The sequence below is a fragment of the Mesorhizobium sp. WSM4849 genome (genome assembly GCF_055811385.1).
Genome location: NZ_JBVVPW010000006.1, coordinates 108,687 through 277,127 on the forward strand (window position 1 = coordinate 108,687; position 168,441 = coordinate 277,127).

Consider the following 168,441-nt stretch of genomic DNA (forward strand, 5'->3'; position numbering starts at 1 on the left):
GCAGCCGCACATTGAGGCCAATGCCCGCTTTGCCTTCGGTGATATCGGCGCGTTCGAGCTTCGGGTCGAAATAGAACGGCCCCTCGGTCGCTTCCGGCGTGATCGCGCAGACGCCGGCACCGCTATCGAACAGGGCAAGCCCGGCATAGGGCGAGGCCTGCTGAGCCATCGCGATGCCCGGCAGAAAGACGCCGCCGCCCGCGCTGGCGGCAATGAGGCCGAGCGCCTGACGCCGGCTCAAAGGCAAGGAGGACGGTTTGTCGGACATCCGGCACCTCTTCTGGTTCTTCTGAGCAAGCGACCTTGTTCTTAATCTAGGCAGTGAGACCCGCCAGCGCCAATGAAGTCCAGCGATGTTGGGAAAGTCCGGCAATGTTGGCGACCTGTTTGGCCCATCGGTTTGCCGCGTGCAAAAGCACGGCGCACATCCTATATGGATCCAACAATCCCTTTTCGAGGCCCAACATGAGCGATGCAAAGACGACGCAGATCCCCGTAACCGTTCTCACCGGCTATCTCGGCGCCGGCAAGACGACACTGCTCAACCGCATCCTTTCGGAAAACCACGGCAAGCGCTACGCCGTCATCGTCAATGAATTCGGCGAGATCGGCATCGACAACGAACTGATCGTGGAATCCGACGAGGAAATCTATGAGATGAACAATGGCTGCGTCTGCTGCACGGTGCGCGGCGACCTGATCCGCGTCGTCGAAGGCCTGATGCGCCGGCCAGGCCGCTTCGACGCCATCGTGGTCGAGACGACCGGCCTCGCCGATCCGGTGCCGGTGGCGCAGACCTTCTTCATGGACGAAGACGTGCGCTCCAAGACCAGGCTCGACGCGGTCGTGGTGCTGGTCGACGCCAAGCACCTGCCATTGCGGCTGAAGGATTCCCGCGAAGCCGAGGACCAGATCGCCTTTGCCGATGTCGTCGTGCTCAACAAGACCGACCTCGTCACGCCGGAGGAACTGAGCAAGGTCGAGGCGACGATCCGCGCGATCAACCCGGCGGCCAGGATCCATCGCACCACTCGCGCCGGCTTGGCGCTGTCGGAGGTGCTCGACCGCGGCGCCTTCGATCTTTCGCGGGCGCTGGAGAACGATCCGCATTTCCTCGAGGCGCATGACGACCACGATCATCATCATCACGACCATCACGATCATGACGGGCATCATCACCATGACGGGCACGACCATCACGCACACCCTTCCGATATCCATGACGTGACGGTGCAGTCGGTGTCGCTGCGCGGCGGCGAGATGGACCCGAAGAAATTCTTCCCGTGGATCGAGAAGGTCACCCAGATGGAAGGCCCGAACATCCTGCGGCTGAAGGGCATCATCGCGCTCAAGGGGGATGATGAGCGCTATGTCATCCAGGGCGTCCACATGATCATCGAGGGCGACCACCAGCGCGCCTGGAAGGACGGGGAGAAGCACGAGAGCCGGCTGGTCTTCATCGGCCGCGAGCTCGACGCCGAACGGCTGAAGATGAGTTTTGAGGCCTGCCAGGCCGCTTGATTTCCAGGCCTCATAACGCTAGCGCTGCCGCTTCTTTCCTTCTCCCCTTGCGGGAGAAGGTGGCCGAGCGAAGCTCGGTCGGATGAGGGGTGTTCCAGCTTGGCGCCAACCGCGCTTCGTCCAACATCCCTCAACCGTCTTGGCGCTGCGCGCCAATCCACCTTCTCCCACAAGGGGAGAAGGTCGCGTCGCAACTAGCCGCGCTAACGATTCCTCCGCAGCGGCATGGCGACCACACCAATCTCGAATGGAATAATCTCACATGCCCACAGTCGCCCCGCTTGATCTCGATGGCCATTGCGTTGCCGCCGTCTTCCTTGGCGACGTGCCGCATTTCGCACTGGCCGACGGCACAATCCATCGGCTGGACCATGGCCACAAGACGGCGCAGGCTAATGACGGGCTGCTCGCCGCCTTCCACGATGCGGCCAACGACCGGCTGATCACCGGCGGCGAGGACGGCAAGATTTTTTCCGTTACCGCTGGCGGCAATGCGGCAGAATTGGCAAGCGCCGGGAAAAAATGGATCACCAGCGTCGCGGCTGGACCACAAGGCGCCGTCGCCTATGCCTCCGGCAAGTTCGCTTTTGTGCGCTTTGCCGACGGCAAGACTAAGGAATTCATGCATCCGCGTTCGGTCGAGGGGCTGGCGTTCTCGCCCAAGGGCATGCGCTTTGGTGTCGCCCGCTACAATGGCGCGACGCTGCATTTCCCGGCGGCGAACGGCAAACCGGTCGAGCTGGAGTGGGCCGGCGCCCATACCGGCATCACCTTCTCGCCCGATGGCGCCTTCCTCGTCACCACCATGCAGGAGAACGCGCTGCATGGCTGGAAGCTGGCCGACGGCAAGCACATGCGCATGAGCGGCTATCCCGGCAAAGTCAAAAGCCTGTCGTGGAGCGCCAAGGGAAAATGGCTGGCCAGTTCCGGCGCGCCGGCGGCGATCGTCTGGCCTTTTTCGGGCAAGGACGGGCCGATGGGCAAGGCGCCGCTGGAGCTCGGTACGCGCGGCAACGCCATGGTGACCTCGGTCGCCTGCCATCCCAGCCAGGATGTCGTCGCCGTCGGCTATGACGACGGCATGGTGATGGCGGTGCGTTTCGCTGACGCCAAAGAGGTGCTTCTGCGCCGACCGGGCAAGGGCGCCATCACCTCGATGATGTGGGATAGGGAGGAACGCCGCGTCGCCTTCGGCAGTGCCGCCGGCGATTGCGGCGTCATCGATATTTCCGCATAACCGGGAGTTCTCTACTCGGCCCCGCAGGAGACTTTGCCGGTCAACGCGGCAGGCATGCCATCGCCACCCGTGTCAGCCGTGCCCTCATAGATTGCGAGCGAGTAGCGCCCGTCATAGGTGCCTTCTTCGCTGGCGTTGGTCACGATCGTCAGTTCGACAGAACTGTAGGTGTTTGCGACCTCGTGCTCGCGATAGACGAGCAGCCGCAATTCCTTGCCGTCGAGCCAGTATTGCGTGAGGTTGGAATCCTCGAACACTGTCTTGCGCAGATCGTCGCCAACGGGCCTGCCGAGAATTTCGAGGTCGCCGCGAAAATTGAACGTTGGACCGCCCATACCTCTGGTGACGCCGGCTTCCACCTGGAATCTCACCGCTGCATCCTCGGCCGAGCACCAGATGCCGCCGGTGGCGAAGGCCGAGCCGGCCGATAACAGCAGCGTTGTTGCACAGAAGATCGTCCGCATCTTTCTTCCCCCAGCCACAAACCCTATCCGCATAGATGCTGGAGGATGCCCTCAGGTCAAGCGCCCGTCCTCTTCACCTTGGCCACTGAACCAATGCAGCGCAGCTGTCCGGCCAATTGCGGTTCCGGACGCCGATTGGCAAAGTGACGTATGAGAGGGACCTTCATGCATACAATCGACCATTTAAAGACTTCCATCGGCGGCATCAGCGCCGCCTGCATCGCCGATCTGCGCGAGACCGAGGCCGAAGCCTTCCGCGAGGCAAGGCCGAAATCGGCAGCCAAGGTCGGCAACGGCCTGCCGGGCTTCTTCGGCGGCGTGCCGATGCACTGGATGAACGACTGGCCGACGCCGTTCCCGATCCTGGTCGACAGCGCCAGAGGCGCCACCATCACCGATATCGACGGCAACCGGCTCGACGATTTCTGCCTCGGCGACACCGGCTCGATGTTCGGCCATTCGCCGCCGCCGGTCGCGCGCGCCATCCGCCGGCAGGCCGGGCGCGGCCTGACTTACATGCTGCCTTCCGAGGATGCGCGCGCCATCGGCCCGCTACTGCAACAGCGCTTCGGCCTGCCGTTCTGGCAGATCGCGACGACGGCGACCGATGCCAATCGCTTTGCGCTGCGCGTCGCCCGCACCATCACCGGCCGGGAAAAGATCCTGATCTTCAACGGCTGCTATCACGGCTCGGTCGACGAGACGATGGTGCGGCTGGTCGACGGCAGACCGGCCAACCGGCCGGGACTGGCCGGCGAATTCCGCGACCTGACCCGGACGACCGATATCATCGAGTTCAACGATGTGCCGGCACTCGAGGCCGTGCTCCGGGACAAGGATATCGCCTGCGTCATCACCGAGCCAGTGCTGACCAATTCCTGCATGGTGCTACCCGACCCTGGCTTCCACGAGGCGCTGCGGCGTCTCACCCGCGCGGCCGGCACCCTGCTGCTGATCGACGAGACGCACACGATTTCGACCGGTCCGGGCGGCTATACGAGGAAACACGGCTTGGAGCCGGACCTGTTCGTGCTCGGCAAGCCGATCGCCGGCGGTGTGCCGGCCAGTGTATGGGGGATGAGCGAAGACGTCGCCACCCGCTACGCCGCCTATAACAGCACCAAGGAACCAGGCTATTCCGGCATGGGCACGACGCTGTCGGCCAATCCGCTGCAGTTCGCGGTGATGCGCGCCACGCTCGAAGAAGTGATGACCGACGGGAATTATGCCCATATGGACCATCTGGCGCGGCGGCTCGACGCAGGGCTGACCGCCGTCATCGACCGTTACTGCCTGCCTTGGCATGTTGCCCGAGTCGGCGCCCGCGTCGAGTTCATCTGCGCACCCGGCCCGCTTAGGAATGGCGGCGAGGCGGAAACTGCGCACGCGCCCGACCTCGAAGCGGCGATCCATGTTGCGCTGGTCAATCGCGGCGTGCTGATCGCGCCGTTCCACAACATGATGCTGATCTCGCCGGCGACCAGCGCCACCCAGGTCAACCGCCTGATCACCGCCTTCGGCGCGGTTGCGGCAAGGCTCGCGGCATGAGACAAGCTTGCACATGAGAGAAGCGCACAAGCAAACTTTGAACGCCATCATCGCCTCCCCTTCGGGTTCGACGCCGGCCGAGGCGCAAACCTTTCTCGACGCCTATCCCGAGATCGAAGCGTTCGACATCGTGCTGACCGACGCCAATGGCGTCGGGCGTGGCAAGATCGTGCGCCGGCACGAACTGATGAGCATCTTCGAGGGCGGCCGGCACATGCCGATCTCGATCCTCGGCCTCGACATTACCGGCGAGGACGTGCACGAGACCGGGCTGATCTGGACGACCGGCGACGGTGATCTCACAGCATGGCCGATTCCCGGTACGCTGGTACCGCTGTTCGGCACACAGCCGCCGCGCGGCCAGGTGCTGATGGCGATGTACCATCTCGACGGTCAGCCCATGTCCTCCGACCCGCGGCTGGCGTTAGCCCGTCAGGTGGAGATACTGGCGGCCAAGGGCCTGCGTCCGGCCGGCGCCTTCGAACTCGAATTCTTCCTGCTCGCCAACGAGCGCGACGCCGATGGCAAGGTGCAACCGGCGCACGCGGTGCTCGACGGCCGACGCTCGGCCAAGACCGAGGTCTATTCCGTCGACCATCTGCACGGTATGGAGCCACTGTTTTCCGACATCTATGCCGCGGCCAAGGTGCAAGGCATCCCAGCCGAGACGGTCATTTCCGAATATGCGCCCGGCCAGTACGAGCTGACGCTGAACTACCGCCAGGACGTGATCCGCGCCGCCGACGACCTCGTGATGCTGAAGCGGCTGGTGCGGGCACAGGCGCGCCGCCACGGCGTCACCGCTTGCTTCATGGCCAAGCCGATCGAGAAATATGCCGGCTCCGGCATGCATTTCCATGTCTCGCTGCAGGACAAGGCCGGCAAGAACGTCTTCACTGAGGCCAGCGGCGAGTCTTGGTCCTTGCCGCTACTGCGCGGATTGGGTGGCCTCATCCAGACCATGGCCGAATCGATGCTGGTGTTTGCACCGCATGCCAATTCGTGGCGGCGTTTTGTTTCGCAATCCTATGCGCCGGTGGCGCCGACCTGGGGTGTCAACAACCGCTCGGTGGCATTGCGTGTGCCGGCAGGCGATGCCAAAAACCGGCGCATCGAGCACCGGCCGTCGGGCGTCGACGCCAACCCTTATCTGGTGGCGGCAACTGTGCTGGCCGGCATCACTAAGGGCCTCGACGAAGGCCTCGATCCCGGCCCCGAAACCACCGGCAATGGCTACGAATCAGCCGTGACACGGACGACAATGCCGGTGGACTGGCGCGCGGCGATCGAGGCGGCAAGGGCCTCGACATTCCTCAAAGGGGCACTGGGAGAAGACCTGCACCGGACATTCGTGGCAATCAAGCAATCCGAATATCTGCGGGTGGCGCGCACGGTCAGCGAGTTGGATTATCACCTCTATCTGCACGAGGTGTGAGGCGATCGCATCGCCGGTCATTCTCCCAGCGAAAGTCTGGGGTCCGGGCCATTTGAAGGAACCTTTCCGGGGTTTCGCTCATTCAGCATCTAATCGCAGCTGCGGACAAGGCCGCATCAGCCATGATTGCCAGGATGCAGACAACTCCCGCGCCGCACCACGCCAAGGTGCAGGCAAGACGCTGGCGCAAGCATGAATTGCCTGAAACGGCGGACGGTGACGGCGCAAGCACCATTCCCGAACTCAGTGAAGTGGCGAAAGCCTGCCGTCGCTGCCCGCTGTGGCGCAATGCGACGCAGACCGTGTTCGGCGAAGGGCCTGATAGAGCCAAGGTGATCTTCGTCGGTGAACAGCCCGGCGACCAGGAGGATCTGGCCGGCAAACCTTTCGTCGGGCCGGCCGGCAAGGTCTTCGACGCCATCCTGGACGACGCCGGCGTCGATCGGCTGAAAGTCTATGTCACCAATGCGGTCAAGCATTTCAAATTCGAGCCGCGCGGCAAGCGGCGCATCCACTCCAAGCCGAATGCCGGCGAGGTGCAGGCCTGCCGCTGGTGGCTCGACAAGGAGTTCGATCTGATAAAGCCCAATCTGGCGGTGGCGCTCGGCGCAACGGCGGCGCAGTCGCTGCTCGGCAAGGTGGTGCCGATCATGAAGATGCGCGGTGCGGTCGTGGAGCGCGAGGATGGCTTGCGTGTCTTCGTCACAATCCACCCGTCCTTTATCCTGCGCATCCGCGAGCCGGCGGACAAACAGGCCGAACGCGAGCGGTTCCTGAAGGATATGAAGGCGGTGAAGACGCTGATGGCTGCCTGAGCCTATCTGATCAATATGGCCCGGAGATCATTGACGTTCGTGCCGGTCGGGCCGGGCACGAAAAGATCGCCAATGGCATTGAATGCCGTCCAGGCATTGTTGCCGGCAAGCATCGCCTTGGCATCGACGCCTGCCGCCCGCATCCGCGAAACCGTCGAACCGTCGGCAAAGGCGCCGGCATTGTCCTCCGAACCGTCGATGCCATCGGTGTCAGCGGCCAGTGCATGGACGCCCTCCATGCCGCTGATGCCGATGGCGAAGGCGAGCAGGAATTCCGAGTTACGGCCGCCCCGGCCTTTTGACCGCAAGGTCACGGTCGTCTCGCCGCCCGACAGGATCAGCACAGGCTTCGGGAAAGGCCGGTTGCGCGTCGCCACCTCGCGCGCGATCGCGGCGTGGACACCGCCGACCTCGCGCGCCTCGCCCTCAATAGAATCGGAGAGGATGACCGCCTCGATACCTTGGCGCCTGGCTTCGGCCGCAGCCGCTTCCAGCGACACGCCGGCCGAGGCGATCAGATGCACCTCGTTGCGCGAAAAACGCGGGTCGGCGGCGCGCGGCGCATCTGCGGCCGGCGAATTGATATGCGCCATCACCGCAGCCGGCAGTTTCATGCCATAGGCGGCGATCGATGCCAGCGCCTCTTGGCGGTCGCCGGAATTGGGAACGGTCGGACCGGAAGCAACCAGCGCCGGATTGTCGCCGGGAATGTCGGAGACCACTAGCGACACCACCTTTGCCGGATAGGCAGCTGCCGCCAGCCTGCCGCCCTTGATCGTGGAAACATGCTTGCGGATGGTGTTCATGGCGGCGATCGGTGCGCCGGAGGCAAGCAGCGCCTCGTTGACGGCGATCTCGTCGGCCAGCGTCAGACTTTCGGCAGGCGACGGCAGCAGCGACGAGCCGCCGCCTGAGATGAGCGCCACGACCAGATCGTCCGCGGTCAGGCCCTGCACCTTTTCGAGCAGCCGGCGCGAGGCTTCGAGACCGGCGGCATCCGGCACCGGATGCGCCGCCTCGATGATCTCGATGCGCTGGCAGGTCGCGCCATAGCCGTAACGGGTGACGACCAGCCCTTCTATCGGCCCGTCCCACACCCTTTCGAAGGCCGCCGCCATTTGCGCCGAGCCCTTGCCTGCGCCAATGACGATGGTGCGCCCTTTCGGCGTTGCCGGCAGATGATCCCTGATGGTCCTCTGGGGATCGGCGGCGGCGACGGCGGCATTGAAGATGGCGGTGAGGAAGGGCCTGGGATCGAGCGCGGTCATTCCGGCGGCAGTGCCAGCTCACGCCCGTCGACGCCGAGATGGCTGCACAGCGCGTCGACGACGATGCCGTGATCCTCACGCTCCGGCAGGCCCGAGACCGCGATCACACCGATCACGCCGGCACCTTTGACCGTTATGGGAAAGCCACCACCGGCCAGCACATAGTCTGATATGTCGAGCCCCTCACCGGGTTTGAAGCTGCGGTCGGGGCGCTGTTGCTCCAGCACCAGGCGGTAGGTGCTTCTCAAAAACCGCCGCACGACGTTGGTCTTGCGCCGCGCCCAGTCCGGATTGGAGGCATTCGAGCCTGGCATCGCTGCATAGAACAGCGGCCGGTCGAAGGTCCTGATGTCGACGATGATCGGCAGGTCTTCGGCTAGCGCCCGGTCGCGGATCGCCGAGCCGATCTTGAAGGCGACAGCCTCGTCGAAGACGGGGAAGACAAGCGCGGCTTCCTGTTTCTTGATCAGAGCGATGTCGTCCGCAACGGCCATGTCGTTCCCCTGTCAACTTCGCTGCAGGCTTTGACCGATGGCTGCCGCCGGGTCAAGCCGGGACGTGTCGGATAGCTAAACCGCCATATCGGTCTTCGCAGCCCGCCCGGCGACGTAGACCTCGCGCACGGCGCGGTCGTCGCCCAGCGTCTGCAGCAGAAACAGCTCCTCCGCCAGCGTGTCCGCCGTCTCCATCCGCAGCCGCATGGCCGGCGTGGCGCGGGCATCGAGGACGACGATGTCGGCATCGCTGCCTTGGTCGAGCGTGCCGATCCTTTCCACGATTGACAGCGCCTCGGCATTGCCGCGGGTGAGCTGCCAGAACGACTGGAACGGGTTGAGTTTTTCTCCGTTCAGGGCGATCGCCTTGTAGCCCTCGTCCATGGTGCGCAGCATCGAATAGTTAGTGCCGCCGCCGACATCGGTGGCGGCCGCGATCCGAAGAGCTTTGTCACGCGTGCGGTAGCGCTGATAATCGAACAGGCCCGAACCGAGGAACAGGTTCGAGGTCGGGCAGAACACGGCCACCGAGCCCGTGTCCGAAATCGCATCCGCCTCGCGTTCCGACAGATGGATGCAGTGGCCGAACAGGCTTTTGCGCCCGAGCAGCCCGTATTGCTCGTAGACATCGGTATAGTCGTGTGCCTGCGGGTAGAGTTGCAGCGTAAAGGCAATCTCGGCGTGGTTTTCCGACAGATGCGTCTGCATGTGCAGATCAGGATGTTCGCCGCAGAGCGCACCCGCCATCTCTAATTGCTCGGGTGAGGAGGTGATGGCGAAGCGCGGTGTGATGGCATAGTGCTGGCGCCCCTTGCCGTGCCACTCGGCGATCAGCGCCTTGCTGTCGTCATAGGCCGATTGCGGCGTGTCGAGCACGCCCTCCGGCGCGTTGCGATCCATCATCACCTTGCCGGCGATGTTGAGCATGTTGCGGTCATGCGACTCGGCGAAGAACGCTTCGGCCGATTCCCTGTGGACCGAGCAATAGGCGGCGACTGTCGTCGTGCCGTGGCGCACCATCTCGTCGAGGAACAGCCTGGCGATGCGGCGGCCATGCTGGGCGTTCTGGAATTTGGTTTCCTCGGGAAAGGTGTAAGTGTTCAGCCAGTCGAGCAGCTCGGCGCCGTAGGAAGCGATAACCTGCATCTGCGGAAAATGCGCATGCGCGTCAATGAAGCCCGGCAGCAGCAGGTGTGGGCGGTGGTCGAACTTTTTTACGCCTTCATCAGCTTTTTTCTCGACGTCGGCATAGGCGCCCGCGGCAACGATCCTGCCGTCGCGGAGCAGCAGGCCGCCGTCATCCTCGTAACGCCAGGCGGAATGGTCGTCGACGGTCTCTGGCCAGCGCAGGAAGGACAGCGTGCGGCCGCGCAGGAGCGTGCTGGTCATGCTTATTTCCCCGCCTCCTCGAACCACGCCACCAGCAGCGCCCGCTCATTGTCGGTGATATGGGTGACGTTGGCGGGCGGCATCGCGTGGCTGCGGCCGGCCTGCAGGTAGATCTCGCGGGCTTGCTCGGCGATACCGGCGTCCGTGTCGAGCATCACACCTTTCGGTGCGTGATAGATGCCCTCGTAGGATGGCTCCTGCGCATGACACATCGAGCAGCGGCCAAGCACCGTGTCGCGCACTGCGGGAAAGTGCGCCGAGGCGGAATAGACCTGTGCCGCCGAGGACGCCTTGACTTCGCCGGTCAGCACTTTCGGCACCGTTGACAGCCACATGATGACGACGAACAGGACGGCCGCCGCCAACCAGGTCCAGGTCGGGTTGCCTTTGCGCGCATGCATGGTGTTGAAATAGTGCCGGATCAGCACGCCGATGATGAAAACCAGCGAGGCGATCACCCAGTTGAACTCGGTGCCGAACGCCAGCGGGTAGTGGTTCGACAGCATGAGGAACAGAACGGGCAGCGTCAGGTAATTGTTGTGCAGCGAGCGCTGCTTGGCGATCTTGCCGTATTTCGGGTCGGGCTTGCGGCCGGCAATCAGGTCGGCGACAACGATCTTCTGGTTCGGAATGATGACCATGAAGACATTGGCCGACATGATCGTCGCGGTGATGGCGCCAAGGTGCAGGAAGGCGGCGCGGCCGGTGAACAGATGGGTAAGACCCCAGGCGATGAACACCAGCACGCCATAGAGCACCAGCATCAGGCCGGTGTCGCTGTTGCCAAGCGGCGAACGGCATAGGAGATCGTAGACCACCCAGCCGACGCCGATCGTCGCCAGCGACAGCAAGATGCCTGTAGGCACCGACATGGCGAGCACATTGGGATCGATCAGGAAGAGGTCCGCCCCGGCATAGTAGACGACGCACAGCATGGCAAAGCCCGACAGCCAGGTGGCGTAGGATTCCCATTTGAACCAGGTCAGGTGCTCGGGCATTTCGGCCGGCGCCACCAGATATTTCTGGATGTGGTAGAAGCCGCCGCCATGCACCTGCCATTCCTCGCCGAAGGCGCCGACAGGCATGCCCGGACGCTGGCGCAAGCCAAGATCGAGCGCGACGAAATAGAAGGACGAGCCGATCCAGGCTATGCTGGTGACGACATGCAGCCAGCGCACGGCGAAACTCAGCCAGTCCCAGAAAATCGCGAAATCCATCATTGAAAAGTCGTCCCTGCCGATCGGGTGACTTTACGGACTGGAGCGCAAACGGAAAGGGCCGAGCTGCACGATGACTTTCAAAAAAAATTGGAAAATACTAGGGTTATCCCTACGCAGCCGCATGAGAGCCCTAAAGCCGCATGGCCTATCTCGACAACATCGCCGTCTTCGTCCGCGTCGTCGAGCTTGGCAACCTGTCGGCGGCGGGCCGCGACATGCGCATCTCGCCGGCGGTCGCCTCCAACCGCATCAAGGAGCTCGAAAAGCACCTTGGTGTCAGGCTGTTCAATCGCACGACGCGGCAATTGATGCCGACCGAGCACGGCACCGTGTTCTATTCCGGCGCCAAGCAGGTACTGGAGGCGATCACCGAGGCCGAAGCCGCCGTCTCGGCGCTTTCCGGCCAGCCGCGCGGCACCATCAAGGTGACAGCGCCGCTCGGCCTCGGCCGCCGGCTGGTGGCATCCGGCATCCCGGATTTCCACGACAAATATCCTGACATCGAGGTTCGGTTGAGGCTTTCCGACCACAATGTCGACATCATGAAGGAAGGCATCGACGTTGCCTTCCGGCTCGGCATCATCGAGGATTCCAGCCTCAGGATGCGCGGCATCATGGAGTGCGAACGGGTGCTGGTGGCGGCACCGAAATATCTGGAGGCGCGCGGCGAACCGAACGAACCGCAGGAACTGATCGGCAAGAAGCACGACTGCCTGATGCTGCGCTACGCCGGCGCGCGCGAATATGTGTGGACGCTGCAGATGGCCGACGGCCCGCGGAAATTCGAAGTGCACGGGCCCTATGACACCGACGATGGCGACGTGCTGACCGGCTGGGCGCTGTCCGGCCGCGGCATCATCAACAAGCCGCGCTTCGAGGTCGAGCCGTTCATCCGCGATCGGCGGCTGAAGGTGATCCTGCCAGACACCCCGCCGACACCGGTGCAGTTCGCCGCCGTCTACCCGCACAAGAAGCTGCAGGACCCGAAGGTGCGGCTGCTGCTCGACTTCATGGCCGAGCGCTGCCAACGGCTGATCAAGGATATTCTGGCAGGCAAGTGACGGCTTGCTGGACCAGCGCAACCGGTTGCCATCCCTGGAGGTGGCGAACATAGTTCTGGTAGAACTTTCGCCTTGCAAGGACTATCGATGGGCAACGGCCCCACAATGCATCTCGCCGTTTCCTTGTTGCCGGGAAATGCTCCTTCCAGCGAGCCGCCAGCCGGCGGCGCGGATTTCAGCCTTCTGGCGCAGTTCTTGCAAAAAGCCGAAGCAGCCGGGCTGGACATGGTGCTTCTTGCCGATTCCGCGCCAGCTGCAGGCGGCGACGCACCGAACCGGCAACTGCCCTTCGAAGCGACGACCCTGCTGGCGGCGCTGGCGACGGTGACCAGCAGGATCGGCCTCGTCGCCGCGGCATCGACGGTCGCCCACCAGCCCTACAATCTGGCGCGCCGTTTCGCATCGCTCGACATCATCAGCCATGGTCGTGGCGGCTGGAACGCGACGATGATGCAGGATCCGACCGAGGCGGCCAATTTCAGCCGGCAAGAAGGGTTTTCCGGCGACGATTTTCGCCGACGCGCCGAGGAATTCATCGGTATCGTGCAAGGCTTGTGGCGAGGCTGGGATGCGGATGCCCTGCTGTTCGACAAAAGCGAAGGCCGCTTCTTCGATCCCGAAAAGATGCACCTGCTCGACCACAAGGGCGAGTTTTTCTCTGTGCGCGGGCCGCTGAACGTTGCACGCTCGCCGCAGGATATGCCGGTGCTCGTCATGTCAGGCCTGTCGGAGCCCGACATGGACATCGGTGCCCGCGTCGCCGATGTCATCCTGCTGGACGAGCCATCGATCGCGGGCGCCAAGGCTGACGATCTGAAGCGCCGCGCGCTTGCGTTCGGGCGTAGCCCCGGCGCGATAAAGGTGCTGATGAACGTCGCGCCGGGTGCTGAAATGGCCGCCAGGCCGGACGTTATCGCGGACAGGCTCGAAGAGTCCTTCCGGTCGAAAAGCTGCGACGGTTTCAATATACTCATGCCGCCGCTCGAGTCTGTGCTCGACAATTTCGTCGACCTCGTACTGCCGGAGCTTCGTCGCCGCGGCCTTCTCCGGTCGGATTATCCCGGCGCGACGCTGCGCTCCCATCTCGGACTGGCCGGGGAGGAGGGACAATGACCGCCCGTCAGATGAAGCTCGGCGCCTTCCTGTGGGCAACAGGCCACCACATTGCCGCCTGGCGCCATCCGCAGGCGCATGCGACGGCGGGGGTCGACATCGACCATTACGTCCAGCTGGCGCGGACGGCGGAGGCGGCGAAATTCGACCTGTTGTTCTGCGAGGACGCCGCCGGCGTGCGCGAGGCCAATGTTAATATTGCCAGCCAGACGTCACGCTCGATCGGCTTCGAACCCATCAGCCTGCTTGCAACTCTCGCGGTCCAGACCAGCCACATCGGTCTCGTCTCCACGGCGTCAACAAGCTACAACGAGCCTTACGGGCTGGCGCGGACTTTTTTGTCGCTCGACCATCTGAGCAGCGGCCGTGCCGGCTGGAATCTCGTCACGTCCGCCAGCCACATCGAAGCCGCCAATTTCGGCTCGACCGGCCTGCGCCCGCATGCCGACCGTTATGAGCGCGCGCGTGAATTCGCTGGCGTGGTGACCGCACTCTGGCGAGGCAAGCTCGACGGGGTTTCCGGACCTGGTCACGACGGCAGAAGCTTTTCGGTGCGCGACCCACTCGACCTGCCGCGCTCGCCCCAAGGCGCGCCGGTCATGGTTCAGGCCGGAGCATCGGACGAGGGCAGGGATCTCGCCGCCCGGACCGCTGACGTAGTGTTCACGGCGGCGCAAACGTTCGAGGAGGCAAAGGCCTTTTATGATGATCTCAAGGGACGGCTGGCGGCTTATGGGCGCGAGCCGGACGACATCAAGATCATGCCGGGCGTCGCGCCGATCGTGGCGGCAACTGAAGCGGAAGCCCGGGCAAAACATGAGGAGTTGCAGGAGCTGATCCCTGACGATGTCGGCGTCGCGCTGCTGTCCAGCTATCTCAGTATCTCCGATCTCGCGCGCTATCCCATCGATGGGCCCTTGCCGGAGCTGCCGCCCAGCGAAGGCATGCAGAGCCGGCAGGCGCTGGTCATCGAGCAGTCACGCCGCGATAACCTGTCCATTCGGCAGCTTGCGCGCCATTTCGCCGGCGCGCGCGGCCATTGGCGCGTCGTCGGCACGCCGGCTCAGATCGCCGACGAGCTCGAAGCACGGTTCGAGGGCGGCGCAGCTGACGGCTTCAACGTCATGCCATCTTATTTCCCTGGTGAGTTCGATGCCTTTGCCACGCTTGTCGTGCCGGAACTGCAGCGGCGCGGCCTGTTCCGCAAGGACTATAAAGGCACCACGCTGCGCGACCATCTGGGTTTGAAGCGGCCGATGTGAGCAGCACGCTACGGAAGCGCGCCTGCGCGAAAATGCAACTCGGCGGGATATTAGCCGTCAGCCGGCCATCGCCTTGCTGTGAGAGGCTGGGCGCGGCGCGGCTGATGCCGTGGCATGGGCGGCCAACGCCGTCATGATCTCGGCTGCGGCGAGTGCCGCGATCACCTGCGGGCGCTTGTCCTTGACCGCATCGCCGCCGATCGGCGAGACGAGGCGGGCAAATTCCGCCTCGCTGCCATCCGCCGACTTCAGGAACCAGCTCCTGAAGGTCGCCCTTTTGGTTTTCGAGCCGATCATCCCGACATAGGCGGCATCCCGGCGTTTCAGCGCCTCGGCGACGATCAGGAAATCCAACGCGTGGTCGTGGGTGAGGACGACGAAGGCAGCCCCGGCCGGGGCCTTGCGGACCATCGCCTCGGGCATTGGCGTCAGCCCTGTTTCGACCGCGCCCGGCATGCCCTCCAGTGCCTCGGCCCGCGTCTCGACAACGACGACACGTACCGGCAGCAAGGCCACTGCCGAAGCCAGCGCATGGCCGACATGGCCACCGCCGAAGATGTAGACGTGCGGCAGATGCGCTTCCTCGGCTTCCGCCGCAGCAACCAGCTCTCGCGCCAGCGCCGCGTCGACCAGCCGGATCAGCACCTCGACCCTGCCGCCGCAGCACTGCCCGATCTCCGGCCCGAGCGGGATGTCGAGCGTGGCGCGGATATCCCTCCCCCTCGAGGGGAGGGTGGCGGCGAAGCCGTCGGGTGGGGTCGCCGCGGCAGTGCTCGACGCTCTGGCGGTGCCTTCTGAGACGACCCCCTCTGGCCGCTCCGCGGCCATCTCCCCCTCAAGGGGGGAGAAAAGCATCTGCCGTGCCTTGTCGATTGCCATGAATTCGAGTTGGCCGCCGCCGATCGTGCCAAAAATCGCCGAGCCCGAGACGAGCATAAAGGCGCCCTTCTCGCGTGGGGTCGAGCCCTTTGTCCCGGCCACTTCGACCAGGGCGACCCGGCCGGCGCCGGCAAGAAAGGCTTTTAGGCTTTGCACTTTCGCGTTCATCATTCGCTTTCCCTGTCGGGAAATATAGAGTTTTTCGGCCTGAATTGCACGCTTTCTGGGATTCCAAGGCTGGTTCACGTGCTGGTCTTGGCTTCCCTCTTCAGCCGTTCGATCGCCATCAGCACCCGCTCCGGCGTCGCCGGTGGGTCGAGGCGCGGGCAGATCCGGTGGTCGGCAACGCTTGCCACCGCATCCGACAGCGCATGCAGCACCGACATGCCGAGCGGGAGCGGCGGCTCGCCGACCGCCTTGGAGCGGTGGACCGTCGGCTCGCTCGCTTCCGGCCAATCGGCCAGCGTCACGTTGAAGATCTTCGGTCGGTCCGAGGCCAAGGGGATTTTGTAGGTCGACGGCGCATGGGTGCGCAGCCGGCCCTTGTCGTCCCACCAAAGTTCCTCCGTCGTCAGCCATCCCATGCCCTGGATGAAGCCGCCTTCGACCTGGCCGAGATCGATGGCGTGGTTCAGCGAGCGGCCGGTCTCGTGCAGGATGTCGGTGCGTTCGACCATGTATTCGCCGGTCAGCGTGTCGACCGAGACTTCCGAGCACGCGGCGCCATAGGCGAAATAATAGAAGGGGCGGCCCTCGCCTTTGTCGCGGTCCCAGTGAATTTTCGGCGTCTTGTAGAAGCCCGCCGCCGAAAGCTGGATGCGGGCCATATAAGCCTGCCTGACGAGATCGGCGAAGGCGATTTCCTGGTTGCCAATGCGCACCCGGTTGGGCAGGAACAGCACCTGGTCGCGCGGCACCTGGTATTTTTCGGCGGCGAAATTGGTCAGCCGCTCCTTGATTTGCCGGGCTGCGTTCTGCGCCGCCATACCGTTGAGGTCGGAACCGGACGATGCGGCGGTCGCCGAGGTGTTCGGGACCTTGCCGGTCGTCGTCGCGGTGATCTTTACCTGGTCGAGGTCGATCTGGAATTCTTCCGCCACCACCTGCGCCACCTTGACGTAGAGGCCCTGCCCCATCTCGGTGCCGCCATGGTTCAGATGCACCGATCCATCGGTGTAGACATGCACCAGCGCGCCGGCCTGGTTGTAGTGCGTGGCGGTGAACGAGATCCCGAACTTGACCGGCGTCAGCGCCAGGCCGCGCTTGATGAAGCGGCTGTTGGCGTTGAACGCTTCAACGGTGCGGCGACGCCTCGCATAGTCGCAACTTGCCTCCAGCTCGGCGACGATGCGGTGGATGATGTTGTCCTCGACCGTCTGGTGATAGGGCGTGATGTTGCGGTCACTGGTGCCATAAAAGTTCTTCTTACGGATCTCGAGCGGATCCTTGCCGACGGCAAAAGCGACCTCCTCGATGACGCGCTCGGCCCCGACCATGCCTTGCGGACCGCCGAAGCCACGGAAGGCGGTGTTCGACACGGTGTTGGTGTAGAGCGGAGCCGATTGCGCGTGCACCGCCGGCCAGAAATAGGTGTTGTCGCAATGGAACAGCGCGCGGTCGGTCACTGGTCCTGAGAGGTCCGCCGAGAAGCCGCAGCGCGCGGCGAACATGAAATCGACACCGAGAATATTGCCCTCGTCATCAAAGCCGACTTCGTAATCGACCAGAAAGTCGTGGCGCTTGCCGGTGGCGATCATGTCGTCGTCACGGTCGGGCCGGATTTTGACGGCGCGATGATGTTTCTTCGCGGCGATAGCGGCCAATACTGCAAACTGGTTGCCCTGCGTTTCCTTGCCGCCGAAAGCGCCGCCCATCCGGCGGATCTCCACCGTCACTGCATGGCTCGGCACGCCGAGCGCATGGCTGACCATGTGCTGGATTTCGCTCGGATGCTGGGTCGAGGAATAAATCGTGACGTCCTGATCCTCGCCGGGAATGGCCATGGCGATCTGGCCTTCGAGATAAAAATGGTCCTGGCCGCCGATGCGCATTTTTCCCTTCAGCCGGCGCGGCGCCGCGTTGATCGCAGCCGCGGCATCGCCGCGCCTCAGGGTCAGCGGCGGCGTGACCAGCTTGTCCTTTCTGGGGTCGAGGACGCCGATGTCGGTGACGAAGGGCAATTCCTTGTATTCGACCTTGGCCAGCCTTGTGGCGCGGCGCGCCTGCTCGCGGGTTTCGGCGATGACGCAGAAGATCGGCTGGCCGAAGAACTGCACCTTGCCGTCGGCCAGCACCGGTTCGTCGTGACGGCCGGTCGGCGAAATGTCGTTTTCGCCCGGCACGTCACTGGCCGTCAGCACGTCGACGACGCCGGGTGCTGCACGCACCGCCGACAGGTCCATGCTGGTGATGCTGGCATGCGTGGCCGTCGAAAGCCCGAGGCAGCCATGCAGGGTGCCTGATGGTTCCGGCATGTCGTCGATGTAGACGGCGGTGCCGCGGACATGCTTGTGCGCGGAATCATGGCGCTGGTCGGTGGCAACGCCACCAGCGATTTTCTGTGCCCTGAGGTTGGGGGCGTGGCGGGTCATGGCGCGCCTCTCCTCCCTTCTCCCCGTGGACGGGGAGAAGGTGGCCCGAAGGGCCGGATGAGGGGCAGCGTTGACGTTGACGAGCTTGCGAATATCGATCGAGGACGGCGCCGCCCCTCATCTGCCTGCCGGCATCCTCTCCCCGTAAACGCGGAGAAGAAGGACGCTACTCGCGATCGTTCGGCTGTTTGTTTGCCTGAGGTGACATACAAGTTCATCACGCCGCCTCGTGGCGCGATATCTGGATCGGCGCCTTGGTGCCGCTGGTCTCGGCGAAGAACCGCAACAGCAGGTTGCGCGCCGCCAGCGCCCGGTATTCGGCGCTCGCTCGCATGTCGGTCAGCGGGGTAAAGTCTTTGGCGTACTCGGCCATCGCCGCCTCGACCGTCGCCTCCGTCCAGGGCTTGCCAAGCAGCGCCTCTTCAACTGCGGCCGCCCGCTTCGGCGTTGCCGCCATGCCGCCATAGGCGATGCGGATATCCGCCACCGTGCCGTCGCCGGCCAGGGTCAGCAGGAATGCGCCAAGCGCTGCGGTGATGTCCTCGTCACGGCGCTTGGTGATTTTGTAGACGGCGAATTTCGTGTCGCTGCCCGGCACCGGGACATGCACGGCCTCGACGAACTCGCCCGGCTGCCGATCCTGCTTGCCATAGGCGATGAAGAAATCTTCGAGCGGGATCGCCCGCCGCTTGTTGCCGCGGCGCAGCGTCAACCGCGCACCCAAAGCGATCAGCGGCGGCGGCGTGTCGCCGATCGGCGAACCATTGGCGATGTTGCCGCCGATCGTGCCCATATTGCGCACCTGGTCGCCGCCAATGCGGTCGAACAGCGGCCCCAGCGGCGGGATGTGTTTTGCCAGCACCGAGAAGGCTTCGGTATAGGTGACACCAGCGCCAATCGAAATAATGCCCTTGTCCTCGGAAATCCCGCACAACCCGTCGAGATTGCCGATAAAAAACGCTGGTGCAATATCTCGCATGTGCTTGGTCACCCACAGGCCGACATCGGTCGAACCGGCAACGATGGTGGCGCCCGGCTCCTTGTCGAGCACGGCGGCGAGATCGTCGGCATTGGCCGGCACGACCAGGCGCTGCTTGCCGGCGCCGATCTCGATGCGCGAACCATCTTTCATGGCTGCGAGCTTGCTCGTGATCGCCTTGCGCTCCGCTGCCAGCGGGTCCTTTGCCGCCTTGCCGTAGCTGGAGATGGCACGAGCGGCGCGGACGATCGCCTCGTAGCCGGTGCACCGGCAGAGATTGCCCTGCAGTGCCTTTTCGATGGCCGCATCCGACGGCTCCGGCGACCGCATCCACAGGGCATAAAGCGACATGACGAAGCCCGGCGTGCAGAAGCCGCATTGCGAGCCGTGAAACTCGACCATCGCCTGCTGCACCGGATGCAGCCTATCGCCCTCGCCGCGCAAATGCTCGACGGTCACGACATGCGTGCCATCGAGCGAACCGAGGAAGCGGATGCAGGCGTTGACGCTTTCGTAAACCAGCCGGCCGGCCGAGAGCCTTCCGACCAGCACGGTGCAGGCGCCGCAATCACCTTCGGCGCAACCTTCCTTGGTGCCGCGCAGCGAGCGCTTGAGCCGCAGCCAGTCGAGCAAGGTCTCGTCGGGTGCAAGCTTGGTCAACGCAACGTGCTCGCCATTGAGGATGAAGCGTATCTCGCTGCGTGTTTTGAGCCTCGTCATGTCTCAGCTCCCCCGATAGGTCGAATAGCCGTAGGGGGATATAAGCAGCGGCACATGATAGTGCACCGGCTCGGCCATGCCGAAGCGGATCGGCACGCTGTCGAGGAAGGCCGGTTCCGGCAACCTCAACCCCTGCCGGCGCAGATAGTCGCCGGCGGCGAAGACCAGCTCGTATTCGCCGGTGCGGAATTCCGCGTCGGCAAGCAGCGGCGCGTCACAGCGGCCGTCGGCATTGGTGACCGCTGTCTTCAGATGCGTCCGCATGTCGTCGTTGATGCGGTAAAGCTCGATCGACAGGCCGGCCGCCGGCCTGCCGGTCGCGGTGTCGAGGACATGGGTCGTCAGACGTCCGCCTTCGGCTTTCGACGTTTCCGCCACTGGCTGCTCCCATCCCGGTACGGTCGAACATGCCCGGTACAGTCGAACATGTTTGACGAATTGTGCGCCAATTAAAGGCGATGCATAAGTCCCGGTCGAGCGGAGTGCTGCAAAAACACTTTCAAAATTTTCTGGGGAATGCGCAAGCGGCCCTTTCGACTATCCTGATCACACCATCCGGCAGGAGCGACGATGCGTTACGAACGAGACATGCGCGGCTACGGCGCCAATCCGCCGGATCCGAAATGGCCTGGCGGCGCGCATGTCGCGGTGCAGTTCGTCGTCAATTACGAAGAGGGCGGCGAGAACTGCGTCCTGCATGGCGACAAGGCTTCGGAAGCCTTCCTGTCCGAGATCGTCGGCGCTGCACCCTGGCCCGGGCAGCGCCACTGGAACATGGAATCGATCTACGAATATGGCGCGCGCGCCGGCTTCTGGCGGTTGCTGCGCCTGTTCAGCGAGGCTGAGGTGCCGGTCACCTGCTACGGTGTCGCCACAGCGCTGGCGCGTTCGCCCGACCAGGTCGCGGCTATGCAGGAGGCCGACTGGGAGATCGCCTCGCACGGGCTGAGATGGATCGACTACCGCGATCATGCGCCGGAAGACGAGCGCCGCGACATGGAAGCGGCTGTTAGCCTGCACTACGAGGTGACAGGGGCACGGCCGACCGGCTGGTACACCGGCCGCACTTCGATCAACACCGTGCGGCTGGCGGCGGAAGAAGGCGGCTTCGACTATGTGTCGGACACGTATGACGACGAATTGCCCTACTGGTTCGAGCATGACGGGCCGGACGGGTCGACAAAGCCGCAGCTCATCATCCCCTACACGCTCGACGCTAACGACATGCGCTTCGCCACGCCGCAAGGCTTCAACTCGGGCGACCAGTTCTTCGCCTATCTCAGGGATAGTTTCGACACGCTCTATGCCGAGGGCAAGGCAGGGCGGCCGCGCATGATGAATATCGGCCTGCACTGCCGCCTCGTCGGGCGCCCCGGCCGGGTCGCGGCGCTCAAGCGATTTGTCGACTACGTCAAATCGCACGACAGCGTCTGGTTGGCGCGGCGCATCGACATTGCCAGGCACTGGCAACAGACGCATCCGTTCCGGCCGCCAACGCTGCGCCCGTCGAGGATGGTTTTCGAGGCTTTCGTCCAGGCATTCGGCGGCGTGTTCGAGCATTCGCCGTGGATCGCCGAGCGCGCCTTCGAGCTTGAACTCGGCCCGGCGCATGACAGCGCCGGCGGCCTCCATAATGCATTGTGCCGTGTCTTTCGCGCCGCCAGCCAGGCCGAGCGGCTCTCCGTGCTCAACGCCCATCCCGACCTCGCCGGAAAACTGGCGCAGGCCAAGCGGCTGACGGCGGAATCGGCCAGGGAACAGGCTTCCGCCGGGCTCGACGCGCTGACCGATAAGGAGCGCGAGCTGTTCTCAAAACTCAATGCCGCCTACGTCACCAGTTTCGGCTTCCCGTTCATTATCGCAGTGAAAGGCAAGACCAAGGCGGAAATCCTGGCTGAGTTCGAGGCGCGCATCGGCAACAGCCACGACGTCGAATTCGACACCGCCTGCAAACAGGTCGAGCGCATCGCACTGCTCCGCCTCAAGGACATGCTTCCGCAATAGGCTTGGCTTCCGCAATTAGGCTTTGAACCGATGGATACGATGAAAATGGCCGACCGAACCTATTACGCGCCGCAAGGCGGCCACCCCGGCCAGAGTGAGCTGCTGACCGGCCGGGCCGTCTTCACCGAGGCCTATGCCGTCATTCCAAGGGGCGTGATGCAGGACATCGTCACGAGCGCCTTGCCATTCTGGGACAAGACGCGCGTCTGGGTGCTGTCGCGCCCGCTGTCGGGGTTTGCCGAGACGTTCTCGCAGTACATCGTCGAGGTCGCGCCCGGCGGCGGCAGCGATCGGCCGGAACCGGATGCCGGCGCCGAGGGCGCCTTGTTCGTGGTCGAGGGCGAGCTGACCGTCTTGCTGGCTGGCAAGAAAAATGTCCTGCAGCCGGGTGGCTTTGCTTTCCTGCCGCCGGCCAGCGGGTGGACCGTTCGCAACGAGAGCGATGAAGCTGTCCGCTTCCACTGGATCCGAAAAGCCTACGAGGCCGTTGAGGGCATAGATACGCCGCAAGGCTTCTTCGCCAACGAACAGGACATCGCGCCCACGCCGATGCTCGGCACCGACGGTCGGTGGGCGACGACCCGCTTCGTCGATCCTGAAGACATGCGCCACGACATGCATGTCACCATCGTCACGCTCGAACCGGGCGCGGTCATCCCCTTCGCCGAGACCCATGTCATGGAGCACGGCCTCTATGTGCTGGAAGGCAAGGCGGTCTATCGCCTCAACCAGGACTGGGTCGAGGTCGAGGCCGGCGACTATATGTGGCTGCGCGCCTTCTGCCCGCAGGCCTGCTACGCCGGCGGCCCCGGAAAATTCCGCTATCTGCTCTACAAGGACGTCAACCGCCACGCCAAGCTTGGCGGCGCCGGCGTCGCGAGACACGCGTCATGACCCGCATCATCGCGCGGCCGCTGACCCGCGAAAATTTTGCCGAGTTCGGCGACGTCATCGATATGGGCGGCGAAAACCACTACCCGATCAATGGCGGCAGAGCGGAGCGCTACCATGACCTCGCCACCGTCGAAGCGCAGGGGCCGAATGCGCGCGTGCTGATCTCCATGGTGCGCGGCACGCCTTACGAATTTCCGCTGAAGCTGACCATGGTTGAGCGTCACCCGTTCGGCAGCCAAGCTTTCATCCCGCTGTCGCCACGGCCGTTCCTGGTCATCGTTTGCGATGATGGCGACGAAGGTCCGGGCGAGCCGCACGCCTTCATCACCGCGCCTGGGCAAGGCGTCAATTACCCCCGCAATCGGTGGCACGGCGTGCTGACGCCGATCGGCGAGGCCCAGGATTTTCTCGTCGTTGATCGCGGCGGCGACGGCTCCAATCTCGAAGAGTGCCATTTCTCGCACGCTTACGAGATCGATCTCCCCGACGGGACCGCATGATGACCGACGTCTCGCTGATCGACCGACTGCTCGACGTGGTCGAGCATGACATCGTGCCGAAGACAGCCGAAGGCGTCGCCCATGGCAACAAGCTGTTCGGCGCCGCGATCCTGCGCAAGGACGACCGCTCGCTGGTGCTCGCCGAAACCAACAACGAGACGGAAAATCCTCTCTGGCATGGCGAAGTGCACTGCCTGAAGCGGTTCTACGAAATGCCGAAGGCCGAGCGCGTCGACACCAAGGACGCGATTTTTCTCGCCACGCACGAACCCTGCTCGCTCTGCCTGTCGGCCATCACCTGGACCGGCTTCGACAACTTCTACTATCTGTTTTCGCACGAGGATTCGCGCGACAGCTTCGCCATCCCGCACGATCTGAAGATCCTGAAAGAGGTCTTCACCCTCGACCCAGGTGGCTACAATGCCGAGAACGCCTATTGGAAAAGCTTTTCGATCCGCAGACTGGTGCAGTCGTTGCCCGAGGCCGAGCGCCGGCGGCTGGAAACGCGGATCGGCACGATCGCCGCGCGCTACGACGAACTTTCCGACGCCTACCAGGCGAGCAAGGCCGAAAACGACATTCCGCTGAGTTGACGCGGATTGACCAGCCGATTTCGTTGGCTGGCCCACGACGCATCGGCAGCGGCTCCATCATGTGGCCGCATGAAAACCGTCACTGAATTTCCCCGTAAGGTCGTCGAGTTTCCGGATATGGGGATCGTCATGCCGGATGGCTGCAGGCTGTCGGCGCGGGTGTGGATGCCAGTCGACGCTGGCGACGATCCGGTGCCGGCGATCCTCGAGCACCTGCCCTACCGCAAGCGCGACGGCACGATCATTCGCGATCAGCTGACGCATCCCTATTTCGCCGGCCACGGCTACGCCTCGATCCGCGTCGACATGCGCGGCAATGGCGATTCCGAAGGGCTTATGGACGACGAATATTCCGAGCAGGAATTGCAAGATGCTTGCAATGTGATCGCCTGGGCGGCGGCCCAGCCCTGGTGCAACGGCAATGTCGGCATGATGGGCATCTCCTGGGGCGGCTTCAACTGCCTGCAGGTGGCAGCCAAGCAGCCCCCGGCGCTGAAGGCGGTGATCAGTCTCTGTTCGACCGTCGACCGCTATGCCGACGACATCCACTACAAGGGCGGCTGCCTGCTGATCGAGAATTTCGGCTGGGCCTCGACCATGCTGTCCTATTCCTCGCGGCCGCCGGATCCGCTGCTGGCCGGCGACAACCGCTGGCGCGACCAGTGGCTGACCCGGCTGGAGAACCAGCCCTTCCTGGCGCCGCTGTGGCTGCAGCACCAGCACCGCGATGCCTACTGGAAGCGCGGCTCGATCTGCGAGGACTATTCCGCAATCCAAGCCGCCGTGCTGTCGATCGGCGGCTGGCATGACGGCTATCGCAACACCATTTCTCATCTCGCCGCCAATATCGAGGCGCCGGTCAAAGGCATCGTCGGCCCGTGGATCCACAAATACCCGCATTATGCCGCGCCCGAACCGCGCATCGGTTTCCTGCAGGAGGCGTTGCGCTGGTGGGACCGCTGGCTAAAGGGCACCGACACCGGCGTCGAGGCCGATCCTGCCTACCGCGCCTATGTCATGGATAGCGTCAGCCCCGCGCGCTGGCATCCCGAGCGGCCGGGGCGCTGGGTCGCGGAACCGGTGTGGCCGTCGCCTGAGATCAAAACGCAGGACATCGAGTTGATCCCAGAAGGCCGCAAGCCGATCATCGTCGCTTCGCCGCAAAGCTGCGGCCTTGCCGGTGGCGAATATTTTCCCTTCACTTTCGGCCCGGAACTGCCCGGAGATCAGCGCCCCGACGATGCGCTGTCGGTGTGTTTCGACCAGCCGGTGCTCACCGAAGCGATCGACATTGTCGGCGCGCCGGAGGTGCTGGTCAGGGTCTCGTCGGACCGGCGCCAGGCGAACATCGCCATCCGGCTCTGCGACGTGCATCCCGACGGCGCGTCGGAGCTGATCTCCTACGGCGTGCTCAACCTGACGCACCGCAACTCGCACGAATTCCCGCAAGCGCTGGTGCCGGGCGAAACTGTCGGCGCCCGGGTGGTGCTCGACCAATGTGCCTATCGCGTACCATCAGGCCACCGCCTGCGTATTGCCGTGTCGAACGCCTACTGGCCGATGATCTGGCCATCGCCGGAGCCGGTCCGGCTTGGCCTGTCGGCGGCAACGCTGATGCTGCCGTTGCGCCCGCTGGCGCAAGGCGACGAAGTCGGTTTCCCCTCACCCGAGGCAGCCGCGCCCTGGGCAACCGAAACGATCCGCGCCACCAATTCCGAACGTCATGTTGATCGCGACGAAAAGACCGGAATCGTCACGCTTTCCATCGTCGACGATTTCGGCGAGGTGCGCGATCTGGAGCATGGCCTCGCCAATGGCAGCATCGCGCGAGAGACATGGGCGATCCATCCCGACAATCCGCTGTCGGCGTCGGGCAAGACGCATTGGACGCAAACGCTGTCGCGAAATGGATGGTCGGTGCGCACCGAAACATCCGCCGAAATGCGGTCCGACGCGCAAAGCTTCATGGTTAGCGCCAGAATCGAAGCCTATGAAGGCGAAAATCTGGTTTTCGAGCGCAATTTCGAAGAGAAAATCCCGCGCGCACTGCTTTGAGCGCTTATGCGGATTGGTCCAATTGCGACGTACGATTTACGCCACGGCATGTCGCATTCGGTCTTGCTTACGGCGTTCCCTTGCGGTCATTATTCTCCTCACAAGAAATGATAAAAAACGACCACAAGGTCGAACCAACAGAGTGAGGAACTCAACATGTCGAACGAACTGGAATTCCTTAGCCGGCGCGTCGCATCCGGCAAACTGAGCCGTCGTGATTTTCTCGGCCGGGCGGCAGCGCTCGGCGTCACCGCGACCTTCGCCAACTCGCTGCTTTCAATTGCGGCGCGCGCCGCGGGTCCGGTCAAGGGCGGCACGCTGAAGGCCGGCCTGGTCGGCGGCGAGTCCACCAACAGCCTCGATCCGGCCCTGTTCATGACCCAGGTGCCGTTCGCCTTCGGCAAGATGTGGGGCGAACTGATCGTCGAGTTGTCTCCGGAAGGCACTCTCGAGAACCGCATCGCCGAGGAGATCGGCGCGTCGGACGACGCCAAGACCTGGACCCTGAAGATTCGCGACGGCGTCGAATTCCACAATGGCAAGACGGTGACCGCCGAGGACGTGGCTGCCACGCTCGAACGCCATTCGGACGAGAAGGCGAAGTCGGGCGCGCTCGGCTACATGAAGGGCATCGAGAGCATCAAGGCCAGCGGTAAGGAAGTCGTGCTGACGCTGAAGGAGGCCAATGCCGACCTTCCCTATCTGCTCAGCGACTATCACCTCATCGTCCAGCCCAATGGCGGCAAGGACAAGCCCGACGCCGGCATCTCGGCCGGCCCCTACAAGATCACCACCAACGAGCCCGGCGTTCGCCATGGCGGCGAGCGCTTCGCCAACTACTGGCAGGGCGACAAGATGGGCCATGCCGACCAGATCGAGGTCATCGTCATCAACGACGCCACGGCGCGCACGGCGGCCTTGCAGGGCGGCCAGGTCAACATGATCAACCGCGTCGAGCCGAAGATCGTCGACCTGATCAAGCGTCTGCCGGGCGTCACCATCCGCAACCATTCGGGACCCGGCCACTACGTCTTCATCATGCATTGCAACACGGCGCCGTTCGACAACAACGATCTGCGCATGGCGCTGAAGCTGGCGATCGACCGCGAGGAGATGCTCGACAAGATCCTCAGGGGCTATGGCTCGCTCGGCAACGACTTTCCGATCAATGCGTCCTACCCATTGTTCTCCGACGACATCGAGCAGCGCAAATTCGATCCCGACAAGGCCAAATTCCACTACAAGAAGTCAGGCCATGACGGCGCCGTCCTGCTCAGGACGTCGGATGTCGCCTTCCCCGGCGCGGTCGATGCCGCGCAGCTCTATCAGCAGAGCGCGGCCAAGGCCGGCATCACGCTGGAAATCAAGCGTGAACCGGGCGACGGCTACTGGTCGGAAGTCTGGAACAAGCAGCCCTTCTCCGCTTCCTACTGGGGCGGCCGCTCGACGCAGGACCAGATGTATTCGACCGCTTATCTGTCGACCGCCGACTGGAACGACACGCGTTTCCTGCGTCCGGATTTCGACAAGATGGTGTTGGCGGCCCGCGCCGAGCTCGACGAGGCCAAGCGCAAGGCGATGTATCGCGACATGGCGATGCTCGTTCGCGACGAGGGCGGTCTCATCCTGCCGATGTTCAACCAGTTTATCGACGCGACGGGCGCCAAGGTCGCCGGCTGGGTCGACGATCCGCATCAGGAGCTGATGAACGGGTACGCTCTGGCAAAGTGCTGGCTCGAAGCCTGAGCCCGGCTTTGCGGATATGTCCTCACCCCTCGTGAAACTGGTGGCCCAGCGCATTGCGCTGGGTATCCTCCTGCTGTTGGCCGTATCGGTCCTGATCTTCGCCGGCACCCAAATCCTGCCCGGCGATGTCGCGCAAGCCATCCTCGGACAGTCGGCGACACCGGAATCGCTCGCCAATCTGCGCGAGCAGCTCGGCCTCAACGATCCGGCCTTTATCCGCTATTTCCGCTGGCTCGGCGGCGTCGTGACCGGCGATCTCGGCACCGCCATGTCGAGCGGGCAGGATATTGCGACGTCGATCAAGGGGCGGTTGTGGAATACGCTGTTCCTCGCCTTCTGGGCGGCAGTCGTGGCCGTGCCGCTGGCGATCATCCTTGGCCTGATTGCGGTGCGCTACCGCAATGGCTGGGTCGACAAACTGATCTCCGGACTGGCGCTCGCCTCGACGTCGTTTCCCGAATTTTTTATCGGCTACGTGCTCGTCTATTTCTTTGCCGTGAAATACCAGATCTTCCCCGGCATCTCGACGGTCTATGACGGAATGCCTTTTGGCGAACGCATGCAGGCGATCATGCTGCCGGCGGCGGCGCTGACGCTGGTGGTGCTCGCCCACATGATGCGCATGACGCGCGCCGCGATCCTTAACGTCATGCAATCCGCTTATGTGGAAACCGCCGAGCTCAAGGGGCTTTCGGCATTCGCCGTCATCCGCCGGCATGCCTTTCCCAATGCGATTGCGCCGATCATCAACGTCGTCATGCTCAACCTCGCCTATCTCATCGTCGGCGTCGTCGTGGTCGAGGTGATCTTCGTCTATCCGGGGATGGGGCAATATCTCGTCGACCACGTCACCAAGCGCGACGTGCCGGTGGTGCAGGCGGTCGGCCTGATCTTCGCCGCCGTTTATATCAGCCTCAACATCATTGCGGACATAGCGGCGATCGTCGCCAATCCGCGTCTTAGACACCCGAAATAAGGGGAGCGAGCATGCTCGACATAAAACGCATCCCCGTCCCTGCGCTGATCGGCCTGGTGCTGACTGCGCTGTTCGTGCTGGCGGCGATCTTCGCACCCTGGATCGCGCCGTATGGCAATGGCGAGATCGTCGGCGATGTCTGGGGACCGATGTCGGCGACACATTGGCTGGGCACCGACAATCTCGGCCGCGACCTCCTTTCGCGCATGATCTACGGCGCCCGCGTCACGCTGTTCATCGCGGTGCTGGCCACCGCGCTGTCCTTCTCGCTCGGCGCCATCCTTGGCTTCTCGGCGGCGGTTTTCGGCGGATGGTTCGATACGCTTATGTCGCGCCTCGTCGATCTCCTGATGTCGATCCCGACGCTGATCATGGGCCTGGTCGTGCTCTCGGTGCTGCCAACCAATCTGGTGACGCTGATCCTGGTCATGGGCGTTCTCGACTCGACCCGCGTCTACCGCCTGTCGCGGGCGGTCGCCGTCGACATCAACGTCATGGATTTCGTCGAGGCGGCCAAGCTGCGCGGCGAAGGCAGCGTGTGGATCATCTTCCGCGAGATCCTGCCCAACGCGTTGTCGCCGCTGGTTTCGGAACTCGGCCTGCGCTTCATCTATGCGGTGCTGTTCCTGTCGACGCTGTCCTTCCTCGGCCTCGGCGTGCAGCCGCCTAGCGCCGACTGGGGCGGCATGGTCAAGGAAAACAAGGACGGTATCGTCTTCGGCATCGCGGCAGCGCTCATCCCTGCTGCGGCGATCGCCATGCTGGCGATTTCCGTCAACCTTGTCGCCGACTGGGTGCTCAACCGCACGACAAGCCTGAAGGGAGGGCGCGGATAATGGCTGACCAGCGACCAAAATCCCTGCTGCTCGACATCCGCAATCTGCGCATCGAGGCCACCGTGTTCCCGCCGGGCGAGGCGCCGAAGAACATCGTGCTGGTCCACGACGTCTCGCTGACACTCGAGAAGGGCAAGGTGCTCGGCCTGATCGGCGAGTCCGGCGCCGGCAAGTCGACCATCGGCCTGGCGTCGATGGGCTATGGCCGCGGCGGCGTGCGCATCACCGGCGGTGAGGTCATCCTGAACGGCCGCGACATCCTCAAGGGCGGCAAGGAAGGCTTTCGCAAGCTGCGCGGCCGCGAGGTCTGCTATGTCGCGCAATCGGCTGCCGCCGCCTTCAACCCGGCGCACAGACTGATGGACCAGGTGGTCGAGGCGACGCTGCTGCATGGCACGGCGACACGGGCCGCCGCCGAAAAACGCGCCATCGCGCTGTTCAAGAAGCTCAGCCTGCCGAACCCCGAAAGCATCGGCGAGCGCTTTCCGCACCAGGTGTCCGGCGGCCAGCTGCAGCGTGTGATGACGGCGATGGCGCTGTGCTCCGAGCCCGACCTGATCGTCTTCGACGAGCCAACCACTGCACTCGACGTGACGACGCAGATCGACGTGCTGGCGGCGATCAAGGACGCCATCCGCGACACCCATGTCGCAGCGCTGTACATCACTCATGACCTTGCCGTCGTCGCCCAGGTCTCGGACGAGATCATGGTGCTGCGCCATGGCCGGCTGGTCGAATGGGGCGGCACCCGCCAGATCATCAAGGAACCGCGCCAGGAATACACCAATGCGCTGGTCTCGGTGCATGAGATCGAGCACCAGGAGCAGAAGCCCGGCACGACGCCGTTCCTGTCGGTCAAGAACATCACCGCCGCCTATGGCCGCAGCCACATCAAGGTGCTGAAGAACGTCTCGGTCGACATCTATCCGGGCCAGACGCTGGCCGTGGTCGGCGAGTCCGGGTCGGGCAAGTCGACACTGGCGCGCGCCATCACCGGCCTCTTGCCACCAGAACAAGGCACCGTCACCTTCGACGGGCGTCCGCTCGCCAACCGACTTGCCGACCGGCCCAAGGAAGATCTGCGCCAGTTGCAGATGATCTACCAGATGGCCGACGTGGCGATGAATCCGCGCCAGACCGTCGGCACCATCATCGGCCGGCCGCTCGAATTCTATTTCGGTCTGCGTGGAAGGCAACGTGACGCCCGCGTCGCCGAACTGCTCGACAAGATCGAGATGGGCAAGGGCTTCGTCGACCGCTACCCGGCCGAGCTTTCCGGCGGCCAGAAGCAGCGCGTCTGCATCGCCCGCTCGCTGGCGGCCAAGCCGAAGCTGATCATCTGCGACGAGGTGACCTCGGCGCTCGACCCGCTGGTGGCCAACGGCATCCTGAAGCTGCTGCTCGAGCTGCAGAAGGAGGAAAACGTCGCCTATCTGTTCATCACCCACGACCTCGCGACGGTGAAGTCGATCGCCGATTCGATCGCGGTGATGTATCGCGGCGAGGTGGTGCGCTACGGCGCCAAGAGCCAGGTGCTGGCGCCGCCCTTCGATGCCTATACCGACCTTCTCTTGTCCTCAGTCCCTGAAATGGAGATTGGCTGGCTGGAAAAGGCGATCAAGGGACGGCGCATGGCCAGCGCGGGGAATTAAACATCCCGGTGGCGCTGACGACAAAACTTCTGCTGATCATCCTCGACGGCGTGCCTTACCGCAACTGGCGCCGGCTGATGGGCAATCTCGAAGGCTGGGTGCAATCGGGCGAAGCGCGGATCTGGAAGATGCGCTCCGTGCTGCCATCGACTTCGGCCTGCTGCTATGCCTCGATCCACACCGGCGTGGCGCCGCAGGTGCATGGCATCTTGACCAACGAGAACCGGTTCCGCGTCGAGCAACCTGATATCTTCTCCGAAGTCAGCAAGGCCGGCGGCAAGACCGGCGCGGTCACCCATTCCTACTGGTCAGAATTCTTCCGGGCCTCTCCGTTCGATCTGGTCGAGGACATGGAGTTCGACGAGCCGGGCGGGCCGATCACCCATGGCCGGTTCCACACCATGACCGGCTACAATGCCAGGAACCAGATGACGCCGAGCGACGTCGACCTGTTCGCGACGCTGACCATGCTGACCAGACGCCACGGCATCGACTACGGCATCCTGCACACCTGCACGCTGGATTCGATGGGCCACCGCTTCGGCCACGACTGCCACGAGATGGACCATGCCGTCTATGCGATGGACGGCATGCTCGCCACCTTCCTGCCGAGGTGGCGGGAAGCCGGCTACGAGGTCATCGTCACCGCCGATCACGGCCAGACCGATCGCGGCCATCATGGCGGCCATGACGACGAGATGCAGGATTTTGCTCTGTATTATTTCGGACTGGGCAAGGGTCCGGAGGCCGATACACTGCTCAACCAGCTGCAGCTTGCGCCGACTGTGCTAGCGCGCCTCGGCGTGCCGGTGCCCGCCACCATGAAGGCCAAGTCGTTTCTCGACTGAATGGGGTGGGGTGCCTAGCCTGCTTGCTTACGGAGAACATGAAGCTGGGGCCGAAATGCGCAACGCCAAATGGAGGCCAGATACAGCAGTCAAAGTTCGAGACACACCTTGCCAAAATGCTTTTGGGACTCGTAGTGCTTGAAGGCATTGGCGATCTCCTGCAGCGGAAAACCGCGGTCGATAGCAGGCTTCAAACGGTTGGCCTCTATGGCACGAATCATGTCTTCTTGGTCTGCCCTGCTGCCAATCGAGATTCCGCTTACCCTAATCTGATTGGAAAACAGGGCCGGGATCGAAACTTGTCCGGCAAAACCAGTCAAGACACCGATTAGTGCGATGTGGCCGCCCATCCTGCAAGCTGTTATCGACTGCTCCAACGTGCCGGGCCCGCCAACCTCGATCACATGATCGACGCCGCGTCCGTCCGTCAAAATCCTTACCTTCTGGCCCCAATCCGGCACTGCCTTGTAATTGACGACAATGTCGGCTCCAAACCGCTTCAGCTTTTCCAGCTTCTCCTCCGATGAGGAGGTTGCAATAACGCGAGCGCCCGCAATTTTTGCGAATTGCAGCGCGAACAGCGATACACTTCCCGTGCCAAGGACCAGCACCGTATCACCGGGCTTTACCTGCCCGCACACCATCAGGGCTTTCCAGGCGGTAACGCCGGCACAGGTAAGCGTTGCCGCCTCCATATGCGTGAAGTCTGCCGGTGCCCTTGTGAAGGCGTGCCACGGCATGCACACATATTCGCGGGCATAGCCGTCAACATCATCTCCCAATTCGCCCGTCTTATTGGCTGGCGTCGGTTCGCCGGCCAGCCAATGGGGCCAATAGGTGCTGACGACGGCATCTCCGGCCTTGAATTCTTGGACATCATCTGAGACCGCAACCACTTCTCCAGCGCCATCGGACAGCGGGATACGGCCATCGGCGCACGGTTTCTTTCCCAGCGCCACCATGCTGTCGTGGAAATTCAACGAACACGCCCGTATCCTGACAAGCAACTCACCCGGCCCTGGTTCCGGGCAATCCGTCTCGACCAGCTTGAGATTTTCCAAGCCTCCCGGCGCTTTCAGCCTAATCTGTCTCATGGATAGCTCCTTCCGACCGCGCAAGGCTTCATGCGCCCCACCAGTCGCATGGACGATTGAGCGCATCCAACACCGGCATCGGCGATCGATCCGCGAGTCGCGGCCGCAAAGCTGTAGTTGGTCATGACATTCGCTTCTTCAGCTGGGTTAGTGGTTGCGATCGGGACCTTAGTCGCCCGGCAGCGGACCGGTGAGTTACAAAACTGTCGGGAATCCTGCGCGGCGGTGTCGTCCAATGGCGCTCCGTCCGAGGCTGAAGGACTGCACCTTGCCCGACGCGCATGAGCCGCCTTGTGGCCGTCGTCATTGCGAGCCTGACGGCCGCCTTTTGCTTGGCGCCCCTGACTGAGACTGGACCCCTAAGAACGGGGGAACGGTATACTCTGGCAACCTCTCCGCTCTTCGGTTAGCTTTTCGAAAATCCGGGCGGAAAGCGGTGAACCTTTTTGGGCCGATCAGCGACAGAGCAGACAGGAGCCAGGCGGCTCGATCGGCCATGACGGCAGCGACGGAAACCGATCGCGCGCTTGTCGGCCGGGTCGCGAAGGGCGACCGCGCCGCCGTGCGGCTCCTGTTCATGCGCCACCACGCGCGGGTCTACCGTTTCGTGGTGCGCCAGACCGGATCGGAAATGATGGCCGACGATATCGCCAACGAGGTGTTTCTCGAACTCTGGCGCCAGGCGCCCGGCTTCGAGGGCCGCTCGGAAGTCTCGACATGGCTGCTCGGCATCGCCCGCTTCAAGGCGCTGTCGTCGCTGCGCAAGAAAAAGGAAGACTGGATCGACGACGATGACGCGGCCCAGATCGCCGACGGCGCCGATACGCCGGAAGTCGTCACCATGAAGGAAGACAAGGGCGCCGCGTTGCGGCGCTTCGTCGATGCCTTGCCGGAAGAACACCGAACGGTGATCGACCTTGCCTATTACCACGGACAGTCGGTGACCGAGATCGGCGAGGTGCTCGGCATTCCGGTTGCCACCGTCAAGACCAGGATGTTCTACGCCCGCAAGAAACTCGGCGAGGCCCTCAAGGCCGCCGGTTACGACAGGGGGTGGCCATGAGCGCCGCTGAAAAGATGTCGCGCCGCGATGAAATGGAAACGCTGCTGCCGTTCTATCTGAACGGCTCGCTGGAAGGTGCGGAACTCGAAGCCGTCGAGGAATGGCTGGCGTCCGATCCAGTGGCGCTTGCTGCACTCGGCGAGGCCGAAGCCGAATTCTCCAGCACCGCTGCATCCAATGAAGCGATCCGTCCGCCGGCCGATGCGCTTGGCCGCTTCGCCCGGGCGCTCGACGCCGAGGCCGGCCCAGCGCGCGCGCCGGCGGCGTCGTCCTGGCTGGCACAGGTGTGGGGCCGCTTCACGGCGGTGCCCGCCGGCGTCGCCTGGGCTGCGGCCGCGGCTCTGCTGGCGCTTGTTGTGGTGCAGTCGTTTGAGCAGCCCGGCGGCAGCGGCATGGACAGCGATTTCGAAATTGCCGGCCAGCAAGGCGATCTGGCGAAAATGCCGTTCGCGCTGGTGAAGTTCAGGCCGGATGCGAAGATGGCCGACATTGTCGCTTTTCTTGGCGAGCACCAGCTGAAGATTGCCGGCGGCCCGACCGCCGAGGGCGTGTTCCGCCTTGGCATCCCGGCGACGACCGCAGCCGACTATGAAAAAGTGCTCGGCCTTATTGCCGCCCAGCCGTTTGCGGAGGCTGTGGTCGAGGGAAGGAAACCGGTCGATGGCGGCTAGGGCGGTCATTCGATTTGCGGCGCTGCTTGTAGCGGCGATGATGATCGCCGCCGCGCCGGCCTTGGCGCAGACAAATGATCCGAACCTCACGCAGACGGAAATCGACTGTCTCAACCGAGGGACGGCGGCGGCCGACTGCGTCAAGGGCGACACAGAGGATGGCAGCGGCGAAAGGCCCGGCGCAGGTTCCGCCGCGACAGGTGCTGTCTTTCTCCCCGCGCTGATCGTCGACCTGTTCCCCAATCCGGTCGGCGGCGGCCAGGCGCCGCTGCCGACGCCCGATCCGCGCCGCGATCCGGCCAGCGGTGCGTTGCCGCCGCCGGTCCCGCCTGCCGGTGCGGCAGCGATACAGACCGCCGCGCCGGGCGGTCCGATCGTTTCGCCCACCGATCTCATCGCGGCCGAGCCGCGGCGCGCCGTCATCGGTGATTTCGTGCCCGACGAGGTGCTGGTGACGGTGGATGGCGACGCCGTCCAGCAGATCGCCGCTTCCTTTGGCCTCGAGGTGCGCTCGCAGCGCCAGTCTCAGCTGCTCGGCACCACGCTGGTGCGCTTCGGCATTCCCGACGGCCGCCCGGTCGGTGTCGTGCTGGCGCAGCTTGCCGCCGACGGCCGCACCCTGCGGCGCGAGCCCAACCATATCTACTCGCTGCAGCAGGCAGCCACCATCGTCAACTATGCCTTCGAGCGCATCGCGCTCGATTCGAGAGCGGCGAGCGGCGAGAATGTACGCGTCGCCGTCATCGACACCGCCATCGACGATACCAATCCGGCGCTCTCCGGCGTCATCGCCGATCAGTTCGACGCCATGCCCGATGTGCCGATCGAGGCGCGCGATCACGGCACCTCGATCGACGGCCTGATCGCCGGCGTCGGCGCGCTCAAAGGCATGGCGCCGGGCGCCAAGATCTACCACGCCCGCGCCTTCGAGGGCGGCAAGTCGACCATGGACATCATCCTGGCGGCGCTCGACTGGGCGGCGGAGCAGGACGTCCGCATAATCAATATGAGCTTCGTCGGCCCGAAGAACGACCTGCTCGGCGTCGCCTGCCGCAATGCACGCGCCTTGGGCATCGTGCTGGTCGCCGCCGCCGGCAACAACGGGCCGAAGGCGCCCTACGGCTACCCGGCCGCCTTCGACGGCGTCATCGCGGTGACCGCCACCGATGCCAAGGACGGGCTGATGCAGCAGGCCAATCGCGGCGCCTACGTCTTCCTCTCCGCCCCCGGCGTCGAGATGGTGGCGCCGAGCGGTGCCGGTTCGGATGTGGTCACCGGCACCTCGTTTGCCGCGGCCATCGTGACCGGCGCCATCGCCAACCTGTTGCATGCCGCGCCCGACCGTTCCGCCGACTGGGTCGAGAAGGCACTGGCCGCCACGGCCAGGGACCTTGGCCCCGAGGGGCGGGACAATGATTTCGGCTATGGGCTGCTGGACACCAAGGCAGCCGGGGCGGCGAAGTAATAGGCGTAAACTCAATCAACTGGCGGCCGCCAACGATCGAGATGGGTGATTAGCTGCTGTTGCGTCATGGTTTGAGAAAATCTTCAGTCGACAGACCACCTGCCAAGGGAAGTCCAAGTTCTCGCATTCCCAGCCACATCAGCCCTTGGTTCTGATATTCATCTGACATCAGAATGTAAGCATGGGCATTTTGCATGGCATGAAGAAGTGCTTGAACTTCATCAATTCCAAAGCCGTGGAATGCCCGATCCCTTGATGGAAAAGCGATCTGATAGTCACAGCGATAGTCGTCATCTCCGCGTACTGGTTGCTGAAATTTGCACACTACTTCCCTCTCACCCACGGTGAATGTCCGCGACACAAACGGCTGATCCATTGAAGTGCTGCCTCCGCTAAGCAGCGTACCTTAGCCGTTAGATTAAACGTCGCAAACGGTCGAACTCGGTCGCTCAGGGTAAATGGGTTTGACCCCACACCGGTGCGCCGGCGACCGATCCCCTGATCACCAGATCGACCGGCCAGACCTCGCCGCGGGCGCCCTCTTCCAATCCGGAAATCCGCGCTGCCAGCCGCTCGGCGACGCGCGCGCCGGCCAAGCGGATCGACGAACGCGTCGTCGACAACTGCACCGAAAAATTTTCCGGCTTCAGCCAGGGGAAGACATCGTCATGGGCGATCAGCGACAGGTCGTCGGGGATGGTCAGGCCGAGGTCGCGCACCGCGCGCACGACGCCGAGCGCCATGATCAGGCTGGAGCAGGCGATCGCGGTCGGCGCATCGCTTCGCTCGAGTAAGCGCCTGGCGGCGCGGTAGCCGTTCTCCTCGGTCATGGCGAGGGAACAGACATGGCCTTCGTCAAGCACCAGGCCGCTCGCCGCCAGCGCCCGGCGCACGCCACGCTCGCGGTGAATGGCGAAGGTCTCGCGGTCGTCGCCGTTGATCAGCGCCAGCCGCCGGTGCCCGAGCTGGACGAGCAACCGCGCCGCTTCGTGGAAGGCGCCCTCATTGTCGATGTCGGTGAAAGGATAGTCGAAATCGAGGCCTTCGCTACGGCCATGGACGATGAAGGGGATGCCGAGCGTGCTGACCAGCGCCACCCGCCGATCGGCCGGTCTCGGCGAGGAGATGTAGACGGCGTCGACCTGCCGGTTGGCGACGATGCGCCGGTAGGTGGTCTCCTGATCGTCGGCATCGGCCGGGGACAGCACCAGGTCGAGTTCGTGCGAACGGGCGTAGTCGCCGAGACCGGACAGGAATTCGACGAAATGCGGGTCGATGTCGACGGCCGCCCCGGTCGGCAAGACATAACCGATCATCCCGGTCTTGCCGGTAGCCAGCCGGCGCGCGCTCGGGTTGGGACGGTAGCCGTGGCGCTTGGCGGCGTCGATCACCCGCCGGCGCGTTTCCTCGTTGACTTCCGGGTAGCCGTTCAGCGCGCGGCTTACCGTGGTCTGCGAAAGCGCCAGCATGTGGGAGAGCTGTTTGAGGTTCACTGGAGGCCTCCAAGCCTCAAAGCGCTTTTAACCATGAGTTGCCGGCCGCCACTGGCAGCGCTGCTGCATGTAAAGACCATAAGCACCGTTTGTGACCAGTTTAAAGCAAAATTTACTGCTATATCGCCCAAAAAGCATGCTGCAGCGCACTCTATATGCTCATACATCGGCAGGAACTAAATCGATTAGCCTCTTCGCCCCCTTGACTCCTGATCGATTTCATGGCGTGATCCAAAAGACCAAAGCGCTTTGGAAGACTCTTCGAAAGGTTGCGGTTCCTTTCCGACTGAGTCACAGTCCTGCAGCGTCGGCGGACGGAATGGAGGTTTCGTCCGAGTGTTCGTGACCACTGGGAGGAATACCGATGAAGAAAATGCTTCTGCTGGGCGCCGCGTTTGTCACGCTCGCGCTGGGCGCACCGGCGCAAGCCGAACTGAAGTTCAAGCCGGGCGAAGACCCCCGCTTCAACTGGGCGAACTACGAAGAGCTGAAGAAGGTCGACCTCAAGGGCGAGACGCTGTCGATCTTCGGGCCATGGCGCGGCGAGGACGAGGGCCTTGTGCGCACCGTTCTCGACTATTTCTCGGAGGCCACCGGCGCCGAGATCAAATACTCATCGTCGGAAAATTACGAACAGCAGATCGTGATCGACACGCAGGCCGGCAGCCCGCCCAACATCGCCGTGCTGCCGCAGCCGGGCCTGATCCAGGACCTGGCGTCCAAGGGCCTGCTGACGCCGCTCGGCGATGACACCGCCAGCTGGATCAAGGACAATTACGGCGCCGGCCAGTCATGGGTCGATCTCGGCACCTTCAAGGACAAGGACGGCAAGCCGGGCTTCTTCGCCTTCCCCTACAAGGCCGACGTGAAATCGCTGGTCTGGTACTCGCCGGACAATTTCGAGGAAGCCGACTACGAGGTGCCGAAGACGCAGGAAGAGCTCGCCGAGCTTGAAAAGAAGATCATCGCCGACGGCGGCACGCCATGGTGCATCGGACTCGGTTCGGGCGGCGCCACCGGCTGGCCGGCGACCGACTGGGTCGAGGACATGATGCTGCGCACCCAGACGCCCGAGACCTACGACAAGTGGGTGAAGAACGAGATTCCGTTCAACGATCCGGCGGTGGTCAACGCCATCGACATTTTCGGCAAGATCGCGACCGACGACAAGATGGTCGACGGCGGCGCCAAGGCGGTGGCGGCGACCGACTTCCGCGACAGCCCGAAGGGCCTCTTCTCGGTGCCGCCGAAATGCTATTTGCACCATCAGGCGTCGTTCATCCCGACCTTCTTCCCGGAAGGCACTGAGGTCGGCCAGGACGTCGACTTCTTCTACTTCCCACCTTACGCCTCCAAGCCCGACCTCGGCACCCCGGTGCTCGGCGCCGGCACGCTGGCCATGATCACCAAGGATAGCAAGAGTGCCCGCGCGTTCATCGAATTCCTGAAGATGCCGCTCGCCCATGAGATCTGGATGGCGCAGGGCGGCTTCGTGACGCCGTTCAAGTCGGCCAACAAGGAGGCCTATGCCAGCGACGCGCTGAAGAAGCAGGGCGAAATCCTTGCCGAAGCCTCGACCTTCCGCTTCGACGGGTCCGACTTGATGCCGGGCAAGATCGGCGCCGGCGCTTTCTGGACCGGCATGATCGATCTCGTCGGCGGCAAGTCCGCCCAGGATGTCGCCACCGACATCCAGAAGAGCTGGGACGCGATCAAGTAGGCGGTCCCGGCTGAACGTGAGGATTACCGATCCTGCATGGATCCGGGGCTTCAGTGGCCCGGATCGGACCGGCGGCCCGCGCCGCAGCAATCTTTATTTATGAGCACATTCCGGCATGACGCGCGACAAGCAAGAGCAAAACCCTGCCTTGCATCCGGTCGCGTTCGAAACAACTGAATCGGCTCATGATCCCGTCGCCAAAGCCATTCTCGACTGGCGGATCATGAGCAGAGGGAGGGACCCGTGGCGGCTCAGATTTTCTCGGCCATATTCGTCATCGTCGTCGGTGTCGGCGGCTGCGTCGCCTATTTCTGGGGCGCCAACAAGCTGGTGGACGTCATCTTCCCGTCGCGCGGCGTCGCAGGTGCTGCGGCCATCGACAATTTGCGCCGGCAAGGGATGATCCGCCCGTGGCTGTTCGTCGGCCCGGCCATGATCATCCTCACCATCTATTTGATCTACCCGGTCGTGGAGACGCTCAGGCTGTCGTTCCTCGATCGCGGCGGCGCCAATTTCGTCGGCTTCGCCAACTATGAATGGGCATTGGGCGACCGCGAGTTCCGCACCTCTATCCTCAACAACATCATCTGGCTGGCGGTCGTGCCCGCCGCCTGCACCTTCCTCGGGCTGATCATCGCCGTCCTCACCGACAAGATCTGGTGGGGCACCATCGCCAAGAGCCTCATCTTCCTGCCGCTGGCCATCTCCTTCGTCGGCGCCAGCGTCATCTGGAAATTCATCTACGAGTATCGCGGAGCGGGCCAGACGCAGATCGGCCTGCTCAACGCGATCATCCAGTATTTCGGCGGCCAGCCGCAGGTCTGGATATCGCTGCCGTTCTGGAACAATTTCTTCCTGATGATCATCCTGATCTGGATCCAGACCGGCTTTGCCATGGTCATCCTGTCCTCTGCCTTGCGGGGTATTCCCGAAGAAACGCTGGAAGCGGCCGTCATCGACGGCGCCAATCCATTCCAGATCTTCTGGAAGATCATGGTGCCGCAGATCTGGGGCACGATCGCCGTCGTCTGGACCACCATCACCATCCTGGTGCTGAAGGTTTTCGACATCGTGCTGACCATGACCAACGGCCAATGGAACAGCCAGGTGCTGGCCAATCTGATGTTCGACTGGATGTTCCGCGGCGGCGGCGATTTCGGCCGCGGCGCGACCATCGCCATCATCATCATGATCGCGGTCATTCCGATCATGGTCTGGAACATCCGCCAGGCCAACAAAGAGACGGGAGGACATTGAGATGGCCGTCGCGACCGGAAAGTCCTTTGCCAGCCGTTTCGGCGTCCATATCGCCGTTTTCATCTTCGTCGCGATCTGGACCATCCCGACCCTCGGCATTCTCGTCTCGTCGCTGCGCGACAAGGATCAGATCATCGCCTCGGGCTGGTGGAACTCGTTTGCCAGTTCCACCCAGACGGAAGCGGGCCGGCTGCCGCCCGCCTCGGCGCAAGTCGAGAAGGACGGCAAGTTCGTCCTCGAGGGCAACATTTTCGGCGACGATGCGGCCCGCGACATCAGCGCCTTCGGCGTCAAGTCGGCGGCGCCGACGCAATATCCCGCCGGCACGACAGCCGATCTCGGCGACGGCGAGACGTTGCAGCTCAACGCCGACGGCAGTTTCGTCATGACCTCAACGAAGCCCTTCGAGGGCGAGCGCGGCCAGCGCGTCTACTACGCCTCGTCGGCGCCACCGAAATTCACCACCGACAATTACGATACGGTGCTGTTTTCGGAGGGCATCGGCCGCTCGTTCATGAATTCGCTGACCGTCACCATCCCGGCGACGGTCATCCCGATCCTGATCGCGGCGTTCGCGGCCTATGCGCTGGCCTGGATGCGCTTTCCCGGCCGCGCATTGCTCATCGCGGTCATCATCGGCCTCCTGGTCGTGCCGCTGCAAATGTCGCTGATCCCGCTGTTGAAGCTCTACAACGGCGTCGGCAGCTTCTTCGGCGTGCCGTCGAAAACCTATCTCGGCATCTGGCTGGCGCATACCGGCTTCGGCCTGCCTTTCGCCATCTATCTCCTGAGAAGCTACATTGCAGGCCTGCCGCGCGAAATCATGGAATCGGCGCGCATCGACGGCGCCAGCGACTTCGAGATCTTCGTCAAGATCGTGCTGCCGTTGTCGTTCCCGGTGCTGGCGTCCTTCGCCATCTTCCAGTTCCTGTGGGTGTGGAACGACCTGCTGGTTGCGATGGTTTTCCTCGGCACCGAGGGCGACCAGATCGTGCTGACCGCCAAGCTCAACGCGTTGCTCGGTTCGCGCGGCGGCGACTGGGAGATCCTGACGACATCGGCTTTCATCACCATTGTCGTGCCGCTGATCGTGTTCTTCTCGCTGCAGCGCTATTTCGTCCGCGGGCTGCTCGCCGGCTCGGTGAAAGGTGGTTGAGATCATGCAATCCGCTGTGAAAGCGACGTTGAGCCCCGACCTCGCCGTCGACCGCGACTGGTGGCGCGGTGCCGTGATCTACCAGATCTATCCGCGCAGCTATCAGGACTCGAACGGCGACGGCATCGGCGACCTCAGGGGCATCATCGGCAGGCTCCCCTATATCGCTGCGCTCGGCGTCGATGCCATCTGGATCTCGCCGTTCTTCAAGTCGCCGATGAAGGATTTCGGCTACGACGTATCAGACTATTGCGACGTCGATCCGATGTTTGGCACGCTGGCCGATTTCGACGCCTTGACCGGCGAGGCGCACAGGCTCGGGCTCAAGGTGATGATCGACGAGGTGCTGTCGCATACCGCCGATATCCATCCGTGGTTTAGGGAAAGCCGCTCGAGCCGCACCAACCCGAAGGCGGACTGGTATGTCTGGGCCGACGCCAAGCCTGACGGCACGCCACCCAACAACTGGCTGTCTATCTTCGGCGGCTCGGCCTGGCAGTGGGACACCAGCCGCCAGCAATACTACCTGCATAATTTCCTGGCCGAGCAACCCGATCTCAACTTCCACAGCCGCGCGGTCCAGGACGCGCTGCTCGATATCACCCGCTTCTGGCTGGAGCGCGGCGTCGACGGCTTCCGCCTCGACACCATCAACTTCTACTTCCACAGCCAGGGCCTGGAGGACAATCCGCCGCTGCCGCCCGAAGAGCGTAACGACCAGACGGCTCCTTCCGTCAATCCGTACAACTATCAGGACCATCTCTACGACAAGAGCCGCCCCGAAAATCTCGGCTTCCTCGAACGCTTCCGCGCGCTGCTCGACGAATATCCGGCGACGGCGGCGGTCGGTGAAGTCGGCGATTCGCAGCGCGGGCTGGAGGTGGTGGCGGCCTATACCGCCGGCGGCAAGCGTGTGCACATGTGCTACTCGTTCGACTTCCTGGCGCCCGAAAAGATCAGCGCGGCCAAGGTGCGTTCGGTGCTGGAAGCCTTCGGCAAGGTCGCCAGCGACGGCTGGTCGTGCTGGGCGTTCTCCAACCATGACGTGATGCGCACTGCCTCGCGCTGGGCGGCCGGCGAAGCCGACCAGACCGCTTATCTCAAGGTGATCTCGGCGCTGCTGATGTCGCTGCGCGGCTCGGTCTGCATCTACCAGGGCGAGGAGCTTGGTCTTGGCGAAGCGGAATTGCAATTCGAGGACCTGCAGGACCCCTACGGCATCCGCTTCTGGCCGGAATTCAAGGGCCGCGACGGCTGCCGCACGCCGATGGTCTGGGATGGCGCCGACAGCAATGGCGGCTTCTCGAAGGCAAAGCCATGGCTGCCGGTGCCGGCCAAGCACCTATCGCAAGCGGTCGATGTGCAGCAGGGCGACGACAGCTCGCTGCTGGAACACTACCGGCGCTTTCTTGGCTTCCGCCGTTTGCATCCGGCGCTGGCCAAGGGCGATATCGACTTCATCGAAAGCGAGGGCGATACGGTCGCCTTCACGCGCCGCGAGGGCAACGAGCAGATCGTCTGCGTCTTCAATCTCGGCAACCGACCGGCGGAAGTCAATCTCGGCGGACGCTCGCTGCAGCCCTTGCCGGGGCACGGGTTTTCGGGACAGACTGACGCCGGTCCTGTCCGCCTCGGCGGCTACGGCGCCTGGTTTGGGCGCATCGACTGAATTTGCAATTCACTGGAGGGAACCCATGGCCGATGTCACGCTAAGGCAAGTGAAGAAATCATACGGCAATCTCAACATTCTCCACGGCATCGACCTCGACATAAAGTCGGGTGAGTTCATCGTCTTCGTCGGCCCTTCGGGTTGCGGCAAGTCGACCTTGCTGCGGTCCATCGCCGGGCTTGAGGAAATCACCTCCGGGGAGCTCAAGATCGCCGGCGAGGTGGTCAACGACGTGCCACCGTCGAAGCGGGGCATCGCCATGGTGTTCCAGTCCTATGCGCTTTATCCGCACATGACGGTCTACGACAACATGGCGTTCTCGATGAAGATCGGCAAGGAGAGCAAGGCCGAGATCGATAAGCGGGTGCGCCAGGCGGCGGAAATCCTGCAGCTGACCAAATATCTCGACCGCTTGCCGAAGGCGATGTCGGGCGGCCAGCGCCAGCGCGTCGCCATCGGCCGCGCCATCGTGCGCAACCCTAAGGTCTTCCTGTTCGACGAGCCGCTGTCGAACCTCGACGCGGCACTGCGGGTTGCCACCCGCATCGAGATCGCCAAGCTCAAGGAGTCGATGCCTGCTACAACGATGATCTACGTCACCCACGACCAGGTCGAGGCGATGACGCTGGCCGACCGCATCGTCGTGCTCAAGGAGGGCCACATCGAGCAGGTCGGCACGCCGATGGAGCTCTACAAGAGACCCGGCAATCTGTTCGTCGCCCAATTCATCGGCTCGCCGGCCATGAACATCCTGCCGGCGACGATCGACAAATCAGGCGACCCGACCATCGTCAGTCATGTCGGCGGGCGCAAGGCGACGGTGCCGATCGCCACGCCGGCGTCAGTGAAGGGTGCTTCGGTCAGCTTCGGCGTGCGGCCGGAGGATCTGATGATCGCCACCGGCGCCGATTATCTTTTCGAGGGAACGGTGGATTATGTCGAGCAGCTCGGCGAGGTCCAGCTCGTCTATGTCGACATCGGCCGCGCCGACCTGCCGCTGGTGACCAAGCTGCCAGGCAATGTCGAAGTCAAGCGCGGCGCTGCGTTGCGGTTGAATGCCGATCCCGGCGACCTGCATATTTTCGACGTCGACGGACATTCCTTCACACTCCACATGGCGGAAGCAAAGGCAGCCTAACTACTGGATCAGGCAGTTTGGCGAAGGCAAAAACAAGAGCGGCGGGCAAGGCCCGCCGCTCTTGTGCATTGCATTCAGGTCGCTGTTAGCGGCCGAACAGGTTCCGGTCGCTGCCCTGCGGGGCGGACTTCTGTACGTCGCCCGAGGAATTGAGCAGCTTGTAAACCGGCGAGCCGGTATTGCTTACCGAAAACGTCTGCGTGTTGTCGACGTTGACGGTCGCCTGCTTGTTGATGTCGGTTCCGCCAACGTTGTCGTTGCGGGCATAGGCGCTGCCGGCAGCAATCAAAAGTGCCGCAGCGGTGAGAACGATCTTCTTCATTTCAGTAATCCTGGATTTTCGTATCCCATCAGCGCGGCGGCCGCGGTCTTTGTGAAAGACAATGCCGCCGCTGCTGTTGGGATCGACATTAGTTGTTGCCGAAGAGGTTACGGTCGCTGCCATTGACGGGCTTCTCGTCAGCCGGAACCGGATTCTGCGCCGAAGCCGAATTCTGAATCGAAGCTGTGTACGAGCCGTTGTCGACCGCAGCGGCCGGCTGGTTGGCGCCGTTCGATCCAAAGTTGTCGCTGCCGGCAAAAGCGCTGCCGGAGACAGCCAGGATGGCGACGGTGGCAAGAATGATCTTCTTCATTTCTAGTACTCCTGAATTTTTCAGATCCCGAGCGGCGGACTGGCCGCTTTGTCTTGTTGTTTGACCATGATCTTTTACGAAAACCGGTTTCCACTTCGGGATCATGGTCTGGGATCAGCTGTTAATTGTTGCCGAAAAGGTTGCGGTCGGCGCCCTGGTCGACGGGCTTTTCAGCGTGAGCCGACTTCTGAATGGAAGCCGTATACGAACTGTCGACCGAGGCGGTCGGCTGATTGGCGCCGTTGGACCCATAATGATCGCTGCCAGCAAAGGCGCTGCCGGTGATGGCCAGAACGGCGACGGCAATAAGAGCAATCTTTTTCATTTTTGGAACTCCAGTATCTTTAGTTTTCCGTCCGTCTAGCGGCGTGTCTTGGGAGGAATTCGCGTCGTCCGGACAGCCCCGATGTGGGAAGGCCATCCGGCAGATTCCAATCACGAAGTTGTTCCGTGTGGACCAAGAATCTACACCTTGAAATTGTACCAGAGGCTTCTCTCGTCATTGCTTTCTGTTTTGTTTTCAAAGATTTAAGTCAAAGAGGCTAATCGACCATTTGACGGATTGCCGGACCTGCGTTCACAGCGTCATGCACGCATTGTCAACAGAAACGAACCGTTCGGTTCGATTTTAGAAGCGGCTTAAAAAGCCGGTGCTGAGTTGTTGTTGAATCGTTAACCATTTCGGCGCCCTGCAATGGTCAATCCGGCACGCTTTCAGAACCGGCAGCGCTCGCAGCAGGCGCAAATTTCACCTTCCTCAAATCCCGGCCCACAGGTTTCGCCGGCAGTGTCGCGCCGCATGGATACGATGTCGCTTTCATGCGGACAGTCAGCCGGCCGTCATGATTAGATCACGCCATCTCAGGTGCCGCTTGGTGACGACGAAGCGGAGAATTGGGAAGCCGGTCAGAACCCGGCGCTGCCCCCGCAACGGTGGTGGAGTTCAAGTCGCAACGGGAGACCACTGGGCCCAAGCCTGGGAAGGTGTCGCGATGGTCCGCAAGGACACTCCAGAGCCCGGAAACCAGCCCGAGATTTCTAGACTCGACTGATCGCGGTGGGCGGTCAAGAGGTGGATAGTGCATGCCCGGCCCTGTCGCCGGCTTGCGGCCGATCCTCCCTCCATCACCACCAGTTCAGTCTTTGGAGCGACATGCGTCCATTTGGACGCACAACGTACGCTCCAAGACTTTGAATTGCGCATCGTGCTTTCCGAAATCGATTCCGATTTCGGGCCGATGCGACGGCTATGAGGACAGGACATGGATGCGCGCAACGACATGCTGAGGCTCTTGCACGGCCGCAGGGAAGGCTACTCGCTCGAGCAGCCCTTCTACACCGATCCCGATTTCTTCAAGCTCGACATGGAGCTGATCTGGTATCGCGACTGGCTGTTCATCGGCCACGATTGCGAGTTGCCGAAGCCGGGCAGCTACATCACCGCGCAGATCGGCGACTATCCGGTCGTGCTGGTCCGCGACCAGCAAGGCAAGATCAACGCCTTCCACAATTCCTGCCGGCATCGCGGCAGCCGCGTCTGCAACGCCGACAAGGGTACGGCGGCGAAGCTCGTCTGCCCCTATCACCAATGGACCTACGAGCTGGACGGCAGGCTCTTGTTCGCGAGGCAGATGGCGGACGGCTTCGACAAGAGCCAGTTCAGCCTGAAGCCGGTGGCTTGCGAAAGCATCAGTGGCTACATCTTCATCTGCCTGGCCAAGGAGCCCGCCGATTTCGCGCCGATGCGCGCCATGATCGAGCCTTACCTCCTGCCGCACCGGCTGCGCGAGGCAAAAATCGCCTTCGAATCGACCATCGTCGAGAAGGGCAACTGGAAGCTCGTCTGGGAGAACAACCGCGAGTGCTACCATTGCGCCGGCAACCATCCGGAACTGTGCAAGACATTCCCGGAAGCGCCGACCGTCACCGGCGTGCAGGGCGCCGACAGCGATCCGGAGATGCTCGCGCACTGGGCGAAATGCGAGGCGGCGGGCCTGCCGAGCAAGTTCCGCATCGATCCGGCCGGGCAGTATCGCGCCACCCGCGCCCCGCTGCTGCGCGATGCCGTTAGCTACACGATGACGGGAAGACGTGCGGTGAAGAAGAACCTCTCCGACGACGTTTCGACCGACGGTATCGGCTCGCTGCTGCTCTATCACTATCCAACGACCTGGAACCATATCCTCGGCGATCATGCGGTCACCTTCCGCGTGCTGCCGATCAGTGCCACGGAAACGGCCGTCACCACCAAATGGCTTGTCCACAAGGACGCGGTCGAAGGCGTCGACTACGACCTCGCCGATCTCACCCATGTCTGGACCGAGACCAACGACCAGGACCGCCGCATCGTTGAGGAAAACGCCTTCGGCATCCTGTCGCCGGCCTATGAGCCCGGCCCCTATTCGGAACTGCATGAGGGCGGCGTCATCCAGTTCGTCGAATGGTACGCCTCCTTCATCGGGCCGCGCCTTGCCGAGGGCGGGCGGCCGGCGTTGCGCAGCGTCGCCTGAGCGAGGCCAAGGGGATGAATACGATGACGGACCTCGGCCTCTACCGCCATCTCGACGAGATGGCGCCCTGGAACGACAGGCTCCAGGTGCTGGAAGTCATCGGCGTCAGTGACGAGGCGCCTGACGTGAAGACCTTCACCTTCCGCTCCGACAACCAGACCTGGTTCCGCTACAGACCGGGGCAGTTCGTGACGCTGGAACTGCCGACCACCGAGGGCCCGTTGATGCGGACCTATACGCTGTCGTCCTCGCCGTCGCGGCCGTTCTCGATCGCGGTGACGGTGAAAGCACAGCCCGGCAGCCTCGGCACACGCTGGATGTTCGACAATCTGAAGCCCGGTGTTCACGTGAAGGCCTATGGGCCGTCGGGCAACTTTTCGCTGCACAGCCATCCCGCGGCCAGATATCTGTTCATTTCGGCCGGCTCCGGCGTGACTCCGATGATGTCGATGCTGCGCTGGCTGAACGATTGCGCGCCCTGGACAGATGTCGGCTTCGTCAACTGCGCGCGAAAGCCCGAGGAGATCATCTTCCGCAAGGAGCTCGAATTGCTCGGCAGCCGCATGCCGGGCCTGACGCTCGGCTTCATGATCGAGGAGCGGTCCAGCCGCGAGGGCTGGTTCGGCCATATGGGCCGGATCGACGCGATACGGCTGCCGCTGCTGGCGCCCGATTTTCGCGAGCGCGAAATTTTCTGCTGCGGCCCCGACCCGTTCATGCGCGCCGTGCGGCAGATGCTGGAGGCGGCCGGCTTCGACATGGCCAACTATCATCAGGAAAGCTTTGCGGCCCCAGGGGTGGAGGAAATACCGGCCCCGTTCGGTTCGCCGGCAGAGGGTGGGCCGGCAGAGGGCGGGGTCGAGATACCTACTGAGGCCGCAACGCCGATCCGCTTTTCGCTTTCGGATGTCGATGCCGACTGCGTTGCCGGCCAGACCGTGCTGCAGACGGCGCGCGCTTCGGGCGTACGAATTCCCGCAGCCTGCGAGTTCGGCCTGTGCGGAACCTGCAAGGTGAAAAAGGTCTCGGGCACAGTCGAGATGAGCCACAATGGCGGCATCCTCGATCACGAGATCGACGACGGCTTCATCCTTGCCTGCTGTTCGAAGCCGCTGACGGCGATCGAGATCGACGCCTAACCGGCGGGGAGCTTAAACCCCGTAACGCTCGGTGCGGATGAGGCTTGCCGGAACGCCGGCATCGATCAGCGCCTGGGCGGCGGCCGACACGAAGGCATTCGAGCCGCAGACAAAGACTAACCTTGGCGGCGCGGGCAGCCGCGCCATCGATTGCTCCATCATCGCGGCATCGACCCGCCGCGAATAGTCCGCCGGGCGCCGGGCCGGCTCGCGAGTCAGCGCCAACACCAGATCGAAGCCGTCCCGGCGATCATGGAAGTCGATCAGTTCGTCGCGAAAGATCACCTCGTCCCAGATCCGTGCGGAAAACACCAACGCCGCGGGCACCGTTGATTTGCGCGCGGCGCGATGGCGGACCATCGCCATCAGCGGAACCACGCCGGACCCGCCGCCGACCAGCAGAAGCGGGCCGCCGTCGCTGTCGGACCAGACGAAGTGGCCGCCGAGCGGTCCGCGCAGCTCGACCTCATCGCCGACCGCAGCGATATCGTGAAAGAAGGGTGAGATCTCGCCATCATCGAGCCTTTCGATCGCCAGTTCGATCGTCTCGCCGGCTTCCGGCGCCGAGGCGATGGAGTAGGAACGGCGCGCCTGATAGCCGTCCGGCGCCGTCAGCCTGACATCGACATGCTGCCCGGCACGATAGGCGAACGGCCGCGACGGCTCGAGGAAAAAGCTGGTGACGCGCGGCGTGCGCTTTTCGATGCGTCTGATGGTCACCGTCTGCCAGGGCGACTGCGCCGCCGGCCCGTCGCTCATGGATCGCCCGTATAGCGCTGCTCGCGCCACGGGTCGCCATAGATGTGATAGCCGCGCAACTCCCAGAATCCGGGCTCGTCGCGCTCGGTAAACTGCAGCCCATTCAGCCATTTGGCCGACTTCCAGAAATAGAGATGCGGAACCAGCAGCCGCGCCGGGCCGCCGTGGTCCGGCGTGATCGGCTTGCCTTCGTAAAGCAGTGCCACCATCGCCTTGCCGGCGGTGAGATCCTTCGTCGGCACGTTGGTGGTGTAGCCGTCGAAGGACAGCGCCAGCGTGAAGGCCGTTGGTGGCTCGATGCCGGCATCCGCCAGAATATCGTCGACCAGCACACCCTGCCACGCCGTGTCGAACTTGGTCCATGCGGTCACGCAATGGATGTCGCGGGTCATCTTGATCAAAGGCAGCGCGTTGAACTCTGTCCAGTTCCACTTCTTGATCGGCCGCGGTCCGTGCTTGAGCGTGAACGACCAGTCCTCGGCGCTCACGCGCGGCGTCGGCCCGGCCGACAGCACCGGAAACCCTTGCTCGAGATACTGCCCCGGCGGGATACGCGCATCCGTATCCGTCGGAGGCTTTCGTCCTGAAAAGAAGCCGCGGGTGACCATCGGGAAATCCGTTTAAATCAGGCCGCCTGTCGGCCTTCACCAGTCTTCTCGAAGATGCTCTGGCGGGCAACCATAATTTTGGCTGCAACCTCGCGGCAATGCGCCGCTTCAGCCACTGGCGAAGGGCACGGCGACGAACATCTGCGCGTCGCCGCGTTCGACGAGCAGGAGCACGGACATCTTGCCGACCTGCGCAATCGCCTGGTCCGCCTGCCTGGCGTTCCGCACCGGCGCCTGATTGACGGCGACGATGATGTCGCCGGGCTGCATACCGGAAGCCGAGGCCGTCTTGTCAGGATTGACGCTCTCGACCAGCGCGCCGCGCTGGTTGTGCGTCAGATTCATCGCTTGTCGGACATTAGGAGTGACGTCCATCAGGCCGAGGCCGATCGCAGGAGCACGAAGGCCCTGCTGTGCGGACGGTGTGTCTGAGTCGCCCACCGATGCCGTCTGCACTTCGTCTCCATTGCCTCGCCTGGCAGGCAGCCGACCGGATCGACAGCCCCGCATCTAGGGCGGAGATCGCGGTTTCTAGATGATATTACGAAGATTTAATCTAACGGGTCGGTGTCGCCCGCTCGCCTGATGCGTGGCTGGAGTCGAACCCTGATGAAGGGAGGTAGCGCACGACCTGAAACAAAAAACCCACCTTGCGGCGGGTTGGCGCGATCAGCACCATGCGGAAATTGATAACATAGCTGCCGGCACAAAGCAAGAACAAAATTGCTGACAGGGATCACGAGCTCGCATATTTTCCCGCCTCTATCCTGCCGGTCATCGAAGCCTCCTATGCGCCGATCCCGTCTGTCCGCCTGAGATAGCCGCTGGCGATTTCGCGCATGCGTTTGGCGTCGAAGCTCGGGCCATGGCCGCCATGGCCGATGCGGATCGGCAGGTCGAGCAGCCGCTGCATGGTGCGGCGATAGGCTGATCGGTCGGAGTCCGGCAGGTCGTCGATCAGCATCGCGTCGTAGATGGCGTCGCCTGCGAAGAACAGGCCGTCGGCCTCGTCGAACAGCGCGATCGAATCGGGCGAATGGCCAGGCAGATGCAGCACGCGGAATTGCCGGTCGCCGAGATCGACCAGATCGCCCTCGTCAAGTGTCCGCGTCAACGGCGCCGGCGGAATCTTGTAATCGGCTGCTTTCCAGCCCGGCGCCGGCAGCTTGGAGACGGCGCCGTCAAGATCGTGGAACATGTGGGCGTAGGTGACGGCGTCATCCATGATGTCGAAATGCGCGGCACTCATCCTGGGCCCTGCCCGCAGCGGGAATTCGTGCAGCGAGCCGACATGGTCGAGATGGATGTGGGTGGCGACGACGAGCAGCGGCTTGCCATCAGCTGTGTCGATCTCCGGCGCCAGCGGGCAAATCCCCATGCCGGTGTCGACAAGCAGGTCGACGTCGCGGCCACGCAGATGCCAGATGTTGGCGCGCACGAAATCATGCACGAACGACTCGCTCAGCATCGTTGTTTGGGCGTCGACTGCTGTTCTGCTGAACCAGCCAAGCATCAGGAGAAAGCCGGCATCACGAGAAAGCCAGCATCAGACGAACGGCTTCCCGACCTTGTATTTTTCGGGGACCAGCCGCTTCAGATAGGCCATTCCCGCATCGGAGAGCTGGTTGACCTCAGGCAGCATGAAATCGTCTGGCATGTGGCGCGTCTTGCCGGCGACGTTTTTCAGCGGCACCTTGTTCAGCACGGTTTTCTTGCCGTCATATTGCAGCGCCACCGAGCCGCCGCCCTGTTCGGCGACAGCGACCGCAAAGACGCCGGCATCGAAGGCTTCCCGCGCATCGACGGGGTTGATGGCGCCGACATAGCCGCGCGGCATATAGCCGAGCGCATCGACCCGCGCCCGCTTGCCCGGCAATCCTTCGGCCAGGGCGCGCTCGAGGGCGGCCGGCAGGTCGCTGCCCGACAGCTTGACGTTGCCATGCGCATCGCGCTCCAGTTTGTCCGGCGGCACAAGGCTTTCGACCAGCGCCTTGCCGTCGGCGGTGCTGACGCCTTCGGACACGGCAACGATGCAGCGCTTGTGGCGGTCGAGCGTGGCGCGAACATCGTCGATGAAGGCCGAGGCCGAGAACGGACGCTCCGGCACATAGACGAGATGCGGGCCGCTATCGGGATCAAGCTGCCATGCCGCGGCGGCGGCGGTGAGGAAACCGGCATGCCGCCCCATGACGATACCGACATAGATGCCGGGCAGAGCACGGAAGTCGAGGTCGACCGAGAGAAAGGCGCCGGCGACGAACTCGGCTGCCGAAATGAAGCCGGGCGTGTGGTCGTTCTCCTCGAGATCGTTGTCGATGGTTTTCGGCGCATGGACGAAAGCCATCTTGCCGCCGGCGGCGTCGGTCAGGATCTGCTGCGTGCCCGACGTGTCGTTGCCGCCGATATAGATGAAGGCGTCGGCGCCGGCCTTCTTCAAGCCGTTGAGGATGATCTCGCAATAGGCGTCATCCGGCTTGTCGCGGGTCGAGCCAAGCGCGGCGCTCGGCGTTGCCGCAATCAGCCGCAGCCGATCCTCCGGAATGGCTGAGAGATCGACATAGTTGCCGTCACGAATGCCGCGCACGCCATGGATCGAGCCCAGGACCTTGGCGCCGGGATGCCGCTTGCGGATTTCGAGCGCGGCGCCCACCATCGTTTGGTTGATGACGGCAGTCGGACCGCCGCCTTGCGCGATCACAAAAGTTCCGGACATGCTTCACGTCTCCCGAGCAGTGGCTTTGCAGGCACATTCGCCTGTCTTGCGAGATCACGCAACGGGAGAGTCGAGCAGCCGCGCCGGCCGCGCTATCAGGTCAGACGACAACCGGGAGAGTCAGACGACGACGACCGGGTTCTTCCTCGAGACGCGGCTGTAGAGGTCTATGACGTCCTGGTTGATCAGGCGAACGCAGCCCGACGACATCGCCTGGCCGATGCTCCACCATTCGGGCGAGCCGTGGATGCGGTAGCCGGTGTCCTGGCCGTTCTGGTAGATGTACAGCGCGCGCGCGCCGAGTGGGTTGTCGAGGCCGCCGGGCTGCCCGGCCTGCCATTTCACCAGTTCCGGCTTGCGGGCGATCATCTCGGCCGGCGGCCTCCAAGTCGGCCATTCCTTGCCGTACTGGATGTTGGCGCGGCCGGACCAGCGGAAGCCTTCCTTGCCGATGCCGACGCCGTAACGGATCGCGTCACCGCCGGGCTGCACCAGATAGAGCAGCCGCTCCTGAGAATGGACGACGATGGTGCCGGGCTGCTCGCCGGTCGGGTCGACGACGATCTGGCGGCGGAACTCCGGCTTGACCTTGAGGTAGGGCACTTCCGGCAGCGTGAGGCCGCCGTCGGTGACGGAGGCATACATCACGCCAGGGCTGGTAATGTTCTTGTCGACGCTGATGCTCGGGCGGATGGGGGTGATCGCGCCGGTTGTGACGCCGTCGAGTTGCAGCGCCGACAGGTCGAGCGTCTGGCTGCAGCCGGCGACGCCGAGCAACGCCATGGCACCGGCGCCGGACAACACCGCGCGGCGGGAAAGCTGGTTTTCGGAAATTTCGATGTCGATGGCGTCGCCGCCGTACGGCGACGTCAGACCTCGCGTCAACTCACGCATCTACCCAAACCCTACGCTGTCGGCGGGAAACACGGTCCCGGCCGGATAGGATGCATTTTCACCAATCATAGTTGAAAAAGCGTGAAGACATCTTGCCCTACCTTAACCTCCTGGCCGAGCCGTCGCGCCGCACATTTTCGATGCAGCCCCTTTACATCTTTGCGAGCCCAAGGATTTATCCTCTTCTTTGAGCTCAAGGAGACGAACATGTCCTTCGAAAACTGGGCCGCCTTTGCCGCCGCCTCGACGATCCTTCTTGTCATTCCCGGCCCGACCATCCTTCTGGTCGTGTCCTATGCGCTCGGTCAGGGCTGGCGCACCGCGCTGCCGATGGCGGTTGGCGTGGCGTTTGGCGATTTTACGGCGATGACGCTGTCGATGCTGGGCATAGGCGCACTGCTGGCGGCGTCGGCCACCGTGTTCACCGTGCTGAAGGTGATCGGCGCCGGCTATCTGATCTATCTCGGCGTAAAGCTGTTTCGCGCCGGTGGCACGCTCAAGGCCGAGCCGCGCCTGGACGCGGTGTCCTCGGCCAAGATGATGGCGCATGCCTGGCTGGTCACCGCGCTCAACCCGAAAAGCATCACCTTCTTCGTCGCCTTCCTGCCGCAGTTCCTCGACCGGCACGCCGATTTCTGGACGCAGATGCTGATCTTCGAAACGACCTTCCTGGCGCTCGCCTTCGCCAATGCCTTCGGCTACGCGCTGATCGCGGCAAGGGCGCGCAACGTCGTGCGTAATCCCCGGGCGATCCGCATCTTCAACCGCACCGGCGGCACGCTGCTGGTCGGCGCCGGCATCGCCACGGTGGCGATGCGCTCGGGCAATTAGAGCGACGAAATTCGCCTGCGAGAGCCAGATGCTTACTCGAGGGCCGCCTCGATCGCCAGGATGATCTTCTCGGCTTTCAGCGTCGAGAAGCTGATGCCCTTTTCAGGAAAATAGGCGGCAGCAAGCCGCACAGCTTCGCGCAACGACATGCCCACAAAGCCAGCTATATCCTCACCATTGGCGACGGGCTGCGGAACGGCGATCATCACCACCAAGCCTTTCTGCTCTCGAGAGAAGTGGCCGAGCTTGTAGCCCTCAAACTCAGGCTTACTGACCGAGCCAGGCAGAATGAAAATCGGATTTATCCATGCCTCGGTACCATCGTTATAACTCGCATCACGGACATCGGCGGCGACGTTCATTGCCTTGTTGAGCATTGAGTGGACGAGGCTGCCGCGCTGTTCTGGGCCGCCAAATTGATTCCCTATCGCTATCATTACCCTTACCTTTTCAACGCCTCGGCCTGCGCCGTCACAGATTTGGTAGTGACACCTAAAAAAAGTCGTTGCGAAGGGCTTTCAAAGCCTGCTTGATATCTCCAGGTGACCTTGCCAAAGAGTCAATCCCGTCGCCTACATATTTGCTGAAATCCGCAGCTGCTGCCGGCCCAGACCTGATTAGCGCGCCGACCGCTAATGTTGTAAGATCGGATCCACAAATTGTGTGGTCGTCGATGGGTGACCCATGGCAGTCAGGGACGCATTCGGCCTGACGTTTTCGGGCGCGACCGAGGCCGGGTTCTCGTCCTACAGCCAGGCCGTGCGCGAACTGCAGTGCTTCATCGGCGATCCGATCGCCTCGGTCGACTGCGCCATCGCCGAGGATCCCGGTTTCGTTATGGCGCATGTGTTCAAGGGCTATCTCTTCGGCCTCGCCACCGAGCGCGAGGCGACAGCCGTGGCCAGGACATGCCACGAGGTGGCACTGCCGCTTGCCGCCACACCGCGCGAGCAGGCGCATGTCGCAGCACTTGGCCATCTTGCCGGAGGACGCTGGCATGAAGCCGCCCGTCTGCTCGAGGATATCGCCATCGAGTTTCCGCTCGATGCGCTGGCGCTGCAGACCGGGCACCAGATCGATTTCTTCACCGGCAATGCCCGCATGCTGCGCGACCGCATCGGCCGCGCGCTGCCGTCGTGGCAAAGCGGCATGCCGGGCTACCACGCCATACTCGGCATGCAGGCCTTCGGGCTGGAGGAGATGGGCGACTATGCGCGCGCCGAAAAGCTTGGCCGCGCAGCAGTCGACATCGAGCCGCGCGACGGCTGGGCGCAGCACGCCGTCGCTCATGTCATGGAAATGCAGAGCCGGCAAAGGGACGGCATCGCATGGATGCGCGCCAACCCGGAAGCGTGGACGCTGGAAAGCTTCCTGCAGGTGCACAATTGGTGGCATCTGGCGCTGTTCCACTACGATCTCGGCGAGACCGGCGAGGTGCTGGCGCTCTATGACGGCCCGATCTACGGCGAGCGCTCGACGCTGGCGCTCAACATGGTCGATGCCTCGGCTATCCTGTGGCGACTGCATCTCGGCGGCATCGATGTCGGCGCCCGCTGGGCAGCACTTGCCGCCAACTGGGCCAAGGCCGGCGCCGGCAACTATGCCTTCAACGATGCCCATGCAATGATGGCTTTCGTCGGCGCCGGCCAAGAAGCGCCGGTTCGCACCTTGCTCGAGGCGCAGCGCGAGGCCATGCACGGCAACGACGACAACGCCGCTTTCACCCGGGATGTCGGCCATCCCCTCACGCTCGCCATCAAGGCATTCGGCGATGGCAACTACACCGAGACGGTGGGCCTGATCCGGCCAATCCGGGTGATCGCCCACCGCTTCGGCGGCAGCCACGCGCAACGCGACGTCATCGACCTGACGCTGATCGAGGCGGCGCTGCGTTCCGGCGACCATGCGCTGGCACGGGCGCTTGCCGCGGAACGCGCGCTGGCGCGGCCGGACAGCCCGCTGTCGGCGCTGCTTTCGCGGCGGGCTGCCGATTTGTCGGAGAATTGACCGGAGGCGGATCTTGTCTTAAAAACTGCCAAGTCAGATTTTTTCGAGATCCGAAAAAATTAATGGCATTGGGAGGACACCATGTATCTCGGCCTCGATCTGGGCACGTCGGGCGTCAAGGCGCTTTTGATCGATGCCGGGCAGACCATCATCGGCTCCGGCCACGCGTCGCTCGACGTGTCGCGGCCGCATCCCGGCTGGTCCGAGCAGAACCCCACCGAGTGGATCCGCGCCTGCGAGGACGCGATCGCCGAGCTCAAGGTTTCCCATTCGAAAGAACTTGCCGCGGTCAAAGGCATAGGCCTCTCCGGCCAGATGCACGGCGCCACCTTGCTCGATGCCGGCGACCAGGTGCTGCGCCCCTGCATCCTCTGGAACGACACGCGCAGCCATGCCGAGGCGGCCAAGCTCGACGCCGATCCGCGTTTTCGCAAGCTCACCGGCAACATCGTCTTCCCCGGTTTCACCGCACCAAAACTGGTCTGGGTGAAAAACAACGAGCCGGATATTTTCGACAAAGTGGCGAAGGTCCTGCTGCCGAAGGATTTCCTGCGGCTCTGGCTCTCCGGCGAGCATATTTCTGAGATGTCGGACTCGGCAGGCACGTCCTGGCTCGATGTCGGCAAGCGAGACTGGTCAACCGACCTGCTTTCCGCGACGTCGCTCGATGAAGGGCAGATGCCGTCGCTGGTCGAAGGCACTGAGAAGGCCGGCGCCTTGCGCAGCGAATTGGCCTCGAAATGGGGGATGCAGGCCGGCATCCCGATCGCCGGCGGCGCCGGCGACAATGCGGCCTCGGCCTGCGGCATGGGCACGGTCGCAGCCGGCCAGGCCTTCGTCTCGCTTGGCACGTCAGGCGTGCTGTTCGCCGCCAATGCGTCTTATCTGCCAAACCCGGAAAGCGCGGTGCACACATTCTGCCACGCGCTGCCCGACACCTGGCACCAGATGGGCGTCATCCTGTCGGCAACCGATTCGCTCAACTGGCTGTCGGAGATATCAGGGAAAGGCGCCGGCGAGCTCACCGCCGAGCTCGGCGATACGCTGAAGGCGCCGACCGGCGTGTCCTTCCTGCCTTATCTCTCCGGCGAGCGCACGCCCCACAATGATTCGGCCATTCGCGGCTCGTTTACCGGGCTTGCGCATGAATCGAGCCGCGCCGTGTTGACCCAGGCCGTGCTGGAGGGCGTGGCTTTCGCCTTTCGCGACAGTCTCGAAGCCCTGACCAAGGCCGGCACGACGCTGACACGAGTGACGGCGATCGGCGGCGGCTCGCGCTCGCGCTATTGGCTGAAGGCAATCGCCACCGCGCTCGGCCTGCCCGTCGACATCCCGGCCGATGGCGATTTTGGCGCTGCCTTCGGTGCGGCCCGGCTCGGCATGATCGCGGCGACGGGCGCCGATCCGCTCAGAGTGTGCACGGCGCCGGCCACCGATGCCACCATCGAACCGGTCGCCGCGCTAAGCAACGCCTATGCGGATGCTTATCAGCGCTACCGCTTGCTTTACCCAGCCATCAAGGCTGCGACCGCATGAGCGAGGGTTTAGCCCCCTCTGGCCTGCCGGCCATCTCCCCCTCAAGGGTATGGCTATGGCTTTTAGGCAGGCGCCCCCTCACCCGGATTGCCAACCGAATTGCTAAGAGCAATTCGGGGCAATCCGACCTCTCCCCGGGGGGAGAGGAGATCGCCGACCTTGGCGCCAGCCTCTTCTCCCCAGCGGGGAGAAGGTGGCCGCGAAGCGGCCGGATGAGGGGGCTGCCCTTGAGAGGGAGATGGCCGGCAGGCCAGAGGGGGGTGTGTCGCCCCCGCCTCGCCACGAAGTCTTCACTGTGCCGGAACCTTGTCGAGAAAGCCGGTGACGCTTTTCAGGCGGCCATTCTCGATGACACCGATGTCGGTGCCTTCGATGACGGAATCCGTGCCATCCGGCCCGAGATTCCACGAGAAGCGGATCGTGTCGCCAAACCCGTCCGGCTTGCCCTTCAGCGAGAACCGGAAGCCGGCAAAACGTTTTTGGACACCATCGATGAGCGCGGCGATGCCATCATGGCCGTCGCCCTGCATGATCGGGTCACGATAGCTGACGTCTTCGGTGAAGGTCGCCTTGAGCAAGGCAGTCCGGCGCGCGGCCTCGCTCTCGTTCCAGGCGGCGATGTAGTTTTCGGCGATCGTGTTGAGGTCGGTCATGGTCTGTCTCCTTTGTTGAGTGGCTTTGACATGACCGTTTTCATCCAGCGCCAGCGCGAAACCAATTACGCCTGAGGTAATCAGGACAGAACCATGCGAGAGGACAGACAATCATGACCAGTGGGTTTTTCGGCGACATCCAAAAGATCAAATACGAGGGGCCGGATTCGACCAATCCGCTGGCCTACCGCTTCTACAATCCCGATGAAATTGTCGCCGGCAAGCGGCTGGAAGACCATCTGCGCTTTGCCGTCGCCTACTGGCATTCGTTCGCCTGGCCGGGCGGCGATCCGTTCGGCGGCCAGACTTTCGATCGGCCGTGGTTTGCTAGGGACGACGGGGTCGACACGATGGAACTGGCCAAGCTCAAGGCCCATGTCGCCTTCGAGATGTTTGCGCTGCTCGGCACACCCTACTTCTGCTTCCACGATGCCGATGTGCGGCCGGAAGGAAAAGATTTTTCCGAAAGTGCCGCGCGCCTCGACGAGATCTCAGATTATTTTGCGACCAAGATGAAGCAGACCGGCGTCAAGCTGCTTTGGGGCACGGCGAACCTGTTCTCCAACCGCCGCTTCATGTCGGGCGCCGCCACCAATCCCGATCCGGACGTGTTTGCCTATGCGGCAGCGACGGTGAAGCACTGCATCGACGTCACCAAGCGGCTGAAGGGCGAGAATTATGTGCTGTGGGGCGGCCGCGAGGGCTACGAGACGCTGCTCAACACCGACCTTGCCCGCGAACAGGAACAGGCCGGCCGCTTCCTCAACCTGGTCGTCGACTACAAGCACCGGATCGGCTTCAAGGGCACCATCCTGATCGAGCCGAAGCCGCAGGAGCCGACAAAGCACCAGTACGACTATGACGTCGCCACGGTCTACGGCTTCCTGAAACGCTTCGGCTTGGAGAAGGAGGTCAAGCTCAACATCGAGCAGGGCCATGCGATCCTGGCCGGCCATTCCTTCGAGCATGAGCTGGCGCTGGCCAATGCGCTCGGCATCTTCGGCTCGATCGACATGAACCGCAACGACTACCAGTCGGGCTGGGACACCGACCAGTTCCCCAACAACGTGCCGGAGATGGCGCTTGCCTATTACCAGGTCTTGCAGGCCGGCGGCTTCAAGTCCGGCGGCACCAATTTCGATGCCAAGCTGCGCCGGCAATCGCTCGATCCGCAGGATCTGCTGATTGGCCATATCGGCGGCATGGATTGCTGTGCACGCGGCCTCAAGGCCGCCGCCCGCATGGTCGAGGACAAGGCGCTATCCGCCCCGCTGGCCGAGCGCTATGCCGGCTGGAACTCCGCCGAGGCCAAGGCGATGCTTGCCGGCAAGCGGACGCTGGAGGAGATCGCAGAGCGCGTCGTCAAGAAGAAGATCGAGCCGCAGCCGAGATCCGGCCGCCAGGAACTGCTCGAGAATATCGTCAACCGGTACGTCTGAGATGTCGCACCGGCGGGTCTTTGACCGATCCGCCGGCCCGGAACAGCTTTGCGCGAAGGCGGAACCGATGACAAGGTTTTGCCTCGCACCGCCCCTCAATCGCCTCGCTCTTGCCTTCAAACAGCCGTCACGAATCCGGTATAGTATGGTTCGTGGCGGGAACAGAAAGAAGGAGGCGAAACGATATGCAGCACGAACGCGAAATCGACGCCCTGCTCTCATCTGGCGAGGCTGGATCGATCATCGACCGGCTGATGGCGCTGCCGCATCCGAAACATGGTGCGCGGAGTGCAAACGAATGGGATCGCGCGGTCGCCAGCCGCTTTGAGACCCATCTTGCGAGACAGATGCGCTCGCAGATCGACGGCAAAAGCGACCGCAAGGACGCTGCCTAATCCCGATTATCCCCTACGCAGCCTGACCGGTGCTTCGCCGAAAGCTCTGGAAAACGCCCTGGAAAATGCCGCGGCGGACGAAAACCCTGTTCGCCCGGCAATATCGGCCATGGCCACGCGCGTGTCGACCACCAGCCGGCGCGCGGCACCCAGCCGCAGCCTGAGATAATAAGCGCCCGGCGTCTCGCCGATCGACTTGCGAAAGATGCTTTCCAGCGTTCTTGCCGTCACCCCGGCGCGCTTCGCCACCGCGGCGATGGTCTGCGGCTGGTCGACATGCGCTTCCATCAGCCGGATGGCTTGCGCCAGCCGCGGATCGTAGCCGTCGAGGCGGCCGAGCGAGACCAGCGGTTGCGCATCGGTCGCCGCCCGCGCCTGGTCGTAGATGAAGACACTTGCCACATCGAGCGCGACGGCCATGCCGAGCCGCGTGCGGATCAGATGCAGCATCAGGTCGAAGGTCGGCGAGGCGCCGCCCGAAGTGAAGACCGGCCCGTCGATGACGTAGCGGTCGGGGCGTACATCGACGCCGGGAAAGGCCGACGAGAAATCCTCCATGTCCTCCCAATGGGTGGTGGCGCTGCGCCCTTCCAGCAGGCCGGCGCGGGCCACAAGCCAGGTGCCGGCTTCGACGCCGCCGCAGGCGCGCGCGGCGCGCGCCGCACGGCGCAGGCCGGAAAGCAGGGCCGACGTGGCATAGTTCTGCGTGCCGAAACCGGCGACGACGACAAGCATATCGGTTGTATCCGCCGCATCGAAGCGGCCGCTAACCGCAACCGGCAGGCCGCATGTGGTGACTGGCGCTTCGCCGGTCACCGAGACCAGCCTGAAATCGAACAGCGTCTCGCCGGCAATACGGTTGGCGGCACGCAGCGGATCGACGGCCGATGCCACGCACATGATTGACGAACCGGAAAACACCAGCAGCGTCACCTTGAGCGGCGAGCGCTCGGCGCGAAAGATCGAAGGCTTTTCGGTTTTCATCATACGCTCTTCGTAAAACGCAAAACAGTTTCCGGCAAGTCAGGCATTGTTGCCATCTGTTCGATCGAGCCCATGTTTGATCGGAGCCGTCTGTGCCGATTGGGAGAGTCCGATGCCGCTTGCAATGAACCGTGAGGTTTTCATAACCTGTGCCGTGACCGGGTCCGGCAGCTCGCAAGATCGAAGCCCGCATGTGCCGCGTTCGCCCAAGCAGATCGCCGATTCGGCCATCGATGCGGCAAAGGCGGGTGCGGCGATCGTCCACTGCCACGTGCGCGATCCCGAAACCGGCAAGCCGCGCCGCGACGTGCAGCTTTATCGCGAGGTAACCGAGCGCATCCGCGCGGCAGACGTCGACGTGGTGCTGAACCTGACCGCCGGCATGGGCGGCGATATGGTGTTCGGTTCGCCGGAAAACCCACTGCCGCTGAACGAGAAAGCCACCGATATGGGCGGCGCGAGCAACCGCGTGGAACATGTGCGCCAGTGCCTGCCGGAGATCTGCACGCTCGACTGCGGGACGATGAATTTCGCCGAAGCCGACTATGTTATGACCAACACGCCCGGCATGCTGCGCGCCATGGGCGCAATGATGACGGCGCTCGGCGTCAAACCGGAGATCGAGGCCTTCGACACCGGCCATCTGTGGTTTGCCAAGCAATTGGTCGAGGAAAAGGTACTGGATCCGGACGCGCTCGTGCAATTGTGCATGGGCGTGCCATGGGGCGCGCCTGATGATCTCAACACCTTCATGGCCATGGTCAACAACGTGCCGTCGAACTGGAATTGGTCGGCGTTTTCTATCGGCCGCAACCAGATGGCCTACGCCGCCGCTGCGGTGCTGGCCGGCGGCAATGTCCGCGTCGGGCTCGAGGACAATCTCTGGCTCGACAAGGGCGTGCTGGCGACCAATGCGCAGCTGGTCGAGCGGGCGGTCAGCATCGTGTCGAACATGGGCGCAAGGGTCATCGGCCCGGATGAGGTGCGCAAGAAGCTCAACCTGACGAAGCGCGCGCCGCTTTGAACAAGCAATCGGTAGGGAGGAGCCGCCGATGAAGACCGTGAAATTCACCGCGATGAAGGACGGCGACCGCGACGATTACGCCTTCCTCACCGAGCACGAGATCGACTATGCGGCGAAGACCGGCGAACGGCTGCTTGACGCGCTTATCCAACTCGACGAAGGCCTCTCCGGCTATAAGATCACCCGGCTCGGTCATTCGCTGCAGGCGGCGACGCGCGCATGGCGCGACGGCGCCGACACCGACTGGCTTGCCTGCGCGTTGCTGCACGACATCGGCGACATCTACGCACCGTACAATCACGACGAATATGCAGCTTCGATCCTAAAACCTTTCGTGCGCGAGCAGTGCACCTGGGTGGTGGAAAAGCACGGCGACTTCCAGCGCCTCTATTATGCCCACCATCTCGGCGGCAATCCCCATGCGCGCGACCGTTTCGCCGGCCACCTTTATTTCGACGATTGCGACCAGTTCTGTGAGCGCTGGGATCAGTCGAGCTTCGATCCGGATTACGAGACGTTGCCGATCGACTTCTTCCGGCCCTTCGTGCTCGAAGTGTTCGCGCGCAGAGCCTATGACGCCACAGTGATCCGTGCCGGCGAACGCGTGCCCCTCATCGATTCCAAAGTAGCCAGGACAAGAACCGGAGCCTCCGCATGAGCATCATCACCAAGGCGGCTGCCATCGGCGGCGGCGTCATCGGCGCCGGCTGGGTCGCGCGCCTGCTCTTGAACGGCATCGACGTGTCGATCTTCGATCCCGATCCCCAAGCCGCGCGCAAGGTCGGCGAAGTGATGAAAGGCGCGCGCCGCGCCTACAAGCAGATGCTGCCCGGCGGCGTGCCAAAAGAGGGCAAACTGACCTTTGCCAAGACCATCGCCGATGCCGTGGCCGACGCCGATTTCATCCAGGAAAGCGTGCCGGAACGGCTCGACCTGAAACACCGCGTGCTGGCCGAGATCGACCTTTATGCGCCGGCCAACGCCATTGTCGGCTCCTCGACCTCCGGCATCAAGCCGACCGACATGCAGGTGGCGATGAAGGAGCATCCGGAGCGGCTGGTCGTCGGCCATCCGTTCAACCCGGTCTATCTCTTGCCTCTGGTCGAGATCGTCGGCGGCGAACAGACCTTCCCCGAGGCCATCGAGGTCGCCAAGGAGATGTACGCCTCGATCGGCATGAAGCCGGTGGTCATCCGCAAGGAGATCGAGGCTTTTGTCGGCGACCGCCTGCTGGAGGCGGCATGGCGCGAGGCGCTGTGGCTGATAAAAGACGGCATCTGCACGGTCGAGGAACTCGACGACATCATGCGCTATGGCTTCGGCTTGCGCTGGGCGCAGATGGGCATGTTCCAGGTCTATCGCGTCGCCGGCGGCGAGGCCGGCATGCGCCATTTCATGGCGCAGTTTGGGCCATGCCTGAAATGGCCATGGACCAAGCTGATGGATGTGCCGGAGTTCAACGACGAGCTGGTCGACCTGATCGCCACCCAGTCGGACGACCAGGCACATGGCCTGTCAATCCGCGAGCTGGAAAAGATCCGCGACGACAACCTGATCGCGATCATGGAGGCGCTGTCGAAGCAGAATAAAGGCAAGGGTTGGGGCGCCGGCGCCTTGCACAAGGACTATACGAAGCAGCTCGCCAAGCTTGCGGCGAAGAAGCCCGCTACTTCGAAGGCGGCCGAAAAGGCCAAGGCTGAAAAGCCGAAGAAAAAGAAGAAAGGCTGAGGCCATGGATTTTGGTCTTTCGGAAGAACAGAAACTCATCGTCGAGACGACGCGCGCCTTCGTCGAGAACGAGCTGTATCCGCACGAGCGCGAGGTCGAGCGCACCGGCGTACTGCGCCGCGAACTGATCGAGGAGATCAAGGCCAAGGCAATCGAAGCCGGGCTCTATGCCGCCAACATGCCAACGGAAGTCGGCGGCGCCGGGCTCGATACGGTGACCTGGCTGCTTTACGAAAAAGAGCTCGGCCGCGCCAATTACGCGCTGCATTGGACCTGCGTGGCGCGGCCTTCCAACATCCTTCTGGCCGGCACGCCGGAGCAGCGCGAGAAATATCTCTATCCCTGCATTCGCGGCGAGAAATGGGATTGCCTGGCGATGACCGAGCCGGGCGCCGGCTCCGATCTGCGCGGCATGAAGGCGACCGCCGTGCAGGATGGCGACGACTGGGTGCTGAACGGCACCAAACACTTCATCAGCCATGCCGATCTTGCCGATTTCGCCATCGTCTTCATGGCCTCGGGAGAGGAAGAGTCTTCGCGTGGAAAACGCAAGAAGATCACCGCCTTCTTCGTCGACAAGGGCACCAAGGGTTTTACGGTGCGTGACGGCTACCGCAACGTCTCGCACCGCGGCTACACCAATGCCATCCTCGAATTCGACGATTGCCGGCTGCCCGGAGCCCAGGTTCTCGGTGAGGTCCACAAGGGTTTCGACGTCGCCAATTCGTGGCTTGGCGCAACCCGCCTGCAGGTCGGCGCGACCTGTCTCGGCCGGGCCGAGCGGGCGCTTGGTCACGCCGTCGAATATGCCGCGCAGCGCCAGCAGTTCGGCCAGCAGATCGGCAAGTTCCAGGGCGTGTCGTTCAAGCTCGCCGACATGGCGACCGAACTGAAGGCCGCCGACCTGATGGTGTTCGAAGCCGGCTGGAAGTACGATCAGGGCACCGTCACCGATCAGGACATGGCCATGGCCAAGCTGAAGGCCACCGAAATGCTTGCCTTCGTCGCCGACGAGGCGATCCAGATCCATGGCGGCATGGGGCTGATGGACGATCTGCCGCTGGAGCGCATCTGGCGCGACGCCCGCGTCGAGCGCATCTGGGAAGGCACTTCGGAAATCCAGCGCCACATCATTTCACGGGCGCTGCTGCGCCCGTTCGGGGGCTGAACGATGCACAGGCTTGAACGTCTTCTGCGCCCGCGAACGATCGGCGTGTTCGGCGGCGCGCAGGCCGCCGCCGTCGTCGCGCAGTCGATCAAGATGGGCTTTGCCGGCGAGATTTGGCCGGTGCACCCGAGCAAAGACGAAGTCGCCGGGCGGAAAGCCTATCGTTCGGTGGCCGACCTGCCTGCGGCGCCCGACGCTGCCTTTGTCGGCGTCAACCGGCATCTGACCATCGAGGTGGTCAAGGCGCTGGCCGAACGCGGCGCCGGCGGCGCCGTCTGCTTTGCCGCCGGCTTTCTCGAGACCGAGGCCTATGACGAGGACGGCGAACGGCTGCAGGCCGACCTGGTCGCTGCGGCGGGCCAGATGCCGATCATCGGACCGAACTGCTACGGCCTGATCAACTATGCCGACGGCGCGCTTTTGTGGCCCGATCAGCACGGCGGCATCAGGCTGGCCGAGGGCGGCCGCGGCGTCGCCATCATCACCCAGTCGTCGAACATCGCCATCAACTTGACGATGCAGAAGCGCGGCCTGCCGATCGCCTTTCTGATGACTGCCGGCAACCAGGCGCAGACCGGCCTCTCCGAAATGGCGCTTGGCCTGATCGAGGACGACCGCGTCACTTCGCTCGGCCTGCATATCGAGGCCTTCGATTCGGTAGCCGGCTTCGAAAGGCTAGCCGCGCGGGCGCGTCAACTAAAGAAGCCGATCATTGCCATGAAGGTCGGCCGCTCCGAGCAGGCGCGGCAGGCGACGGTGTCGCACACTGCATCGCTGGCCGGGTCGGATGCCGCCTCGGGCGCCTTCCTGAAGCGGCTCGGCATCGCCCGCGTCGATTCGATCCCGGCCTTCATCGAGGCGCTCAAGCTGCTGCACGTCACCGGCCCCCTGCCCGGCTATCGGCTGTCGTCGATGAGCTGTTCGGGCGGCGAGGCGTCTGTGATGGCCGACAGCGCCGAAGGCCGCTGGGTGAACTTTCCGGCGCTGACCGATACGCACCGCGCCCACGTCAAATCGACGCTCGGGCCGCTGGTAGCGGTGGCCAACCCGCTCGACTACCACACGTTCATCTGGAACAACGAGCCGGCGATGACCGCCACCTTCACCGCCATGGTGTCGGGCGGTTTTGACCTCAACATGCTGGTGCTCGATTTCCCGCGCCCCGACCGCTGCTCGGACACCGACTGGTGGGCGACGCTGCGTGCCTTCGAATCGGCGCTGAAGACCAACAAGGCGCAGGGCGCGATCGTCTCCTCGCTGCCGGAGAACCTGCCCGAGGAATACACCGCCGGCCTGATGGCACGCGGCATGGTGCCGTTGTTCGGCATTTCCGAAGCCATGGACGCCGCCCAGGCGGCAGCCTTCATCGGCTGGGCCTGGCGCGAGCCGCAGGCGCAGCCGATCGACACCTCCGCTTCCGGGGCGCCGGCCGGCGACCATGTCACGCCTGATGAGGCCGAGGCGAAAGCGCGGCTGATCGAGGCTGGGCTTCCCGTGCCGAGGGGCGAACGCGCCGGCAATGCGGTTGAGGCGGTGATCTCCTCGATGGCGCTCGGCTTTCCGGTGGCGATGAAGGCTTTGGGCGTCACCCACAAATCCGAGCTCGGCGCGGTGCGGCTCAACCTCAGGGATGCCGAATCCGTCAGCACCGCCGCCCATGATCTCGATGCGCTAGGCACCGGCCTCTATGTCGAGCGCATGGTGCGCGACGGCGTCGCCGAGCTGCTCGTCGGTTTCACCCGCGACCCGATGTTCGGCGCGGTGATGACGCTCGGCACAGGCGGGGTGCTGGTCGAGCTGCTGCGCGACAGCGTCACTCTGATGCTGCCGGCAACCCGCGACGACATCGAGGCAGCGCTGCGCGGGCTCAAATTGTTCCCGCTGCTTGAAGGCTATCGCGGCCGGCCCAAGGCCGATGTCGCGGCGGCCATCGATGCGATATCAGGCATTGCCGCCTTCGTGCAGCAAAATGCCGGCGAGATCGAGGAGCTCGACATCAACCCGCTGATCGTCTGCGCGCAAGGCAAGGGCGCCTGGATCGCCGACGCACTGCTGGTGCTGGGAGAGAACAAAAATGTCTGACGTCATCACCACCCGCCGCGAGGGCACGATCCTCGAAGTCGTGCTCGACCGGCCCAAGGCCAATGCCATCGACCTGAAAACGTCGCGGCTGATGGGCGAGACGTTCAAGGCGTTCCGCGACGATCCGGATCTGCGAGTTGCCATCGTCAAGACCGCCGGCGACAAGTTCTTCTGTGCCGGCTGGGACCTCAAGGCCGCGGCCGGTGGCGATGCGGTCGACGGCGACTATGGCGTTGGCGGGTTCGGCGGACTGCAGGAATTGCGCGACCTCAACAAGCCGGTGATCGCCTGCGTCAACGGCATGGCGGTCGGCGGCGGCTTCGAGCTGGCGCTGTCCTGCGACCTCATCTACGCGTCGGATCATTCCTCCTTCGCGCTGCCGGAAATCCATGCCGGCACGCTGGCCGACGCGGCAACGATCAAGCTGCCGAAGCGCATCCCCTATCATGTCGCCATGGACCTTTTGCTCACCGGCCGCTGGATGGATGTCGCAGAGGCGCATCGCTGGGGCCTGGTCAACGAGGTGCTGTCCAAGGAGAGGCTCGAGGACCGCGTCTGGGAGATCGCCCGGCTGCTCGCCGGCGGCCCGCCGCTGGTCTTTGCCGCGATCAAGGAGACGGCGCGGGTCGCCGAATCGCTGACCTTCCAGGACGCGATGAACCGGGTGACGCGGCGCCAATTGCCGACGGTTGACGCACTGTACGGCTCGGAGGACAATCTCGAGGGCTTTCGCGCCTTTGCCGAAAAGCGCGACCCGGTGTGGAAGGGGAAATGATACTGCGGAGATGATGGCGTTTCTTCCCACCCCCCTCTGGCCTGCCGGCCATCTCCCCCGCAAGGGGGGAGATTGGCAGCTTCGGCCCATCCGCCCTTCCTGCCGCGCTGGAGATTGGCGAAAGCCGATGCGACATCCAATCTCCCCCCTTGCGGGGGAGATGTCCGGCAGGACAGAGGGGGGTGTCCAGGCGAATTCATTGCGATCCGGTCAGCGCTCATGACCGACTACAAAAAACTCATAGACGCCGAGACATGGGCCTTCATCGAGCGGACCAATTCCTACTATCCGTCGGATACGATCGACTACACAATCGCCCAGCAGCGTCCGATCTACGACCGCATGTGCCGCGAGTTCTTTGCCGGCTATCCCCAAGGCGTGACGGCTGAAACCACCGTCATTGCCGCGCCCGCGCACGACGTCCTGATCCGCATTTATCGCAGCGCGGCGCCGAACGCCTCTGCGATGGTGCTCTATGTCCATGGCGGCGGTTTCATCCTCGGCGGACTCGATAGCCATGACGATGTCTGCGCCGAGCTTTGCGCTCGCACCGGCTATGAAGTGGTTTCGGTCGACTATCGGCTGGCACCCGAGCATCTGCATCCGGCCGCCTTCGACGACGTGATGGGCGCCTTCGAATGGGCCACCTCAACCTACGAATGCCCCGTCCTGCTTTGCGGCGACAGCGCCGGCGGCAATCTCTGCGCCTCCGTCAGCCATGCGACGCGCGGCCACGCGCGAAGGCCGATCGGCCAAATGCTGATCTATCCCGGCCTCGGCGGCGACCGCTCGCAAGGATCCTATGTGACCCATGCCGAGGCGCCGATGCTGACGGTGCGCGACCTCAATTTCTACAAGGATATCAGGACCGGCGGCGAGGACCGCACTGGCGACCTCACTCTGTGGCCGCTTGCCGACGCCGATTTTGCCAATCTGCCGCCGACCGTGGTGATCACCGCGCAATGCGACCCGCTGTCGTCAGACGGCGAGGCCTATCGCGACCGCGTCGTTGCGGCAGACGGCCACGCCTTCTGGTTCGAAGAGCCGGGGCTGGTGCATGGTTATCTCAGAGCCCGGCATACGGTCGGCCGCGCGCGCTCGAGCTTTACCCGGATCGTCGACGCGGTAGCGGTTCTGGGACGCAGCGAGTGGATCTGGTAAGGGGTCTAGCCCACCCCGCGTGATGCCGCGCGGCCGGCGCTGCGGCCCGGAAAAGATGCAGCCGCCGAGAAACGTGCCTTCCAGCGCCGCGTACCATGAGCGAATCGACGAGGAAGATGCCGCCGAGCGACTGGCCCGGCTCCTGGTCGACAATGATGGTCTTCTTGCCGGCCTCGGCCAGTTCGGCCGCGGCGACGAGACCGGCAAGGCCGGCGCCGACAATGATCGCATCCGCATCGTCAGCCATTTTGTTTGACCATGATCTTATCCGAAAACCGGTTCCCACTTTTCGCTGGCGCGGACCTTCGGTTCGGGATCATGGTCAGCCTAAACCGTCTCCCAGCCTTCCTTCTCGCCGGCGCGGAAGATGGCGTCGATGACCTTCTGGTTGAGCACCGATTCCTCCAGCGTGAAGACGCGGTCCGTGCCGCCCTGTGCCGCCCGCGCGAACGCCTCGACCTCCAGCCGGTATTGCTGCATCCCGGGGAAGCGGAACACTTGCGCCTCGCTATGGTTCTGGTTGTGCAGCTCGACGCGATGGTGGTCATAGATTCCGGCGTTGAACGGCGAAAGCACCTCGATGAAACCCTTCTCGCCGTGGAATACCATCACCTGCCGCGCCGCCATCTGCGTCGACAGATAGAACGACAATTCGAAGTCGCCGAAATCGGCGCGGATCGAAGAATAGATGTCGGTGCCGAACGTCTTGTCGCGCTCGATCGTCGCCTGGACGCGCAGCGGCTCCTTGCCCGTCGAAAAGCGCGTCGACACCGTCGGGTAGACGCCGATGTCGGGCAGCGCGCCTCCGCCGAGGTCGAGCTGGTTGCGCATGTTCTTGGGATCGACATTGTAGTAGGAAAACGCGCCCTGCACATGGCGCAGCCGGCCGATGGCGCCGTTGGCGATCAGCTCGCGAACCTTGATCCACTGCGGGTGGTAGACGACCATGAAGGCTTCGCAGACGAGCACGTTTTTGGCGTCGCGCAGCTTGATCAGCGGCGGAATGTCGTTGGCATCGAGCGCCAGCGGCTTCTCGACCAGAACATGCTTGCCGGCCTCGATCGCCTTGGCGGTCCATTCGACATGCTGCGCGGTCGGCAGCGGGATGTAGACGCCGTCGATGTCCCTGGATGCGAGCAGCTCGCTATAGGAACCGAAGGCATGGGGCGCGCCGAAACGGTCGGCCAGGGCGCGGGCTTTCGACAGGTCGCGGCTGGCGATCGCCGACAGTACACCGTTCTCCGCCTCGACCATTGCAGGCAAAAGATGCTCGCGGCCGATCTTGGCCGTCGACAAAACACCCCATCGGAACATCAGGCTTCTCCCTCTTTAGATTGCAGGCGTCGAGGTTTGCCTGAAATCGGCAAAAAAGCCAATGAGAAGCATGGCAGCGAGCAAGGCGATCGTCTGCGGCTTGTTCGGATGCCGGCGCTGCCCCATAGCTTCTCTCCCCGCTCTCGCGGGGGCGAGGAAGAACCGCTCAACCCCTTCTACCTGTAAGCGTCATGTTGAAGTCGACGACGTTCGAATAGATCGGCGTGCCGACATCCATGCCGTAGCGCGACCGCAGCACCTTGCCGGTGACATGGAATTTTATCGTGCCTGCCTTGAGACCGGCGAGCTCGGCCGTGAACTTTTCCGAAAAAGTCTTGCCGCGCGCCGTCAGCCGACCGGTGACGAGGGCTGACGTCTCGCCGATGCGTCTCACGCTGGTCGAGCGGAACTGGATTTCCGGGTTGTTGGCGGCGTCGAACACCGCGTCGGAGCGAAGGAAGGCGTCGACGCGGCTCTGGCCGGTGCCGACGCTTTCGGGAAAGATGGTGATATTGACACGGGAGCGTCCGACATCGCTGTTGTCGATGCGGATCGAGCCCTTGAAGCGGGCGAAGGCGCCGGCGAGCCCGCCGCCGCCGGCCTTGCCGACGGAGAAACGGATGCTGGAACCGGCCGGGCTGATCGTGTAGCTGCCGGCAGCGTCGCTGAGCGCGACCGCCGCGAAAACAGGCATGGCAAGGCAACTGGCGACTGCTGCAAATCCGAAGATGCGTGCAACCATGGGCGTGATCCTTTTTTAGCGCCCTCGCCCTATTAACGAATGAGCCGCCTGCTCTATTCCGCGCTGTGATCCGACGAAGGCGTGATCATGCGCGTCAGTACTACGTCCTTCAGCCAGAAATGATGGCGCAGCGCCGCGGCGAAATGCAGGGCGACAAGTCCGATGCCGGCATAGGCGAGATACCAATGCGCCGAGGTCCAGAAGCTTTCCGCCGGGTCCGATTCCGCGAGTGGCAGGTCCGGCATGACGAACAGGTTGAACGGCACGCTCGGTATCTCCAGCATCGACACTGATACCAGTGCCCAGCCGGACAGAGGCAGCGCAAGCTGAAACACGTAGAGCGCAAAATGGACGAGCGGCGCCACGCGGCGCTCTAACGGCCCGACCGAGCGCGGCAGCGCCGGCACCGCATTGCCGAGCCGCCAGGCAATGCGCAGGATCACCAGCCCGAGCAGCAGAAAGCCGAAGGATTTGTGCAGCTGAATCAGTTCGAAGGCGGTGCGCTGGCTGGACACCCGCATCATAACAAAGCCGAGCACGAACTGGCCGATGAAGATCGCGGCGATCAGCCAGTGAAGGACGATTGCCGCCCAGCCGTAGCGGGTCGCAGAGTTTGTGATCCATATGGGCATGGGAAGTGAACGATGGCCGGGGCCGCCTTCTTCCACCCTCCCCCTTGTGGGACCCTTGTGGGGAGGGTCGCGCAGCAAATGCCGCCAAGCAGCTTTTGCGAAGCGGGATCTCGTAGGGCGCTACCCCCACCCCGTCTCGCAGCCTCCGCTTCGCTTCGACTGTGAGCCGACCCTCCCCACAAGGGGGGTGGCTTACCCGCTCATCTTGAAGAAATCGACGAAGGCTCGCAGCGCCGGCCGCATCTGGCGGCGGCTCGGATAGTAGACGAAAAAACCGTCGAAGGGCGGGCACCAGTCCTCCAGCACGCGAATGAGCTTGCCGTCGGCAATGGCATCGCGAACATAATCCTCGAATACGAAGGCGAGGCCGGCGCCGTCGATCGCCGCATTGGCGATAAGATGGTCCTCGTCGAGGATCAGCGGCCCTTGCACCGCCAGCTCGATCTCCTCGCCGTCCTTCTCGAATTCCCAGCGGTAGAGAATGCCGCTGGAGAAGCGGAAGCGGAGGCAGCGGTGACCGGCGAGATCGTGCGGATGGCGCGGTCTGGGCATGGTTGCGAAATAGGATGGCGCGCCGACGACGGCGCCGCGAAGGTTTGGCCCGACGCGCACCGCGATCATGTCGCGCTGCAGGCTCTCGCCGAGCCGGACGCCGGCGTCGAAGCCGCCTTCGACCACATCGGTGAAGCGGTCTTCGATGACGATCTCCAGCACGATGTCCGGATAGGCCGATGCAAAGGCGCCGAGCCGCGGCGTCAGCGCCAGATGCGCGGCGGTGCGCGGCACGGTCAGCCGAAGATTGCCGGCCGGCCGGTCGCGCGCCTCGACCGCCGCTTCCAGGGCCAGATCGATCTCCGACAGCGCCGGTCTCAGCCGCTCGAGCAGCTGCGCGCCCTCCTCGGTCGGGGCGACACTGCGCGTGCTGCGCGCCAGGAGCCGCACGCCGAGACGTGCCTCCAGGCTGGACACCGCATGGCTGACCGCCGATGGCGCGATGGCGAGTTCCCTGGCCGCGCCGCGAAAGCTGCCGCACTGGGCGACGGTTGCCAGCACCGCAAGCTGGGAAAGATGGGTTCGCGTCATTGATCTATTTCTTGGAACAGCCCGTGCAAATGAGAGCCGATTATCGAACGCGATGCAAGACGCTATTTCCGTCGCATCACAACAAGGAGACTCGTGATGCAAACCCGCAAGCTTGGAACTGAACTCGAAGTCTATCCGGTCGGCCTCGGCTGCATGGGGATGAGCTTCGTCTATGGCGGCCAGGAAGAGAAGGCGTCGATTGCCACGCTGCACCGCGCCGTCGAGATCGGCGTCAATTTCTTCGACACGGCCGAGGTCTATGGCCCTTACGAGAACGAGATCCTGCTCGGCAAGGCGCTGAAGCCGGTGCGCGACCAAGTGACGATCGCGACGAAATTCGGCTTCAAGATTCTCGAAGAAGGCAACGGCGTCGAGCGCATGGCGGGTGTCGACAGCCGCCCCGAGCACGTCAAGGCGGTCGCCGAAGCGTCGCTGAAGCGGCTGGGCACCGAGGTGATCGACCTGTACTACCAGCATCGCGTCGATCCCAATGTGCCGATCGAGGATACGGTCGGCGCCATGGCCGAGCTGGTGCGCGAGGGCAAGGTGCGCGCGCTCGGCCTGTCGGAGGCGAGTGCGGCGACCATTCGCCGGGCGCATTCGGTGCATCCGATATCAGCCGTGCAGAGCGAATATTCGCTGTGGAGCCGCGATCCGGAAGAAGAGGTGTTTGCCGTCTGCCGCGAGCTCGGCATCGGCTTTGTCCCCTACAGCCCGCTCGGCCGCGGCCTGCTGACCGGCACGATCGCCAAGCCCGAGGTGCTCGGAGCCGACGACTGGCGGCGTGGACTACCGCGCTTCCAGGCCGACGCCATGGCGGCCAATGCGGCTGTTATCGCGACGCTGGAGACAATGGCTGCGGAGAAGGGCGTGACGCCGGCGCAGCTGGCGCTCGCCTGGGTGCTGCATCAGGGCGATTTCATCGTGCCGATCCCCGGCGCGCGAAAAATCCGCCATCTGGAACAAAATGCGGCAGCGGCACAGATTGCGCTGAGCCAGGCGGAAGTGGCGGCGATTGGCGACGCCCTGTCGCCGGAGAAGGTCGTCGGCAAGCGCTACACTGAAGAGCTGCTGGCGCTGGTCAATGGGTGAACGGTGATCGACGGAGTAATCGAAACGGGGCGTTTCGGCGCCCCTTTTTCGAGCGCCGCGCAATGCAAAAATAATTGCAAGACGTGGGCGTGAGACACCCCCTCTGTCCTGCCAACTTCTGCGGAGATAGGCTCACCACGGCACAACAGTGATCGCCATGTGCCCGCAGCCGTCACGCCCGTAGCACGCCACCGGTCTGCTTATGCACATTCTCGACGATGCGCTTTGCCAGCGCCTCGAAATCCTCGTCGGTCAGCGTCTTTTCGACCGGCTGGATCGATACTTCAATGGCGATCGATTTCTTGGCTGCGCCGAGTGCGGCACCTTCGAAAACATCGAAGACCGAGACGTTGGTGATCAGTTTCCTGTCGGCGGCACTGGCTGCGCGGGTCAGTGTGCCGGCTTCGACCGCCTTGTCGACGACGAAGGCGAAATCGCGCTTGACCGCCTGGAAGGCGGACAGTTCCAGTCTCGGCTTGGTCCGCGTCGGCTTGGCCTTCGGCTCGGGCACGGCATCGACGAAAACCTCGAAGCCGCAGAGCGGCCCGGAGACGTCCAGTTCCTCCAGCGTCTTCGGGTGGAATTCGCCGAACGTGCCGAGAACGACTTTAGGCCCGAGCTTGATCGTGCCGGAACGGCCGGGATGATACCAGGCCGGGCCGCCGGCCTCGATCTGCAGCCGGTCGACCGGCGCGCCGCAGGCTTCAAGTGCTGCGATCGCGTCGGCTTTGGCGTCGAACACCCCGACCGAACCGGCATTGCCGGCCCAATGACGGCCGGAACCGTCGAGCTTGGCCGTGCCGCGCCGCACGCCGGCGGCGACGCGCCGCTGCTGGTCGGCCGCATCGCCCTCATAGGTGCCGGACACTTCGAACAGCGCGACATCGCCGATGCCCTTGTCGGCATTGCGCTGCGCGGCGGCGATCAGGCCCGGCAGCAGCGATGGCCGCATGTCGGACATGTCGGCAGCGATCGGGTTGGCGAGCTTGAGTGCTGTCTGGCCGCCGCCGAACAGTTCGGCATGTTTTGCCGGAATGAACGACCAGGTGACGGCCTCCATCATGCCGCGCACCGCCAGCGCCCGCTTGGCAGCGCGGGTGCGGACCTGCAGCGTCGTCAGGATTTTTGCGTTGACCGCATCGTGAGAACCAAGCGGCTGCGGAGCGATGTTGTCGACGCCATGGATGCGCATCACCTCCTCGACCAGGTCGGCCTTGCCATCGACATCCGGCCGCCACGACGGCACCGCCACATTGACGACATCGCCCGCGCCTTGCGGCTTGAAGCCGAGGCGCGAAAGGATGTCGAGGCTCTCGTCCCTGGGCACCTCTATGCCGGTCAGCCGCTTCACTTCCGACAGTGGGAAGGACACGATCTTGGGTTTGTGGCCGCCATAGCCGGCCACCTCGATTTCGGTCGGCGTGCCGCCGCAGAAATCCAGCACCAGCTTGGTCGCCAGTTCCACGCCTGGCACCATGAATTCAGGGTCGACGCCGCGCTCGAAGCGGTAGCGTGCATCGCTGATGATGCCGAGCGTGCGGCCGGTGCGGGCCGTGGTGATCGGATCCCAAAGTGCGGATTCGATCAGCACGTCGGTGGTGTTCTCGTCACAGCCGGAATGCTCGCCGCCCATGATGCCGGCGATGGATTCGACGCCGTCCTGGTCTGCTATCACGCACATGTCAGGCGTCAGCGTGTATTCGCGGCCGTCGAGCGCCAGCACCTTTTCGCCGTCGCGCGCCCGGCGCACGGTAAGGTTGCCGGCGACCTTGTTCGCGTCGAACACATGCAAGGGCCGGCCGCGATCGAAGGTGACGAAATTGGTGATGTCGACCAGCGCGCTGATCGGCCGAAGCCCAATGGCGATCAGCCTTTGCTGCAGCCATTTCGGCGACGGGCGGTTTTTCACGCCGCGCACCAGGCGCAGCGCAAAACCGGGGCAGAGCTCCGGCGCCTCGATCGTCACCTTGACCGGGCACATGCCGCTGCCGGCATGCGGCATGATTGCTCCGCCGACGAGTCGGCCGAGGCCGCTGGCCGCCAGATCGCGAGCGATGCCGTAGACACTGGTCGCATCCGGCCGGTTCGGCGTCAAATTGATCTCGATCAACGGGTCGTCGAGATGCGCATAGGCGGCGAAGCTGGTGCCGACCGGCGCATCCTCCGGCAGATCGATGATGCCGTCATGCTCTTCCGAAAGTTCCAGCTCGCGCTCGGAGCACATCATGCCATGGCTTTCGACGCCCCTGATCTTGCCGACCGTCAGCGTCACGTCGATGCCGGGAATATAGGTGCCAGGTGCTGCAAAGGCGCCGATCAGGCCCGCGCGGGCGTTCGGCGCACCGCAGACGACCTGCACTGGGGCCTTGCCGTCGCCGGTATCGACCGTCAGCACGCGCAGCCGGTCGGCGTCGGGATGCTGTTCCGCCGTCAGCACCCTGGCGATGACGAAGGGTTTTATGCTCGATCTGTCATCGACATGCTCGACTTCGAGGCCGATCGAGGTCAGCCGCTCGACGATCTCGGCCAGCGAGGCATCGGTCTCGAGGTGATCCTTGAGCCAGGAGAGGGTGAGTTTCATGACTGTGTTCCCTCTGATGGTCTGGGCACGCTGGTCTTCAAATGGCGTGGCAAGTCGTCCGGCATGTGCAGGAAGGGCAGTTGCTCGCGCACATGGGCATGGTGCGTCGGTTTGAAATAGGCCGGCATGTCCATGGCGCCGAGCATGAAATAAACGTGGTCGGCCAGCCGCTCGTCGACATAGGCGATCGGCGAGCCGCAGATGCCGCAAAAGGAGCGCGTCACCGGTCCGTTCTCGAACATCTTCAGCGCCTTGCCCGTAAAAGCGACCTGCTCGGTCAGGAAGCCGACGAAAGCAGACACCGGCGCACCGCTGGCCCGCCGGCAATCGCCGCAATGGCAATAGCTGACATGGTGCGGTTCGGCCGAAGCCTCGAACCGCACGGCGCCGCAGCGGCAGCCGCCGGTATGGGCCGCTGTCATGCGCTCAAGCCCCCGAATAGCGTCGGCATGTCAAGCGGCCGGAAACCGTAATGCGACAGCCAGCGCACATCGGCGTCGAAGAAGGCGCGCAGGTCCGGCATGCCGTATTTCAGCATGGCGATGCGATCGATGCCCATGCCCCAGGCAAAGCCCTGATACTCGTCGGGATCGAGCCCGCCATATCTCAGCACATTGGGGTGGACCATGCCGCAGCCGAGGATCTCCATCCAGTCGGAGCCTTCGCCGAAGCGCACCTCGCCCGGCCGCGAACGGTCGCACTGGATGTCGACCTCCATGCTGGGTTCGGTGAACGGGAAGAAGCTCGGCCGGAAGCGCATCTTAACCTGCGGCACCTCGAAGAAGGCCTTGCAGAACTCCTCCAGCACCCATTTCATGTTGGCGACGTTGGCTGATCTGTCGATCACCAGCCCTTCGACCTGGTGGAACATCGGCGAGTGCGTGGCATCGGAATCCTGCCGGTAGGTTTTTCCGGGAATGACGATGCGGATCGGCGGCTTCTGCGCCTCCATGGTGCGGATCTGCACCGGCGAGGTGTGGGTGCGCAAAAGCTTGCGCTCGCCCTTCTCGTCCGGCTGGAAGAAGAAGGTGTCGTGCATCTCACGCGCCGGATGGCCTTCCGGGAAATTCAGCGCGGTGAAGTTGTAATAATCGGTCTCGATATCGGGGCCTTCGGCGATGGCAAAGCCGAGGTCGCCGAAGATCGCGGCAATCTCGTCGCTGACCTGGCTGATCGGATGGATGCGGCCGCGCTCGGCCGGCGATTGCCGCACCGGCAATGTGACGTCAACCTTTTCCGCCGCGAGCCGTGCCGCGATCGCCACACCCTTCAGCTCGGCGCGCCGAGCGGTAAGCGCCTCGGTGATGCGGTTCTTGAGGCCATTGACCTCGGGGCCAAAAATTTGACGCTGTTCCTGCGACATCCCTCCCAGCGATTTCAACAACTCCGAGACCGAGCCTTTCTTGCCCAGCGCCGAGATGCGAACGGCTTCGATCTCGTGCTCATCCGCCGCACCCGCAATCTCCGCCATCAATGCAGTTTCGAGGGCGTCGATATTCCGATCGTTTAAAGTGATGTTCATCGCAGCTACCAGTTCAAAGATTAAGTCATCGCTGACTTACATCGCGTCACAAAGAAAAACCCGCGCCAGCCCTGCCAGCGCGGGTTTCCCAAATCAAGTGTCGAAGTGCTTGGGAAGGCGCTGGTTAGGCTACAGCGCTTTCAAAAGCGTTCGGGGTGGTGTTCTTGAGGTATTCGAGCGCGACCTTGGCCTTGGCAACAAGTGCGGCAAATGCCTGCGGCTCGTGGATGGCCATGTCCGACAGGATCTTGCGATCGATCTCGACGCCGGCCTTGTTGAGGCCGTCAATGAACCGGCCATAGGTCAGGCCATGCTCGTGGGTCGCGGCATTGATGCGCTGGATCCACAGAGCGCGGAACGAACGCTTGCGGTTCTTGCGGTCGCGGTAGGCATACTGCAGCGACTTTTCCACCGCCTGCTTGGCGATGCGGATGGTGTTCTTGCGGCGGCCATAGAAACCCTTGGCGGCTTTCAGGACCTTCTTGTGCTTGGCGTGCGAGGTGACGCCTCTTTTTACGCGTGCCATGTCATGATCTCCTTAAAAATTTGTCCAGACCGAATGCCTTAGAGGCCGTTCGGCAGAAAATTCTTGATGACCTTCTTGCCATCCGGTTCAGCCAGAACCATCGTGCCGCGGGCATTTCGAATGAACTTGTTGGAACGCTTGATCATGCCGTGACGCTTGCCGGCCGCAGCCGACAGGACTTTACCCGTACCTGTAATCTTGAACCGCTTCTTGGCGGCTGACTTGGTCTTCATCTTGGGCATTTTGCTACTCCGTTTATGTGCGCATCATCGCGCTTTTTGTTCGCTTCGGGCCGACCAAAGCCCGAAAAGCAAGTGAAACCGCCACGGCATGCCCTGCCGGGCGGTTTTTGGGAACGGCGGTGCTATACGTCAAAGCGGGCCGGCGCGCAACACCTGCAAGGATGCGACGCTCTGTCCAGTGTCGGGTCGCATGACTTTTCCGAACTGGAGGTCAGCGCAGCAAAACCGGTTCCCACTTTGGCCGTCGCGGACCTTCGGTTCGGGATCTTGCCTATGGGAAACGGAACAGCACCGGCAGTATGCCCGATTGTTGGGCGCCGTCGATCGATTCGAAAAACGGCAGGGCAATGAGGAACACCAGTCCGTCCAGCAGCGTCGTCCGCAGCAGGCGCGGCTTGAAGCTGCCGGTATCGCCTTCCTGATACAGCGAAAGCTTCGGGAAGAAGCGCGGCACCCGCGCCATATAGGCCTGGAATGGAGTTCCGAAGGCCTCCTTCAGGAACTGCTCTTCGCGCAGGATCACGACGTGAAAAGCGGCGGCGCAAATCACCGCGAAGCTGATCGCCGCAGTGATCGAGCCCATCTGCGCGCCGACGCCGCCGGCAGCTATCGAGGAGAAGACATAGAGCGGATTGCGGGTGATCGAATAGGGTCCGCCGGTAACCACCTCGGAGGATTTGCGTCCGCCGATATAGAGCGTCGACCACAAGCGCCCGACAATGCCGAGAAAGATCAGCAGGAGGCCGACCATTTCGATCGTTTCGTGCGGCACGCTTTCGGGAGGAAAAGCAGATTGGCCAAACAGCAGCGCCGCGAACATGACGACCACGAGGGCGGCGAGCACCATCCTGCGCGCGTGCTGATATCTGCCCAGCGCACGCCTGGCCTGCGCTTGTCCGGCCGGCGCCGATTTGACTTCATTGAGCATTTGGGATCCGATCGTCGAGGAATTTCGCCAGCGATCGCAGGGTCTGGCCAAGAAAACAGGCGCCCCGCCGATCGCCGGGACGCCTTGCAAGATGATTCAGGCGAATTTAATGCATGTCGCCCAAAAGCCTGCCCACGGCCTTGACCCGAGGTGCGCAGAGGTTTTGGGACAACGACGCGCACAAAACAAAGCTTAAAGCGCGCCGTATTATCCCCTTCACGCCCAGCGCGCTTTAGCGGGGCGCCAGCACCATCATCATCTGGCGGCCTTCGAGCTTCGGCTCAGCTTCGACCTTGGCGATCGGCGCCACTTCCTCGCGAACTTTGTTCAGAAGCTGCATGCCGAGTTCCATATGCGCCATCTCGCGGCCGCGAAAGCGCAATGTCAGCTTGACCTTGTCACCTTCCTCGAAAAACCGCCGGACCGCTTTCATCTTGGTCTCGTAATCATGGCTGTCGATGTTCGGGCGCATCTTGATCTCCTTGATCTCGATGACCTTCTGGTTCTTGCGCGCCTCAGCCGCCTTCTTCTGGTTGGCGTATTTCAGCTTGCCGAGATCGAGAATTTTTACGACGGGCGGCACTGCGTTGGGCGATATCTCGACCAGATCGAGCCCAGCCTCTTCGGCGAGCAGCAATGCGTCGTTGATGGAGACATCGCCATGGTTGTGGCCTTCGGCGTCGATAAGTTGGACCCGGGGAACCCGGATGTCACGGTTGGAGCGCGGGCCCTCCTTGGTGGGCGCCGTTGCTTTGAAAGGTCTGCGAATGGTCGTGGTCTCCTTGAGCCGTTTCGTTCAGGGTTTTCAATTCAGATTGCGAACGCGCCAATGTGGTGAGCGCGCGGCCGGAGTCAATAGCACAGCGTTCACAGGAAATCACCCTGTTCCCTGACTTCAGCCTGTACCAAACGAAGAAAGTTGCCGAGCACTTTTCGTTGAACCGCCAGCTGTGTCAAAAGACCTGCGTGAGGAGTGAGCCATGACCGCACCGGTTTTTCTCGATGTCGACGGAACCAGCATTGCTGTCAGGCGCGCTGCGGGTGCCGCGCCAGGCATCGTCTGGCTCGGCGGCTACAAGTCGGACATGCTGGGCACCAAGGCCGAGAAGCTGGCGGAATGGGCGAGCGGACAAGGCCGGGCATTCCTGCGCCACGACTATTCCGGTCATGGCGAATCGGGCGGCGCCTTTGCCGATGGCACCGTCTCGAAATGGCTTTCGCAAAGCCTCGCCGTCTTCCACCATTTCACGCTAGGCAGGCAAATCCTGGTGGGCTCGTCGATGGGCGCATGGATAGCGCTACGCATGGTCCAGGAATTGCGCCAAGAATTGCACAAGTCGGACGAGAACCGCATCGCCGGCCTGGTGCTTCTGGCGCCGGCGCCGGATTTCACCGCAGAGCTGGTCGAGCCGGCGCTGACCAAAGCGCAGAAGCGCGATCTTGCCAAAAAGGGTTATTTCGAGGAGCCGTCGGACTATTCGGCCGAGCCTTACATCTACACCCGAGCGCTGATCGAGGACGGCCGCAACAACCTGACAATGAACGGGCCGATCGACACCCATTGCCCCGTCCACATATTGCAAGGGCTGGCCGATGCAGACGTGCCGCCGAGCCATGCGCTGAAACTGGTCGGCCTGCTGCCGGCCGACGACGTCACGCTGTCACTGATCCCCGACGGCGACCACCGCCTGTCGCGGCCTCAAGACCTCGACATGCTGGTGCGGGCGGTCGACGCCATGGTGCGGCAGGCAGGCTAAGAGACATGCGCATTCGTCGCGGCCGGCTGCAGCCCTCCTGGAATCCTGCCCTGTCTGCCGGCGGACGCGGATGTCGTCAGAGGGATACGTGCTGCAACTAAAAAGCATTCAGCCGTTGCGGAATGTATAGGCATATCCGTTGATGGCTGGAGCACCGCCGAGGTGGGCGTAGAGCACCTTGGATCCCTTGGGAAAATAACCCTTCTTCACGAGATCGATCGTGCCCTGCATGGATTTTCCCTCATAGACCGGATCCGTGATCATGCCTTCGAGGCGCGCGCAGAGACGGATTGCTTCCTTCGTCTCCTGCGAGGGGACGCCGTAGGCCGGGTAGGCATAATCCTCGATCAGGACGACATCATCCTCATTGAGCTCCTTGCCGAGTTCGACCAGCGTCGCGGTGTTCTGCGCAATGTTGAGTACCTGCGCCTTGGTCTGCGCCGGGGTGCAGGATGCGTCGATGCCGATCACGTTGCGTTCGCGGCCGTCCTTGGCGAAGCCGACCAGCATGCCAGCATGAGTTGAACCGGTGACGGTACAAACGACGATGTAGTCGAAGGCAAAGCCGAGTTCCTTCTCCTGCGCGCGGACCTCCTCGGCGAAGCCGACATAACCCAAGCCGCCATATTTATGCACCGAAGCCCCGGCCGGAATCGGATAAGGCTTGCCACCCTTCGCCTTCACATCCGCGATCGCCTGCTCCCAGCTTTCCCTAATTCCGATATCGAAGCCCTCATCGACCATCTGGACATCAGCGCCCATAATCCGGCTCAAAAGGATGTTGCCGACGCGATCGTAGATGGCATCTTCATGGGGTACCCAGCTTTCCTGCACGAGGCGGCATTTCATGCCGATCTTCGCCGCGACGGCAGCCACCATGCGCGTATGGTTGGATTGAACGCCGCCGATCGAGACCAGCGTGTCGGCGTTTGAGGCGATCGCGTCCGGGATGATGTATTCGAGCTTGCGCAATTTGTTGCCGCCGAAGGCGAGGCCGGAATTGCAATCCTCTCGCTTGGCGTAGAGATCGACCTTCCCGCCGAGGTGAGCGCCGAGCCGCTCCAGTTTCTCGATATGGGTCGGCCCGAAGGTGAGCGGATAGCGTTCGAATTTCTCGAGCATGAGAGTGCCCTCTCTTGTTCCTGTTCATTGCGACGTGATGCGGTGAACACTATCATCTTTGCCTTGAAAGGTGCTCTCAAAGATCGGACCTAAAATGTTCGAGGCATCGCCTAACAGCGCGGAATTGTCATATAGCTTCAATTTTCAACTCCAATATCGGAAGAATCTTCCATGCGCGCACCGCTCGACCGGATCAACCTGAAAATGTTGCGCCTGCTCCAGGACAACGGACGACTGACCAATGCAGAGCTGGCGCAGTCGGTCGCTGTCAGCCCGGCGACGTGCCACCGCCGCACGCAGCGCTTGTTCGATGAAGGCTACATCAGCCATGTCAGGGCGGTGGTGATACCGCAGAAGGTCGACAGAGGCGCGCTGGTGATGGTTGGCGTCGTCCTCGACCGCTCGACCCCGGAGAGTTTCGCGGATTTCGAGAAGGCCGTCGCGAAACTGAAATTCATCCTCGACTGCCATCTGGTGGCGGGCGACTTCGACTATTTTCTGAAGATCAGGGTCGGCGACATGGCGGATTTCAACCGAATTCACGGAGGCCAGTTGATCGCATTGCCCGGCGTTCGCCAGACGAGAACCTTCTTCGTGATGAAAGAGGTCGTCGATAACGCACCCCTGGATTTTTGAAACGGACATCCGAAGCATCAAGTCAACGCACCGGCGCCGGACTTTCGCTGCAGAACCGTCGGCCACCTTGCTTGCCGGCCTGGTCGTTCTTTCCCTTGAAACGCTTAAAAAGCGATAATCATTTCAAATGTTTGTCCGGTTTTGGCTGTGACTGTCTTGAATAGCCGTTTTTCCCTTCCCATTTCGATTCCACGCAGCCGGGATTGGCTGTCTCCAACTGAAGGATTGGGAGAAAATGAACACATCTGCATTGATCCGTCCGGCCTGGACGCCGGCGACCATCGCACTGATGGTGATCGGCTTTATGGTGTTCTGGCCGCTCGGCCTCGCCATGCTCGCCTACATCATCTGGGGCGACCGGCTTGAAGGCTTCAAGCGCGACGTCAACCGCGCGACCGACGGCATCTTCGCCGGCTGCCGCCGCGGTTCTGACAGAGCGGCGCGCTGGGGCCACGGCTCCGCCCGCACCGGCAACGTCGCTTTCGACGACTGGCGCGAAAGGGAACTTGAGCGGCTCAATGAAGAGCGCCGCAAGCTCGACGAGATGTTGAGCGAGTTCGACGAATATGCCAGGGAATTGCGTCGCGCCAAGGACCAGGAAGAGTTCGACCGCTTCATGGCGAACCGCAACAAGTCGACGTCGCCTACAACAGGTGGATCGACCGGCTCGAGAGGGACCGGCAAACGCGGTGGCAAATCCACGCCAGGCCTACTGGACGAGTAAGAGCCTTGCCCCGATAAATAATCAAAAACGGCGTCGCGTCAGCGGCGCCGTTTCTTTTTTGTTCTATTCGTTTTCCTCGAATCACGTATCGTCCCGCCATGTCATTCGGCTTCTTCCGCAACCTGACCAAACCCAGGCCCGCCCCCGTCGTGGAGCGAGAGCATTGTGTTGCCGGCCGCACGCTGCCACTCAAAATCGTCGAGAGCGACCGCGCGCGGCGCCTGACGCTGCGGATCGATTCCGGCGGCCGCGGCTTGCGCATCACCGTGCCGCCGGGCCTGCGCCGTGGCGAGGTGGAAAAATTCCTCGACCGCCATCAGGACTGGCTGGAACAGCGGCTGGCCAAGGTGCCCAACCGCCCGCAGGTGCGGCCCGGTATCAAAATACCGGTACGCGGCGTGCCGCATCGCATTGTTCATGAGCCCTCGAAACGCGGTACCGTCACGCTGTCGTGCGACGAACGCGGTCCGCTGATGATCGTGCATGGCGAGCGCGTGCACCTGCCGCGCCGCATCGCCGATTTTCTCAAGCGCGAAGCCAAGCGCGAGATAGAGCGGTTGGTGGTCAAGCACACCGGGACGATCGGCAAGCGCGCCAAGGCGATCCGCTTCAAGGACACGTCGAGCCGTTGGGGATCGTGCACCTCCGACGGCAATCTGTCGTTCTCCTGGCGCATCATGATGGCGCCGCGACCGGTCATAAATTATCTCGTCGCGCATGAGGTGGCGCATCTCAAGGAGATGAACCACGGCCCGAAATTCTGGAAATTGTGCGAGCATCTCTGCCCCGACACCGAGCGCTGCAAGGACTGGCTCAAGCGCAATGGCGGCGCGCTGCAAGCGATCATGTTCGAGTAGGGTGCTTGTAGGGAGCGGAATAAAAACTGTAGCGATCCTTCGCGCCCCCCTCTGTCCTGCCGGACATCTCCCCCACGAGGGGGGAGATTGCCAGCTTCAGCGTCTCGCTGACTCCTGCGACGGGTGGAGATTGGCGAAAGCCGGCGTGACGTCCGATCTCCCCCCAAGTGCCCCAAGTGGGGGAGATGTCCGGCAGGACAGAGGGGGCGCTGTCCCGCCGGCATCAATAGGTTCTGCACTGCCGGTCAGTCATCATTCGCCGCATTCAACTCCTCAGGACGCAGCCCCTCGTCGGTATGGCGCGGCCATGGCAGGAAGTCCTTCTTGAACGCGTCGTTGCTGAAATAGTCGAGCGCGCGGTGTGCCTCGGCGCCGTTGAAGGCGGCCTTGTCCATCAGATGAGCAATGACCTCGCGGGCCTGCGCGACCTTCTGCCTGAGTTGGGCGACGGTTTCGTCTGCCATGCTTGTTTGCTCCCGCCTGTATTATCTGGAGTAAGGTAGCGCGTTCCGCGCTGGTGGCAAACATGCGCTTTTTCTCGACTCTTTTGCCGTTTCGTGCCAATCCCGCGCCATGGCGCTCGACATCAAGATATGCGGATTGAAGACCGACAAGGCGTTGGCCGCGGCATTGGCCGGCGGCGCCAGCCATGTCGGCTTTATTTTCTTTGCCAAAAGCCCGCGCTATATCGAGCCGGCGGAAGCCGGCCGCTTGCGTGAAGCGGCGACCGGCAAGGCCAAGGCGGTTGCCGTGACGGTCGACGCCGGTGATGCGCTCCTGGATGAAATCGTCGAAAAAATGCAGCCCGACATGCTGCAGCTGCATGGCTCGGAAACGCCGGAGCGGGTGGCCGAGATCAAGGCCCGCTATCGCCTGCCGGTGATGAAGGCGCTGCCGGTCAGCGAGGCTGCCGACCTGGAGCGGATAAGACCCTTCGTCGGCATTGCCGACCGTTTCCTGTTCGACGCCAAGCCGCCGGAAGATTCGGAACTGCCGGGCGGCAACGGCATTGCCTTCGACTGGCGCGTTCTGGCCGGCCTTGACGTAGGCGTCGATTACATGCTTTCCGGTGGGCTCAACGCCGCCAATGTCGGCGATGCCCTTCGGCTTGCCAACCCGCCTGGACTAGACATTTCCTCGGGCGTGGAAAGCGGACCGGGCGTCAAGGATCCGGCGCTGATCGAACAGTTTTTACGGGCCGTCAAGGCAGCACGCGACAACCGCGCCGCCTGACCCGTGCTTCAAACCGCAAGCTAGGAGATCGGCGATGAACAAGCCGGCGATACCCAATTCCTTCCGCACCGGACCCGACGAGCAGGGCATGTTCGGCATCTTCGGCGGTCGTTTCGTTGCCGAAACGTTGATGCCGCTGATCCTCGACCTGGAGCGGCACTGGAAAGAAGTCAAGGACGATCCGGATTTCAAGGCCGAACTGACTGACCTTTCGACCCACTATGCCGGGCGGCCGTCGAAGCTTTATTTCGCCGAAGGCCTGACCAGGCATCTTCGCGAGGTTTCCTCGGCGAAGGGTCTTGGGGGCGGCGCAAAGGTCTATTTCAAGCGCGAGGATTTGAACCACACCGGCTCGCACAAGATCAACAACTGCCTCGGCCAAATCCTGCTGGCCAAGCGCATGGGCAAGAAGCGTATCATCGCCGAGACCGGCGCCGGCCAGCATGGCGTGGCGTCGGCCACCGTGGCGGCGCGTTTCGGCTTTCCGTGTGTCGTCTATATGGGCGCTACCGACGTCGCCCGGCAAAGCCCGAACGTCTTCCGGATGAAGCTGCTCGGCGCCGAGGTGCGGCCGGTCACTGCTGGTCACGGCACGCTCAAGGACGCCATGAACGAAGCTCTCCGGGATTGGGTGACCAATGTCGAGGACACCTATTACCTGATCGGCACTGCCGCCGGCCCGCACCCCTATCCGGAGCTGGTGCGCGACTTCCAGTCAGTGATCGGCATTGAGGCGCGCGCCCAGATCCTCGAACAGGAAGGCCGGCTGCCGGACACCATCATCGCCGCCGTCGGCGGCGGCTCGAACGCCATCGGCCTTTTTCACCCGTTCCTCGACGACCGCAGCGTAAAGATCATCGGCATCGAGGCCGGCGGCCGCGGCCTCGACGGCATCGAACATTGCGCCTCGATGAACGCCGGCGCGCCCGGCGTGCTGCACGGCAACCGCACCTATCTCCTGCAGAACGCCGACGGGCAGATCATGGACGGGCATTCGATTTCGGCCGGCCTCGATTATCCGGGCGTCGGGCCGGAGCATTCCTGGCTGCGCGACTCGGGCCGCGTCGACTATGTGCCTGTTCTCGATGACGAGGCGCTGGAGGCGTTCCAGCTGACGACACGCGTCGAAGGCATCATTCCGGCGCTCGAATCCGCCCATGCCATTGCGCATGCGGTGAAGATCGTGCCCGCCATGGACAAGGACCAGATCGTCATCGTCAACCTGTCCGGCCGCGGCGACAAGGATGTGCATACGGTGGCCAATATGCTGGGCATGGAGATCTGATCATGACCACCCGCATCGACCGCCGCATGGCCAAGCTGAAGGCCGAAGGCCGCCCGGCACTTGTCACCTATTTCATGAGCGGCGACCCGGACTATGACACCGCTTTGTCGATCATGAAGGCGCTACCCAAGGCAGGCGCCGACATCATCGAAATGGGCATGCCGTTTTCCGATCCGATGGCCGACGGCCCGGCGATCCAGGCGGCCGGCCTGCGCGCGCTGAAAGGCGGCCAGACGCTGGTCAAGACGCTGAAGATGGCTTCGGAATTTCGTGCCACCGACAATGAAACGCCGATCGTTTTGATGGGCTACTACAATCCGATCTACATCCACGGCGTCGACCGCTTCCTCAGGGATGCGCTGGCCAGCGGCATCGACGGGCTGATCGTCGTCGACCTGCCGCCGGAAATGGATGAGGAGCTTTGCATTCCGGCGCTGAAGGCCGGCATCAATTTCATCCGGCTGGCGACGCCGACCACCAACGACAAGCGCCTGCCCAAGGTGCTGCAGAACACCTCCGGCTTCGTCTACTACGTGTCGATGACCGGCATCACCGGCTCGGCGCTTGCCGACACTGGCAAGGTGGCGGCGGCGGTCAGGCGCATCAAGGGTCATACCGACCTGCCGGTCTGCGTCGGCTTCGGCGTCAAGACCGCCGAACAGGCGCGCATCATCGGGGCGTCGGCCGACGGCGTCGTCGTCGGCACCGCGATCGTCAATGCCGTCGCCAATGTGCTGGGGCCGAATGGCGAAAAGACCGCCGACCCGGCCGAGGCGGTCGCCACGCTGGTCAGCGGGCTTTCGCAAGGCGTGCGCGCGGCCCGCCTTGCTACCGTCGAATAGTCTTGATCTTCTGGTTGACCATGATCTCCACCGAAAACCGGTTTCCACTTTTCGGGATCATGGTCTAACTCTTCGTCAGGACAGGAGCCGAAGCGATGAACTGGATCACCAACTACGTTCGCCCGAAGATCAATTCGATGCTCGGCCGGCGCACCGACATGCCTGAGAATCTCTGGATCAAGGATCCGGAGACCGGCGAGATGGTCTTCCACAAGGATCTGGAGCAGAACCAGTTCGTCATCCCGTCCTCCGGCCATCACATGAAGATCTCGGCCAAGGAGCGGCTGAGATTCTTCTTCGACGACGGCAAGTACGAGATGCTCGAAAACCCCAAGGTGGTGCAGGATCCGCTGAAATTCCGCGACGAGAAGCGCTACACCGACCGGCTGAAGGACGCCAAGGCCAAGACCGGGCTGGAGGACGCGATCATCAATGCGCTGGGGACCGTCCAGGGCCTGCCGGTGGTGGTGACCGTGCAGGACTTCGCCTTCATGGGTGGCTCGCTCGGCATGGCCGCCGGCGACGCCATCGTTCGTGGCTTCGAGGTCGCAGTGCAACGCAAGCGGCCGCTGATCCTGTTCGCGGCCTCCGGCGGCGCCCGCATGCAGGAAGGCATCCTGTCGCTCATGCAGTTGCCGAGAACCACGATCGGCGTCGATCGACTGAAGGAAGCCGGTCTTCCCTATATTGTCGTCCTGACCAACCCGACCACCGGCGGCGTCACCGCCTCTTACGCCATGCTGGGCGACGTGCACATCGCCGAACCCGGCGCGCTGATCGGCTTTGCCGGGCCGCGCGTCATCGAGCAGACCATCCGGGAAAAACTGCCCGACGGCTTCCAGCGCTCCGAGTATCTGATGGAGCACGGCATGGTCGACATGGTGGTGTCGCGGCTGGAGATGCGCCAGACGATCGCGCGGCTCCTGAAAATGCTGCTCAAGCTGCCGGAAGAAGAAAAGCCGCTGGAGCCGGAAATCCTGCCGCCGATCGCGCTCCCGGCGGAAGCACGCCCGCAAGCCTGACGCGACATCCGTCGTCGCGAACCGCGATTGCGCGCCATCTGTGGCGCGCCTAGGATTCTCTCATGACCACGCTTGCCGCCGACCGCGAAATCGAAAGCCTTATGTCGCTTCATCCGAAGGGCTTCGATCTTTCGCTCGACCGCATTTCGCGGCTGCTGGAGCGGCTTGGCAAGCCGCAGGACCATCTGCCGCCGGTCATCCATATCGCCGGCACCAACGGCAAGGGCTCCTGCGCCGCGTTTTCGCGGGCGCTGCTCGAAGCGTCCGGCCACCGCGTCCATGTCCACACATCGCCACATCTGGTGAACTGGCATGAGCGCTACCGGCTGGCCGCCGATGGCGGCGGCAGGCTGGTCGAGGACAAGGTCTTCGCCGACGCTATCGCCCGCGTCGCCAAAGCCAATGAAGGCCAGAAGATCACCGTCTTCGAAATCCTCACCGCCGTCACCTTCCTGCTGTTTTCCGAACATCCGGCAGATGCCGTCATCATCGAGGTCGGTCTCGGCGGCCGCTTCGACGCCACCAATGTCATCAGCGAGCCGGCGGTGTCGGTGATCATGCCGGTCTCGCTCGACCACGAATCCTATCTCGGCGACCGTGTCGAACTGATCGCCGCCGAAAAGGCCGGCATCATCAAGCGCGGTTGCCCGGTGGTCATCGGCGCGCAGGAAAGCGAGACGGCGCTGCAGGTGCTTATCGAAACCGCCGAGCGGCTCGACTGTCCCGCCTTCGTCTATGGCCAGGATTTCCTCGCCTTCGAGGAGAACGGCCGGATGGTCTATCAGGACGAAGACGGATTGATGGACCTGTCGCCACCGCGCCTGCCCGGGCGCCACCAGTTCGCCAATGCGGCGGCAGCGATTGCGGCGGTCAAGGCGGCGGGCTTCGAGATCAGCCATCGCGTCGCCGACAAGGCGATGGCCAATGTCAGCTGGCCGGGGCGGATGCAGAAGTTGCCGCAAGGCAGGCTGACGGAACTGGCGCCGAAGGGCGCCGACATCTGGCTCGACGGCGGCCACAATCCGGGCGCCGGCGTGGTCGTCGCCGAAGCACTTGCCGAGCAGGAGGAAAAGAACCCGCGGCCGCTGTTTCTGATTTCCGGCATGATCAACACCAAGGACCAGAGCGGCTATTTCCGCGCCTTCAAGGGCCTGGTGCGGCATGTCTACACGGTACCGGTGAGCCTCAGCGAGGCCAGCGTGCCGAATGACGAACTGGCGATCCGCGCCGTCGAAGCCGGCCTGTCGGCCGAACCGGTCAGCTCCGTCGCCAATGCGCTGATGCTGCTGCGCGACACATGGGACGGACCGCCGCCGCGCATCCTGATCAGCGGCTCGCTCTATCTGGCCGGCGCGGTGCTGGCCGAAAACGGCACGCCGCCGGCTTGAGGCGCGCGTTCACCAGGCCACGATGACGCCGGACTTCGTCGGATCCACCGCGAGGAGCCAGTCATGATCAAGGTAAAGCAGTTCGCTCACGTTTGCATCTTCGCGGATGACCTCGAAGTGACGCGAAGCTTCTATCGGGACGTCCTCGGCATGGACACCCAGTTCAACTTCCTGCGCGACGGCAAGATTTTCGGTTTCTACCTCAATTGCGGCAGCCGCAGCCACATCGAGGTGTTCCAGAAAGATGAGGCCAGCTATAGCGACTTGAACCAGATCAACCACTTCTGCCTCGAAGTGGAAAACATTGACGCCGCGATCGCCCACGTAAGGTCGAAAGGCGTTGATATCACTTCAAAGAAACACGCGTGCGATGATACCTACCAGGCATGGATTCGCGATCCTAACGACGTGAAGATAGAACTGTTTGAATATACCGAGAAAAGTGCACAGTTCGTCGGAGGCGATCGTATCGCGGATTGGTGACCGCGCCTCCAGCCCTGGCGGCCTGAGACGGCCTTGGTGGATTACTTCAGCTCGATCTCGATGAAGGCGTACTCGCCTTCATTAGCATTGATGACGTCATGCTCCACGCCCTCCTTGCGGAAATAGGGCGCCCCCTTCTTCATTTCGGCGAAGGATTCGCCGTCCTTGGTCAGGAGCTTGAGCTTGCCGTCCATCAGCGGCACGATGACATAATCGTGGCCATGACGGTGCCAGCCGGTGTTGTCGCCTGGGGCGAAGCGGTATTCGGTGACGATGACGCGCTCATTGTCGATGAAGACGGTGGCCTTGGCGGATCCGGTCATGTCGTTCTCCTGCTTTAAGCCAGACAAGAGCATGAGGCGGCAAGTGGCGAGTGCCAGGGCGGACCAGCGCATGACCCAGAAAATCGGATTCGATTTTCTGGGTCATGCGCAAGATCAAGTCCTACAGCGTCCTTTGCGCGTCCAAGAGGACGCGCGGCGCTGTAGATGACGCCACGAAAAAGCCCGGCGCGAGGCCGGGCTTGAATGCAGAGATTCAGGGTCGGATCAAGCGAGATTGCCATTGATCCAGTGCGACAGCGCTGTCTTCGGCGCGGCGCCGACCTTCATGTCGGCCATTTCGCCGCCCTTGAAGATCATCAGCGTCGGGATCGAACGCACGCCGAACTGCGCGGCAAGCTCGGGATTCTCGTCAATATTGAGCTTGGCAATCTTGACCTTGCTGCCGAGTTCGATGGCGATGTCTTCCAGCGCCGGCGCGATCATCTTGCACGGCCCGCACCACTCCGCCCAGAAATCGACCACGACCGGCTCCTTGGCATCAAGCACATCGGTCTGGAAATTGCTCTTGTCGACCTTGACGGTGGCCATGCGAAAATCCTTTCGAGAGTTATTGTCGCACCAAATGTGGTGGTGGTCGCGCCCTTCTTCAAGCAGCCGTTGTGTCACGCTCCCGTGAGTCGGGCAAGGGCGTCGTCCATCGCCGCCGGCGGCAGCTCGATCAAGCGTGGTGCTTCAGTGAACAGCAGCGCCGCCGAGACCTCATGCCCTGGATAAAGCGGCTGCAGGAGCGCGCGATAGAGAGCGAGCTGCAGGACATAGGCCGGTGGAACGTCCGACAGGGTTGCAGGCGCCGGCCGGTTGGTCTTGTAGTCGACGATCGACACCTTGCCTGATGTGACCGCCAGCCGGTCAATCTTGCCGGAGATCGAGCGCAGCTTGCCCTTGACCTTCAGGCTGCCCATGACCGCGACTTCAGCGCGTGAATTCGGCGCAAACAGCTGATCGAAACGGCTGTCGGCAAGGATCGCTGCCACCGAGGCCAAGGCCTTGTCGCGCTCGGTTTCAGGCCATTGCGCCCCGGCGCGCCTGAGATAGCGCTCAGCGGCATCGCGGCGTTCGGCCTCCGCAATGCCGGGCAGCATCTGCAACAATTTGTGCAGCGCCAGCCCCCGGATCACGGCAAAGCCAGGCTCCGCCTCGGTGTCCAGCACCGGCGAGCCGGTGTCGATTACCGCTTCCCTGGCCTCGTCGATCAATGCCGAGGCACCGGACGGCGACAGCGGCCGCGGCAGATCCTCGAACGGCGGCAAGGGCTGGAACAGGGTCTTCGGCAACGGCTCGAACTGTAGCGCCTGCCGCGCCTCTTCGGCGGCCGCCAGTGCGACGGGCGGCAATTTTGTCACGTGAAAGCGATGCACGGTCTCGCCGGTGGCGGGGTGCTGCCGCTCGATGCTTTCGCGGGCGCCGACCAGCGCGCGGCTGACGATCGAATGCCAGGTGCCGGCGTTCGGTGCCCGCTTGCCGTGATAGCCGCAGACGATCAGCCGGTCCTCGGCGCGGGTCATGCCGACATAGAGCAGCCGGCGGTATTCGTCGTCGGCCAGCTCGCGAGCGCGGACCGAAGCGGCCCGCGAAAATCCATTGGCGACATCGCTGGCCGAGCGCCAGAGATAGCCCTTGCCGTCCCAATGGTCGCCCGAGCCATCGAACGGCATCAGTCTCGGCAGATGCTGGTCGCTAAACGGTGCCGAGCCACCATCGACCAGGAACACGACAGGCGCCTCCAGGCCCTTGGCGGCATGCACGGTCATGACGCGAACCTCGTCGCGGGTCTGGTCCATTTCACGCTTGATCTCGGGGCCGGCATTTTCCAGCGTCGACAGGAAGGATTCCAGTCCCGGCAGGCCGGTCCGTTCCTCGGCCAGGCAGAAGCTCAGGAACTCATCGAGGATGTCGCCGGCTTCCGGCCCGAGCCGCGCGATCATCTTCTTGCGCAGGCCGTCGCGGGCGAGAGCCCCGGCATAGAATTCGAACACCGGCTTGAATGCGGCCTCATCAGACCATGTGTCGAGTTGGGCAACGATTGCGGCCAAGGCGGCGCTTTCGCCGGCTTGCTGCCTGAGCGAAGCGATCACTGAGAGGCCGGACGGCCGCTCGCCGGCGAGCGCGAAAAGCATCTCTTCCGAAATATCGAAAATCGGGCTGCGCAGCACGGCGGCAAGCGACAGATCGTCCTCAGGCTGGACAAGAAAGTGGCCGAGCGCGATCAGGTCCTTTACCGCGATATGGCCGGGCAGGCTGAGCCGGTCGGCGCCTGCGACCGGTATGTCGCGGCGCTTCAGTGCGCGCGTCAGCGCATGGACGAAACGATCGCGCTTGCGCACCAGCACCAGCACATCGCCGGGCCGAAGCTTCTTGCCGCGGCCTTCGATGATCTCGCCGGCGCCGATCCAGCCGGCAATGGTCGCCGCGACGTTTTCGGCGACACGCACCGCCGGCGCATGGGCGTGGTCGACGGCTTGTGTCCAGTCGTCGGGTTCGTCGACGACGTCGGCACCGATCGACGGCCAGACCTCGACATAGCCCGGCGCATCGGTGCGGATCGCCTTGTGGTTCAGCGGATCGGGATCGTGGCTGATGCCGCGCCGCACGACCGGGTCGGCAAAGACACGGTCCACCGCCGCAAGCACGTCGTCGGTCGAGCGGAAGGACCAGGTCAGCTTGAGATCGGCGAAGGCGGCGTTGGCGTCGCGCACCCTTCCGGAAAACAGCAGCCTTGAGTCGGCGAAGGAATCGGGCGCCGCTCCTTGAAAGGAATAGATCGACTGCTTTTCGTCGCCGACGGCAAAGACCGTGCGGTGAACCGCGTCGCGCGCGCCGAGCCCGGCAAAGAATTCCTCGGCCAGCCGCTTCACCACCTCCCATTGGTCGGGACTGGTGTCCTGCGCCTCGTCGAGCAGGATATGGTCGATGCCTTGGTCGAGCTTGTATTGAACCCATGGACCGGCATCGGGCCGCGCCAGGAGATTGACCGTTCGGGTGATGAGGTCGTTGAAGTCGAGAAAGCCGCGCGCGCGCTTCAAATGCTCGTAGCGGGCGATCAGCCAGTCGGCGATGGTCAGCGCGGCAAGTGTGCCCTCGACCATCCTGAACAAGGCCAATCGATCGGAGATTTCGAGGATGGCATCGGCCGCCGCCTGATAGCGCTCGGCAAGATCCGGCAATCGGTCGAGCAACGCTTTCTTGAACGTCTTTGCCGGCTCATAAGGCTCGCCATCCGCCCGCAGGAAGGTTTTTGCCAGCAATTGCAGCCGGCGAACCGGATCATTCTCGGCGAAGGCAAGATGGGCGTAGGGCAGCAAATTGTTCAGCACGATGCGGGCATCGGCGGCTTCGGCAGCGCGGGCAAAGGTGACGAAATAGTCCGGCAGGAAGCCCGGCAGCGGCCAGACGGACGCCGCCAGGCCTTCGGCGGTAATGCCGGCACGAAACCTAAACTCGTCGAAGAGCGCCCGGAAACCATCGCCGCCGGCCGCGCTGATGAAGGCGCGCAAGCCGTCGCGCTTGCGCACGATCTCGGTCAGCAACGCGTCGAGCCCATGTTCGCCGCCGCGCTCCAGAATGGTGGCGAATGCCTCGGCCAGTCCCGCATCGCCGGCGGCCGTGCCCGAGATCATGTCACGGCGGGCGGCGGCGAAGAGCGACGCCTCCATCTGCGGATCGAGCATTTCGAAATGGGCCGGTATGTTGGCCTCTAGCGGAAACTGGTGCAGCACCGATTCGCAGAAAGCGTGGACGGTCTGGATCTTCAGCCCGCCCGGTGTCTCCAGCGCCTCGGCGAACAGCCGGCGGGCGCGGCGCATGGTTTCGCGATCGGGTTGGCGACCGTCCAGCGCCGCTATCTTTGTTGCCAGTTCGGCGTCGCCAAGCGCCGTCCATTCGGACAGCGTCGAAAACACCCGGTTCGACATATTGGCGGCGGCGGCGCGGGTGTAGGTCAGGCACAGGATCTTCGATGGATCGGTGCCGCGCAGCAAGAGCCTGATGACGCGCTGGGCCAGCACATGGGTCTTGCCCGATCCGGCATTGGCCGACACCCAGGCGGAATTTTTCGGGTCGGAGGCGCTTGCCTGGCTGGCGGCGGTGTCGGTCGGGATGGGATAGGCCTTCTTCATGCCTCCCCTCCTTCGTCGTCGGCGTCGCCGCCGGCGGACCATTCGAGCACGCGGGCGAGATGGTCGTAATCGCCGTCGGTCTCGCCCTCGCGGAACGGCAGCGCGCGTGACAAATAGCCGGTCGTCGGGTCGGCATAATGGATCAGCAGTTTTTCGAGCCGCGCCCAGGCCTCCTCGGCGAGATCGGCGGCGGTTCGCGGCTTGCGGTTGTATTCGAGGATGGATTCCTCGAATACCTCGCCGTTCGGCTTCAGCCTGATGAAGGCCAACTGCGACGGCTCGCGCGCGCCAAGCCCTTTGAAGGCGCCGCGCCTGAGCAGCGCGCCCTCGAGCGCCAATTGCGGCGAAAGCAGCGTATGGGCCTGTGCCTTGGACGGCGAGGAGCCGGTTTTGTAGTCCAGGATGTCAGCCATGCCGCCAGCCAGGAGATCGACGCGATCGGCATAGCCGGACAGCGTCACGCCGGACTGGCCGACGCCGGTTTTCTCGGCGCGCTCCTCGGCGTGGCGCCGTGTCACGGCGAAGGCGCGGCCGCGCTCCCATTTGATGATGCCGGCGGCGAGCTTTTCGAAGCGCGGCCACCACACCGCCTCGACATCGGGAGGAAGGGCCGCCTCGGCAAAGCATTGGCGGCCGGCGGCGATGAGGCCGTCCAGCGCCTCCGGCACAAGCGGATCGGCCACGGTCCGCGAAAAAAGATGCAGGATGGCGTGGAACAGCGTACCGCGCTCGGCGGCGCCCGGATCGCGGATGACCGGATCGAGCGGCATCAGGCCAAGAATCCTCCTGGCATAGACTGCGTAAGGGTCGCGCCGCAGCGTCTCGATCTCGGTGACGGAGAAATGCTGAGGCCGCACAGTCAGCGGCGGCTTCGGCTGCGGTCGCGGCGCGAAGTCTCTTCTTTCGCCGGCATCGAGCGCACGGGCCCAGGACAGGAATTCATCGCCACGCCGGCGAAGCACCGCCGCATGGTCCTTGCCGATGAAGGTCAGGAGGCGCTGCAGCCAGCGCGACGGCACCGCCGGCGCGTCGCCCGAGCGGGCGGAGCGCGCCAGCACCACTTTCTTCGCGCCCATCGCCATCTGGAAATCATGGGCGGCCAAGCCGATGCGCCGTTCGGGCGGTTCGAGATCGATGTCGGTCTTCATCAGCCGCGACATGAAGCGGTCGCTTTCCGGCTTGCGCGGCCACACGCCCTCGTTGAGCCCGCCAATGACCAGCGTGTCGACGTTCTGCAACCGGGCTTCCAGCGCACCCCAGATGGCGATGTTCCTGTCGGTGCCTTGTGCCGCCTTGACGGTTTCGGGCGCGATCAGCGCCTCCATCACGTCAGGCCATTCGTCCGCCGCGAAGCAGAACGACGCCGAGGCAGCGACCAGCCCGCGCAAGAGTTCGGCGAGCTTTTCACCGGCGTCGCCGGCATAGAGCTCGCTCAGGCTGCCATCCGCGGTGCGGCCAAGACTTTCGAGCGCGACGACACTGGCCCGGGTCAATTCGGCAAGATCGGTTTCGGCTTGACTGCGAAAGGCGATCAGCGGCGCCAGCGCGGCGGCAAGGCGGATGAGCAATTCGCGGGCGCCCTCGATGTTTCGCACAGTCAGGCGGGAAAACCAGAACGGCGGGCGGGCATCGCCCAGGCTGGTGAGACGGATCTCGAAGAGCTCAGGCAGCGATGCAATGTCGGGGCGGCCGGTGCCGCCGCGCAGCGCCACCAGTTCGATGATCTCCGCCGCATGACGGACGCTTGCGCGTTCCAGGCCGAGGCCAAGCAGCGGGTGCTTGAGCAGCGACAGCAGGGCGACCGGATCGCCGGGCCGGAACGCGGCCTGAAGCGCCAGCCTGAGCAGGCCAGCGGCAGGCGTGTTGATGAGCGGGGTGCCACCCGAATCGTCGGCGACGACACCAAACCGCAAGAGCTCGACTGAGACGCGCCGCGCCAGGGCGCGGTCGCCGGTGACGAGCGCGGCGCGCTGGCCGGGCTGTTCGACGGCTCGTTTGAGCGCGACGGCGATCGCCACAGCTTCGTCGCGCTCGCCGGCGGCTTCGAGAAGCGTCACGTCGGCGAAGGCATCAGTGATATCCCCGGCGACAAAGCCAGCGCGCGTCTGCGCCCACAGCTCGGTGGTTTCGGCCGGCCGCAGCGCCTCGCCGACAAGGGCGGCGCGCAGCGTGAGCGGCCTTTTGGCAATGGCGATCTCCTCGACATCGCCGCGCAGCACGCCGATCTTGCCGATCAGTTTTGCCAGGCCGTATTGCGGATGGCCGAGCAAGGCCGGCCGCGCGCCGGGCGCCGCAATTGCCTGGAATGACGGCTCATCCAGCATCAGGTCGAGGCCGGGCAGCACGACCGCGCCGCTGGGCAGGCCGGCGATCACCGCAAGCAGTTCGGCGGTGGCGGGAATAGACCCGGTGGAGCCGGCGGCGATCACCGGTCCGGCCGGCGGATTGCGCTTCAGCCGTGCTGCTTCCAGCCTTATCAGCGCATTGCGATGCGCGGCCGGGTTGGAGCGATTGCGTTCCTCGAGGAGGTTGGGCCAGTTTTCGGTGACGATGCTCAGGAAATCGAGCGTCACTTGCCACCAGCCGGCGAGGTTGCCGGTCACCAGATCGGCGAGCTTGGTCCAGTCCGTACCTTCCGTCTCGATCTCGTCCATCAGCCGAGCCAGGTCGCGCGCCAGCCAGATGGCGTCGGCGGCGGAGGCCGGCACGACGATCTCTTCGTCGAAAAGTGCCGCGACATGCGCCGGCAGGCGGCGTTTCCAGGCGCGGACCAGCGGCGCCAGCAGCAGCAGGCGCTCGATCGCGGCGATCGGCGGTGCGAGCTCGATGGCGGCCGACGCGTCGGCCTCGAATGAAGCTTCGTCCTCGTCGAACTCGCCGAGCGGGCGGATGACCGGCAGGATCGCCGAGCGGCCGCCGAGACGGTCGACGAATACGCCGCGCAGCGCCCGTGCGGCTCGGCGCGTCGGCACGTAGATGGTGGCGTCGGCCAGCGCCAGCGGGTCGCCGTCGAAGCTGAAACCGGAAACGAGGCGCCCTGACAGCAGGGCCTCGGCCAGCGTCGGCAGAAACGGCGCTCCGGGCGGGATCGAGAAAACGCGGCGGGAGCCGCTCATTTCAACTCGGTGAGAGCGCTGGTCAACTCGGTAAGAGTGCCGGGCGACTCAGCAAGAGCGGTGGCAACGGCCGCTTCCGCAAGCGGAATGGCGTCGGGCGTGCCGACGGTGATCCAATGGCCGTGCATCACCATGCCGTACAGGCGGCCGGCTGCGATGGCCGCATCGAAATAGGCGTTGAGCGAGTGTGGGCCGGCCCGCGCATCCTTGAAAAGCCTGGGATGGACGATCGCCGCGCCGGCATAGATCAGGCCTGTCGGGTCACCTTTCGAACGCCGCAAGGCGCCGTCCGGCGCCATCAGGAAATCGGTGCCGCCGCTGTGTCCGGTTGCTGACTGGGGGTCCGCGAGCATCAGCAGAATATCCATTCTCGCCGCGTCCCATGCAAGGGCGAGGCGGGCAAGGTTGGGCACGCCGCTATCGATCCAGAAGGTGTCGGCATTGACGATGTAAAAGGGAGCCCCTCCCAGTTCCGGCAAAGCATGGACGATACCGCCGGCGGAATCGAGCAGTCTTTCGCTTTCGTCGGAAATGACGACGCGCGGCGCGCGGCGCGCGGCGACGTGGGCGACGATCTGCTCGGGAAAATAATGGACGTTGACCATGGCCTTGTCGACGCCGGCACGAGCCAGGCTGTCCAGGCTCCAGTCGAGCAACGTCTTGCCTGATATCTTGACCAGCGGCTTCGGCATTGTGTCGGTGATTGGCCGCATGCGCTTTCCGAGCCCGGCGGCAAGCACCATTGCGGTTTTGAGGCGTGTCGTCACAGCGACCGTTCCTCCAGTAGGCCGTGGGTGGTATAGAAATCCCGCAAGCTGGCCAGCCCAGGATGCGCCAGCGCCCGCCGGAGATAATCGCGAATGCGCGGCAGGTGTTTCAGATAATAGGGCTTGCCGTCGCGCTTTTCGAGCCGGACGAAAATGCCGAGAATCTTCGAATTGCGCTGCGCCGCCATGATCGCATAGGTCTCGACGAATTCGTCTTCGTTAAAGGCGCCAGCCTTATGGCGCGCGGCGATATAGGCGTCGAGCGTTCGCCGCTCAATCTCAGGCGAAAGCGTGACGCGCGCATCCATGGCCAGCGAGGCGAGATCGTAGGCGGACGGGCCGATCAGCGCGTCCTGGACATCGACGATGCCGAGGCGATCGTGACCGGTACGCTCGCCGCGCCAGATGATGTTGGGCGAATGAAAGTCGCGCAGCGTGAGCGTGTATTCGCGCCCCTCCAACCGGTCGAGAACCGCATTCCATTCCTTTGTATAGCCGGCGCGCAATGCATCGCTTGCCGGGGCGCCTGATATCGCCGGCACATACCAGTCGAGCAGCAATTCGGCTTCGATCATCATGGCGTCGCGGTCGAAAGGCGGCACGTCGTGAAACACACCGGGCGCGGCCTCGATGCGATCGGGCCATGCCTTGCCGTGCATCATGGCAAGCAGTTCGGCAGCCGCCGCGTAGCGCTCCGCCGCCGGCTGACCGTGCTGGCCGAGAAATCCCTCCGAGCCAAGATGCTCCAGCAGAAGAAAGCCCTGGTCCAGATCCTGCGCGTGGATTTCCGGGGCGCTGACGCCACCGGCCCGCAATGCCCGATCGACGGCGACGAAGGCCGCGACCGATTGCGCGGTGCGGGCGATCACCGCATAGGGCTTGCCGTCGCGGACCGGCGGCCCGAGCACTAGCCGCGGCGAGTTCATCAGCACGCGCGGCGGCAGGCCGGCCAGCGAGACGATCTCATAGGAGCGGGCCGAGGCGTCGCCGATAAAATAGCGTCTTTGCGCTTCACCCCAGCCAGCTCTTTCGAGAAACTCGCGCATGGCCAGCGATCGTGCCGCTCGCTCGACGGCAGCGCCTTGTCCCGACAATCTCGCCAGGCGTCCGTCGTCCTGATGGACCAGTTCGATCAGAACCGAAGTCTTTGGCAAATAGGCCTCTGCCCGTTCCGGCCATTCGACCAGGGCAGCGCCTTGCGCCAGCGCCTCGTCGAAACCCAGTTCGTCCAGTTCGGACGCCGAGGACAGGCGATAGAGGTCGAAATGATGGACGGGAACACGCGCCTCATAGCTCTGGACGAGCGTGAAGGTCGGGCTCGGCACGTCGAGACCGGCATCGTCGGTCATTGCCCTGATCAGCGCCCGCGCCAAACTCGACTTGCCGGCGCCGAGATCGCCTTTGAGCGCCAGCACGTCGCCGGGGCGCAGCGACATGGCCAAATCCTCGCCCAGCCTTGCGGTCGCAGCCTCGTCGGCGAGAAAACGCTCCAGCACCACGCCTGTCATCGAGCGCGCTACTCGGCCGCCGCGCGGATGCCGGACGGCGTATCCGGAAAGGCACAAATGACGGTGGTGCCCTTGTCCTTGCCGGTCTCAATGCGGACGCTGCCGCCATGCAGCTCGACAAAGCTCTTGACGATCGACAGACCGAGGCCGGCGCCGCGCCGGCGGCCGCCATTGGTGCGCGGTTCGAAACGCCGGAACACCGAATCGAGCAGGTCGGGCGGCATGCCGGGACCATCGTCGTGAACGGAGAATTCCACGCCTTCGGCAAGCGAGCGACAGGCGAGCGTGATGGTGCTCGCCTCCGGAGCGTAGTTCGCGGCATTGCTCAGCAGATTGTAGAGGATCTGGCGGATGCGGATTTCATCGCCGTGGAACGTCTTTGGCGCGGTGGCCGCGTCGATCTTGAGCCTGATCGAATGCTCTTCCAGCCGGTCGGCAACAAGTTCGGCGGCGGCGGCGATGGTCCGGTCGACGTGAACTTCGGAGATGTCGAGCTCCATGATCCCGGCATCCACGGTTGCCAGGTCGAGGATGTCATTGACGATGGTGAGCAGGACCGCGGAAGACGAGCCGACATGCTCGACATATTCGCGCTGCTTCTGGCTCAATGGCCCGGTCGACGGCAGCGAAAGAAGCTCGGTGAAGCCAATGATGTTGGTCAGCGGCGAGCGCAATTCGTAGGAGACGTGCTGCACGAACTCGTTCTTGAGCTGGTCGGATTTTTCCAGCGCCTCGTTCTTGTCCTTCAGCGCACGCTCGACATTGACGCTGTCGGTGACGTCGACGAAGGTCATCATCACCTGCCCGTTTGGCAGCGGGATCATCGCGTAGCGCAGCACGGTGCCGTTGTTCAGCTCGGTCTGGCCGTGGCGGTCGCGGCGCTCGTCGTCGAAACCGGTGATGGCGGCAACGAACCCGCGCCAGGGGCTGTCGGCGGCGCGCCGGTCGCACAGATCGCGGATCGTGGAGACGTGAATGTTGGGCTTGGCGGCGTCAGCGTCCAGCCCCCAAAGTGCTGCGAATGCCGGGTTCGACAATCTGAGCCTGCCGTCCGGGCCGAACACGGCCACGCCTTCGGCAAGATTGTCGAGCGTCTCGCCCTGAACCCGCACCGCGGTCTGATAGCGGCTTTCAAGGTCCATCTTCTCGGTCAGGTTCTCGAATACCCAGGTCACGCCGCCCTTGGGTTGCGGATTGGCGACGACGCGGATGGTCTTGCCGTCCGGCAGATGCCACCAATGTTCCTGCGACTCGACCGCGCGATAGGCGCCAAGCAGGCTTTCCTTCCAGCGCCGCCATTCGGGTTGCTCGGCGATCTTGCCTTCGCTGCGCAGCCGATCGAGCAACAAGGCGTTGTCGGGAGCGCTGTGCAGGAAGCCGCTGTCGAGACCCCATAGTTTCTGGAACGCCTGGTTGAAAAACCGCAGCTTTTCGTCGGTATCGAAAATCGCCACGGCGGTGTTGAGCTGATCGAGCGTGTCGGCGTGGCTCCGCACGGTCCGCTCATATTCGTTACGGATGGTTTCGATGGCGCTGGTGTCGCAGGCAAGACCCGCCGAGCCGTCGGCGCCGGCGAAGTCGGTCACGGCGAACATGCGGCGGTCGCCTTCGATCACGGTGGAAAGCGCCTGCTCGAAGACGGGATGCGACTTGTGCTGCGCAGCGATTGCTTCGCGCGCCTGGCCACCCAGGAATTCCTTCGCGTCGCGAACTGCAGCTTCGGCGTTTTCCGCCTCGACCGCCTTGGCATAGGCGCGGTTGACCCATTTCAGCCGCCCGTTCGCCGTGCGCAGCCATGCTGGCATGCTGAGTGCGTTGAGAAGGCCGAGCATGGTGTCATAGTCGGCGGCGAGACGCTGGTTCTCGATTTTCAGCCTGGCCTCGCTTCGCTGCGTTTCTGAAAGCGAGACGAAGCGGACGACCACGTGTGCTGCGCTCTTGCGCCCGTGCACTTCGAGCGGCGCACCGGCCTGCGATTCGATGACGAGATCGAACGGCTTCGCCTTTTCCCGCAGCCCCGCCACGGCATTTTCGAGCGCCGCCGCCGAGCGCGGCATCAGCCAACGGCCGAAGGCGAGGAAGGCGGCACGGTCTTCCGGAGCGCCGCTTTCAACGGGCAATGTCCCGACGAGCTCAGGCTTTTTGTTTTCCGAGGCCCATACGACGACACGCTGGCCGCGCAGGTTGAGCAGCGCCTCGGAGCGCTGCAGCGCAGCGTTGACGTCGGCCAGGCGGGCTCTGAGTTCGACATTCTGCGCCGAGGTGCGCGCCCGTTCGCGGATCAGGAAAATGGCCGAGACAAGTGCGGCACCCATGACGCCGACAAACATCGCGAGTTGCATGACCTCGACCGTGCTGACCGACAGCCCGGCTTTGGACGCAGCAGCGGGTCCAGCATGTGCCGAAAGGCCAAGCAGCGGACCGACGAGCGCGGAAGAAGCAAGCAATTTTCCGACGCGGCTGCCAGCGCGCCATAAGAGGCTTCCGCCTCTGGCAGCGGAACCCGTGGTCACCGAATCGTTGTGGCCGCCGGAAACGGCCTGTCCCGCGCAAGGCGGGTAATCCCCCGGCATGTCCTGGTCCTCTTCGCCGCCTGAATGCAAGACCGCCCTGATGCGGGCGTCGGCCCTCGTCCCCGAACCCGCGAATCAGCACCATAGCGCTTGCGCGAATCGGCGTGAAGAATCAATCGACGCAAAAATAAAGCCGGGCGAAAAGTCAATCGCCCGGCCTCAATATCTAGTGGTAATTTCAACTGTGGTTAATAGCGGTAGTGTTCCGGCTTGAACGGTCCCTGCGGGGTCACGCCGATATAGGCGGCCTGTTCGCCGGACAGTTCGGTGAGCCGGGCGCCGAGCTTGTCGAGATGCAGGCGCGCGACCTTTTCATCGAGATGCTTCGGCAGGACATAGACCTGGTTCTGATACTGGCCGGGCTTGGTGTACAGCTCGATCTGGGCCAGCACCTGGTTGGTGAAGGACGCCGACATGACGAAGCTCGGGTGGCCGGTGGCGTTGCCGAGATTGAGCAGGCGACCTTCGGATAAAAGGATCATCCGCTTGCCGTCCGGGAAGGTGATCATGTCGACCTGCGGCTTGATGTTGGTCCACTTCAGGTTGCGCAGCGACGCCACCTGGATCTCGTTGTCGAAGTGGCCGATATTGCCGACGATCACCATGTCCTTCATCGCCCGCATGTGGTCGATGGTGACGACATCCTTGTTGCCGGTGGTGGTGATGATGATGTCGGCGGTCGGGGCGGCATCTTCGAGCGTGACGACTTCAAAGCCGTCCATCGCCGCTTGCAATGCGCAGATCGGATCGACCTCGGTGACCTTGACGCGGGCGCCTGCGCCCTTGAGCGATGCCGAAGAGCCTTTGCCGACGTCGCCATAGCCACAGACGACCGCAACCTTGCCGGCCATCATCGTGTCGGTGCCGCGGCGAATGCCGTCGACCAGCGATTCCTTGCAGCCATATTTGTTGTCGAATTTCGACTTGGTCACGCTATCGTTGACGTTGATGGCCGGGAACGGCAGCAGGCCCTTCTTCTGCAACTGATAGAGCCGGTTGACGCCGGTGGTGGTCTCTTCGGTGACGCCGCGGATCGCTTCCTTCTGCTTGGTGAAGAAACCGGGCGATGCCGCCATCCGCTTCTTGATCTGGGCAAACAGGATTTCTTCCTCCTCGCTGCCCGGATTGGAGAGCACATCCTCGCCGGCTTCGGCACGCGCGCCGATCAGGATGTACATGGTGGCGTCGCCGCCATCGTCGAGGATCATGTTGGAGGTGCCGCCATCGGCCCACTGGAAGATCTTGTCGGTGTAGACCCAGTAGTCCTCGAGCGTCTCGCCCTTGACGGCGAAGACCGGAATGCCGGCCTCGGCGATGGCCGCGGCCGCATGGTCCTGGGTCGAGAAGATGTTGCAGGAGGCCCAGCGGATATCGGCGCCGAGCGCCTTCAGCGTTTCGATCAGCACCGCCGTCTGGATGGTCATGTGCAGCGAACCGGTGATGCGCGCGCCCTTGAGCGGCTGCGCCTTGCCGAATTCTTCGCGGCAGGCCATCAGGCCCGGCATTTCGGTCTCAGCGATCTCGATCTCCTTGCGGCCCCAGCCGGCAAGCGAGATGTCGGCGACCACATAGTCATTGCTACCCGTCATGGCAGTGCTCCGATCAAGAATTGTCTTCTGGATGCGCCCGCGCCGGAAGGCGTGTCGAAGGGCGCGAGTTGCCGGCCTGACTAGCAGATCGTCGGTCGGACGACAATGGGATATAAAGAAATCTTTATCCGTGCATGTCTTCGGAGGCGCACCGGGCGAAACCGGAATCGATTTTCGGAAGCATGATGCGCGAAGGACGCGCGGTGCTCTGGGCGTCAGGACTCCTCGCCGAAGCGGGAGGCGACCAGTTGCTCCAGTGCGTCGATCACCTGCTCAGCCTCCGGGCCGCTGGCGGTAACGCGGATCGTATAGCCGGGGCTCGCCGCCAGCATCATGAGGCCCATGATCGAGGTGCCGCCAACCGTGACGCCGTCCTTCTCGACCTGGACGGAGGCGTCGAAGCCGCTGGCGACCTGAACGAACTTCGCCGAGGCGCGGGCATGCAGGCCACGCTGGTTGACGATTGGAAATTCCCGGACGATGTCACCCTTCTTGGCCGACAGCGCGTTCATTTGCTGCTCAGCAGCTGGCTGGCGACATTGATGTATTTGCGGCCGGCCGCCTGCGCCTCGTCCAGCGCTACGCTCATATTGTCGCCCTTGCGAATGCTGGACAGCTTGATCAGCATCGGCAGGTTCATGCCGGCAATGACTTCGGTACGACCGGATTCCATCACCGAAATGGCGAGATTGGAGGGCGTGCCGCCGAACATATCGGTCAAAACGATGACGCCTGCCCCGGTGTCGACACGGGCAACGGCATCGACGATGTCGCTGCGGCGCTGCTCCATATCGTCATCAGCGCCGATCGCCACGGTCTCGAAACTGTCTTGTGGCCCGACGACATGTTCCACGGCATGGCGGAATTCGGCGGCCAGTTGACCGTGCGTTACAAGCACGAGTCCGATCATTCTTTGGTGGCTCCCGTCATCGCCGCTTCATAGGCGTTTCATGCTCGCCGGCCATGCAGGCGGCGGGAGCGCTATCTTGTCGACGCGAGGCGCGTTGACAAGCCCAAAATTGCACCGGCGCAGGCCATTTTGACGCATTGCAGCAAAAATTTGAAATTGGATTATACGAAAGGCGCAATCAACAGCCGCGCCATCACGGCCGGCAAGGCCGCCGGAACATTGCGTTCGGCAAGATCTATGCGCGGCACCGGACAGCCCGCAATGGGCTCGCTGACATCTTCCTGGAAGCGGGCCACCTCGCTTGCCGGCACCAGCCGGACGCGAAGGTCGATCACGCCGCCGGGCTCGAATGACAATGGCCGCGGACCGAATCCGGGCACCTCGGCGAGGCCGGCGATGGGGCTGGGCACCCGGCAGACCAGCCGCCCCGCGTGATCGGCGGCGAGGAGCCTGTCGTCACCGATCAGCCGCGAAAACAATCCATGCCGGCGACAATGATCGACGAGGGCGAGAGCCAGCGTCGTCTTACCCGAGCCGGACGGTCCCGTGATAAGGACACCACGCTCGCCGATCAGGATCGCCGTGCCGTGAATGTTCTCAGCCTGCACAGTCGGATCAGGCATGATCTTGTCCGAAACCCGGTCCCCACTTTTCGCTGCCGCGGACCCTTTTTTCGGGATCATGCTTTTTGGTTTACGCATGATCTTGTTCCGAAAACCGGTACCCACTTTTTGGATCATGCGTCAGCCTTCGGCCGGCAGTGTCACGACGAAGCGCGCGCCCTTGATCTCGCCGGGTTTGGTGCCCGGGATGTTCTCGGCGGTCAGCGTGCCGCCATGGGCTTCGACGATCTGCCTGCTGATCGACAGGCCGAGGCCTGAATTCTGGCCGAACGCCTCGCTGGCCGGCCGGTCGGTGTAGAAGCGTTCGAAGATGCGGTCGATGTTGTCGGCCCTTATACCGGGACCATTGTCGTCGACGGTGATGATGTTGACCTTGCCGGCGCGCGCCAGAGATATGGCAATGTGGCCGCGCTCTTCAGGAACGAAGGAGCGGGCATTCTCGATCAGATTGGTGATGACCTGGCCGATCCTCAGATCATGACCGGCGACGAAGTAGCCTTTGACGCCCTGCGGCAGCTTGGCGACCTTGAATTCGATCTCGACCGTCTTCTTGTTGCGCGTCGCCGTGCGCGAAACGTCGACCAGATCCGTGATGAATTTCTTGAGATCCACGGTTCCTGCGTCTTCCCGCGCGAGCTCGGCGTCAAGACGGGAGGCGTCGGAAATGTCGGTGATGAGACGGTCCAGCCGCCTGACGTCGTGCTGGATGATCTCCATCAGCCGGCCGCGCGACGTGTCGTTCTTGGCCAGCGGCAGGGTCTCCACCGCGCTGCGCAGCGAGGTCAGCGGGTTCTTCAATTCGTGCGAGACATCAGCCGCGAAACTTTCGATCGCCTCGATGCGGGCGTAGAGCGCATTGGTCATGTCGCGCACGGCGATCGACAGATTGCCGATCTCGTCCTGCCGGTCGGAGAAGTCCGGGATTTCCTCGCGATTCTTGACGCCGCGCCGCACCCTGACCGCCGCCGCCGACAGCCGGCGCAGCGGGTTGGCGATGGTCGAGGCGAGCAGCATCGACAGGATGGCGGTAACAAGGGCGGCGATGCCGAAGACGCGCAGGATCGCCTTGCGCTCGGCCGCGACGATCTTGTCGATGTCGCCGCCTTCCGTCGACAGCATCAGCACGCCGAGGACGGCGCGGAAGCGCTGGATCGGCACGGCGACCGAAACAATCTGCTCGCCCTGTTCGGAGATCCGCACGATGGTCGACGGGCTGCCGGTAAGCGCCTTGACCACCTCCGGAAATGCAGCGCCATTGCCGCCCGGCTGTTCATGGTAGACCGGCAGCGCGGTGTTGCGGAAGAAGTCGAAGACGAATTTCTGGATACGTTCCAGAAGGTCGGGCTCTTCCTTGTCGGTCGGCGGCAGATCGTAGCGAAGGATCTGGCCGCGCGAATAGAGATGGCGGGAATCGAGCAGCAGATTGGCGTCGCGGTCATAGATGCGGGCGCGCGTCCGTGTCGGCGAAATCAACCGCCTGAGCACCGGCGCGACGCGCTCCGGATTGATCGGAAAATCCAGATTGTCGAGCTGATCGGAGCCGGGGCCCAGGCTTTCGCCGGCCTGCAGTTCCAGCAGCTTTTCCGGATCGATGCTGATCGAATCGGTCTCGACCGTCGCCGATGCCGCGATCGCGCCGGCGATGATCTCGCCCTGGGTCATCAGGCTTTCGACGCGGGCATCGATCAGCCCGTCGCGAAACGTGTTGAGGTAGAGAATGCCGGTGACCAGGACGGCCAGGCCGGCGAGGTTGAGGAAGAGAATGCGTCGCGTCAGGCTGGAAAAGATGTGGTGGCCGAGGAAGCGGCGCATCGGCACCGTGATTCTCGACAGGAATGCCGGCAGAATCCGCGACGGGCGCCGGGCGCCCGTCCGTCTCACTCGCTCTACGTCCACTGCCATCGAATAGCAGCCCCCGCTCAGTTTTTAGTTTTGAGCATGTCGTTGTCCCAAAACCGGGACCACTTTTGGGCGACATGCATTAAGTTTTGAGCATGTCGTTGTCCCAAAACCGGGACCACTTTTGGGCGACATGCATCAATTCATGCTTCGCGGAACCGATATCCGACTCCGTAAAGGGTTTCGATCATCTCGAAGTCATCATCGACGGCCTTGAACTTCTTGCGAAGCCGCTTGATGTGACTGTCAATGGTGCGGTCATCGACATAGACCTGCTCATCATAGGCCGAATCCATCAGCGCATCACGGCTTTTTACCACACCGGGGCGCTGGGCCAGAGAATGCAGGATCAGGAATTCGGTGACGGTAAGCGTCACCGGCTCGCCTTTCCAGGTGCAGGTGTGACGCTCCTGGTCCATGACAAGCTGGCCGCGCTCGAGCGAACGGGCCTGCTGGTTGGGCGTCTTGGCCGATGCCTCGCGGGCGCTGGCACGGCGCAGCACGGCGCGAACCCGCTCGACCAGAAGACGCTGCGAGAAGGGTTTACGGATGAAGTCGTCGGCGCCCATCTTGAGGCCGAAAAGCTCATCGATCTCGTCATCCTTGGACGTCAGGAAGATCACCGGCAGGTCGGATTTCTGGCGCATCCGGCGCAGAAGCTCCATGCCGTCCATGCGCGGCATCTTGATGTCGAGGATGGCGAGGTTCGGCGGGCGCGCCGCCAGGCCTTCCAGCGCCGACGCCCCATCCGTGTAGGTTTCGACGCGATACCCCTCCGATTCGAGGGCGATCGACACCGAAGTCAGAATGTTGCGGTCGTCGTCGACAAGCGCGATTGTTGCCATTTCAAGTGGCTCCCTCATGAGCTGTCCCTTCTTTGGTCGAGAAGGGGCTTTTGCAGGACAAATTAGGTACAAAATGTGGCACAGGCTTCGTCCGCTGTCACGAGCGGCATGCCGGCGGCCACGATTTCACCTCAACGTGGATTGGACTGTTAAAGACCGCCAATCCTTTGGGCAACCGCCTGATTTTTTGCACATATAAACGATTTAAACAACTTTCAAAATATTTAAATCGATTAATTATTTGATATCATTTGGCTTTTCTGGTTCTCACCGTTACAGTCTCCTTGGTGGGGCTCCGGAAATTCGCCGGCCAGGATGCTGCAAATCGAAGAAGGAACCCCTCATGTCGGAAGCCGGCAAACGCAATCCCGCATGGGCGATCGATCGGATCGGCCTAAAGACCACGGGCGCGGTGCGCTATAATTTCGGGGAGGCCGTCCTTTACGAGGAAGCGGTCCGCCGCGGCGAGGCCCGGCTCACGGCGCATGGCGCGCTGGTCGCCGAGACCGGGCAGCACACCGGCCGCTCGCCCAAGGACAAATTCGTCGTGCGCGACGAGACCACCGGGCCGCATGTATGGTGGGACAACAACAAGGCGATTTCGCCAGCCCAGTTCGACACGCTGCTCGCCGATTTTCGCGCCCATGCGGCGGACAAGGATCTTTACGTGCAGGATCTGGTCGGCGGCGCCGACGAGGACTTGAAGCTGACGACCAGGGTCGTCACGGAGCTTGCCTGGCACTCCTTGTTCATCCGCAATCTGCTCATTCGCCCGGAAGCCGCCGAGCTCGAGCATTTCGTGCCTGACATGACGATCATCGACCTGCCGTCGTTCCGCGCCGATCCTGTCCGCCACGGCACCCGCACCGAAACGGTGATCGCCGTCGATCTCTCTCGCATGATCGTGCTGATCGGCGGCACCTCCTATGCCGGCGAAATGAAGAAGTCGGTGTTCACCGTACTCAACTATCTGTTGCCGGCGAAGGGCGTGATGCCGATGCATTGCTCGGCCAATGAAGGCACCGGCGGAGATGCGGCGATCTTCTTCGGCCTCTCGGGAACCGGCAAGACGACGCTGTCGGCCGATCCGTCGCGCACGCTGGTCGGCGACGACGAGCACGGCTGGGGTCCGCATGGCATCTTCAATTTCGAAGGCGGCTGCTATGCCAAGACGATAAAGCTTTCGGCCGAAGCCGAGCCGGAGATCTTCGCCACCACCCAACGCTTCGGCACGGTGCTGGAGAACGTGGTGCTCGATGCGGGCCGCGTGCCGGATTTCGACGACGGCAGTCTCACTGAAAACACGCGCTGCGCCTATCCGCTCAATTTCATCCCCAACGCCAGCAAGACAGGCCGCGCCGGTCACCCGAAAAACATTATCATGCTGACCGCCGACGCATTCGGCGTGATGCCGCCGATCGCCCGGCTGACTCCGGCGCAGGCGATGTATCATTTCCTCTCCGGCTATACCGCCAAGGTGGCTGGGACAGAAAAGGGCGTCACCGAACCCGAAGCGACGTTTTCGACCTGTTTCGGCGCACCGTTCATGCCGCGCCATCCGTCGGAATACGGCAATCTGCTGCGCGAGCTGATCGCCCATCACGGTGTCGATTGCTGGCTGGTCAACACCGGCTGGACCGGCGGCGCCTATGGCACCGGCAAGCGGATGCCGATCAAGGCGACGCGGGCGCTGCTTGCCGCGGCGCTCGACGGCTCGCTGAAAGGGGCCGATTTCCGCACCGACGCTAATTTTGGTTTCGATGTGCCGGTGGCGGTTGCGGGCGTCGACCGCGCCATTCTCGATCCGAGATCGACCTGGGCCGATACCTCAGCCTATGACCTGCAGGCGGCGAGGCTGGTCGGCATGTTTGCCATCAATTTCGAAAAATTCGAAGCTCATGTCGACGCCATCGTGCTCGGCGCCGCCCCACGCATGCGCGAAGCCGCGGAATAATCGCCGGCTGGATATCTGCATCTCAAGGCCCGACCCCGGGGAACGGCCTTTTCTTTTTTCGTCCGCCGCGCCATGACTGCAGCATGAGCGCCGACGACAAGATCATCATCGCCGACGATGCGGTGATCCATCCGGATGACCTGCACGAGGACTTCATCCGCTCGTCCGGCCCTGGCGGCCAGAACGTCAACAAGGTGGCGACAGCGGTGCAATTGCGCTTCGATGCGGCGAATGCGCCGGGCCTGTCGGAGCGCGTCCGCGCGCGAACCATAAAGCTGGCTGGCCAGCGCGCCACCAAGGACGGCGTCATCGTCATCGAGGCCGGAAGCTTCCGCACGCAAGAGCAGAACCGGGCGGACGCCCGGGCGCGGCTTGCGGAACTGGTCGCCAAGGCCGCCGAACCGCCGCCACCGCCGCGCAAAAAGACGAGGCCGTCGAAAGGCGCGGTCGAAAGGCGGCTGAAGACCAAGGCTGGACGCGGCACAATCAAGAAGCTGCGCGGTCGGGTGGACGACGATTAGAGCGACGCGCGTCACAAGTGCGCTCTGACATTTTTGTAACTACCCATCGTGCGAGCGATTCCGGTTTTCGCACCGATCGGTAGGCGCGACATCAATTGCCCGGCTTCCAATTCAAGGTTGTAGGTGGCAAGTTCGGTATCGCCACAGCAAGGAGACCGCAGATGGGCATGTTTGATTTCGTCAAGGGCGTCGGCAAGAAGCTCGGCTTCGGCGACGATGAGCCGGAGCCGACCGCCGATACGCTGAAGAAAGAACTCGATTCGCACGCGCTCGGCACCGACAATGTGGAAGTCGACGTCAAAGGCGATACGGCTGTCCTGAAAGGCGTGGTCAAGGATCAGTCAATCTTCGAAAAGGCCGTCATCGCCGTCGGCAACACGCTCGGCGTGTCCAAGGTGCAGGCGGACGAATTGCAGGTCGCCGCACCCGAGGCCGGCACCCCCGCTGCCCCGGCCAAGGAACCGACCTTCTATACGGTCAAGAAAGGCGACAACCTCTGGAAGATCGCCGAAAAGAGCTACGGCAAGGGCAAGGGTGCGAAGAACACGATCATTTTCGAGGCCAACAAGCCGATACTGACCCACCCGGACAAGATCTATCCGGGGCAGGTCCTGCGTATCCCGGATCTCGATCAGGCCTGACCAGATCGGGCCAGATCGGCAACAGCAATCGACAATGGCGGCTTTCGGGTCGCCGTTTTCATTTGACAGTGGCATTCTGGTTCTTCCAGACCAACGGATCAAGCGACCATGCTCGTCCTGCCCAAAGGCGTCCGCCACATGCCCGGCTATCTGTCCCGCGCGGTGCAGGAAGCGCTGGTCGAGGACGTGAGGCAGGTCGTGCAGGAAGCGCCGCTGTTCGTGCCGGCGATGCCGCGCACCGGCAAGGAGATGAGCGTGCGCATGACCAATTGCGGCTCGCTCGGCTGGGTCACCGACAAGGAGCTCGGCTATCGCTACCAGCCGAAGCACCCGGTGACCGGAACGCCCTGGCCGCCGATCCCCGACATACTGCTGCAGCTGTGGCGGGACGTGTCAGCATATCCGCATCCGCCGGAGGCCTGCCTGGTCAATTTCTATTCGCCGGACGCGAAGATGGGCCTTCATCAAGACCGCGACGAGATCGATTTCTCCGCGCCGGTCGTTTCCGTTTCCCTGGGCGACGATTGCCTGTTCAGGGTCGGCCAGAGCACGCGCGAAGGCGGCACCAAATCGTTCAGGCTGAAAAGCGGCGACGTCGTCGTGCTTGGTGGCGAAGGCCGCCTCTGTTTTCACGGCGTCGACCGCATTTATCCGTCGACCTCGGCGTTGCTTAGGAATGGCGGGCGGATCAATCTGACGCTGCGGCGGGTGACCTATCCCGGCTAGAGCCGTATCGCCGTCTATCTCTTTGTTTAAGCACCGGATTTTTGCAAAACCGGCACCCGCTCTGGGTCACGGTCCAGGCCTGACGCTGCCGGAAAAGATCCAGCGTTCGAGAACGACAAAGTTGACCACTGGAATGAGAATGCAAGTGAGCAGTATCGGAGCTGCGACCGGCAGGCCGAACTGCCCGACGAGGAGCAGCGGAAGAAGATAGGCGATGGCAAGGCCGAATCCGGTCAGCACGGCGAAACGCGGCGCTTCGAATTGATGCGAGCCGGCCGACATGAACGTGAAGAACTTGTGGCCGAGATAGGAGAATATTGCCGCGACCGCATAGGCGGCGACGGAGGCTGTGGCCGGCGGCAGGTATGTTGACCCGGCACTGGCGAAGAGGCTGGCACAAAGCGCGTAGAGCACTGTGGCCGCAAGCCCCACCGAGGCGAATTTGAGAAGCCGGCGCGGAGCAAGTGTTCCGCGCCAGGCGGAAATGTCGGGCCGGCGCAATGCAGGCATATTGATCACCGGCTGCTCCCGACAAATGCTCTGGAATTGGCAATCGAACGATAGCGGGCACTGCCTAAAGCGCCGTTAACCGCTTCGTTACAGCTTCCTGAGCGCCACTTCCTCGACCAGATGATTGGCGCCCTTGCGCAGGATGAGATCGGCGCGGGCTCGCGTCGGCAGGATGTTCTCGCGCAAATTCTTCAGATTGATGTTGGTCCACAGGCCCTCGGCGATGGCGCGGGCCGCTGCCTGCGAAAGTTGCGAATAGCGGTGGAAGAAGGAGTCCGGATTGCGGAAGGCGGTCTCGCGCAGCCGCATGAAGCGGGCGATGTACCATTGATGGATCAGCTCCTCTTCGGCATCGATATAGATGGCGAAGTCGAAGAAATCCGACAGGAAAGGCACGATCTTGCCGTCCTTCGGCAGCTTGCCCGGCTGCAGCACGTTGATGCCTTCGAAGATCAATATATCCGGCCGGTCGATAGTCTGGAACTCGCCGGGAACGACGTCGTAGGTCAGGTGCGAATAAACAGGCGCGCGGACATTGCGCTGCGCCGATTTGATGCCCGACAGGAAACGCAGCAATGCGCCGACATCGTAGCTGTCGGGAAAGCCCTTGCGCTCCATCAGATTGTTGCGGCGCAGGATTTCGTTGGGAAGCAGGAAGCCGTCAGTGGTGATCAGATCGACCTTGGGGCTCGACGGCCAGCGCGCCAGCAATTCCTTGAGCACGCGAGCCGTGGTCGATTTGCCGACCGCGACAGAGCCGGCAATGCCGATGATGAAGGGCGTTTTGACGACATCCATCGCGTTGAAGAAGGCCTGGCGCTGCCTGAACAGAAGCTGGCTCGCCTCGACATGGGCCGACAAAAGCCGCGACAGCGAAAGATAGATGCGCTTGACCTCTTCGAGGTCGACCGGGTCGTTGAGCGAACGCAGGCGACGGACCTCGTCCTCGCCGAGCGTCATCGGCGTGTCGGCGCGGAACTGCGACCATTGCTCCGCTGAGAAAAAACGAAAGGGCGAATATTTCTCGGTGGGGGCGAGCTGGTCCATCGAGTTTCCTACCCTCCGCAGCGATCAGCCCCGGTCCTGCCGAGACGCCTTTTCGGCGATGCCCGAACGACCGGTGCGGCGTTCGAGTTCGGTCAGGACATCGGCAAGCGGAATGCCGGCGACGCCCAGAACGACAAGCCAATGATAGATGAGATCGGCGCTTTCCGAAACGAGAGCCTGTCTGTCACCGCCAACGGCCGCGATCACCGTTTCGACCGCCTCTTCGCCGAGCTTCTGCGCCGCCTTGTCGATGCCGCGCGCGAACAGCTTTGCCGTCCACGAATCCGGATCGCCGGAATGCGCGCGTTCCCTGATGATTGTCTCCAGCTCGGAGAGCGAAAACTCAACCATAGCGCCATCTATCTGCTTGTTTAAGCATGATCTTTCCCGACAACCGGCTCCCACTTTGCTTTAGAGCCGATCACCTAGGGTGTCCAGCCGCATCGGCAGGCCGGCGCGGGCCATATGCGCCTTGGCTTCGGCAATGCTGTAGGTGCCGAAATGGAAGATCGATGCCGCCAGCACCGCGCCGGCATGGCCGTCGCGAATGCCCTCGACCATGTGATCGAGCGTGCCGACGCCGCCGGAGGCGATGACCGGCGCACGCACGGCGTCGGCTACCGCGCGGGTGAGCGCGATGTCGTAGCCGGCCTTGGTGCCATCGCGATCCATCGACGTCAGCAGGATCTCGCCGGCGCCGCGATCGACCATCTGCTGAGCGAATTCGACCGCGTCGATGCCGGTCTTCTCGCGGCCGCCATGGGTGAAAATCTCCCAGCGGGCGGCCTCGCCTTCGGCCGACACTTTCTTGGCGTCGATGGCGACGACGATGCACTGATTGCCGAACTTATCGGCCGCCTCGGCGACGAAATCGGGATTCTTCACCGCCGCCGTGTTGATCGACACCTTGTCGGCGCCGGCCAAAAGCAGCTTTCTTATGTCGGCGACCTGTCGTACGCCGCCGCCGACGGTCAGCGGCATAAAACATTGTTCGGCGGTGCGGGCGACGATGTCGAAGATGGTTTCGCGATTTTCGGACGAGGCGGTGATGTCGAGGAAGCAGAGCTCGTCAGCGCCGGCGGCGTCATAGGCCTTGGCCGCCTCGACCGGATCGCCGGCATCGACCAGGTCGACGAAGTTGACGCCCTTGACGACGCGGCCGTTCTTGACGTCGAGACAGGGGATGACACGGGCTTTCAGCATCAGATCCTCCCAAGCGCGGCAAGAAAATCGCCAAGCAATTGCCCGACGACAGGCGGAACCTCGCCCTTGGCGTCAAAGGCAGGATCGTAGGCAGACAGGGTGACGCCGACTATCGGGATCGACTTGGCCAGCCCGCAAAAGAGTTGCCGCAGTTCCTCCGGATTTGGACCTCCCGGCCGTGCATAGCGGTTCACCTGCAGCACATCCGGATCGTGAACGTCCAGATCCAGATGCAAATGGACTTGGGCCGCGCCGGCCGCCTTGAGCCTTCCGACATTGCCGAGTGCATCGGTCCATTGGGCGCGAATAATCGGCAACGTCTCTAGAAGCCGCCTTTCATCGGGATCGAGGTCGCGCGCATCGACCAGCATGCACCGCGACGGGTCGATCGCCTGGAAGCCGGGAATCGCTGACGTCATCGGGCGCCAGCAGAGCCCCAGCGTCGTCGCCAGCGCCATGCCGTCGAGAAAGCCGTAGGCGGACGTCTCGGGCGTGTTGAGATCGCCATGCTGATCGATCCAGATGATCGAATCCGCGGTATCGCCAGCCACCGCACCGGCGGCGGTCAGGCAATTTCCGGCGAGCACGATGGGAAAACGCTCATCGTCGCGCGCCATGTCGACCTTGGTGGCGACTGCCCGACAGACCGCGAAACCTGTCGCGATTTCGCGCTTCTGGGCATCGCCGACCTCGCCGATGTCCTCGACGATGACATCATGGCCGCGCAAGGCAAGTTCATCGACAAGCCCGCCGGCAATGATGGCGTCAGGGCCCTGGCCAAAGCCGGCGTGGTAAAGGCCGCTGTCATAAGGTGCGAGGATAATCGAGAGTTTCATCGCGCCCTCGCCTTCTCCGATCCTGCCGCCAGGATGGCCAGTGCCTCGGCCGGATCGATACGCCCGTCATATAGCGCGCGGCCGGAGATGGCGCCTTCGAGTTTTTGCGCATCGGGCATGGTCATGCGCACGATGTCGGCGATCGAGGCGAGCCCCCCGGAGGCTATGACCGGGATCGAAACCGCTTCGGCGAGATCGATGGTGGCATCCCAGTTTATGCCGGTCAGCACACCGTCGCGGTCGATGTCGGTGTAGATGATGGCGGCGACGCCGGCGCCCTCGAACTTCCTCGCCAGTTCGATGACGCCGAGGCTCGAGGCCTCGGCCCAGCCCTCGACCGCTACCTTGCCGCCCTTGGCGTCGATGCCGACGGCGATCCTGCCCGGGAACGCCTTGCAGGCCTGCCTGACCAGATCCGGATCGCGCACCGCCACCGTGCCGAGAATGATGCGGGCCAGCCCGCGATCGAGCCAGTCCTCGACCTGCGCCAGGGTGCGGATGCCGCCGCCGAGCTGCACCGGGGTTTTTGTCGCTTTGAGGATGGCGCCGACCGCCGCGCTGTTGACGCTCTGGCCCTTGAAGGCGCCGTTGAGGTCGACGACATGCAGCCATTCAAAGCCCTGTTGCTCGAAAGCCCTGGCCTGGGCGGCCGGGTCGTCATTGTAAATCGTCGCGGTCGCCATATCGCCGTGCTTCAGGCGCACGCACTTGCCGTCCTTGAGGTCGATGGCCGGGAACAGGATCACCGTTCAGGCGCCTTCAACAATGACGAAGTGACCGGTCGAGGCGGCAAGCCTGTACTTCAATGCCTCCCGGTATTCAGGCGACTCGTAGCATTCTATCGCCCTGTCGTAGGACTCGAACTCCACCAGGACGTGGCGGTTGCCTGTCGCCCCTTCCGGGTTCGCGTAACGCCCCGCACGCACGGGAAACTTCGCACCATATTTCGCAAACGCCGCCGCGTTCGCCTCGATATATTGCTTGTAGCCCTCGGGATCGCGGACATCGATCATCGCCATCCAGTAGCCTTTCTTGCTCATTATCCTAGGGCCTCCAGCGCAGGAAATTGGTGATCAGCGCCAGGCCAAGCGCCTGGCTCTTTTCGGGATGGAACTGCGTGCCGGCGAGATTGTCGCTGCTAACAGCGGCCGTCACCGGACCACCGTAATCGGCAATCGCCAGCACGTCCTCCGGCTTCTGCGCGTAGAGATGATAGGAATGGACGAAATAGGCGTGCAATCCCTTGGCGCCGGTCGGAATGCCGGAAAACAGCGGGTGCTTGCGCGTGAGCTCGATCGTGTTCCAGCCGATCTGCGGTATCTTTAGCGCCGAATCGGCCGGGGTGATCTCCTTGACGTCGCCGGCGACCCAGCCAAAACCTTCTGTAACAGTCTTTTCCAGGCCCCGCTCCGACATCAGCTGCATGCCGACGCAGATGCCGAGGAACGGCCGCCCCTTGACGGTCGCGACCTCCTCGACCGCTTCCCACATGCCGGCCACAGCGCGCAGCCCGGCCGCGCAATCGGCATAGGCGCCGACGCCGGGCAGGACGACGCGGTCGGCGGTCCTAACACGCTCGGCGTCGGCGGTCAGGTCGATCGCGGCGGCTATACCGGCTTCATGCGCGGCGCGCTCGAAGGCTTTGGTGGCCGAGCGCAGGTTGCCCGAGCCGTAGTCGATGATCGCGACCCGCATATCAGGGTCTTCCCGGAGCGTGGTTCAGCCCCAGCGCGATGCCCATCTGCGCTGGCCGGGCATGGGCTGGATCCGGGATGATGCGTTGCGCGGGCGCTTGCTCATCCGAATGCGTTTCGGTTTCCAGCACATAGCGCGTATCGGCATCGTCGATCCTGTCGGCCGCGACGACGCCCCATTCATGCCAACCACGACGGCGCAACGCGGCAATCCGCAAGGCCTGACCTTCCAGACCGACATAGAGCGATACGAGCAGCGACAGCAGCGGGCCGGCGAGCCCAAGGTTCAATCCTTCGGCAAGCATCGAAAGGAGAGCCATGGCGACAAACGCCAGTGCTGCCTCGATCCACAACCGGTGCCAGAGCAGCCACAGCGGCGGCACGAGGAAGCCGAGCCAGGAAAACCCATCACGGACAAAGGCCGTTGTGTCAGGCTTTTCGCCGCGGCCCGGCGGTTCCATCACGACGTAGATCGCCATCGCCTATCCCTTCAGAGATCCCTTGGTGGAAGGAACCGCGTCCGGCTGGCGCGGGTCGCTTTCAAGCGCGATGCGCAGCGCACGCGCCACCGCCTTGAAGCAGGTCTCGGCGATGTGGTGATTGTTGGCGCCGTAGTGGTTGGTGACATGCAGCGTGATGCCGGCATTCTGCGCCAGGGCCTGGAAGAATTCGCGCACCAGTTCGGTGTCGAACGTGCCGATCTTCGGTGACGAGAACGCAACGTTCCAGACAAGGAAAGGACGGCCGGAGACGTCGATCGCCGCGCGCGTCAGCGTCTCGTCCATGGCGAGATCGACCGAGGCATAGCGCATGATGCCGCGCCGCTCGCCCAGCGCCTTGGCAAGCGCCTGGCCGAGCGCGATGCCGGTGTCCTCGACCGTGTGGTGGTCGTCTATGTGCAGATCGCCCTTGGCCTTGACCGTCATGTCGATCAGCGAATGGCGCGACAACTGGTCCAGCATGTGATCGAAGAAGCCGACGCCCGTCGAAATGTCGGATTTTCCCGAGCCGTCGACCTGGACCGACACGGAGATGTCGGTTTCCCCAGTCTTGCGGCTGGCGTTGGCGGAACGGGGCGGCATGACCTCATCCTTGTCCAGAGTTCAGGCGTTCCAAGCGTCCACATGCTTGAAAACGAGAGCCTTCTAGCAGCATGATCCGGCGATTGCCAGTTGCCATGCCAAGGGATATCGAGCCTGGCGGATGGCCGGTTGGCAATCATCGGACCTATGCATACATATGGTCGATCAAGTCACTCGTAACGCGCCAATCGCCTTTTCGGGACCGGTGCTGATCGGAGCAGAATATGTCGAATGAACTGACCATGCACGCCACGACGATCTTGACCGTGCGCAGGGGCGGCAAGGTGGTGATCGCCGGTGATGGCCAGGTCAGCCTTGGCCAGACGATCATGAAAGGCAACGCCAAGAAGGTGCGCCGCATTGGCAAAAGCGGCAATGTCATTGCCGGTTTCGCCGGCGCCACCGCTGATGCCTTCACGCTTCTGGAGCGGCTCGAGGCTAAGCTCGAACAATATCCGGAGCAATTGACGCGGGCCTGCGTCGAACTCGCCAAGGACTGGCGCACGGACCGCTATCTGCGCCGGCTGGAAGCGATGATGCTGGTTGCCGACAAGTCGGTCTCACTGGCGCTGACCGGCACCGGCGACGTGCTCGAACCCGAACATGGCGTGATGGCGATCGGTTCGGGCGGCAACTACGCGCTGGCCGCGGCGCGCGCGCTGATGGACTCCGACAAGGATGCCGAAGAAATCGCCCGCAAGGCGATGCAGATCGCATCCGACATTTGCGTCTACACCAACAACAACTTTGTCATCGAAACCCTCGATGCCGGCTGAGCCGGTCGCTGGCCATGATCCCGAAAAGTGGAAACCGGTTTTTGCTTCGCTGACCTTCGGTTCGGAGAAGATCATGGCCAAACAAGAAAATAGATATGACTTTCGGCCGGTGACGGAGGCGGACCTGCCAATGATCGCGGCATGGCTGGCCGAGCCGCATGTCGCGGAGTGGTGGGACGATCCCGAGACGGAGATCGCCCAGATCCGCGAACACATCGACAGCATTTCCGTTGAGCCGCTGATCATCGAGCTCGACGGCGAGCCGATCGGTTACATGCAGAGCTACGACCCGCATCTGGAGGACGGCCATCCCTACAGCGACCAGCCGTTCGGTACGCTCGGCATCGATCTGTCGATCGGCAGGCCTGAGCTTATCGGACGCGGCCACGGCTCGGCGATTGTCCGGCAGTTCGTGGAACAGCTGTTCGCGGAAGGGGTGCCGCGTGTCATCATCGACCCGGATCCATCCAACGGACGAGCGATCCGTGCCTATGAAAAGGCCGGTTTCAGAGCTATCGATCGAAGGCAATCGGAATATGGCGACGCCGTACTGATGGCAATCGATGCCGAAGAGGGCGATGTAAAAGAGGGTGACGCCGAATAGGGCGACGCCGAAGAGGGGCAGTAACAACATGAGCACAACCGGCGCCGACAAGACCGTCTCGGCCTATGAAGACAGTTGGCGGATGGGGCTTCTGCTCGTCCTCGGCCTGATCATATTCCAGGCCGGAGCCCTTTACGGCATGGGCCGAACGCCGATCTGCACATGCGGCTATGTCAAGCTGTGGCACGGCATCGTGCAGAGTTCGGAGAATTCCCAGCATATTTCCGACTGGTACACATTCTCGCACCTCATCCACGGCTTCCTGTTCTATGCGCTGGCCTGGTTTCTGTTCCCGCGCTCGCCGATCGGGCTCAGGCTGGCATTTGCGGTCGTCATAGAGGGCGGCTGGGAACTTCTCGAGAACAGCCCTTTGATCATCGAGCGCTACCGCGCCGGCACGATCTCGCTCGACTATTACGGCGACAGCATCATCAATTCGGTGGCGGACACGCTGGCGATGGTGCTGGGATTTGTGATGGCGCGCAGGCTTCCTATATGGGTGATCGTGACCCTGTCCGTCATCTTCGAATTCGGTGTTGGCTACATCATCCGGGACAATCTGACACTCAACGTGATCATGCTGCTGCATCCGTTCGAGTCCATCCGGCAGTGGCAAAGTGGAATTTAGGAATATGAGCACATTTTCGCCCCGCGAGATCGTTTCGGAACTCGATCGCTTCATCATCGGCCAGAAGGACGCCAAGCGCGCCGTGGCCATCGCCTTGCGCAACCGCTGGCGCCGCCAGCAGCTCGAAGGCCAGATGCGTGAAGAGGTGATGCCGAAGAACATCCTGATGATCGGCCCGACCGGCGTCGGCAAGACCGAGATCTCGCGCCGCCTGGCACGCCTTGCCGGTGCGCCGTTCGTCAAGGTCGAGGCGACCAAATTCACCGAGGTCGGCTATGTCGGCCGCGACGTCGAGCAGATCATCCGCGACCTGGTCGAGATCGCTATCGGGTTGGTGCGCGAGAAAATGCGCGAGGATGTCAAGGCGCGGGCCCATATCAATGCCGAGGAACGTGTGCTGGAAGCGCTCGTCGGCAAGACGGCGAGCCCGGCCACGCGCGACAGTTTCCGCAAGAAGCTGCGCGACGGCGAGCTCGACGACAAGGAGATCGAGATCGAGGTGAGCGATACCGGCACTGGCGGCATGCCCGGCTTCGAGATCCCGGGCATGCCGGGCGCCAATATCGGCGTGTTGAACATCAACGACATGCTGTCGAAAGCGATGGGCGGCCAGAAGACCAAGACGCGCAAGACGACGGTGAAGGAATCCTACGCAGTGCTGGTCGGCGACGAGTCCGACAAGCTGCTCGACCAGGACGAGGTGGTGCGCAGGGCGCTCGAATCGACCGAAAACGACGGCATCGTCTTCCTCGACGAGATTGACAAGATCGCCTCGCGCGAAGGCGGCATGGGTGCCGGTGTTTCCCGCGAAGGCGTGCAGCGCGACTTGCTGCCGCTTGTCGAAGGCACTACGGTCGCGACCAAATACGGGCCGGTGAAGACGGACCACATCCTGTTCATCGCATCGGGTGCGTTCCACGTTGCCAAGCCGTCCGACCTGCTGCCCGAACTGCAGGGCCGTCTGCCGATCCGCGTCGAGCTGCGTGCGCTGGAGAAGGACGATTTCGTCCGCATCCTGACCGAGACCGAGGCCAGCCTGATCAAGCAGTACATCGCGCTGATGAAGACCGAGGGCGTCGATCTCGTTTTCACCGACGACGCCATCGATTCGCTGGCCGGCATCGCCGTCGATCTCAACGCCAGCGTCGAGAACATCGGCGCCAGGCGGCTTCAGACGGTGATGGAGCGGGTGCTGGACGAGATCTCCTATGACGCGCCGGACCGCCATGGCACGGCGGTGACCATCGACGCCGCCTATGTGCAAAAGCATGTCGGCGACCTGTCCAGAAACACGGATTTGTCGCGTTTCATCCTGTAGCAGGCGATCCATCCTACAAGAAATGGGCCGGGCGAGCCGGCAAGTTCTGAAACGTGTGGCCAAATGGAAGCATCCGGCCAGCTTTTGTCTTGCCAGGCGCAAGGGCTCTCGACTCCCCATCCAGCTTTACCTAGTTTGCCCGGCAACTACAGCGCCGCGCATCAGTTGGGCGTGCAAGGGGCGTTATTCAGTTGGTTTTGCGCATGACCCCGAAAATCGATTCCGGGGGTTATGCGCTGTTGCAGGCGGCGCGCATGAAAAAACTGATCCTCGTCATTCTCGGGCTGACGCTGGCGACAGCCATGTTCGCCGCCGAAGCGGCGACGATGGTGCCGCCGGGCAACAGTCATGCCGAGCAGCCCAACATACCGGGCGCCTCAAACCGGCGCACCCAGGCCACCAACACCACCTTCCAGGCAAAATACAGCAAGGTCTATGCGCTGCTGCAGCACGACGCCGGTCTTCGCGGCAAGATCAGCCAAGCGGCGGCGACCTATGGCATCGACCCGATGCATATCGTCGGCGCCATCGTCGGCGAGCACACCTACAATGTCGACGCCTATGACCGGCTGCAGACCTACTACGTCAAGGCGATCTCCTATCTGTCGAGCAAGCTGTCCTTCGCCTATGAAGGCGAGGACATCACCGATTTCGTGCAGCGGCCGCAATTCCAGGAATGCGCCGGCAAAACGGATAGTTACACGCTCTGGGAATGCCGCGAGCAGGTGTGGAACCAGTCCTTTCGCGGCAAGACTGTCGGCGGCGAGATCTTCCCCGACGACCGCTTCGGCGCCACCTTCTTCCAGCCCTATTATGCCGGCCAAACCTTCGGCCTTGGTCAGCTCAATCCGCTGACCGCGTTGCAGATGAGCGATCTCGTGCACCAGGTTTCCGGCCTGCCGAAGCTCGACGTCGGCGATCCGAACGCGGTCTACAAAACCATCATGGATCCGGACCTGACACTGGATTATGTCGCAGCGACGATCCGGAAATCGATCGATGCCTACCAGAGCATTGCCGGCTTCGACATATCGGGCAATCCCGGCATCACATCGACACTCTACAATGTCGGCAATCCGGAACAGCGCGCCCATGCGCTGAAGGCCGAGAACGACAGGCGCCGCGACGCGGGCGAACCGGAGAAGCTGCCCGAGGAAAATTACTATGGCTGGCTGGTCAACGACAAATTGCCGGAGCTGAAGGCGTTGTTTTAGTGGTGAAATCCGACTCTTGGTGCCTGACGACCACAGCCGCCCTGGGGTTGAGCTGCTGTTGGCGAGAGCCGATACGAGAGCGCAAATGCAAGTGGACGACGCACTCGGCCAAAGAGCCTATTGCCCTTGATGCAATCCCTTGCATCCGCGCACCCCAGGCGCGTGGCGATGGCTGGGATCGTCAGGCTCGGGTCAAGGAGCAGGCGTTTGCTTCGCGCATTCGGAATTCGAGCACATAGCGGGCCGGCGATATCCCGAGGACAAGTGAAAAACGTTCTGCGAAGGTGGACCGCGACATGGCCGCAGTTCTCGCCAGTCGGGCCAGAGACCAGCTTTCCCCCGGCCTCGTATGGATGCCGAGCAGGGCGGGGCCAAGTCCTCGATCGCGCAGCGCAGCGAGCCAGCCTCGGCGATGGTCATCGCTATCCCCAGCCCAATCGCGAACAATGATGCTGATGGCTGCATCGGCCACACGGGCCATTATCGTGGCCGAGCCTACGCTTTCTTCCGTCATCTCCGCCGCCATTACCTCCAGCAGCATGCCGAGTGACCGGGTACGGTTCGGTCCCTCGCGAAGCACAAGTTTTGCGGGCATGGACCCAATCAGTCGATCGGCCAGCGGTTCCTCGAAATCCACGGTGCAGCAGAAAATGAGGGATCGGGCACCCCGCCGCCGGTGTTGAGGGAATAGCTTGTGTCGGATATCTGTCTTGGGCCCAGGAGCGCGAGATCGGTCACCGCACCGTCAGGGTCGTCGGCGATGACATGTTTGGTGCCATGCGGAAGGAGCACGACGTCGCCCTTGTCCAGCCGCTCCGGTTCAGACCCCTCGACTAGCACCCAACAGGTGCCTTCGGCCACGAAATGGAAGCGAATTCCTTTTTGGAATTGCAGGCCGATGCCCCAAGGCCGCGTTACCTCGGCCCGGCAGTAACTCGCCTCCGCTGGCCTGAGGTCACGCAGGAATTGTCCGAGAAGATGGACAGGATCGGCAGAATTGGATGATCGAGCATACATCTCGGACGCAATATCATTGTTCGTCCGGCATTCCACAATAGGCTTCTTCCCTGCTACCAATAGTTTCGTGGCAACGTGGCAACATTGAGGGAGATGTCGGTGCTTTTTCCAAAGCTCGTGGCGGCGATAGCCGCAGTTATTATCCTGCCGTCTCAGACTTACGCGCTGGAGAATACATACCTGCCCGTTGAGAAGGTGCCGTATTATGAGGAAATGCCTGGCCAGCCCCACCGACTGGGTCCCTTATGGGGCAAGCGCGATGTGGGTCCGGCCGGAACGCTGCTGAAAGTCCCCGGGGGATGGCAAGCACCCATACATGCACATACGGCAGACTATCAGGGCGTTGTCATCGAGGGCACCTGGAGCCACTGGGTGCCCGAAACGGGCGAGGGCAAAGGCATCGAACTGCGGCCCGGATCATATTGGACCCAGAAGGCAGACCAGATGCATGCCGATGCCTGCATGTCCGAAAAGCAGTGCGTGATCCTTCTTATCAACACCGAGCCTTATTCCACTCTTTTCAAGAGCCGGTAGCTGGACATCAACAATGCAGTGGGACCTGGACGGGCAGAGGCCTAATGGCGACCAAGCGTCGGGTTGTCACCACTAGAACGACAAGCGTTCCGCCAGTTCCGGAACCCGCACCGGCTCATGCCGCCAGCAGCGACTTCAGCTTGATCGTTTGCGAACCGAGCGCCTCAGGCGCCGGCTTTGCCCTTCTTGCGATCAGCATCTCGGCCAGCCTTATGTCGCGGGCGACCGCGTTGCCCGGGCCGATGCCGCTCGCTGCGACGAGCCTGCCGTCCTGCGCCAAATGGAACAGGATGAAGGCGCCGTCGTCGAGATCGCGACGCACGACCTTGCTGCCCTCGTCCGAGAGCCCAGATATCTGCAAGGTCAAGCCGTACTGATCCGACCAGAACCATGGCACCGCCGCGTGGGCCTCACCGGCGCCGAGCATGTTCCTGGCCGCAAGCGCGCCCTGCTCCTGCGCGTTGCGCCAGGCTTCCAGCCGCACGCGCCGGCCGCCATAGACGGCAACCGGAAACGAGCAGCAATCGCCGGCGGCGAAGATGTCCGGATCGCTGGTGCGAAGCGCGGCATCGACAGCTATGCCGTTATCGATCGTCAGCCCCGCCTCCGCGGCAAGTCCGGTCACCGGCACGGCGCCGATGCCTATCACCGCCAGATCGGCGACGATGTCCTGCCCGCCGGCAAGCGCGATGCGCACCTGGGCGCCGTCGTCGGCGATCGCAGCGATCCCGTCGCCGCACAGGATTTTGACGCCTTCGGCTTCATGCGCCTCGTGGATGATTTTGGCGATCTCGGCCGGCACGCCGCGAGTCAGGATGCGCGGCTGCGCCTCAATGATAGTGACCGTGGCCCCCAGCCTGCGTGCCGCGGCGGCAAGCTCGAGGCCAATGAAGCCGCCGCCAACGATGGCAATGCGGTTTCCGGCGCTGAGATGAGCGCGAATGGCCAGCGCGTCGTTGAAGGTCCGGAGATAGACACAGCGCGCGCCAAGCCCCGGCATCGGCAACTTGCGCGGCACCGATCCGGTTGCCAGCAAGAGCTTGTCGTATGGCAGGATCGAGCCGTCCGACAGGCGCACGCCATGCGCCGCGCGGTCGATCGCGACCGCCTGAACCGAATGGATATGCCGGATCGATCTCTCGGCCAGGATCTCATCGCTGGCGATCGCTTTGATCACGGGCACATCGCTGGCCATCGCGTCTTTCGACAGCGGCGGCCGCTCATAGGGCAGATGCGGTTCGTCCCCGACAAGCGTCACCGGCCCGTCATAGAAGAGATCGCGCAGCGCCAAGGCAGCCCGCCCGCCGCATTCGCCGGCACCGATGATCACCATCCCCTTCGTCATCACCGTCACCCGATCTGAATGAGGATTTTGCCGGCGTCGAGCTTGACCGGATATGTCCTGAGATTGACGCAGACCGGAGCGCCCCTGGCCGCCCCGGTCTTGTAGCTGAAACGGCCATTGTGCTTCGGGCATTCGATGATGTCGTCCATCACCAGCCCGTCGGCCAGATGCACCTTCTCATGCGTGCAAAGACCGTCCGTTGCGAAATATTCGTCGTCGGGGCTGCGATAGATGGCGAAGGTGCGGCCGCCATGGTCGAACCGCATCACGTCCTCTTCGTCGATGTCTTCGGCGTCACAGGCCTCGACCCAGTCGCTCATTGGTCCTCCCGGCAGAATTTTGCTTGGTCAACTTGCCCGGTACGGGCGCATCTCATTCCGCTGCTGCCGCGACAGCATCGTTATCGTTGTGGAATTCCTCACGATAGGGCTTCGCGGTCGGCGGCAGCGCGCGCTTGAGGAAATAGTCCCCATTCCGCAGCTGGCGCAGAAAGGCAGGTATCATCTCGCGATAGCCGGCCAGGATCGACGGCGTCGGCGCCGGCAGATCGTGCTTGATCAGCTCATGCAGCCTCGGCAGCGCATGATAAGGCACCATCGGAAACATGTGATGCTCGACATGGTAGTTCATGTTCCAGTAGATGAAGCGGCTGATCGGGTTCATGTAGACGGTGCGGCTGTTGAGGCGGTGGTCGATGACATTTTCGGCGAGGCCGCCATGCTGCAGCAGGCCAGTCATGACGTGATGCCAGGCGCCGTAAAGCCGGGGCAGCCCGACCAGCATCAAGGGCAGGAACGAGCCGCTATAAAGTGCCAGCGCGATGGTCGCGGCATAGACCGCGGTCCAGATGCGGGCAATGCGGATCGCCTTCGGCTGCTCCTGCTCGGGAATGAAGGTCTTTTCCGCCGGGCTGATGATGCCGGCCGCATTGCGAACCATGTCGCTCATGGCATGCCAGGCATCGACAATGCCGAAGAAATTGAGCACGACGCGCAACAGGTCCGGTGGGCGCATCACCGCGATTTCCGGATCGCGGCCGACGATGATCGTATCGGTGTGATGCCGCGTATGGCTCCAGCGCCAGGTCACCGGATTGCGCATGATCATGAAGCAGGCGATCTGATAGATCGCATCATTCATCCACTGCGTCCTGAACGCGGTGCCGTGACCGCATTCGTGCCAGCGTGAATCGGTGGAAGAGCCGTAGAGAACGCCATAGACGAAGAAGAACGGCACGCACCACCACGTGCCCCAGAACCAGGCACCGCCCGCTCCGCTCAGGATCAGGGCGCCGAGCCAGATGATGGTATCGCGGATCGCCGGCCCGTCGGAGCGCTGCATCAGCGCCTTCATCTGCTTGCGGGGCACGTCGGTGTGATACCACTCGGCCGCCGCCAGCCCGGTCTCGACGGCAAGCTTCGCGTCGCGGCCGAGCAGGCTGTAGTCGCGCCCGGACGGTGCTGCGTCCATCGTTGCGTCCATGGGAGTGCCTCCACCAGCGCCCTGCGATCCGCCCCGGCCAATGACCGGGCCGCGGTCGCAAGCATCGTAGGCTAGAAATAGCGCCAAGCCATGATAGGCTCAATATCACAAAGATAGTTTCTATCATTTCCCATCAGAATGATGTAGACTGCTTTGGCAAGCGAAGAGACAGCCATGGCAAAACGGCCGACCATTACCGATCTGGCGCGCGCCTCCGGCGTCAGCGTCGCCACCGTCGACCGGGTGCTGAACAATCGCCTGCCGGTGCGTGAGGAAACCGCGCGCCGTGTCTATGAGGCCGCGACCGATATCGGCTATCACGCCGCCGGACTGATCAAGCAGCGGATGCGCCAGGAACTGCCGGAGTACCGGCTCGGTTTCCTGCTGCTGAGGGGCAATGATGTTTTCTACAGCGATTTCGCGCGGGAGCTCGAACTGGCGGTGTCGCAATCGCAGCGCTTCCGAGGCGTCGCAACCATCGACTTCGCCAGTTCGCTGGCGCCCGACGAGATCGCTGCCCAGATGCGCAAGCTGGCGGCGAAATCCAGGGCCGTCGCCCTTGTCGGTCCGGACCATCCGACGCTGACGGCAGCCGTCGAGACCCTGAAGGCAAGGGGGCAACCCGTCTTCTCCCTGCTATCCGACTTTGCCGCCGGCATCCGCGAAGGCTATGTCGGCCTCGACAACCGCAAGGTCGGCCGCACCGCGGCTTGGATGATCGCCAGGGCGGCGAGGAAACCCGGCAAGGTCGCCCTTTTTGTCGGCAGCCATCGCTTCCATGGCCATGAGCTACGCGAGATCGGCTTCAGATCATTCTTCCGCGAGCATGCGCCGGAATTCACGGTGCTGGAGACGCTGGTCAATCTGGAGGCCAACCAGGTGACCCATGATGCGATGATCGATCTTCTGGCGCGGTACCCGGATCTTGCCGGCTGCTACGTCGCCGGCGGCGGCATGGAAGGCGCGGTCTCGGCGCTCAGGGCAGCGAGGCCCGTAAATATGCCGGTGGTCGTCTGCAACGAGATCAACGCCGAATCGCGCGCGGCGCTCGCCGACAACATCCTGACCATGGTGATTTCGACGCCGCTGGCAGCACTATGTCGCGAGCTTGTCGGGCTGATGGCGCATGCCATCGAGGCAGGCGCTGCCAATGCGCCGGGCCAGACCTTCCTGCCCTTCGATATCTATCTACCGGAAAACATCTAGGTTCGGGCAAAACGTCTGGGCTCAGACAGGGATCCAGGTTCAGATCGGGCACCACGATGCGTCGGCAATGATGTGAACCATCAAGCAGATGGATTCTTGCAGAAGATTTGCCGGCCCTCAGCCGCGTTATCCGAAAATCCGGCATCAGCTTTCGGAATCTCCTTGACGCCCGCACGCAGAATGGAATAAATATTTCACCAACTAGGCATTTTGGTTCTTTCGTTCCGGAACGTATGTTTCAGGCAGAGGAATTGGCGTTCCGGTCAACGCGGAAATCGCCATCGGGAACGGAGATGGCAATCGGGAGAGGTTCCCTGGGAGATCGGGGATTCCGGGTAGATCGGTGCAGCCGGACACCAATTCTGTGGAGGAGAGATAAAATGAAGAAACTGCTTTTGGGCGTCGTGTTTTCGGCGCTGATGAGTTCGTCCGCCCTCGCTGCCAAGGTCGGCGTGTCGATGGCCAAGTTCGACGACAATTTTCTCACCGTGCTGCGCAACGGCATGATCGAGCAGGCCAAGGGCATGGAGGGTGTGGAACTGCAGGTCGAGGACGCGCAGAACGACGTCGCCAAGCAGCTCGACCAGATCAAGAACTTCGTCGCCTCGGGCGTCGACGCGATCATCGTCAATCCGGTCGACACCTCGGCCACCCAGGCGATGTCGGACGCCGCGGCTGCGGCCAAGGTTCCGTTGGTCTACGTCAACCGTGAGCCGGTCAATGTCGACACGCTGCCGGACAACCAGGCTTTCGTCGCCTCGAACGAGGTTGAGTCAGGCACTCTCGAGACCCAGGAAGTCTGCCGCCTGTTCAAGGAAGCCGGCAAGACCGAGGCCAATGTCTACGTGATCATGGGCGAGCTGTCGAACCAGGCCGCGGTGCAGCGCACCAAGGACATTGACGATGTGATCGCCACACCGGAATGCAGCTTCATCAAGATCATCGACAAGCAGACGTCGAACTGGAACCGTGACGAGGCTCAGAATCTGATGACCAACTGGCTGTCGACCGGCACGCCGTTCGATGGCGTGATCGCCAACAATGACGAAAGCGCCATCGGTGCCATCCAGGCCATGAAGGCTGCCAACATCGACATGAAGTCGGTTGTCGTCGGCGGCGTGGACGCCACTCAGGACGCGCTTGCCGCGATGCAGGCGGGCGATCTCGACGCGACCGTGTTCCAGGATGCGGCCGGTCAAGGTGCCGGGGCGCTGGACGCGGCGCTCAAGCTTTCCAAGGGCGAGGCGGTTGAACAGAAGGTCTACATCCCCTTCCAGCTGGTCACGCCGGCAAACATCGACAAGTTCCTGCAGAAGAACTGAGGCAGAGGACCGTTTTTCGATAGGGAGCGGCGCGTCAGAGCATCGGACCGGTTTTTAGGAAATCCGATGTTCGAAACAAGAGCATCGGGAAATCCGATGCTCAAAACAAAGGGACGGCGCCGCTCCTTTTTCTCTCATCGCCGTAGACAGGCGGGAGGGCGACTGCTGACGGAGGAAGCAAGATTTGGCACAGACAACCCATGGCGTCGGCGGACTGAGCTATGATGCGAAGAAGCGCACATGGCCTGCCGAATTCAACGTTTTCCTGGCGCTCATCATCCTGGTCGGCGCCTTCGAGCTGATCGGCCGCGTCTTTCTTGGCGACAGCTTCCTGTTCAACACCCGCGCCAACGTCGATACGATCTTCAACGAAGCGCGCCTGCAGATCATCATCCTGCAGGTGTCGATCGTCGGCATCATCGCCATCGGCGTGACGCAGGTGATCATTTCCGGCGGCATCGACCTTTCTTCGGGTTCGATCGTCGGCGCCACGGCGATGATTGCCATGAGTTTCGCCCAGGTGGCGACGGTCAACGGCAACCCTAACCCCAAGGCGATGTTCATCGAGCAGGGCTGGACTGACCTGCCGGTGATCGTGCCGGTGCTCGTCGCGATCGGCTGCGGCCTGCTGGCGGGCTTGATCAACGGCTCGCTGATCGCCTACACGCGCATTCCGCCGTTCATCGCCACGCTCGGCATGATGGTCACCGCGCGCGGCGTCGCCAAATGGTGGTCCAAGGGGCAGCCGATCTCGTTTCCCACCGAAAGTTTCGCCGCAATCGGCAAGGGGCTGATGCCGGTCATCATCTTCATATCGCTGGCGATTCTGTTCCAGCTGATCCTGTCATACACCAGGTACGGCAAGCACTGTTATGCCATCGGCTCCAACGAGGACGCCGCCCGCATGTCCGGCATAAATGTCCAGAACCACAAGATCCTCGTCTTCGTCATTGCCGGCATCCTCGCCTCGCTCGCCGCCGTGGTGCTGAGTTCCAAGAACCTCACCGCTCAGGCCGGCATGGGCGTAATGTACGAACTGGACGCGATCGCCATGGCAGTCATCGGCGGCGTCTCGCTGTCGGGCGGCCGCGGCTCGATCATCGGTACGGTGATCGGTGCGCTGATCTTCGGCGTCATCATCTCCGGCTTCACCTTCCTGCGCCTCGACGCCTACTACCAGGAGATGGTCAAGGGCGTGATCATCATCGGCGCAGTCGTTCTCGACCAGTGGCGCCAGCGCCTGCGGGCAATGAGGGCTTGATCATGTCAGACATTGTCCTGAAGACTGAAAACCTGACCAAATACTACGGCGGCGTGCATGCGCTCGAAAGCGCGAACTTCGAACTGCGCAAGGGCGAGCATGTCGCCATCATGGGTGACAACGGCGCCGGCAAATCGACCTTCGTGCGCCAGATCACCGCCGTCGAGCAGCGCACTAGCGGCAAGGTCTGGTTCGACGGCAAGGAAGTGAACTTCGCCGGCCCGATCGCGGCGCGCGAGGCGGGCATCGAAACGGTGTTCCAGAACCTGGCGCTTGCCGACGATCTCGACGTGCCATCGAACCTGTTTCTCGGCCGCGAAAAGGTGCTTTTCAATCTCGGGCCTTTCTCGATCCTCGATCGCAAGTTCATGCGCAAGGCGACCGAGGCAGCGTTGATCCGCACGGCGGTCAAGATTCCCAACCTTTCCAACACCATCCGCCACATGTCGGGCGGCCAGCGCCAGTGCGTGGCGATCGCCAGAACCGCTACCTTCGCTTCCAAGCTCATCATCATGGACGAGCCGACGGCAGCACTTGGTGTGCAGGAGACGATGCAGGTCGAAAACATCATCCGCACGCTGAAAGCCAATGGCGAGCCGCTGATCCTGATCAGTCACAACATGCGCCAGGTGTTCGACCTGGTCGACCGTATCGTCGTCTTCCGGCGCGGCCGCATCGTCGCCAATCTGCGCAAGCAGGACACCGACGGCAACGACATCGTCTCATACATCACCGGCGCCAAGACCGGGGAGGCAGAACTTGCGGCCTAGAATGGATGCCGAGGTGGCGGGTCATCAGCGCGTCGCCGGTCTGCTACGATCAGAAAACCGCCTGCGCCTCTTTGCCTGACAGGCAGGCGCGGACACACTTGCTTTCGAACCATCCCAAAGGATTCCCATGCCTCTCCGTTTCGCTCTTCTCGGTGCCGGTCGTATCGGCAAGGTCCATGCCCGCGCCGTGGGTTCCAATCCGCAGGCCAGGCTGGTCGCCGTCGCCGATGCCTTCGAGAAAGCGGCGACCGAGCTGGCGTCGGCCTATGGTGCTGAAGTGCGCAGCATCGAGGCCATCGAAAAAGCCGGGGATATCGATGCGGTCATCATCTGCACGCCGACCGATACCCATGCCGATCTGATCGAGCGGTTCGCCAAGGCCGGCAAGGCGATCTTCTGCGAGAAGCCGATCGACCTCGACGCCGGCAGAGTGGAGGAATGCCTGGCCGTGGTCGACAAGGCCGGCGCCACTTTGATGGTCGGCTTCAACCGCCGCTTCGATCCGCATTTCGCCGCCGTGCGCAAGGCGATCGACGACGGCGCCATCGGCACCGTCGAGATGGTGACCATCACATCGCGCGATCCAGGCCCGCCGCCGCTCGACTATATCGGCCGCTCGGGCGGCATCTTCCGCGACATGACCATCCATGATTTCGATATGGCGCGCTTCCTGCTCGGCGAGGAGCCGGTGGCGGTCAGCGCCCATGCCTCGGTGCTGGTCGACAGACAAATCGGCGAGGCCGGCGATTTCGACAGCGTCAGCGTCATCCTCGAAACCGCCTCCGGCAAGCAGTGCATCATCTCCAATTCGCGGCGCGCCACCTACGGCTACGACCAGCGCATCGAGGTGCATGGCTCGAAAGGCATGGTCGCGGCCGAGAACCAGCGGCCGGTGTCGATCGAGCTAGCCAATGAAAAGGGCTATACGCGCCCGCCGCTGCACGACTTCTTCATGACCCGCTATCTCGACGCCTACGCCAACGAGATCGCCGCCTTCATCGCGGCAGCGACGTCAGGCAAGGAGGCGGCGCCGAGCGGCAAGGACGGGCTCGTCGCGCTGAGGTTGGCGGACGCGGCGCTGAAATCGGCTAGGGAAGGCAAGACCATTCGCCTCGACAACACAGTCTGACTATCAAGCACAGGAGCAAGGCGATGAACGGTTCCGCCGGTCGCAATTCCGAAACACGCGCTATCGTCACCGGCGGCGCGCAAGGCATCGGCTTCGCCGTCGCCGAGACGCTGGCCGACGAGGGCTGCCGCGCCCTGGCGCTGGTTGGCCGTTCCAGGGAGAAGGGCGACAAGGCGGTCGCCGCACTTGGGAAAAACGGCGTCGACGCCATCTTCATCAGCGCCGACGTCTCGGTGGTGGCCGACTGCAAGCGGGTCGTCGAAACGGCGATCGCTCATTTCGGCACCGTCAATTCGCTGGTCAACGCTGCCGCCACCTCGGCCCGCGGCTCACTGGTTGAGACCACCGAGGAAACATTCGACCAGATATTTCAGACCAATGTGCGCGGCCCCTTCTTCCTGATGCAGGGTGTGGTGGCACACCTGCTCGACCGCAAGGCGCCCGGCTCAATCGTCAATGTGCTGTCGATGTCGGCGCATTGTGGCCAGTCGTTCCTGGCGCCCTATTCGTCGAGCAAGGGCGCACTGGCGACGCTGACCAAGAATGTCGCCAATGCCTACCGCAGCAATCGCATCCGCTGCAACGCCGTGCTGCCCGGCTGGATGGATACCGAGGGCGAGGCGATCGTGCAGAAGAAATGGCACGACGCGCCGGACGACTGGCTGGAAAAGGCCGAGGCCGCGCAGCCGATGGGCCAATTGGTGAAGCCGGACCAGCTTGCCTGGCTGATCAGCTATATGGTCAGCTCGCAGTCGGGCGTCATGACCGGGTCGCTGGTCGATTACGACCAGAACATTGCAGGGTCGTCGCCGGAGTAGCATCATCAGACGGTGGGTGGTGTCTCAGTTTGAATTTCGGCTGTGGGTGGTTTTCTGCCCTCCGCCTCGCCAATCGGAACGAGCAGGCAGCGCCAGAAGCGGAACTACAAATGCGCAGCCAGGAAGGTCCGGCATCGCCCCCGAGGCGGACCTTCCCAAAATTTGCCCGGAAGCCCGCGCCCTGCCCCATTGATGCCCAATGCGGCTTGTGCAGCTCTGAATAAGTAGCCATTGTGAAGGTGAGGCCATCGGGGGCGCACGTGAAGGCAGACAGTCAAGCTGTTCGTATGAACGGGGCGGATGTCCTCGCTGAAGTGCTTTTGGCGAATGACGTTACGGTATGCTTCGCCAATCCGGGAACATCGGAAATGCATTTCGTCGCGGCGCTGGATCGCAAGCCAGAATTGCGATGCGTGCTCGGTCTCAGCGAGGGCGTCGTCACCGGCGCTGCCGACGGCTACGCGCGAATGACCGGTCACCCCGCCGCAACCTTGCTTCACACAGGACCAGGGCTTGCCAATGGGTTGGCCAATTTGCACAACGCACGCCGCGCCCGCACACCGATGATAAATATCGTGGGTGACCATGCTTCCTATCACCTTCCGCTCGACGCGCCGTTGGCCACGGACATCGAAGGACTGGCAGCGCCGATGTCGAATTGGGTGCGTCGCGTCAACGGTTCCCTGGATGTCGGCCCTACGGCTGAGGCGGCCTATCGTGCCTCGTTGTCGCCGCCAGGAGTTGCAACGATGATTCTGCCTGCCGATGCTGCGTGGGGAGAGGTTGCCGCGCCTTCGCCTTGGCGAAAGATATCGATCGACACACCTCGCTCGCCCGATCCTCAAACGGTGCGAGCGGTGGCAAGAGCCATCCGCGCCAATCCGGGGCGCGTCGCAATCGTTGTCGGCGGAACCGCTGCGCGCGCCGACGCGCTTGCCATCGCAGGCCGGATCGCGACTGCGTGCGACGTTCGGCTCTTCAACGAAGTGTTGGTAGCCCACACTCAGCGTGGCCTCGGGCGAGTCGCTCCGGTGCGCATTCCTTATCCGATCGACTTGGCGCTCGATGTCTTGAAGGACCTCGACCTGTTAGTTCTTGTCGGCGCGCCGGAACCGGTGGCGTTCTTCGCGTATCCAGGAAAGCCCGGTAGGTTGGTTCGGGATGATTGTACAGTCCTGACGCTGACCAAGCACGGCGAGGATTTGAAGGGAGCGCTGGAAGCACTGCATGACGAACTCGGCGTGAAGCGAACGCAGTCCCTGCAACTGATCGCGCCAAAAGGAGACGAAGGCTATCCAGTTGGACAACTGACTGACGATGCGGTTGCGGTTATTGTCGCGCACAAAATTCCCGACAACGCCATCATATGCGAGGAGGCAATAACCTCTGGCCGACGGTTCTTCGCACTCTCCGCCTTCGCGGCTCCACATGACTTCATCTCGCCGACGGGAGGATCCATCGGTGACGGCATCCCTCTGGCAACGGGTGCTGCTGTCGGGTGTCCGGATCGAAAGGTAATCAACCTCCAGGCCGATGGGAGCGCCATGTATACCGTGCAGGGGCTTTGGACCCAGGCCCGCGAGCATCTCGATGTGACGACGATCATCTTCTCAAATCGGACTTACGCAATCCTCCACGCCGAGATGCGTAACGTTGGGGTCGCCTCCATCGGGACAAATGCTCAACGAATGCTCGATCTCGATAATCCCCCAATCGATTGGGTCTCCCTTGCGCGCGGTTTTGGCGTCGAGGCAGCAGTTGCCACCACCTGCGAGACGTTCAGTACGCTGCTTGATGCGGCCTTGTCGCGCCAGGGGCCGTTTCTCATCGAGGCACGATTATGAAAGTGCCTAATTGGCAAAGGCGCTGCGTGTTTTTTCCGGCTCAAATGACAAAAGTTCCACCGCTTTCGAACCTTGCATGGCGACCACATAAAGGTCGCCTTGGGGTCAAGGGCGTGAATTCGGCACGAGCGAACGAACTTCCGCAACGGGTCGTGAGCCGAAATTCAAATAGAGACACTACCGACGCGTGACAAGCGCTCCGGCTTCGGCTATAGGGCTGACATGATCCACCTGACCGCCTCGTTCTGGTATTTTAGCTACGGCAGCTCGCTGGCGGCGGGAGGATTGCGCTCGATCTGAAGATTGCAGCAACAACATCCGATCAGCCGCCAGACCTGGCGGCTTTTTTGTTTCAGCCGGCAGGTCTCCCAACCAGGAGCAGAAAGCCGTGTTGACCACCACCGACGATCTTCGGGTCAAGGAAATAAGGGAATTGAGTACGCCGGACCAGGTGATGCGGGAGATACCGCGCACGCTGACGGCGACGCGCACCGTTGCCGCGGCACGCAACGCCATCCACGCCGTGCTGACCGGCGCCGACGATCGGCTGATCGTCGTCGTCGGCCCCTGTTCGATCCACGACCCGGCCGCTGCCGTAGACTATGCCAGCCATCTGGCGGGGTTGCGCGAGAGCCTGTCGGACCGGCTGGAGATCGTGATGCGCGTGTATTTCGAGAAGCCGCGCACGACGGTCGGCTGGAAGGGCCTGATCAACGATCCCGACCTCGACGGCAGCTTCAACATCGACAAAGGACTGAGACTGGCCCGCAACGTGCTCTCCGCCGTCAACAATCTCGGCCTTCCGGCGGCGACCGAATTCCTCGACATGGCGACCCCGCAATACATTGCCGACCTCGTCGCCTGGGGCGCGATCGGCGCGCGCACGACAGAGAGCCAGATCCATCGCGAACTTGCATCCGGCCTGTCCTGCCCGGTCGGCTTCAAGAATGGCACCGACGGCAATTTGCGGATCGCCGCCGAAGCGGTGAAATCCGCCGCTCAGCCGCATCATTTCATGGCGGTGACGAAGGGCGGGCGCAGCGCCATCGCGACGACCACCGGCAACGAGGACTGCCACGTCATCCTGCGCGGCGGCATCGTGCCGAACTATGACGCGTCGAGCATAGCTGCCGCCTGCGCGGAACTCGGCCGGATCGGCGTAGCGCCACGGCTGATGATCGATGTCAGCCACGCCAACAGCAACAAGAAGCCGGAGAACCAGCCGACGGTGGCGGCTGACGTGGCGGGCCAGGTCGCGGCAGGCGATGAGCGCATCATCGGCGTCATGATCGAGAGCAACCTCGTCGCCGGCCGGCAGGACATCATGCCCGGCAAGCCGATCGTCTACGGCCAGAGCATCACCGATGGCTGCATCGACTGGGCAACCACCGAGACGGTGCTGCACGGCCTTGCCGACGCCGTCGAGCGGCGCCGATCAGCGCGACGCGCTATCATCTCCAGCCGTCCGGGCGCCGCCTGAAGCTTTCACCTTCTCCCCTTGTGGGAGAAGGTGAATCGGCGCGCAGCGCCGAGCCGGATGAGGGGTGCCGGACGGGATGCTGCGTTAAAAAAAGGAATGATTTTAAAGGCTTATAACTTCAAAGGTAGCGATCCGTCCAACACCCCTCATCCGACCGAGCTTCGTTCGGCCACCTTCTCCCACAGGGGGAGAAGGTGAGCCAACGCCGGCGCTACCTCACATCAACCCAGCGCAGTTCCTCGAATGAGCTCGCCATGGCATGCACGGTGCGCTCGATTTCGAGGCCCCCGTCGAAATCGATGATCCGCGCCGGCTTGCCGGCCAGCCGCGTCAAAAGCTCCCGGCATTCGATGATCTTGAGATCGTTGAAGCCAAGCCCGTGGCCGGGTGCCGGCAGGAAGGCGTCGTAGGGCTTGTGATGCGGCGCCACCAGGATGGTGCGATAGCCTTGCTCGGTCGGCCGGTCAGCGGTGAGATAGAGCTGGAACTCGTTCATCCGCTCCTGATCGTACAGGATCGAGCCCTTCGAGCCGAAGATCTGGATGGCGATCCGGCCCTTGCGGCCCCAGGCCGAACGGTTGACCAGCAGCGTGCCGGCAATGCCGTTTTCGAGATGCATCAGCACGCTGGCGATGTCGTAGGTCTCAACCGCCCGGCGCCCGCCCGACGCGACGCGGCGATCGGCATAGGGTTTTGCCATGTCGCACATGACGCGGGCGACGCGGCCGAACAGCACGGCGACCAGCGACAGCGGATGCACGGCGAAATCGTCGAGCGCACCGTAACCGGACGCCGCCTCGTGCTTCCAGAAGAACTGCGCCTCCGGGTCGGCCATGAAATCCTCGTCCATCTCGATGCGCAGATGGTTGACCTCGCCGATGATCTTCTCGTCGAGCAGCGCACCGATATGGCGGATGGCCGGGTTCTGGATGTAGTTGTAGCCGAGCGCCGCCACCTTGCCGGACTTTTGGGCCGCCGCCGCCATGGCTTGCGCCTCGGCAAAGCTCGGCGCCATCGGCTTTTCGCACCACAAATGCTTGCCGGCTTCGAGGATGGCGATGGCCATCTCCGGGTGGAACTGGTTGGGCGTGGTCAGCGAGACGATATCGACATCCGGATCATCGACGACAGCGCGCCAATCGCCGGAGCCCTTGGCGAAGCCGAATTCGGTGGCACGGCGTTTGGCAAGGTCCTCTGTGACCTCGCCGAGATGGACCAGCCTTGGCTTGGCCACGTCGGGAAAGACGGTGCCGACCGTGTTCCAGGCGATGGCGTGACACTTGCCCATGAAGCCTGTGCCGATAAGACCGACTCCGACCATTTCCCTTGTCTCCGCTGCCAGGACGATTTTGTGTGGATGAATTAGTCCATTTTATCCAGAAATGGAACGCATGCCTCATTTTTTATGGCCTTCTTGCACAGGCTCGCTATGATGGGGCACACACGGCATCGATTGATGGCTTAGGCGGAGCGACGATGGACGAACGGGTGCCCCGCGATTTCGAAACGCTGCGTTCGACGATCCTGGAACGGCGCCATAGCCTGCCCAAGCGCATCGCGCAGATCGCCGCCTATGCGCTCGACAATCCTGACGATATTGCCTTCGGCACCGCCGCCAGCATCGCTGCCTCCGCGGGCGTCCAGCCTTCGACCTTGATCCGCTTCGCCCAGCAGCTCGGCTTCGACGGCTTCACCAGCCTGCAGCTGGTGTTTCGCGAGCGCCTGCGTGAGCGCAATTCGTCTTATGACGAAAGGCTGGCGGCATTGCGCGCCAAGGCCGAGGAAGGCGCCGGTCACCGGGCGATCTTCGACGGCTTTGTCGCCGCGGCCAGCACCTCGCTCAACGATATTTCAGGCAGGTTGAACGAAGACCATTTCGAAGATGCGATCGCCTTGCTGGCCAAAGCGGAGACCATCTATGTGCTGGCCAAGCGTCGCTCCTATCCGGTCGCCTCCTACATCGCCTATGCGCTGGGCAAGCTCAAGATCCGCAACCAGCTGATCGAATCGGCCGCCGGCCTCAACGCCGAGATGATCGGCTTTGCCTCGCCCCGGGATGCCGTCATCGCCATCAGCTTCTCGCCCTATGCCCCGGCGGCCATCGAGGAGGCGCGCGTCATCTCGGAGCAAGGCGTGCCGATCGTGGCGATCACCGACAGCTCGTTCTCGCCGCTCGCCCAGTTCGCCAAGGTCTGGTTCGAGGTCGCGGAGGCCGATTTCGCCGGCTTCCGCTCGCTGTCGGCGACGATGGCGCTGGCCATGGCGCTGACCGTTGCAGTTGGCGAAAAGCGGCGCGATGCCGGCAGGAAGCGCAAGGCCTAGACAACTTTTCTCTTGTTTGACCATGATCTTTTCCGAAAACCGGGCGCCACTTTTTTGCTTCGCTGACCTTCGGTTCGGGATCATGGTCTAGCACTTTTCAGTAAAGGAATGCGCGTTCCATATTGACTATGGATTGGAATTATTATTTCATATTGCCGGCGCCACGCTGCCGCTCGCGCGTGTACCCCAAGACAACAAGGCTGATGGGAGGTTCGAATGGGCGAAGCCGTGGACGCGAAACATGCGCCGCTCGACGTTATCACCATCGGTCGCGCCTCCGTCGATCTCTATGGCCAGCAGATCGGCTCGCGCCTGGAGGACATCACCTCCTTTGCCAAGTCGGTCGGCGGCTGTCCGGCCAACATTTCGGTCGGCACGGCGAGGCTCGGCCTGCGCTCGGCGCTGCTCACCCGCGTCGGCAACGAGCAGATGGGCCGCTTCATCCGCGAGCAGCTGACCCGCGAGGGCGTTTCCGTGGCCGGCCTCAGGACCGACCCGGACCGGCTGACCGCGCTGGTGCTGCTGTCGGTCGAGGACGAAGGCGTCTCGCCGATGATCTTCTACCGCTCCGACTGCGCCGACATGGCGCTTTCGGAAGACGATATCGACGAAGCCTTCATCGCTTCGGCACGTGCGATCGTCGTCACCGGTACGCATTTTTCGCGGCCCAACAGCGATGCCGCGCAGCGCAAGGCGATCCGCACTATCAAGGCCAAGGGCGGCAAGGTGGTGTTCGACATCGACTACCGCCCTAATCTCTGGGGTCTCGCCGGCCATGCCGAAGGCTTCGAGCGCTACGTGAAATCCGACCGGGTCTCCGCCCAGCTGAAGACAGTGCTGCCCGACTGCGACCTGATCGTCGGCACCGAAGAAGAGATCATGATCGCCTCCGGTGCGGATGATTGCCTGAGCGCGTTGAAGACCATCCGCTCGCTGTCCAAGGCCACGATCGTCTTGAAGCGCGGCGCCATGGGCTGCATCGTCTATGATGGGCCGATCAGCGATGATCTCGAAGACGGCATCGTCGGCAAGGGCTTTCCGATCGAGGTCTACAATGTGCTCGGTGCCGGCGATGCCTTCATGTCAGGCTTCCTGCGCGGCTGGCTCGGCGAGGAAAGCCTGGAGACGGCGGCGACCTGGGCCAATGCCTGCGGCGCCTTCGCCGTGTCGCGGCTGCTCTGCGCGCCGGAATACCCGACCTTCGAGGAACTGCAGTTCTTCCTGAAGAACGGCAGCAAGCATCTGGCCTTGCGCAAGGACGAGGCGATCAACCATATCCATTGGGCGACGACGCGCCGGCGCGATATTCCCTCGCTGATGGCGCTGGCCTGCGATCACCGTATCCAGCTTGACGATGTCGCCGCGAAAGCCGGTGCCGATCCGTCGCGTATCCATGATTTCAAGGTGCTGACGGTCAAGGCGGCGGCAAAGGTCGCCGCCGGCCGTGCCGGTTACGGCATGCTGCTCGACGAAAAATACGGCCGCGAGGCGATGTTCGAATTCGCTCGCCATTCCTTCGCCTGGCTTGGCCGGCCAGTCGAATTGCCCGGATCTCGGCCGCTTCGTTTCGAATTCTCGCAGGATATCGGCTCGCAATTGATCGAGTGGCCGGTCGACCATTGCATCAAGTGCCTGTGCTTCTACCACCCCGACGACCCGGAGGCGCTGAAGACCGAGCAGCAGCAAAAGCTCAAAAGCCTGTTCGAGGCCGCGCGGAAAGTGGGGAGAGAACTTCTCATCGAAATCATCGCCGGCAAGCACGGCAAGCTCGACGACACGACGATCCCACGGGCGCTGGAAGAACTCTATGCGCTTGATATCAAGCCCGACTGGTGGAAGCTTGAACCGCAGGCTTCAGCCGGGGCTTGGGCAAAGATCGAAGCGGTGATCCTGAAGAACGATCCGTGGTGCCGCGGGATTGTGCTGCTCGGCCTGGAAGCGCCACATGACGAGCTGGAAGCGGCCTTTGCCGCGACCGCCAAGGCGCCCATCGTCAAGGGCTTCGCCGTCGGCCGCACCATCTTCATCAACGCGGCCGAACAATGGCTTGCCGGCAAGATCTCGGACGACGAGGCGGTGGCCGACATGGCGTCGCGCTTCGAGAGGCTGACCGAGGCATGGCTTGCCGCGCGCGACCGCAAAGCAGCATAAGAAGGCGCGACATAAGGACTGCGGAGGAAAACAACATGACCAAGATAATCCGCCTGACGATGGCGCAGGCGCTGACCCGCTTTCTTGCTCGCCAGATGACCGAGATCGACGGCAAAAAAATGCCGATCTTCGGCGGCGTCTGGGCGATCTTCGGCCATGGCAATGTCGCCGGCGTCGGCGAGGCGCTCTATCAGGTGCGTGACGAATTGCCGACCTTTCGCGCTCACAACGAACAGGCGATGGCGCATGCGGCGATCGCCTACGCCAAGGCCAATTTCCGTCGCCGGTTCATGGCGGCGACGAGTTCGATCGGCCCCGGCGCGCTCAACATGGTGACGGCGGCGGCACTTGCGCATGTAAACAGGTTGCCCGTCCTGTTTCTCCCCGGCGACGTCTTCTCCAATCGTATCCCCGACCCCGTCCTGCAGCAGGCAGAGGATTTTTCCGACGGTACGGCGACGGTCAATGACTGCTTTCGCCCGGTGTCGCGCTATTTCGACCGCATCACCCGGCCGGAGCAGATCATCCCGGCGCTCGGTCGTGCCATGCAGGTGCTGACCGATCCCGCTGAATGCGGACCGGTGACGCTGGCGCTCTGCCAGGACGTGCAGGCCGAGGCCTATGATTACCCCGAGAGCTTCTTTGCCGAACGGGTCTGGATCCAGCGCCGGCCGCGTCCGGACCGCCAAGAATTGGCGGCCGCGGTGGCGGCGCTGAAGGGCGCGAAAAAGCCGTTGGTAATTGCCGGCGGCGGCGTGCTTTATTCGCAGGCATCGGGTGAATTGGCGAAGCTGGTGCAAGACGGCGGTATCCCGGTCTGTGAGACGCAGGGCGGCAAATCCTCGCTGCCGGACGATCATCCGCTCAACATGGCGGCGGTCGGCGTCACCGGCACTTCGGCTGCCAACCGGCTGGCTGAAGAAGCCGACGTCGTGCTTGCCGTCGGCACCAGGTTGCAGGATTTTACCACCGGCTCGTGGGCGCTGTTCAAGAATTCCGGCAAAACCATCATCGGGCTGAACGTTCAGCCTCTCGATGCGGGAAAGCACCAGGCGTTGCCGCTGGTCACTGATGCGGCGGAAGGGCTCGCCGAACTCGGTGCGGCTCTGAAAGGCTGGAAGGCGCCGACTGCCTGGACCGACAATGCGGTCAGGGGCAAGAAGGACTGGCAGGCCGATGCCGACAAGGTGACGGCCTCGACCAATGCCGCCTACCCGTCCGACGCGCAAGTGATCGGCGCCGTGCAGCGCGCCATGGGGTCCGACGTGATATTGCTTCATGCCGCCGGCGGCCTGCCCGGCGAATTGCACAAGCTCTGGCAGGCGGGGATGCCCGGCTCCTACCACGCCGAATATGGCTTCTCGACCATGGGCTACGAGATCGCTGGCGGGCTCGGCGTCAAGATGGCCAAACCCGACGAGGAGGTCGTCGTCATGATCGGCGACGGCTCTTATCTGATGCTCAATTCCGAGATCGCAACGTCTGTGATGCTCGGCCTCAAGCTGACCATCGTGCTGCTCGACAACAGAGGCTATGGCTGCATCAATCGGCTGCAGATGGCGACCGGCGGCGCCAACTTCAACAATCTGCTGAAGGATGCCCGCCACGAGGTTCTGCCCGATATCGACTTCGCCGCGCATGCATCAAGCCTGGGCGCGATCGCTGAAAAAGTTTCGTCGATCGCCGGGCTGGAAACGGCGCTGATGCAAGCGAAGAAAAATACAAGGACAACCGTGCTGGTCATCGACACCGATCCGCTGGTTTCGACCGAAGCCGGTGGAAGCTGGTGGGATGTTGCCGTGCCGGAAGTCTCGGTGCGGCCGCAAGTGAACGCGGCGCGCAAGAAATACGAGGAAGCGCTGAGCGGGCGGCCTTGAGCCCGTCTGTGAAGCTGATCCTAAGGCCTGAACTGGAGTGACGACTTGAGAGCCAAACTGGGCATGTCCCCCATTGCATGGTGGAACGACGATCTTGCGGAACTCAGCGATGACGTGTCGCTGGAGGAATGCCTGGCGCAGTCGCGCTCGGCGGGCTTCACCGGCATGGAAATGGGTCGCCGTTTTCCCAATGATCCGAAAATCATGCTGCCGATCCTGAAAGAGGCCGACGTCACGCTTTGCGGCGGCTGGTTTTCCGGCACGCTGGTCGACGAAGACATGGCCGGGAATAAGGATCGCATCCAGCCGATGATCGATCTATTCAAGGCGGTGAACGCGCCTTGCATCGTCTATGGCGAGGTCGGCCGCTCCATCCAGGGTGACCGCTCGAAGCCGCTCGCCACCAAGCCTAGGCTTTCGGACGACGAGATGAAGGCCTATGCGCAGCGTCTCACGCAGTTCGGCGAATGGTGCGCCGAGCAAGGCATGCCGCTCTCCTATCACCATCATATGGCGGCGGTGGTCGAGACCGAGCCGGAACTCGATGCATTCATGCGCTATTCGGGTGAAGGCATTCCCTTGCTGCTCGATGCGGGCCACCTGGCTTTTGCCGGCGGCGACGTGCTGCGCGCCATCGACAATCATCACCGGCGCATCAACCATGTCCACGTGAAGGACGTGCGCATGGAGGTGATCGAGAAACTCGACCGCCAGAAGCAATCCTTCCTCGATGCCGTGGCACTTGGCGCCTTCACGGTGCCGGGAGATGGCTCGCTGGATTTTGGCGCCATTGTGGAAAGGCTGGCGAACTATGGTTATGAAGGCTGGTTCGTCGTCGAGGCCGAGCAGGACCCAAGAAAGAATCCGCCGCTCAAAATGGCGCAAGTCGGCTACAAGGAGTTGATGCGGGTGATGACGGCCGCAGGCTACACGGTTGAAACACAGGGTTTCCCCAATGCTTGAATGCAGTGTTCCCGACGGGCTGATCCGATGCGAGGGCTGATCTGATGAAGGACTCTGAGCATCCGTTCTTCCGGCCTCTGTGGCGGCGTGTTGCCATCGTCGCGGTCTGCCTGGGCTGGGCGGTGGTCGAGTTTGCCACCGGCGCACCGTTCTGGGGCACGATCGCGCTCGGCTTCGCCGGCTATGCCGTGTGGCAGTTCTTCTATCTCTACAAGCCGGCCGACAGCGGCAAGGATCCGGCCGAGCCGAAGGAATGATCGGAATCCATGGCGCAGAAGTTTTTGGATCGGATACCGCGTGACTGACAGATCGCATGCGTCGGCGATTGGCCGGAACACCCCTCGCTTCGTCATCCTAGGGCGGAGCAAGGAGCGCAGCGACGCGGCGCAGACCCTAGGATCCATGCCATGACTTCGAAGTATTATGACGGTGCAGAATTCTGCCCCGCTGTGCCCTTCGGCCAAGGTTACGGCATGGATCCTAGGGTCTTCGCGACGGAGCTTCGCTCCTGCTTCGCCCTAGGATGACGAAGTTGGAATTCGAGTGTCGAGGATAGGAGACCTCAATGTCGAAACTGCTCGTCAAAGCAGATAAGGGTCATGGCCGCGTCGCCCATGTGACGCCGCAAAACGCCGGCTGGACCTATGTCGGTTTCGATCTGCATCGGCTGCGGCCAGGCGAAACAGCCTCTGGGCAAACAGCGGATCGCGAGGTCTGCCTGGTGTTCGTCACCGGCAAGGGCAAGGCCAGGGCCGGCGGCAAGGATCTCGGCCTGCTCGGCGAACGCATGTCGCCCTTCGAAGGCAAGCCGTGGTCGGTCTATGTGCCGCAAGGCTCTGATTGGTCGGTGACCGCCGACACCGATCTCGAACTCGCCGTCTGCTCGGCGCCAGGGCTTGGCGGTGGCCTGCCGGTCCGCGTCATTGCGCCGAAGGATCTCGGGCAGGAGGTTCGCGGCAAGGGCACCAACACGCGCTATGTCACCAACATCCTGCCGGAAGGCAAGCCGGCCGATTCATTGCTGGTGGTCGAGGTCATTACGCCCGGCGGCCACACATCGAGCTATCCGCCGCACAAGCATGACCAGGACAATCTGCCGGCCGAATCCTATCTTGAGGAGACCTATTACCACCGCCTCAATCCGCCGCAGGGCTTTGCCTTCCAGCGCGTCTACACCGATGCCGACTGGAATGGCGCTCGTTCGCTCGATGAGGCGATGGCGATCGAGGACGGCGATGTCGTGCTGGTGCCCAAGGGCTATCATCCTTGCGCCGCCTGCCATGGCTATGACCTCTACTATCTCAATGTCATGGCCGGGCCGAAGCGGACGTGGAAATTCCACAACGCGCCCGAGCACGAATGGCTGATGAAGGCCTGATCGCGCTGCCCGTCCGGGTCGGCAATCTGGCCCAAGGCGAAAAAATCGTCGGCTAATGACCCGCCTGAACAACTTTGTTATCAGGAGCGATCATCAGCTTCGTCATTTCGTCATGCAAATCGCCTATGGCAGCGGGAGTTGACGAGGACTTTCGATGCGCTACGCTATCTATTTCACCCCCCGGCAGGACGAACCGCTGGCGCGAATCGCCGCCAATTGGCTCGGCCGCGACCCGTTCGGCGCCGCCACGCGGCCGGTCGAGGCCGTGGGCGAACTGTCGGCGGCGGAAGTCGCCTTCCACACCGCTTCGGCACGCCGCTACGGCTTTCATGCGACACTGAAGGCGCCCTTCCGGCTGGCTTCGAACGAAACGGAAGGCGCGCTTCGCGCGGCGCTGGACGATTTCGCCGAGACGACGCCGGTGGTGACGATCCCACGGCTGGTCGTCAGCCAGATCGACGGCTTCTTCGCGCTGGTGCCGGAAGGACCGCTGCCGGCGCTCAACCGCTTCGCCGACGACGTTGTGCGCGACTTCGACCGTTTTCGCGCGCCGCTGAGCGAGGCTGAGATCGAACGGCGCAGCCCTGACTCGCTGAAGCCGGATGAATTCCGCAATCTCTGCCAATGGGGCTACCCCTATGTCTTCGCGACCTTCCGGTTCCATATGACGCTGTCCGGCCGTGTCTCGTCACACGAAAGCCCTCGTCTTCGCGCAGCAATCGACAGCCTGTTTGCGCAGGTCCTGCAACGGCCGATGCCAGTGGACGCACTGACCCTGTTTGTCGAAACCGAACCTGGCGCCCCGTTCATGGTGCTTTCCCATCACGCGCTCGGGCGCCGCCCGGCCAGAAAAACTGCCTGAAATGGCTATTTGTTTTAACCGCATTTGTGCGAGGCCAATTCACCCAATCGGTGATTCCAATTGGCTGCAAAATGCTCCAAGGACTGCCTGAAATGACCGCCGAGACCGTTCTCAACAATGCCCGCGTTGTGCTTGCCGACGAGATCGTCGAAGGGTCGATCGTGCTGCGCGACGGCTTGATTGCCGGGATCGATGCCGGTGCCGGCCGGAGCGGCGAGGACATGGGCGGCGATTTCATCATTCCCGGGCTGGTCGAGCTTCACACCGACCACCTCGAAGGCCATTACGCGCCGCGACCGAAAGTGCGCTGGAACCCGATCGCCGCGGTGCTCGCTCACGACGCGCAAGTGGCGACCGCCGGCATCACCACCGTGCTCGATGCCTTGCGCGTCGGCATGGACGACGACGCCGACATGAATTCGGCCGACATGCGCAAGCTGGCCGATGCGATCGAGGACAGCATCCAGCAGGACCGGCTGCGGGCCGACCATTTCATCCATCTGCGCTGCGAGGTTTCGGCGCCGGATTGCCTCGCAGCCTTCGCGCATTTTGACGGCGATGACAGGATCAAGCTGGCGTCGCTGATGGACCATGCGCCGGGACAGCGCCAGTTCGTCGATTTGGAAACCTATGCCTATTACTACCAGCGCAAGCTGAAGCTGACGGATCGCGAATTCCAGCAATTCTGTGAGAAGCGGATGGCGGAGTCGGCGACGAATTCTGGGCCGAACCGCGCCTTCATCGCTGCTGCCTGCCATCAGCGCGGCATCGTGCTGGCCAGCCATGACGACGCCACGACCGGCCATGTCGACGAGGCGATCGAACAAGGCGTCCGCGTCGCCGAATTCCCGACCACCAAAGAGGCCGCAAAAGCTTCGAAGGCGGCAGGGCTCGGGGTGCTGATGGGCGCCCCGAACGTCATGCGCGGCGCCTCGCATTCGGGCAATGTTTCGGCCCGCACGCTCGCCGGCGAACGCCTGCTCGACATATTGTCGTCCGATTACATTCCCTTCAGCCTGATCCAGTCGGCGTTTTTCCTCGGCGACGTAGTCGACGGCATTTCCCTGCCTCAAGCGGTCGCCATGGTCTCGAAGAACCCGGCCGAGGCAGTCGGCCTCGCCGACCGCGGCGTCATCGAACAGGGCCGGCGCGCCGATGTGGTTCGCGTCCGTCTCGACGACCATGTCCCGGTTGTCCGCACCGTCTGGCGGCAGGGACGCCGGGTCGCATGATGGCGCCGGCGTCGATCGAGCGTGAATTGTCGGCCGCGGCGTTTCCGATCCGCGACGGGGTCTTCGTCGCCGTCGTCGGCCCGAGCGGCGCCGGCAAGGACACGGTGATCGGCTATGCCCGGTCGCTATTTGCCGAAGGGACGCGGCTGGAGTTCGTCCGCCGGGTCATCACCCGGCCGAGCGACACGGCAAGCGAGGATCACGACACGCTTGCCGATGCGGCCTTCGTCGAGGCGGAAGCGGATGGCGCCTTCGCCATCTCCTGGGAGGCGCATGGCTTGCGCTACGGCATCCCGGCTGAAGTCGACCGGTCGGTCGCCAACGGCCGCGTCGCCATCGCCAATGTCTCGCGCGCCATCATCCCGGCGCTGCGTGATCGTTATGCCAATCTGGCTGTAGTCGAGATCACCGCATCGCCGCAAATCCTGGCAGAGCGGCTGGCGATGCGCGGCCGCGAGTCGCGCGGCGAAGTGCTGGCGCGGCTGGCGCGTAGCGCCAATGTGGCGTTGGCCGGACCAGGCGTCACCTCGATCGACAATAGCGGCCCGCGCGAAGCGGCCGGCGAGCGCTTTGCCGACGTGCTGCGCAAGGCGATGGCGTTTTCGGACCGACCCTGACATCGATCGAAGAATGCAGCGGGGCAGAAACTAATCTAATCTAATCTGTAGCGATCCTTCGCGCCCCCTCTGTCCTGCCGACTCAAGGTTCGCGAAGCACTACTCCGCTGCCGCACCAGCCGTGCCCTTGCGGGTTGCCTCCAGCATCAGCCGCCGCTCCCGGTACACGCCCCATTGCTGGTCGACCAATACGCCGATGAGGATTACCCCGCCCATCACCGCGAAATTGAGCGAGGAGGGGATGCCGAGCAGGTTGACGAGGTTTTGGAGTTCCTGCAGCAGGACCGTTCCGAGGATGACGCCGATCAGCGAGCCCTCGCCGCCGCGCAGCGAGAAGCCGCCGAGCACGGCTGCGGCAATGGCGTAGAGTTCGTAGAACTGGCCGTGGCTGGCCGGCGAGATCGAGCGCGTGTACATCGCGAAATAGATCGCCGACAGCGCCGTCAGCACGCCGCAGATGACATAGGCGGCCATGACGACGCGGCCGGTGCGGATGCCGGAATATTTCGCCGCCTCCTCGTTCTTGCCGATGGCGTAGAGGTAGCGGCCGAACACCGAACGGTGCAGCACCACCCACATCACGATGGCGATGACGATCAGCGCGATGAAGCTGTTCGGCACGCCATAGGATCGCCCGGCGGTCAGGAACTCGAGTTCCGGAAAGTTCTGTCCGAAGGCAAAGCCCGCCGTGCCGTCGGCAGTGTAGAACCGCGCGACACCGCGATAGATCAAGAGGCCACACAGCGTCACCACGAAAGGCTGCAATTTGAGCCGCGTGATCAGCCAGCCATGTGCCAGCCCAATGATGCCGCCGAGCACGAGGATCAGCGGCAGCGCGACCGGCCATGCCATGCCTCGCGTGGCGATGAAATCGACGAACAGGACGCCGAGCAGCGCGACCACCGAGCCGACCGACAATTCGATGCCGCCGGTGATGATGACGAAAGCCTGGCCGATCGCCAGTATGCCGAACAGCCCAATCAGGTTCGAGGTGTTGGCGAGGTTGATCGGCAGCAGGAAGCGCGGATTGATGATCGCCACCACCGCTCCCACCACGAGGATCAGGATCAGCAGGCCGAGATCTTTCTTGCTCATCGTCTTCTCCCCAATGCCCGCGAATTATTTCGGCTGCTTGCCGACGGCCAGCAGCAGCACGTTTTCCTGGCTGAACTGTTCCTTGTCGAGAATGCCTGAGATCTGGCCCTCATGCATGACGGCGATGCGATCGGAGACGCCGATCACCTCCTCCATGTCGCTCGAGATCATCAGCACGGCGACGCCGGCATCGGCCAGCGCCCGCATCAGCCCGTAGATCTCGGCCTTGGCGCCGATGTCGATGCCGCGCGTTGGCTCGTCGAGGATCATCACCCTGGGGCTCATGGCCAGCCATTTGGCAAGCACCACCTTTTGCTGGTTGCCGCCGGACAGCGTGCCGGTGCGCGTCGCCACCGAGGGCGCCTTGATCCCGAGATTGCTTTTCTGCTTTTCGGCGGTGACGGCTTCGGCGCGGGCAGAGACCAGGGCTCGCCGGGCATGCGCCGGCAGGTTGGGGAGCGAAATATTCTGGGCAATCGACAGATCGAGCAGGATACCGGTCAGCTTGCGATCCTCGGGGACGAGGAAAATCCCGTTGGCCACAGCGTCGGCGGCCGAACCAAGAACCAGTTCTTTTCCATCAAGCTGGAGCGCACCGCCAAGGCTCTTCTCGATGCCGAAAAGCACGCGCGCCAGTTCGGTCCGGCCGGAGCCGACAAGACCAGCCAAGCCAAGAATTTCGCCATGCCTGACGCCGAGATCGACCGGTCGGTCGGGATAGGCGCTGGTGCGAATGGCTTTGGCCGACAGGGCGACGGTGCCGGGCGGGCGCGCCGATTCTGCCGCCTTCTCCCTCTCCTTCAGCATGCGGCCGATCATCAGTTTGACCATCTGGTCGTGATTGATGGCGTTCTTCGCCAGCGTGCCGGCAAGCATACCGTCCCTCAGCACAACGACGCGATCGGCGACCCGCTCGACCTCGTGAAGACGGTGCGAGATGAAGATGACGCTGATGCCCTCCGCCTTCAGCGCCTTGATGACATCGAGCAGCTTGTCGGTTTCGGCAAGTGGCAGGCTCGACGTCGGCTCGTCGAGGATCACCAACCTTGCCTCGATCGACAGCGCCTTGGCGATTTCGACCATCTGCTGCTGGGCAAGCGATAGCGTCGATACCGGCGTGTCGGCCGAAAAATTGGCGCCCACGCGTTTGAGCAGCGGCGCCGACAGCGCGCGCAGCCTGGCGCGGTCGACAAGCCTAAGCGGACCGGCGCGCAAAGGCTCGCGGCCGAAATAGATGTTGGCGGCAACGTCGAGGTTCTCGAACAGGTTGAGTTCCTGATGAACGAAGGCGATGCCGGAACCGATGCTGGCTTCGACGGTCAGCCCGTCATGGGCGATGCCGTCGACGGTGATCGTGCCGGTGTCGGGGGTGGTCACGCCGCCGAGGATCTTCATCAGCGTCGACTTGCCGGCGCCGTTTTCGCCGACGAGGCCGATGACCTCGCCGGGCCTGACCTCCATCGAAAACCCGTCCAGCGCGACCACGCCGGGATAGGTCTTGCGCACGCCCTCGAGACTGAGGAACGGGGCGGTCGTGGATGCGCCGATGGATGCGTCGGAATAATTCATTCACGCCTGACAGCAGTTGGCGGGGTCGGCCTCCCCGCAGATTGACGAGCCTGATCAAGCCCGTCAATAACAAGCGGAGCCAGTCACGCCAGCGTCGCGCTGCCCCTCACCCTTACGCTCTCCCCGTCAAGGACGCGGAGAAGGATCGCCAGCGTTGCAACCACTGCCCTTCTCCCGGTTCTTCACGGGGAGAAGGCGCCGGCAGGCGGATGAGAGGAAGCGCCGACGACGCTCAGTTGCCGGACATCGCCTTCAGATTGGCGGCATAGGCGTCGACATCGTCCTTGCCGATGATCTTGGTCGGCACGATGATCAATCCGTCGGCGGGAACACCCGACTTGTCGCCCTTGAGATAGGCGGCCATCAGCTTCATGCCTTGATAGGCCCACTCGAAGGGCTGCTGGACCACCGTGGCGGCAACGGTGCCTTCCTTGACGCCGCCCAGCGTGATCGGATCGTCGTCGAAGCCGACGACCGTGATCTGACCGAGCTTGCCGGCGTCGCGCAGCGCTTCATAGATACGCGGCGTGTTGTAGGAATAGAAGCCAACCATGCAGGTGACGTCGGGGCTGGCGACCAGCGCGTCCTCGACGTTCTTCTTGGCGCGGGCCTGGTCGATGTCGTCGCCACGAACGTCGATGAGCTCGATCTTGGTGCCGGCGAGCCCTTCCTTCATGCCTTCGATGCGCTCCTTGGCATTATCGGCGCCGAGCAGGCCGACGAAGCCGAGGCATTTGCCGCCGTCGGGCATCGCCTTCTTGGCGATCTCGGCCGCCTGCTTGCCGGCATCGATGTTGGACGAGCCGATATAGGCGACCCGCTTGGTCTGCGGCGCGTCGCTGTCGGTGGTGAACAGTGCCGTCTCCGAGGCGATCTTGTTGAGCCCGTCGGTAGACGTCTTGGGATCGACGGCCGAAACCATGATCGCCTTGACGCCGGCCGTCACCAGATCGTCCATCAGCCGCTGCTGGATGGCGACCGATGACTGCTCCGGATATTTGAGCTCGAGATTGTAGTCGGGCAGTTCGGCCTGGGCCTTCTTGACGCCGGCTTCGGCCGCCTTCCAGAAATCGGAAGCGCCGTTGACGACGAAGGCCAGCGTCGGTTTATCCTGGGCACGGGCCATCGCCGTGATGGACAGGCCGAGAGCCAAGGCCGCGGCAGCGACGGACGCATTTCGTATCGCAGATTTCATGTTCAACCTCCCATTTGATTCAGTCATTTTCGCTGATCTGAACTTGTCGAATGCGGCTGGACGCCTCCTCCTCAAGGGGGGGGCTGGCAGCGAAAGAACGGCGCCATTCCAGCCGCGATTTTGGACTTTAGAGACTCATTGGCTGTTCGTATAGTCGGATTTGTCTGACATTTCCGTAATTGCGTGGCGTTGCTTTGCCGGCCCAAGAACCGCGGATGCCGCGCCACGCGCCTGCTTCCCGTCATGGCCCGTTCAGTCCCGAGCCGGGCATGACGAATTGACAATAGAACGCTCACGCCTATTAGTAAATAGTATTAGTCTCTGGTTGGAAACCTGGTGCCGCTGGCGAATGGTCTGCCTGCCGTGTGGTGAGAAAGGGAGGCTTCCGAAGCCATCTAACGGCCCTGAAATCGGATCACATTCCCAGAAATCGATCTTCCAGAAACCGCGTATCGCTCTCTCCGCGCTGCTAGCCATTCGGCTGCCAGGATGGTAATAATGATTAATCGAGTGCCTGTTTTATAAACGCGAAGCGTCGTCGGGTGCCCTACCGTCTTTAATGACGTCCGGGACGACCTCTGGTTAGCCAAGCCGGGAATTTGGAACACAATGCCATGAGCGAACCGACGGATCTGCGCGATCCTGCCCTTGAAGCCTCCCGGCGCCGAAAGCCATCGGCTAAGAATCCCAAGAGTCGCGTCACCATGACCGATATCGCCAGGGCCGCCGGCTGCTCGCAGGCAACGGTTTCGTTCGTCCTCAACAACACGCCGGGCATAAGGCTCTCGCAGCAGACCCGCGAACGGGTGATCGAGTCCGCGCGGGGTCTCGGCTATGCGCCACCAGCCTTCTCTGCTCTTCGCAGCCCTATCGCCTCGTTCGAGGGGCTGGACGGGGTGATCGGCTTCGCGGTCGATCAACTGGCGACCAGTCCCGAAGCGGTCGTCGCCATAGAAGGGGCGCGCCAAGCCTCGTGGAATGCCGGGAACGTCGTGCTGGTCGCTCAGACTTTGGGTGATTCCGTCATGGAGCCGCGCGCGATTGCGGCACTGACCAAGCGAGGCATTTCGGCGCTGATCTACATGACCATCTTCACGCGCGAGATCGCCGCGCCCGACTATCTCTACGACCTCGATATCCCGGTCATCCTGCTCAATTGCTATACCGCCGACTACGCCTTCCCCGCCGTGGTGCCGAGCGAAATCGCCGGCGGGCAGAGCTCCACCCGCCACCTGATCAGCCATGGCCACCGCCGCATCGCCACCATCACCGGCGAGCCGTGGATGCAGGCGGCGCAGGATCGGTTGAAGGGCTACCGCCGGGCGCTGGCGACGGCCGACATCCCGTTCGATGCGGAGCTGGTGGTCGAGGGCGACTGGTCGGCGAGCGCCGGCTACGCCGCGACCGTCAAGCTTCTGGCGCTCAAGGACCGCCCAACCGCCATCTTCTGCCAGAACGACCGCACCGCGATCGGCTGCTACGAAGCGCTGAAAGAAGCCGGCCTGCACATCCCTGGGGATATTTCGGTGATCGGCTATGACGACGAGGAAATCGCCCGGCATCTGTTCCCGCCTTTGACGACGTCGATCCTGCCGCATATGGCGATGGGGCAATGGGCGATCGAGCAATTGGAAGTCCCTGCACCGCCCGGCCGCGGCCGCTACCCCATTACCAAGCTTGAATGCCCGCTGGTCGAGCGGGAATCGGTCAGTGCTGTGGCGCCTGGGCGCACACACGGACTGACAGCCCGCTGAGCACCTCCAGACTTCCATCAATGCATAAGCCGTACTGATGCCCGCTCCAAGCCGGACAAGCGCCCCCGCAAAGGATCGGGATTCTTGTATCCCGAGTTCTGCGGATTGACATACGGTTTGCTGCAGTCTGGTTGTGGCGAAATCCTGGATCCAAGGGTAAATTTGATCTGGTTCGCCGTTCCGCGCCGGCCTTCGAGCCCGATTTCCTCGCTGACCCGGATCGGCAACCCGCCAGGAGTTGTACTGCCATGAAGCTCCAGCATCGCCACGGCCCGCCGCGCGATTTCGTCGGTTACGGCCGGCGGCCGCCGCAGATCATCTGGCCGGATGGACGTCTGATCGCAGTCAATCTCGTGGTCTGCTACGAGGAAGGGTCGGAATATTCGCTGTTTGAGGGCGACGACCATAGCGATGGCTGGGGCGAATATCCGTTGTCGGCGCCGGCCGGCATCCGCGATCTCGGCACCGAAACGCATTTCGAGTATGGCAGCCGCGTCGGCATCTGGCGCATCGCCAGACTGCTCGAGCGACACGGTGTCCACGCCACGATTTCGAGCTGTGCCGAGGCGCTGCGGCGCAACCCGGAGGTGACGGCATGGCTGCGCCAATCGGGTCACGATCTGCTCGGCCATGGCCTGCGCTGGACCGAACAATGGACCCTGAGCCGTGACGAGGAGCGCGGCCATCTGCAGCGCGCCGTCGCGCTGTTCATCGAACTGCTCGGCGAGCGGCCGATCGGCTGGAACAGCCGTTCCTTTCCCAGCGTCAACACGCGCGACATCCTGATCGAGGAAGGCGGCTTCCTGTATGATTCGGATCCGTGCAATGACGACCTGCCCTATTTCGTGCCGGCACAGAACGCGCGCCTTCTGATCATTCCCTATTCCAAGACCTTGAACGACAGCCGCTATCTGGTAAGCCCCGGCTATGTGACGCCCAAGGACTTCGTCGACAACATCGAAGCCTATCTGGACTTCCTGATCAGGGAAGCCAGGGAAGAAGGTGGGCGCATGATGACGATAGCCGTCCATGCGCGGTGGACCGGCCAGCCCAACCGGGCCGCGGCATTGGAAGGCATAATCGAGACGGTGCTGTCCAGACCGGAGGCCGTCTTCATGCGCCGCAACGATATCGCCCGGTATTGGCTGTCCCTGTTTCCGGCCGAGGGCGAAGCACCATGAGCCAACGTCCAACTCGCATGGTGAACGGCATCCTCAAGCATCGGTGCGGGAAGGGAATTGCTCACCCCAACGGCATAACGCCTCTGCTCCAGCATTGAGCGCCGCTCCGCTTTCCGTCAACGAATAGACGACCTTAGTCGGCGATCCCGGATAGACTTCTCGGTTCACAAGCCCGTCAGCCTCCAGTTCGCGTAATTGCTGCGTTAGCATCTTTTCACTGATCGCCGGAATCGACTGCCTCAACCGGCCGAACCTGCGAGATGCCGTTCCAAGCTCGCAAAGAATATCCACTTTCCACTTCCCTTCGATCGCCTTGATCGCGATTGCGAAGCCGCAATTGCCCGTCGGCTTATTCATGATGCTCTCCTTACCTTTGGGTAACCACTTACCTCCAGGTGCGTATTGTGCGCGCCATTCACTCCGACATGCCCTTGACGGCAAAACCATGGCCGCGCGCCTATTGGCATCTATTGGTATGGAGTGTTGCAATGAAGCTTTCAATCAGCGTTGTGGGGACGGGTCGTATGGGATCGGCGCTCGCCCGCGCCCTGCTCCGGTCGGGATATCGGACGACGGTCTGGAACAGGACGAAACAGAAGGCCGAACCGCTGGCTGCGCTCGGCGCCACTGTCGCGGGGTCCGTCCTGGAAGCTGTCAATGCGGCTGAAATTATCATTGTGAACGTAAGCGACTACCAGGCAACCGCTGCAGTTCTGCACGACGATGCCGTTGCTTCAGCCATTCGCGGCAAGCTGGTCGTGGAACTCACTTCGGGAACGCCGCATGGCGCACGCGAAGCCGCTGAATGGTTTGCTGCGCACGGAGCCAGCTATCTCGATGGCGCGATCATGGCCACGCCGGATTTCATCGGCGCTGATGCCGGGACGATACTGATCTCGGGGCCAAGGCAGGCTTTCGACGCGAACGAGGAGATGTTTCGTGCCTTGGGCGGCAATGTACAGCATATCGGGGAAGAGCCGGGACGTGCGAACGCAATTGATAGCGCGCTGCTTGCTCTCATGTGGGGCGCGCTGTTCGGCACGCTGCATGCGATCGCCGTGTGTCAGGCCGAAGAGATCGACCTGGGCGAGTTGGGACGGCAGTGGACCGCAACAGCGCCTGTTGTTGACGGGCTTGTCGCCGACCTCATCAACCGGACGAATGCTGGCCGGTTTGCCAGCGACGACGAGACGCTCTCGTCGATCTCCCCGCATTACGGCGCATTCCAGCATCTCCTGGAGCTGATGGAGGCGCGCAAGATCGACCGCTCCGTGGTCGACAGTTACGACGCAATCTTCCAACGGGCGATTGCAGCTGGCCACCTACATGATGATTTCGCGGCGTTATCGCAATTTCTGGAAAGTCCGGATAAGAGATCTCTCCGATCCGGACCGCGCGAGGGATCCCTTCTGGCTGGCTGAGCGGATTTGGTCTCCGGCCTTATTGAGGCGGACCACGCTTTGCCGTCGGCCGACGGGTTCGGGCTTTGTTGTCCGAGCGTCGGCCGAGTCAGACCAGTGGCCTACATTAGGGGAATAGAATGCCTTTGACGCTTCTCATCGATTCGTATTGTGCTGCTTGGTCCGATCAGAACGCCGAGCAGCGGCGGGCGTTGCTGTTACCGATCTGGAGCGATGGCGCGACATACACGGATCCTACAGTCCATGCGACTGGCGCGGAAGAACTGCTCGCGCACATCGCAAGAGTTCTGGCCAAGCATCCCGGTGCCCGCATCCTACGGACAAGTGACGTGGATGTTCATCATGGGATCGCACGCTTTGCGTGGAAGTTTGTGGTGCCTGATGGATCGTCCTTCCCTGAGGGTTTGGACATAGCCTTCCTCGACTCTGGCCAGAAGCGAATAACGCGTATCATCGGCTTTTTTGGGCCGTTGGCACGGTCAAGCTGATCGACCAGCGCGTGCCAGCCCGTGCGCCACCAGCCGATCGATGATCTCGGAATCGCCTTGGAATACATGCTGATGTCGGTGAACCCGGGGATGGTGTTGAGCTCGTTGATGAGGACGCGCATGTCGGGGGTCACGAAGAAATCAACGCGGGCCATGCCGTCGCAACCGACCGCACGGAAGGCCTTTGCCGCCATCTCGCGGATCTTGCCCTCAATCTCCTGCGGCAGTTCGGCCGGGACTTTCAGCGCCGCGCCGTGCTCGCCGATATATTTGGCGTCGTAGCTGTAGAAACCGTGGCTCTGTGCCGGCAGATCTCGCCTGGACGGGAAACGAAGAGGCCGCCTTCCGTATCCTCCAGCACGCTGCACTCGATCTCGCGGCCTCGAATGAATTCTTCGGCCAGCAGCTTGCTGTCGTGATCAAAACCTTCTGTCAGCGCTGCCTGGTAGTCTTTTTCGGCCGAAACCTTGCTGACGCCGACAGAGGAGCCCTGCCGGGCCGGTTTGATGAAAAGCGGAAGCCCAAGCGCGCTCTGCAGTTCCGCAAAGGCCGGTGCGGCGCCATGGTGGATTGTGACGGAGCGCGCGATAGGTAAGCCCGCCTCATTCAGCAGCCGCTTGGCAATGTCCTTGTCGAGGGCGGCGGCCGAACCGAGAATGCCGCAACCGGCGAGCGGCACGCGCGCCACTTCCGCGAGTCCTTGGACGGAGCCGTCCTCGCCATGGAGGCCATGCAGGGCGGGAAACAGGATGTCGATGTCAGGCAGTTCGTGCGGCGCGCCATGGATCGGGATCGCCATCATCCGTCCCTGTCCACCCGGCTCGAGGCAGACTTCGGTACCGCTCGAAGGTTTCGCCAGCGTGCCATCCTCGAAGCTGCTCAGCAGCCATTGTCCTTCGCGGGTGACGAAGACGGGAACGGCATCATATTTCGCAGGTTCCAGCGCACGCATGACATTGGTTGCCGACAGCACCGAAACGTCGTGCTCGGCGGAGCGTCCGCCAAAGAGCACGGCAATACGCAGTCTTTTCGAGGTGTCGGCCATGAGCGTCTCCAAAATGGTCTGGCAGGAATGCGGCGGCAGGGGCCCGAAACTCGGTGCGCAGCCCGATCGTTTGCCGACGAGTTCCAAAAGCTATGTAGATGGCCGACTCGTATACTCGTATGCGAGTTCAGAGGATGCATTCAACCCGTTGTCTGAGAAGGGGCGCTCTGGTTCGGTCTCCTCCCCTGTGCTCCTCATTGAAGCGAACACAGCATGAGGCTCGAATAGGGAGAGAATACGCTGCCCTGTTCTGCTTCGCAAACAGCTGGGGTTGCCTTAATCATAAATCTGTGTTTATCATAAGCAATGGTTTATGATTATGCAGGTATGGTCGCGCTGGCCGACCCAACGCGCAGAAAGGTATTCGAGCTTGTGGCCGAAGGGCCGCGTTCGGTGGCGAACCTCGCTCGAATCCTGCCGGTGTCTCAGCCCGCGATTTCTCATCACCTGAAGGTGCTGAGGGAGGCGCGGCTGGTCCGCGCCGAGCCTCGCGGCGCCAGCAATGTCTACCATGTCGACCCTCATGGTCTCGGCGAGATGCGTGCCTGGCTCGACCAGATGTGGGGGAACGCGCTCGACGCCTTCCGAAACGAGATCAACAAAGCCAAGGAGCGAAATAATGACGGCGATCATTAAACCAGCGCCTGTGCGCAAGTCGGTTACCGTGGACGTGTCGGTTGCCACGGCGTTTGAAGTCTTCACGAGCGGGTTCGGACGTTGGTGGCCGGCGTCCCACTCGATAGGCAAGTCCGCACTCAGGAGCGCGACTATCGAGCCAAAGGCAGGCGGCCGCTGGTTTGAGACCGGCGAGGATGGGACGGAATGCGACTGGGGCGAAGTGCTGGCGTGGGAACCGCCAAACCGCATCGTCCTGGCATGGCGGATTCGCGCCGACTGGCAATACGATCCGTCGCTGCTGACCGAAGTCGAGGTCAAGTTCTCCGAGGCCGGCGAAAACGCGACTCGCGTCGAGCTCGAGCATCGTCAGCTTGAGAACATGGGCGCGGCCAGTGAAGCGGTGCGTGAGATCTTCGAATCCGATCGTGGCTGGAGCGGTATCCTGCAAGGTTATGTCCGGTTGATCGAGAAGCGGTAGGCCAATCGATCGGCCAACTGACTTACCTTTGAGTACGTGAAAGGTGCGCTTCAATTCGCAATGCATGTGCTATAGCCAAAGACTAGAAATGCGGCCGGCCTCCTACCGAGGCAACGAAGACGAAGGTGCATTAGTCGAAGTGTATGAAGAGCCGTACCGGTGAGATGAGACGAAGCGGTCCAAGACAGGCTAGCACAAGGCCCGGCGTTCTGCTCAGCGCGGGTGCTGGCCTGCGGCTGCTCGCTTCGTTACTCTTTTTGATCTGGACCATTCCTGCGGCAACAGCCGACCAGGTCGGACAGGCCAAAGAGCAAATGAGGCTCGCTGCGTCCAAACCAGCCGCGCACCCGACTATCCTTGTCCGCGACATTGCGCGCCGTGTTGGTGCTGAGACTTCCCGTTTCAAGACGGGAACGCCCGCCACTGCGGGAAGCGGCCAGCCCTTTTGCACTATCCCGGATTTACGCCTGCCGCTCGAAACCGCGTCGGCCGCACCGTTTGGTATAGGGTCTGAAGACCGGCCGAAACTGTCGCCGATCCGCGCCTTTGATGCGCGCGCGCCTCCGCTTCCCCCGGCATGATCCTGGCCGCGCGACCGCGGCCCCAACTCCCAAAACTTTCACATCGCGTTCCCGGGCTCTCGCCGAGTTGCTCGCCGATCGGACCGCCAAAGCTCTTGTCGGAGGCGGTTTCCGCCCGATATGGGCTGAACGGACAAGAACATGCTGCATTTTTCGCGCTGGAAGACCATTCTCATCTGGCTGACGGTCCTGGCCGGTATCCTTTACGCAGCTCCCAATCTGGTTCCCGCCTCCACTCTGGCATCGCTGCCGAATTGGCTGCCAAAGCAGCAGCTGACGCTGGGGCTCGACCTGCAGGGCGGCTCGCACATCCTGCTCCAGATCGATCGGCAGGACCTCGCCAACGAACGCCTCGAATCGGCACGCGACGAGGTCCGCACGTCGCTGCGCGATGCGCAGATCGGCTATACCGGGCTTTCCGGCACCGCCAATTCCATCCAGGTCCGCATTCGCGACCAGGGCCAGATCGCGGCTGCGAAGAGCGCGCTCGAAAGATTGACGCAGCCGATCTCGACCGGCCTTTTCATGAGCGGCTCGGTGACCGAGATGGAGATGGCCGAGCCGGAACCAGGCGTGCTGCGTTTTACGCTGACCGAAGCCGGGGTCGACTACCGGATCGCCGCGGCGCTGACTCAATCGATCGAGGTGGTGGGCCGGCGCGTCAACGAGCTCGGCACGACCGAGCCGATCATCCAGCGCCAGGGATCTGAGCGCATCATGGTCCAGGTGCCGGGCCTGCAGGATCCGCAGCGCCTGAAGGATATTCTCGGACAGACCGCGAAGCTGACCTTCCAGATGGTCGACCAGTCGATTCCGGTCGAGGAGGCGATCTCCGGCCGCCCGCCGGCGGGCTCGACGGTGTTGTATTCGACGGAAAAGCCGCGGGTTCCTCATCTGATCGAGAACCGGATCATCGTCTCCGGCGAAAACCTCGTCGATGCGCAGGCAACCTTCGACCAGCGCACCAACGAGCCGGTGGTCTCGTTTCGCTTCGACAGCCGCGGCGCCACCCGCTTCGGTCAGGCTACTCAGGCCAATGTCGGGCGCCTGTTCGCGATCATCCTCGACAACGAGGTGATCTCCGCGCCTCAGATCCGCGAACCAATCCTGGGCGGCACCGGACAGATATCCGGCAGTTTCACGGTGGAGAGCGCGAACGACCTTGCGGTCCTGCTGCGCGCCGGCGCGCTGCCTGCCGACCTCACCATCGTCGAGGAACGCACCGTCGGTCCAAGCCTCGGCAGCGATTCGATCGAGGCGGGCCAGTTCGCGTCGATCGTCGCCGGGTTCCTCGTCGTCGGCTTCATGCTGTTCGCCTATGGGCGACTGGGACTGATCGCGAATGTCGCGCTCCTGGCCAACGTCGCACTGATCATCGCCGTCCTGTCGGTTCTTGGGGCAACGCTGACGCTGCCTGGCATCGCCGGCATCGTGCTGACGATGGGCATGGCGGTCGATTCCAACGTCATCATCTTCGAGCGCGTCCGCGAAGAGAACCGCCAAGGGCGCTCGATCGTGCAGTCGATGGATTCCGGGTTCAAACAGGCGCTGGCGACCGTCGTCGATGCCAATGTGACGACGCTGATCGCCGCCGTCATCCTGTTCTTCCTCGGCTCAGGGCCGATCAAGGGATTTGCCGTCACCCTCGCCATCGGCATCGTTACCACCGTGTTCACGGCCTTCACGCTGACGCGCTGGCTGGTCGCATTCTGGCTTCGCCGGCAGCGCCCGAAAACGATGCCCAGCGGTGTCATGCGCCTGGTGCCCGACGACACGCGGGTGCCGTTCATGGCATTCCGAAAATACGCCTTCACGCTGTCCCTGCTATTGTCGATCGCTTCGGCCTTGCTGTTCTTCACTGTCGGCATGAACTACGGCATCGACTTCCGCGGCGGTTCGAGCATCGAGGTGCAGGCAAAGAGCCAGCAGGCCGACATCGGCGACATCCGTGAGCGGCTGACGGGCCTCGAACTGGGTGAAGTGCAGGTGCAGGAGTTCGGGTCGACCCGGGACGTGCTGATCCGCATCGGCACCCAGGGGGGCGGCGACATTGCCGAACAGTCCGCCGTTGAGAAAGTGAGGAGCGCACTCGAATCCGACTACGAGTTCCGCCGCATCGAGGTTGTCGGTCCGACAGTGTCCTCCGAACTCGCGTTCAACGGCACAATGGGCGTGCTCGCCTCGCTGCTGGCGATGCTCGTCTACATCTGGATCAGGTTCGAGTGGCAGTTCGGACTCGGCGCCATCATTTCGACGTTCCACGACGTGATCCTGATGGTCGGCTTCTACGTCGTCGCCGGCATAGAGTTCAATTTGACCTCGATAGCCGCGATCCTGACCATCGTCGGCTATTCCATCAACGATACGGTTGTTGTCTATGATCGGGTCCGCGAGAATCTGCGCCGCTATAAAAGGATGCCGATTGCCGAACTGCTCGATCTGTCGATGAACCAGACACTGGCGCGAACGGTCCTGACCGGCGTGACCACGCTGTTTGCGCTGGCGGCGCTTTCGATCTGGGGCGGTGAGGTCATCCAGTCCTTCACGGTCGCGATGATCTTCGGCATCCTCGCCGGCACCTATTCCTCCATCTTCGTAGCCGGGCCGCTGCTGATCCTGTTCAAGCTCCGGCCGGGCGCCCTCAGCCCAGAGGAAACCGCAGCGGCGAAAGAGCCGCCGGCGCGACAGGCCTTATGATGTGGTTCGAAGCTGATCCACGACAGCGTCGGTTTCGGCGCTGGTCGTGGCTCGACCAAGACTGAAGCGAACGGCGCCCATGCCGATCTTCTCGGGCACGCCCATGGCCGTGAGCACCGGTGAGAGCTCGACCCGGCCGGCGTGACAGGCCGAACCGGTTGACGCCGCGACGCCGTCGAGACGCGAAAGCACCTCGGCACCGATCATGCCGACGAACGAAACGCTGAGCGTGTTGGGAAGGCGGTGCTGAGGGTGCCCGTTGAGTGCGACACGGTCGCCGAAACTCTCCTGCAGCTTGTCCCAAAAGCGATCGCGCAGCACGCGGATGCGCGCCATCGGCTCCAGGTCGCCGGCGAGCGCACAGGCGGCGCCGAGGCCGACCGCGAGCAAGGCGCTCTCGGTGCCAGCGCGCCGGCCATGTTCGTGCCCGGCGCCGTGGATCAGCGGCTCGAGCCTGAGCCCGCCTCGGACATAGAGCGCACCGACACCCTTCGGCGCGTAAAGCTTGTGACCGGCGATGGTCAGCAGATCGACGCCAAGCGTGTCGACCTTGGTTGCAATCTTGCCGACCGACTGCGCAGCGTCGGTATGAAACCGGACGCCATGCTCCCGCGCAATAGCACCGATCACCTCGATCGGCTGGATCGTGCCGACCTCATTGTTGGCGTGCATGACACTGATCAGGATGGTGCGCGGCGTGATGGCACGACGCACATCCTCGGGATCGACCCGGCCCGTGCTGTCGACCGGCACATAGGTCACTGCCGCGCCGAGCTGCTCGAGGAACCGGCAAGGGGCGAGAATGGCCGGATGCTCGACCGTGGTGGTAACGATGTGCTCGCCCTTGTGCCTCAGCGCGAAGAACGTGCCCTTGATCGCCAGGTTGTTGGCCTCGCTGCCGCCGCTTGTGAACACCATCTCGTCGGGTGCGCAGTCGAGCAGCGCCGCAACCTGGCTGCGGGCCTTCTCCAGCGCAGCCTTCGCCGGCATGCTCGCCCAATGCCCGCTCGATGGATTGCCGAAAGCGTCATCCAGATATGGCCGCATGGCAGCCGTAACCGAAGGATCGATCGGCGTGCTGGCGTTGTAGTCGAGATAGATCGATGTCATGCCCGGGAGCCTCCTTCGCGGTTTGTCGCCCGGCGATCAGCTTGCGCGGCTATTCCCGCATGAATGCCTGAACCTCTTCGGATGTCACTTTGCCGTCCTTGTTTGCGTCCACCTTGTCGAAGATTCGCTTATGGATGGCGGTGATCTCTTCGAAGGAAAGTGCGCTGTCACCGTCGGTGTCGGCAATGGCGAACATGATCTTCATCATGTGCCCGCGCATGCGCATCATCGGCATTGCGCCCATCATGCCGGGCTGCATCATCTCGCCCATCATTCCCTGACCCATGCCTTGGCACATCATGCCCCGGCCCATGCCTTGGCCCATCATGCCCTGGCCCATCATGCCGGGAGGCATCATGCCGGGTTGAGCGGGCTGTGCACCTTGGTCTTGTCCCGCCATACCTCCAGGCTCGGGAGACGGCGCCGCCTGCGCGACCGTCGTATCGTGGGGATCGGCTGCGGTTGTTTGCGCGGCGGCTGTAGCCGTCGCGCCGGCGGCGACAATGGCGGCAAGCGCGGCCGCGCGCATCAGTGCAATCAATGTCATAATATCCTCCTTCCTCTCATGGGGCTCGGCAGAGCCCGTTCCAACTCGCTGGCGGCTCTGCGGCTTCGATGCGGAAATGCATTCGGCTCTTTCCGTACTGCCGGCAAACCGCCGGTCGCGGTCAAATTCCAATATAGGCCCAAAGGGCAGCGCGGCGAGTTTGCGCTGGATCAATTGCTCGGGCAGCGATCTCCACCGCTGTCATGTTGCCCTGCTCGCGGTTTCCCTCATCACGACAGCCACGACCACGCCAGAGAGAAACGTCAGCGCGGCGATCGATGTGATTGCCCATGACAGCCCGAAACTGTCGGCGATGAGGCCGGCGGAGAGCGCCCCGATCGCGTAGCCGAGATCCCGCCAGAACCGGTAGACGCTGAGTGAGCGGGCGCGCCAAGTCGGATGCGAGGCATCGGAGACGGCTGCGATCAAGCTCGGGTAGACCATTGCCGTGCCGAGCCCGAGCAGAAGGCTGCCGACCATCCACCACTCGAACCGGCGCGTCGCCGCGGTGAGAAACAGACCGGTGGCCTGAACCCACATGCCGGCGACGATCAGGCCTTTGCGCCCCCAGCGATCGCTCAGGGAACCCGTGGCGATCTGCAAGATACCCCATGTCGCGGGATAGATCGCCTTGAGGATGCCGATGCGCTCGACACCGAGACCGAAGGAAGCGAAGAACAATGGGAAAATGCCCCAGCTCATGCCGTCGTTGAGATTGTTGACGAGACCGGCCTGCGAGGCGGCGAACAGGTTGCGATCCCCGAACGAGGTAAGCGCGAAGACCTCACGAAAGCTGATCGGCGCGGGCTGCTGCGCGTGGGATGAAGCCTCCAGCCGAACGTGGTCGCGCGTGTCGCGCACGAGCAGGATCGACAGTGCGGCACCGAGCACGGCATAGCCGACGCCGAGATAGATCGGCACTGGCCGAAGCCCGTATTGCGAGGCGAGATAGCCAGTCAGGAACGCCGTCACCCCGACGGCGAGATAGCCGGCGAACTCGTTGAGGCCGACGGCAAGGCCGCGCGACTTCGGCCCGACGAGATCGACTTTCATGATCACCGTCATCGACCAGGCGAGCCCCTGGTTGACGCCGAGCAATGCGTTGGCCGCAATCACCCATTCCCAGGTCGGCGCCCAGATGATCATGAACGGCACCGGCAGGCCGACCAGCCATCCCAAAACGAGCACGCGCTTGCGGCCCCACGCGTCGGCAAGCTGCCCCGAGACCAGATTGGCCAGCGCCTTGACGACGCCGAAGCTGACGATGAAGGAGACGATGAGCGTCGTCGACGTGACGTGGAACTCCTCCGATCCGATCAGCGGCACCACCGTTCGTTCTATTCCGACCATACCGCCGACAAAGGCGTTGATCACGACGAGCAGCGCGAATTGCGGCCAGTTCTGTCTGAGTCCGAGCCTGACGGGTGAACCCGCCTTGCCTGGAACCGATGCCGCTTCGTCCATGGCTCAGGCCGCCGCAGCAGCCAGGGCGGAATTGGCGGCCCGGAGAGCCGCGGCCTGCGGCGGAGCCGGCGGAATCTCGGCGAGCATGAAGCGAATGAACGCGGCTTCGTCCTCGATCCGGAGGGCCTCGTTGTGGCGTTTCTCGAAACCGATGGTCGACCACGGCTTGCCGCTCAGGCGTCGGCCGCAGACCGAGCCAGCACAGGCGCCGGGGAGCACCTCGACATGATCGGGAAGAGCCTTGAGCCGGCCGGCGCTGCGAAAGAGATCCTTTGCGCCTTGCTCGGCGCTGACGGCGAGTTCGGTGCGACCGAGATCGCCGGCCATCAGCGTGTGGCCGGTCAGCACGAACCACGGCTCGTCGGCACGCGTGCGGTCGCTGACGAGAAGGCAGATATGCTCCGGGGTGTGACCCGGCGTGTGCAGGACGGTTGCGGTGACGTTGCCGAGCGAGAGGACCTCTCCGTCGCGCACGCCTTTGAACGGGAACGCAACATCCGCCTCCGCCGAGAGCACGTAGGCGGGGCGCGCCCCGGGGGCGGGGGCGCGGCCCATTATAATTTCCCCCGCGCCCCGGCTGGGCGGGGCCCCGCGGCGAGATCTGGTGCTACAGCGACCGTTTTTCGTACCGGCGGGGCGATACGGTGCGACTGCAGGTGAGTTCGAC

At 63.0% G+C, this 168,441-nt stretch carries 160 protein-coding genes, 2 pseudogenes and 1 riboswitch (1 of these 163 cut by a window edge); of the genes and pseudogenes, 85 read left to right on the plus strand and 77 right to left on the minus strand.

Going from position 1 to position 168,441, the window contains the following annotated elements; translation table 11 throughout:
- A protein-coding gene (locus AC0L3L_RS08300; RefSeq protein ID WP_473637212.1) for an intradiol ring-cleavage dioxygenase crosses the window boundary here: on the minus strand, positions 1 to 268 show its 5' end (the start). 464 nt of this gene lie to the left of the window's left edge; the window shows 268 of its 732 coding nt (coding positions 1–268); it begins with the start codon at positions 266 to 268; the stop codon falls past the left edge of the window.
- Between the two features lie 197 nt (positions 269 to 465).
- On the opposite strand from AC0L3L_RS08300, the gene AC0L3L_RS08305 reads away from it, so the two are divergent.
- Positions 466 to 1,521, plus strand: coding sequence for a CobW family GTP-binding protein (locus AC0L3L_RS08305; RefSeq protein ID WP_473637213.1), 1,056 nt, complete (start codon positions 466 to 468; stop codon positions 1,519 to 1,521).
- A 262-nt stretch (positions 1,522 to 1,783) separates the two neighbouring features.
- The gene (locus AC0L3L_RS08310) at positions 1,784 to 2,758 is read left to right on the plus strand and encodes a WD40 repeat domain-containing protein (protein WP_473637214.1); all 975 of its coding nucleotides are present in this window, start codon (positions 1,784 to 1,786) and stop codon (positions 2,756 to 2,758) included.
- A gap of 11 nt (positions 2,759 to 2,769) precedes the next feature.
- On the opposite strand, the gene AC0L3L_RS08315 is transcribed toward AC0L3L_RS08310, so the two are convergent.
- The gene (locus tag AC0L3L_RS08315) at positions 2,770 to 3,222 is read right to left on the minus strand and encodes a hypothetical protein (protein ID WP_473637215.1); all 453 of its coding nucleotides are present in this window, start codon (positions 3,220 to 3,222) and stop codon (positions 2,770 to 2,772) included.
- Positions 3,223 to 3,387: 165 nt separating this feature from the next.
- Here AC0L3L_RS08315 and AC0L3L_RS08320 point away from each other — a divergent pair, with 165 nt between their 5' ends.
- From AC0L3L_RS08320 to AC0L3L_RS08330, 3 genes are all read left to right on the plus strand, one after another.
- Positions 3,388 to 4,770, plus strand: a complete 1,383-nt coding sequence (locus AC0L3L_RS08320; protein ID WP_473526204.1) for an aspartate aminotransferase family protein — start codon at positions 3,388 to 3,390, stop codon at positions 4,768 to 4,770.
- Positions 4,771 to 4,783: 13 nt separating this feature from the next.
- Positions 4,784 to 6,205 (plus strand): glutamine synthetase family protein, encoded by a 1,422-nt coding sequence (locus AC0L3L_RS08325; protein ID WP_473637312.1) that lies wholly within the window; start codon positions 4,784 to 4,786, stop codon positions 6,203 to 6,205.
- 80 nt (positions 6,206 to 6,285) lie between these two features.
- Positions 6,286 to 7,020 (plus strand): UdgX family uracil-DNA binding protein, encoded by a 735-nt coding sequence (locus AC0L3L_RS08330; protein WP_473637313.1) that lies wholly within the window; start codon positions 6,286 to 6,288, stop codon positions 7,018 to 7,020.
- A 2-nt stretch (positions 7,021 to 7,022) separates the two neighbouring features.
- Here AC0L3L_RS08330 and AC0L3L_RS08335 read toward each other — a convergent pair whose 3' ends face one another.
- From AC0L3L_RS08335 to AC0L3L_RS08350, 4 genes are all read right to left on the minus strand, one after another.
- Positions 7,023 to 8,288, minus strand: coding sequence for a glycerate kinase type-2 family protein (locus tag AC0L3L_RS08335; RefSeq protein WP_473526207.1), 1,266 nt, complete (start codon positions 8,286 to 8,288; stop codon positions 7,023 to 7,025).
- On the minus strand, positions 8,285 to 8,782 hold the full coding sequence (locus AC0L3L_RS08340; RefSeq protein ID WP_473526208.1) for a heme-degrading domain-containing protein: 498 nt from the start codon (positions 8,780 to 8,782) through the stop codon (positions 8,285 to 8,287). Before AC0L3L_RS08340 ends, AC0L3L_RS08335 begins: the two co-directional genes overlap by 4 nt.
- 75 nt (positions 8,783 to 8,857) lie before the next feature.
- Positions 8,858 to 10,171 (minus strand): guanine deaminase, encoded by a 1,314-nt coding sequence (guaD, locus tag AC0L3L_RS08345; RefSeq protein WP_473637216.1) that lies wholly within the window; start codon positions 10,169 to 10,171, stop codon positions 8,858 to 8,860.
- Positions 10,172 to 10,173: 2 nt separating this feature from the next.
- On the minus strand, positions 10,174 to 11,391 hold the full coding sequence (locus AC0L3L_RS08350) for a urate hydroxylase PuuD (RefSeq protein ID WP_473526210.1): 1,218 nt from the start codon (positions 11,389 to 11,391) through the stop codon (positions 10,174 to 10,176).
- 140 nt (positions 11,392 to 11,531) lie between these two features.
- On the opposite strand from AC0L3L_RS08350, the gene AC0L3L_RS08355 reads away from it, so the two are divergent.
- The 3 genes from AC0L3L_RS08355 (at position 11,532) to AC0L3L_RS08365 (ending at position 14,827) form a co-directional block, all read left to right on the plus strand.
- Positions 11,532 to 12,452, plus strand: coding sequence for a LysR family transcriptional regulator (locus AC0L3L_RS08355; protein ID WP_123146318.1), 921 nt, complete (start codon positions 11,532 to 11,534; stop codon positions 12,450 to 12,452).
- 87 nt (positions 12,453 to 12,539) lie between these two features.
- The gene (locus AC0L3L_RS08360) at positions 12,540 to 13,565 is read left to right on the plus strand and encodes an LLM class flavin-dependent oxidoreductase (RefSeq protein ID WP_473637217.1); all 1,026 of its coding nucleotides are present in this window, start codon (positions 12,540 to 12,542) and stop codon (positions 13,563 to 13,565) included.
- Complete coding sequence (locus AC0L3L_RS08365; protein WP_473484323.1) at positions 13,562 to 14,827, plus strand: LLM class flavin-dependent oxidoreductase; 1,266 nt, start codon at positions 13,562 to 13,564, stop codon at positions 14,825 to 14,827. Before AC0L3L_RS08360 ends, AC0L3L_RS08365 begins: the two co-directional genes overlap by 4 nt.
- Before the next feature lie 57 nt (positions 14,828 to 14,884).
- Here AC0L3L_RS08365 and xdhC read toward each other — a convergent pair whose 3' ends face one another.
- The 4 genes from xdhC to uraH form a co-directional block, all read right to left on the minus strand.
- The gene (gene xdhC / locus AC0L3L_RS08370; protein WP_473637314.1) at positions 14,885 to 15,874 is read right to left on the minus strand and encodes a xanthine dehydrogenase accessory protein XdhC; all 990 of its coding nucleotides are present in this window, start codon (positions 15,872 to 15,874) and stop codon (positions 14,885 to 14,887) included.
- A 74-nt stretch (positions 15,875 to 15,948) separates the two neighbouring features.
- Complete coding sequence (gene xdhB, locus AC0L3L_RS08375) at positions 15,949 to 18,297, minus strand: xanthine dehydrogenase molybdopterin binding subunit (protein ID WP_473637218.1); 2,349 nt, start codon at positions 18,295 to 18,297, stop codon at positions 15,949 to 15,951.
- A 217-nt stretch (positions 18,298 to 18,514) separates the two neighbouring features.
- Positions 18,515 to 19,996 carry a xanthine dehydrogenase small subunit gene (xdhA, locus tag AC0L3L_RS08380; protein ID WP_473637219.1) on the minus strand — a complete coding sequence of 494 codons (1,482 nt, stop codon included), beginning with the start codon at positions 19,994 to 19,996 and terminating at the stop codon, positions 18,515 to 18,517.
- 3 nt (positions 19,997 to 19,999) lie between these two features.
- The gene (uraH, locus tag AC0L3L_RS08385) at positions 20,000 to 20,374 is read right to left on the minus strand and encodes a hydroxyisourate hydrolase (protein WP_095493926.1); all 375 of its coding nucleotides are present in this window, start codon (positions 20,372 to 20,374) and stop codon (positions 20,000 to 20,002) included.
- A 192-nt stretch (positions 20,375 to 20,566) separates the two neighbouring features.
- On the opposite strand from uraH, the gene puuE reads away from it, so the two are divergent.
- The 10 genes from puuE to AC0L3L_RS08435 all read left to right on the plus strand — a co-directional run bounded on the left by puuE (position 20,567) and on the right by AC0L3L_RS08435 (position 32,100).
- Positions 20,567 to 22,000, plus strand: a complete 1,434-nt coding sequence (puuE, locus tag AC0L3L_RS08390) for an allantoinase PuuE (protein WP_473637220.1) — start codon at positions 20,567 to 20,569, stop codon at positions 21,998 to 22,000.
- A 45-nt stretch (positions 22,001 to 22,045) separates the two neighbouring features.
- Positions 22,046 to 22,894 (plus strand): bifunctional allantoicase/(S)-ureidoglycine aminohydrolase, encoded by an 849-nt coding sequence (locus AC0L3L_RS08395; RefSeq protein WP_473637221.1) that lies wholly within the window; start codon positions 22,046 to 22,048, stop codon positions 22,892 to 22,894.
- The gene (locus AC0L3L_RS08400; RefSeq protein ID WP_473637222.1) at positions 22,891 to 23,394 is read left to right on the plus strand and encodes an ureidoglycolate lyase; all 504 of its coding nucleotides are present in this window, start codon (positions 22,891 to 22,893) and stop codon (positions 23,392 to 23,394) included. Before AC0L3L_RS08395 ends, AC0L3L_RS08400 begins: the two co-directional genes overlap by 4 nt.
- Positions 23,394 to 23,987 (plus strand): nucleoside deaminase, encoded by a 594-nt coding sequence (locus AC0L3L_RS08405; protein ID WP_473637223.1) that lies wholly within the window; start codon positions 23,394 to 23,396, stop codon positions 23,985 to 23,987. The genes AC0L3L_RS08400 and AC0L3L_RS08405 overlap by 1 nt, the downstream gene beginning before the upstream one ends.
- A 69-nt stretch (positions 23,988 to 24,056) precedes the next feature.
- Complete coding sequence (locus AC0L3L_RS08410; protein WP_473637224.1) at positions 24,057 to 26,042, plus strand: CocE/NonD family hydrolase; 1,986 nt, start codon at positions 24,057 to 24,059, stop codon at positions 26,040 to 26,042.
- Between the two features lie 156 nt (positions 26,043 to 26,198).
- Positions 26,199 to 27,788, plus strand: a complete 1,590-nt coding sequence (locus AC0L3L_RS08415; RefSeq protein ID WP_473637225.1) for an ABC transporter substrate-binding protein — start codon at positions 26,199 to 26,201, stop codon at positions 27,786 to 27,788.
- A 16-nt stretch (positions 27,789 to 27,804) separates the two neighbouring features.
- Positions 27,805 to 28,764 carry an ABC transporter permease gene (locus AC0L3L_RS08420; RefSeq protein WP_473526218.1) on the plus strand — a complete coding sequence of 320 codons (960 nt, stop codon included), beginning with the start codon at positions 27,805 to 27,807 and terminating at the stop codon, positions 28,762 to 28,764.
- An 11-nt stretch (positions 28,765 to 28,775) separates the two neighbouring features.
- Entirely contained in the window at positions 28,776 to 29,600 is an 825-nt protein-coding gene (locus tag AC0L3L_RS08425) for an ABC transporter permease (RefSeq protein ID WP_473526219.1), read from the plus strand.
- Positions 29,600 to 31,252: an ABC transporter ATP-binding protein gene (locus AC0L3L_RS08430; RefSeq protein WP_473526220.1), complete on the plus strand. Its 1,653-nt coding sequence runs from the start codon at positions 29,600 to 29,602 to the stop codon at positions 31,250 to 31,252. The genes AC0L3L_RS08425 and AC0L3L_RS08430 overlap by 1 nt, the downstream gene beginning before the upstream one ends.
- Positions 31,253 to 31,260: 8 nt before the next feature.
- Entirely contained in the window at positions 31,261 to 32,100 is an 840-nt protein-coding gene (locus AC0L3L_RS08435) for an alkaline phosphatase family protein (protein WP_123146303.1), read from the plus strand.
- An 89-nt stretch (positions 32,101 to 32,189) separates the two neighbouring features.
- Here AC0L3L_RS08435 and AC0L3L_RS08440 read toward each other — a convergent pair whose 3' ends face one another.
- Positions 32,190 to 33,194 carry a zinc-dependent alcohol dehydrogenase family protein gene (locus tag AC0L3L_RS08440; protein WP_473526221.1) on the minus strand — a complete coding sequence of 335 codons (1,005 nt, stop codon included), beginning with the start codon at positions 33,192 to 33,194 and terminating at the stop codon, positions 32,190 to 32,192.
- 496 nt (positions 33,195 to 33,690) lie between these two features.
- On the opposite strand from AC0L3L_RS08440, the gene AC0L3L_RS08445 reads away from it, so the two are divergent.
- From AC0L3L_RS08445 to AC0L3L_RS08455, 3 genes are read left to right on the plus strand one after another with little or no spacing between them, the layout of a single operon-like run.
- Positions 33,691 to 34,257: a sigma-70 family RNA polymerase sigma factor gene (locus AC0L3L_RS08445; RefSeq protein ID WP_095493938.1), complete on the plus strand. Its 567-nt coding sequence runs from the start codon at positions 33,691 to 33,693 to the stop codon at positions 34,255 to 34,257.
- Positions 34,254 to 34,928: an anti-sigma factor gene (locus AC0L3L_RS08450; RefSeq protein WP_473637226.1), complete on the plus strand. Its 675-nt coding sequence runs from the start codon at positions 34,254 to 34,256 to the stop codon at positions 34,926 to 34,928. The genes AC0L3L_RS08445 and AC0L3L_RS08450 overlap by 4 nt, the downstream gene beginning before the upstream one ends.
- The gene (locus AC0L3L_RS08455; protein WP_473637227.1) at positions 34,918 to 36,393 is read left to right on the plus strand and encodes a S8 family serine peptidase; all 1,476 of its coding nucleotides are present in this window, start codon (positions 34,918 to 34,920) and stop codon (positions 36,391 to 36,393) included. Before AC0L3L_RS08450 ends, AC0L3L_RS08455 begins: the two co-directional genes overlap by 11 nt.
- Before the next feature lie 64 nt (positions 36,394 to 36,457).
- Here AC0L3L_RS08455 and AC0L3L_RS08460 read toward each other — a convergent pair whose 3' ends face one another.
- Together AC0L3L_RS08460 and AC0L3L_RS08465 are read right to left on the minus strand one after the other, a co-directional pair.
- Positions 36,458 to 36,769, minus strand: coding sequence for a DUF6968 family protein (locus tag AC0L3L_RS08460; protein ID WP_473637228.1), 312 nt, complete (start codon positions 36,767 to 36,769; stop codon positions 36,458 to 36,460).
- Positions 36,770 to 36,842: 73 nt separating this feature from the next.
- Positions 36,843 to 37,886 carry a substrate-binding domain-containing protein gene (locus AC0L3L_RS08465; RefSeq protein ID WP_473637229.1) on the minus strand — a complete coding sequence of 348 codons (1,044 nt, stop codon included), beginning with the start codon at positions 37,884 to 37,886 and terminating at the stop codon, positions 36,843 to 36,845.
- 364 nt (positions 37,887 to 38,250) lie between these two features.
- Here AC0L3L_RS08465 and AC0L3L_RS08470 point away from each other — a divergent pair, with 364 nt between their 5' ends.
- The 5 genes from AC0L3L_RS08470 (at position 38,251) to AC0L3L_RS08490 (ending at position 44,826) form a co-directional block, all read left to right on the plus strand.
- Positions 38,251 to 39,606: an ABC transporter substrate-binding protein gene (locus tag AC0L3L_RS08470; RefSeq protein WP_473637230.1), complete on the plus strand. Its 1,356-nt coding sequence runs from the start codon at positions 38,251 to 38,253 to the stop codon at positions 39,604 to 39,606.
- 243 nt (positions 39,607 to 39,849) lie between these two features.
- Complete coding sequence (locus tag AC0L3L_RS08475) at positions 39,850 to 40,863, plus strand: carbohydrate ABC transporter permease (RefSeq protein WP_473637231.1); 1,014 nt, start codon at positions 39,850 to 39,852, stop codon at positions 40,861 to 40,863.
- Position 40,864: 1 nt separating this feature from the next.
- Positions 40,865 to 42,019, plus strand: a complete 1,155-nt coding sequence (locus tag AC0L3L_RS08480; RefSeq protein WP_473637232.1) for a carbohydrate ABC transporter permease — start codon at positions 40,865 to 40,867, stop codon at positions 42,017 to 42,019.
- 4 nt (positions 42,020 to 42,023) lie between these two features.
- A complete protein-coding gene (gene bglA, locus AC0L3L_RS08485) occupies positions 42,024 to 43,688 on the plus strand; it encodes a beta-galactosidase BglA (protein ID WP_473637233.1) in 1,665 nt (554 codons plus the stop codon).
- Between the two features lie 25 nt (positions 43,689 to 43,713).
- Positions 43,714 to 44,826 (plus strand): ABC transporter ATP-binding protein, encoded by a 1,113-nt coding sequence (locus AC0L3L_RS08490; protein ID WP_473637234.1) that lies wholly within the window; start codon positions 43,714 to 43,716, stop codon positions 44,824 to 44,826.
- An 85-nt stretch (positions 44,827 to 44,911) separates the two neighbouring features.
- On the opposite strand, the gene AC0L3L_RS08495 is transcribed toward AC0L3L_RS08490, so the two are convergent.
- From AC0L3L_RS08495 to AC0L3L_RS08505, 3 genes are all read right to left on the minus strand, one after another.
- Positions 44,912 to 45,148 carry a DUF680 domain-containing protein gene (locus AC0L3L_RS08495; RefSeq protein WP_473637235.1) on the minus strand — a complete coding sequence of 79 codons (237 nt, stop codon included), beginning with the start codon at positions 45,146 to 45,148 and terminating at the stop codon, positions 44,912 to 44,914.
- Between the two features lie 88 nt (positions 45,149 to 45,236).
- The gene (locus tag AC0L3L_RS08500; RefSeq protein ID WP_473637315.1) at positions 45,237 to 45,461 is read right to left on the minus strand and encodes a DUF680 domain-containing protein; all 225 of its coding nucleotides are present in this window, start codon (positions 45,459 to 45,461) and stop codon (positions 45,237 to 45,239) included.
- A 121-nt stretch (positions 45,462 to 45,582) separates the two neighbouring features.
- Positions 45,583 to 45,786 carry a DUF680 domain-containing protein gene (locus AC0L3L_RS08505; protein WP_473484371.1) on the minus strand — a complete coding sequence of 68 codons (204 nt, stop codon included), beginning with the start codon at positions 45,784 to 45,786 and terminating at the stop codon, positions 45,583 to 45,585.
- A 521-nt stretch (positions 45,787 to 46,307) separates the two neighbouring features.
- Positions 46,308 to 46,508, plus strand: a riboswitch (cobalamin riboswitch).
- Between the two features lie 215 nt (positions 46,509 to 46,723).
- Here AC0L3L_RS08505 and AC0L3L_RS08510 point away from each other — a divergent pair.
- Together AC0L3L_RS08510 and AC0L3L_RS08515 are read left to right on the plus strand one after the other, a co-directional pair.
- A complete protein-coding gene (locus tag AC0L3L_RS08510) occupies positions 46,724 to 47,971 on the plus strand; it encodes an aromatic ring-hydroxylating oxygenase subunit alpha (RefSeq protein WP_473484373.1) in 1,248 nt (415 codons plus the stop codon).
- 23 nt (positions 47,972 to 47,994) lie between these two features.
- Positions 47,995 to 49,110 carry an FAD-binding oxidoreductase gene (locus AC0L3L_RS08515; protein ID WP_473484375.1) on the plus strand — a complete coding sequence of 372 codons (1,116 nt, stop codon included), beginning with the start codon at positions 47,995 to 47,997 and terminating at the stop codon, positions 49,108 to 49,110.
- 12 nt (positions 49,111 to 49,122) lie between these two features.
- Here AC0L3L_RS08515 and AC0L3L_RS08520 read toward each other — a convergent pair whose 3' ends face one another.
- From AC0L3L_RS08520 to AC0L3L_RS08545, 6 genes are all read right to left on the minus strand, one after another.
- The gene (locus AC0L3L_RS08520; RefSeq protein ID WP_473637236.1) at positions 49,123 to 49,869 is read right to left on the minus strand and encodes an FAD-binding oxidoreductase; all 747 of its coding nucleotides are present in this window, start codon (positions 49,867 to 49,869) and stop codon (positions 49,123 to 49,125) included.
- Positions 49,866 to 50,477: a molybdopterin-dependent oxidoreductase gene (locus tag AC0L3L_RS08525; RefSeq protein WP_473637237.1), complete on the minus strand. Its 612-nt coding sequence runs from the start codon at positions 50,475 to 50,477 to the stop codon at positions 49,866 to 49,868. Before AC0L3L_RS08525 ends, AC0L3L_RS08520 begins: the two co-directional genes overlap by 4 nt.
- Positions 50,478 to 50,585: 108 nt before the next feature.
- Positions 50,586 to 50,933 carry a PDZ domain-containing protein gene (locus AC0L3L_RS08530; RefSeq protein ID WP_473637238.1) on the minus strand — a complete coding sequence of 116 codons (348 nt, stop codon included), beginning with the start codon at positions 50,931 to 50,933 and terminating at the stop codon, positions 50,586 to 50,588.
- Between the two features lie 331 nt (positions 50,934 to 51,264).
- On the minus strand, positions 51,265 to 51,990 hold the full coding sequence (locus AC0L3L_RS08535; protein WP_473637239.1) for an MBL fold metallo-hydrolase: 726 nt from the start codon (positions 51,988 to 51,990) through the stop codon (positions 51,265 to 51,267).
- Positions 51,991 to 52,023: 33 nt separating this feature from the next.
- Positions 52,024 to 53,190: a diphosphate--fructose-6-phosphate 1-phosphotransferase gene (locus tag AC0L3L_RS08540; protein ID WP_473637240.1), complete on the minus strand. Its 1,167-nt coding sequence runs from the start codon at positions 53,188 to 53,190 to the stop codon at positions 52,024 to 52,026.
- Between the two features lie 120 nt (positions 53,191 to 53,310).
- Complete coding sequence (locus AC0L3L_RS08545) at positions 53,311 to 54,084, minus strand: L,D-transpeptidase (RefSeq protein ID WP_473637241.1); 774 nt, start codon at positions 54,082 to 54,084, stop codon at positions 53,311 to 53,313.
- 207 nt (positions 54,085 to 54,291) lie between these two features.
- Here AC0L3L_RS08545 and AC0L3L_RS08550 point away from each other — a divergent pair, with 207 nt between their 5' ends.
- On the plus strand, positions 54,292 to 54,915 hold the full coding sequence (locus AC0L3L_RS08550; RefSeq protein ID WP_473484387.1) for a LysE family translocator: 624 nt from the start codon (positions 54,292 to 54,294) through the stop codon (positions 54,913 to 54,915).
- Positions 54,916 to 54,947: 32 nt separating this feature from the next.
- Here the strand turns inward: AC0L3L_RS08550 and AC0L3L_RS08555 are convergent, their stop codons facing one another.
- Positions 54,948 to 55,352, minus strand: coding sequence for a hypothetical protein (locus AC0L3L_RS08555; protein WP_473526236.1), 405 nt, complete (start codon positions 55,350 to 55,352; stop codon positions 54,948 to 54,950).
- Between the two features lie 247 nt (positions 55,353 to 55,599).
- Here AC0L3L_RS08555 and AC0L3L_RS08560 point away from each other — a divergent pair, with 247 nt between their 5' ends.
- Together AC0L3L_RS08560 and xylB are read left to right on the plus strand one after the other, a co-directional pair.
- Positions 55,600 to 56,922, plus strand: coding sequence for a tetratricopeptide repeat protein (locus AC0L3L_RS08560; RefSeq protein WP_473637242.1), 1,323 nt, complete (start codon positions 55,600 to 55,602; stop codon positions 56,920 to 56,922).
- Positions 56,923 to 57,003: 81 nt separating this feature from the next.
- Positions 57,004 to 58,458 (plus strand): xylulokinase, encoded by a 1,455-nt coding sequence (gene xylB / locus AC0L3L_RS08565; protein ID WP_473637243.1) that lies wholly within the window; start codon positions 57,004 to 57,006, stop codon positions 58,456 to 58,458.
- A 290-nt stretch (positions 58,459 to 58,748) separates the two neighbouring features.
- Here xylB and AC0L3L_RS08570 read toward each other — a convergent pair whose 3' ends face one another.
- Complete coding sequence (locus tag AC0L3L_RS08570; RefSeq protein ID WP_473637244.1) at positions 58,749 to 59,111, minus strand: nuclear transport factor 2 family protein; 363 nt, start codon at positions 59,109 to 59,111, stop codon at positions 58,749 to 58,751.
- A gap of 113 nt (positions 59,112 to 59,224) precedes the next feature.
- Between AC0L3L_RS08570 and xylA the strand changes: the two genes are divergently transcribed.
- Positions 59,225 to 60,550, plus strand: coding sequence for a xylose isomerase (gene xylA / locus AC0L3L_RS08575; protein ID WP_473637245.1), 1,326 nt, complete (start codon positions 59,225 to 59,227; stop codon positions 60,548 to 60,550).
- Between the two features lie 185 nt (positions 60,551 to 60,735).
- Complete coding sequence (locus tag AC0L3L_RS08580; protein ID WP_192356109.1) at positions 60,736 to 60,945, plus strand: hypothetical protein; 210 nt, start codon at positions 60,736 to 60,738, stop codon at positions 60,943 to 60,945.
- A 6-nt stretch (positions 60,946 to 60,951) separates the two neighbouring features.
- On the opposite strand, the gene AC0L3L_RS08585 is transcribed toward AC0L3L_RS08580, so the two are convergent.
- Positions 60,952 to 61,932: a GlxA family transcriptional regulator gene (locus tag AC0L3L_RS08585; RefSeq protein ID WP_473637246.1), complete on the minus strand. Its 981-nt coding sequence runs from the start codon at positions 61,930 to 61,932 to the stop codon at positions 60,952 to 60,954.
- A gap of 109 nt (positions 61,933 to 62,041) precedes the next feature.
- Here AC0L3L_RS08585 and bcoG point away from each other — a divergent pair, with 109 nt between their 5' ends.
- The 7 genes from bcoG to AC0L3L_RS08620 all read left to right on the plus strand — a co-directional run bounded on the left by bcoG (position 62,042) and on the right by AC0L3L_RS08620 (position 69,867).
- On the plus strand, positions 62,042 to 62,953 hold the full coding sequence (gene bcoG / locus AC0L3L_RS08590; protein ID WP_473484398.1) for a 3-dehydrocarnitine:acetyl-CoA trimethylamine transferase BcoG: 912 nt from the start codon (positions 62,042 to 62,044) through the stop codon (positions 62,951 to 62,953).
- A gap of 28 nt (positions 62,954 to 62,981) precedes the next feature.
- Positions 62,982 to 63,611: an HD domain-containing protein gene (locus AC0L3L_RS08595; protein ID WP_473484400.1), complete on the plus strand. Its 630-nt coding sequence runs from the start codon at positions 62,982 to 62,984 to the stop codon at positions 63,609 to 63,611.
- Complete coding sequence (locus AC0L3L_RS08600) at positions 63,608 to 64,681, plus strand: 3-hydroxyacyl-CoA dehydrogenase NAD-binding domain-containing protein (RefSeq protein ID WP_473637247.1); 1,074 nt, start codon at positions 63,608 to 63,610, stop codon at positions 64,679 to 64,681. The genes AC0L3L_RS08595 and AC0L3L_RS08600 overlap by 4 nt, the downstream gene beginning before the upstream one ends.
- Before the next feature lie 4 nt (positions 64,682 to 64,685).
- A complete protein-coding gene (locus AC0L3L_RS08605; protein WP_473527125.1) occupies positions 64,686 to 65,849 on the plus strand; it encodes an acyl-CoA dehydrogenase family protein in 1,164 nt (387 codons plus the stop codon).
- Between the two features lie 3 nt (positions 65,850 to 65,852).
- The gene (locus AC0L3L_RS08610) at positions 65,853 to 67,931 is read left to right on the plus strand and encodes an acetate--CoA ligase family protein (protein WP_473637248.1); all 2,079 of its coding nucleotides are present in this window, start codon (positions 65,853 to 65,855) and stop codon (positions 67,929 to 67,931) included.
- On the plus strand, positions 67,924 to 68,706 hold the full coding sequence (locus AC0L3L_RS08615) for a carnitinyl-CoA dehydratase (RefSeq protein WP_473637249.1): 783 nt from the start codon (positions 67,924 to 67,926) through the stop codon (positions 68,704 to 68,706). The genes AC0L3L_RS08610 and AC0L3L_RS08615 overlap by 8 nt, the downstream gene beginning before the upstream one ends.
- Before the next feature lie 219 nt (positions 68,707 to 68,925).
- The gene (locus AC0L3L_RS08620; RefSeq protein WP_473637250.1) at positions 68,926 to 69,867 is read left to right on the plus strand and encodes an alpha/beta hydrolase; all 942 of its coding nucleotides are present in this window, start codon (positions 68,926 to 68,928) and stop codon (positions 69,865 to 69,867) included.
- A gap of 58 nt (positions 69,868 to 69,925) precedes the next feature.
- On the opposite strand, the pseudogene AC0L3L_RS08625 reads toward AC0L3L_RS08620, so the two are convergent.
- The 5 genes and pseudogenes from AC0L3L_RS08625 to AC0L3L_RS08645 form a co-directional block, all read right to left on the minus strand.
- Positions 69,926 to 70,114, minus strand: a pseudogene (locus AC0L3L_RS08625) (FAD-binding protein); the annotation flags it as partial.
- Positions 70,115 to 70,194: 80 nt separating this feature from the next.
- Positions 70,195 to 71,181 (minus strand): Gfo/Idh/MocA family protein, encoded by a 987-nt coding sequence (locus AC0L3L_RS08630; RefSeq protein WP_473484412.1) that lies wholly within the window; start codon positions 71,179 to 71,181, stop codon positions 70,195 to 70,197.
- A 166-nt stretch (positions 71,182 to 71,347) separates the two neighbouring features.
- Positions 71,348 to 71,923: a YceI family protein gene (locus AC0L3L_RS08635; protein WP_473484414.1), complete on the minus strand. Its 576-nt coding sequence runs from the start codon at positions 71,921 to 71,923 to the stop codon at positions 71,348 to 71,350.
- 53 nt (positions 71,924 to 71,976) lie between these two features.
- Entirely contained in the window at positions 71,977 to 72,555 is a 579-nt protein-coding gene (locus tag AC0L3L_RS08640; RefSeq protein ID WP_473484416.1) for a cytochrome b, read from the minus strand.
- Between the two features lie 192 nt (positions 72,556 to 72,747).
- Positions 72,748 to 73,638: a LysR family transcriptional regulator gene (locus AC0L3L_RS08645; RefSeq protein WP_473484418.1), complete on the minus strand. Its 891-nt coding sequence runs from the start codon at positions 73,636 to 73,638 to the stop codon at positions 72,748 to 72,750.
- A 96-nt stretch (positions 73,639 to 73,734) separates the two neighbouring features.
- Here AC0L3L_RS08645 and AC0L3L_RS08650 point away from each other — a divergent pair, with 96 nt between their 5' ends.
- The gene (locus tag AC0L3L_RS08650; protein WP_473527123.1) at positions 73,735 to 74,730 is read left to right on the plus strand and encodes an aldo/keto reductase; all 996 of its coding nucleotides are present in this window, start codon (positions 73,735 to 73,737) and stop codon (positions 74,728 to 74,730) included.
- Between the two features lie 172 nt (positions 74,731 to 74,902).
- Here the strand turns inward: AC0L3L_RS08650 and pheT are convergent, their stop codons facing one another.
- The 7 genes from pheT to infC form a co-directional block, all read right to left on the minus strand.
- Entirely contained in the window at positions 74,903 to 77,311 is a 2,409-nt protein-coding gene (gene pheT / locus AC0L3L_RS08655) for a phenylalanine--tRNA ligase subunit beta (RefSeq protein ID WP_473637252.1), read from the minus strand.
- The gene (locus tag AC0L3L_RS08660; protein ID WP_473637253.1) at positions 77,308 to 77,733 is read right to left on the minus strand and encodes a GFA family protein; all 426 of its coding nucleotides are present in this window, start codon (positions 77,731 to 77,733) and stop codon (positions 77,308 to 77,310) included. The genes pheT and AC0L3L_RS08660 overlap by 4 nt, the downstream gene beginning before the upstream one ends.
- Complete coding sequence (gene pheS / locus AC0L3L_RS08665) at positions 77,730 to 78,833, minus strand: phenylalanine--tRNA ligase subunit alpha (protein ID WP_473637254.1); 1,104 nt, start codon at positions 78,831 to 78,833, stop codon at positions 77,730 to 77,732. Before pheS ends, AC0L3L_RS08660 begins: the two co-directional genes overlap by 4 nt.
- A gap of 124 nt (positions 78,834 to 78,957) precedes the next feature.
- Positions 78,958 to 79,359, minus strand: coding sequence for a 50S ribosomal protein L20 (rplT, locus tag AC0L3L_RS08670; RefSeq protein WP_473637255.1), 402 nt, complete (start codon positions 79,357 to 79,359; stop codon positions 78,958 to 78,960).
- A gap of 38 nt (positions 79,360 to 79,397) precedes the next feature.
- Positions 79,398 to 79,601: a 50S ribosomal protein L35 gene (rpmI, locus tag AC0L3L_RS08675; protein ID WP_006201248.1), complete on the minus strand. Its 204-nt coding sequence runs from the start codon at positions 79,599 to 79,601 to the stop codon at positions 79,398 to 79,400.
- Positions 79,602 to 79,872: 271 nt separating this feature from the next.
- Complete coding sequence (locus tag AC0L3L_RS08680) at positions 79,873 to 80,529, minus strand: methyltransferase family protein (RefSeq protein WP_473637256.1); 657 nt, start codon at positions 80,527 to 80,529, stop codon at positions 79,873 to 79,875.
- Between the two features lie 232 nt (positions 80,530 to 80,761).
- Positions 80,762 to 81,298, minus strand: a complete 537-nt coding sequence (gene infC / locus AC0L3L_RS08685; protein ID WP_077374810.1) for a translation initiation factor IF-3 — start codon at positions 81,296 to 81,298, stop codon at positions 80,762 to 80,764.
- A 211-nt stretch (positions 81,299 to 81,509) separates the two neighbouring features.
- On the opposite strand from infC, the gene AC0L3L_RS08690 reads away from it, so the two are divergent.
- Positions 81,510 to 82,286, plus strand: coding sequence for an alpha/beta hydrolase (locus AC0L3L_RS08690; protein ID WP_473637257.1), 777 nt, complete (start codon positions 81,510 to 81,512; stop codon positions 82,284 to 82,286).
- A gap of 108 nt (positions 82,287 to 82,394) precedes the next feature.
- Here the strand turns inward: AC0L3L_RS08690 and AC0L3L_RS08695 are convergent, their stop codons facing one another.
- Positions 82,395 to 83,408, minus strand: coding sequence for a 1-aminocyclopropane-1-carboxylate deaminase (locus AC0L3L_RS08695; RefSeq protein ID WP_473637258.1), 1,014 nt, complete (start codon positions 83,406 to 83,408; stop codon positions 82,395 to 82,397).
- Between the two features lie 171 nt (positions 83,409 to 83,579).
- On the opposite strand from AC0L3L_RS08695, the gene AC0L3L_RS08700 reads away from it, so the two are divergent.
- From AC0L3L_RS08700 to AC0L3L_RS08710, 3 genes are all read left to right on the plus strand, one after another.
- Entirely contained in the window at positions 83,580 to 84,044 is a 465-nt protein-coding gene (locus AC0L3L_RS08700; RefSeq protein ID WP_473637259.1) for an Lrp/AsnC family transcriptional regulator, read from the plus strand.
- Positions 84,045 to 84,279: 235 nt separating this feature from the next.
- On the plus strand, positions 84,280 to 84,768 hold the full coding sequence (locus AC0L3L_RS08705; RefSeq protein WP_473637260.1) for a DUF2852 domain-containing protein: 489 nt from the start codon (positions 84,280 to 84,282) through the stop codon (positions 84,766 to 84,768).
- Positions 84,769 to 84,866: 98 nt separating this feature from the next.
- On the plus strand, positions 84,867 to 85,625 hold the full coding sequence (locus tag AC0L3L_RS08710) for a M48 family metallopeptidase (protein ID WP_473637261.1): 759 nt from the start codon (positions 84,867 to 84,869) through the stop codon (positions 85,623 to 85,625).
- Positions 85,626 to 85,870: 245 nt separating this feature from the next.
- Here AC0L3L_RS08710 and AC0L3L_RS08715 read toward each other — a convergent pair whose 3' ends face one another.
- The gene (locus tag AC0L3L_RS08715; protein ID WP_473484435.1) at positions 85,871 to 86,089 is read right to left on the minus strand and encodes a hypothetical protein; all 219 of its coding nucleotides are present in this window, start codon (positions 86,087 to 86,089) and stop codon (positions 85,871 to 85,873) included.
- A gap of 109 nt (positions 86,090 to 86,198) precedes the next feature.
- Between AC0L3L_RS08715 and AC0L3L_RS08720 the strand changes: the two genes are divergently transcribed.
- The 6 genes from AC0L3L_RS08720 to AC0L3L_RS08745 all read left to right on the plus strand — a co-directional run bounded on the left by AC0L3L_RS08720 (position 86,199) and on the right by AC0L3L_RS08745 (position 91,878).
- Positions 86,199 to 86,858: a phosphoribosylanthranilate isomerase gene (locus AC0L3L_RS08720; RefSeq protein ID WP_473637262.1), complete on the plus strand. Its 660-nt coding sequence runs from the start codon at positions 86,199 to 86,201 to the stop codon at positions 86,856 to 86,858.
- A gap of 34 nt (positions 86,859 to 86,892) precedes the next feature.
- On the plus strand, positions 86,893 to 88,143 hold the full coding sequence (trpB, locus tag AC0L3L_RS08725; RefSeq protein ID WP_473637263.1) for a tryptophan synthase subunit beta: 1,251 nt from the start codon (positions 86,893 to 86,895) through the stop codon (positions 88,141 to 88,143).
- A gap of 2 nt (positions 88,144 to 88,145) precedes the next feature.
- A complete protein-coding gene (gene trpA, locus AC0L3L_RS08730; protein WP_473637264.1) occupies positions 88,146 to 88,985 on the plus strand; it encodes a tryptophan synthase subunit alpha in 840 nt (279 codons plus the stop codon).
- A gap of 95 nt (positions 88,986 to 89,080) precedes the next feature.
- Positions 89,081 to 90,007, plus strand: coding sequence for an acetyl-CoA carboxylase, carboxyltransferase subunit beta (gene accD, locus AC0L3L_RS08735; RefSeq protein WP_473637265.1), 927 nt, complete (start codon positions 89,081 to 89,083; stop codon positions 90,005 to 90,007).
- Positions 90,008 to 90,069: 62 nt separating this feature from the next.
- Positions 90,070 to 91,395, plus strand: a complete 1,326-nt coding sequence (locus tag AC0L3L_RS08740; protein ID WP_473637266.1) for a bifunctional folylpolyglutamate synthase/dihydrofolate synthase — start codon at positions 90,070 to 90,072, stop codon at positions 91,393 to 91,395.
- A 63-nt stretch (positions 91,396 to 91,458) separates the two neighbouring features.
- Positions 91,459 to 91,878, plus strand: coding sequence for a VOC family protein (locus AC0L3L_RS08745; RefSeq protein WP_473637267.1), 420 nt, complete (start codon positions 91,459 to 91,461; stop codon positions 91,876 to 91,878).
- A gap of 41 nt (positions 91,879 to 91,919) precedes the next feature.
- On the opposite strand, the gene AC0L3L_RS08750 is transcribed toward AC0L3L_RS08745, so the two are convergent.
- From AC0L3L_RS08750 to AC0L3L_RS08810, 13 genes are all read right to left on the minus strand, one after another.
- Positions 91,920 to 92,201: a cupin domain-containing protein gene (locus AC0L3L_RS08750; protein ID WP_065011517.1), complete on the minus strand. Its 282-nt coding sequence runs from the start codon at positions 92,199 to 92,201 to the stop codon at positions 91,920 to 91,922.
- Positions 92,202 to 92,426: 225 nt separating this feature from the next.
- Positions 92,427 to 92,750, minus strand: a complete 324-nt coding sequence (gene trxA, locus AC0L3L_RS08755) for a thioredoxin (RefSeq protein ID WP_027152031.1) — start codon at positions 92,748 to 92,750, stop codon at positions 92,427 to 92,429.
- Between the two features lie 74 nt (positions 92,751 to 92,824).
- Positions 92,825 to 96,337, minus strand: a complete 3,513-nt coding sequence (gene addA / locus AC0L3L_RS08760; protein ID WP_473637268.1) for a double-strand break repair helicase AddA — start codon at positions 96,335 to 96,337, stop codon at positions 92,825 to 92,827.
- Complete coding sequence (gene addB / locus AC0L3L_RS08765) at positions 96,334 to 99,453, minus strand: double-strand break repair protein AddB (RefSeq protein ID WP_473637269.1); 3,120 nt, start codon at positions 99,451 to 99,453, stop codon at positions 96,334 to 96,336. The genes addA and addB overlap by 4 nt, the downstream gene beginning before the upstream one ends.
- Positions 99,450 to 100,196 carry a nucleotidyltransferase family protein gene (locus tag AC0L3L_RS08770; protein ID WP_473637316.1) on the minus strand — a complete coding sequence of 249 codons (747 nt, stop codon included), beginning with the start codon at positions 100,194 to 100,196 and terminating at the stop codon, positions 99,450 to 99,452. Before AC0L3L_RS08770 ends, addB begins: the two co-directional genes overlap by 4 nt.
- Positions 100,197 to 100,216: 20 nt before the next feature.
- Entirely contained in the window at positions 100,217 to 101,728 is a 1,512-nt protein-coding gene (gene tsaE, locus AC0L3L_RS08775; protein ID WP_473527113.1) for a tRNA (adenosine(37)-N6)-threonylcarbamoyltransferase complex ATPase subunit type 1 TsaE, read from the minus strand.
- Positions 101,729 to 101,736: 8 nt separating this feature from the next.
- Entirely contained in the window at positions 101,737 to 104,301 is a 2,565-nt protein-coding gene (locus AC0L3L_RS08780; protein ID WP_473637270.1) for a sensor histidine kinase, read from the minus strand.
- Positions 104,302 to 104,489: 188 nt separating this feature from the next.
- Positions 104,490 to 105,890, minus strand: a complete 1,401-nt coding sequence (gene ahcY / locus AC0L3L_RS08785) for an adenosylhomocysteinase (RefSeq protein ID WP_123146246.1) — start codon at positions 105,888 to 105,890, stop codon at positions 104,490 to 104,492.
- A 215-nt stretch (positions 105,891 to 106,105) separates the two neighbouring features.
- Positions 106,106 to 106,402: an HPr family phosphocarrier protein gene (locus AC0L3L_RS08790; RefSeq protein WP_473637271.1), complete on the minus strand. Its 297-nt coding sequence runs from the start codon at positions 106,400 to 106,402 to the stop codon at positions 106,106 to 106,108.
- Positions 106,399 to 106,800: a PTS sugar transporter subunit IIA gene (locus AC0L3L_RS08795; protein ID WP_473484455.1), complete on the minus strand. Its 402-nt coding sequence runs from the start codon at positions 106,798 to 106,800 to the stop codon at positions 106,399 to 106,401. Before AC0L3L_RS08795 ends, AC0L3L_RS08790 begins: the two co-directional genes overlap by 4 nt.
- A gap of 161 nt (positions 106,801 to 106,961) precedes the next feature.
- On the minus strand, positions 106,962 to 107,423 hold the full coding sequence (locus AC0L3L_RS08800) for an HPr kinase/phosphorylase (RefSeq protein ID WP_473637272.1): 462 nt from the start codon (positions 107,421 to 107,423) through the stop codon (positions 106,962 to 106,964).
- 120 nt (positions 107,424 to 107,543) lie between these two features.
- Complete coding sequence (locus AC0L3L_RS08805) at positions 107,544 to 109,325, minus strand: stimulus-sensing domain-containing protein (protein WP_473637273.1); 1,782 nt, start codon at positions 109,323 to 109,325, stop codon at positions 107,544 to 107,546.
- A 140-nt stretch (positions 109,326 to 109,465) separates the two neighbouring features.
- Entirely contained in the window at positions 109,466 to 110,167 is a 702-nt protein-coding gene (locus AC0L3L_RS08810) for a response regulator transcription factor (RefSeq protein WP_023796909.1), read from the minus strand.
- A 343-nt stretch (positions 110,168 to 110,510) separates the two neighbouring features.
- On the opposite strand from AC0L3L_RS08810, the gene AC0L3L_RS08815 reads away from it, so the two are divergent.
- The 4 genes from AC0L3L_RS08815 to AC0L3L_RS08830 all read left to right on the plus strand — a co-directional run bounded on the left by AC0L3L_RS08815 (position 110,511) and on the right by AC0L3L_RS08830 (position 114,009).
- A complete protein-coding gene (locus AC0L3L_RS08815; protein WP_473637274.1) occupies positions 110,511 to 112,121 on the plus strand; it encodes a phosphoenolpyruvate carboxykinase in 1,611 nt (536 codons plus the stop codon).
- An 83-nt stretch (positions 112,122 to 112,204) separates the two neighbouring features.
- Positions 112,205 to 112,642: an alternative ribosome rescue aminoacyl-tRNA hydrolase ArfB gene (gene arfB, locus AC0L3L_RS08820; protein WP_473527109.1), complete on the plus strand. Its 438-nt coding sequence runs from the start codon at positions 112,205 to 112,207 to the stop codon at positions 112,640 to 112,642.
- A gap of 161 nt (positions 112,643 to 112,803) precedes the next feature.
- Positions 112,804 to 113,283, plus strand: coding sequence for a peptidoglycan-binding protein LysM (gene lysM, locus AC0L3L_RS08825; RefSeq protein ID WP_473484463.1), 480 nt, complete (start codon positions 112,804 to 112,806; stop codon positions 113,281 to 113,283).
- A 108-nt stretch (positions 113,284 to 113,391) separates the two neighbouring features.
- A complete protein-coding gene (locus tag AC0L3L_RS08830) occupies positions 113,392 to 114,009 on the plus strand; it encodes an alpha-ketoglutarate-dependent dioxygenase AlkB (protein WP_473484465.1) in 618 nt (205 codons plus the stop codon).
- A 66-nt stretch (positions 114,010 to 114,075) separates the two neighbouring features.
- Here AC0L3L_RS08830 and AC0L3L_RS08835 read toward each other — a convergent pair whose 3' ends face one another.
- From AC0L3L_RS08835 to hisB, 10 genes are all read right to left on the minus strand, one after another.
- Entirely contained in the window at positions 114,076 to 114,519 is a 444-nt protein-coding gene (locus AC0L3L_RS08835) for a GtrA family protein (protein ID WP_473637317.1), read from the minus strand.
- Between the two features lie 87 nt (positions 114,520 to 114,606).
- Positions 114,607 to 115,566, minus strand: coding sequence for a type I pantothenate kinase (coaA, locus tag AC0L3L_RS08840; protein ID WP_258120878.1), 960 nt, complete (start codon positions 115,564 to 115,566; stop codon positions 114,607 to 114,609).
- A 24-nt stretch (positions 115,567 to 115,590) separates the two neighbouring features.
- Positions 115,591 to 115,917 carry a phosphoribosyl-ATP diphosphatase gene (locus AC0L3L_RS08845; protein WP_473484467.1) on the minus strand — a complete coding sequence of 109 codons (327 nt, stop codon included), beginning with the start codon at positions 115,915 to 115,917 and terminating at the stop codon, positions 115,591 to 115,593.
- A 60-nt stretch (positions 115,918 to 115,977) separates the two neighbouring features.
- A complete protein-coding gene (gene hisF, locus AC0L3L_RS08850) occupies positions 115,978 to 116,772 on the minus strand; it encodes an imidazole glycerol phosphate synthase subunit HisF (protein ID WP_473637318.1) in 795 nt (264 codons plus the stop codon).
- The gene (locus AC0L3L_RS08855; protein ID WP_473637275.1) at positions 116,769 to 117,605 is read right to left on the minus strand and encodes an arginase family protein; all 837 of its coding nucleotides are present in this window, start codon (positions 117,603 to 117,605) and stop codon (positions 116,769 to 116,771) included. The genes hisF and AC0L3L_RS08855 overlap by 4 nt, the downstream gene beginning before the upstream one ends.
- Positions 117,602 to 118,351 (minus strand): 1-(5-phosphoribosyl)-5-[(5-phosphoribosylamino)methylideneamino]imidazole-4-carboxamide isomerase, encoded by a 750-nt coding sequence (gene hisA, locus AC0L3L_RS08860; protein ID WP_473527105.1) that lies wholly within the window; start codon positions 118,349 to 118,351, stop codon positions 117,602 to 117,604. The genes AC0L3L_RS08855 and hisA overlap by 4 nt, the downstream gene beginning before the upstream one ends.
- Positions 118,352 to 118,354: 3 nt before the next feature.
- Complete coding sequence (locus AC0L3L_RS08865) at positions 118,355 to 118,645, minus strand: DUF1330 domain-containing protein (RefSeq protein ID WP_473484473.1); 291 nt, start codon at positions 118,643 to 118,645, stop codon at positions 118,355 to 118,357.
- 4 nt (positions 118,646 to 118,649) lie between these two features.
- Positions 118,650 to 119,300, minus strand: coding sequence for an imidazole glycerol phosphate synthase subunit HisH (gene hisH, locus AC0L3L_RS08870; RefSeq protein WP_473637276.1), 651 nt, complete (start codon positions 119,298 to 119,300; stop codon positions 118,650 to 118,652).
- Position 119,301: 1 nt separating this feature from the next.
- Positions 119,302 to 119,778, minus strand: a complete 477-nt coding sequence (locus AC0L3L_RS08875; RefSeq protein WP_473637277.1) for a DUF2628 domain-containing protein — start codon at positions 119,776 to 119,778, stop codon at positions 119,302 to 119,304.
- A gap of 3 nt (positions 119,779 to 119,781) precedes the next feature.
- Positions 119,782 to 120,381 carry an imidazoleglycerol-phosphate dehydratase HisB gene (gene hisB, locus AC0L3L_RS08880; RefSeq protein ID WP_292210932.1) on the minus strand — a complete coding sequence of 200 codons (600 nt, stop codon included), beginning with the start codon at positions 120,379 to 120,381 and terminating at the stop codon, positions 119,782 to 119,784.
- Positions 120,382 to 120,605: 224 nt separating this feature from the next.
- Between hisB and hslV the strand changes: the two genes are divergently transcribed.
- The 5 genes from hslV to AC0L3L_RS08905 all read left to right on the plus strand — a co-directional run bounded on the left by hslV (position 120,606) and on the right by AC0L3L_RS08905 (position 124,921).
- Positions 120,606 to 121,157: an ATP-dependent protease subunit HslV gene (hslV, locus tag AC0L3L_RS08885; RefSeq protein WP_192357920.1), complete on the plus strand. Its 552-nt coding sequence runs from the start codon at positions 120,606 to 120,608 to the stop codon at positions 121,155 to 121,157.
- 73 nt (positions 121,158 to 121,230) lie between these two features.
- Complete coding sequence (locus tag AC0L3L_RS08890; RefSeq protein ID WP_473484479.1) at positions 121,231 to 121,761, plus strand: GNAT family N-acetyltransferase; 531 nt, start codon at positions 121,231 to 121,233, stop codon at positions 121,759 to 121,761.
- Positions 121,762 to 121,789: 28 nt separating this feature from the next.
- Positions 121,790 to 122,389: a DUF2585 domain-containing protein gene (locus AC0L3L_RS08895; RefSeq protein WP_473484481.1), complete on the plus strand. Its 600-nt coding sequence runs from the start codon at positions 121,790 to 121,792 to the stop codon at positions 122,387 to 122,389.
- A gap of 4 nt (positions 122,390 to 122,393) precedes the next feature.
- Positions 122,394 to 123,707 (plus strand): ATP-dependent protease ATPase subunit HslU, encoded by a 1,314-nt coding sequence (gene hslU / locus AC0L3L_RS08900; protein WP_292179811.1) that lies wholly within the window; start codon positions 122,394 to 122,396, stop codon positions 123,705 to 123,707.
- Positions 123,708 to 123,961: 254 nt separating this feature from the next.
- Positions 123,962 to 124,921 (plus strand): DUF1402 family protein, encoded by a 960-nt coding sequence (locus AC0L3L_RS08905; protein ID WP_473484563.1) that lies wholly within the window; start codon positions 123,962 to 123,964, stop codon positions 124,919 to 124,921.
- Positions 124,922 to 125,102: 181 nt separating this feature from the next.
- On the opposite strand, the gene AC0L3L_RS08910 is transcribed toward AC0L3L_RS08905, so the two are convergent.
- Positions 125,103 to 125,558, minus strand: coding sequence for a cupin domain-containing protein (locus AC0L3L_RS08910; protein WP_473484484.1), 456 nt, complete (start codon positions 125,556 to 125,558; stop codon positions 125,103 to 125,105).
- Positions 125,525 to 125,938, minus strand: a complete 414-nt coding sequence (locus AC0L3L_RS08915; protein ID WP_473637278.1) for a cupin domain-containing protein — start codon at positions 125,936 to 125,938, stop codon at positions 125,525 to 125,527. Before AC0L3L_RS08915 ends, AC0L3L_RS08910 begins: the two co-directional genes overlap by 34 nt.
- A gap of 99 nt (positions 125,939 to 126,037) precedes the next feature.
- Between AC0L3L_RS08915 and AC0L3L_RS08920 the strand changes: the two genes are divergently transcribed.
- Positions 126,038 to 126,472: a DUF4437 domain-containing protein gene (locus tag AC0L3L_RS08920; protein ID WP_473637279.1), complete on the plus strand. Its 435-nt coding sequence runs from the start codon at positions 126,038 to 126,040 to the stop codon at positions 126,470 to 126,472.
- Between the two features lie 115 nt (positions 126,473 to 126,587).
- Here AC0L3L_RS08920 and AC0L3L_RS08925 read toward each other — a convergent pair whose 3' ends face one another.
- Genes AC0L3L_RS08925 through AC0L3L_RS08935 form a run of 3 tightly spaced genes read right to left on the minus strand, consistent with a single transcriptional unit; the run spans position 126,588 to position 129,299 of the window.
- Entirely contained in the window at positions 126,588 to 127,817 is a 1,230-nt protein-coding gene (locus AC0L3L_RS08925; RefSeq protein WP_473637280.1) for an NAD(P)/FAD-dependent oxidoreductase, read from the minus strand.
- Between the two features lie 5 nt (positions 127,818 to 127,822).
- Positions 127,823 to 128,137 carry a Rieske (2Fe-2S) protein gene (locus AC0L3L_RS08930; protein WP_292210939.1) on the minus strand — a complete coding sequence of 105 codons (315 nt, stop codon included), beginning with the start codon at positions 128,135 to 128,137 and terminating at the stop codon, positions 127,823 to 127,825.
- Between the two features lie 52 nt (positions 128,138 to 128,189).
- The gene (locus AC0L3L_RS08935; RefSeq protein WP_473637281.1) at positions 128,190 to 129,299 is read right to left on the minus strand and encodes a fatty acid desaturase family protein; all 1,110 of its coding nucleotides are present in this window, start codon (positions 129,297 to 129,299) and stop codon (positions 128,190 to 128,192) included.
- A gap of 174 nt (positions 129,300 to 129,473) precedes the next feature.
- On the opposite strand from AC0L3L_RS08935, the gene AC0L3L_RS08940 reads away from it, so the two are divergent.
- The 8 genes from AC0L3L_RS08940 (at position 129,474) to AC0L3L_RS08975 (ending at position 139,129) form a co-directional block, all read left to right on the plus strand.
- Positions 129,474 to 130,505, plus strand: coding sequence for a LacI family DNA-binding transcriptional regulator (locus AC0L3L_RS08940; protein WP_473484498.1), 1,032 nt, complete (start codon positions 129,474 to 129,476; stop codon positions 130,503 to 130,505).
- A 380-nt stretch (positions 130,506 to 130,885) separates the two neighbouring features.
- Positions 130,886 to 131,827, plus strand: a complete 942-nt coding sequence (locus AC0L3L_RS08945; protein ID WP_473637282.1) for a sugar ABC transporter substrate-binding protein — start codon at positions 130,886 to 130,888, stop codon at positions 131,825 to 131,827.
- 184 nt (positions 131,828 to 132,011) lie between these two features.
- On the plus strand, positions 132,012 to 133,088 hold the full coding sequence (locus AC0L3L_RS08950) for an ABC transporter permease (protein WP_123146217.1): 1,077 nt from the start codon (positions 132,012 to 132,014) through the stop codon (positions 133,086 to 133,088).
- A 2-nt stretch (positions 133,089 to 133,090) separates the two neighbouring features.
- Positions 133,091 to 133,858: an ATP-binding cassette domain-containing protein gene (locus AC0L3L_RS08955; RefSeq protein ID WP_023796933.1), complete on the plus strand. Its 768-nt coding sequence runs from the start codon at positions 133,091 to 133,093 to the stop codon at positions 133,856 to 133,858.
- Between the two features lie 127 nt (positions 133,859 to 133,985).
- Positions 133,986 to 134,987, plus strand: a complete 1,002-nt coding sequence (gene iolG / locus AC0L3L_RS08960) for an inositol 2-dehydrogenase (protein ID WP_473637283.1) — start codon at positions 133,986 to 133,988, stop codon at positions 134,985 to 134,987.
- A 23-nt stretch (positions 134,988 to 135,010) separates the two neighbouring features.
- On the plus strand, positions 135,011 to 135,805 hold the full coding sequence (locus AC0L3L_RS08965; protein ID WP_473484506.1) for an SDR family oxidoreductase: 795 nt from the start codon (positions 135,011 to 135,013) through the stop codon (positions 135,803 to 135,805).
- 287 nt (positions 135,806 to 136,092) lie between these two features.
- Positions 136,093 to 137,649, plus strand: a complete 1,557-nt coding sequence (locus AC0L3L_RS08970) for an acetolactate synthase large subunit (RefSeq protein WP_473484508.1) — start codon at positions 136,093 to 136,095, stop codon at positions 137,647 to 137,649.
- 388 nt (positions 137,650 to 138,037) lie between these two features.
- Positions 138,038 to 139,129 (plus strand): 3-deoxy-7-phosphoheptulonate synthase, encoded by a 1,092-nt coding sequence (locus tag AC0L3L_RS08975; protein ID WP_473637284.1) that lies wholly within the window; start codon positions 138,038 to 138,040, stop codon positions 139,127 to 139,129.
- Positions 139,130 to 139,340: 211 nt separating this feature from the next.
- Here the strand turns inward: AC0L3L_RS08975 and AC0L3L_RS08980 are convergent, their stop codons facing one another.
- Positions 139,341 to 140,450: a Gfo/Idh/MocA family protein gene (locus tag AC0L3L_RS08980; RefSeq protein WP_473637285.1), complete on the minus strand. Its 1,110-nt coding sequence runs from the start codon at positions 140,448 to 140,450 to the stop codon at positions 139,341 to 139,343.
- Positions 140,451 to 140,605: 155 nt separating this feature from the next.
- Here AC0L3L_RS08980 and AC0L3L_RS08985 point away from each other — a divergent pair, with 155 nt between their 5' ends.
- The 9 genes from AC0L3L_RS08985 (at position 140,606) to phnN (ending at position 150,531) form a co-directional block, all read left to right on the plus strand.
- The gene (locus tag AC0L3L_RS08985; protein WP_473637286.1) at positions 140,606 to 141,451 is read left to right on the plus strand and encodes a MurR/RpiR family transcriptional regulator; all 846 of its coding nucleotides are present in this window, start codon (positions 140,606 to 140,608) and stop codon (positions 141,449 to 141,451) included.
- A 216-nt stretch (positions 141,452 to 141,667) separates the two neighbouring features.
- Positions 141,668 to 143,602, plus strand: coding sequence for a bifunctional 5-dehydro-2-deoxygluconokinase/5-dehydro-2-deoxyphosphogluconate aldolase (locus tag AC0L3L_RS08990; protein WP_473637287.1), 1,935 nt, complete (start codon positions 141,668 to 141,670; stop codon positions 143,600 to 143,602).
- 35 nt (positions 143,603 to 143,637) lie between these two features.
- Positions 143,638 to 145,479 carry a 3D-(3,5/4)-trihydroxycyclohexane-1,2-dione acylhydrolase (decyclizing) gene (iolD, locus tag AC0L3L_RS08995; RefSeq protein WP_473637288.1) on the plus strand — a complete coding sequence of 614 codons (1,842 nt, stop codon included), beginning with the start codon at positions 143,638 to 143,640 and terminating at the stop codon, positions 145,477 to 145,479.
- A 45-nt stretch (positions 145,480 to 145,524) separates the two neighbouring features.
- Entirely contained in the window at positions 145,525 to 146,442 is a 918-nt protein-coding gene (iolE, locus tag AC0L3L_RS09000) for a myo-inosose-2 dehydratase (RefSeq protein WP_473637289.1), read from the plus strand.
- Positions 146,443 to 146,486: 44 nt separating this feature from the next.
- Complete coding sequence (locus AC0L3L_RS09005) at positions 146,487 to 146,699, plus strand: DUF3329 domain-containing protein (RefSeq protein ID WP_123146207.1); 213 nt, start codon at positions 146,487 to 146,489, stop codon at positions 146,697 to 146,699.
- Between the two features lie 308 nt (positions 146,700 to 147,007).
- Positions 147,008 to 147,820, plus strand: coding sequence for a 5-deoxy-glucuronate isomerase (gene iolB, locus AC0L3L_RS09010; protein WP_473637290.1), 813 nt, complete (start codon positions 147,008 to 147,010; stop codon positions 147,818 to 147,820).
- A gap of 154 nt (positions 147,821 to 147,974) precedes the next feature.
- The gene (locus tag AC0L3L_RS09015; RefSeq protein ID WP_473637291.1) at positions 147,975 to 148,682 is read left to right on the plus strand and encodes a DUF1045 domain-containing protein; all 708 of its coding nucleotides are present in this window, start codon (positions 147,975 to 147,977) and stop codon (positions 148,680 to 148,682) included.
- Between the two features lie 92 nt (positions 148,683 to 148,774).
- Positions 148,775 to 149,914, plus strand: a complete 1,140-nt coding sequence (locus AC0L3L_RS09020; RefSeq protein WP_473637292.1) for an alpha-D-ribose 1-methylphosphonate 5-triphosphate diphosphatase — start codon at positions 148,775 to 148,777, stop codon at positions 149,912 to 149,914.
- Positions 149,911 to 150,531: a phosphonate metabolism protein/1,5-bisphosphokinase (PRPP-forming) PhnN gene (gene phnN / locus AC0L3L_RS09025; protein WP_473637293.1), complete on the plus strand. Its 621-nt coding sequence runs from the start codon at positions 149,911 to 149,913 to the stop codon at positions 150,529 to 150,531. The genes AC0L3L_RS09020 and phnN overlap by 4 nt, the downstream gene beginning before the upstream one ends.
- Before the next feature lie 99 nt (positions 150,532 to 150,630).
- Here the strand turns inward: phnN and AC0L3L_RS09030 are convergent, their stop codons facing one another.
- The 3 genes from AC0L3L_RS09030 to AC0L3L_RS09040 all read right to left on the minus strand — a co-directional run bounded on the left by AC0L3L_RS09030 (position 150,631) and on the right by AC0L3L_RS09040 (position 154,390).
- Positions 150,631 to 151,626, minus strand: a complete 996-nt coding sequence (locus AC0L3L_RS09030; RefSeq protein WP_095494041.1) for an ABC transporter permease — start codon at positions 151,624 to 151,626, stop codon at positions 150,631 to 150,633.
- A 24-nt stretch (positions 151,627 to 151,650) separates the two neighbouring features.
- Complete coding sequence (locus AC0L3L_RS09035; protein WP_473637294.1) at positions 151,651 to 153,195, minus strand: sugar ABC transporter ATP-binding protein; 1,545 nt, start codon at positions 153,193 to 153,195, stop codon at positions 151,651 to 151,653.
- A gap of 232 nt (positions 153,196 to 153,427) precedes the next feature.
- A complete protein-coding gene (locus AC0L3L_RS09040; protein WP_473637295.1) occupies positions 153,428 to 154,390 on the minus strand; it encodes a sugar-binding protein in 963 nt (320 codons plus the stop codon).
- A 614-nt stretch (positions 154,391 to 155,004) separates the two neighbouring features.
- Between AC0L3L_RS09040 and AC0L3L_RS09045 the strand changes: the two genes are divergently transcribed.
- Together AC0L3L_RS09045 and AC0L3L_RS09050 are read left to right on the plus strand one after the other, a co-directional pair.
- Positions 155,005 to 156,144, plus strand: a complete 1,140-nt coding sequence (locus AC0L3L_RS09045) for a LacI family DNA-binding transcriptional regulator (protein ID WP_473637296.1) — start codon at positions 155,005 to 155,007, stop codon at positions 156,142 to 156,144.
- 248 nt (positions 156,145 to 156,392) lie between these two features.
- On the plus strand, positions 156,393 to 157,325 hold the full coding sequence (locus AC0L3L_RS09050; RefSeq protein WP_473637297.1) for a polysaccharide deacetylase family protein: 933 nt from the start codon (positions 156,393 to 156,395) through the stop codon (positions 157,323 to 157,325).
- Positions 157,326 to 157,358: 33 nt separating this feature from the next.
- Here AC0L3L_RS09050 and AC0L3L_RS09055 read toward each other — a convergent pair whose 3' ends face one another.
- The gene (locus tag AC0L3L_RS09055) at positions 157,359 to 157,682 is read right to left on the minus strand and encodes a winged helix-turn-helix transcriptional regulator (protein ID WP_473488521.1); all 324 of its coding nucleotides are present in this window, start codon (positions 157,680 to 157,682) and stop codon (positions 157,359 to 157,361) included.
- Positions 157,683 to 157,813: 131 nt separating this feature from the next.
- Between AC0L3L_RS09055 and AC0L3L_RS09060 the strand changes: the two genes are divergently transcribed.
- Together AC0L3L_RS09060 and AC0L3L_RS09065 are read left to right on the plus strand one after the other, a co-directional pair.
- Complete coding sequence (locus tag AC0L3L_RS09060) at positions 157,814 to 158,746, plus strand: NAD(P)-dependent oxidoreductase (RefSeq protein WP_473637298.1); 933 nt, start codon at positions 157,814 to 157,816, stop codon at positions 158,744 to 158,746.
- Between the two features lie 119 nt (positions 158,747 to 158,865).
- Positions 158,866 to 159,234 carry a hypothetical protein gene (locus tag AC0L3L_RS09065; protein ID WP_473488519.1) on the plus strand — a complete coding sequence of 123 codons (369 nt, stop codon included), beginning with the start codon at positions 158,866 to 158,868 and terminating at the stop codon, positions 159,232 to 159,234.
- On the opposite strand, the pseudogene AC0L3L_RS09070 reads toward AC0L3L_RS09065, so the two are convergent.
- Positions 159,226 to 160,279 (minus strand): annotated as a pseudogene (locus tag AC0L3L_RS09070) (D-alanine--D-alanine ligase family protein). The gene AC0L3L_RS09065 and the pseudogene AC0L3L_RS09070 overlap by 9 nt on opposite strands.
- A gap of 306 nt (positions 160,280 to 160,585) precedes the next feature.
- On the opposite strand from AC0L3L_RS09070, the gene AC0L3L_RS09075 reads away from it, so the two are divergent.
- The 3 genes from AC0L3L_RS09075 to secDF all read left to right on the plus strand — a co-directional run bounded on the left by AC0L3L_RS09075 (position 160,586) and on the right by secDF (position 164,653).
- Positions 160,586 to 160,915, plus strand: a complete 330-nt coding sequence (locus tag AC0L3L_RS09075) for an ArsR/SmtB family transcription factor (protein WP_473637299.1) — start codon at positions 160,586 to 160,588, stop codon at positions 160,913 to 160,915.
- Positions 160,899 to 161,375 (plus strand): SRPBCC family protein, encoded by a 477-nt coding sequence (locus AC0L3L_RS09080; protein ID WP_473637300.1) that lies wholly within the window; start codon positions 160,899 to 160,901, stop codon positions 161,373 to 161,375. The genes AC0L3L_RS09075 and AC0L3L_RS09080 overlap by 17 nt, the downstream gene beginning before the upstream one ends.
- Positions 161,376 to 162,097: 722 nt before the next feature.
- Positions 162,098 to 164,653, plus strand: coding sequence for a protein translocase subunit SecDF (gene secDF / locus AC0L3L_RS09085; RefSeq protein WP_473637301.1), 2,556 nt, complete (start codon positions 162,098 to 162,100; stop codon positions 164,651 to 164,653).
- Here the strand turns inward: secDF and AC0L3L_RS09090 are convergent.
- From AC0L3L_RS09090 to AC0L3L_RS09105, 4 genes are all read right to left on the minus strand, one after another.
- Complete coding sequence (locus AC0L3L_RS09090; protein WP_473637302.1) at positions 164,648 to 165,763, minus strand: cysteine desulfurase family protein; 1,116 nt, start codon at positions 165,761 to 165,763, stop codon at positions 164,648 to 164,650. The two genes, secDF and AC0L3L_RS09090, sit on opposite strands and share 6 nt — an antisense overlap.
- A gap of 49 nt (positions 165,764 to 165,812) precedes the next feature.
- The gene (locus AC0L3L_RS09095) at positions 165,813 to 166,310 is read right to left on the minus strand and encodes an EF-hand domain-containing protein (RefSeq protein ID WP_473637319.1); all 498 of its coding nucleotides are present in this window, start codon (positions 166,308 to 166,310) and stop codon (positions 165,813 to 165,815) included.
- A 201-nt stretch (positions 166,311 to 166,511) separates the two neighbouring features.
- Positions 166,512 to 167,774 carry an MFS transporter gene (locus AC0L3L_RS09100; protein ID WP_473637303.1) on the minus strand — a complete coding sequence of 421 codons (1,263 nt, stop codon included), beginning with the start codon at positions 167,772 to 167,774 and terminating at the stop codon, positions 166,512 to 166,514.
- Between the two features lie 3 nt (positions 167,775 to 167,777).
- Positions 167,778 to 168,329 (minus strand): MBL fold metallo-hydrolase, encoded by a 552-nt coding sequence (locus tag AC0L3L_RS09105; protein ID WP_473637304.1) that lies wholly within the window; start codon positions 168,327 to 168,329, stop codon positions 167,778 to 167,780.
- Positions 168,330 to 168,441: the final 112 nt, after the last annotated feature.

What these genes read in the sequence shown, in the direction of transcription:
- AC0L3L_RS08305 (WP_473637213.1), top strand. Translation starts at nt 466, where the DNA reads ATGAGCGATGCAAAGACGACGCAGATCCCCGTAACCGTTCTCACCGGC.
- AC0L3L_RS08310 (WP_473637214.1), top strand. Translation starts at nt 1,784, where the DNA reads ATGCCCACAGTCGCCCCGCTTGATCTCGATGGCCATTGCGTTGCCGCC.
- AC0L3L_RS08315 (WP_473637215.1), bottom strand. Translation starts at nt 3,222, where the DNA reads ATGCGGACGATCTTCTGTGCAACAACGCTGCTGTTATCGGCCGGCTCG.
- AC0L3L_RS08320 (WP_473526204.1), top strand. Translation starts at nt 3,388, where the DNA reads ATGCATACAATCGACCATTTAAAGACTTCCATCGGCGGCATCAGCGCC.
- AC0L3L_RS08325 (WP_473637312.1), top strand. Translation starts at nt 4,784, where the DNA reads ATGAGAGAAGCGCACAAGCAAACTTTGAACGCCATCATCGCCTCCCCT.
- AC0L3L_RS08335 (WP_473526207.1), bottom strand. Translation starts at nt 8,288, where the DNA reads ATGACCGCGCTCGATCCCAGGCCCTTCCTCACCGCCATCTTCAATGCC.
- AC0L3L_RS08340 (WP_473526208.1), bottom strand. Translation starts at nt 8,782, where the DNA reads ATGGCCGTTGCGGACGACATCGCTCTGATCAAGAAACAGGAAGCCGCG.
- guaD (WP_473637216.1), bottom strand. Translation starts at nt 10,171, where the DNA reads ATGACCAGCACGCTCCTGCGCGGCCGCACGCTGTCCTTCCTGCGCTGG.
- AC0L3L_RS08350 (WP_473526210.1), bottom strand. Translation starts at nt 11,391, where the DNA reads ATGATGGATTTCGCGATTTTCTGGGACTGGCTGAGTTTCGCCGTGCGC.
- AC0L3L_RS08355 (WP_123146318.1), top strand. Translation starts at nt 11,532, where the DNA reads ATGGCCTATCTCGACAACATCGCCGTCTTCGTCCGCGTCGTCGAGCTT.
- AC0L3L_RS08360 (WP_473637217.1), top strand. Translation starts at nt 12,540, where the DNA reads ATGGGCAACGGCCCCACAATGCATCTCGCCGTTTCCTTGTTGCCGGGA.
- AC0L3L_RS08365 (WP_473484323.1), top strand. Translation starts at nt 13,562, where the DNA reads ATGACCGCCCGTCAGATGAAGCTCGGCGCCTTCCTGTGGGCAACAGGC.
- xdhC (WP_473637314.1), bottom strand. Translation starts at nt 15,874, where the DNA reads ATGAACGCGAAAGTGCAAAGCCTAAAAGCCTTTCTTGCCGGCGCCGGC.
- xdhB (WP_473637218.1), bottom strand. Translation starts at nt 18,297, where the DNA reads ATGACCCGCCACGCCCCCAACCTCAGGGCACAGAAAATCGCTGGTGGC.
- xdhA (WP_473637219.1), bottom strand. Translation starts at nt 19,996, where the DNA reads ATGACGAGGCTCAAAACACGCAGCGAGATACGCTTCATCCTCAATGGC.
- puuE (WP_473637220.1), top strand. Translation starts at nt 20,567, where the DNA reads ATGCGTTACGAACGAGACATGCGCGGCTACGGCGCCAATCCGCCGGAT.
- AC0L3L_RS08395 (WP_473637221.1), top strand. Translation starts at nt 22,046, where the DNA reads ATGGCCGACCGAACCTATTACGCGCCGCAAGGCGGCCACCCCGGCCAG.
- AC0L3L_RS08400 (WP_473637222.1), top strand. Translation starts at nt 22,891, where the DNA reads ATGACCCGCATCATCGCGCGGCCGCTGACCCGCGAAAATTTTGCCGAG.
- AC0L3L_RS08405 (WP_473637223.1), top strand. Translation starts at nt 23,394, where the DNA reads ATGACCGACGTCTCGCTGATCGACCGACTGCTCGACGTGGTCGAGCAT.
- AC0L3L_RS08410 (WP_473637224.1), top strand. Translation starts at nt 24,057, where the DNA reads ATGAAAACCGTCACTGAATTTCCCCGTAAGGTCGTCGAGTTTCCGGAT.
- AC0L3L_RS08415 (WP_473637225.1), top strand. Translation starts at nt 26,199, where the DNA reads ATGTCGAACGAACTGGAATTCCTTAGCCGGCGCGTCGCATCCGGCAAA.
- AC0L3L_RS08420 (WP_473526218.1), top strand. Translation starts at nt 27,805, where the DNA reads ATGTCCTCACCCCTCGTGAAACTGGTGGCCCAGCGCATTGCGCTGGGT.
- AC0L3L_RS08425 (WP_473526219.1), top strand. Translation starts at nt 28,776, where the DNA reads ATGCTCGACATAAAACGCATCCCCGTCCCTGCGCTGATCGGCCTGGTG.
- AC0L3L_RS08430 (WP_473526220.1), top strand. Translation starts at nt 29,600, where the DNA reads ATGGCTGACCAGCGACCAAAATCCCTGCTGCTCGACATCCGCAATCTG.
- AC0L3L_RS08440 (WP_473526221.1), bottom strand. Translation starts at nt 33,194, where the DNA reads ATGAGACAGATTAGGCTGAAAGCGCCGGGAGGCTTGGAAAATCTCAAG.
- AC0L3L_RS08445 (WP_095493938.1), top strand. Translation starts at nt 33,691, where the DNA reads ATGACGGCAGCGACGGAAACCGATCGCGCGCTTGTCGGCCGGGTCGCG.
- AC0L3L_RS08450 (WP_473637226.1), top strand. Translation starts at nt 34,254, where the DNA reads ATGAGCGCCGCTGAAAAGATGTCGCGCCGCGATGAAATGGAAACGCTG.
- AC0L3L_RS08455 (WP_473637227.1), top strand. Translation starts at nt 34,918, where the DNA reads ATGGCGGCTAGGGCGGTCATTCGATTTGCGGCGCTGCTTGTAGCGGCG.
- AC0L3L_RS08460 (WP_473637228.1), bottom strand. Translation starts at nt 36,769, where the DNA reads ATGGATCAGCCGTTTGTGTCGCGGACATTCACCGTGGGTGAGAGGGAA.
- AC0L3L_RS08470 (WP_473637230.1), top strand. Translation starts at nt 38,251, where the DNA reads ATGAAGAAAATGCTTCTGCTGGGCGCCGCGTTTGTCACGCTCGCGCTG.
- AC0L3L_RS08480 (WP_473637232.1), top strand. Translation starts at nt 40,865, where the DNA reads ATGGCCGTCGCGACCGGAAAGTCCTTTGCCAGCCGTTTCGGCGTCCAT.
- bglA (WP_473637233.1), top strand. Translation starts at nt 42,024, where the DNA reads ATGCAATCCGCTGTGAAAGCGACGTTGAGCCCCGACCTCGCCGTCGAC.
- AC0L3L_RS08490 (WP_473637234.1), top strand. Translation starts at nt 43,714, where the DNA reads ATGGCCGATGTCACGCTAAGGCAAGTGAAGAAATCATACGGCAATCTC.
- AC0L3L_RS08495 (WP_473637235.1), bottom strand. Translation starts at nt 45,148, where the DNA reads ATGAAGAAGATCGTTCTCACCGCTGCGGCACTTTTGATTGCTGCCGGC.
- AC0L3L_RS08500 (WP_473637315.1), bottom strand. Translation starts at nt 45,461, where the DNA reads ATGAAGAAGATCATTCTTGCCACCGTCGCCATCCTGGCTGTCTCCGGC.
- AC0L3L_RS08505 (WP_473484371.1), bottom strand. Translation starts at nt 45,786, where the DNA reads ATGAAAAAGATTGCTCTTATTGCCGTCGCCGTTCTGGCCATCACCGGC.
- AC0L3L_RS08510 (WP_473484373.1), top strand. Translation starts at nt 46,724, where the DNA reads ATGGATGCGCGCAACGACATGCTGAGGCTCTTGCACGGCCGCAGGGAA.
- AC0L3L_RS08515 (WP_473484375.1), top strand. Translation starts at nt 47,995, where the DNA reads ATGACGGACCTCGGCCTCTACCGCCATCTCGACGAGATGGCGCCCTGG.
- AC0L3L_RS08520 (WP_473637236.1), bottom strand. Translation starts at nt 49,869, where the DNA reads ATGAGCGACGGGCCGGCGGCGCAGTCGCCCTGGCAGACGGTGACCATC.
- AC0L3L_RS08525 (WP_473637237.1), bottom strand. Translation starts at nt 50,477, where the DNA reads ATGGTCACCCGCGGCTTCTTTTCAGGACGAAAGCCTCCGACGGATACG.
- AC0L3L_RS08535 (WP_473637239.1), bottom strand. Translation starts at nt 51,990, where the DNA reads ATGCTTGGCTGGTTCAGCAGAACAGCAGTCGACGCCCAAACAACGATG.
- AC0L3L_RS08540 (WP_473637240.1), bottom strand. Translation starts at nt 53,190, where the DNA reads ATGTCCGGAACTTTTGTGATCGCGCAAGGCGGCGGTCCGACTGCCGTC.
- AC0L3L_RS08545 (WP_473637241.1), bottom strand. Translation starts at nt 54,084, where the DNA reads ATGCGTGAGTTGACGCGAGGTCTGACGTCGCCGTACGGCGGCGACGCC.
- AC0L3L_RS08550 (WP_473484387.1), top strand. Translation starts at nt 54,292, where the DNA reads ATGTCCTTCGAAAACTGGGCCGCCTTTGCCGCCGCCTCGACGATCCTT.
- AC0L3L_RS08555 (WP_473526236.1), bottom strand. Translation starts at nt 55,352, where the DNA reads ATGATAGCGATAGGGAATCAATTTGGCGGCCCAGAACAGCGCGGCAGC.
- AC0L3L_RS08560 (WP_473637242.1), top strand. Translation starts at nt 55,600, where the DNA reads ATGGCAGTCAGGGACGCATTCGGCCTGACGTTTTCGGGCGCGACCGAG.
- xylB (WP_473637243.1), top strand. Translation starts at nt 57,004, where the DNA reads ATGTATCTCGGCCTCGATCTGGGCACGTCGGGCGTCAAGGCGCTTTTG.
- AC0L3L_RS08570 (WP_473637244.1), bottom strand. Translation starts at nt 59,111, where the DNA reads ATGACCGACCTCAACACGATCGCCGAAAACTACATCGCCGCCTGGAAC.
- xylA (WP_473637245.1), top strand. Translation starts at nt 59,225, where the DNA reads ATGACCAGTGGGTTTTTCGGCGACATCCAAAAGATCAAATACGAGGGG.
- AC0L3L_RS08580 (WP_192356109.1), top strand. Translation starts at nt 60,736, where the DNA reads ATGCAGCACGAACGCGAAATCGACGCCCTGCTCTCATCTGGCGAGGCT.
- AC0L3L_RS08585 (WP_473637246.1), bottom strand. Translation starts at nt 61,932, where the DNA reads ATGATGAAAACCGAAAAGCCTTCGATCTTTCGCGCCGAGCGCTCGCCG.
- bcoG (WP_473484398.1), top strand. Translation starts at nt 62,042, where the DNA reads ATGCCGCTTGCAATGAACCGTGAGGTTTTCATAACCTGTGCCGTGACC.
- AC0L3L_RS08595 (WP_473484400.1), top strand. Translation starts at nt 62,982, where the DNA reads ATGAAGACCGTGAAATTCACCGCGATGAAGGACGGCGACCGCGACGAT.
- AC0L3L_RS08600 (WP_473637247.1), top strand. Translation starts at nt 63,608, where the DNA reads ATGAGCATCATCACCAAGGCGGCTGCCATCGGCGGCGGCGTCATCGGC.
- AC0L3L_RS08605 (WP_473527125.1), top strand. Translation starts at nt 64,686, where the DNA reads ATGGATTTTGGTCTTTCGGAAGAACAGAAACTCATCGTCGAGACGACG.
- AC0L3L_RS08610 (WP_473637248.1), top strand. Translation starts at nt 65,853, where the DNA reads ATGCACAGGCTTGAACGTCTTCTGCGCCCGCGAACGATCGGCGTGTTC.
- AC0L3L_RS08615 (WP_473637249.1), top strand. Translation starts at nt 67,924, where the DNA reads ATGTCTGACGTCATCACCACCCGCCGCGAGGGCACGATCCTCGAAGTC.
- AC0L3L_RS08620 (WP_473637250.1), top strand. Translation starts at nt 68,926, where the DNA reads ATGACCGACTACAAAAAACTCATAGACGCCGAGACATGGGCCTTCATC.
- AC0L3L_RS08630 (WP_473484412.1), bottom strand. Translation starts at nt 71,181, where the DNA reads ATGTTCCGATGGGGTGTTTTGTCGACGGCCAAGATCGGCCGCGAGCAT.
- AC0L3L_RS08635 (WP_473484414.1), bottom strand. Translation starts at nt 71,923, where the DNA reads ATGGTTGCACGCATCTTCGGATTTGCAGCAGTCGCCAGTTGCCTTGCC.
- AC0L3L_RS08640 (WP_473484416.1), bottom strand. Translation starts at nt 72,555, where the DNA reads ATGCCCATATGGATCACAAACTCTGCGACCCGCTACGGCTGGGCGGCA.
- AC0L3L_RS08645 (WP_473484418.1), bottom strand. Translation starts at nt 73,638, where the DNA reads ATGACGCGAACCCATCTTTCCCAGCTTGCGGTGCTGGCAACCGTCGCC.
- AC0L3L_RS08650 (WP_473527123.1), top strand. Translation starts at nt 73,735, where the DNA reads ATGCAAACCCGCAAGCTTGGAACTGAACTCGAAGTCTATCCGGTCGGC.
- pheT (WP_473637252.1), bottom strand. Translation starts at nt 77,311, where the DNA reads ATGAAACTCACCCTCTCCTGGCTCAAGGATCACCTCGAGACCGATGCC.
- AC0L3L_RS08660 (WP_473637253.1), bottom strand. Translation starts at nt 77,733, where the DNA reads ATGACAGCGGCCCATACCGGCGGCTGCCGCTGCGGCGCCGTGCGGTTC.
- pheS (WP_473637254.1), bottom strand. Translation starts at nt 78,833, where the DNA reads ATGAACATCACTTTAAACGATCGGAATATCGACGCCCTCGAAACTGCA.
- rplT (WP_473637255.1), bottom strand. Translation starts at nt 79,359, where the DNA reads ATGGCACGCGTAAAAAGAGGCGTCACCTCGCACGCCAAGCACAAGAAG.
- rpmI (WP_006201248.1), bottom strand. Translation starts at nt 79,601, where the DNA reads ATGCCCAAGATGAAGACCAAGTCAGCCGCCAAGAAGCGGTTCAAGATT.
- AC0L3L_RS08680 (WP_473637256.1), bottom strand. Translation starts at nt 80,529, where the DNA reads ATGCTCAATGAAGTCAAATCGGCGCCGGCCGGACAAGCGCAGGCCAGG.
- AC0L3L_RS08690 (WP_473637257.1), top strand. Translation starts at nt 81,510, where the DNA reads ATGACCGCACCGGTTTTTCTCGATGTCGACGGAACCAGCATTGCTGTC.
- AC0L3L_RS08695 (WP_473637258.1), bottom strand. Translation starts at nt 83,408, where the DNA reads ATGCTCGAGAAATTCGAACGCTATCCGCTCACCTTCGGGCCGACCCAT.
- AC0L3L_RS08700 (WP_473637259.1), top strand. Translation starts at nt 83,580, where the DNA reads ATGCGCGCACCGCTCGACCGGATCAACCTGAAAATGTTGCGCCTGCTC.
- AC0L3L_RS08705 (WP_473637260.1), top strand. Translation starts at nt 84,280, where the DNA reads ATGAACACATCTGCATTGATCCGTCCGGCCTGGACGCCGGCGACCATC.
- AC0L3L_RS08710 (WP_473637261.1), top strand. Translation starts at nt 84,867, where the DNA reads ATGTCATTCGGCTTCTTCCGCAACCTGACCAAACCCAGGCCCGCCCCC.
- AC0L3L_RS08715 (WP_473484435.1), bottom strand. Translation starts at nt 86,089, where the DNA reads ATGGCAGACGAAACCGTCGCCCAACTCAGGCAGAAGGTCGCGCAGGCC.
- AC0L3L_RS08720 (WP_473637262.1), top strand. Translation starts at nt 86,199, where the DNA reads ATGGCGCTCGACATCAAGATATGCGGATTGAAGACCGACAAGGCGTTG.
- trpB (WP_473637263.1), top strand. Translation starts at nt 86,893, where the DNA reads ATGAACAAGCCGGCGATACCCAATTCCTTCCGCACCGGACCCGACGAG.
- trpA (WP_473637264.1), top strand. Translation starts at nt 88,146, where the DNA reads ATGACCACCCGCATCGACCGCCGCATGGCCAAGCTGAAGGCCGAAGGC.
- accD (WP_473637265.1), top strand. Translation starts at nt 89,081, where the DNA reads ATGAACTGGATCACCAACTACGTTCGCCCGAAGATCAATTCGATGCTC.
- AC0L3L_RS08740 (WP_473637266.1), top strand. Translation starts at nt 90,070, where the DNA reads ATGACCACGCTTGCCGCCGACCGCGAAATCGAAAGCCTTATGTCGCTT.
- AC0L3L_RS08745 (WP_473637267.1), top strand. Translation starts at nt 91,459, where the DNA reads ATGATCAAGGTAAAGCAGTTCGCTCACGTTTGCATCTTCGCGGATGAC.
- AC0L3L_RS08750 (WP_065011517.1), bottom strand. Translation starts at nt 92,201, where the DNA reads ATGACCGGATCCGCCAAGGCCACCGTCTTCATCGACAATGAGCGCGTC.
- trxA (WP_027152031.1), bottom strand. Translation starts at nt 92,750, where the DNA reads ATGGCCACCGTCAAGGTCGACAAGAGCAATTTCCAGACCGATGTGCTT.
- addA (WP_473637268.1), bottom strand. Translation starts at nt 96,337, where the DNA reads ATGAAGAAGGCCTATCCCATCCCGACCGACACCGCCGCCAGCCAGGCA.
- addB (WP_473637269.1), bottom strand. Translation starts at nt 99,453, where the DNA reads ATGAGCGGCTCCCGCCGCGTTTTCTCGATCCCGCCCGGAGCGCCGTTT.
- AC0L3L_RS08770 (WP_473637316.1), bottom strand. Translation starts at nt 100,196, where the DNA reads ATGGTGCTTGCCGCCGGGCTCGGAAAGCGCATGCGGCCAATCACCGAC.
- tsaE (WP_473527113.1), bottom strand. Translation starts at nt 101,728, where the DNA reads ATGACAGGCGTGGTGCTGGAGCGTTTTCTCGCCGACGAGGCTGCGACC.
- AC0L3L_RS08780 (WP_473637270.1), bottom strand. Translation starts at nt 104,301, where the DNA reads ATGCCGGGGGATTACCCGCCTTGCGCGGGACAGGCCGTTTCCGGCGGC.
- ahcY (WP_123146246.1), bottom strand. Translation starts at nt 105,890, where the DNA reads ATGACGGGTAGCAATGACTATGTGGTCGCCGACATCTCGCTTGCCGGC.
- AC0L3L_RS08790 (WP_473637271.1), bottom strand. Translation starts at nt 106,402, where the DNA reads ATGAACGCGCTGTCGGCCAAGAAGGGTGACATCGTCCGGGAATTTCCA.
- AC0L3L_RS08795 (WP_473484455.1), bottom strand. Translation starts at nt 106,800, where the DNA reads ATGATCGGACTCGTGCTTGTAACGCACGGTCAACTGGCCGCCGAATTC.
- AC0L3L_RS08800 (WP_473637272.1), bottom strand. Translation starts at nt 107,423, where the DNA reads ATGCCTGATCCGACTGTGCAGGCTGAGAACATTCACGGCACGGCGATC.
- AC0L3L_RS08805 (WP_473637273.1), bottom strand. Translation starts at nt 109,325, where the DNA reads ATGGCAGTGGACGTAGAGCGAGTGAGACGGACGGGCGCCCGGCGCCCG.
- AC0L3L_RS08810 (WP_023796909.1), bottom strand. Translation starts at nt 110,167, where the DNA reads ATGGCAACAATCGCGCTTGTCGACGACGACCGCAACATTCTGACTTCG.
- AC0L3L_RS08815 (WP_473637274.1), top strand. Translation starts at nt 110,511, where the DNA reads ATGTCGGAAGCCGGCAAACGCAATCCCGCATGGGCGATCGATCGGATC.
- arfB (WP_473527109.1), top strand. Translation starts at nt 112,205, where the DNA reads ATGAGCGCCGACGACAAGATCATCATCGCCGACGATGCGGTGATCCAT.
- lysM (WP_473484463.1), top strand. Translation starts at nt 112,804, where the DNA reads ATGGGCATGTTTGATTTCGTCAAGGGCGTCGGCAAGAAGCTCGGCTTC.
- AC0L3L_RS08830 (WP_473484465.1), top strand. Translation starts at nt 113,392, where the DNA reads ATGCTCGTCCTGCCCAAAGGCGTCCGCCACATGCCCGGCTATCTGTCC.
- AC0L3L_RS08835 (WP_473637317.1), bottom strand. Translation starts at nt 114,519, where the DNA reads ATGCCTGCATTGCGCCGGCCCGACATTTCCGCCTGGCGCGGAACACTT.
- coaA (WP_258120878.1), bottom strand. Translation starts at nt 115,566, where the DNA reads ATGGACCAGCTCGCCCCCACCGAGAAATATTCGCCCTTTCGTTTTTTC.
- AC0L3L_RS08845 (WP_473484467.1), bottom strand. Translation starts at nt 115,917, where the DNA reads ATGGTTGAGTTTTCGCTCTCCGAGCTGGAGACAATCATCAGGGAACGC.
- AC0L3L_RS08855 (WP_473637275.1), bottom strand. Translation starts at nt 117,605, where the DNA reads ATGAAACTCTCGATTATCCTCGCACCTTATGACAGCGGCCTTTACCAC.
- AC0L3L_RS08865 (WP_473484473.1), bottom strand. Translation starts at nt 118,645, where the DNA reads ATGAGCAAGAAAGGCTACTGGATGGCGATGATCGATGTCCGCGATCCC.
- hisH (WP_473637276.1), bottom strand. Translation starts at nt 119,300, where the DNA reads ATGCGGGTCGCGATCATCGACTACGGCTCGGGCAACCTGCGCTCGGCC.
- AC0L3L_RS08875 (WP_473637277.1), bottom strand. Translation starts at nt 119,778, where the DNA reads ATGGCGATCTACGTCGTGATGGAACCGCCGGGCCGCGGCGAAAAGCCT.
- hisB (WP_292210932.1), bottom strand. Translation starts at nt 120,381, where the DNA reads ATGCCGCCCCGTTCCGCCAACGCCAGCCGCAAGACTGGGGAAACCGAC.
- hslV (WP_192357920.1), top strand. Translation starts at nt 120,606, where the DNA reads ATGTCGAATGAACTGACCATGCACGCCACGACGATCTTGACCGTGCGC.
- AC0L3L_RS08890 (WP_473484479.1), top strand. Translation starts at nt 121,231, where the DNA reads ATGGCCAAACAAGAAAATAGATATGACTTTCGGCCGGTGACGGAGGCG.
- AC0L3L_RS08895 (WP_473484481.1), top strand. Translation starts at nt 121,790, where the DNA reads ATGAGCACAACCGGCGCCGACAAGACCGTCTCGGCCTATGAAGACAGT.
- hslU (WP_292179811.1), top strand. Translation starts at nt 122,394, where the DNA reads ATGAGCACATTTTCGCCCCGCGAGATCGTTTCGGAACTCGATCGCTTC.
- AC0L3L_RS08905 (WP_473484563.1), top strand. Translation starts at nt 123,962, where the DNA reads ATGAAAAAACTGATCCTCGTCATTCTCGGGCTGACGCTGGCGACAGCC.
- AC0L3L_RS08915 (WP_473637278.1), bottom strand. Translation starts at nt 125,938, where the DNA reads ATGTATGCTCGATCATCCAATTCTGCCGATCCTGTCCATCTTCTCGGA.
- AC0L3L_RS08925 (WP_473637280.1), bottom strand. Translation starts at nt 127,817, where the DNA reads ATGACGAAGGGGATGGTGATCATCGGTGCCGGCGAATGCGGCGGGCGG.
- AC0L3L_RS08930 (WP_292210939.1), bottom strand. Translation starts at nt 128,137, where the DNA reads ATGAGCGACTGGGTCGAGGCCTGTGACGCCGAAGACATCGACGAAGAG.
- AC0L3L_RS08935 (WP_473637281.1), bottom strand. Translation starts at nt 129,299, where the DNA reads ATGGACGCAACGATGGACGCAGCACCGTCCGGGCGCGACTACAGCCTG.
- AC0L3L_RS08940 (WP_473484498.1), top strand. Translation starts at nt 129,474, where the DNA reads ATGGCAAAACGGCCGACCATTACCGATCTGGCGCGCGCCTCCGGCGTC.
- AC0L3L_RS08945 (WP_473637282.1), top strand. Translation starts at nt 130,886, where the DNA reads ATGAAGAAACTGCTTTTGGGCGTCGTGTTTTCGGCGCTGATGAGTTCG.
- AC0L3L_RS08955 (WP_023796933.1), top strand. Translation starts at nt 133,091, where the DNA reads ATGTCAGACATTGTCCTGAAGACTGAAAACCTGACCAAATACTACGGC.
- iolG (WP_473637283.1), top strand. Translation starts at nt 133,986, where the DNA reads ATGCCTCTCCGTTTCGCTCTTCTCGGTGCCGGTCGTATCGGCAAGGTC.
- AC0L3L_RS08965 (WP_473484506.1), top strand. Translation starts at nt 135,011, where the DNA reads ATGAACGGTTCCGCCGGTCGCAATTCCGAAACACGCGCTATCGTCACC.
- AC0L3L_RS08970 (WP_473484508.1), top strand. Translation starts at nt 136,093, where the DNA reads ATGAACGGGGCGGATGTCCTCGCTGAAGTGCTTTTGGCGAATGACGTT.
- AC0L3L_RS08980 (WP_473637285.1), bottom strand. Translation starts at nt 140,450, where the DNA reads ATGGTCGGAGTCGGTCTTATCGGCACAGGCTTCATGGGCAAGTGTCAC.
- AC0L3L_RS08985 (WP_473637286.1), top strand. Translation starts at nt 140,606, where the DNA reads ATGGACGAACGGGTGCCCCGCGATTTCGAAACGCTGCGTTCGACGATC.
- AC0L3L_RS08990 (WP_473637287.1), top strand. Translation starts at nt 141,668, where the DNA reads ATGGGCGAAGCCGTGGACGCGAAACATGCGCCGCTCGACGTTATCACC.
- iolD (WP_473637288.1), top strand. Translation starts at nt 143,638, where the DNA reads ATGACCAAGATAATCCGCCTGACGATGGCGCAGGCGCTGACCCGCTTT.
- AC0L3L_RS09005 (WP_123146207.1), top strand. Translation starts at nt 146,487, where the DNA reads ATGAAGGACTCTGAGCATCCGTTCTTCCGGCCTCTGTGGCGGCGTGTT.
- iolB (WP_473637290.1), top strand. Translation starts at nt 147,008, where the DNA reads ATGTCGAAACTGCTCGTCAAAGCAGATAAGGGTCATGGCCGCGTCGCC.
- AC0L3L_RS09015 (WP_473637291.1), top strand. Translation starts at nt 147,975, where the DNA reads ATGCGCTACGCTATCTATTTCACCCCCCGGCAGGACGAACCGCTGGCG.
- AC0L3L_RS09020 (WP_473637292.1), top strand. Translation starts at nt 148,775, where the DNA reads ATGACCGCCGAGACCGTTCTCAACAATGCCCGCGTTGTGCTTGCCGAC.
- phnN (WP_473637293.1), top strand. Translation starts at nt 149,911, where the DNA reads ATGATGGCGCCGGCGTCGATCGAGCGTGAATTGTCGGCCGCGGCGTTT.
- AC0L3L_RS09030 (WP_095494041.1), bottom strand. Translation starts at nt 151,626, where the DNA reads ATGAGCAAGAAAGATCTCGGCCTGCTGATCCTGATCCTCGTGGTGGGA.
- AC0L3L_RS09035 (WP_473637294.1), bottom strand. Translation starts at nt 153,195, where the DNA reads ATGAATTATTCCGACGCATCCATCGGCGCATCCACGACCGCCCCGTTC.
- AC0L3L_RS09040 (WP_473637295.1), bottom strand. Translation starts at nt 154,390, where the DNA reads ATGAAATCTGCGATACGAAATGCGTCCGTCGCTGCCGCGGCCTTGGCT.
- AC0L3L_RS09045 (WP_473637296.1), top strand. Translation starts at nt 155,005, where the DNA reads ATGAGCGAACCGACGGATCTGCGCGATCCTGCCCTTGAAGCCTCCCGG.
- AC0L3L_RS09050 (WP_473637297.1), top strand. Translation starts at nt 156,393, where the DNA reads ATGAAGCTCCAGCATCGCCACGGCCCGCCGCGCGATTTCGTCGGTTAC.
- AC0L3L_RS09055 (WP_473488521.1), bottom strand. Translation starts at nt 157,682, where the DNA reads ATGAATAAGCCGACGGGCAATTGCGGCTTCGCAATCGCGATCAAGGCG.
- AC0L3L_RS09060 (WP_473637298.1), top strand. Translation starts at nt 157,814, where the DNA reads ATGAAGCTTTCAATCAGCGTTGTGGGGACGGGTCGTATGGGATCGGCG.
- AC0L3L_RS09065 (WP_473488519.1), top strand. Translation starts at nt 158,866, where the DNA reads ATGCCTTTGACGCTTCTCATCGATTCGTATTGTGCTGCTTGGTCCGAT.
- AC0L3L_RS09075 (WP_473637299.1), top strand. Translation starts at nt 160,586, where the DNA reads ATGGTTTATGATTATGCAGGTATGGTCGCGCTGGCCGACCCAACGCGC.
- AC0L3L_RS09080 (WP_473637300.1), top strand. Translation starts at nt 160,899, where the DNA reads ATGACGGCGATCATTAAACCAGCGCCTGTGCGCAAGTCGGTTACCGTG.
- secDF (WP_473637301.1), top strand. Translation starts at nt 162,098, where the DNA reads ATGCTGCATTTTTCGCGCTGGAAGACCATTCTCATCTGGCTGACGGTC.
- AC0L3L_RS09090 (WP_473637302.1), bottom strand. Translation starts at nt 165,763, where the DNA reads ATGACATCGATCTATCTCGACTACAACGCCAGCACGCCGATCGATCCT.
- AC0L3L_RS09095 (WP_473637319.1), bottom strand. Translation starts at nt 166,310, where the DNA reads ATGACATTGATTGCACTGATGCGCGCGGCCGCGCTTGCCGCCATTGTC.
- AC0L3L_RS09100 (WP_473637303.1), bottom strand. Translation starts at nt 167,774, where the DNA reads ATGGACGAAGCGGCATCGGTTCCAGGCAAGGCGGGTTCACCCGTCAGG.
- AC0L3L_RS09105 (WP_473637304.1), bottom strand. Translation starts at nt 168,329, where the DNA reads ATGGGCCGCGCCCCCGCCCCCGGGGCGCGCCCCGCCTACGTGCTCTCG.